The sequence below is a fragment of the Pseudomonas sp. R4-39-08 genome, assembly GCF_003852275.1.
Taxonomy (GTDB): Bacteria; Pseudomonadota; Gammaproteobacteria; order Pseudomonadales; family Pseudomonadaceae; genus Aquipseudomonas.
Window position 1 is genome coordinate 1,086,621 of sequence record NZ_CP027733.1, and the last position, 229,730, is coordinate 1,316,350.

The window sequence follows — 229,730 nt, forward strand, 5'->3', positions numbered from 1 at the left end:
TCACTTCCCGAGCTGGGCGGTCTGCTGACCACCGCTTGGGAATACGTTGCGTGTGCAAATTTTCGCTTCGACCTTTTGCGCCGCAGCACCCTTTTCCGGGCCCTGCACTTCCACGGCCAGCAAGTTCTGCGAGGCCCAGTCTTCATCGGTGCGCAATTCAAAGGCGAAACGCCCGTCTGTATCGGATGTCTCGGGTTTTTCGATCTTGATGTCCTCGTGGCGCCCGTTCATGTACCAGAGGGTGGCTTGCAAGGTTTTCACCGAAGGATCGGCGAAGCGGATATCGACCTGATGGTTGGCGTTGCGCAGGTCTTTGTTCGCGCTGTTGACCATCAGTTCGTTTTTGCCTGGTTTGAGCGTGGTGCTGGCCGACATCTGCGCGGTCTTGCCCTCACAGCCGTTGTCGAGCAGCGCCATCATCTGGCGGTAGATGGTTTCCTGATCGAGACGGTACAGCGGCGAGAATTCCCAGATCAGGATCTTTGGCGGGTTTTTCTGGAACTCTTCGCTGCCCAGGTACTGGATCATCGAGCCTTCCAGGCCACCGCCGGGGAAGGCGACGTTGAGGATGTCGGCACCGATTTCCTCCTGCAGGAAGCCGGCGAAGTTGTAGTTCTTGCCGCTGTGGCTGGTGCCCACCAGGGTGATCTGCGGGTTGCCCGAATCGCTGAACAGGTCGCCGTCACCGGCTTCGCCCTTGGGCTCGGTGGTGAATTGGTCCATGTACTGGATCGCATAGCTGGTGCCGCACAGCTGCCCGGCCATGTTGTGCAGGGTGCCGGTCTTGCCCATGCGGCCCGAGCGCTTGGTCTCGAATTCGCGCTTGGGAATTTCCGCATACTCCGGCATCTGCTTGACCTTGGCCGCCACGATTTTCGCGGTGCGCTGGGCGCCGTAAGGGGTCCAGTGCTGGTCGCCACGGAAGTAAAAGTCGTGGGCCGGCAGTTCATCCGGCAACTGCTCGTTGGTCAACGGCGAGAGGTCCGGCACCACGTAGCCCATCTTGGCGAAACGGCCGAGCATGGTCTTGTAGTTGGTCAGGGCCTTGTCGAAATCGTACTTGGCCTTTTCCTCGGGGTTGAGCTTGTTGCGGTTCACCAGGCCACGGGTCGGCTGGTAGACCACCACCAGTTCCACGCCCTTGGCTTTGAACGCATCGTGCAACTGCTGCATGCGCTTGTAGCCGGCCGGAGTGGTGTCGAATTCGGTACGCAGGTCTTCCTGGGTCCGGAACAGCCAGTCGCCCTGGGCTTGCACCAGGGTGGTGAAGTTCTGCTGGTAGCGCGTGGTGTAGTTCTTCGCGTCATGGGCCGCCGGGCACAGGCTGCAGCACGGCTCGGCGGTGAACGTCGGTGCTTTCACCTCGTCGGCGCGCACGCCCTGGCTGGCCGCGAGCAGGCCGAGGGTCAGACCCGAGAGGCTCAGCAATTTGATCATGTGTGGGTGCATAAGGGTCATCCTCAGTCCTGCATTTCGGTCTGGCGTTCGACAGGGTCGATCAGCACGGCTTTCTGCTGGCGTACCAGCAGGTCGAGAATCTCTTCCTGGCGCTCGCCAAGAACGCCGGAGAAGCTGATGCCGCTGGATTTGGTCGGCGCCAGCATCGACACGCGGTACAACTCGATACTCAGCGGCGAGTCGATGGACAGCGGCCCGCTGCCGTTGCCCGCCAGTTCACCGCCGACCACGATCAGCGAGACCTTGGCGTCGAATGGGTCAAGGGCGATGTCGCGGTCGGTGTCGGTCAGATCCTTGATGTGGCCGTACACACCGGTCAGGCCGTTGGCCATGGCGGTGTTTTCGTACAGCTTGATGTTCACGCTGTTACGTATGCGGATGCCGTGGCGCCGGTTGCTGATCACCTTGTTGCCCCACAACAGGTTGTCACCGCTCTCATAGAGGGTGATGCCGTCGGTGTGGTTGCGGTAGATCTCGTTGTCGGCGATCAGGTTGTTGACGCTGTTACGGTCGATCACCAGGCCCGAGAGCTTGTTGTCATAGCTGCGGTTGTTGAAGATGAAGCTGTCGTTCACTTCCCGGGAAATGATGATGCCGTGCTTCTTCTTGGTGCCGTACACGGTGTTGTCGGCGATGATCAGGCCGTGGGAACGGTCATGGGGGTCAATGCCGTAGACGATGTTGTCTTTGTAGGTATTGCCCTTGATCACAAAGCCCGTGGTTTCGTAGCAGTAGAAGCCGTACCACATGTCCGAGAACTCGGAGTCGATGATCCAGCCGGTCGGTTCAGGACGCTTGAGCACCTTGGCCATGTTCGGCGTGTACTGGGAAATACTCACCCCGTACGACTTACTGTTGGCGTAGCCGAAGCTGGCCATTTTGGTCTTGGAAATGTAGGTCTCGGTGCCGCCCCAGGCCAGCAGGAACGGGCGGAATTCCTTGGGTGACTTGAACAGTGCCGGGCCGTTGGTTTTTTCATCCCAGCCGGTGACCTTGGTGTCACGCACGAACAGTTGGCCGTCGTTGATCAAAAACGAACCGGCTTGCTGGGACAGGCGCAATTCCTGGGTCTGCTTGTCGATATCGAGGATGCCTTTACGGCCGACCACGATCGGCAATTTGGCCAGGAACACACCCGGCGACGTCTCGCTGAAGTACTGCTTGGGCACCTTGCCCAGCAAGTCCTTGAGGTTCATGTAGCCATCGTCGACAAAGATCGCCTGGGGAATGCCGTGCTGGCGCACCACCCATTCGGCCATCTTGTTATCGCCGCCGATAAAGTCCTTGAGAGCGTCTTCCTGCATCATGCGGCGGATGCTGATTTTGCCCGGTTTGCTTCTGACGATTTTCTTTTCCATGGCCGCGGCGGTGTAGCCCGACAGATCGGGCAGCGCCGGCTTGGCCATTTCCAGCGGCGCGGTCGGCGGGCTGGAAATGGTGTAGGTCTTGGCCTGTTGCAGTTCCTTGGCGATGGTCGGCGCCTTGGCCGCCGTATCGGCGAACGCTGGGGCACTGGCCACCAGCATTGCCGCGACGAGTAGGCTTTGAGCATTCATTGCGCAGGCTCCCATCAGAATTTCCAGATCACGTCGACAAAGGCGCGGTGCATGTACGAGTCGACCTGGCTGCCATAGGCATCGCCCGGTTTGAACACACCGGCGCGCAGGCGCACCAGCGCCGACGGCTCGTCGATCGACTGGCTGAGCGCGGCCGGCAACAGGCCTTTCTTGAAGTACTTGGTGACGACCAGGTCCATCTCCTGACCCAGGTCTTTCTTGCCGTCTTCAAGGGGCAGGGACGTGCTGGACAGGATCGCGCCGGTCACGTCATCGGTGTTGTTCTGCACCGCATCGATGCCGTTGCTGCCCACCGGCTTGTTGCCGTCGACGCGCCAGAACTTGTGGTACACCAGGCTGGCGTCATAGTCCTCGCGCAACTGCCAGGAACCGAACAGGCTCATGGACTGCATGTTGTTCATCTCGCCGCGAAACGCTTCGCCGAAGCGATGCACCCGGGACTGGGTACCGGTCCAGTTCGAACGGTTGCTTTGCAGGCCGTTCTGTTCGTACTCGGCACTGGCGCGCGAATAGGCCGCACCCACTTGCCACTGCGGGTCGAGACGCAGGCGCACGCCGATATCGGTGGCCCAGCCGCTCACGTCATCGCTGCGCTTGGCGTTGGTCGGGCGGGTGCCGTCGGCGTTCAACGCGTTGACCGTGTCGCGGTCGCCGCGCATGCCGGTGATGCTCGCCCAGTAGTTGACGGTGTTGGTGTTGCGCCAGTTATAGGCGTCGCTGTTGGCTTCGATGCCGAGCCAGGTCAGGTCGCCGTTTTCGCGCTTGTCCAACGGGTCGCTGGCCACGCCCGGTTCGGCGTAGTCGAGCTTGCCGTCGTCATGGGTGTGGTGGCCGCGCAGGCCGATCCACTGGCCCGGCGTCCACTGGTAGGCGGCGTCAGCGTAGAAGTGCTGGCGGTCCTTGTCCTTGGGCGACAGTTCCTTGAGGTCGGTGCGGTATTCGCTGAAACGCTCGGCGGCGCCGACGTTGGCCTTGAGCAGGGTGGTGTCGAAGGTCCAGTTCAGCGCTTCGATATTGGTGTCGCGCCATTGGCCGTCGTCATTGCGCAGACGCTGGCGACCGAACTTGAGGAGCTCGCCGGGGTAGGGCGTGAAGCCGCTGTAGCCGACCCAGAACTCGCGCAGGGCCAGGTAGTTCTTCTTGGCCTTGCGGTCGTCGTTGCTCGATTGTTCGGTGGTGTCATCCGCCGACTGCTGCAGGGTGTCGGTCTCGATGATGTCGCTGGACACCACCGCCTGGCCCATGGCGTAGGCGCTCCACGCGCCGCTTTCGGCGTAGATCCACGGGCGCAGGTCGAGGCCGATGCCGTTGACGTCGCCGCCTTTCTGGGTACCCAGGTCGCGATCGTCTTCGGACTGCGCGGTGGCTTTGACTTCCAGGCCGAAGTTCTTGGCTTCGGTCAGCGCGGCCAGGGTCGGGCACGACCACAGCAGGGCGAAGGACAGGCCGATGCCGGCCTTGACGAATGGGTTGAGCTTCATAGGGATTCCTCGCCGTCTTCTTCTTGCAGGGCGTGCAGTTGCAGCGTGCTTTGGGCCAGGGTGCCGCGGGCGGCCAGTTCCTGCTGCACCAGGCGTTGGCCTTCGGCGCGTTGCTCAGGCGTCAGCGGGGCTTCGAGCTGGGTCGCCAGCTCATTGGCCTCTGGCGTGTCCTGGACCTTGGCCAGCTGGCTGAAGACATAGGCGTTCAGCGGGTCGGGCTTGGTGCCCTTGCCTTGGGAAAACAGTTGGGCGATGGCGAAGTCGGCGCTGTTCTGGCCGTTGCGCGCAGCGGTCAGCAGGTGGTCCAGGGCTTTTTGCGGATAGACCTTGCCCAGGTAGCCACGGCGGTAGATCTGGCCGAGGTAGTAATCGGCGGCCACTTCACGGCCCACGGCTTTCTCGAAATGCGCCTCGGCGGCCTTGGCGTCGGCGGGCACCCACTTGCCTTCGTAGTAGAGCTTGCCCAAGAGCAATTCGGCGCGCGGCTGGTCGGCGGCGCGGCCGTTGTCGAGGTACTTCATCATCTGGTCGACGTCGCCCAGTTCGGGGAAGTCGTAGAGCAGTTGCGCCAGGCTGACCCAGGACGCCGGGTAGCCAGGGGCGATTTTTTCCAGCAGGGCCTGGGCGGTTTTCTCGTCCGGCGTGCCGAGGGTGGCATCGCCCAGCACACGGGCGACGCTGTCGACACGTTGGGCGGTGACGGTGCCACGGCTGTAGCCTGCTTCCATCTGCTTGAGCAGTTCGGCCTGTTGTTCCGGCTGGGCTTTTTTCTGGTAGACCGTGGCCAGTTCGACGTAGCAGATATCGGTGGTGTTCAGCGCGGCTTTGCAGATGCGCTCCACATCATCCAGATGCTGGTCGTAGGTGCCCTGGGTGCGGTACAGCAGCACCTGGGCCAGGCCGGCCTCTGGATAACCCGCTGCTTGCCATTTGCTGATCTGCTGCTGGGCATTCACGTTGGGGAAGCTGTGCGGGTATTGCAGGTACAGCATCGCCAGCGGGATCAAGGTGTTGCCTTCGCCATTGGCAAAGGCTTTTTTCAGCAGGCTTTCAGCTTCGTGGTGCTCGGCTTCGGTGGCGCCGGGCTTGGCCACCAGCAGGCGGCCAAGGCGTGCCTGGGCGCGGGGCGAGGTATCCGCCGCAGCACGGTAAGTGGCTTCGGCCTGTTTGATTTGCGCCGGGTCACGGGTGCCTACCTGGATGTCGGCCAGGCCCACTTGGGCCTCGCTGTAGCCCAGGTCGGCCAGTTGTTGGTAATTCTGTTGCGCGGTGACGGTGTCGCCGCGTTTCAGTGCTTCGTTCGCCAGGCGTTGGTCAGGCAGGCCGGCACAACCGGCCAGGCTCACCGCAATCGCCAGCAACGCCACCGAACCCATGTGGGACCGGCGTTTGTGGCGAGGGAGCTTGCTCCCGCTGGGGTGCGAAGCGCCCCCAAGAGCCGGCTCCAGCTGCGCTGTCGAGCGGGAGCAAGCTCCCTCGCCACAACAAGCCCGCTCCCACAGGGATTGTGTTGTTCTTGAAATAGGGTTCACAGGCATGTCCTCGCTTACAGACCGTGAGCCATGGCTTTATCGATCAGCCAGTTCAGCGAAGGGCCACGGTCGCTGGTGACTTCTACCGGGCGGCCGGCGTAGGTGCTGTCCAGCGGGGCGTCAGGCTTGATCTGCACGCGGATGTCCGAAGACAGGTCGGCGCTGTTCAGGCTGGTGCTGCTGACGATGGTGCCGGTGCGCACCTGTTCTTCGTCGGCGACCTGGAAGCTCACCGGCGTACCTGGGCGCACATCACCGAACTGGCGATAGGTGAAGCGTGCTTCCACGTTGGCCTGGCTGCCGCGTGGCACCAGTTGGAAGATCACATCACCCTTGCTGGCGTACTGGCCGTCGGCGACCAATTGCTGGGCGACCACGCAATCACACGGCGAGGTCAGGGTGCCGGTCATTTGCTTGCCGAACAGCTCTTCGACCTTGGCCGGTTGCAGTTGGTCTTCGTCCAGGTGGCCCTTGAGCACGTCCAGCATGCTGGTGCTGAAGGTGGCCAGTGGCGCGCCTTTGGCCGCTACCGCGTCACCTTTGAGCAGGCTTTGCACGGTGCCGTCGCGCGGCATGGTCACGTTCATGCCCGGTACGCTGACAAGCCCGGCCTGGGCGTGGCTGACGAAGTACATGCCGTACAGAGACTTGAAGACAAAACCGAAGGCCGCCAGGCCCACCAGGAAGATCGCCAGGCTGAACGTTACGGCGCGCAGGCGCCCGAACGCGGTCATGCCGCTGCCGCCGTCCTTGACCTTGCGCGCCTTGGTGAAGTTGTCGCGTTGCAGGGTGGCGAGCACGTCGCCCATGGTCACGATGTCGCCCGACAGGTGCGAGGTGATCAGGTGGCGCAGGGTGGAAATGTCCTGGGCATCAAGGTTCTGGAACTGGCAACCGGTGCGGCCGGTCTGGCGGTCGTAGGAGCGGATCTGCAGCTCCACGTCCATCGCCAGGCCGAGGTTATCGATGACGAATTGCAGGCGACCCTTGTGCACCTGGCCGACGGTGAGCGGCTGGGTGGCGGTGAACGCCAGGCCGCCGGCGGACAGGTCGATGACCTTGGCCTCGGTCGGCGTGCGGTCGCTGTTGAAAAAGCGCAGCTTGGCCGGGATTTTTACCCGGGCGTGCTGGCGCTGGGCTTCGGACTCGTGGACAACGTTGGCGTTTACTTGGCTGTTCATCAGGGCAATTTCCTTAAGTTAATTCAGGCTTGGCAGGGTCAGACCATCATCAGCAACACGGCAACGAAGATGCTGCCGGCGGAGAAGGTCATGGTCCGAGACGACCAGGTGTTGAACCAACGTTGAAAGCTGGCCAAATCGCGGGTCAGTTTGGTGTCCTGGCGGGTCCAGGACTGTTGATCAAGGCGGAAGAACACGTAGATCTTCACCAACGCGCCCATGATCTGGTTGTAATAGAGAATCAGCGGGTAGGCCGGGCCGATCTTGTGGCCGGAGCACGACAGCAACAGGGTGAGAATCAGGCGGGTGATGCCGATCCACAGCAGGTACGCGAGGATGAACGCGCCGCCGTACTTGAAGGTGGCGATGATCGCCACGGTCAGGCCGAGCAGGGAGGTCCACATCGACACGCGCTGGTCGAACAGCACCACGCTGGTGAACAGACCGAGGCGGCGTACACCCAGGCCCAGGGCGCGAGAGTTCTGGCGCAGGTTGTTGCCGTACCAGCGGAACATCAGTTTGCGGCTGGCCTTGATGAAGCTCTTTTCCGGCGGGTGCTCCACGGTATTGATCGCGGCATCGGGCACGTAGAAGGTGTCGTAGCCCAGGCGCATCAGGCTGAACCAGCTGGATTTATCGTCGCCGGTCAGGAACTTGAAGCGCCCCAGGCGCCAGTGTTGCAGCGAGTCGCTTTCCACGTCGGCGATAAAGCCTGGGTCGGTCACCACGCTGGCGCGGAACACCGACATCCGCCCGGTCATGGTCAGCACGCGCTTGGACAGGGCCATGGAGCACATGTTGATGTGGCGTTGGGCGAAGCGCAGTTTGTGCCATTCGCTCATGATGTAGCCGCCGCGCACTTCGCAGAACTCGTTGGTGGTCAGGCCGCCGACATTGCCGAACAACTGGAACCACGGCACGGTCTTGCGCACCACGCCCTCGGCGAGCACGGTGTCGCCATCGATCACGGCCACCACGGCGCGGTCATCCGGCAGGTGGCGCGAGATGGCGCGAAAACCGAAGGCCAGGCCGTCACGCTTGCCGGTGCCGGCGATGCGCACGAAGTCGAGCTTGACGTGATCCGGCGGGTTGAGTTTTTCCCACAGGCTCTTGACCAGCAGTTCATCGGACATTTCCACCAGCGAGCAGACCACGGTGGTAGGGAAGCCACATTCGATGGCTTCGCGAATCACCGAGCTGTAGACCTGCGCGGTGGTCAGCGCGTCGATACGGAAACTGGTGACCATCAGGAACACATGGGATGGGTCCGCGGCCTTGCCCAGCTTGCGCACTTTGCGGCGCAGGTGCGGGTAGACCACGTAGAGGAACAGCATGCCGCGAAAGAAATGCGTTGCACCCATCGAGTAGCGCCAGATACCGACGGCGCCAATCAGGAAAATAAAGTTCTTCGATTGCGAATCGAAGGTGCTCGCCGGCAACGCCAGGGCGAGTCCCATCAGCAGGCTGAGGAACAACAGCCAACCGGCGGCTTGCAGGAATACATGTTTTAACTTGGACATAAGCGTCATCCGCAAGGAGAGGAGGTTTCAGGCTGCAAGCGCTGGGGATAAAGACACGTGCAGCCTGAAACTTGCCGTTGCTGTTACCAGCAAATACCTTCGGTACGGCCGCTTACGCTGGTGGCCTTGGACATGAAGCCCACCAGGTCGACCACTTGCTTGCCATCCGGGGCGTTGTGCGCCAGGGCACGGAATTTCTCGTCGCGGTTACCCAGGATGATCACGTCGGAGTTGTTGATCACTTCGTCGAAGTCCGAGTTGAGCAGGGACGACACGTGCGGGATCTTGCCTTCGATGTAGTCCTTGTTCGCACCGTGTACGCGGGCGTATTCGACGTTGCTGTCGTAGATGCTCAGGTCGTAGCCCTTGCCGATCAGCATTTCCGCCAGTTCCACCAATGGGCTTTCGCGCAGGTCATCGGTACCGGCCTTGAAGCTCAGGCCCAGCAGGGCGACTTTGCGTTTGTCGTGGCTGGAAACGATGTCGAAGGCGTTCTGTACCTGGGACTCGTTACTGCGCATCAGCGAGTTGAGCAGCGGCGCTTCCACGTCCAGGGAACCGGCGCGGTAGGTCAGGGCGCGCACGTCTTTTGGCAGGCACGAGCCGCCGAACGCGAAGCCTGGGCGCATGTAGTACTGGGACAGGTTGAGGGTCTTGTCCTGGCAGACCACGTCCATCACTTCACGGCCATCGACGCCGACGGCCTTGGCGATGTTGCCGATTTCATTGGCGAAGGTGACTTTGGTGGCATGCCACACGTTGCAGGTGTACTTGATCATCTCGGCGACAGCGATGTCCTTGCGGATGATCGGCGCGTCGAGTTCTTCGTACAGCGACTGCAGGACATCGCCGGAGGCTGTGTCGAATTCGCCGATAACGGTCATTGGCGGCTGGTCGTAGTCGGCGATGGCGGTGGATTCGCGCAGGAACTCCGGGTTGACCGCAACACCGAAGTCGACACCGGCTTTCTTGCCGGAGCAGTCTTCGAGGATCGGGATCACCACGTTGGCCACGGTGCCGGGCAGTACGGTGCTGCGCACCACGATGGTGTGGCGGGTGGTCTTGTCACGCAGGACAAAGCCGATCTCGCGGCATACCGATTCGATGTAGTTGAGTTCCAGGTCGCCGTTTTTCTTGCTCGGCGTGCCGACGCAAATCATCGACAAGTCGGTATCGCGAATGGCTTCGGCGAAGTTGGTAGTGCCACGCAGCCGGCCCGTCTGGATACCCTGGCTCAACAGCTCGCCCAGACCCGGTTCAACGATCGGCGATTTGCCGGCGTTGATCAGGTCGATCTTTTCCTTGGAGATGTCTACGCCGACCACTTCGTGGCCACGGGCAGACAGGCAACCGGCACACACTGCGCCAACGTAACCCAAACCAAATATGCTGATGCGCATCGCAATTACCTCTGTATTTAAATCATGCCATTAGATGGCCGGAGTTCATGTTTGCAAGCGTCACTGATGCCGCGAAAGTTGGGCGAATAGACGCCGACTTACCGCGTGCAGGCATGTTGAATAACGAGTGACTAACTATTGCACTCAAGTTGTGCGCGACCAGGCCTTATTATTGGGGCTTGCCCTGAAATGCAGCCGGGCTCCCTTGGAGGAAGGCTCCGGCGCCGGTGCTGCAAGGTCTTGATGCAGGAAAAATGCCTTTTTTATCAATGCCTTGAGTGCATGCACGGCTCATTTAGGTCAGGCGCTGCCTTGGCCTGTAGGGGATAGCAATGCATACTTATCGCCACCCTTAACTCGATCAGTTGATGTTGTGACCATAGAGTCAAAGTGTTCTGTGACAACTTGACTACTTCCGTTGGTCGTTATGTAAGTCATCTCTTACAGCAGCAGAGAATTTCGTTACCGGTGGTATGAGCGGTGCTTCAGGATGAAGTTCCTGGCCGCTCATCCTGTTTCCGGAAATTTTTTGAAATATTAGAGAAGATGGCACTGGTACTATAGTGATAGCACTTGCTATTTAGGCCAGTAGTTGTGGGGAGTTGGCACGTTGAGATAGTTTTGTGCCACTACTGTTTAAAAAAAGTGGTGCCACTACGAAAAAAACCGACGAGTGTCGAGTGAAGAATTTGTTAGAGTTGTGTCTGGGTATTTTTCTGACGCCAAATAAATGACGATTCTCATTTGGAATACAGAACAAAATGTGGGAGGGGGCTTGCTCCCGATAGCGGGGTGTCAGTCTCTAAAAAGTTGACTGATCCACCGCCATCGGGAGCAAGCCCCCTCCCACATTTGGTCCTCAGTGCCTGTGGGGCCTTATTCTGGTGCGTGATCGCGCAAAAACACCAGGTTGTCCGGCTTGGACTGCTCCGCATTGAAGCGATAACCCTGCGCATCGAACTGCTTGAGCCTGGCCGGGTCGTTGATCCGCTCTTGAATCACAAACCGGCTCATCATGCCCCGGGCTTTTTTCGCGTAGAAGCTGATGATCTTGTACTGGCCGTTCTTCAGGTCCTTGAACTCGGTGTTGATGACCCGTGCGTTCAGGGCCGTGCGCTTGACCGCCGAGAAATACTCGTTGGACGCCAGGTTGAGCAGCACATCGTCACCTTGTTCGGTCAGTGCCTCATTGAGCCACTCGCTGATGCGCGTGCCCCAGAAGGCATAGAGGTCCTTGCCACGGGCGTTGGCGAGTTTGGTGCCCATCTCCAGGCGATACGGCATCATCAGGTCCAGCGGGCGCAGCAGGCCGTACAGGCCGGAAAGCATGCGCAAGTGATCCTGGGCGTAGCTGAAGTCGGCGTCGCTGAAGGTTTCGGCGTTGAGGCCGGTGTATACGTCGCCCTTGAACGCCAGCAGCGCCTGTTTGGCATTGGCCGGCGTGAAAGCGGGCGTCCAGCTGCCGAAGCGGGCGGCGTTGAGGCCACCGATCTTGTCGGAAACGTGCATCAACTCACTGATCTGCGCCGGGCTGAGTTCGCGCAGTTGCTCGATCAGTTCCTGGGAGTGATCAAGGTATTGCGGCTGGGTGAAGCGCGGGGTTACCGGCTTGGACTCGAAATCGAGGGTTTTGGCGGGGGAAATCACCATCAGCATGAAGTTGGCTCCAGAAATCGTGGCGTGTAGCGTGGGCGCGATTCTAGGGGTTGGGGCGGTTTGACTCCACCTATGATGGTGATAGGCGCGATCCGCTATGATGGCCGGCAACTCTGGAGAGGGAGACCCCAAGTGCGATTAGCGCTTTTTGTGACGGCGTGCCTGTGGTGCCTGAATGTGCAGGCCGCGCCGGTTGATGTCGCCAGCCTCGACCGCGCCACCTGGCCGGAAAAACTCGGCAGCCCGGCGCTGTTCGATGTGGCCTCGCGTGCGGAAATCCTGATGTTTGCCCATGGCTTGATCCTCAGCGAAGCCCAGGACGAAACTGCGCTCAAGCAACGCCTGGGGCTTAAGATCATCAATCTGGCGGCCATCGACGACCTGCGCCGCCAGCTTTGGCAGCGTTTGCTGGAGAACTATACGTCTGCCCAGCAGAGCTGTGAGCAAGACGCCTCGTTCTGCTACCTGGTGGAAAACATCGACGACCTGCGCGAGCAGGCCGGCAAATTCGAAGTCAGTGACAACTCTTTCTATATAGGCTGGGCCGCCCCCAGCCGGCAGTTCCATGGGCGCTATCTGGACGAACTGCTGCGCAAGGCCGCGCTGCTGCCGCAGATCAGCAGCGAAGTCGCGCGCTTCGGTGATCATGAACGCAATGGTGATGAACTCAATGACCGGATGTTCCTGCTGACCTTCGACGGCGGCCCGGCGCCGGTCAGCGGTAATACCGACTGGCTCGCCGACTACCTGCGCCAGCAAAAGATGAACGCTACGTTCTTCGCCCTCGGCAGCAGCCTGCAAACCCGTGTGGAACGCAGCTCGGCCGCCGATGTGCAGGCGCTGTACCAAGGCCAGTGCGTGGGCAGCCAGGGCTGGCAATATCGTTCCCACAGCCATTGGGTCGACTGGCAAGACTCGATCATCCGCAGCGCATCCTTGGTGCAGAACCTGCTGCCGGAAAATTATGTGCCGCTATTCCGGCCGCCTTACGGGCAGCGCCGTGCGGACAGCCAGGGGTTCTTTCAGGCGCAAGGTCTGCAGGTGGCGTTATGGGACATCGACTCCCAGGACGATCCGGGCAAGCTCAAGGCCGAGGAATCGGCGCAACGGGTGCTGACGCTGATGCTGCTGTGGCGCAAAGGGGTGATTGTGTTTCACGACACCCAGGACAAGGCGCGGGTGGCATTGCCGCTGCTGTTGCAGGCAACGGCGCAAAGTGGCTTGGGTTGGCAGGAGTGCCGCGAGGCGTTTCGCTGAAAATGCCCGGCCCTGTTGGGCGAGAGGCATTTTCGGGGTGATTTGCTGCGACATTTCGCAGCAGGCGGACTTCCGACTTTAACGGCCTGCCTGGCACTCGGCTAGTGCTATTCGTCATCCTGAAAAATAAACTTCAAAAAAGCGTCAAAGTGCTTTTTCCTGTCATGGGTTTTGCGGTATTACGAAGTCAGATCGCCGAACCCTGCAACACAGGTGGCGTCTTCCAAGACTCCTCATGTGGGCACCGCACTTGATGTCACTCAAGCTGCGGTCGGTGGTCGAATCGAGGCGCAGCACCGCCCAGGTATTGCGTCGACTGGCTCCCACAAAGGTGACCGAGTATGGATGATCATGGACGCACCCCTTCTTCCGACCAGCCAATCCTTTATGTGCTTGATACCAACGTACTGATTCACGATCCAAACGCACTGCTTAACTTTGAAGAACACCATGTCGCCATCCCGATGATCGTGCTGGAGGAACTCGACAAACTCAAAAGCGGCCATCACAGCGTTGCCGCCGAATGCCGCCAGGCCATCCGCCTGATCGACAAGACTCTGGGTGAAGCCTCGCCCGAGGACGTTGAAGTCGGCGTGCCGATCCAGCGCGGCAAAAGCGGGCCCAAGGGTTTGCTGTCGATCCTGATGAGCAAGCGCAACGAGCCCAACAGCCTGCTGCCGGAAAACCTCAACGACAATAAGATCATCAACCAATTGATCGACCTGCACGCGCGCGACAAGGACCTGCGCGTGGTGCTGGTGACCAAAGACATCAATATGCGCCTCAAGGCCCGAGCGTGTGGGATCGCGGCCGAGGACTACAGCACCGACCAACTGGTTGACGACGTGTCGATGTTGTCGCGCGGTTATCACATGATGTCCGGCTCGTTCTGGGACCGCGTCAGCAAAGTCGAGACCCGCCAGGACCATGGCCGCACCTGGCACCAGGTGCAGTTGATCGACAACCTGCCGGCCGTGCATATCAATGAATTCATCGTCGACGAGCAGGGCTTCGTGGGCTGGATCAAAGAGATCCAGGTCGACAAGCTGCTGATCCTCGACCTGCATCAGGAACCCCTGTTGCACCAGGAAGCCTGGGGCCTGAAACCGCGCGATATCTACCAGAGCCTGGCGCTGTACGCGCTGCTCGACCCGGACATCCACCTGGTCAACCTGACCGGCGCCGCCGGCTCCGGCAAAACCATCCTGGCCCTGGCCGCTGCTATCGAACAGACCATGGTGACCAAGCGCTATCGCCGCATCATCGCCACCCGTAGCGTGCAGGGTCTGGACCAGGAAATCGGTTTCCTGCCCGGCACCGAAGCGGAAAAAATGGAGCCGTGGCTGGGGGCGATCACCGACAACCTCGAAGCCTTGCACATGGATGACGAAAACACCCATGGCAGCGTCGACTACATCCTCAGCAAAGTGCCGTTGCAGTTCAAATCCCTCAACTACATCCGAGGCCGCAGCTTCCAGCAAAGCCTGATCCTGATCGATGAGTGCCAGAACCTCACCCCGCACCAGATGAAAACCATCATCACCCGTGCCGGCGCCGGTTCAAAAGTGGTGTGCCTGGGCAACCTGGCACAGATCGACACCCCTTACCTGTCCGCGACCAGCTCCGGGCTGACCTACCTGACGGAACGCTTCAAAGACTTCCCGAACGGCGTGCACATCGCGCTGCAAGGGGTGCCACGTTCGATCCTGGCCGAATACGCCGAGTCGCATCTGTAACCATTCCTGTAGGAGCGAGCTTGCTCGCGAAGAACGTTAACGATAACGCGGGGCATCTGCTGCCCCGCGTTGTTCTGTGGTTTTTCGCGAGCAAGCTCGCTCCTACAAGGTTTACAATCGGTGCTCCTGATCAGGAGTATCCCTGTGCTGACTCATCTAGATTCCCAAGGTCGCGCCCACATGGTCGACGTCACCGACAAGTCCGTGACGTTCCGTGAAGCGGTGGCCGAAGCGCGCGTGCGCATGTTGCCCGAGACCCTGAAAATGATTGTCGACGGCGCTCATCCCAAGGGCGACGTATTTGCCGTGGCCCGCATTGCCGGTATCCAGGCGGCGAAAAAAACCAGCGACCTGATCCCTCTGTGCCACCCGTTGATGTTGACGGGCGTCAAGGTCGAACTGAGCGCCGACGGCGCAGACTCGGTGCATATCCTGGCGCGCTGCAAACTCTCCGGCCAGACCGGCGTGGAGATGGAGGCCCTGACCGCCGCCAGCGTCGCAGCGCTGACGATCTACGATATGTGCAAGGCCGTGGACCGGGGAATGACCATCGAAAGCATTCGCCTGCTGGAAAAGGTTGGCGGTAAGAGCGGGCATTTCAAGGCGGACCAGGCATGAGCATCAACGTATTGTTTTTTGCGCGTTACAGCGAAGCGATCGGCCTGGATTCGCTGGAGATGGAAGGCGACTTCGCGACGGTCGACGCCGTGCGCCAAGCGTTGGCGGTTGAGCCGGACTTTAAAGTGCTCAACGAAACCAGCCTGATGTGTGCTCGCAATCAGGAGCTGTGCTCCCTCGACGAGCCGTTGCAGGCCGGTGATGAAGTCGCCTTTTTCCCACCCGTGACCGGAGGCTGAACATGGCCATTCGTGTGCAGGTCGAAGCCTTTGATCCCGGCGCCGAAGTCAACGCGATGCATGCGGCCAATGTGGGCGTGGGCGCGGTGGTGAGCTTTGTCGGCTATGTGCGCGATTTCAATGATGGCCGCGAAGTGGCTGGGATGTTCCTGGAACATTATCCCGGCATGACCGAAAAGGCCTTGGCCAAGATCGCCGTCGAGGCCGAGCAACGCTGGCCGCTGCTCAAATTGGAGGTGCTGCACCGCATCGGTGCCCTGGAGCCCGGCGAACCCATCGTGTTCGTCGCAGCCGCCAGCGCCCACCGCCAGGCGGCGTTTGATGCCTGTGCGTTTGTGATGGACTACCTGAAGACCCGCGCGCCGTTCTGGAAAAAGGAAAACACCAGTGAAGGGCCGCGCTGGGTGGAAGGGCGGGACAGTGATCATATGGCGGCGGATCGTTGGAAAGCTTGACTGTTCATCGATCGGTGGCGCTTGCATAAATAAGTAGCCATCGCTGGTGTTTACGATTATGACGCCTTATTAAACTATTTCGATTTGATCTATCTGACTGTCAATTCTGACAGTTACCTTTGTTTTTTTATTGATCTCTAATCTCCTTAAACACCCCGCATTTAAGTGTGTGATGTTTCTCAATCGAATTGATTTTGACCAGTCTCTGTGCGTCGGCTGACAATGAGTTTTGGAGAGTAAAATGATCAGACAGTCAAATAATATGAGACTTTCACATTTTAAAGTCAGATTTGCTGACGGTACCGACTATACGGATGCGCTGTATGCCAATGGGCATCATCAGGTTGAAATTATTATTGAAGTTTTAAAAGAGGTTATAGGGAGGCTGGGTTCATGGAACAATGTTGCGTTAACTGATAGCGAGCGCGCCAGTATAAAAATCGTACCTGTATTAATGTCGGTTGATCAAGGTCAAGCGGTCGGGTGGGCCTTTGATCCCGAGAAAAATGAATACGATTCACGGCTTTGGAATCGCACGGGGGAAGCACCAGGCGGGCCTGGGCCAAATAGTGTTATTGTTGATCCGCGTATAGAAATTATCCGCCGATATGTGCGCGTCGAGGAGACTTCATCACTTGAACCTATACAGTTAATGGCAACCATTATGTTGGATGGCGAAGGCGTCACCCGTAGCTATTCCGAATACCCGACTGACTTTCAGTCATCGGTGTTTATTGCTCCCGTCGCGCCGCCCGTATTGCTCTCTACAGAACTTGATTTAATTACTGACTATTTTGCTTTTGATAGTGTTGGTGTCGATGTGGATATGTATTACTGGGATGGTGTGAATGGTTTGCGTTTTGTTGATAATTATGGATTGGCCGAACCATTGTATGTGCCGAATGAAGGTACGGTTTTTCAGACATCTTATGGTTTTTCGAATGCTTATAAGGGAGGCGTTTTCAAGGGGGTAGCGAGCGTTGATTTGCGTTTGAGTATGGTTCACCAAAATCTTCCAGCATTAAGTCCGGGTGAGGATCCGACTTTTATACGGAAGTGGAATCGCATTATGTGTGCCGTGAGACTTCACACATCGATACCGGATCTTCCGCAGACTGATTCGCAGAGTAAATGGTTGCTGCGGGATAACTTCGGAACACTTCATGTATTCAAAATTGTACCGCATGAAGATGGTAATCGCATGAATGTAGCACCCGTTCAATTAAGAAGACGGCCTAAACACTTGCGAATTACCACTACCAATGGCCAAGACTCAACTGATGCGCTATATGCCAATAGCCGCCACCAATGCAAAGTTTCTATTGAACTCAGTGTGGAGCAGGAAGGAGTTGATGGACTATGGGAAGAGGTACGGCCACGGGCGGACGAGAGAGACAGTGCTACGATCACGCTTTATTCGGCTAATGCGAATCAGCCTTTACCTGCCGGGTGGGCGTGCGATACAGCTCGAAATATATATGAGATAGGACTGTGGAATCGAAGTGTAGAAGGCGGAGAAGGGGATGAGGTAGAGGAGCAAATTACGCAGCAAAAAATGGGGTTGCCGAATGCTATAGAGACAATTGATCGTTTTATGCGTTTAGAGACGGGCGCCTCAATTGAGGCCAGAAGGTTTATGGCCAGGATCGTTATAGGTGGCAAGGTTTATACTACAAATTTTTCTGATGCTGAAATCAATTTCGATAGTTGGGTGCATATTTCACCTCGGCAACCTTTTCGAGTAAGGGTTGCTGATCTTGTACGTACTGTAGATCATGCTTATTGGGAGTTTAGTACGGATACCGATATTGATGTTTGGTATTGGCTGCCGCCGCCGGGATTGAAGTTTGTCTCCCAAATGGGGCTGGACTCACCTATGTGGCTCTTTGATGAGGGAAGATACTTTCAGACAACCTTCGTTCATAGGGCTGACAAGCATTATAGAAAGGTTGGCGTCGTCATAGGGCACGATATCCCTGGAGCAAATCCTAAGATTTATGATATTCACAGAACATTGCCAGATCCCACTCACAGTGTGCCATTTAATCGAGTAAATACGATTATGCGTGCGATGTGGGTTTCCGGTAAGAAAGGCATGCCTGAGGGAGACGCCAGAACACCTTGGCGTCTGCTGGATAATTATGGTTGCATGCATGCATATACGATGCAACGGCGTGGAAATAATATTGAGTTGTTGGATTATGAGAACTGATTAAATTGCCGTGATTTTTCTTGAGCGCAGGAGCTTGACATGAATGTCTATTCCAATGCATTTAATTTTTCCTCGTATTTAAGCGGTTCAGTCGATCCGCGTACAGGTCAATATGGATGCCAGATCCGTTTGGCGCAGTTCTCCCCTCAAGGGCCTCTTGAAGCCAGTCGCAGCATTGTTTTGTCATTCTCCATGCTCAGTTCTGAAAGTGCGCCTTACGGATTGGGTTGGCGGCTGAGTAATACGCAGTTTGATCTCACCAACGCCCAGCTTACCTTGCTCAACGGCGAGCAGTTCAAGACACAAGGCATGCCTTCAGTTGGCGGGGCGATGGTGTTCAAAGATCGAAAACTTAAAGATTTGGTAGTAAGACGCACAGATGAAACCACGCTGCATGTGATTTATCGGGATGGCACTGTCGAAGTTTTGCAGCGTACCAGCAGCACGCTCCCTTATCGGATCACTTCCATACGATTTGAAAATGGTGAAGTGTTCACTTTTCGCTACGCTGCGGGCGGCGCTCTTGAGCGGGTTCTCAATCACAAGCAGGAAGAGTTGCTGGTGCTGACTTATGCGAGTGGAGCCCTGCAAACGGCTGATGCACGGGTGGAGGGCGGTCGTTATGCGCGCATGCGGTTTACTCAGACCAATGGTCGTCTCACAGGTGTTACCGCACCTTATGACCGTAGTGGCCCGCCTGGGGTCGCGGCCTATCAATTTACCTACAGGACACCGTTTCGTAACGGCCTGGTGGCAATCGAGCGGATGCAACTGCCTATGGGCGGGGATGAACGGATCAGCTACACCGAGAACGGCCATCAATATGGCAATAACCAGTTCATCCCTAGGGTGTCCAGTTGGGCGCAAACCCCAGGTGCCAATCAACCTCCCATGATCCGGACTTATAGTTATAGTTCTGGCACAAACTTTACCGGGTTCCCCTATTCCGGTGGTTTTAATGAAGGGGAGGACAATCTGTACCTGATTGGCGGCGCTTATGACTATTGGACTGAGGAGCAAGCCATCGACTCGGCAAATGACAATGCCGTGCTGACTGTTACCCGTACCACCTACAACAAGTTCCACCTGCTGACCGAAGAATCAGTACTGCGTGAAGGTACGCGGGCCAAGACTACCATCGCCTATAACGTGGTTCCCGGCCTGTTCCCCGCCCAACCCCCAACCTCCAACTGCCGAAAACCATCACCAAGCGCTATGAACTCGTGGCCGGCGGCACGGCGCGTGAAGAAATCCAGCAGATCGAGACAGACGACTACGGCAACGAACTGAGCCGCACCGAAACCTCCGGGATTCGCACCGAATACACTTACTACCCGATTGCCGGCGAGAGCGGCAAGTGCCCGGCTGACCCCCATAATTTATTCCCGCGCTACCTCAAGCAAGAGCGCCTCATACCTGTGGGAGGCACGCCTGCACCCGTGCTCACGGAGTACACCCATACCCGCGTGCCGCAGACGGGCAGCAGTTACTTTGTTCTGCAGCAGTCGAGCAGCCAGGTCGGCGGGCTCACGGTGCAGCAAAGCTACTACGAAACACCCGGCGAGTTGGCTGGCCGGCTGAAGAGCAGCACCAGTACGGTCGAGGGGCAGGTATTGGTCAGTGATTTCAGTTACACCATTACAGGTGACAACCTTGTGGAAACCCGACGCCTGACGGGGCGCGAGGGGCAGTGGCTTGAGGCGGTGCGCACGCTGTCGCTGGTCAATCGACGCCTGCTGTCGATGGTGCGAGACGGTGGCAGCACCCTGGCCCTGGCGTTTGATGTCAGCGGCCGGCTGATCGAAGAAACGGTTTCCCCCGGAAAACCACAGCAAGCGAGTCGACGTTATGCCTACCATTTTGCAACGCAGGATAAACGTGCCCATCTGATCACCACGGATGCACAAGGTAACAAGGCCATTACCTACTTCGACGGCGCTGGTCGTCAGGTATCCGAGGCTCAACTGATTGGCGCGAACCAGGACCAGGAGCGTGCCACCGCAACGTGGCGGTATGACGCGCTTGGGCAAACCGTGGAGACGGTCAACTTCGATTACCTGGCTGACCGACAGATTTCACTGAGGAGCACCCATTCCTACAACCGTTGGGGCAATGCCAGCCGCGTGGCTCGTTCCAATGGCCGCGTCGAGATCAATGAGTACGACCCGTTGCTGAATCAAACAGAGGAAGGCGTTGCAGGCGGTGAGCGGCTGGTGAGCTATTTCAACGCGCATAACCAGCCGATAAAGGTGGAACGACTGGACGCCAATAATAATAAAGTCGAAGTGGAGTCGCGCACCTACGATGGCCTGGGCCGATGCCTGTCGGTACTGGACGTCAACAAAAACAGTACTGAATTTGCCTACGATACGTTTGGCCGACTGCAGACGGTTCTTCAAAAACCGGTAGATGGTACCCCGCAGCGGCTGCGCAAAACGGACTATGCCCCAGGTACCAGCGCTGAACTGGCCACTGCGATTACGGTCGATGGTAAGCGGCTGGGGACGCGAACTTACGACAGCCTGGGCCGAATGGCCAGCCAGGCGCGAGGGACGGGGCAGGCTACGACCTGGGAGTATGAGGCGGGGTGGATCGAGCCGATCGCCATGGTGACCCCCCGTGGAGTTCGTCAGAGCCTGACCTATGACAAGGAGTTGGATGTAGCGAGTCAGATTGAGATGACAGGGCTCCCCGTGAGCACCTATCGGCATGACCCGATTAGCGGCGCGTTGACCCGTTCGCAGACCAATGGCCTGATCCATGAGGTCTTTCTGGATGCCAACGGCCATCCCGAAAGGGACGTCCAAACCGCCAGCGGCACCACCTTGACCGCGCAGTACGACTATTCCCCGGCAGGGCGCCCGCTTCATCAAACGGCGGCCGATGGCCAGAGCAGCCTACTTGAGTACGATACCCACGGACGATTCTCCCGAATGACCACCGGGTCCATGGTCATTGAACAGTCCTACGATACGTTGGGCCGGCCCGAGAGCCTGATCACCGCCTATGACAGTACGCGAGTCGTTACCAATGTGTCCTACGATTCGCTGGGGCGGGAAGCCGAGCGCCGCTTTGAGCAAAACGGCGCGCTGTTGCGGGTGATGAGCAGCACCTATCACACCAACAGTATGTTGGCGACCCGGTTCCTTCGGAATGCGAGTTCACAGGTGGTGATCGGCGAGACCTTCACCTACGATGCCTACCTGCGGCTTAAGACCTACCGCTGTGAAGGCCTTGAACATCCGAAGGATCGACTGGGGCGTGCCATCACCGGGCAAGACTTCAGCTTCGATAACCTTAATAACATCACACGGGTAGTGACCACTTTTGCCGATGGCACCCAAGATACGTGCGAGCGTTTTTTCACCGGCGCCGACCCCACCCAACTGACCCGGCTGACCCACACGCTCCCGGTACAGAATTTCACAGCAACCTATGATGCCGCCGGCAACTTGCAGGCGAGTCCCGCCGGCCAGGCCTATACCTATGATGGTTTCGAGCAACTGACCGCTGTGCAGGCCAATGCCTTCAATTACAGCTATCAGTACGACGCCGAAGCCCGGCAGGTCGTCGCGTCTCGCGGCAATGAACCGCCCGTGATGCTGGCATACGCCGGGGACCGCCTCGATACCCTGGTTGAAGGCAGCAGGAAGATCCGCTACTTCGACGGTACGGACCAGGTGATGGCGCGCACTGGCGGGGTGGAAGGCCCGCAACTGCATATGAACGATGCCGCCGGCAGCGTCCGCGGGATTTCGTCCCCGGGCCAGGCACCTGTGGGTCGCCACTACACGCCTTATGGCGATACGCAGATCCCTCTGGATGACGGTACACCCCGCACCATGGCCGATGTGCAACTGCCTGCATTCAACGGCCAGCGGCTGGATGCGGCGATCAACCTGTATTTCCTGGGCAACGGTCAGCGTGCCTACGATCCAGACTTGATGATGTTCTTGCAGCCCGATCCGTTGAGTCCGTTTGATGAGGGAGGGATCAACAGCTACGCCTATTGTGCCGGTAACCCGATTAACCTGATGGACCCCAGCGGGTTGTGGCCAACTTGGTTGAAGTGGACGTTGACCGGATTGGGGCTGGCGCTTTCAATCGTGACGGTGGGGTTTGCGACGCCTGCATTTTTCGGAGCGGTGGCGGCTTATGCGGGCTGGACAGTGGGGGTGACGGTTACGGGGATTGCAGTTGCCTCCAAGGCAGCGCTGTTCACTACTGCGACGTTGGGCGTTATCGCTGGAACGCTGAGTACTGCGGCATTGAGTATTGCCGAGGTTGACAAAAAAATGGGTTGGGATCGTTCGAACCACATCCAAAACCTGGGATGGGCATCTTTCGCGTTTTCTATCGCGTCATGGGTAGTCAGCTTCGGGGGGGCTTATACATCGGCAACTATGGCCTACAGCAACGCCTTGAAAACCGCAGCAGCCAAGGGCGTTGCCGGGAGCACCGCCTTTTTTAAAGCCCCGCTGGGGAGCGGTCTGCTAGCGGCTGGCAAGCGCATGGTAGGCCTGACCTATAGGTTTACCGATAAACAGGGTATTACCATCCGCAGCCAGTTTTTCGGTGGCTTTCGTTTCATATTGAGACTCGTCAACTTTTACCGGGCGGTAGAGGCCAGAATCAAAGCAACATCGGCAGAGTCCGCTCCTGACTCTGCCGAATCGGGCGCCTCTGAGTCGGCCCAGCCCCAGATGCAAGCAACAAGCAGTCGCTTGCTGGACATGCTGACCAGCACTGCCAGCTACTACCAGGAATTCAGAGACGAGGCATCGCGCGTTCGCCAGCCCATCATGGGGGAGTTGTATCGGCGGTAATGCCAGCCTTTGTCGGCGTGGCGCCCCTGTGGAGCGAGTTCGCTCCACAGGGGCATGTTCCTTACGGGTGCTTACGTTCCACAGCCCGCAACAGATGCGTCGGTGGCGTCTCGCAACTGATCTTGCGCCCCAGCAGCGTCTCGATCGACGGCAGCTGATACGAGTCATCTTCCCCGGCAAAGCTGATCGAAACGCCCGCCGCACCCGCACGGCCGGTGCGGCCAATGCGGTGCACATAGTCGTCCGGCATTTCCGGCAGGGTGAAGTTGATCACGTGGCTGATGCCATCGATGTGAATCCCGCGGCCCGCCACATCGGTGGCCACCAGCACGCGGATCTTGCCTTCGCGGAAACCTTCCAGGGTCTTGATGCGCTTGTGCTGCGGCACGTCGCCCGACAGTTGCGCGGCGTTGACGCCATCACGCACCAGGCGCTCTTCGATGCGGCGCACTTCGTCCTTGCGGTTGGCAAATACCATCACCCGCTCCCAACCGTTGTCGTTGATCAGGTTGTAGAGCAGCTTGTACTTGTCGGCACCAGCGACGGCGTAGATGTGTTGCTCGACGTTTTCGCTGGCGACGTTGAGTGCTTCGATCTCGACGATGGACGGGTCGGTGGTCCACTGCTTGGCGAGGTTCATCACGTCTTCGGTGAAGGTCGCGGAGAACAGCAGGGTCTGGCGCTCGGCCTTTGGCGGGGTCTGGCGAATGATCTGACGCACCTGTGGGATGAAGCCCATGTCGAGCATGCGGTCGGCTTCGTCCAGCACCATCACTTCGACCATGTCCAGGTGCACGTCGCCGCGCTGGTTGAAGTCGAGCAGGCGGCCTGGGGTCGCGACGAGGATGTCGCAATGACGGGCCTCGAGGTGCTTGAGCTGTTTGTCGAAGTCCATGCCGCCGACGAACGTCATCACGTTGAGGCCGGTGTACTTGGTCAAGTCGGCAGCGTCTTTGGCGATCTGCACCACCAGCTCCCGGGTAGGGGCGATGATCAGTGCGCGCGGCTCGCCCATGTAGCGCTCTTTCGGCGGCGGCGTCTGCAGCAGCTGGGTGATGATCGAGATCAGGAACGCGGCGGTCTTGCCGGTGCCGGTCTGGGCACGGCCGATAGCGTCTTTGCCGGCGAGGGTGAAGCCCAGCACCTGCGCCTGGATCGGCGTGCAGTACGGGAAGCCCAGGTCCTGGATGGCGTGCATCAGTTCCGGGGCCAGGTTGAAGTCATGGAAGCGGGTTTTGCCTTCCTGGGGCTCGACGACGAAGTCTTCGAGTTTCCACGGCGTCACGGGCGGCTTGGGCGCGCGTTCGCGGCGTGGTTTGGCGACAGGCGCGGCGAGGGTCTCTGCGGGCTCGGCCTGTTCGGGCGGCGTCACCGAGGCTGTTTTCGGTGCGGCGGCAGGTGCGATCCGCTCGGGCTGCCTGCCGTCATTGCGGTTGCCGGGCTTGGGAGCGGGAGCACTGGGAACAGGCGCGAGCGGCTCAGCCTCGCTTTTGCCGAACATCTTCTTGAGTGCTTTGAGCACGGTCATCTCATTAATTGGTTAAGGAATGTACGCCGGCCAGTGTAATGCAAGAATCGGGCGCGGCGTAGTGCGTCTGTCATACAACTACATCAACGCGGGTTTCAGCGCAGGCGCTCGGTCAGCCAGGTGCCGATATCGCGTATCTCTTCGGGTAACACTTCGTGGCCCATTGGGTATTCCTGCCATGTCACGGTGACACTACGGTGCTTTAAATGCTCGTAGGCGCTGCGGCCCATGGCGTTTTGCACCACCTCGTCATACTGGCCATGCAGGCACAGGACAGGGATGCGTTGCTGGCTGGCGGATAATTCCAGCTCATCGTCGAAGGTCGGTGCATAAGTGGAGAGGGCGATCACGCCACCCAGCGGGCCCTGCCATTGTTTAAACGCAGTGTGGAAAACCACTGCGCCACCCTGGGAAAAGCCCGCCAGGAAAACCCGCGAAGCGTCTATCCCGGTTCTCTTCTGCGCCTCGATCAAATCCGTGACCATTGTGGTCGACGCTTCCAGTTCTTCCAGGCTGATGGAACGGGCTGGGCTCATGGCCCTGATGTCGTACCAGCTCGGCATCTCGTAGCCACCGTTGATCGTCACCGCACGGGTGGGCGCCTGGGGCAAAACGAAGCGGGTGGTCAGTAAAGTTTGCTGCAGCATTTCGGCCACCGGCAGGAAGTCGTAGCGATCGGCGCCCAGGCCATGCAGCCAGATAACACAGGCATCTGCGGGCTTGGTGGGCTGAAGAATCAAGGGTTCGGTCATGTCTGCTCCATATATGTGCGGGCGCTCCGATTGGGTGCGTCGGAACGGTGCGCAACAGGTTGATCTGTTAAGAGAATGTCGCAAGGTTGAATCTTTTGCCATTGAACATCGTCATCAGTGGCTCAGCCAGCACTCTGGTACGGGCCTTGCTATGTGTAGGTCGATGTCAGAACTCTCCTAGGGCGGTAACACTATCAGTGACTGCCGCTTGTGGGAAAGCAACTGGAATTACCGCAAAAATCTCATGCTGCTCGACCCCAAAAAAAGCCAACACGGGTCGATATCGCCTCATAAGGGTGCGCTGAGGTTGGAGCTCCGACACAACAAGAGCAACTGGAGGTTTGAATGAAGGTATTGAAATCCACCCTGGCCATCGTGACCGCGGCCGCTGTATTGGGTGTCAGTGGTTTTGCCCAAGCTGGCGCCACCCTGGATGCCGTGCAGAAGAAAGGCTTCGTGCAGTGTGGCGTGAGTGACGGCCTGCCGGGTTTCTCGGTGCCGGATGCCAGCGGCAAGATCCTCGGGATCGACGCTGACGTGTGCCGCGCCGTGGCCGCCGCCGTTTTCGGTGACGCAACCAAGGTCAAGTTCAGCCAGTTGAACGCCAAGGAGCGTTTCACCGCGCTTCAATCGGGCGAAGTCGACATCCTGTCGCGCAACACCACCATGACCAGCTCCCGCGATGCGGGCATGGGCCTGAAATTCCCGGGCTTCATCACCTACTACGACGGCATCGGCTTCCTGGTTAACAACAAGCTGGGCGTGAAAAGCGCCAAGGAACTGGACGGTGCAACCATTTGCATCCAGGCCGGTACTACCACCGAGCTGAACGTTTCCGACTACTTCCGTGGCAACAACCTCAAATACACCCCGATCACCTTCGACACCTCCGATGAAAGCGCCAAGTCGCTGGAATCCGGGCGTTGCGACGTACTGACCTCCGACAAGTCCCAACTGTTCGCCCAGCGCAGCAAGCTGGCCGCGCCGAAGGACTACGTGGTTCTGCCGGAAACCATTTCCAAGGAACCGCTGGGCCCGGTCGTGCGTAATGGCGACGACGAGTGGCTGGCCATCGTGCGCTGGGTTGGCTACGCCATGCTCAACGCTGAAGAAGCCGGCATCACGTCGAAAAACGTCGAAGCTGAAGCCAAGTCCACCAAGAATCCGGACGTCGCGCGTCTGCTCGGTGCTGACGGCGAATACGGCAAAGACCTGAAAGTGAAGAAAGACTGGGTCGTACAGATCGTCAAGCAAGTCGGTAACTACGGCGAAGTGTTCGAGCGCAACCTGGGCAAGAGCACCCCGCTGGAAATCGACCGTGGCCTGAACGCCCTGTGGAACGCCGGCGGCATTCAATACGCACCTCCTGTGCGCTGATCGCTGATGGTTCTGTCACCCGGTGGGCCAACCGCCGGGTGATGTTCTGTTCCATTCTTTCCGGGGCACTTCATGCAAAATCAAATCGGCGCACCCAAGCAGAAGCTCAGCTTCAGCGATCCCAAAGTGCGTGCGTGGCTCTTCCAGATCATCACGATAGTGGCGGTGGTCTCGCTGGGCTGGTACCTCTTCAATAACACCCAGACCAACCTGCAGCACCGAGGCATTACCTCGGGGTTCGACTTTCTTGAGCGCAGTGCCGGCTTTGGCATCGCGCAGCATTTGATTGATTACACCGAGTCGGACAGCTATGCCCGGGTGTTTGTGATCGGTTTGCTCAACACCCTGCTGGTGACCTTTATCGGCGTGATCCTGGCGACCCTGCTCGGGTTCGTCATTGGCGTGGCGCGGCTGTCGCCGAACTGGATGATCAACAAGCTGGCGACGGTGTATGTGGAAGTGTTCCGCAACATTCCGCCGCTGCTGCAGATCCTGTTCTGGTACTTCGCGGTGTTCCTGACCATGCCGGGGCCGCGTAACAGCCATAACTTCGGCGATACTTTTTTTGTCAGCAGTCGTGGCCTGAATATGCCGGCAGCGCTTGCCGCTGACGGTTTCTGGCCGTTTGTGGTCAGCGTCGTGGTGGCGATTGCGGCAATCGTGCTGATGGCGCGCTGGGCCAACAAGCGCTTTGAAGCGACCGGCGTACCTTTCCATAAATTCTGGGTGGGCCTGGCGCTGTTCATTGTGATCCCGGCGTTGTGCGCATTGATCTTCGGCGCGCCGCTGCACTGGGAAATGCCGAAGCTTTCAGGCTTCAACTTTGTCGGCGGCTGGGTGTTGATTCCCGAACTGTTGGCACTGACCCTGGCGCTGACGGTTTATACCGCGGCGTTTATCGCGGAGATCGTGCGCTCGGGCATCAAGTCCGTCAGTCACGGCCAGACCGAAGCGGCGCGTTCCCTGGGCCTGCGCCCCGGGCCGACGTTGCGCAAGGTCATCATCCCGCAAGCGTTGCGGGTGATCATTCCGCCGTTGACCAGCCAATACCTGAACCTGGCGAAAAACTCGTCGCTGGCCGCCGGTATCGGTTACCCGGAAATGGTTTCGCTGTTTGCCGGCACGGTGCTCAACCAGACTGGCCAGGCCATCGAAGTCATTGCCATCACCATGAGCGTGTACCTGGCGATCAGCATCAGCATTTCCCTGCTGATGAACTGGTACAACAAGCGCATTGCGCTGATCGAGCGGTGAGGAAACCTGCATGAGTTCGCATACGTTCAAACCTGATATGCCGCCGCCGAGCAAAGTCTTCGGGCCGATGGCATGGATGCGCGCCAACCTGTTTTCCAGTTGGCTCAATACCCTGCTGACCTTGTTGGCGTTCTACCTGATCTACCTGGTGGTGCCGCCGATTCTGAGCTGGGCGATCATCGACGCCAACTGGGTCGGCACCACGCGCGCCGATTGCACCAAGGAGGGCGCCTGCTGGGTGTTCATCCAACAGCGCTTCGGGCAGTTCATGTACGGCTACTACCCCGGCGACCTGCGCTGGCGCGTGGACCTCACCGTATGGCTGGCCATCGTCGGCGTGGCGCCGTTGTTCATCTCGCGTTTTCAACGCAAGGCGGTCTACGGCCTGAGCTTTCTGGTGCTGTACCCGATCATCGCGTTCTTTCTGCTGCATGGCGGGATCTTCGGCCTGACCAACGTGGCGACCAGCCAATGGGGCGGCCTGATGCTGACCCTGGTGATCGCCACCGTCGGCATCGCCGGCGCCTTGCCCCTGGGCATCATGTTGGCGCTGGGACGACGTTCGAACATGCCGGCCATTCGTGTGGTCTGCGTGACCTTCATCGAATTCTGGCGCGGCGTGCCGTTGATCACCGTGCTGTTCATGTCCTCGGTGATGCTGCCGTTGTTCCTGCCCGAAGGCATGGGCATCGACAAGTTGCTGCGCGCATTGATCGGCGTGATCCTGTTCCAGTCGGCCTATGTGGCTGAAGTGGTGCGCGGTGGTTTGCAGGCGATTCCCAAGGGCCAGTACGAAGCGGCCGCAGCGATGGGCCTCGGCTACTGGCGTTCGATGGGCCTGGTGATTCTGCCGCAAGCCTTGAAGATGGTGATCCCGGGGATCGTCAACACGTTTATCGCGTTGTTCAAGGACACCAGCCTGGTGATTATTATCGGCCTGTTCGACCTGCTCAACAGCGTCAAGCAAGCCGCCGCCGACCCGAAATGGCTGGGCATGGCCACTGAAGGCTATGTGTTCGCCGCCCTGGTGTTCTGGATTTTCTGTTTTGGTATGTCGCGCTATTCCATTCATTTGGAACACAAGCTCGACACAGGCCACAAGCGTTAGGAGTTGATGTGATGAGCGAAGCGATCAAACAGCCTGTGAGCCCTGAAGGCATTATCCAGATGCAGGGCGTCAACAAATGGTACGGCCAGTTCCATGTGTTGAAAGACATCAACCTCAACGTCAAGCAGGGCGAGCGTATCGTACTGTGCGGCCCGTCGGGTTCGGGCAAGTCCACCACCATCCGCTGCCTCAACCGTCTGGAAGAACACCAGCAGGGCCGCATCGTGGTCGATGGCGTGGAATTGACCAACGACCTCAAGCAGATCGAGGCGATCCGCCGTGAAGTCGGCATGGTGTTCCAGCACTTCAACCTGTTCCCGCACCTGACCATCCTGCAGAACTGCACGCTGGCGCCGATGTGGGTGCGCAAGATGCCCAAGCGCAAGGCCGAAGAAATCGCCATGCACTACCTTGAGCGCGTGCGCATTCCGGAACAGGCGCACAAGTTTCCGGGACAACTGTCCGGCGGCCAGCAACAGCGCGTGGCGATTGCCCGCGCGCTGTGCATGAAGCCGAAAATCATGCTGTTCGATGAGCCGACCTCGGCCCTCGACCCGGAAATGGTGAAGGAAGTACTCGACACCATGATCGGCTTGGCCGAAGACGGCATGACCATGTTGTGCGTGACCCACGAAATGGGCTTTGCCCGCACCGTGGCCAATCGCGTGATCTTCATGGACAAGGGCGAGATCGTAGAACAGGCGGCGCCGAACGACTTCTTCGATAACCCGCAGAATGATCGGACCAAGTTGTTCTTGAGCCAGATTCTGCATTGATGAATGGATGATGCTTGAACACTAAACCCGGCCTTGGTGCCGGGTTTATTGTTTGGAGGATCAAGAGGCTTTGAGGGCTTCTGGCGTTTCGTTATTGAGGGTGTAGGTAAAGGCGTTGCGCAGGTCTGCGCCCTCAGCCAGTTCCTTGGCGTCGGCGAGCAAGTGCGGGTAACGATCCAGTAGACGCATCAACACCATCAGTGGTTTGGGCGGTGTTATTTCGCCGCGTTCGTAGCGTGAAAAAGCGTTGTGCCCACCGCCGGACAGCCATTGCACGGTTTCTTTTTGCGTGAGATGCAGCTTGCGGCGAATACGCTTCAGTTCGACGCCCATCAGTCGCCGGGCGGCGTGGAGCAGGTCATCACCTGCCTTGGCATGGCGTTCGCTACTGTCGGGGTCGTACATGCCGTCCTCGCAAACTTGGCATTCCCAGCCCGAAAGATCATCAATGCGCCGCTCCATACCTTTTATACGCAGAGTTTCGCTGCGGCCTTCAAAGCGTGTCATGGCGTCGGGGGCACCACAAATACAGCATTGTTGGGTTTTCATGGGTTCATCCCTTTGAAGGAGATCACCGGTGGGTTACTGCCAGAGCAGTAAGTGACCTTGATGTAAATCTCCAGACCATGTGAATGGATGTGGTAGACGTCTTGCCAGACCCGATGATCGGCATAGGTGGTCATCGACTTGTACAACATCCGGTTTTTCAGTTCGTAAACGATCGCCTGCATCTCGCTGATATCCAGGTCGAGACCCTTTCCTGTTTCCTTGGCCGCACGGGTGAATGCTCTTTCTCCCAGCCGCCTGACATCCGCCTTGATCACCGCCAGATCGTAATGAGGTGTGTACTTTTCCATAAGACACCTGAGTCCAATAATTACCCTCTGAGGGTAATTTTACCAATCGAAAATTCTGTTCTTTTTCCTGCCTGAAAATCCTAGTGCGTTGCCTTTGTAGGCAACTCCGAATAGGCTGTAGGAAAATTCATCCTATGATTGGACGAAAGCGTAAAGCTCATGACAGACATCGCCCCGTTGATCAAACGCTCCCTGGTGGACCAGGCCCTGGAGCAGTTGCGCTGGCGCATAACCGAAGGAAAATGGGCCATCGGCGAACGCCTGCCCACCGAACCGGAGCTGTCTGCCGAGCTCGGCATCAGCCGCAACACCGTACGAGAGGCCATGCGTGTATTGGCGTTTTCCGGCTTGATCGAAATCCGCCAGGGCGATGGCAGCTATTTGCGTTCGATGACCGACCCGCTGGGGGCGATGCGTGCGTTGTCCCATTGCTCGCTGGAACAGGCGCAGGAAACGCGGCAGATCCTCGAAGTGGAAGCCATCGGGCTCGCGGCGTTGCGCCGTAGCGATGACGATCTCGTCGCGCTACGCCAAGCCCTCCAGGCCAGCGCCGCGTTGTATCACGGTGAACTGGAGGCCTACATCAGCGCCGACCTGGTGTTCCACCAACGCTTGGTGGACGCGGCGCACAACCCAGCCCTAAGCGAGCTGTACCTTTATTTTTCAAGCATCGTCGGCGCCCAACTGCGCCAGACCCTGAACACCTCGCCGCGTCGCCAGGCCGTGTTCGACCTGCATATCGCCCTGCTCGACGCCGTGGAACACCAAGACCCGGAACGCGCCAAATCCCTCTGCCGGCAGTTGATCAATGAACCTTGAAGCCCCAAACAAGCAACGTGCAACCGAACTGGAAGAACTGCTGATCGATGCCGAAGCCGACGACGAGCTGGTCCAGCAGCACGAGCCGGTGGTCAGCCGGCCGTGGCTGTTGCTGCTCGGCCTGGTCCTGGTGGCGTTGAACCTGCGCCCGGCGTTGTCGAGCCTGTCGCCGCTGCTCAGCGAAGTGTCCGCCAGCCTGGGTTTGTCGGGGGCCAGGGCCGGTTTGCTGACCACCTTGCCGGTGCTGTGCCTGGGGCTGTTCGCGCCGCTGGCGCCGATCCTGGCCCGGCGTTTTGGCGCCGAGCGCGTGGTCCTGGGGATTCTGCTGACACTCGCCGGCGGCATCATCCTGCGCAGTTCTCTCGGGGAATTCGGGCTGTTCGCCGGTAGCCTGCTGGCCGGTGCGAGCATCGGCATCATCGGTGTGTTGCTGCCGGGCATCGTCAAGCGTGATTTCGCCAGGCAGGCCGGCGCCATGACCGGTGTCTACTCCATGGCCCTGTGCCTGGGCGCGGCCCTGGCTGCTGGCGCGACCGTGCCCTTGAGCCATTATTTCGCGGGCAGTTGGGCCATCGGCCTGGGCTTCTGGATGGTCCCGGCCCTGGTGGCGGCGCTGTTCTGGTTGCCTCAGGTCGGCCAGAAACACAGCGCCCATCAGGTGGCTTACCGGGTCAAGGGCTTGCTGCGCGACCCGCTGGCCTGGCAGGTCACGGTGTACATGGGCCTGCAATCCTCCCTGGCCTACATCGTGTTCGGCTGGTTGCCGTCGATCCTGATCGGTCGCGGCCTGAGCGCCACCGAGGCCGGGCTGGCGCTGTCGGGCTCGATCATCCTGCAGTTGTTCAGTTCCCTGGCCGCGCCGTGGCTGGCCACACGCGGCAAGGACCAGCGCCTGGCAATCGTGGTGGTGATGCTGCTGACGCTCGGCGGTCTGTTCGGTTGCCTGTATGCGCCACTCGATGGCCTGTGGGGCTGGGCGATTCTGCTGGGCCTGGGGCAGGGCGGCACCTTCAGCCTGGCGCTGACCTTGATCGTGCTGCGCTCCCGGGATTCCCATGTCGCCGCCAACCTGTCAGGCATGGCCCAGGGCATTGGCTACACCCTCGCGTCGATGGGCCCGTTTGCGGTCGGTCTGGTGCATGACTGGACCGGTGGCTGGACGGCGATCGGTTGGATCTTCGCCGTGATCGGACTCGGCGCGATTATCGCGGGCCTTGGCGCCGGTCGTGCACGCTACGTAAACGTCACCAGCGAGAAAGTCTGAAGGCAGACACTTTCGACAGTGCCTGCATGGCACGCCACTCCAGTGCGCTGCCAGTGGATAGTGGCTTTTTCGTAGTTGTTGTATCGGCTTTCAATCACTCAAAAGGTTATCTGTTTCTGGTCGATAACGCCCAAAAGGATTAGGCAATCATTCCTGCATAGGGCCCCCATGGCGATTGCATCAGTGTCACAGGTTGCCGCTGGATCAATAGCCATGGAGAGGGAGTGATGGTTCCGCCGCAAGGTTCAACCCCAGGAGCGAGCCGCAAACCAGATCTGCCGGTTGTCCCCCCGCTTCATTGGCAGCACATGAATATCCTGGTGGTGGAGGATCATTCAGCCTACCGGCTGCTGTTGGGCTGGATGTTGCAGAAACTGGGCCTGGGGTACGAGTTGGCCGCCGATGGGTTCATGGGGCTGAAGGCGTTTACCCGCCGGCCCTTTGATTTGGTGATCTGCGATTGCCAGATGCCGTTTATGGATGGTTACAGCATGGCCAGCGCCATTCGCCAGCATGAGCACGACCACGGATTGAGGCGAGTACCGGTCATTGCCTTGACCGCCAATCTGCAAAACGATACCCCCCGGCGCTGTCGCGAAGCGGGCATGGATGCCTGGCTGCTCAAGCCACTGACCCTGGAACAATTGCACGCCGTGCTGATGCACTGGCTGCCTGGCAGTGATGCTCCGCAAGCCGGCCAGGAGACTGCGCCAGCCCCTGGCTGGCCAACCCGCGACACGCTTGTCGCGACGTTTGGCAGCGACGCGATCGTCGATCAGCTGCTCGAAGGCCTGCTGGTGGAAGCCTGGGAAGACTATCGCGTCTTGCGCCAAGCCTGTTCAACGCGCAACGCCTCACTGGTTGCCGAACGCCTGCATCGCCTGGTGGGTAGCCTGGTATTTCTGGGCGGCAGCGACCTTGAGTCCACTGCCACGCAATTGATCGAGCAGGTCCAGTCCGGCGATGTTGCTTCCCACTCGGTGCAACTGGAGCTGTTCCAGGCACGTTTGTGCGTTTATCTCGAATACTTGTCCCGTCTCTGAATCCGCGCCTGCAAGGGCTTTTCGTTTCCGAGTGAGCTGGTTTTGACTGTAGGTGTTTTCCTGTTGTTTTGTAGGCAAAAATTTAGCTAGTACAGAACATTGGGCGTGGCTGCAAGTGACGCTTTGTTAGCTGTTGTTGATGATTGCCGGCGGAGGTATTTTGCGCTGATTCAAGTTGCAATCATTCGTGGGTACCTATGCTTCGAGTAATTATTGCTGACGATCACCCTATTGTTCGCATCGGGCAAAGGGTCGTGATCGAGGCGAATGGAAGATGCACAGTGGTCGGTGAGGCCGACGGTCCTGATCAGTTGCTTGACGTGTTGAGCACAACCCCGTGCGACGTGCTGGTCACGGATTTCGCCATGCCAGGCGGCCAGCAGGCCGATGGCTACGGTTTGTTGGGCCTGCTGCACCGCCAGTATCCGCAGGTGCCGGTGATTGTGGTGACGATGTTCGCCAGCATCGCCATCTTGCGTGCAGCTTTTTCCCATGGTGTGCGCGGCGTGGTCGCCAAGAGTGCTTCGGCCAAGGAGTTGCCCCAGGCGATCAAGGCCGTGTGTGCGGGCCAGACCTTCACCAGCGAATCCCTGCGCTTGCAGCTGGTGGAGTCGGGGGTGGGCGACCAGTCCGGGCAGCCTAAGTTGTCCGACAAGGAGCGCGAGGTGGTGCGAATGTTGGCCAGCGGCATGACAGTCAGCCAGATTGCGGCACAGGTCAACCGCAGTATTTCCACCATCAGCAAGCAGAAAAGCACGGCCATGCAACGTTTGAGTATTTCGACGGATGTCGATTTGTTTGCTTATGCGCGCGATACGGGAATGGTGCCGTAGAAAGCAATGGCATTCTCGTGTTACGCGGACTATCGTTCGGCATCCCTGTTCATCCTGCGAAAACTGCCCATGAGTGATGCCCATAACGCCCTGATCACTGAGTTCTATAGCGCCTTTCAGCGCCTGGATGCCGAAGCCATGGCCGCCTGTTATACCCAGGACGTGGTGTTCAGCGATCCGGCCTTCGGCGAACTGCGCGGGCAGGACGCCGGCGACATGTGGCGCATGCTCACCACTCGGGCCAAGGATTTTTCCCTGACCTTTGACAACGTGCGCAGCGAGGGCAACGCGGGCAGCGCGCACTGGGTGGCGACCTACCTGTTCAGCGCGACCGGCAATACGGTGGTCAACGATATTCAGGCGCGCTTCGTGTTTCGTGACGGCAGGATTTGCGAGCATCACGACCATTTCGACCTGTGGCGCTGGTCGCGCCAGGCGTTGGGCACCAAGGGCCTGTTACTGGGCTGGACGCCCTTGGTGAAAAACGCCGTACGCGCCCAGGCGCGCAAAGGTTTGAAGGCATTCCAGGCCGGTCGTTGATAAGCTGGGTGCTTCTGTACAGTGCCGAATCCCGTCGTGAACACGCCTGAATCCAAACCCTGGTTCGTCTACCTGGTGCGCGCCGCCAATGGCTCGCTGTATTGCGGCATCAGCAATGACCCGGTGCGCCGTTTCGCCACCCATCAAAGCGGCAAGGGCGCGCGGTTTTTCCTCTCCAGCCCCGCCGTTGCGCTGGTGTACACCGAGCAATGTGCGAGCAAAGGCGAAGCACTACGCCAGGAACGTTTGATCAAGAAATTGAAGAAGAGCGCCAAGGAGTGCCTGGCGACCAGTGGTTCATCAGGCTGACTGACAGGTTCCCATCAGGCGCAATAACAAAATATTTGCAAACAAGGGTGAGGTAAACCGCTCGCCCATCCGTGTAGTGCTTGAAACTGCGATCAATTCGCATTAACAGCGTTTTTACACGGGTGCTCACAGCATGAAATCGACGGCGGGCGGTAGGCTCAAACAGTGGCTGGGAGCCTCGGTATTTTCAGTCTCGGCGCTGGCGTTGCTGCCCCTGGCCGTGGCACAGGCGCAGGAACAGCAAAGCGCCCAGTTCACGTTTGCTCTGGCGGCCAAACCACTGCCCCAGGCGCTGAGCGATTTCAGCCGGGTCACCGGGATCAGCGTGATCTATACCGATGAAGCGCCTTACGGCCTCAACGCCCCGGCGCTCAACGGGCAGATGAGCGCGACCCAGGCGCTGCAACGCCTGCTGGGCAACTCCGGCTTCACCTTCCGCCAGATCGACGCCCGTACCCTGGCGCTGGAACCGCTGCCTGCCGATGGCGCGGTCAATCTCGGCGCCACCACCATCAGCGCCGCCAGCCCTGGCCAGGACAGCACCAGCTACCAGCCGCCGCCGACCAGCTCGGTGATGCGCTCCCAGGGCCTGCTGCTGGAAACCCCGCAAACCGTCAACGTGGTACCCGCCCAGGTCTTGCGCGATCAACAACCGCGCAACCTGGATGACGCGCTGGGCAATATCAGCGGCATCACCCAGTCCAACACCCTCGGCAGCACCCAGGACGCGGTAATGCTGCGCGGCTTCGGCGACAACCGTAATGGCTCGATCATGAAGGACGGCATGCCGGTGGTACAGGGCCGTGCGCTGAACGCCACCGCCGACCGCGTGGAAGTGCTCAAGGGGCCGTCGTCGTTGCTGTATGGCATCCAGGACCCGGGCGGCGTGGTCAACATCGTCAGCAAAAAGCCCGAATTGGTGCAGTCCACGTCCTTGACCGCGCGTGGCTCGACCTTCGGCAGCGGCAAGAATGGCAGTGGCGGCAGCCTGGACACCACCGGCCCGATTGGCGACAGCGGCCTGGCCTATCGCCTGATCGTCGACCATGAAGACGAAGACTACTGGCGCAACTACGGCACCCACCGTGAAACCCTGGTGGCGCCGTCGCTGGGTTGGTATGGCGACGCGACCCAAGTGGTGTTCGCCTATGAGCACCGCGAGTTTCTGTCGCCGTTCGACCGCGGCACGGCCATTGATCCAAAAACCAATCACCCGCTGAACATCCCCGCGACGCGCCGCCTGGATGAGCCGTTCAACGATATGGAAGGACGCTCCGACCTGTACCGCCTGACCGTCGACCACGACCTGAACGACGACTGGAAAGCCCACTTCGGCTACAGCTGGAACCGTGAAACCTATGACGCCAGCCAGGTGCGCGTGGTCAAGGTCAACACCAACGGCACCCTCACCCGCAGCATGGACGGCACCCAGGGCGCGCTGACCACTGACCGCTTCGCCACCGCCAGCCTTGAAGGCAAGGTCGACGTGGCCGGCATGCGCCACGACCTGGTGTTCGGGCTGGACGATGAATACCGCAAAATCCACCGCGCCGAGCTGATTCGCCAAGCGCCACGCGGCAGTTTCAACTACAACGATCCGGTCTACGGCAACGAAGTGGCGGGCTCCAACGTCAGCGCGCCGGACAGCAACCAGACCGATCTGCTGCGCAGCGATTCGCTGTTCTTCCAGGATGCCCTGCACCTGAACGACCAGTGGATCCTGGTGGGCGGCGCGCGCTACCAGATGTACGACCAATACGCCGGTAAAGGCGTGCCGTTCACTGCCAACACCGACGGCAACGGCCAGAAGTGGGTGCCGCGTGCCGGGCTGGTGTATCGCTACACCGACGAACTGTCGTTCTACGGCAGCTACACCGAGTCGTTCAAACCCAACTCCACCATCGCGCCGTTGGCCAACAAAACGGTGCTGGAGGGCAGCCTGCAGCCGGAAGAATCCAAGGCCTGGGAGCTGGGTACCAAGTTCGACCTGCCGGGGCGCATCACCGCGAGCGCCGCGCTGTTCACCATCGATAAGCGCAACGTACTGGTGCAGGTGGGCGAGGGGTTGACCTCGGTCTACAGCGTGGCGGGCAAGGTGCGTTCCCGTGGCCTGGAGCTGGATGCCAGCGGCCAACTGAGCGATAAGTGGAGCCTGATCGGCAGTTACGCCTACACCGATGCCGAGGTCACCGACGACCCGACGCTCAAAGGCAATCGCCTGCAAAACGTGGCGAAAAATACCGCGTCGCTGTCGGCCGTGTATGACTTCGGCAGCCTGCTGGGTGGCGATCAACTGCGCGTCGGTGCCGGTGCGCGCTACGTGGGCGAGAGGGCAGGGGATGCGGCCAACAGCTTCGAATTGCCGAGCTATACCGTGGCCGATGCGTTCGCCAGCTATGACACCAAAATCGACGGGCAGAAGGTCAAGTTCCAGCTCAATGTGAAAAACCTTTTCGACCGCACTTACTACACCTCTTCGGTGAACACCCAGTTCGTGTCCATCGGTGATGCGCGGCAGGTGTCGGTGTCCAGCACCCTTACCTTCTGACCGGATTTGCTTTTTTGTGGAGGAGGGGGATTGCACCCTCCCACATTGACACCTGAGCTGTTAGCGTTGCCGGCATTCGATGCCTACGGAAAACGCTACTGATGCACTTTGGAAGATGGCTACACACCTGCGCGCTGCTGGTCGGCTCGAGCTTGTTACTGGGCGGCTGCGCCAGCGTTTCACACCCCGCCACCCCAGCGGCGCTCGACCAACTGTTGGCCGACCCGGCGTTGCGTGGCGCCACGGTTTCACTGACGGTGCGCGACGTACGCAGCGGCGACACGCTGTATCAACACAATCCGAGCACGCGGTTGGTACCGGCTTCCAACCTCAAGCTGCTGACCACTGCAGCGGCTATGGACGTGCTGGGGCCGCAGTACCGCTTCGCCACGCAGCTGCTCAGTGACGGCACGCGCCAGGGCGAACGCCTGACCGGCAACCTGTACCTGCGCGGCCTTGGCGACCCGACCCTGCAGCTCGCCGACTACCAGGCCCTGGCGGCGCAACTGGCCAGTCAGGGCGTTCGCCAGGTGCAGGGCGACCTGGTGTTCGACGATACCTGGTTCGATGCCGAACGCCTGGGCGTCGATTGGTCTCACGATGATGAAACCACCTACTACGGCGCGCAGATTTCCGCGTTGACGGTGTCGCCCAATGCTGATTTTGACGCAGGCAGCGTATTGGTCACCGCCAAGGCGCCGGTGCGGGCCGGCTTGCCGGTGAGTGTCGACCTCTACCCGCCCAGCGATTACCTGCAATTAAGCAACCGCGCCGTCAGTGGGCCGGGCAACAGCTATGGGATCAACCGCCGGCATGGCACCAACCTGTTGCAGCTCAGCGGCACCGTTGCGCCGGGCAGGCAGAGCGAGCAATTGGTCAGCGTGTGGGAGCCGACGCAGTGGGTGGCCAATCTGTTTGAACAGGCGCTGGCACAACAGGGCATCAGGGTGCAGGGCCGTCGCATCATGGGCGGTGCAAGTCCGGCCACGGCGACATTGCTGGCCGAGCATCGATCGGCGCCCTTGCAGGAATTGATCACGCCGCTGCTCAAGCTCTCCAACAACACCATGTCCGAAGCCTTGCTCAAAGCCATGGGCCGCAAGACCGCCAATAGCGGCACGGCGGCGGCGGGTGCCGTGGCCGTGGCAGGGTTCCTCAAGCGTCAGGGGTTGGATACGAGCACCTTGAGCCAGGTGGACGGCTCGGGCCTGTCACGGCGTAATTTGCTGTCGTCGCAGACCCTTTCCGACCTGCTGCTGGCTGCAAGCAAACAGCCGTGGTTCGATGCCTGGTACAACGCATTGCCAATTGCCGGCAACAGCGATCGCATGACCGGCGGCAGCTTGCGCTATCGGCTGCACGCCACGGCCGCCGAGAACAACCTGCACGGCAAGACCGGTTCCATGAGCGGGGTGTCGTCCCTGAGCGGCTACCTCACAGATGCCCAAGGACGGCGACTGGTGTTTGCGATGATCAGCAATAACTACCTGAGCGACACCGCCAGCATCCATGCTCTGGAAAACCGCCTGGCCGTGGCCCTCGCGCAGTGGCACGACTGACTCAGGGCTGATAGCCCATGCGCCAACTCACGGCCCGGGTCGCCGCCAGCAAGCGCTGCGCCGCCGGGCCGTCTTCATCGGCATGGAACAGCGAGGTGGGGCCGACCACGGTCATCACCGCCGCCACTTGCCCGACCGCGTTGAACACCGGCGCCGACAACGCATCCACCCCCGGCATCAGCAAACCATGCACAAAGTGCAGGCCACGGTGGCGGATCTGCTCGCAGGTGATGGCGTAGGCCTGGTCATCCGCCAGGGCATGGGCGGTGCCGGCCTGGATTTCGCGGTCACGCAATTCCACGGTTTCCCGTGTCGGCAGATACGCACTGAACACCAGCCCGGTGGACGAACTGAGCAGCGGCAAGACCGAACCCAGTTGTGTCACCACCGTCACCGCGCGCACTGCCGGCTCGATCTGCACCACGGTCGCACCCTGGTTGCCCCAGACCGCCAGGAAGCAGGTTTCATTCAGGTCGTCGCGCAGCTCCGCCAGGGGCATCGCGCCGACTTTCAGCACATCCATACTGCCCAGCGCAGCCAAGCCTACGCGCAAGGCTTCGCGCCCCAGGCCGTAATGGTTGGTAGCGGCGTTCTGTTCGGCGAAGCCCGAGGCGATCAGCGCCTGCAGGTAACGATGGACCTTGCTCGCCGGCATCTGCACATGCTCGGCCAGGCGCGACAGCGAAGTGGCCGGCGACAGTTCGGCCAGGGCCTTGAGGATATCGGTGCCCACTTCGGCCGAGCGGACTTTCTGTTTACCGGTGTCGCGGGGCTTTTCCATGGGTGAGCGAGAATCCGAGAGATGAGTGGGCGTCTTTATAGCTTGACGGTCCATGGCGATCAAATTACGTTAAGCGTAACTGGATTACGATAAAAACAACTGACCCCCAGAGGATGCTCCATGAACCTCGAATACCTGTCGGGCTTCGGCAATGAATTCGCCAGCGAAGCCCTGCCCGGCGCGCTGCCCGTCGGCCAGAACTCGCCGCAGAAAGCGCCCTACGGGCTGTACACCGAACTGTTCTCCGGCACCGCGTTCACCATGGCGCGCAGCGAAGCCCGGCGTACCTGGCTGTACCGCATCCAGCCATCGGCCAATCACCCGGCCTTTAGCAAATTGGAGCGGCAGTTGGCCGGCGGACCTCTGGGCGCGGTGACGCCGAACCGGCTGCGTTGGAACCCGCTGGACATCCCAGGCGAGCCGACTGACTTTATCGACGGGCTCGTAGGCATGGTCGCCAACGCCGGGTCGCAAAAACCGTCAGGCATCAGCATCCACACTTACCGCGCCAACCGCTCGATGGAGCGCGTGTTCTTCAATGCCGACGGCGAACTGTTGATCGTGCCCGAACAGGGCCGTTTGCGGATCGCCACGGAACTGGGCGTGCTGGAGGTCGAGCCGCTGGAGATTGTGGTACTGCCACGCGGGCTCAAGTTCCGCGTCGAACTGCTCGATGCCCAGGCGCGCGGTTACGTCGCCGAAAACCATGGCGCACCGCTGCGCCTGCCAGACCTGGGCCCCATCGGCAGCAACGGCCTGGCCAATCCGCGCGACTTCCTCAGCCCGGTCGCGCACTACGAAGACCTCAAGCAGCCGACCACGCTGGTACAGAAATTCCTCGGCGAACTCTGGGCTTGCGAGCTCGACCATTCGCCGCTGAACGTGGTCGCCTGGCACGGCAATAACGTGCCGTACAAGTACGACCTGCGTCGCTTCAATACCCTCGGCACGGTGAGTTTCGATCACCCGGACCCGTCGATCTTCACCGTATTGACCTCGCCCACCAGCGTGCACGGCCTGGCCAACCTCGACTTCGTGATCTTCCCTCCGCGCTGGATGGTGGCCGAGAACACCTTCCGCCCGCCGTGGTTCCACCGCAACCTGATGAACGAATACATGGGCCTGATCCAGGGCGCCTACGACGCCAAGGCCGAGGGATTCCTGCCCGGCGGCGCGTCGCTGCACAGCTGCATGAGCGCCCATGGCCCGGACGGCGAGACCTGTACCAAGGCGATCAATGCCGAGCTGGCGCCGCACAAGATCGATAACACCATGGCATTCATGTTCGAAACCAGCCAGGTGCTGCGCCCCACCCAGTTCGCCCTGGAATGCCCGCAACTGCAACCCGCTTATGACGCGTGCTGGGCCGCGCTGCCCGCCACTTTCAACCCGAATCGGAGATAACCCATGACTCAACCCACACAGACCCGCAGCTGGGTCGCCTCCGCCAACGGTCACGCGGATTTCCCCCTGCAGAACCTGCCGCTGGGGGTGTTCAGCATCAACGGCTCGGCGCCGCGCAGTGGCGTGGCGATTGGCGACGCGATCTTTGACCTGCACGCCGCCCTGGATGAGTTTGACGGTGAAGCGCGGCGTGCGGTCGAGGCGACTGCGGGCGGCCAGTTGAATGCCTTTTTCGAACTCGGCCGCGGCCCACGCGTAGCCTTGCGCGAGCGTCTGCTGGAACTGCTCGCCGAAGGCAGCAAGCTGCAAACCCGCGAGGCGCAGGTGTTGCACCGTGCCGCCGATTGCCAGATGCACCTGCCGGCCAAAATCAATGATTACACCGACTTCTACGTCGGCATCGAACACGCGCAGAACGTCGGCAAACTGTTCCGTCCCGACAACCCGCTGTTGCCCAACTACAAGTACGTGCCGATTGGCTATCACGGCCGCGCCTCGACCATTCGTCCCTCGGGTACGGATGTGCGCCGCCCCAAGGGCCAGACACTGCCGGCCGGCCAGGCCGAGCCCACCTTCGGCCCCTGCGCCCGCCTGGACTATGAACTGGAACTGGGCATCTGGATCGGCCAGGGCAACACCATGGGCGACGCGATTGCCATCGGCGATGCGGCCGAACATATCGCCGGTTTCTGCCTGCTCAACGACTGGTCGGCACGCGATATCCAAGCCTGGGAATACCAGCCGCTCGGGCCGTTCCTGTCCAAGAGCTTCATCACCAGCATCTCGCCCTGGGTAGTCACGGCCGAAGCGTTGGAGCCGTTCCGCAAGGCGCAACCGCCGCGGCCCGAAGGCGATCCGCAGCCGTTGCCCTACCTGCTGGACCCTCGCGATCAAAAGGCGGGCGCCTTCGATATCGAGCTGGAAGTGCTGCTGACCACCGCATCGATGCGTGAGCAGAACCTGCCGGCCCATCGCCTGACCCTGAGCAACACCCAGCATATGTACTGGACCGTGGCGCAAATGGTTGCGCACCACAGCGTCAACGGTTGCCAGTTGCAAGCCGGTGACCTGTTTGGTTCGGGCACGTTGTCGGGGCCGCAGCCGGGGCAGTTCGGCAGCCTGCTGGAGATCACCGAAGGCGGCAAAAAGCCGATTGAACTGGCCTCCGGCGAGGTGCGCAAATTCCTCGAAGACGGCGATGAAATCATCCTGCGTGCGCGCTGCAACCGCGAAGGCTTTGCCTCCATCGGTTTCGGCGAATGCCGTGGCACTGTGGTCGGCGCGCGCTGAGGGGGCGGGGGTGATGGAACTCTATACGTACTATCGTTCGACCGCGTCCTACCGGGTGCGCATCGCCCTGGCACTCAAGGGCCTGGATTTCACGGCGGTGCCGGTCAACCTGCTGGTGCCGGCTGGCGGAGCCAATCGCCAGCCCGAGTACCTGGCGATCAATCCACAAGGGCGTGTGCCGGCGCTGCGCAGCGATGAGGGTGGCCTGTTGATTCAGTCCCAGGCAATCGTCGAATACCTGGAGGAACGTTATCCCCAGGTACCGCTGCTGTCCAAAGACCTGGCGGCGCGTGCCCACGAACGCGCCGTGGCATCGATCATCGCCTGTGATATTCACCCGTTACACAACTCCAGCACCCAGAACCTGCTGCGCCAGTGGGGCCATGATGAGGCGCAATTGCTTGAGTGGATCGCGCATTGGATCAGCCAGGGGCTCGGTGCGGTGGAGCAGCTGATTGGCGATCACGGGTTCTGCTTTGGCGAGCAGGCGGGCATGGCCGATGCATTCCTGATTCCGCAGCTTTATGCAGCCGAGCGTTTCAAGGTGCCGTTGGCGGCGTACCCGCGTATCGGGCGGGTGGCCGCACTGGCGGCGCAGCATCCGGCGTTCGTGCAGGCGCACCCGGCCAATCAACCTGACACACCATAATTCCCATAACTTGCACAGAAACAAAATGTGGGAGGGGGCTTGCCCCCGATAGCGGTATGCCAGCTATGAATATGTCGACTGGCACACCGCCATCGGGAGCAAGCCCCCTCCCACAGTTTTTGATCAGCGCCAGCCAATAAAAATAATGAAAGGTACCTTGCGATGCACAATCAGCTTGCCAGCTTTCGCGCGGCACTCGACGCCCGTCCGGTGTCTCGCTATCAGTGGTTGATTCTCCTGCTACTGGCATTGCTACTGGTGACCGATGGCTACGACGCCCAGGTGCTCGGCTATGTCGTGCCGGCATTGGCCAAGGACTGGGGCCTGGAAAAAGCCGCGTTCGGCCCGGTGTTCAGCGCCAACCTGCTCGGCCTCACAGTGGGCTCGCTGCTGGTGACGCCACTGGCGGACCGGTTCGGTGTGCGGCGCATCCTGCTGGGCTGTGTGCTGATCTACGCCAGCCTCACCGTATTGATGGTGTTCGCCAACTCCCTGACCACGCTGATGGCCGCACGCTTTATCTGCGGCATCGGCATGGGCGGCGCAATGCCCAGCGCCATGGCCTTGATGTCGGAATATTCGCCGCCACGCATGCGCACACTGATGGTGACCCTGGCAGCCTGTGGCTTCTCGTTCGGCGGCGCGGCCGGTGGGTTTGTGGCGGCGGGGTTTATCGACGGTTTCGGTTGGCAAGCGGTGTTCCTGGCGGGCGGTGTTACGCCGCTGCTGTTGTTTCCGTTCCTGGTGTGGCGGTTGCCCGAATCCCTGCCGCGCCTGCTGCGCGATGCGCCGCCCTATGCGCGCTTGCACAAGGTCACGGCGCGCATGTTGCCCGATTGGCGGGCGCCCCTGGCGAGCGAGGCGCAGAATCGCCAGGAGCAGGGCAGCCGGTTGACCGTGGTGGAGCTGTTCCGTAACGGCTACGCGCGCCCCACGGTGCTGATCTGGGCGACCTTTTTCGTCAGCCTGATCCTGCTGTATTTCATGATCAGCTGGCTGCCGTCGCTGTTGCTCGAAAGCGGGCTGGCGCTGAACCAGGCCAACCTGGTGACCTCAATGTTCCTGTTTGCCGGCACAGTGGGCGCCATCGGCATGGCCTGGTTCGCCGATCAGCTGAAAAGCAAAGTGCGCCTGTTGTCCGCTGTGCTGGCAGCGGCGGCGGTGTGCACTGTGCTGCTGGGCCTGAATCATGACAATCCGCGTTACCTGGTGGCGTGCGTGTTTGCCGCCGGGTTCTGCATCATCGGCGGCCAACTGACCCTCAATGCGTTCGCCAGTAATTTCTACCCGGCGCACGTGCGCGCCACCGGTACGGGCTGGGCATTGGGGGTGGGGCGATTCGGCTCGATCCTGGGGCCGTTGTTCGGCAGCCTGCTGCTGGCGATGCATATTCCGGTGCAGCAGATTTTCTTCTTCTGTGCGATTCCAGCGGTGATTGCTGCGCTTTTGATTATTCAGGTGCGGTCGCCAGGTACGAGCGAAGCCATGAAGCCGTCGCCGGGCGACCTGCTCAAAGCGCCCTAATGCACTACGGAATTGGGCGGCAGGTGCCCCAGCCGCTCGGTCAGGCGCAGGCGCTGGATAGGGTCTTCGCTGAGCATCAGCGCGTGTTCCAGGTCAAACCGCTCGGCGCTCGGGCAGTCCAGGCGCTGATACAGGCTGGCCCGCGCCAGGTAGTCGGCGGCGCTGGCATTGCCCAGCTCGAGCACACGCTCGGCATCCACCAGGGCGGCCAGTGGTTCGTCGTTGGCGAGGTACAGCTGGCGCAGGTTACGTGACAGCCGTTGCAGAATCGCGCGCGGATCGGCGCTGTGCAGGTGCTCTGCCTGCAGTTTGAGATTGGCTCCGTACTGGCGGTGCAGCAGTTCGCGACAGTCGTTGGGGTACAGCCGCCGACCGCCGCACGGGTCCAGCAGGTGATCGGCGCCGGGTACCCGCAGCAGGAAGTGGCCGGGGAAATTCACCCCGACCAGGGGAATCTCCAGGCGCCGCGCCAGCTCCAGCGCGATCAGGCCCAGGGCCAGGGGTTGCCCGCGTTTACGTTGCAATACCTTGTCCAGCAACGCGGCGGCGGGGCGCAGCGGGGTGAAGTCATCCTGGGCAAAGCCAAGGTCGTTCATGCAGCGCAGCAGCGGCTGGCCCAGTTCATCGGCCGGCAACGTGGGCATGCCCAGGCTGACCTGTTGTTGCAGCAGGCCGAACGCCTGCAGGATCAGTTGTGGCTGTACGCCAGCATCATGCTCGGCCGCAATCCACAGCGCGGCTTCGAACAGCGCAGGGGGTGAACGGTCCAGGCAGGCGAAAAAGGCTGTGCGGGGATTCATTGCATTCTCCGGCGGATGCCCTCGTTTTAGCCTTGCTGCGAATTTTCGTCCAGCATCTTAAGTAAATATCCCACGCTCTTATGCCGCGGGTCCCACGAAACGGGGACGCTTATTCCAGTGCGATCGAGCAGTTTGCTGTTGTCAGCCTATACTTGGGCCACTACCAGAAGTGATTCGGGAGCACGACGATGTTTGCGCTCATGCACAGCACCCGCCTGGAATCGCTGCACCTGAGCGTCGACCCGGTGAGCGGGCTGAAGGCGATCATCGCCATTCATAACAGCCGCCTGGGCCCGGCTTTGGGCGGCTGTCGCTATCTTGCCTACCCCGATGATGAAAGTGCCATGGCGGATGCCGCGCGCCTGGCTCAAGGCATGAGCTACAAGGCCGCTTTGGCGGGCTTGCCGGTGGGCGGCGGCACGGCGGTGATCCTGCGCCCCGCCCATGTGGAGAGCCGCGCAAGCCTGTTTGAAGCCTTCGGTCGCTGTGTGGAGCAACTGGGCGGGCGCTACATTACCGCCATCGACAGCGGCACCTCTGTCGCCGACATGGATTGCATCGCCCAACACACCCGGTTCGTCACCAGCACCACGGCCGCCGGTGACCCTGCACCGCATGCGGCCATGGGCGTGTTCACCGGCATCCGCGCCACCGCCATGGCTCGCCTGGGCAGCGACAACCTCGAAGGCCTGCGCGTGGCGGTGCAGGGCCTGGGCAATGTCGGTTACGCCCTGGCCGAACAACTGCACGCGGCGGGTGCCGAACTGTTGGTCAGCGACATCGACCATGGCAAGGTGCAACTGGCCATGGAGCAATTGGGTGCCCACCCCATCGCCAACGACGCTTTGCTCAGCACGCCCTGCGATATCCTCGCGCCTTGCGGCCTGGGTGCGGTGTTCAATCGCCAGAGCGTCGGCCAACTGCGCTGCGCCGCCGTGGCTGGCTCTGCCAGCGCGCAGTTGACCAACCTGCAAGTGGCCGACCAACTGGAAGGGCGCGGCATCCTCTACGCCCCGGACTACGTGATCAATTCCGGCGGCCTGATCTACGTCGCGCTCAAACACAGCGGCGCCGAGCTGCCGAGCATCACCGCGCACCTGTCCAACATCGGCAGGCGCCTGACCGAAGTCTACGCCCATGCCCAAGCCGAAAAACGCTCCCCGGCACGGGTCGCAGACGAACTCGCCGAGCGCCTGCTGTACCAATGAACAGGCATTAAAAAGGCCCTGAATCCATGATTCAGGGCCTGTTCAATTCGGGCTTTATTCCGCCGCCGCGTTCAGCAACTCGGACAACGCGTCCGGCTGGCTCTTGAACGCCTTGGCAAATACATCGCGGTTCTTCGCCATGTAGATCCCGGCTTCCTCCACCTGCTGCTCGCTCAAGGACGGCACGGCTTTTTGCAACACTTCTGCCAGCAACTCAGCGAGTTCAAGCATCTTGTCATGACGGTCAGCTTCGGCTTTATCCATGAACAAACGCTCCAGATCTCGGCTGCTGCGGTATACCACTTCGACGGCCATTCACCACCTCACATGCCTTCACGATAGTTGTCTTTTGCGACTACTGTATTTATATACAGCGAAAAGCATAAGCCAAACGCGAGGGTTTGGATAGTAGGTTTTTAATGTAGTTGGGAAATGGGGGTTTGCTACAGCGGAAATTTCGCACAGCACGTCGAGGTTGCTGAGCAATCCTACGGTGGCTTACCTTTCACGGGCTTTGCATTCGCATGGCCGAGCTTGGCGGCTCGATTTAAGGGAAGGAGAACCTACGTGTTTACTTTTGGAGTCGTACCATGGAAAGAAATACCTCAGTCAATACCGACCATCTGAATCCAGAGCCGCCTGTCACGCTTTTCAGTGTAACGCCCAACACTGACACAGAGGCCTTGCTTGCTAACGCGAGCGAAACCTTGCGCAGCGCCCGTGAAATGGCCAACGCGCTAGCCTTCGACCTTGAAGGTCCTCAGCGAAGCTTGGTATTGGGGATTCACCAACTGGTGGAGCTGGGAGGCTTGTTAGTCGACCGAGCGCTGGAACACGTCGCACCCGTCTGAGTTCCAACGACACCTTTGCCGAATGCGTTGGACGTGGCGAGTGAGCTTGCTCGCGCTGGGTTGCGTAGCAGCCAAATTCAGGCAAAGGTGTGCTTTCAGAAAAAATCCCAGTGACAGTTTGTTGGAGCGCTTCGCACTCCAGCGGGAGCAAGCTCCCTCGCCACACAAGAGGCGTTCATATGAAAAATGAGTGTTTTGAAAGCCCTCAAAGCTGGGATGACGATCCGGCCTACGACCAATGGTTTCGAGCCAAGGTGCAAAAAGCCTTGGATGACCCATGCTCAGGCATTTCTCATGAAGAAGTCATGAGCGAGATGAACGCACTCATCGAGTCGAAGCTTTCACTCCATCAAGCCGATTAAGTGCCTAATATCAGCCTGCCACCATCTCACTACCCGGCCTCTGGCCTTTTTTCTGCATGCAGAACAACCGTCACGTCCCTCCCGCATTATCCGGTCGAGCCGACCTAAGGAAACATCATCGTGAAAATCAACTGGGCCGAAAAGCTGCGCCAGCGAGTCCATGGGCTGGCCGAGTCGCTGGGCAATCTGTTTGTGGAGTCGTTCCACTACCTGGCGCTGTTCGCTATCGGGGCGGTCACTGCCTGGGCGGCGGTGATGGAGTTTCTGGGGATGCTGGAGAACGGGCATATCAAGATCGATGACATCTTGCTGCTGTTCATCTACCTGGAATTGGGCGCCATGGTCGGGATTTATTTCAAGACCAACCACATGCCGGTGCGCTTCCTGATCTACGTGGCAATCACCGCGCTGACGCGTCTGCTGATCTCCAACGTGTCCCATCACAACCCGCCGGACGTGGGCATTATCTACCTGTGCGGTGGAATTCTGCTGCTGGCCTTCGCGATTCTGGTGGTGCGCTACGCGTCGTCGGCCTTTCCGTCGGTGAAGGTCGAAGGCCCGCGTCGCAAGGGCGAGGCGAGCCTGGAAACCGAGAAGGGCGAGCTTTAAAGCCCGACGCTGAACGGCAGGCTACGGGTGGGCGGTGGCTGCAAGAGCTTGTGATTGTCGCCATCGGTCATCACCACGAGGATTTCCATAGCGCTGTGACCCTGCTCGATGGCGATGCCGAACTGGATGCTCTGCACCAGGCGCTTGAGCCGTTGCGGGTCGTTGCGTTGTTCGGCGCTGATCATGCGTTTGGCCACTACGCCGCTGTCATCGGAGAGCGTGAGCATGATGCTGCCGTCCAGCCGCTGGATGCTCAGGTTGACGCGGTATTGGGGGCTGAAGGTGTCGGTGATGATCTGAAAAGGGTTGTCCATGGTGCGTTACCGCCTGATAAGAACATGCAGTCATTGACGACCGGTGTCGGGAATAGTTCGCGTTGCCTGACCACCGGCCAAAGTCCGTTTTCCTCAGAGGCTGTACAGCAAGGGCCGTGCCGTACAGCGCACTGCCAGACGATCAGCAACTCATGTGGGAGGGGGCTTGCCCCCGATAGCGGTCTTCCAGCCGAGCATTTATTGGCTGACACACCGCTATCGGGGGCAAGCCCCCTCCCACATTTGATACAGGTTGTGCTGGGAACGGTGATCCGTTTCAGGGCAGTACGCAAAAAACGACCGCTGACGGCGCAGTCATCCCGGTCAGCACTCCACCCAGCTGACCGCCAGGCCGCCCCGTGACGTTTCTTTGTATTTGTCATGCATGTCGGCGCCGGTATCGCGCATGGTGCGAATCACCCGGTCGAGGGAAATAAAGTGCTTGCCGTCGCCGCGCAGGGCCATTTGGGTGGCATTGATCGCTTTGACCGCCGCGATGGCGTTGCGCTCGATGCACGGCACCTGCACGAGCCCGCCAACCGGGTCACAGGTCAGGCCGAGGTTGTGTTCCAGGCCGATTTCGGCGGCGTTTTCCAGTTGCTCAGGTGTAGCGCCGAGGATCTCGGCCAGCCCGGCGGCGGCCATGGCGCAGGCCGAGCCGACTTCGCCCTGGCAGCCGACTTCGGCACCGGAGATCGAGGCGTTCTTCTTGCAGAGGATGCCGACGGCGGCGGCAGCCAGAAAGAAATTGACGACGTCGTCATCGGACGCGTCGGCGTTGAACTTCATGTAGTAATGCAGCACCGCCGGGATAATCCCCGCCGCGCCATTGGTCGGTGCGGTGACCATGCGCCCGCCTGCGGCGTTTTCTTCGTTGACGGCGAGGGCGAACAGGTTGACCCACTCCATGGCTGACAAGGTCGAAGTGATCACGTTGGGCTTGCCGATTTCCAACAGGCTGCGGTGCAATTTCGCAGCGCGCCGCGGTACATCCAGGCCGCCGGGCAGAATGCCTTCATCGCGCAGGCCTTGTTCCACGCACTCGCGCATCACCGACCAGATATGCAGCAGGCCGCTGCGGATGTCTGCGTCGCTGCGCCACGCTCGTTCGTTGGCCATCATCAACTCCGAAACCCGCAGGCCGTGCTGGTTGCACAAGGCCAACAGCTCGACGGCGCTGGAAAACTCGTAGGGCAATTGCACATCGCTGGTCGGCGCAATGCCCGACGCGGCTTCGGCAGCTTCGATGATGAAACCACCGCCCACCGAATAATAGGTTTGCTCGCTTAGCAGGCCGCTGTCGCCATAGGCGTGCAGGGACATGGCGTTGGGGTGGTAGGGCAGGCTTTCGTCGAGCAGCAGCAGGTCGGTGTGCCAGTCGAAGGCAATGTTCTGCTGGCCGGCGAGGAGCAGTTGACCGGACTCGCGCAGTTGCTGGATGCGTGCGTTGATCGAGGTGGGGTCGATGCGATCCGGCCATTCTCCCATCAAGCCCATCACACAGGCGCGGTCGGTAGCGTGGCCGACGCCGGTAGCTGACAGTGAACCGTATAAACGCACTTCGACGCGGCGGGTTTCACTGAGCAACCGTTGTTCGGTCAGCGCCTGCGCGAAGGTCGCCGCAGCGCGCATCGGGCCGACGGTATGGGAGCTGGACGGGCCAATGCCCACCTTGAATAGATCGAAAACACTGATAGCCATGCTAAAGCCTTACAAGCAATGGAGTAGAAATCGCTGCCATGTTTTGTAGAGCAGGCGGAATTGACGCGATACTGAGCCTCTGGATCAGCACTGACCAACGAATTATCCTAAGACACTCTTTAGCAGGACTAAACGCTATGACCCGCCCCCTTCATGGCCAGACGTATGGCTGGCTGCATGTGTTTTCATGCGCTGCACGGCACTTGTCGTTCACCCGCTGCGCCGAAGAACTGCACATCACGCCGGGGGCGGTGAGCCAGCAGATTCGCCAGTTGGAGGAGCGCCTGGGCTTTCGACTGTTTTATCGGCGCGCCAGGGGCGTGGAGCTCAGCGCCGAAGGGCAACGCCTTGCGGCGGTGGTGGGGGAGGCCTATGGCAGCATTGACGCCGAATTACAGCGTCTGGACGCTGGGATGATCAGCGGCACCTTGCGCCTGCGTTCGATCCCGTCGTTTCTTGGCAAGTGGCTGACCCCGCGTCTGCCACGGTTGCAGCAGCGTTTTCCAGACATTCAACTGCGCCTGGTCGCCGAAGACAGCAGCATCGCCCTGCACGAGGGCGACTTCGACCTGGCCATCGACCTGAACGACGGTAGCTACCCAGGCCTGTTATCCACAGCGCTGCTGGACGAACAGATCTTTCCGGTCTGCGCCCCCAGCCTGCTACGCGGGCGCCCGCCGTTGCATGGGCCGGCGGACCTGGTGCATTTCCCGCTGTTGCACGACATCACTGCCTGGCGTGGGAGTTATGAGTATGCCGAGTGGGAGTTTTACCTGAATGCCATTGGTTACCACGACGCCGATGTGCGCCGCGGGCATACCTTCAACCGCAACCACCTGACCATCGAAGCCGCCATTGCCGGTATGGGCGTTGCGATTGCGCGGCGCACGTTGCTCAACGATGAACTGGAGCGCGGCAGCCTGATCGTGCCGTTCGGCCTGGCCGTGCCCAACCACAAACGCTACGTGCTGCTGTACGCGCCAGGCGCATTGAGCCATCCGGGCGTGCGCGCGGTGCATGATTGGCTGGTGGAGGAGGCAGGGGTTTTCCGGGCATTGCACCCAATGGGAGCGGGGCAATTGTGAGGATCTTCAGGGGTAAGAAGATGTAACTAACTCCCCACCCTAACAGCGTTTTTGCTTGTCGTCAGGGTTAATTTGTAATGTGGGATTTATCTTTGCAAAGGGGTTGAAATGTTTCAGCGAGTGCTCAATTGTGTAATCAAGAGGTCATGGTTTCACCACCCTGGTGTTGCAGTTTGTGATCTCTGGCGAGCTAGCTGAAATAAGGGAAGAACTATGCAAATCCAAGTCAATAGCGATAACCATATTGAAAGCAGCATCCGACTGGAGGAGTGGGTACGTACTACCATTGAGAGCACGCTCGAACGTTATGAAGAAGACCTGACCCGTGTCGAGGTCTACCTGCGGGATGAGAACGGCGACAAGCCCGGTCCCCACGATTTAAGTTGCCGTCTGGAGGCACGTCCAAAAGGCCATCAAGCGATTTCGGTCTGCCATAAAGCCGATACGCTGGAACAAGCGATCGATGGCGCGGCCACCAAGCTCGACCACGCGCTGGACCATCTGTTCGGCAAACTGCAAGGCAAGCCCCGCGCTGCCGGTAAAAACCAGCCGACCACCAAAGTCAATGAAGATGAGCTTGAACAGGAGTTTCTGGAAAAAGAACGGGCCGTATTCAACGGCTGATGGTTTTTTTCACTCCCCTTGAAGACGGGCCTGCGCATGCAGGCCCGTTTTTCGTTTAACGGCGCCGTTTGAAGAAATACCCGCTAAGCATCGCCAGCCCGCAAGCACCCAACCCTGCAAAGAGCATGGCCCAGCCGGCGCCGTTGCGCAGCGCCGCCTGGGCCTCGTTGAACACCAAACCCGGCACGGCCAGCTTGCCCGCCGCGATGTGCTGGCTGAGTGTCGGCCACTCCATTGCCGTGCTTGGCGGCATGACCTCGGCCAGGTAATGGCCGATCCCCAGCAACAGCACAAGGCCCATCAACGCGATGTTGAGCGCCAGGGTGATCAGCCGTGCGCTGAAGTCGATACCCGAGGCCATGCCTGCGCGATCAGCCGAGACGGCGCCTGTAGTGGTGTTGGTGGTGGGCGAGTTGGTCAGCGCCAGGCCGATGCCGGCGATCACGCAACTGAGCAGCACCAGCAGCGTGCTTGGCTGCGCGACGCCATTGGCGGCGGCCATTGCCAGAAACCCCGCGCCCATCGTCGCCAGGCCCACCGGGATGATGCGTTCGGCGCCGTAGCGCAGGGCCAGGCGCTCGGCCAGCGGCGGCACCAGCAAGGTGGGCAAGGTGTAGGCGAGCAGGGCGCCGCCGGTGGTCAGGGTGTCGTAGCCCAGGCCGGCCTGGAAATACAGCGGCAGGTAGATCATGAACGGCCAGAAGCTGAAGTTCATGCCGATCGAGCCCATCAGCGCACCGGTGAAGCGCTGGATGCGCAACACCGAGATATCGAACATCGGATGGGCGCTGCGCTTTTCAACCACGATGAACAGCAGTAACGCCACCAGCGCCAAACCCGCCCAGCCGAGCATGCCCGGTGTGGTGAAGCCATGCTCGGTGCCCTGGGTGATGAAGTACACCAGGGCGAACACCGCCAGCGTCAAGGTCAGCATGCCGGCGATATCGAGGCGATGGCTGGCCGGGTCGCGGGATTCCTGCACGCTGATGCGCAACAGCACCAAGGTGAACAGGGTGAGCGGCACATGCGCGAGAAATACCCAGCGCCAGTCCGCGACTGCCAGGATCAGCGCACCGACCATCGGCCCGAACCCCAGGCCCACGCCGGCAATCACACCCCAGATCGCGAATGCCCGGGCGCGTGCCGCCGGTTCCCGAAACAAGTGCGACAGTATCGCGAACTGGCAGATCATCATCGCGCCGGCGCCGATGCCCTGGACGAAACGCGCCACGATCAGCGTCGGTGCGTCGTTGGCCAAACCACAGGCCAGCGAGGCCAGGCCGAAGACCCACAGGCACAGCACCAGCATACGTCGCCGGCCAAAGCGATCGGCCAGGGTGCCTGCTGCCATCAGCACGCTGGTGCAGGCCAGGGTGTAGGCATTCATGATCCATTGGGCATCTTGAAACCCCGTGCCCAGTTCGCGCTCCAGGGTGGGCAGGATGACCGGCACGCTAGAGATTTCCAGGCCGAACATCAGGGCCACAAGGCACACGGCGGTGAGCGCCAGACCGTTTCTGGCGACATGCGGTGGGCTGAGGGCCGATAGCGTGGCGGCGGGTGGCATGCGACGTTCCTTTCGAGAGTGGGAGGGATTATTCTCTCGGGAATCTGGTGCTTTATTTGCGATGATTTTTCCATGGATAAGGGAATGCAGGGCGACAAACTATGATGAGCACCCCACGTTTCGATGGCGTCGAGCTGTTTGTGCAAATCGTCGAGAGCGGCAGCCTGAGCGCAGCCGCCGACCGGCTGAATCTCACCCGTTCGGCAGTGGGCAAGGGCCTGGCGCGGTTGGAAGCGCGGTTGGGCACTTGCCTATTGCAACGCTCTACGCGCCGCCAGCGTCTGACCGAGGATGGGCAGGCGTATTACGAGCACTGTCTGCGCGCGCTGGCAGAGCTGGAGGCGGCCGAGTCGGTGCTGGAAAGCGGCCGTCAGCAGCCACGCGGGCGCTTACGCGCGAGTTTGCCGCTGGCGTTTGGTCACCACTATGCCGCGCCTGCGCTGTGGGGCTTGATGGATCGCTATCCACAGTTGGAGATCGATATCAGTTTCTCCGACCGCATGACCGATCTGTCGCAGGAAGGCTTCGATCTTGCCGTGCGCATCGGCCCACTACCGGATACCGACCGCCTGAGTGCGCGGCGCCTGGGCGAGCAGGTCATGGGCCTGGCGGCGTCGCCCGCGTATTTGCAGCGCAGGGGGCCCATTGACTGTATCGAAGACTTGTCGGCTCATCGCGGCATTGCCTACCGCAGCAACAGCGCTCATCGCTCGCGGTTGGTCACGCCCTTGGTGCTGGACGACCTCCAGGCCGTGGCCGATGCGGCCATCGCGGGTGTGGGGCTGGCCTGGCTGCCGAGTTGGTTGATCGCCCACTATGCGCTGCGCGGGCAACTGGCGGCGGTGCTGGCCGATTTCCGCGAACAGCCAGCCCCCATCCACGTGATCTGGCCGACGGCGCCGCACATGCCGGCCAAGACCCGATGCGCCATTGATGCGCTGATCGCGGCCACCCCCAGTTGCCTGGCGGGGAGTTAAAAGACCTCATCGGATCTCTAAGCGGTACTCGGTCCAAATGTGGGAGGGGGCTTGCTCCCGATAGCGGTGGGTCAGTTAAAAATATACTGACTGACACTCCGCCATCGGGAGCAAGCCCCCTCCCACATTTGGATTTGTTGTGATCTACAAAGGCAGGCAGTCAGAACGCGATAGATGTTTGCACGTACACCGTGCGCGGCTCACCCACGTACTTGCCCTTGTTGTTATCGTCGAACGAGCGCGTGTAGTACTGCTTGTTGAAGATATTCTTCACGCCGACCGCCACGTTCAAGTCCGACAGCTGTGGGCCGAAGTCATACGCTGCGCGGCTGCTGAACAGCATGTAGCCGGGGATGCGTCCATTCGCGCCGTCGGCGCTTTCGGCCTGGGTGTTGGCGTTGTCGGCGAATTGGCTGCTCTGGTAGCTGCTGTCCAGGTTGAGCTTCCACGGGCCTTCGGTGTAACCCACGCCGAGGGTGCCTTTGTGCCTGGACGAGAAGGGCACGCGGTTGCCTTTGTTCGGGCCGTCTTCGCGGATGGTCGCGTCGACATACGCATAGGTGGCGTACACATCGAAGCCGGCCAGTGCCGGGTTCAAGCCGTCGAGGGCATAGTTGATGCTCGACTCGATGCCCTGGTGCCGCGTTTCACCGCGTGCGATCACGGTGTCACTGGTTTGGTTGCTGTCGTACTGGTTGTCGAAATTGATCAGGAACGCACCGATTTCCGCGCGCAGGCTGCCGTTGTCATAGCGCGTACCGAGCTCCCAGGTGCGGGCTTTTTCCGGTTTCACTTCACCGCTGCTCACGCGGTTGGGCATCTGGCTGTACTGCACGCTGCCGAACGAGCCTTCAGTGTTGGCATAGAGGTTCCAGTCGTCGGTGAGGTGGTAGAGCACGTTCAACGCCGGCAGCGCAGTGTTGTAGTCGCCTTTGTAATTGACGTTGCTCAGGTTGTTGGTCTGCTGGGACTTGATCATCTCGTAGCGGATGCCCGGCGTGAGGGTCCACTTGCCGATATCGATGCGGTCGTCAATGAAGAACGCATTGGCCTCGGTGCCGCCGCGCGTGTCGCGGTCGTTGCGGCTGTCGGTAGTCGGGATTTGCTGGTTGGCGGCAATCGGCGTGCGGTAGCGCAGCTCGTGGCCGGCTTCGTTGATGTAGCGGTAGCCGACGCCGACTTCGTGTGTGGTGGGGCCAAGGTCGAAGCCTTGGGCGAAGCGGGTTTCCAGGCCGCGTACCCAGTACTCGCGCGGTGACAGCGAGAGGAAGTTGCCCTGGTCGAGGTAACCGCTGCGCAGGGTCTTGGTGAAGAAGCTGTTGACCGTGAACTCACGGCGGTCCTGCTCGTAGCGGTAGCCTAAGTTGACCATCGTACGGCGGCCCCAGAACTTATCGTAGGGGCGGGTCGACTGGTACGGGTCAGCCTTGTAGTCCTTGACGTTCAAGCCGCCGGGCATATCGGCCTGACCTTCGTAGTACTGCGCCATGGCGTTGAAGCTGTTGGCGTCGTCCAGTTGGTATTTGCCCTTGAGGATCAGGTCGTCGATGCGCGTGTCACTGTTTTCGCGCCAGTCGCCGCCACGGGTGCCGGAGTACAGGAGCGCGCCGCCCAGGCCATTGTCGGCGGTGCCACCGGCCAGCAGGTTGCCGGTGGTCTTGAAGCCGTCGTGGCTGGAGGACGGGCTGGTTTCGGTTTGCAGGCCGCCTTTGACGGTGGGCGCATCCGGGATCGCGCGGGTTACGAAGTTGACGATGCCGCCGACGTTTTGCGGGCCGTAGCGCACCGCGCCGCCGCCGCGTACCACGTCGACCGCGTCCATGTTGCCCATGCTGATCGGTGCGAATGACAGTTGCGGCTGGCCATACGGTGCGAAGGGCACGGGAATGCCGTCCATCAATACCGTGGAGCGCGACGCCAGGCGTGGGTTGAGCCCGCGAATACCGAAGTTCAGCGCCATGTCGTGGCTGCCGGTGCCATTGTTGTCCGGGGCGTTGACGCCGGGGATGCGGTTGAGCACGTCGCGGGCCTGGGTCGCGCCCTGGCGTTCGAAGGCTTCGCGGCGGATCACATCGCGCGCGCCGGGGTGTTCGAACACGTTGGTCTGCGCCGCATCGCCGAGCCAGTCGCCGACCACGTTGGAGGTCTGCAGTTCGAGGGTAACCGGGGCGCTGGCCGGTTGCAGGCTGTAGGCGTTGTCGCCCTCGGCACGGGCTTGCAAGCCACTGCCTTCCAACAGTTTATTCAGGCCTTCGGCGGTGCTGTAGGTGCCCGACAAGCCCGGGCTTTGCAGGCCGGCGGTGACCTCGGAGCCGAAAGTCACCAGCACCCCGGCTTCGCGGCCGAACTGGTTCAGGGCCGCTTCCAGACTCGTCGGTGCGATGTGATAGGCCTTGGCTTCGGCCGCCATCACTGGGGGCAGCGCGGTCAGGCTGAGACTGGCGCCGAGGAGGAGTTGGCGCAGGGTACGGGCAAGAAGCGTCGGTTGCAGGGGCATGAAGGGCGGTCCTGAGAAGGAAGGATCAAGGTGGCTTTCCTTCTCTGTCACGCGAGGACGGGAAAACGGCTCACTGTTTTTCTGAATAATTTCAGGCGCGGGCCTGAACCGTCACCCAGTAGCGGGTAAAGCGTCGCACGGTGACCGGCAGGCTGACTTCCAGCAGGTCGAGGATGCGTTCGCTGTCATCCAGTGGATAGCTGCCCGACAGCAACAGGTTTGCCACCTGCGGGTCGCAATTGAGCTGGCCGCGACGGTAGCGCCCGAGCTCGCCGAGGAAATCCTCCAGGCGCATATGCGCAGCCACCAGCATGCCGTCTGCCCAGGCACCGCTGTTGGCGTCAGCGGGGCGAGGGCTGTCCCAGCCTTTGCGGGTGTAATTGACCTGATGCGCAGCCTCGACGGTCAGCGGCAGGCCGCTGTAGTGGTTGGGCATCACGTCGACTTGGCCGTCGAGCACCGCCAGTTGGGTATGGTCACTGAACTGCCGCACGTTCAGTCGCGCCGCCTGGCTGCTGAGCAGACCCTGGCTGGTGAGTACGCGCAGCGGCGTGGCACCGGCGCGGGCGGTCAGCAGGATTTCACCTTCGAGCAGGCGGATCAGTCGCTGCTGGCTATCGACATGCACATCCACCGCGCTGCCGGTGTTGAGCTGCAACTGGCTGCCGTCGGCCAACTGCACGGTGCGGCGCTGGCCGACGGGGCTGCGGAAGTCGGCGGTCAGCGGCGGCAGAATACGCTGCTGGCGCAGGCCCCAGGCTGCCGCCGAACCGGCGCCGAGGAGCAACAGCAGCTTCAGCGCCTGGCGCCGGCTGTTGGACGTCGGTGCATTCAACGCCGCGTGCGCCAGGGGCGAAGGCACGCCGCGCAGGCGCTGGTTGACGCGCTGGATGTGGTCCCACGCGCGCTGGTGCTCGCTGTGCGCATCCAGCCATTGCTGCCAGGCGGCCTGTTGGCGCGGGTCGAGCGTGCCTTGCTGCATTTTCAGCAACCAGTGCACGGCTTGTTCGGCGACGGGGGGCGAGATGTTCATAGAGCGAAGTAGCAGCGCAGAGCGGCTTTATGCAGATGGCGTTTGACCGTGGCAATGGAAATGCCCAACTGCGCACCGATTTGCGCATAGGTAAGGCCATCGAGCTGGGCCAGCAGGAAGGCGCGTTTGACCTGGACCGGCAAGCCGTCGAGCAATTGGTCCAGCTCCACCAGGGTTTGCAGGATGATGGCGCGGTCTTCCTCAGATGGCGTCACCTGTTCCGGCAGTTGTGCCAGGGCATCGAGGTAGGCGCGTTCCAGGTCCTGGCGACGGTAAAAGTTGAACAGCACGCGCTTGGCGACCGTGGTGAGAAAGGCGCGGGGTTCGTTCAGCGTTGGCGCTTCCCGTGCGCTGAGTACACGGATGAAGGTGTCCTGGGCCAGGTCGGCGGCGCTTTCCGGGCAGCCGAGCTTGCGTCGCAACCAGCCGGTAAGCCAGTGATGATGGTCGTTATACAGAACTTCGACGGTGTTGGACGGTGGCAACGGGATCACTCCATCAGCATCGGCATGCTTTAGAGAACAAGAATTGTTCGCATTGTAGGGGCGGGGACGAGGTTCGGCAATCCGCGAAGCCGGTGATTCATCCGTTCTCTTTTGCTTATGAGAATATTTATCATTAATATTGCGCGCTGATGAACTTGGCGCCTGTCGCATGAACAGCAAAACCCCACTGCCCGCGTCCTATCGCCTTGCCGTCACCTCCCGGGTGCTGGCGGCGGTGGTCGGCGGTTATCTGATGGCCTCCCTGGCCGCTATCTGCCTCGCACTGTGGCTGCCCACGACCCGCGCCGATGCGGTGATCACCGGCATGATGAGTTCGTTCGTGTTCTACCTGCTGGCAGTGCTCTGGTGTTTTGCCTGCCGCACGGCATGGCGTGCCTGGGCGGGGGTGATGCTGCCAAGCGCGCTGTTCGCCACCCTGGCGGGCATCGGTTTCTGGGTGGCGCGCACATGAAGGAAGGCTTTCGCCAAGCCATGGCCTGGCTGCACACCTGGGCGGGGCTGATCTTCGGCTGGTTGCTGTTTGCGATTTTCCTGACCGGCACCCTGGCTTATTTCAAGGACGAAATAACCCACTGGATGCAGCCCGAAGTGCAGGCCCACCCATTGGACGACGCGCGCAGCCTCGCCGTGGCGCAGCGCTATCTGCAGCAACAGGCGCCTACCGCCGCGCGCTGGTTCATCACCTTGCCCACCCGCCGCGACCCCGGCCTGTCGGTGATGTGGCAAGACAAGGTCGACCCCGGCAAGCGCGGCAATTTCACCCAGAAAATCCTCGACCCGGTCAGCGGCCAAGCGGTGCAAGCCCGTGAAAGCATGGGCGGCGAATTTTTCTACCGTTTCCACTTCCAGCTGCAAATGCCTTACCCGTGGGGCCGCTGGCTGTCGACCATCGCCGCCATGGTGATGTTCGTCGCGCTGATCACCGGCATCATCACCCACAAGAAAATCTTCAAGGACTTCTTCACCTTCCGTCCGCGCAAGGGCCAGCGTTCCTGGCTGGACGGGCACAACGCGGTGGGCGTTCTGGTGTTGCCGTTCCACCTGATGATCACCTACAGCAGCCTGGTGATTTTCATGAACATGGTGATGCCGGCGCCGATCATGGCTTCGTATGGCAACGACAGCAGTGGGTTCTTCAATGAGGTGTTCCCCAGTTCCGATAATGCGCCGGCGCTCGGCCAGCCGGGCACCTTGCTGGCATTGTGGCCGATGTACCAGCAGGCGCAGCAACAGTGGGCGGGTGGGCATGTCGGACGCTTGGCGGTGAATAATCCGAGTGACGTCAACGCCTCGGTGAATGTGTTCCGCGCCGGGTCCGACAGCGTGGTGCAGGATTTCGGCAGCAGCTTATCGTTCAGCGGCACCACGGGCGAGCTGTTGCGCGCCAGTGGCGAGCCCTCGTTGCCGGCGGTCATCGGCGGCGGTTTCTACGGTTTGCACATGGGCCATTTCGCCGGCCCGGTGCTGCGCTGGCTGTACTTTGTCTGTGGCCTGGCCGGCACCGCGATGATCGGTACCGGGCTGGTGATCTGGCTGGGCAAGCGCCAGCTCAAGCACGTCAAAACCGACGTGATGCCATTTGAGCTGCGCCTGGTGGAAGTGCTGAATGTCGCCAGCATGTCCGGCCTGGTGATCGCCATTGCACTGTTCTTCTGGGCGAACCGGTTGTTGCCGGTGAGCTTCGCCGAGCGTTCCGACTGGGAAGTGCGCGCTTTCTTTATCGCCTGGGCCCTGAGCCTGCTGCACGCGCTGTTGCGGCGCGGCCGCCCGGCTTGGGTCGAGCAATTGAGCGTGGGGGCGCTGCTGTTGGTGGCCATCCCGTTGGTCAATGCACTGACCACCTCCCACCATTTGGGCGTTTCCCTGGTGAGTGGCGACTGGGCCATGGCCGGCTTCGACCTGACGTGCCTGGCCTGCGGCCTGTTCCTGGGCTGGGCCGCCTGGAAGATGCAGCACCGTGCGGCGACGCAGTCCAAGGCGCCGCGCGCAGGTGCATTGACGTTCAAACAGGAGGCCAACTGAATGCTGCTCGCGCTGCTCATGTGCTACGCCGGGTTTACCGCGCTGTGCCTGTCGACCGAGCGTCATCACGGCGAGTTGCTGCGCAGCAAACCTTCGCCTTTACGGCGTCTGGGGTTGCGTGCGGCCGGTTGGTTGCTGCTGGCGCTGTCGCCCTGGCCGGCGGTGGGCGCCATGGGCTGGGGCCAGGGCTTGGTGGAGTGGTGCGCGGTGTTGATGCTCAGCGCCTTGCTGCTGGTGCTGCTGTTGCCGTATCGGCCACGGCTGGCGTTGAGCCTCGCGGGCGTCGGCCTGCTGGCCAGCCCGGTCGCGGCGTTCGGCCTGTTCTGAGTTGCCCATGATGATCAGCCCTGCGCCGAAACCTCAAGACCGTTCGCACCCGGACGCCGCCGGGGGGCGGGCGCATTTCCTGCAGGTGTTCCTGTCCCAGCGTTCGCAGATGGAGGCGCTGGTCAGCCGCCGTGTCGGTTGCCGCGCCACGGCGGCGGATCTGGTGCAAGACCTGTTCCTGCGCTTCTGGCGTCGCCCACTGGTGCAGGTCGAAGAGCTCAGCACCTACCTGCTGCGCTGCGCCAGCAATATCGCCATCGACCATTTGCGCAGCGAAGGCGCCCGCGTGCGCAGCAATGAAGGCTGGCTGCCGGAACAACAGGGCAACCAGGGCTGCGAACCCCAGGCGGCCCTTGAAGCGGGCAATGATTTGCGTCATGTCGAAGCTGCCTTGCGCAGTTTGCCCGAGCGCACTCGCCAGATTTTCCTGCTCAACCGCATCCACGGCCGCAAATACGCGCAAATCGCCAAGGCGATGGGCGTGTCCCAAAGTGCCGTGGAAAAACACATGATGCGTGCCCTCCAAGCCTGCAAGGCGAGCCTGGACGAACCGTCGCCCCCACGCACGCCAGGAAAAGCACCGTGAACGTCACGCCCACGCCCGCCCAGGAACAGGCCGCGCTCGCCTGGCTGAGCCTGCTGCACGACCAGCCCAGCAGTGGCGATCAAGCCAGCTTCAGCCAATGGCTGCGGGCCGACCCCGCCCATGTCCACGCCTATTCCCAGGCCCAGGTGCTGTGGGAGTTGAGCGAAGTACCGGCACGCGCCTTGGCGGACGAAGACGCGCAGGCGTTGCAGGGCTATCTCAATGCGATGAACCGTTCCACGCGCTCGCGCACCTTGCGTTGGTCTGGCGCCTTGGCCATGGCCGCCTGTGTGTTGTTGATGGTGGCGATGGGCGCCGGTTGGCAACCGTCGCGCTGGGTGGATGACTTCGGCGCCGATTACGTGACGGCGCCAGGGGAGGTGCGCACCGTCACCCTGGCTGACCAATCCCTCGTCACCCTTGATGCAGACAGCGCCATTGCCGTGGATTTCAGTCACGGCGAGCGGCATGTCCAGTTGCGCCGAGGGGCCGGGTTTTTCCAGGTTGTCCACACCGGCCAGCCGTTTATGGTCGAGGCGGGCAGCGGAGAAACGCGGGTGCTGGGCACGCAGTTCGAAGTGCGCCTGCAACCGGCGGGGGCACAGGTAACCGTGTTGTCCGGCCGGGTTGGGGTGACGCCCTCCAAACAGGCGCCGCAGCAAATTCTGACGGCAGGCCAGCAAGTAGCCTACGCCGAGGGTGTAGCCGAGCCGTTGCATGCGGTAGACAGCGAAGCACGCCTGGCCTGGCGCGATGGATGGCTTAATTACTACAAGGCGCCGCTGGCCGAGGTGATCGAGGATTTGGCCCGCTATTATCCCGGCCGCATCCTGTTGCTCAATGACGAGATGGGCGCCAGACGCGTCAGCGGCAGCTTTCCAAGCAAGGACCCGGCAGCGGTGCTGAATGCCCTGCAAGCGGTGCTGGGCTTTGAGCAGCGCACAGTGCTGGGCCGGATGATTGTGGTGCGTTAAGCCCTCACCACAAAACCAATGTGGGAGGGGGCTTGCCCCCGATTGCGGTGGGTCAGCTACCCATAGGCTGGCTGACAGACTGCTATCGGGGGCAAGCCCCCTCCCACATTTGATCTGCGGTGTTACTTCAACGCGGCCATGATCGCATCCGGGTCGTAATCGCGGATCAACGTGCCATTGACGTCGACAAACGGAATCCCGCCGCCGCCCAACGCTTCATACGCCTTGCGCGCCTGGGCGTCCTTCTCGATATCGAAGGCCTGGTAAGGAATGCCTTTCTGGTCCAGGAAACGCCGGATCTGCTTGCAGTAGCCGCACCACTCGGTGGCGTAGAGCACCACGCGCGCCGAGGCGCGTACCTGCTCCGAAACCACCTGCGAGGGGTTGAACAGCCGCTCGATCTTGCCCCAGTTCTGAATCACCACGACCACCAGCAGCACCAGCAGGACTTTCTTGAGCACGCCGCCAAGCATCAGTTACGGCGCTTGAGCTGATCGGTCAGTTGGGTCGGCAGGCCTTTGATGATCAAGGTGCCGGCGGCTTCGTCGTATTCGATCTTGTCGCCCAGCAGGTGCGCTTCAAAGCTGATGGACAAGCCTTCGGCGCGGCCGGTGAAGCGGCGGAACTGGTTGAGGGTGCGTTTGTCGGCAGGGATTTCCGGCGACAGGCCGTAGTCCTTGTTGCGGATGTGGTCGTAGAACGCCTTGGGCCGATCTTCATCGATCAAACCGGACAGTTCTTCCAGGCCCATGGGCTCGCCGAGCTTGGCCTGGCTGCTGGCGTAGTCCACCAGGGTCTTGGTTTTCTCGCGGGCCGACTCGTCCGGCAGGTCTTCGCTTTCAACGAAGTCGCTGAACGCCTTGAGCAGGGTGCGGGTTTCGCCCGGGCCGTCGACACCTTCCTGGCAGCCGATAAAGTCGCGGAAATACTCCGAGACCTTCTTGCCGTTCTTGCCTTTGATAAAGGAGATGTATTGCTTGGACTGCTTGTTGTTCTGCCACTCGGAGACGTTGATCCGCGCCGCCAGGTGCAGTTGGCCCAGGTCCAGGTGGCGCGAGGGGGTCACGTCCAGCTCGTCGGTCACCGCCACACCTTCGCTGTGGTGCAGCAGGGCGATAGCCAGGTAGTCGGTCATGCCTTGCTGGTAGTGGGCAAACAGCACATGGCCGCCAGTGGACAGGTTGGACTCTTCCATCAGCTTCTGCAGATGCTCCACCGCCGTACGGCTGAACGCGGTGAAATCCTGGCCACCGTCAAAGTAGTCCTTCAACCAGCCGCTGAACGGGTGCGCGCCGGACTCGGCATGGAAGAAACCCCAGGCCTTGCCTTGTTTGGCGTTGTAGCTCTCGTTGAGGTCGGCGAGCATGTTCTCGATGGCGGCGGATTCGGACAGCTCCGAGTCACGGGCATGCAGAACTGCGGGTGTGCCGTCGGGTTTTTTGTCGATCAGGTGGACGATGCAATGACGGATCGGCATAGGCTTCTCGGCTGGTTGAAGGGGAGCGGTGAGCCTCCCCAAAAAGTTGCCCAGTGTACCGCACCCATTGGTCAAGACGCGCCTGGAAGGGCGTTTTGGACGTTGTCCGACCGGGTATATGCCTTTTTTTCACGGTTTAGAGCGATAAAGCTGACCAAATGGGTATGTTGAGGCGGATATTTCCCCGTCTCTGTGCTAGTTTTGCCCGGTCTTACGCCAAGTCTCGGCGTTAAGCGTGCATTCAGCATTTGTCAGGTCGAACCAATCCCCGTTTCAAGCATCTATAACCCCGTTCTCCGAGGTTATAGCCGGGGTGCCAGGCCAAGAAGGTCGGGCTCGACGGCTGACACTGCACTCTGCAATCCATATGAATTTGATAGGGAAGGAACACCACAATGGCTATTACTAAAGACCAACTGATCGCCGACCTGGCTGAAGCAGTAGACGCACCGAAAACTACCGTGCGCGCTCTGCTGGACCAACTGAGCCAGGTTGTTGCTGATCAGCTGGAAAATGGCGGCGAAATCACTCTGCCAGGCGTTGGCAAACTGAAAGTGACCGAGCGTCCTGCCCGTACTGGCCGTAACCCTTCGACTGGCGCTGCCATCGAAATCGCTGCCAAGAAAGTTATCAAGCTGGTTGTGGCCAAAGGCCTGACCGACGCTGTTAACAAGTAAGACGCAGTAAAAAAACCGTGCACCGGAGCGATCCGGGCACGGTTTTTTGTTGCCTGCGGTTTTTCTGGGATGAGGGGCTAGTCGCGAACCCAGCGCTGGCGCCAGAGCTGCTGTTCGTTCTTGGTCTGGAAGGTCCAGGCGACGAACCGGCTTTGCTTCTGCCCCTGGGACATTTCCACCACCTGGCTTTCCAACACGCCGGCTTTTTTCAGCGCGGTCTCGATCGCCGGCAGGTTTGACGCTTTTGACACCAGGGTGCTGAACCACAACACCTTGTGGGCAAAGTGCGCACTTTCAGCAATCAATTGCGTGACAAAACGCGCTTCACCGCCCTCGCACCACAGCTCGGCCGATTGGCCGCCGAAGTTCAACACCGGCAACTTGCGCTTGGGATCGGCTTTGCCCAAGGCGCGCCATTTACGCTCGCTGCCCTTGGTCGCTTCATCCATCGAGGCATGGAACGGCGGGTTGCACATGGTCAGGTCAAAGCGCTCGGCAGGCTCCAGCAGGCCCAGCAGAATATGCTTGGGATTGGGTTGCAGGCGCAGCTGGATGACTTTGCTCAGGTCGTTGGACTGCACGATGGCCTTGGCGGCGGCCACGGCGATAGGATCGACCTCCGAGCCCAGGAAGTTCCAGCGGTACTCCATATAGCCAATCAGCGGATAGACGCAATTGGCGCCCATGCCGATGTCCAGCACCTTGACGATGGAACCGCGCGGAATCTTGCCGTCGTTGACGCTGGCCAGCAGGTCGGCCAGGCAGTGCACATAGTCGGCACGCCCCGGCACCGGCGGGCACAGGTAATCTGCCGGGATGTCCCAGTGCTGGATGCCATAGAAAGCCTTGAGCAGCGCCCGGTTGAACACCCGCACCGCGTCCGGGTTGGCGAAGTCGATGCTTTCCTTGCCGTAGGGGTTGATGATCACAAATTGCGCCAGTTCCGGCGTGGTCTTGATCAGCGCCGGGAAGTCGTAACGGCCGGTGTGGCGGTTGCGCGGGTGCAGGGTAGCCTCTTTGCGCGGCGCAACGGGTTTGGCCGTGGCTGCGGTTTTAGGCTTCTTGCGTGGAGGTTTTGGCGTAGTGGGGGCGGTCATGATGATTCTGGTGTTGGCTCAAAGTGGTGGGCATTGTCACACATCCTGAGCCCAACTCGTTCAAATGTGGGAGGGGGCTTGCTCCCGATGGCAGTATGTCAGTCATTTATCTGCCAGCTGACCCACCGCCATCGGGAGCAAGCCCCCTCCCACATTGACCGCATGCACAAAAAAAGAGACCCGAAGGTCTCTTTTTTTTCACACGGTTTGGCCCTTACAGGCTGGAAATCCGCGCATGTTGCTCCGCCAGCTTGCCCAAGGCCTGTTCAGCCTCGGCCAGTTTGGCGCGTTCTTTGTCGATCACTTCAGCGGGTGCCTTGTCGACGAACGCCGCGTTGGACAGTTTGCCGCCCACTCGTTGCACTTCGCCTTGCAGGCGGGCGATTTCCTTGTCGAGACGGGCCAGTTCCGCGCCCTTGTCGATCAGGCCGGCCATCGGCACCAGTACTTCCATGTCGCCGACCAACGCAGTGGCGGACAGCGGTGCTTCTGCGCCGTCGGCCAACACGGTGATTGACTCCAGTTTCGCCAGCTTCTTGAGCAGCGCATCGTTCTCGCTGAGGCGACGCAGGTCTTCGGCACTGGCGTTCTTGACGAACACGGCCAGCGGCTTGCCCGGACCGATATTCATCTCGGCGCGGATGTTGCGCGTGCCGAGCATCAGGGTCTTGAGCCATTCGATATCGCTTTCGGCGGCCTCATCGATACGTGCTTCGTTGGCCACAGGCCAAGGTTGCAGCATGATGGTCTTGCCTTCGATACCGGCCAGCGGCGCCAGGCGCTGCCAGATTTCTTCGGTTATGAACGGCATGAACGGATGCGCCAGGCGCAACGCCACTTCCAGTACGCGCACCAGGGTGCGACGGGTACCGCGCTGGCGCTCGACCGGCGCGTTTTCGTCCCACAGCACGGGCTTGGACAGTTCCAGGTACCAGTCGCAATACTGGTTCCAGATGAACTCGTACAGGGCCTGCGCGGCCAGGTCGAAACGGAACTGATCGAGTTGGCGGGTCACTTCGGCTTCGGTGCGCTGCAGCTGCGAGATGATCCAGCGGTCGGCCAGGCTCAGCTCAAAGGCTTCGCCGTTCTGGCCGCAGTCTTCGCCTTTATCCAGCACGTAGCGCGCGGCGTTCCAGATCTTGTTGCAGAAGTTGCGATAGCCTTCGACGCGGCCCATGTCGAACTTGATGTCGCGGCCGGTGGAGGCCAGCGAGCAGAAGGTGAAACGCAGGGCGTCGGTGCCGTAGCTGGCGATGCCGTCGGCGAACTCGTCGCGGGTCTGCTTTTCAATCTTCTTCGCCAGTTTCGGCTGCATCAGACCCGAGGTACGTTTCTGCACCAGGGTTTCCAGGTCGATACCGTCGATGATGTCCAATGGGTCCAGGACGTTACCCTTGGACTTGGACATCTTCTGGCCCTGGCCATCGCGCACCAGACCGTGCACATAGACGGTCTTGAACGGTACCTGCGGGGTGCCGTCTTCGTTCTTCACCAAATGCATGGTCAGCATGATCATCCGGGCAACCCAGAAGAAAATGATGTCGAAACCGGTGACCAGCACGTCGGTGGAGTGGAATTTCTTCAGGAATTCGGTCTGTTGCGGCCAACCCAGGGTGGAGAAGGTCCACAGGCCGGAGCTGAACCAGGTGTCCAGTACGTCGTTGTCCTGTTGCAGCGCGATGTCGGCGCCGAGGTTGTGCTTGGCACGCACTTCGGCTTCGTCGCGGCCCACGTAGACCTTGCCCGACTCGTCATACCAGGCCGGAATGCGGTGGCCCCACCACAACTGACGGCTGATGCACCAGTCCTGGATGTCGCGCATCCACGAGAAGTACATGTTCTCGTACTGTTTGGGCACGAACTGGATGCGACCGTCTTCAACGGCGGCAATCGCAGGCTCGGCCAGGGGTTTGGTCGACACGTACCACTGGTCGGTCAACCACGGCTCGATCACCGTGCCGGAACGGTCGCCCTTGGGCACTTTCAGGCCGTGGTCGTCCACGCTCACCAGCAAACCGGCGGCGTCGAAGGCGGCAACGATCTGCTTGCGCGCTTCAAAACGGTCGAGGCCGGCGTATTCGGCCGGGATCTTGCCGTCGATGCTCTCGTTCAGCGTACCGTCCAGGTTGAATACCTGGCAGGCCGGCAGTACGGCGGCGTTCTTGTCGAAGATATTGAGCAGCGGCAGGTTGTGGCGCTTGCCGACTTCGTAGTCGTTGAAATCGTGGGCCGGGGTGATTTTCACGCAGCCGGTGCCGAATTCAGGGTCGCAATAGTCGTCAGCGATGATCGGGATGCGGCGGCCAACCAATGGCAGCTCGACGAACTTGCCGATCAGGGCCTGGTAGCGCTCGTCGTTCGGGTTAACCGCGACAGCGGCGTCGCCGAGCATGGTTTCCGGACGGGTGGTGGCGACGATCAGGTAATCGTTGCCTTCAGCGGTCTTGGCGCCGTCAGCCAGCGGATACTTGAGGTTCCACAGGAAGCCTTTCTCGTCGTGGTTTTCCACTTCGAGGTCGGAAATCGCCGTGTGCAACTTGGTGTCCCAGTTGACCAGACGCTTGCCGCGGTAGATCAGGCCGTCTTCATGCAAGCGCACGAAGGCTTCCTTCACCGCTTCCGACAGGCCGTCGTCCATGGTGAAGCGCTCGCGGCTCCAGTCCACGGACGAACCCAGGCGACGGATCTGACGGCTGATATTGCCGCCAGACTGGTCTTTCCATTCCCAGATTTTCTCCAGGAATTTCTCGCGGCCCAGGTCGTGACGGCTTTGGCCGGTGGCTTCCAGTTGGCGTTCCACCAGCATCTGGGTGGCGATGCCGGCGTGGTCGGTGCCCGGCTGCCACAGCGTGTTACGGCCTTGCATGCGGCGGAAACGGATCAACGCATCCATGATCGCATTGTTGAAGCCATGGCCCATGTGCAGGCTGCCAGTGACGTTCGGCGGTGGGATCATGATGGTGTACGAGTCGCCCGCACCTTGTGGGGCGAAATAGTTCTCGGACTCCCAGGTGTTGTACCAGGAAGTTTCGATAGCGTGGGGCTGATAGGTCTTATCCATGCGCGGCGGGACCCTAGTTGGCATTAATTCAGGAAAGCCGGCAAGTATAACGGGGGATAGGGCGAAGGGCGAGGCGAAGACAGGCTTGAGGTGCACGCGATCCAATGTGGGAGGGGGCTTGCTCCCGATAGCGGTGGATCAGTCACAACATCACTGACTGACACTCAGCTATCGGGGGCAAGCCCCCTCCCACATTGGATCTTTGTGTGGCTTAAGACTGGTACTGGCTGAGCAAGCGTTCCATCCGCGCATCCATCCGCCGCTTGATCTCGGCTTCGATATGCGGGGCAAAATCGGCGATCACGTCTTGCATGATCATTTGCGCGGCGGCGCGCAGTTCGTTGTCCAGGTGCAGCAGCAATGCGTCGGGCGCTTTTTCTGCGGCGGGAGCGGGCGGCGCGGCCACGGGCTTGGGTGCAGCGGCCTGGTTGTCGAGCATGTCGGACAACAACGGAATCTGTACGCCGGCCTCGACCGATTCGGTCAACAGTGGCGGTTGCAGGTCATCATCACCGAGCAACTGACGGATGGACTCGAGGTCGTCCAGCAAGTGGTCGTCTTTTTTCATCGGGTTGGGCGTGTCCATCATGTACTCAAAGTCGTTGTAGCCGGTGATCCTGCAGAGAATAGCCCTGTTCGCGGTAGAAACGGAAACTCTCCCGCGCGGCCTGACGAATAGCCGGGTCCTCCACCACCACCTCCGCCACACGGGCGAATGCCTTGGCGAAGGCCGGCACTTTCAGGTCGAGGTTGACCAGCAGGTCATGGTGGTCGCCGCAACTGTCGCCCAAACCCAGCACGACTAACCCGTCGGGTTCGGATTCGGCGGGCCCGTGGGGCACGAAGCTTTCGCCCTTGAAGCGCCAGAGGCGGGCATCGAGGTCCTCGCGTTGGGCGGCATCGCTGCAATGCAGATAGATGCGATGGCCCATGCGCCAGGCTTTTTCGGTGAGCTTGCAGGCAAAGTCCAGCCGCGCCGAAGGATCGGCGCTGGGCAGGATGTAGAAATCGACTTGGGTCATTGCGGTTCCTGGGCTGCCGCCGTGAACTGTAGGAGCGAGCTTGCTCGCGAAGAACCTGAGAACAATGCGTTCATCCAGGATGAACGCGTTATCGTTGGCGCTCTTCGCGAGCAAGCTCGCTCCTACAGTTGACGGTGGTAGGCAGTGGGCAGGTGTTTAGGCCTTGGCGCGGTCCAGCAGGTACTGGGTCAGCAGGGGGACCGGACGGCCAGTTGCGCCCTTGTCCTTGCCGCCGCTGGTCCATGCAGTACCGGCGATGTCCAGGTGCGCCCAGTTGAAGTTCTTGGCGAACCGCGACAGGAAGCACGCTGCGGTGATAGTGCCGGCTTTCGGCCCGCCAATATTGGCGATGTCGGCGAACGGGCTGTCCAGCTGTTCTTGGTACTCATCGAACAGCGGCAGTTGCCAGGCGCGGTCGTCGGCGGCCTTGCCGGCGCTGAGCAATTGCTCGATCAGCTCGTCGTTATTGCCCAGCAGGCCCGATGTGTGGGCGCCCAGGGCAACCACGCAGGCACCGGTCAGGGTGGCGATGTCGATCACCGCTTGCGGCTTGAAGCGTTCGGCGTAGGTCAGCGCGTCGCACAGCACCAGGCGGCCTTCGGCGTCGGTGTTGAGGATTTCCACGGTCTGGCCGCTCATGGTCGTGACGATATCGCCTGGGCGCGCAGCACCGCCGCTCGGCATGTTCTCGGCGCAGGCCAGGATGCACACCAGGTTGATCGGCAGCTTGAGTTCCAGCACGGCGCGCAGGGTGCCGAACACGCTGGCGGCGCCGCCCATGTCGTATTTCATCTCATCCATGCCGGCGCCCGGCTTGAGGCTGATGCCGCCGGTGTCGAAGGTGATGCCCTTGCCGACCAGCGCGTACGGTTTCTCGGACTTCTTACCGCCGTTGTACTGCATCACGATCAGGCGTGGCGGCTGGTCGCTGCCCTGGCCCACGGCATAGAACGAACCCATGCCCAGGTCCTTGATCTTTTTCTCGTCCAGCACTTCGACCTTGAGGCCCTTGAATTCTTTGCCCAGCGCCTTGGCCTGTTCGCCGAGGAAGGTTGGGTGGCAGATGTTCGGCGGCAGGTTGCCCAGGTCGCGGGTGAACGACATGCCGTTGGCGATAGCCGTTGCATGAGTGACGGCGCGCTCGACTTCAGCCTGGGCGGCCTTGATGGTCAGCAGGGTGATTTTTTTCAGCGCGCGCGGTTCGGCTTTCTGGCTCTTGAACTGGTCGAAAACGTAGCCGCCGTCCACCAGGCTTTCGGCCAGCAGACGGGTCTTGCCGTAGCTGTCACGGCCTTTTACGACGATTTCATCGAGTGCCAGTGCCGCATCGCTGCCGCCCAGGCCTTTAAGGGTGGTAAGGATGGCGCTGATGATCTTGCGGAACGGACGGTCGCCCAGTTCGGCGTCCTTGCCCACACCCACCAGCAATACGCGCTCAGCCTTGAGGTTCGGCAGGCTCTGCAGCAGCAGGCTCTGGCCGACTTTGCCGGCCAGGTCGCCGCGCTTGAGCACGGCGCTGATGGCGCCGCCGCTCAGTTCATCGAGTTGCTTGGCGGCAACGCCGAGTTTGCGGCCTTCGCCGACAGCGACCACGAGGGTGGCGGTTTTCAACGTTTCGGGGCTAACGCTTTTTACAACCAATTCCATTTTCGGGTCCCTTATACGGTCGGTGAGCCTGGCATGTGTACCCAGGCTTTAAAGCGTGGCAGCCTTGTAAACCGCCAGCGACAAAGGCCGCAGTTTGAACCCCGCCGGCGGAGCCTGACAACCCTCGAAGCACGCTTTGTGTGCGCGCATGAGGTTGCGCAGTGACAGGCGCGGTCAATCACAGGATAATGCGCCATCTTTTTAGCCGGCCCGCGCAAACGGGTCGACTCGGTATGCTTGCTTGTTTGGCCGCCTTAGCCTGACAACCCTGGAGTGTCTGGTTTGATCGTCTTCCGTTATCTATCCCGCGAAGTCCTGTTGACCCTGAGTGCCGTGAGTGCGGTATTGCTGGTCATCATCATGAGTGGTCGTTTCGTCAAATTCCTTGCGCAGGCGGCCTCGGGCGCCCTGGATCCGGGCTCTTTGTTCCTGATCATGGGCTTTCGCCTGCCGGGCTTCTTGCAACTGATCCTGCCGCTCGGCCTGTTCCTTGGCATCCTGCTGGCATATGGCCGGCTATATCTCGAAAGCGAGATGACCGTGCTGTCGGCCACCGGCATGAGCCAGCAGCGCCTGCTGGCCATGACCATGGTGCCGGCCGCCGGCGTTGCCCTGTTGGTGGCTTGGTTGAGCCTGAGCCTGGCGCCTCAGGGGGCCATGCAGTTTCAGCTGTTGCTGAACAAGCAGGACGCGATGACCGAGTTCGACACCCTCGAACCCGGGCGCTTCCAGGCGCTCAACGACGGCACGCGCGTGACCTATACCGAAGAAATGACCGAAGACCGTTCCAACCTGAGCGGTGTGTTCATTTCCCAGAAAAACCTCGGCAAAGACCAGAAAGACCGGGGCATCTCGATCCTGGTGGCCGACGGAGGCCGCCAGGAAGTGCGCCCCGACGGCAGCCGCTACCTGATCCTGGACAACGGCTATCGCTACGATGGCAGCCCGGGGTTGGCCGATTACCGTGTGATCAAGTACGACACCTACGGCGTCATGCTGCCCAAGCCCGATATCAGCGACGAAGTCACCGACCGCGATGCGCTCCCGACCGCATCGCTGTTCGGTAGCCAGGAGCTGCGCTCGATCGCCGAGCTGCAATGGCGCCTGTCGCTGCCGCTGCTGGTATTCATCGTGACCTTGATGGCTGTGCCGCTGTCGCGCGTCAACCCGCGTCAGGGCCGATTCCTCAAGCTGCTGCCAGCAATCCTGTTGTATATGGCGTACCTGACCATCCTGATTTCCGCCCGTGGCTCCCTGGAGAAGGGCAAGATTCCGCCCGCCCTGGGCCTGTGGTGGGTACACGGGATTTTCCTGGTGATCGGCCTGGGGCTTCTCTACTGGGAGCCTATCCGTTTGAAAATGAAGAGCCGTCGTGGCCTGAAGGAGTTGGCTCGTGGCTAAGCTCGATCGCTACATTGGTAGCAGCGTACTGATCGCCATCCTGGCGGTATTGGGCATCATCCTGGGCCTGGCCTCGCTGTTTGCGTTCATCGACGAAGTGGGCAACGTCACCGACACCTACACGGTCACCGACGTGCTGAGCTTCGTGGCGCTGACCGCGCCGCGCCGGCTCTACGACATGATGCCGATGGCCGGCCTGATCGGCTGCCTGATCGGCCTGGGCACCCTGGCCAGCAACAGCGAATTGACCATCATGCGCGCGGCGGGCGTGTCCATCGGGCGTATCGTCTGGGCGGTGATGAAGCCAATGCTGCTGCTGATGGCGTGCAGCGTGCTGATCGGCGAATACGTCGCGCCACCGTCCGAAGCCACCGCTCAGGCCAATCGCGCCCTGGCCCAGGGTTCGGGTGATGCGCAGAGTTCCAAGCACGGCCTGTGGCATCGCCAGGGTGACCAGTTTATCCACATCAACGCCGTGCAGCCCGGCGGGTTGTTGGTCGGGGTGACGCGCTACACGTTCGACAAGGAGCGGCACATGCTGAGCTCCAGTTTCGCCAAGCGCGCGCAGTATGACGGTGAAAAATGGCAGCTGAGCGACGTCACCACCACGCTCTTCCATAACGTGGGCCAGGGCATCAAGTCCAGTACCGAAGTGGTCAATGAGCCCACCCAGGCATGGGACATCGCGCTCAAGCCGGAACTGCTCAATACCGTGATCATGGTCCCGGAAACCCTGCCGATCTCGGGGCTGTGGAGCTACATCCACTACCTCAAGGACCAGGGCCTGAACAATGGCCGCTACTGGCTGGCGTTCTGGGTCAAGGTGCTGCAGCCGGTGGTCACCGCCGCGCTGGTATTGATGGCGATCTCCTTCATCTTCGGCCCGTTGCGTTCCGTGACCCTCGGCCAGCGGGTATTCACCGGCGTGCTGGTGGGCTTCACCTTCCGCATCGCCCAGGACCTGCTGGGGCCGTCGAGCCTGGTATTCGGCTTCTCGCCGCTGTTTGCGGTGCTGGTGCCGACGTTTATCTGCGCCGTGGCCGGGTTCTGGTTGTTGCGCCGAGCCGGTTGATTGCGCGCACGCTGAATGCCCCCACTGTAGGAGCGAGCTTGCTCGCGAAAATCTGCGATACGCCGCGTTCGTCCAGGATGAGCGCATTATCGTTGGCGATCTTCGCGAGCAAGCTCGCTCCTACAATATTGAGCCCCGCGAAAACGGGGCTTTTTTGTGCTCGTCAGCAAAGATGACGTCTGGCCTGAGCATCAGGTACAATTCCCGGCTATTTTTCAGCGGGCAATCTGCCTGCAGCCTTTTTGAGTGTTGATCCGTGAGTGATTTGAGTCATATCCGCAATTTCTCCATCATCGCCCACATTGACCATGGCAAGTCGACGCTGGCCGATCGATTCATCCAGATGTGCGGCGGCCTTGCCGAGCGTGAGATGGAAGCCCAGGTCCTGGACTCCATGGACCTCGAGCGTGAACGCGGGATCACCATCAAGGCCCATAGCGTCACCCTGTACTACACCGCCAAAGACGGTATCAAGTACCAGCTGAACTTCATTGACACCCCCGGCCACGTTGACTTCACCTACGAGGTCAGCCGCTCGCTGGCGGCCTGTGAAGGTGCCTTGCTGGTGGTCGACGCCGGCCAGGGCGTCGAGGCCCAGTCCGTGGCCAACTGCTATACCGCCATCGAGCAGGGCCTGGAGGTCATGCCGGTGCTGAACAAGATCGACCTGCCCCAGGCCGATCCGGACCGCGTAAAGGAAGAAATCGAAAAAATCATCGGCATTGACGCCACCGACGCCGTCGAGTGCAGCGCCAAGACCGGCCTGGGCGTCGACGAAGTGCTCGAGCGCCTGGTCAAGACCATTCCCGCACCCACCGGTAACTACGAAGATCCGCTGCAGGCGTTGATCATCGATTCCTGGTTCGACAACTACCTGGGCGTCGTGTCCCTGGTGCGCGTGCGCCACGGCCGCGTGAAGAAGGGCGACAAGATCCTGGTCAAATCCACCGGCAAGATCCACCTGGTGGACAGCGTCGGTGTGTTCAACCCCAAGCACACCGCCACCACGGACCTGAAAGCCGGTGAAGTGGGCTTCATCATCGCCGGTATCAAGGACATTCACGGCGCGCCGGTCGGTGACACCCTGACCTTGAGTTCCACCCCCGATGTCGACGTGCTGCCGGGCTTCAAGCGCATCCAGCCGCAGGTCTACGCCGGCCTGTTCCCGGTCAGCTCCGACGACTTCGAGGACTTCCGTGAAGCCCTGCAGAAGCTGACCCTCAACGACTCGTCCCTGCAGTACACCCCGGAAAGCTCCGACGCCCTGGGCTTCGGCTTCCGGTGCGGGTTCCTGGGCATGCTGCACATGGAAATCATCCAGGAGCGCCTGGAGCGCGAGTACGACCTGGACCTGATCACCACCGCGCCAACGGTTATTTTTGAGCTGGCGCTGAAAACCGGTGAAACGATTTACGTCGACAACCCGTCCAAGCTTCCGGATCTGTCGTCCATCGAAGACATGCGCGAGCCGATCGTGCGGGCCAATATCCTGGTTCCGCAGGAGCACCTGGGCAACGTCATTACCCTGTGTATCGAAAAACGTGGCGTGCAGCACGACATGTTGTTCCTCGGTACCCAGGTGCAAGTGACCTACGATTTGCCGATGAACGAAGTGGTCCTGGACTTCTTCGACCGTCTCAAGTCCACCAGCCGCGGCTATGCTTCGCTGGATTACCATTTCGATCGTTACCAATCGGCTAATCTGGTGAAACTGGATGTGCTGATCAACGGCGACAAGGTCGATGCCCTGGCACTGATCGTGCACAAGGACAATGCGCACTACAAAGGTCGCCAGTTGACCGAGAAGATGAAAGAACTGATTCCGCGCCAGATGTTCGACGTCGCGATCCAGGCCGCCATCGGCGGGCAGATCATTGCGCGGACCTCCGTCAAGGCACTCAGAAAGAACGTACTGGCCAAATGCTACGGCGGTGACGTAAGCCGTAAGCGCAAGCTGCTTGAGAAGCAAAAGGCCGGTAAAAAACGCATGAAGCAAGTGGGCAACGTGGAAATTCCACAAGAAGCCTTCCTTGCGGTGCTCAGGTTGGATAGTTAGGTCCTATGTCACTAAATTTCCCGCTGTTGCTGGTCATCGCCGTCGCCGTTTGCGGCCTCCTGGCGTTGCTCGATCTGGTGTTCTTCGCCCCGCGTCGGCGGGCGGCTATCGCCTCCTATCAGGGCAGCGTCAGCCAGCCTGATGCGGTGGTGGTCGAGAAGCTGAACAAGGAGCCCTTGCTGGTTGAATACGGCAAGTCGTTCTTCCCGGTGTTGTTCATCGTGCTGGTGCTGCGTTCGTTTCTGGTGGAGCCGTTCCAGATCCCGTCGGGGTCGATGAAACCTACGCTGGACGTGGGCGACTTCATCCTGGTGAACAAGTTTTCCTATGGGATCCGCTTGCCGGTGATCGACAAGAAGGTCATCGAAGTCGGTGACCCGCAGCGCGGTGATGTGATGGTGTTCCGCTACCCAAGCGACCCGAACGTCAACTACATCAAGCGGGTGGTCGGCCTGCCGGGCGACGTGATCCGCTACACCAGCGACAAGCGCCTCTTCATCAACGGTGAGTCGGTGGCCGAGAAACTGCTGGGCGCCGAGCCGAACACCTTGGGCAGCGCCGAGTTGTACCAGGAAAAACTCGGTACGGTAGAGCACCAGATCCGCAAGGAAATGAGCCGCTACCGCGCAATGCCCGATGGTCAGTGGAAAGTGCCTGCCGGGCACTATTTCATGATGGGCGACAACCGCGACAACTCCAATGACAGCCGCTACTGGGACGACCCCACTATTCCCAAGGACCTGCTGGGCATGGTGCCCGACGAGAATATTGTCGGCAAAGCCTTCGCGGTCTGGATGAGTTGGCCGGAACCCAAGCTCAGCCACCTGCCGAACTTCTCGCGGGTAGGGCTGATCAAGTAATACAAGCGGCGCTGTGAACACAGCGCCGAATGCTTTTCTGGGGCTTGGACATTTTCCGCTGCCCCGCAGCACCCATCAGGATTTGAATTTGAACACTGCGTCAATCGTCGATGGCCGCCGGTGCCACCAACTAGATATGGATAAACCGTGACCGTTTCTCTCAGTCGTCTCGAGCGTCAGCTCGGCTACACCTTCAAGGACCAGGAATTGATGGTTCTTGCCCTCACACACCGCAGCTTTGCAGGGCGCAATAACGAGCGCCTGGAATTCCTCGGTGACGCCATCCTCAACTTCGCCGCCGGTGAGGCGCTCTTCGAGCGTTTTCCCCAGGCCCGTGAAGGCCAGCTTTCGCGCCTGCGTGCACGCCTTGTGAAGGGCGAGACCCTGGCCGTGCTGGCCCGAGGTTTCGGCCTGGGCGAGTACCTGCGGCTGGGCTCCGGTGAATTGAAAAGCGGCGGTTTCCGGCGCGAGTCGATCCTGGCTGATGCCCTGGAAGCATTGATCGGTGCGATCTACCTCGATGCCGGGATGGAAACGGCCAAGGAGCGCGTGGTCGCCTGGCTGGCGTCGGAAATCGAGAGCCTGACGCTGGTCGACACCAACAAAGATCCCAAGACCCGCCTGCAGGAATACCTGCAATCGCGCGGTTGCGAACTGCCACGTTACGAAGTGGTGGATATCCAGGGTGAGCCGCATTGCCGCGTGTTCTTCGTGGAATGTGAAATCACCTTACTGAACGAAAAAAGCCGAGGTCAGGGTGTGAGCCGTCGTATTGCCGAACAGGTAGCGGCCGCTGCAGCACTGATTGCCCTGGGCGTGGAGAATGGCCATGACTGATTCAACCGCAACACGCTGTGGCTATGTTGCCATCGTCGGCCGCCCGAACGTGGGCAAGTCCACGCTGCTGAACCACATCCTCGGCCAGAAGCTCGCGATCACCTCGCGCAAGCCGCAGACCACCCGCCACAACATGCTGGGCATCAAGACCGAAGGCAACGTGCAAGCGGTCTATGTGGATACCCCTGGCATGCACAAAGGCGGCGAAAAAGCGCTTAACCGCTACATGAACAAGACCGCTTCGGCGGCGTTGAAAGACGTCGACGTGGTGATCTTCGTGGTTGACCGCACCAAGTGGACCGACGAAGACCAGATGGTCCTCGAGCGTGTGCAGTACGTCACCGGCCCCTTGATCGTCGCGCTGAACAAGACCGACCGCATCGAAGACAAAGCCGAGCTGATGCCACACCTGAGCTGGCTGCAGGAACAACTGCCGAATGCCCAGATCATGCCGATCTCGGCGCAGCACGGCCACAACCTCGAAGCCCTGGAGCGCGTGATCGCCGGCTACCTGCCGGAGAACGAGCATTTCTTCCCGGAAGATCAGATCACCGACCGCAGCAGCCGCTTCCTTGCCGCCGAACTGGTGCGCGAGAAAATCATGCGCCAGATGGGCGCCGAGCTGCCGTACCAGATCACCGTTGAAATCGAAGAGTTCAAGCAGCAGGGCAAAACCCTGCACATTCATGCCTTGATCCTCGTTGAGCGTGACGGCCAGAAGAAAATCATCATTGGCGACAAGGGCGAGCGCATCAAGCGCATCGGCACCGAGGCGCGCAAGGACATGGAATTGCTGTTCGATTCCAAAATCATGCTTAACCTGTGGGTGAAGGTTAAGGGTGGCTGGTCTGATGACGAGCGTGCATTGCGCTCCCTCGGCTACGGCGACCTGTAAGCACACCGCAGGATAAAAAATGTGGGAGGGGGCTTGCTCCCGATGGCAGTCTGTCAGTCACTTATGTGTTAACTGACCCACCGCTATCGGGAGCAAGCCCCCTCCCACATTAGGTTTATGTTGTTTTCAAGATCGAGAACCCATGTCCCCAACCCCACCCCCCAGCCAGCTCGCCTACGTCCTGCACAGCCGCGCCTACCGTGAGACCAGCGCGCTGGTGGACTTCCTCACGCCTCAAGGCCGTCTGCGCGCAGTTTTGCGCAGCGCGCGGGGCAAGGCCGGTACGTTGGCGCGGCCCTTCGTGGCGCTGGACGTGGAGTTTCGTGGCAAGGGCGAGTTGAAGAACGTGGGCCGCCTGGAAAGCGTTGGCACCTCTGCCTGGCTCAATGGCGATGCGCTGTTCAGCGGGCTCTATCTCAATGAGCTGCTGATCCGCCTGTTGCCCGCCGAGGACCCGCACCCTGCGGTCTTCGATCACTACGCCGCCACCTTGCTCGCCCTCGCCGAAGGACGCCCCTTGGAGCCGCTGCTGCGCGCCTTCGAATGGCGCCTGCTGGATGACCTGGGCTACGGTTTTGAACTGCACAACGACCTGCACGGTGATCCCGTCGCCGCCGATGGCATGTATCGCCTGCAAGTGGATGCAGGCCTCGAGCGTGTGTACTTGTTGCAACCCGGTCTGTTCCAGGGCACCGAACTGCTGGCCATGAGCGAGGCGGACTGGACCGCCCCCGGCGCCTTGTCCGCCGCCAAGCGCCTGATGCGCCAGGCCCTGGCTGTGCACCTGGGCGGACGGCCGCTGGTCAGTCGCGAGTTGTTTCGAAAGCCCTGACATCCCCGTGTATGCTGTGCACCGATTCTTTCCCTTTTCAGGAGCGCTTCCGTGAGCACCAGCAATCGCATTCTTCTTGGCGTCAACATCGACCACGTCGCCACCCTGCGCCAGGCCCGGGGCACCCGTTACCCTGACCCGGTCAAGGCTGCGCTGGACGCCGAAGAAGCGGGTGCCGACGGCATCACCGTGCACCTGCGCGAAGACCGCCGCCACATCCAGGAGCGCGACGTGTTGCTGCTCAAGGACGTGCTGCAGACCCGCATGAACTTCGAAATGGGCGTCACCGAGGAAATGATGGCGTTCGCCGAGCGCATCCGCCCGGCGCACATTTGCCTGGTGCCGGAAACCCGCCAGGAACTGACCACCGAAGGCGGCCTCGACGTGGCCGGCCAGGAAGCGCGGATCAAGGCTGCCGTGGAGCGCCTGTCGAATATCGGCAGCGAAGTGTCGTTGTTCATCGACGCCGACGAGCGCCAGATCGAAGCCTCGCGCCGTGTCGGCGCGCCGGCGATCGAACTGCACACCGGCCGCTACGCCGATGCCACCACGCCGGCCGAAGTGGCCGAGGAGCTGCAACGCATCATCGACGGTGTGAACTGCGGCCTCACTGAAGGCCTGATCGTCAACGCCGGCCATGGCCTGCACTACCACAACGTCGAAGCCGTGGCCGCGATCAAGGGCATCAACGAACTGAACATCGGGCACGCGCTGGTGGCTCATGCGCTGTTCGTCGGGTTCAAAGGCGCCGTGGCCGAGATGAAGGCGCTGATCCTGGCGGCTGCCAAGCACTAAAGAACAATGCAAATCCAATGTGGGAGGGGGCTTGCTCCCGATAGCGGTGGATCAGTCAATATATGTACTGACTGACACCCTGCTATCGGGAGCAAGCCCCCTCCCACATTGGGGCCCCAGTGAATTGTAGAATTGCACCATGCGGCAATGCGAACCCTTACTGTTTAGCCCGCGCAGGTGTATCGTATCTGCCCTTTGCGGGCCCTGGCCTGCGACCGATACGTGAGGTTGTTGTGTCCCAATCGTTTTCCCGTCGACAGATCCTCGGTGGCCTTGCTGGCCTGGCCGTCGTAGGTGTGGGCGCCGGTGGCGCCTATCGCTACTGGCTGGGCAAGGTTGCCGATGCCAACGCAGGAAGCGACTATCAACTGATCGCCGCGCCGCTCGATGTGGAACTGGTGCCGGGCCACACCACCCAAGCCTGGGCGTTCGGCCCTTCTGCGCCGGGCACCGAGCTGCGCGTACGCCAGGGCGAATGGCTGCGGGTGCGCTTTATCAACCACCTGCCGGTCGCCACCACCATCCACTGGCATGGCATCCGCCTGCCGCTGGAAATGGACGGCGTGCCCTACGTCTCGCAATTGCCGGTATTGCCAGGGGAATACTTCGATTACAAGTTCCGCGTGCCCGACGCTGGCAGCTACTGGTACCACCCCCATGTGAACAGCAGCGAAGAACTCGGCCGTGGCCTGGTCGGGCCGTTGATCATCGAAGAGCGCGAGCCCACCGGTTTCAAGCACGAGCGCACCCTCAGCCTGAAAAGCTGGCACGTGGACGAAGAGGGCGCCTTCGTGGCGTTCAGTATTCCCCGCGAGGCGGCGCGTGGCGGTACGGCAGGGCGTTTGTCCACCATCAACGGCGTGGCCCAGGCGGTGATCGACCTGCCGGCCGGGCAGATCACCCGAGTGCGCCTGCTCAACCTCGACAACACCCTGACTTATCGCCTCAACATCCCGGATGTCGAAGCGCAGATCTATGCGCTGGACGGCAACCCCATCGAGCCGCGCCCGCTGGGCAAGGAATACTGGCTGGGCCCTGGCATGCGTATTTGCCTGGCCATTAAGGCGCCGCCGGCAGGCGAAGAGCTGTCGATCCGCAATGGCCCGGTGCGTCTGGGTACGTTCCGCTCGGTGGCCAATACCGACGCGCCGAGCGAATGGCCGCCCGCATTGCCGCCCAACCCGGTTGCCGAACCGGACCTGGCCAATGCGGAAAAACTCAACTTCAATTTCGAGTGGGTCGGCTCGGTGTCGGTCAACCTCGACAACGGCAAGCCACCGAGCTTGTGGCAGATCAACGGCCAGGCCTGGGACATCACCGACAAAACCTGCGCCGACCGCCCGATCGCCAAGTTGGAGAAGGGCAAAAGCTATATTTTCGAATTGAAGAACATGACCCAGTACCAGCACCCGATCCACCTGCACGGCATGAGTTTCAAGGTGATTGCCTCGAACCGCCACAAGGTCATCCCGTATTTCACCGACACCTATCTGCTGGGCAAGAACGAACGCGCCCGCGTGGCGTTGGTGGCGGATAACCCGGGCGTGTGGATGTTCCACTGCCATGTGATCGACCATATGGAAACCGGCCTGATGGCCGCCATCGAGGTGGCGTGATGCGCCAGATCCGCCCGGCGATCATCGACCGTAGCCGCGACCAAACCTTCATGCGCGAAGCCCTGGCACTCGCCGCCCAGGGCGCGGCGCTGGGTGAAGTGCCGGTGGGCGCGGTCCTGGTGCAAAACGGTGAGATCATCGGCCGCGGTTTCAACTGCCCGATCAGCGGCAATGACCCCAGCGCGCATGCCGAGATGGTCGCAATCCGCGCCGCTGCGCAAGCGATCAGCAACTATCGCCTGGTGGGCAGCACGCTGTATGTAACGTTGGAGCCGTGCAGCATGTGCGCCGGCCTGATCGTGCATTCGCGGGTGGCGCGGGTGGTGTATGGCGCGCTGGAGCCCAAGGCCGGGATTGTGCAGAGCCAGGGGCAGTTTTTTACCCAGGGCTTTTTGAATCATCGGGTGTTGTTTGAGGGGGGGGTGCTGGCTGAAGAGTGTGGAACGGTATTGAGCGAGTTCTTCAAGGCCCGCCGGGCCAAGCCACCGCTCTAAAGAACACTGATAAGCAAATGTGGGAGGGGGCTTGCTCCCGATGGCGGTGGGTCAGCTACAACCATGCTGACTGACACACTGCTATCGGGAGCAAGCCCCCTCCCACATTTTGTCCTCTGTTTAGTCAGCAAGGGCGGGGTTACTTTTTGGCGATGATCACCGCCCGCATCGGCGCCGGCAGCCCCTCGATCGTCTTGCTGTGATCTTCCGGATCGAGAAAGTCACTCAGCGACTGGTATTTCATCCACTCGGTCCCACGCTGTTCCTCCACCGTGGTCACGCTCACATCCACGCAACGCACATCACTGAAACCGGCACGGCGCAGCCATAGCATCAACGCCGGGACCGAGGGCAGGAACCACACGTTGCGCATCTGCGCGTAGCGGTCTTCCGGTACCAGCACTTGTTGCTGGTCGCCTTCCACCACCAGGGTTTCCAGCACCAGTTCACCGCCCTTGACCAGGGTGTCCTTCAGCGCCAGCAGATGTTCGATCGGCGAACGACGGTGATAGAACACGCCCATGGAAAACACCGTGTCGAAGCCTTCAAGGTTCGCCGGCAAGTCTTCGAACGGGAACGGCAGGTGCCAGGCCCTGGGTGCTGACAGGTACCGCTGCACCGCCTGGAACTGGCAGAAGAACAGCCAGTTCGGGTCGACGCCAATCACGCTGTCGGCGCCGGCGCCGAGCATGCGCCACATGTAGTAGCCGTTGCCGCAGCCCACATCGAGGATGCGCTTGCCGTTCAAATCCAGATGCGGCGCCACCCGCGACCACTTCCAGTCCGAGCGCCATTCGGTGTCCACATGCACGCCGAACAGGTGGAACGGCCCCTTGCGCCACGGGCTCAGGCCCATCAGCGCGGTGTGCATTTGCGCACGGGTGGCGTCATCGCATTCAGTGTCCAACACCAGGCCTGTGAGCAGGTCGACGTGGCTGGGCTGGATCTTCGGCAATGCGTCCAATGCACTTTGCCAGCGCTCCAGGTCGCCATGGCCTTTTTCCATTTTGCTATCGAGCTGCGCTTGCAGGCCCTGGGCCCACACGGCCAAGGGAGTGCCGACCAGATGGCGGGCGAGGGGAGACAAATCAATCATGGCAAGGCAATCAACGAGGCAAAGTTAAGACACTGGAACCACGGCACGACTTTCGAGAACCCGGCCGCCAGCAGGCGTTCGCGGTGTTCTTCGAGGCTGTCGGGCTTCATGACGTTTTCGATGGCGCTGCGCTTCTGGGCGATTTCCAGTTCGCTGTAGCCGTTGGCGCGTTTGAACGCGATATGCAGGTCGGTGAGCAACGCCTGTTCCTGGGCATCGTTGAAGCGCAGCTTTTCCGAGAGGATCAGTGCACCGCCCGGCAGCAGCGACTGACGGATGCGCCCGAGCAACGCCAGGCGTTCATCGGGAGCGATGAATTGCAGGGTGAAGTTCAGCGCGACCACTGAGGCCGGCTGGAAGTGCAGGGCGAGGATATCGCCCTCGATCACCTCCACCGGCAGCAATTCCTGGAACATCGAGTCCTGGCCATTGAGGTATTCACGGCAGCGTTCGACCATCGCCGTCGAGTTATCCACCGCGATCACCCGGCAACCGTCGGTACGCACATGGCGGCGCAGGGCCTGGGTCACGGCGCCCAGGGACGAGCCCAGGTCATACAGCACACTGCCCGGCTGGGCGAACTGGGCGGCGAGCACGCCGAGGTTTTCAACGATGGTCGGGTAACCGGGCACCGAGCGCTTGATCATGTCCGGGAACACCCGCACCACGTCTTCGTTAAAGGCGAAGTCCGGCACCTGGGGCAGGGGCTGGGCGAATAGGCGATCGGGTTCTTTGCTCACGGTTGTTCCGGCGACGAGGAAGGAGGGGCCGGCATTTTAGCCAAGTTGGCGGGGGGATGCGCGGGTTGTCTGATGGAAAGCCGAGTGCCGGCAGCGGCTGAGGTCAGCCCGTCAGTTCACCGTAATGGCGCAGTCGAACGTCTGGGCGGGTTCGGCCTCCGGCTCCCACGGTTGCTGGGAGGTCAGGCGCAAACGGCCTTGCCCGGCGGTAAAGGCCTGGAAGCGCCAGGTGGACTGGCCGCCGCCACCGATCACGCCGGATTCGCTGCTGCTGTACACCTCCGGGCTCAGCGCCCGCAACACGCCGCCGGCGGAGTCCTGGATGGCCCAGCGGTAGCCGGTGGTGGGGTTGCTGGGCAGGGTGAGGATCAGGTTCTGACCGGATTTGAGCTGCAGCGGACAGGCGCTCTGGTCATCCACGCTGATGTTTTGCTTCGGCGCGCTGGCGCACGCGGACAACAAGGCAAGGCTCAAGGGGAGAAACAGGCGGGCAACGGTCATGGGGGCTCCGGTTGTACACGACGAAGGGCGAGCATAACCGAAGATGAGACAAGGTGTGACAGGAGGGGGTTGTGTTGGCAGGTCTGGCCTCATCGGGAGCAAGCCCCCTCCCACACTTGAAGGCATTCACAAATCAAAGTGTGGGAGGGGGCTTGCCCCCGATAGCGCCAGCTCAGGCACTACATAACTGTCAGAACAACACTTTGGCCACATCCGCAAAGCGCTTGGCAAAGTGCACCGTCATGCCTTCCTTCAGGTACTCCGGCAGCTCTTCAAAGCTGCCACGGTTGGGCTCCGGCAGGATCAACTCGTGAATCTTCTGGCGCCGCGCCGCAATCACCTTCTCACGCACGCCGCCAATCGGCAGCACATGCCCGGTCAACGTCAGTTCACCGGTCATGGCCACGCCTTTTTTCGGCGGCTGGTTGCGTGCCAGGGACAGCAGCGCGCTGGCCATGGTCACGCCGGCGCTCGGTCCGTCTTTTGGCGTGGCGCCTTCCGGTACGTGCAAATGGACGAAGGCTTCATCGAAGAACTTCGGATCACCGCCAAACGACTTCAGGTTGGAGCTGATGAAGCTGTAGGCGATTTCTGCAGATTCCTTCATCACGTCACCCAGTTGCCCAGTGAGCTTGAAGCCGCGATTGAGCGTGTGGATGCGCGTCGCTTCGATCGGCAAGGTCGCGCCACCCATGCTGGTCCAGGCCAGGCCGGTAATCACACCGGTGCCCGACAGCACTTGTTCATTGCGAAACACCGGCATGCCCAGGGAGGCTTCCAAGTCCTTGTTCCCGATCTTGATCACCGAATTCGGCTCATCCAGCAGCTTGACCACCGCCTTGCGCACCAGTTTGCCCAGTTGTTTCTCCAGCTGACGCACACCGGCTTCCCGCGCATAGCCATCAATCAACGCACGCAGGGCGCCATCGCTGATGCTCAGGCTGGTTTTTGCCACACCGGCTTTTTCCAGCTGCTTGGGCCACAGGTGGCGCTTGGCGATGGCGACTTTTTCTTCGGTGATGTAGCCCGACAGGCGAATCACTTCCATGCGGTCGAGCAACGGGCCGGGGATCGAGTCCAGGGTGTTGGCGGTGCACACGAACAGCACCTTGGACAGGTCCAGGCGCAGGTCCAGGTAGTGGTCGAGGAATTCGACGTTCTGCTCGGGATCGAGGGTTTCAAGCAGCGCCGAGGCCGGGTCGCCCTGGAAGCTCTGGCCCATCTTGTCGATCTCGTCGAGCATGATCACCGGGTTCATCACCTCCACATCCTTGAGCGCCTGCACCAGCTTGCCCGGCAGCGCGCCGATGTAGGTGCGGCGGTGGCCCTTGATCTCGGCCTCGTCGCGCATGCCGCCGACACTGAAGCGGTAGAACGGCCGCCCCAGGGACTCGGCGATGGATTTACCGACGCTGGTCTTGCCCACGCCCGGCGGGCCCACCAGCAGCACGATGGAACCGGCGACCTCACCTTTATAGGCGCCTACCGCGAGGAACTCGAGGATGCGGCTCTTGATGTCATCCAGGCCCGCATGATGCTTATCCAACACCTTGCGCGCGTGTTTCAGGTCGAGTTTGTCTTCGCCATACACGCCCCACGGTACCGAAGTGGCCCAGTCCAGGTAGTTACGGGTGACGGCGTATTCCGGCGAGCCGGTTTCGAGGATCGACAGCTTGTTGAGTTCTTCATCGATACGTTTCTGCGCCTGGGCCGGCAGCGTCTTGCCCACCAGTCGCTGCTCGAATTGTTCGACATCGGCGCTGCGGTCGTCCTTGGTCAGGCCCAGCTCTTGCTGGATGACCTTGAGCTGTTCCTTGAGGAAGAACTCGCGTTGATGCTCGCCGATCTTGCGGTTCACTTCGGCCGAGAGTTCTTTTTGCAGGCGCGCGACTTCTACCTCTTTGCGCAGCATCGGCAAAACTTTTTCCATGCGTTTGAGCATGGGCACGCAATCGAGCACTTCCTGCAACTCGTTACCGGTGGCCGAGGTCAGCGCAGCGGCGAAGTCGGTGAGCGGCGACGGGTCGTTGGGGCTGAAGCGGTTGAGGTAGTTCTTCAACTCTTCGCTGTACAGCGGGTTGAGCGGCAGCAGTTCCTTGATCGCATTGATCAGCGCCATGCCGTAGGCCTTGACCTCGTCGGTCGGCTCGCTCGGCTGGTGCGGGTATTCGACCTCCACCAGGTACGGTGGGCGGTGGTGCTTGAGCCAGGTCTTGATGCGCACGCGCGTCAGGCCCTGGGCCACGAATTGCAGCTTGCCGTTTTCGCGGCTGGCGTGGTGCACCTTGACCAGGGTGCCGTACAGCGGCAGGGCAGAGGTGTCGAAATGGCGCGGGTCTTCGGGCGGTGTATCCATGAAAAACAGGGCGAGGGAATGGTGGTCGGATTTGCTCACCAGTTCCAGGGTTTCGGCCCAGGGTTCTTCATTGACGATGACCGGCAACACCTGCGCCGGAAAAAACGGCCGGTTGTGGATCGGGATGATGTAGACCTTGTCCGGCAGGTTTTGCCCAGGCAGGGCCAGGCCGGTGTTGGACGAAGTTTCAGCGTTTTCGGGGTCGGCGTAGTCGTTCAGGTCGTAATCAGGGACGTCTTGCTGGTCGCTCATGGGGCACCTGCATAAGGAAGTATGCAGCTTAGATGGGGCAGGGCAGCGGTGGTTTCAATGGTAGGGGTGAGATAGGAACATATTACATAAAGTTACTGCAGCGACGCGGTCAGCTGATTTTGTGGAGGTAGGCCGGCAGTGGCTGCTCGGGCAGTACCGAGAGCACCTTCAAGCGCTGCAACATTCGCTGCCGCGCGCGCTGCAGGTGCTCGCGCAGGTTCAGCGCGGCCGCATCGAAAGCGCCATGCAGCAAAAGCTCCAGGATCAGGCGATGTTCGGCAAGCATGGCCGGATCGGCGCCGATCCCCAGCAATCGATGGAAAATCCGGCTGATGATCATCGGGCTCTGGCCCTGGCGGATCAGCGCGGCGATCTTGCGGTTCTGCAGGCCGGCCAGGCAGCGCTGGTGCAAGTCCTCCTCGATCTGCTCGATGGCTTCGAGGCTGCATTGCGGGTTTTGCTGGGCGGCCGTGACCCGCTGCAACATGGCTTCGAGGACTTCCCGCTCGAGGCCCGGCGCGCTCTGGCGCAAGGCCTCGGGTTCGAGGCAGGCGCGCAGTTCGTAGTCTTCGGTGACTTCCCGCGCGGTCAACGGCCCGGCCAACCATTGGGAGTAGGGCTCTTTCTCCACCAGGCCACGGTCGCGCAGGCGCATCAGCGCTTCGCGGACCACGGCGCGGCTGACGCCGTAGTGGTCGGCGGCGGCTTGTTCGTCCAGGCGGTAATGGCCAAAGGCGATGCAGGTGGACAGTGCTGCGCCGATTTCTTCGACGATCCGCTCGCCCAGGGGCCGGGTGTCCACCAGCTCGTCGTCGCCGTTGAGGCCCAGGTGTGCGTGGCTCAGGGGCAGGCGCAGCGGCTCCACGGCCAGGCCTTCGGGATTGATCAGGTAGCCACGGCCGTTGAAGCGGCAGATCAGGCCCTCATCGTGCAGCAGGTCCAGCGCCTTGCGCACCGGCACGCGGCTGGTGCCGAACAGCTCGGCCAGCGGCGCTTCCAGCAGCACAAGCCCGTGGCGCGCGGTGCCGTTGACGATTGCGTCACGCATCACCTTGTGAATCATCGCGTAACGGGATGCCGGGGCGGACACTGGTTTCATCTGCTTCTCTGAGTCATGAATGCTAGGGCGTGACGATGGCCGGGGATTCTCTCATAGATGGGCCTGTCACTCCGCGCCACGTCGGTGGCACTTTTTTGGGGCCTTTGGCGCAGGACTGTTACTTTTTTGCACCAAAATGTATTTATTCATCAAAGATACGTTATTTCATTGAGGAGCAGGCCCAGCGCTGACCTCGAAATATTTTGCTTCTTACAAAAGCCTCTATCCCGTGGATATTGGCGAAAAGCCGAAATAATACGCGCGGACACATAAAGAGACTGGCACGAAAGCTGCCTCTACAAAACGTACATTTTATAAATATATACGTTTATGAGGTGATCTTCATGTCAGACGCCACGTCAATGGCCGAAGCGTACGCCACCGGTCGCAGCGACCCGGTGCAAGTGCTCGAACAAGCGCTTGCCCACGCACGCACGGCGCCCAGCGTGTTCATCTCGCTGTGCACCGAGCGTGCCTTGCGTGAGGCGCAAGCGTCCGCTGCGCGCTGGCGTGCCGGCCAGCCGCTGAGTGTGTTCGACGGCGTGCCCCTGGCGTGGAAGGACTTGTTTGACGTGGCCGGCAGCATCACCACCGCAGGCGCCGCTTATCGCCGCGAGGCGCCGGCCGCTTTGCTCGATGCGCCAAGCGTGGGGCTGTTGTGCCGCGCCGGGATGGTCAGCGTGGGCAAGACCAACCTCAGTGAGCTGGCGTATTCGGGCCTGGGCCTGAACCCGCATTTTGGCACGCCCCACAACCCCAACAGCAGCGACCAGCCGCGGATTCCCGGCGGTTCTTCATCGGGTTCGGCCGTGGCCGTGGCGGCCGGGATCGTGCCGATTGCCATGGGCACCGACACCGCTGGCTCGATCCGCATTCCGGCCGCCCTGAATGGCGTAGTGGGCTACCGCAGCAGCTGCCGCCGCTACAGCCGCGACGGTGTGTTTCCATTGGCGCGCAGCCTCGACAGCCTTGGCCCGCTGGCCCGCAGCGTGCGTGATGCCCTGGTCATCGACGACCTGCTCCATGGCCGTGCGCAAACCCACGTTGCCCGCAGCCTGAAGGGCCAGCGTTTCGTGCTCGAGCAAGGCGCGCTGGAAGGCATTGAACCGGCGGTGCGCGATAACCTGCTGCGCGCGGTGGACCAGCTCAAGGCTGCCGGCGCGTTGATCGACCTGCGCCCCTGCGCCGCCTTCCAGGCCGCCCTCGACCTGATCCGGCAGCACGGCTGGCTTGGCGCTTTCGAAGCCTTCGCCCTGCACCAGGCCCTGCTCGACAGCCCTGACGCCGAGCAGCTCGACCCCCGCGTGCGTCGCCGCCTCGAAGCCGCGCGCGGCTTGCCAGCCAGCCAACTGATCCACCTGACCGACGCCCGCAGACGTCTGCAGAACCAACTGAGCGACGACCTCGACGGCGCTCTGCTGATCACCCCGACCGTCGCCCACGTCGCCCCGGCGCTGGCACCGCTGGAGGCCGACGACGAATTGTTCGTCAGCACCAACCTGGCGACCCTGCGCCTGACCATGCCCGGCAGCCTGCTCGACATGCCGGGCGTCAGCCTGCCCAGCGGCCGCGACGCCCTGGGCCTGCCCACCGCGCTGCTGCTCAGCGCCCCTTGTGGCGAAGACGCGCGCCTGCTCAGGGCCGCGCTGTCGGTCGAAACCGCCCTCAACCCTAAGGAGACACACCATGGCTAAAGACATCCTCTGTGCATTTGGCGTCGACGTTGACGCCGTCGCCGGCTGGCTCGGTTCCTACGGCGGTGAAGACTCGCCGGACGACATCTCTCGCGGCCTGTTCGCCGGTGAGGTCGGCGCGCCGCGCCTGCTCAAATTGTTCGAGCGCTACGGCCTGCGCACCACCTGGTTTATCCCCGGCCACTCGATGGAAACCTTCCCCGAACAGATGAAGGCCGTGGCCGACGCCGGCCACGAAATCGGCGTGCACGGCTACAGCCACGAAAACCCCATCGCGATGACCGCCGAGCAGGAAGAAATCGTCCTCGATAAATCCATCGAACTGATCACCCAGGTCACCGGCAAGCGCCCCACCGGCTACGTCGCGCCGTGGTGGGAATTCAGTAAAGTCACCAACGAGCTGCTGCTGAAGAAAGGCATCAAGTACGACCACAGCCTGATGCACAACGACTTCCATCCCTACTACGTGCGCAAGGGCGATAGCTGGACCAAGATCGACTACAGCCAGCACCCCGACACCTGGATGAAACCCCTGGTGCGCGGCGAGGAAACCGACCTGGTGGAAATCCCGGCCAACTGGTACCTCGACGACCTGCCGCCAATGATGTTCATCAAGAAAGCCCCCAACAGCCACGGCTTCGTCAACCCGCGTCACCTGGAAGAAATGTGGCGCGACCAGTTCGACTGGGTCTACCGCGAGCATGAACACGCGGTGTTCACCATGACCATCCACCCCGACGTGTCCGGCCGGCCGCAAGTGCTGCTGATGCTTGAGCGTCTGATCGAACACATCCAGAGCCATGCCGGTGTGCGCTTCGTCACCTTCGATGAAATCGCCGACGACTTTATCCGCCGTCAACCCCGCACCTGACCCGAACCCTGTAGGAGCGAGCTTGAACTGGCCTAATGATCCCGGACACCTCTTAAGGGCGATATGATTCGCCCAATCAGGAGGTTCCATGCAACAGCGAAAGACCTACACCCACGAGTTCAAGCAACGTGCTGCAAGCATGGTTCTTGATGATAACTGCTCAGTTCCCGACGTCTGTGCATCGATGGACGTTGGCCCTACGGCTCTGCGCCGCTGGGTTGATCAGGTTCGTAAAGAGCGTCACAAAGGGCAGCCAGTGGCAGGTACCAAGGCTATCAGCGACGAACAGCGAGAGCTTCAACAGCTACGAGCCAAGGTCAAGCGCCTGGAGAGTGAGGCTGAAATCTTAAAAAAGGCTACGGCTCTCTTGATGTCGGATCCCGATCGTTTTTCCTGATCGAGGAACTGAGGGAGTCGAGTTCATATCCGACCAGCCTGCTTTGCAGTGCGCTAGGCGTTTCTCGCAGCGCGTTTTATGACTGGATTAAGCGTCGCTCAGCGCCAAATACCAAGCGTGACGCGCTTAGAGCAAAAGTCGTGCAACTGCATGTCGAAAGCCGAGAAAGCGCAGGCGCGCGGATGATCTCTCAGCGCCTGAAGGCCCAGCAGATCAAGGTGGGTCGGCATCTGGCCGGAAAACTTATGGCGGAGGCAAATCTGGCCAGCAGACAGCGCCGCCGCCATCAATATCGCTCTAGAGGCGTTGAAGCATTTGTGGCCAAGAACCTGCTTGAGCGTAACTTCGAGCCAACCGCAATTAATCAAGTCTGGTGCGGCGACGTTACCAGTCTAATGGTTGGGAAACGCTGGTATCACTTGGCAGTGGTCATTGATCTGTTCGCCCGCCGAATCGTTGGCTGGGCGTTTTCTCTGATCAATGACGCCAACCTGGTTAGCAAGGCGCTGAGAATGGCGGTGGAGGTTCGAGGCAAACATGCAGGCTTGATGTTTCATTCAGATCAAGGCTGCCAATACACCAGCCAGCACTTTCAGTCCGAGCTGCTGGGGCATGGGATAACGCAAAGCATGAGCCGTAGGGGGCAGTGCTGGGACAACGCGCCAACAGAGCGTTTCTTCGGGACGCTCAAATCAGAGTGGGTGCCCACCAAGGGCTATATGACAGTTGAAGAAGCCAAGCAGGATATGACCAGCTTCTTCATGCGATACAACCGAATCAGGCTCCACAGCTACAACAACTACCTGTCGCCAATAGCCATGGAGCAGAAGGCGGCTTGATCACCGTAATCGGTGTCCGGAAAAACTTGACCAGAACAGCTTGCTCGCGAAACGCCTGAGAGCACCGCGTGCATTCAGGATGCCTGCGTCATCGTTGACGATTTTCGCGAGCAAGCTCGCTCCTACAGAAAGCCCACTCCACCTCCCGAGGCGCGCTCCATGTCTATCTACAACAAGCTTGACCTGACCGGCTGGAAACCCCGGCAACTGACGTCCCAGGAAGTGCGCTTCGCCACCTGGATCGCGTTCTTTGCCTGGGTGTTCGCGGTGTATGACTTCATCCTGTTCGGCACTTTGCTGCCGGAGATCGGCCGGCACTTTGGCTGGGGTGAAGTGGAGCAGGCGCAAATCGCGACCTGGGTGGCGGTGGGCACCGCGGTGGTCGCGTTCGCCATCGGTCCCGTCGTCGATAAACTGGGGCGCCGCCAGGGGATTATTCTGACCGTGGCCGGCTCCGCGCTGTGCTCGGCGCTCACCGCGATCGGCGGGGCGTGGGGCAAGTCGCCGCTGATCCTGATTCGCTCGCTGGGTGGCTTGGGGTATGCCGAGGAAACCGTCAATGCGACGTATCTGAGTGAGCTGTACGGCGCCTCGCAAGACCCGAAACTGACCAAGCGTCGCGGCTTCATCTACAGCCTGGTACAAGGCGGCTGGCCGGTCGGGGCCTTGATCGCCGCGGGGTTGACCGCGCTGCTGCTGCCGATTATCGGCTGGCAGGGCTGTTTCGTCTTCGCCGCGATCCCGGCCATTGTGATCGCGATCATGGCGCGCAAGCTCAAGGAGAGCCCGCAGTTCCAGATTCACCAGCGCATCAGCCAACTGCGTAAACGCGGTGCGGTGAGCGAGGCGCAGAACGTCGCCGTGACCTACGGCGTGGATTATGACGAACACAGCAAGGCCGGCCTCAAGGCCGCATTCCGGGGCCCGGCGCGGCGCGCCACCCTGGTGATCGGCGCCGCGCTGTTGCTCAACTGGGCGGCGATCCAGGTGTTCAGCGTGCTGGGCACCTCGGTGATCGTCAGCGTGCACCACATCTCGTTCGAGAACTCGCTGATCATCCTCGTGCTGTCGAACCTGGTGGGTTATTGCGGGTACCTCAGCCACGGCTGGATGGGCGACAAGATCGGGCGGCGCAACGTGATCGGCCTGGGCTGGATGCTCGGCGGCCTGGCATTCGCCGGGATGCTGTTCGGCCCGAGCAACATGCCGATGGTGGTTGGGCTGTACAGCCTGGGCCTGTTCTTCCTGATCGGGCCGTACTCGGCGGCGCTGTTCTTCATCAGCGAAAGCTTCCCCACCAGCATCCGCGCCACCGGTGGCGCGATCATTCATGCCATGGGCCCGATCGGCGCCGTGTTGGCCGGGTTTGGCGCCACCCAGGTGTTATCCGCCGGCAGCGACTGGCAGACCGCCGCGCTGTGGTTCGGCGCGCTGCCGTGCTTCTTGTCCGGCGCGTTGATGTTTGCCGCGCGCCATGTGCGTCCGGAAACCGTTCAGTAAGGAGTTCTCGATGAACCGTAAAGTTGCCTTGATTACCGGTGCTGCCAGCGGCATCGGCCAAGCCCTTGCCGTGGCCTACGGGCGCAGCGGCGTGGCGGTGGTGGGCGGGTATTACCCGGCCGATCCCCATGACCCGCAAAGCACGGTTGCCCTGGTGGAAGAAGCCGGCGGCGAATGCCTGATGCTGGCGCTGGACGTGGGCGACAGCGCCTCGGTGGATGCCATGGCCGAGCAAGCGGTGCAGCATTTTGGACGCCTCGATTATGCGGTGGCCAATGCCGGCTTGTTGCGTCGCGCGCCGTTGCTGGAAATGAGCGATGCGTTGTGGGATGAGATGCTCAATATCGACCTCACGGGGGTGATGCGCACCTTTCGCGCGGCGACCCGGCATATGACCGAAGGCGGCGCGCTGGTGGCGATTTCTTCGATTGCCGGCGGCGTGTATGGCTGGCAGGAACACAGCCACTACGCGGCGGCCAAGGCTGGGGTGCCGGGGTTGTGTCGTTCGCTGGCGGTGGAATTGGCGGCCAAGGGCATTCGGTGCAATGCGGTGATCCCGGGGTTGATCGAGACGCCGCAGTCATTGGATGCGAAGAATTCGCTGGGGCCTGAAGGGTTGGCCAAGGCTGCAAAGGCAATCCCGCTGGGCCGGGTAGGGCGGGCGGATGAAGTGGCGTCGCTGGTGCAGTTCTTGACCAGTGATGCATCGAGCTACGTGACCGGGCAAAGCATCATCATCGACGGCGGCCTGACTGTGCGCTGGCCTGATTGACCGCGCTCGTTCCCACGCTCCGCGTGGGAATGCATCAGCGTGACGCTTCGCGTCACAATAGCGGACGCAGAGCGTCCAAGGCGGCATTCCCACGCAGAGCGTGGGAACGATCAATGAGGAAATAAAAATGAGCCTGTTGAATAACCGCCGCGCCGTCATCACCGGGGCCGGCAGCGGCATCGGTGCCGCCATTGCCCAGGCTTACGCGGTCGAGGGCGCACGCCTGGTGTTGGCCGACCGCAACGCCGCGAGCCTTGCCGAGGTCGCGATCACCTGTCGCAACCTGGGTGCCGAGGTGTTCGAATGCCTGGCCGATGTCGGTACCGTCGAAGGCGCCCAGGCCAGTGTCGACCGGTGCGTCGAGCACTTCGGCGGGATCGACATTCTGGTCAACAATGCCGGCATGCTGACCCAGGCGCGTTGCGTCGATCTCTCCCTCGAGATGTGGAACGACATGCTACGGGTCGACCTCACCAGCGTGTTCATCGCCAGCCAACGCGCCTTGCCGCATATGCTCGCGCAGCGCTGGGGGCGGATCATCAACGTTGCCTCGCAACTGGGCATCAAGGGCGGTGCCGAGCTTTGCCACTACGCAGCGGCCAAGGCCGGGGTGATCGGCTTCACCAAGTCCCTGGCCCTGGAAGTGGCCAAGGACAATGTGCTGGTCAACGCTATCGCCCCAGGCCCGATCGAAACCCCGCTGGTGGGCGGCATCAGCGACAGCTGGAAACGCGCCAAGGCCGCCGAACTGCCCCTGGGCCGATTCGGCCTGGCGGACGAAGTCGCGCCCACCGCCGTGCTGCTGGCCAGTACCCCGGGCGGTAATCTGTTCGTCGGCCAGACCCTCGGTCCGAACGCCGGCGATGTCATGCCATGAGCGGGGCTTAGCCATGTGCGGACTCTGTGGCTTGCTCGGCGAAGACCTGCATTGGAGCGACCCCTTGGGCGATGCACTGCCCAGGCGTCGCGAGCGCCTGCGCCGGATTGCGGCGATCAACCAGGTGCTGGCGGTGTTTCGGCTCAAGGTCGAGGATTTCCAGGGCGCGTCGTACCTGTTGCTCGGCGCGACCGGCAAGCAGGCCCTGGCCAGCGGCCTGGATCAACTCTGGCAGGCGGCCGAAACCATGCTCGGCCGCCCGCTGGATCCCCTTGACCCGCGTCTACTTGACCACCTGGAAAACACCCCACTGTAGGAGCGAGCTTGCTCGCGAAAAACATCAACGCTAACGCGTGTCATCTGGATGTACCTGGCGCTCTCGGGTTTTTCGCGAGCAAGCTCGCTCCTACAGTGGGCGGAGGTAAATATGAGCATTGCTCTAAATGTGATCACCGGTTTCCTCGGCAGCGGCAAAACCACCTTGCTCAAGCGTCTGTTGCAGGGCGAAAGCCTGGGCGACACCGCGTTGCTGATCAATGAGTTCGGCGATGTCGGCATTGATCATCTGCTGGTGGAGGAAGTCGCGCCAGACACCGTCCTGCTGCCCAGCGGCTGTGTGTGCTGCTCGATTCGCGGCGAGTTGAAAGACGCACTGCTCGGCCTATTGCAACGCCGTGAACGCGGGGAAATCCCGGCCTTCAAACGGGTGATCCTGGAAACCACCGGCCTGGCCGACCCGGCGCCGATCCTCGCCACGCTGAACAACGACGTTCAACTGCGCGGGCGTTTTCATATCGGCCTGGTGATCACCCTGGTCGACGCCAGCCATGCCGCCTTGCAGGAACGCCTGCACCCGGAGTGGCTGGCCCAGGTGGCGGCGGCCGACCGGCTGTTGCTGAGCAAGACCGACCTGGTCGACGATTGCGCCGCGCTGCGCGAGCATCTGCACGCGCTCAACGGCGGTACGTTGATCCTCGATACCCAGGCGATTCACAGCGGCGATCAACTGCTGCTCGGCGAGGGCGTGCGCGGCGCCGAGCCCGCCGTCGAGGTCAGTCGCTGGCAACTGCATCAACCCGCCACGGCCAACCACGGCGCGGCGCAGGTGTGCTGCCTGAGCTTCGAGCAACCGCTGGACTGGGTCGGGTTCGGGGTGTGGTTGTCGATGCTGCTAAGATGCCACGGCGAACGAATCCTTCGCGTCAAAGGACTGCTCAACGTGAACGCAAGCTCGGCCCCCATCGTCATCCATGGTGTACAGCACTGCCTGCATGCCCCGGTGCATTTGCCTGCCTGGCCTGGCACTGAGCGCCAGTCGCGCCTGGTGTTCATCCTGCGCGGCCTCGACCCCGCGCTGTTGCGCCGCTCCTTCGACGTGTTCGCGCGGCGGTTCGCGGCATGATCACACTGCGCGTGCTCGGCACCTCCGTGACCTTGCTCGAATGCCTGCGCGTGCGGGCCGAGCAGGAGCTGGGCATTCGCCTGGTGTACCAGGTGCATGATGTGGAGCAAGCCCAGCGTATCGCGGTGATGCAGCCGGACAGCTACGACCTCTACGACCAGTGGTTCCACAACGTCGACTTCGTGTGGCCGGCGCGGGCGATCCAGCCGATCGACACGCGGCGCATCGCGCTGTGGCATGAGATCAACGACTTGCCCAAGCGCGGTCGACTCTCGCCCAACGACCGCCTGGGCAGTGGCAGCGTGCCGAGTGAGCGGCTGTTCGTGCAGCACGACGGCAGCCTCGGCAGCAGCGTAACCGAGCGCATCAGCATGCTGCCGCTGACCCACAACGCCGACAGTTTTGCCTATCGCCCCGAGCGTTTGCCCGAAGGTTTCTGCCACGGCAACGAAAGCTGGGGCTGGCTGCTCGACCCGGCGTGGCGCGCGCGCACCGCCCTGCAAAGCGATGCCGCCATCGGCGCCCTGGATGCCGCGCTCGCCGTGCAGGGTGCGGGGCTGGCGCAGTTCCGGGACATCGGCAACATGAGCATCGAGGAGATCGATGTGCTGGCCGAAATCCTGGTGCGCAAGCAGAAGGAGGGGCACTTTGCGGCGTTCTGGTCGGACGACGAAGAAGCCGCGCAATTGATGCTCAGCCCGAGCATCGACATCCAGAGCCTGTGGTCGCCGACCTTGATGCGCCTGCACCGTGCCGGGGTGAAATACCGGCTCGCCGTGCCGCGCGAAGGCTATCGCGCCTGGTTCGGCGGCTTGTCGTTGTCGCGCCATGCCCAGGGGCCGGTGCTGGATGCGGCCTATGCCTACCTGAACTGGTGGTTGTCCGGCTGGCCTGGGGCGGTGATGGCGCGCCAGGGTTACTACATCGGTAACCCGGCGCGTACCCGCGATCATCTGAGCAGCGCCGAGTGGGATTACTGGTACGCCGGCAAGCCTGCGCGTGAAGAGCTGTCGGGCAGCGATGGCTTGCCATTGATCGACATCGGCGAGGTGCGCGACGGCGGCTCCTATGAGCAGCGCATGGGGCACATTGCGGTGTGGAACTCGGTGATGGACGAGCACAACTACCTGGTGCGCCGTTGGGGCGATTTCATGCGCGCACGTTGCCTGTAAAACCCACGACGGCTTATCAGGCGTGCACAAAAAAGGCGGCTACCCATCAGGTAGCCGCCTTTGTTTTACCGCCGAGTTTACTTAATCCGGCAGTTTGAACGCCATCACGTAGTCACCCTGCTTGGTGCCCAGGGAACCGTGACCGCCGGCCATGACCAGCACGTATTGCTTGCCGTCCTTGCCGGTGTAGGTCATCGGGGTGGTTTGCGCGCCTGCAGGCAGGCGGCCTTCCCACAGTTGCTTGCCGTTTTTCACGTCGTAGGCACGCAGGTACTGGTCGAGGGTGCCGCTCAGGAACGCTACGCCACCGGCAGTGGTGAAGGTACCGCCCAGGCTTGGCACGCCCATGGTCAGCGGGATCGGAACCGGCGAGCTGTCACGCACGGTGCCGTTCTTGTGCATCCAGATGGTTTGGTGGGTGGTCAGGTCGACCGCCGCCACGTAACCCCAGGCTGGCGCCTGGCACGGCAGGCCCAGCGGCGAGAGCAGCGCTTCGAGGATCACGCCATACGGCGCGCCTTTGTTCGGCTGTACGCCTTGGGTTTCGCTGACACGTGGGCCTTGCTTGGCGATGTCGGCGGCCGGAATCAGCTTCGATTTGAACGCCATGTAGCTCGGGTTCACGAAAGCGATCTGGCGGACCGGGTCAACCGAGATGCCGCCCCAGTCGAACACGCCGAAGTTACCTGGGTAGACGATCGAGCCTTGCAGCGACGGCGGCGTGAACGGGCCATCGTAGCGCATCGACTTGAAGTCGATCCGGCACAGCATCTGGTCGAACGGTGTCACGCCCCACATATCGCGTTCTTTCAACGGCGGTGGCATGAAGTTCAGGTCGGACTTGGGCTGGGTAGGGGAGGTGCGATCGCCGGCAACGGCGCCCTGGGGCACCGGGATTTCATTGACGGGCACCACCGGTTGGCCGGTGGCGCGGTCCAGCACGTAGATGCTGCCTTGCTTGGTCGATGCCATTACCGCTTGCTTGACGCCGTCAGCGGTCTTGATGTCGATCAGCGAAGGCTGGCCGCCCACGTCCATGTCCCACAGGTCGTGGTGGGTGAACTGGAAGGTCCACTTCACGTGGCCGCTGTCGATGTCCAGGGCGGTCAGGCCGGCAGCGTATTTTTCGGAGTCATCGGTACGGTCGCCGCCGTACTGGTCGGGCATCTGGTTGCCCATCGGCAGGTAGAGCATGCCGAGTTTTTCATCCACGGCGAACATGGACCACATGTTCGGCGAGTTGCGGGTGTAGGTCTTGCCCTCGGCCAACGGGGTGGTGTCGTCCGGGTTGCCGCTGTCCCAGTTCCACACCAGCTTGCCGGTGTGCACGTCGAACGCACGGATTACGCCGCTTGGCTCGTCGGTGGAGACGTTGTCGGTCACGTGACCGCCGATCACCACCAGGTTTTTGGTCACGGCCGGTGGCGAAGTGGAGTAGTAACCGCCTGGGGCGAAGGTGCCGATATTGGCACGCAGGTCGACCTGGCCTTTGTCACCGAAGTCTTCGCACATCTTGCCGGTGTCGGCGTTCAGGGCGATCAGACGGGTGTCGGCAGTCGGCACGAAGATGCGTTTCGGGCAGGCGGTCGGCGCGGCGGCCGGGCTGGCGCTGCCAGTCGGGCTCTGCTCGGAGGCGTAGGCGGCGTCATCGTGATACGACACGCCACGGCAGGTCATGTGCGCCCAACCCTTGAAGTTCTCGGCACCCTGGGTGGTGATCTTCGGATCGAAACGCCAGATTTCCTTGCCGGTGTCCGGGTCCAGGGCAATCACTTGGCTGTGTGGGGTACACACGTACAGCATGCCGTTGACTTTCAGCGGGGTGTTTTCCGCAGTGGTTTCACCGGGATCGCCTGCGCCCGGAATGTCACCGGTACGGAAGGTCCAGGCCGGCACCAGCTTGTGCGCGTTTTCCGGCGTGATCTGGGCCAGTGGTGAGTAACGGTCACCAAAGGCCGAACGGCCGTAGGAGTTCCAGTCGCCATCGGCTTGGGCAGGTGCAGCGCTGGCCATGCCAGGCACAGCATCGCGGTCCAGTTGGCCGGTCTTGACCATTTCACCGGGGTTGGTGAATTGGCTGGCCAGGGCGGCAGCGCCCGCCAGCACCACGGCCACGCTCAGGGCGCCGGTGCCCAACGGCGCGGCTTGACCACGCAGCAACGGACGGCGAAACCATGGCAACAACATGACGATGCCCAAGGCGAACAGCAGGGCCAGGCGCGGCACCAACTGCCACCAGTCCAAGCCGACTTCCCATAGCGCCCACACCGTGCTGGCGAAAAGCACCAGTGCGTACAGGCCCAGCGCAGCGCGGCGGGTGACCAGCAGCAAAACGCCGGTCAAGGCGATGCCGATACCGGCCAGCAGGTAATACAGCGAGCCGCCGAGCATGCTCAGCTTGACCCCACCGGCCAGCAAGGCCAGCCCCATGATCAGCAGCAAGACGCCTAGCAACCTGGGCAGCAGGCGGCTTGGGCTTGAGGCACCATCAGTGCTCATAGTGTGTTTCTCCGTTACGTTGGAATTATGTAAGCCCGTGCTTCACTCACTGTAGATGACGATTCGGCGCGGGCTTGGTTCAGCGTTATTTTTGGTTTTTTCTGTGGATAACTCAGTTATCCACAGGCGGGCAATAAACCCCCAGGCGCAGGTCGATTTAAGACAGCGCTGTCTTTGCGTGAAGGGAAGATTCGGCAAATGGGGTCAGACCGGGGGTGAAGCGTTTCAGGTTGTTGCAAAGGATAATGCGGCGGGGCGTTTAGAGAAAGGGTGAATCGCAAGATGCATCATTTCAGATTTGGTAACAGTGACAGATCGTCGCTGCAAAAAAAGAGGGTGGGAGGGGACTGATCGTTCCTACGCTCTGCGTGGGAATGCCTTCTGCGACGCTCCGCGTCGCGCCAACTACCGGGCACACGTGACGCAGAGCGTCACGGGCTGCGTTCCCACGCGGAGCGTGGGAACGATCGTTCGGGCGTGGGTTAGAAGGTGGTGCGGATGCCGACTTGCACGCTGCGCCCCGGCGCCGGCGCAATATCGCGCAGGATCGAGCTGGCGTAGCGCACGGTCTGGTTGGTCAGGTTTTCGCCATTGACGAACGCCAGCCACTGGCTGCTGCCGACATTGAAGTGATAACCCGCGCTCGCGCCGAGGGTGGTATAGCCATCGGTGCCGCTTTCGTTACTCGGCACGCGCCCTTGGCCGGCGGCATGTTCTACGTCGATACGCGCCTGCCAGCGATCCAGCTCCCACAGCAAACCGCTGTTCAAGCGCAACGGCGCAATGCGCGGCAGGGCTTCGCCGGTGTCCAGGTTGGTTGCACGCGTGTAGTCGCCCGACAGCTCCAGGGCGAACTTGCCGTAGGCGCTTTCGCCGAGTTTCCAGTGATCCTGGGCTTCGAAGCCGGCGAAACGTGCGCGTACCCCGGAGTAGGTGTACTCGGGAATACCGCCTGCGTCCTCTTCACCTTCGTCGTTCAATGTACGGCCAGTGCCGAGCAAGCCGATGTAGTTGGAGAAGCGGCTGTAGAACACGCCAAAGCTGCCCTTGTGGGTGCCATTGTCAAAGCGCAGGGCCAGGTCGCTGGACACGGCTTTTTCCTTCGACAGGTTGGCGTCGCCCAATTCATAAGTGCCGGTGGCGACATGCGCACCATTGGCGTACAGCTCGTAGAACGTCGGGGCGCGCTCGGTGTAGCCCAGGGTGGCGGCCAGCGACCAGATCGGTGTCAGGCTGTAGACCGCGCCGGAGGACAGGCTGCCTGCGGTGAAGGCATTGGCCTTGTCGGCATTGGTGAAGCGCGCGTTGCCCTTGGCATCCGGGTCGACGCTGGTATGTTCCAGGCGCCCGCCGAGGCTGAGGGTGAGGCGCTCGGTGGCGTGCATCTGCTCAAGAATGAACAGCGCGCCGGCGTTGGTATCGGTCTGGGGCACGAAGGCTTCTTCGCCCAGGGCCGAAAACTCGTTGCGGGTCACTTGCGCGCCGACCACGCCGTCGAGCGGCCCGATGGGCTGGTGGCGGGCTTCCACGCGGGCTTCATAGCCTTTGTTCTTGAAGGTGGTGCCGGTCTCGCCCCCTTCGATTTCGCGGTGCTGGTAGTCGGTGTAGCCTGCGTCGGTTTTCACCGAGGTAAACGGGCCTTGCAGGTTGCGGATTTCGGAGGCGAACGCGTAGTGCACCTGTTGCATGCGGATGCGCACGTCCTGCTCGGCGGGCGAGCCGTAGTTGCTGTCGTAGTTGCTGTAGGACATGCCCGCGTAGCCATCATCCCAGGTGTAGGACCCGCCCACCGCGCCGCCATCCTGGCGCCCGTCGCTGTTGCCCAGGCGACCGTTTTTGCCGGGGCCTGCGTCGGTTTCGGGTGCGTGGCGGCTGCGCGCATAACCCGGAATTTTCAGGTCGTTGAACTCCCGCGCGTTGGCATCCAGGTGCAAGGCGAAGGTGCCGTCGCCGGCTTCCAGCTTGCCCGCGCTGCTGCGCGTGGTGTCGGCACCGCCGTAGCGCAGTTCACCGGCACCGTGGAGGCCCTCGATGGCTGTGGTGGGGATGCGGTTGTCGAAGGTGTTGACCACCCCGCCGATGGCGCTGCCGCCGTACAACAAAGCCGCCGGGCCACGCACGATTTCAATGCGCTCGACGTTGATCGGGTCCAGCGGCACGGCGTGGTCATAGGACAGTGACGACGCATCCAGCGCGCCCACGCCGTTGCGCAGCAGGCGAATACGGTCGCCGTCCTGGCCACGAATGATCGGCCGGCTGGCACCGGGGCCAAAGTACGAAGACGACACGCCCGGCTGCTTGTTCAGGGTTTCGCCCAGGCTGCCTTTTTGTTGCAGGGTCAGCTCGTCGCCCTCCAGCACGGTGGTGGGCGAGGCGAGTTGCGCGCTGCCCAGGGGATTGCCAGTGATGATCTGCGATGGCAGTTCCAGGGCGTGGGCTTCGGAGCAGATCAGCAGCGCGGCGGCGAGGGGCGACAGGCGCCAGAGACAGGAGAGCGACATCGGACATTCCTTGGCAGGATCTTTGATAAGTATCGTTACAATATAACATCTCTTTTTTCGCTGAGAAGGGGAACTTTTAACGGCGGGCTATATTCAATGCAGTGCTTCCACCGGTACGCCCCGTCCGCTAAGGTGCGCGGCTGTGTTTCCTCTCTCGCAAAAGGCCCGGCATGACCGCGACAAGCAACGACCCACTCCACGGCGTGACCCTGCAACACGTCCTCACCACCCTGGTGGAACACTACGAATGGGCAGGCCTGGCCGAACGCATTGATATCCGCTGCTTCAAGAGCGATCCCAGCATCAAGTCGAGCCTGACCTTCCTGCGCAAGACCCCATGGGCGCGGGAAAAAGTCGAAGGCTTGTACGTCAAGCTGATGCGCACCAAACGCCCGCTGGACTGAGCCCGTGAAGCGTTTTGTGATGGCGGCCGCGTTGGCCGGTTGGGTGGGGCTGGCGATTCAGCAATACCTGATTCTGTATTCGCGCTGGTCCAGCGGCGCCAGCTTGCTGGGCGGATTGATCAGTTTCTTCAGTTTTTTCACGGTACTGACCAATACCCTGGTCGTGGTGGTGCTGAGCTATTGGCTGGTCAAACGCGAATCTGCCGGCAAGCGGTTTTTCCTCGCGCCGGGTATCAGCAGTGGTATTGCCGCGAGCATTGTCGTGGTAAGCCTGGCCTACAACCTGTTGCTGCGGCACTTATGGAGCCCCGAGGGCTTTCAATTCATTGCCGATGAATTGCTGCACGACGTGATGCCGGGGCTGTTTCTGATTTTTTGGTGGCGATGCGTGCCCAAGGGCACCTTGCGGTTCAAGCACATTGCCGGGTGGGTGGTTTACCCCCTGGTGTACTTCGCCTATGTGCTGCTGCGCGGGCATTTGCTGGGGCAGTATCAATACCCGTTCATGGATGTGGGCAGCCTGGGTTACCCGCAAGTGTTCGTGAATGCTGGGGGGATTTTGCTGGGGTTCTTACTGATTGCGCTGGCAGTGGTGGTCTTGGATAACCGCCTCAAATCACCCTGAATATGTAGGAGCGAGCTTGCTCGCGAAAAACTCAAGGGCCCCGCGTTTATCCAGAATGAACGCGTTGCCTGGACGTTTTTCGCGAGCAAGCTCGCTCCTACAAAAAGCCTTAACTGACTGGCATTGGAGCAAGCCCCCTCCCACAGTTTTGACCGAGTTCAGGTTTAATCTTCTTCACTGCCTTCTGCCCGCCAGTAACCCGCGGCCTTGAGGTACTCCTCATTGACCTTGTGAGTATCCAGCAACACCCGCCGCACCTGGCGCGACAGCTTGGTTTCGGTCGCGACAAAGCTGTACAACTTTCCGCCGGGCAACGTCAGGTTGCGCACGACCTCAAGCAGGTCTGCCTCGCCGCGCACCACCCAGATAATCTCGACATCCGCCGCGCTCTCCAGCACTTGCTGCTCTGCGGCATCGGCAATCTCGATCACCGCCAGCACCTTGCGCCCGGCGGGCAGTTCTTCCAGGCGCCGGCCGATGGCGGGCAGGGCGGTTTCATCGCCGATCAGCAGGTAGCTGTCGAAGATATCCGGCACGATCATCGAACTCCGTGGCCCGCCGATATACAGGTGCTGGCCGACTTGCGCCTGCTCGGCCCAGGTAGACGCAGGGCCATCGCCGTGCAGCACGAAGTCGATAACCAGTTCGCCAATGCTCAGGTCGTAACGCCGTGGCGTGTAATCGCGCATCGCAGGTTGTGGGCCGTCGCCCTTGATGGTGAACGTCGGGCTTTCCAGGGCCACTTGTTCGGCGGCGTTCTGTGGGAACAGCAGCTTGATGTGATCATCGCTGCCCAGGCTGACAAAGCCCGCCAGTTCCGGGCCGCCCAAGGTAATGCGGCGCATGCGCGGGGTGATGTCCACCACCCGCAGCACCTGCAGGCGGCGGCGTTTGACGTCGTGGGTCACGCGGTGAATGGCTTGTGTGTTCATTGGTCTATCCCGTCGGCAATGGCTTGTGCGGTGCGGTTGAGCAGCGCCGCGACCCGCGCGATTTCTTCCGGGCTCCAGCGCCCGTGATGCGAATGCAAGGCATGGCGCAGGTTGTGCACCGCCTCGTGGATTTCCGGTGGCCGGTCGTGGCCGCGCAGCGAGCGTTTGCTTACGTCCATGCGCATGCGAATGCCTTCGAGGGCAACCGCCTGTTCGCTCAATAACAGACGACCTGCATCGGTGATGGTGTAGCGTTTTTTTCCGCCCTCGGCGTCGCCCGTGATCAATTCGCTTTCTTCGAGAAAGGTCAGCGTGGGGTAGATCACCCCGGGGCTTGGGCTGTAGGCGCCGTCGAACAAGGTTTCGATCCGGCGGATCAGGTCGTAGCCGTGGCAGGGCATTTCGGCGATCAGCGCCGGTAGCAGCAATTTCAGATCACCCGGCGCAAAGACGCGCGGGCCACGCTCGGCCCGTTCGCGGCTGGAGCGTTTGTCAAAGATGTCGCGGCCGCTAGCGGTTGCGCGGTGGGAATGAGGGTCTTTCATTGTCGTGTTCTCTGAAAAATCAAGATACAACGTAAGATATATCTTATCCTGCGTAAAGGCCTTCTCCGATGAGCGGTTCGGCGGCCGCCAAAGGCGATGACGGACTGGTAATGACGAACATACCGAGTTATTAAAAAACTAAGCCAGGATTAAAAGATTGAGTTAATACTCTAATTGGATGTTTAATTAAGCCTCGTTATATCGCCATGTAATACGTTTCTGACAGTCCGGGTTTTTAGCGCGCGTAAGTCATGAGTTTATAGTGTCTTTGTAGGACATGTATTACAGGTGCTGATGGCATTATTTAGCTTTTTTGTTTTTGTCTCACTGGTCATATGGCCTATGGCTACATGCTTTAGAGAAGGCTCTGGCTTACTTTGTTTTTAATTCGGTGGAAGATATGCCTGCGTCTTAAGACACAGTCGGATCTGCAAAGCTGTGCTCTTTAAATACGTGAGAAAGTTGCAAGCTGATCGAGCTTTCAACTCAATTTATGCGATATACAGGTACCTGATAATGCTCAAGAAAACTGCTTTCGTACTGCCACTGGTTATGTTGGCCTTCGGTTCTTCCAGCGTCTTTGCCGCCGGTGAAGCCACCAGCGTCATCAACATCAAGGCAACCATTCCTACCAAACAGTTCCATGCACAACCGCTCAACCCGGACTTCGGTCGCGATGAGACCATGACCTACAACACCGTGACCGGTAACCTGAGCAGCCTGCGCGAAACCTACGCGGTGAAAAATACCGACGGTTCGATCAAGGCTTACATCGAAGGCGGTCCAGCTTCCCTGAGCAACGGCACTGCGTCCATTGCCCTGGCCACTTCCTTCAACGGCGTCACCCTGACCGGCTCGCCGCTGGAAGTTGTCGATGATGCCAGTTCCACTCCAGGTACCCAGGCTGACCTGGTTATTGTTCCAGCCAAACCTGCCGACACGGATGCGGGTCTCTTCACCACCAACTTCACCGTGGTCTTCGACCACGAGCCTCGCGTCACCCTGTGAGCGCAATAAGTTGACCCGTAAGCGTCGTTTTATTGGGTAGCGATTACCGATCAACAGGCAGTGTCCCTGTCGGTTGATCGGCCTTTATTGTGTTGAAAATCCGTATTCAGAGTATTCCGTTCATGTTCCCGATGACTCCCATCGCGGCAGCGCTTGCCCTGTTGTTTTGTGCGGGTGCGTTAGCTGCTCCAGTGGCCGATGGCACAACACCGCGCAGTTTGCTGGCTCAGGCCAAGGGTTTGCCGGCGGACTTTGAAGAGCACTTTTTCGATGTGCCCTGGCCGTTCGAGTTGAGCGTGACCAAGAGTTCGTAGGGGAGGCAATGATTGTCTTGTCTCGTGAAGACACCCTGACCCTGCTTTCGTTTAACGACCATGAAGGAAGCCCGGTCAAGGACGATGAACGTGAGCGCTGGGCCGAATACCTCAAGCAGCAAGTGCCACTGGGCGCCTGCGAGAGTAATTGCCCCGACCAGTTGCTGGCCGTGCACTACAACCTGGAAAAATCCCTGGTCTCACTGCTGACCGAGAACGCCGAGCGCGACACCGAAAGCCGGCGTTACCACGAGCTTCCCCACGAGGGCAGCGCAGGCCTGATTGTGCGTAACCAACTGAACCTTAACGGCGGCCAGGGCCAGGACACGGGCGGGCGTTTTGGGATTGACGCCAGCAGCAGCCTGGGCAATTGGAGCCAGGTGTTGAACGCGCAGTTTTCGCGCCTCGGCGGCCCCGATAACGACGCCCTCAACCATGCGGTGTACTCGCTCTACACCCAGCGCGAACTGGAAGGCCAGTTCCTGCGCCTGGGCTATTTCACGCCCAATGCCGAGGGTCTCACCCGGCAACTGCGCACCTTCGGCGCCAGCCCCGACACCGCCATCGGCGTGATGTACGGCAGCTCCGACACCTTGATGATCAACAACCCCAAGGCCAGCATCTATCCGATTGCCATTACCGCCAACCGCCAGGGTTCGGTGGAGATTTATCGCAATGGCCTGTTGATCAACACCCAGCCCGTCACCAGTGGCCTGCAGAACCTGGATACACGTCCGTTGCCCGGCGGGATCTATGAGGTCGAAGTGCGCCTGATAGAAGACGGCCAGGTCACTAACACCACCCAGGAGTTGGTCTACAAGCCCAACAACTGGCGCAACAACGATGACCGCTGGCGCTATAACGTATTTGCCGGCCAGGAAAGCAAGTTGCTCAGCAACTGGGATGAACAGTCCAGTGGCGACACGACCGCTGGCGTTTCCCTCAACTACCTGGCCCACCCGCGCGTGGTGTTGGGCGTTTCGGGGCGCCAGGTTAAAGACCGCATGCAATACGGCACCTCCATTGACTGGACGCTGGCCAGCTCCGCCAGCGTGTACGCCAACGTCTACCAGACCGACAACTACGGCACCGGTGTCGACCTCAACGGGCTCTATAACTATGGCGCCGGTACGGTGGTGTTTAACCATACCCGCAGTTGGCTGGACACCCGCAACACCTACGAATACCTGCCCGATGGCACGCGCATTCGCCAGGTGAATGTGTTTGTCGGCCAGACCAGTAACTCCTCGATTTCCCTGAATCACCGGCTCAGTAACTTGCGTTCGGTGAGTGCCAGACTGTCCCACACCGAAGGTAACGTAGAAGGTATTGGCCTGGACCTGGGCTGGAGCGAGCGCACCCATCTGTTTGGCAGCGACGCCAACTGGCGCTTGTCCTTGTATGACCGGCCGGGCAGTGCCAGCACTGGCGACAAGCGTAATCGCGGCGTCGATCTGAGTGTCAGCCTGGCGCTCGGCGGCCCGGGTGAACAGTGGTCCGCCAGCCTCGGGACGCGCACCGCCCGGGACGGCTCGCGTGATAACAACGCTTCTGTGACCTATCGCAAAGACCTGCAAGACCACCTGCTGCAAAGCGTCTCGGCCACGGCAATTACCGACACCTACGGCATCGGCATGTCGGGCATGGCCAGCTTTGAAACCGAAGCCCTGCAGGGCGATGCGTTTGTGCAGCAATCGTCGTTCAATAATGAGCTGAGCGGTGGCTTGAACCTGGAGAGCACCCTCGCCCTCGGCGGCCAGAAAATGGTCCTCACCAGCCAGTATTCCGGTACCGGCGCAGGAATGATTGTCGACGTCGAGACCGATATCGACGACATCGCCCTGCGCGCCGATGACTTCAGTGGCGGCAGCACCGCGTTGCGGATTGGGCGCAATTTTATCCCGATCACGGCCTACAAGGGTGGCGCGGTGACGTTTGACTTCGAGGGCAACCACGCGCCTTCGGCCTCGATCCAGCCGCACCGTGTCAGTTACCACCTGAACAAGGGCGGGGTGGAATACCTCAAGGTCAACGTGATGCAAACCGTGACCGTCCTCGGGCGCCTGGTCGACCCGCAGGGCAAACCGCTCAAGGGCCATCACGTCATCAACCACGCCACCCGTGGGGTGAGTGAAGTGGATGGTTTCTTCTCCCTGGAGATGAACGCCAGCTCGCCGACCCTGGAAGTGCGCCACAACAATCAGTTGCTGTGCCAGTTCCGTCTTGATCCGTCCAAAGCGCCCAGCGAAAACAATGTGCTGATGATTGGTGATCTGCGCTGCACGCCGGACACCTTGGCCGATTCCACCCTTAACGCTCAGACCGCCGGTTGAATGTCATGACGAGACCATTCATCCGCATGAAAACCATGAGCGCACTGTTTAGTCAGGTTGTGGCCGTGGCAGCGGCCCTGTTGTTCAGCTCGTCGGCGCCAGGCGTTACTGAAGAGATCACGGCAGTGTTCCGTCCGGATCCCGGCAACCCGATGGTGAACCAGTTTGAGAACACCACGCCGCCTGGAGGGTATTGCCGTGATCACCCGACGTATTGTCAAAATGGGGTGTTCAGCATCAATTTTCCGATCAACTTCAACGCCGTCGTTCCGATTCAGCCTTTGGACCAGATACGTAACGGGCCGATGTTCCAGGTCCCTTCTTCGTTAACGGCTGTGACTGTCCGACACCGGGAAAAGGGGCATACAGAGCAGGTTCTGTTGCGGGTCAGCGGTATAGGCGGAGCCCATGAACAGACGCAGCCACTGCATGAGGGTACATGGGAGGGGGGCAACTGGGTCAATGCTCCATCCCCGTGTCAATATGGCGGCGTAGGGTATGGCAACGCTTACTATTACGGGTTTTTCTGGCGGGTACCTCCAGGCGCCGGTGTTTGCTTCAAGCGCCCTACGCACATCCTCCCTGACTTCAAATACTCGAACTTGAGTATTTCCTATGAACTGATCACACCGAACCCTCTGGGTATGTTATCGGGCACTTATGAGGGGACTCATAATTTTCTGATCGGCCCTGGCCAGGACTTCGACATGGGTGACGTCATGTTGCCCGACGACAACCTATTAACGCTCAACTTCGTTCTGGACGTGGAGCACGCCCTTAAGGTCGAGCTTCCTGCGGGCGGTAATCGTATTGAGCTAGTCCCTCAGGGCGGCTGGCAAACCTGGTTGAACCAGGGCCGCAAACCCGCGCGGTTGTTCCGCGATCAGACTTTCCACATCTACGTGTCGTCGCGTTTCAAGATGCAGTTGGAGTGCGAGCGTGTAATCGGCGACACCTGCGCCTTGAAAAACGGTGACGGCCACAAGGTCCCCCTGGATATCAGCGTAAGCCTTCCCCACGGCCTGACTCGTCCCGATGGCTCCAGCGTTGATCGTCAACCTTTGCTCTTGAGCGGTGCTGGTACCGAGGAGTTCCAGCCAGGGTTCTACGTCAATCACCGCCCGGGAACGCTGCATTTTGAGGTCAAGAAAGAACATGCCGACACGATGGTGGCGCAGGGAGGCACCACCTATTCGGGGCAGGTGACGGTCGTTTGGGATTCAGAACTCTAGATATGCCATTACCGGAACCAGGAGGTGTTTATCCAATGAAATCCGTATGTCTGAAAAGTCTGCTTGAAAAAAATGTATTGAGGGTGTTGTTGGCAGGGTTGTGGAGCAGTGTATTCAGTGCGTCGGCGCTCGGTATTACTCAAAATATCACGGCAGTGTTCCGTCCGGACCCTGGCAATCCGATGGTCAACAAGTTCGAGAACACCACGCCCCAAAGTTCTATCTGTGCAGCCCACATTCCTGCCCAATGCAAGCAGTTGAATATTTTCAGTCTCAGGGCCCAAGCCTTTGCGGCGTTCTCCAATGCCCCCATCGTGGCCAATCACGACGATGAGCGGCAGGGGTTTATGGTCAAGGTGCCGTCCGATTGGCGTGACTTGTCAGTCACGCACGGCGCGACCGGAGAAACCGAGACGGTGCAGATCCGTATCGCCGGTATCGGGATGACGTGGGTAGTTCCTCGGCCGCCGGGTGTGTCGGCCTGGGCGCAACCGGGAGCCAGCTGGCAGAGCCAATGGATAAATGCCCCCAGCCCTTGCCGACGCACTGGACATCTTGTAGCAAGCACTATCGCGGCTTCGTATTTTTGGCTGACCCCCGAAGGTGCAGGTACCTGCAGTCGCCAACCCTCGGTGGACCTGCCCTCACTGCGCTTCTCCACGATGGAGTACGCATACGAAATCAGAACCCCCAACCCATTGGGAATGTCCAGCGGTGAGTACATTGGGGGGATAACCTACAGCATGGGCCCTGGTGGCGATTACGACTTTGGCGACGTAATGGCCCCCTCCCATGACACCATCACCTTCAACTTCACGCTGAATGTGCAACACGACCTTAAGGTTGAAGTACCCCCAGGCGGCAACCGCATCGAACTGGTCCCGCAAGGCGGCTGGCAAGCCTGGCTGAACCAGGGCCGAAAACCTTCACGATTGTTCCGCGACCAGGCCTTCAACATCTCCGCGTCTTCGCGTTTCAAGATGCAGCTGGCCTGTGAACGCGTGATCGGCGACACCTGCGCGCTGAAAAATGGCGATGACCACGAGGTGCCCGTTGATATCAGCGTGAGCCTGCCCCACGGCCTGAGCCGTGGCGATGGCGCCGGCGTCATTCGCCAGCCGTTGCTGTTGAGCGGTGCCGGCACCGAGCTGTTCCAGCCAGGCTTTTACGTCAACCGTCGACCCGGAACGCTGCACTTTGAGGTCAAGAAAGAACATGCCGACACGATGGTGGCGCGGGGAGGCACCACCTATTCGGGGCAGGTGACGGTCGTTTGGGATTCGGAGCTTTGAGGTATATGTCCATGAAACATCTATTCGCGCTGTGCGCGCTCTGCTGGCTGCCGCTGTCACAGGCCGCGCCGAATATCAATGTCGGGGTGTTCTACGACTACCTCGACGGCGATAAAACCACCTACCTCAAGCGTGTCTTCAATGGCGGCGACAGCACGGCATTTATCAAGGTCGCGGTGATGGAAATTGTCTACAACGCTGACGGCACGTCTGAGGAAGTGGAGCTTAAGAGCAACGCCGACAACACCGCCCGGGACGGTCTGATGGCCACCCCGGCGCGCATGATCGTACCGGCCAATGGCATGCAGAGCACACGCTTGCTGTACCTGGGCGAGCGCGAAAGCGAGCGTTATTTTCGCCTGCGCTTCGTGCCGGTAATGCCCGAAAAAGACGATGAGTTTGGCGTCTCCAGCGACGATCGCGAGGCCTACAAAAACAGCCTGTCGGCAGGCGTCACGGTGTTGGCGGGATTCGGCACGGTGTTTTTCGTGCGCCCCAAAACCACCCGGTTTGACACGCGCACCGAAGAGCGTGAGGGCGAGTACGGGTTGCGCAACGCGGGCAACAGCGTGGTGGTGGTCGATGAGTTCAAGGACTGCTCCACCGCTGAACCCCAGGACTGCCAACCCACTACCAAGAGCCACATCCTGCCCGGTCGCGATTTCAGCTTTACCAAGCAGGCCGGTCGTACCTACCGCTTTACCTTGATCGAGGGCGGCGAGAAAAACACACATGAGGTCAAAGGCTGATGGTCAATGAGAGAGCCCATGCGGGCAAATTCCGCAAGGTCGTCCTGGGGATGTTGTTGGTGATCGGGGTGTTGCTCAGTGCCCAGGCCTTGGCCATTCGCGAAGTGCAGGTCTTCGACGTGTCCGTGACCATTCCCACCCGCGACTTTTATGTACTGCCGATCAACCCCGGATTCCTGGAGCGTGAGCAGGAAATGGCCTGGCAACTGGTGCCGGGCACCCTTAAACCGCTACGTGAACACTTCGATGTGAAGAACAGCGGCGGCGGCATTGCGGCGCGCCTGAACCAGGCGCCCGTCCTGTCCAACGGTCCTCGTTCGATTGCGTTGAACGTCACCTTCAACGGCCAGGTGTTGAGCCTGGACGAAACCCTGGTGGTGCCGGAAGCCGAAGCCCGTGCCGGTAAACGGGTGTTGTTGGAGATTGCCGCGGTAGAGCCTGAGGGCGGTTATACGCCGGGTGAATACTTTGGCAGCGTACATCTGCTGTTTGATGCGGTGAGGCCGTGATGTCGAGCGATTTAGCGAGGTGCTTATGAAATATCTATCTGCTGTATTGGTGTGCTGCCTGTGGTCCGTCAATGTCCAGGCCGGGCCGGCCATTCATGTCGGGGATTTTTACGACTACTTGAGTGGCGATAAAAACAACTACCTCAAGCGCATATTCAATGGCGGCACCAGTACCGCCTTCGTCAAGATCAGCGTGACCGAGATGCTCTACAAGCCTGACGGCACGTATGACGAAGTCCCGATCAAGAACCAGTCGGACGCTCTGATCGCCAGCCCGGCGCGCCTGATCGTGCCGGCCACCGGCATGCAGAACACGCGTTTTGTGTTTATGGGCGAACGTGATCGCGAGCGTTACTTCCGGGTGCGCTACCTGCCCGTGGCGCCTGAGAAAGACGACGAGTTCCTGGCCACGGAAGAGGAGCGCAAGGCTTATGAGGACAAGATCGCGGGCGGCGTGCGGGTGATGGCCGGCTACGGCACGGTATTTTTCGTGCGGCCCAAGGACAGCCGTTATGACACTCGGATCGAAAACGGTGGCCGCAACTACACCTTGCGCAACGCCGGCAACACGGTGGTGGTGGTGGATGAGTTCAAGGACTGTTCGGCCAGCAATCGAACCGATTGTGCACCCACTACCAAAAACCACATCTTCCCGGGGCGGGTGTTCAGTTTCGAGAAACAGGCCGGGCGCGTGTATCGCTTTCATGTGGTGGAAGGCGGGACTGACAGGATTGTGGAAGTAAAGGGCTGAATCGTCGCGGCCCAGTACCTGTACGTGTAGGCCTCGGTCAGGTGAATAACAAAGTAGGTAACGTCATGCCCATACGCAAAAAACTATCCGTCGCGCTGATGCTGGCAGCCAGCGTATTTTCGTGGCCTGCACAGGCTGCGGATCAGGAGATCCGGGCGACGTTCGTTCCCGATCCATCCAACCCGATGGTCAACCAGTTTGAGAATAAAACGCCCCAGGCGGGCGTCTGCGCTCTGTGGATGGCCGCCCGTTGCAAGCAACTGGGTATTTTCAGCCTCAGGCTTCCACAGCTTGCGTTCGTTACGGGAAGGGGGATTGAAGCGAACCATGAAGACCCGAGACAAGGCTTCATGCTCACAGTGCCTTCCAGTTGGCGGGATGTGGAGGTGGTCCACGGGTCCGGCGACACAGAAATCGTGCAGATGCGCATTGCCGGTGTCGGTGGCAGCTGGAATATGTCTCATCCGCCGGGGGTGAGTGCCTGGGCGCGCCCAGGGGTGCCCTGGCAGTCGGCGTGGCATTCCGCCCCGGCTCCCTGCGCGAGTACCAACTTTCTCGCGGCGGGTGCCGCCTATGCCCAGTTTTTCTGGCTGACGCCCGAGGGCGCCGGGGCATGTGCAAGGACGCCGTCGGTGACGATTCCTTACTTTCGCTGGAGCGGGCTCGACTATGCGTATGAACTGCGTACCCCCAACCCGTTGACCATGCAGACCGGTGAGTACCGTGGCACGTTGTCTTACACCATTGGCAGGGGCATGGACTTTGATATGGGGGATGAACTGAGCCCCAATATCGACACGGTGACGCTCAATTTTGTCCTGAGTGTGGTACATGCCCTCAAGGTCGATATCCCTGCGGGGGGTAACCGCATCGAGTTGGTCCCTCAGGGGGGGTGGCAAAACTGGCTCAATCATGGACGTACGCCGTCGCGGTTGTTTCGCGATCAAACCTTTGTGATCGCCGCCAGTTCGCGTTTCAAGATGCAACTTGAATGCTCCGTTATTGCAGGCAATACCTGTGGTTTGCGCAATAACAATGGCGATGAGGTACCCGTGCAGGTTGCCGTCAGCCTGCCCTATGGCTTGGCCGGTCAGGACGATCAGGCGGTCAGCCGTCGCCCCTTGCGCCTCGACGGCATCGGTACCGAGCTGTTCCATCCGCGCTATTACGTCAATGATCGGCCAGGCACCCTGCACTTTGAGGTGACCAGGGATGACGTGGCCGACATGCTCAAGCAGCCGGGCAGTACCTATTCGGGCATGGTCACGGTGATCTGGGATTCCGAGGTGTGATGCTCTGCGGGTGAAACAGTGACCGGCAGTGGCTTGTGACGCGTTCGGTTATTCGTACGCGTCCAGCAGTGCCTGTCGCGTCAAACGGCGCGCCAATTCGTTGTAGTCATCCTGGATGTCACTGTAAAGCCGTTGCACGGTGGCATCGGAGAAGGGTTCTTCGGCCAGCACCACGGTATGGGGGATCGTCAGTTCATTGGCCAGCGTGATGAGCTGTTCGCGCAAACGTGCCTTGCGCTCAGGCGTCACCTCGGCGCCGATCCATTGCGTGTGGGCATCCCGTAGATCCTCCAGTTGGCTGCCGGCGTGTGTGCGTTTCTCGGCTTGAGCCTTGAACGCTTCCAGATGGGCGTCATGCAGGTAGTCGGCCCAGAACGGTTGCTCAAGAATGCCATTGACCAGGCCGTCGCCCTGGGACAGCTCGATAACCTGGCGCACCGCAGTATCCAGGTGCTCTTGAGTCAGCCCGGCCGTGTTGCGGTAGACCATGTGTTCGGACAGCCACGGCAGGTCGAGACGGCGTTTGAGCCCGGTTTGGTAGGCGAGGTACACCTGCACGTCATCGACCTGGTTTTCACCGCTGCCAAACGCCTGGCCCAATCCGCCCTCGCTTTCTGGCGCGATGCGATGCTGGATTTCCTTGTGGGCGATTTGGTTGATCTGCTCCAGGCGCCAGGTCTGTTTGGCCAGTGTCACCAGGTGACGTTCGAGGTGAGGGCTGTTGTCATTGCGGATGATTTCCAGCAGGGTTTCCACGCCGATGCGGTTGAACGTATGGGCCCCGGCATCTGCGCACAGGGACGGTGCGCCGGCCAAACTGAATACCCGCTCGCGAAACCCGGTGTTCTCATAGGCACGAAACACCACCTGCCAGATTCGCTGGGAGAGGTCCTCGCGACCTTGTTCAAACAACTGCGCATCGATTTCGGTTTGAAAACCTGCAGGCGGCTGCAACAGTCTGAACACCTCGAACAAACCCTGGGAGCCGTGTTCCGCTTCCACCTCGTCCCACACCTTCTGTGCCGTGTTGCGCTGTTCAGGTGTCAGGCCAACCATCCAGAATTGGCTGTCGGTTTTACCGCCGCGAGGCGTGGTGCGGTAAGGGTCGATCCCCTGGGCCCGGCGATAACTGACGAAGCGTTGTTCATCCTCGAATTCAAGCCTGGTCATATCCAGCCAACTGTTGGCCACAATCCTGGCGGCGGGAGTTTCTGGCGCAAACACGGGGACGGTGTTGATCGCCGTGTTTCTCAGGTCCAGTTCCAGCAGAGCGGGCCTCGGGCTTTCCAGCCCTTGCGGCCACTGAGTGATACCGGTTCTATTGAGTACCAGCAGGCGCAGCTCCGGCATTTGGCTGACATCCGGTGGGGTTTCCAGGCGGGTATTACCTTCCAGATTCAACGCGCGCAACTGTGGGCATTGTTTAAGCGTGGCGTGGTCGGAGGGCGACCATGCAATAGGGTTGTCACCCAGGTTCAGGGCGGTCAGGCCGTTCATGGGCAGTATCTGCGACGGCACTTTGTCGAGACGATTGGCCGACAGGTCCAGGTTGCGCAGGTTGTGGAAATTATCGAGAAAGGGTAATTCGCGATCGCCCAGCGCTGAGCCGCTGAGCTTCAAGCGGGTGACATGACTGAAGTCTGCTCGCAGTGGTCCCAGGCGTTCCAGGTGAAGACCCAGGGCCAGCCCGTTCAAGTCCAGCAGGGTACCGCGGGTTTTCGCTTCCATCGGTTGCATGCGCAGGTAGGCACCGTCTTCCCAGCAGGCAGTCAACCCATGGATGACCTGGTTTCGAGTGTGTATTTCAAGCAGGGCTTGATCGGTGCTTGCCATGGGGTCTACGAGTGGTTTTTTGCGGAACCTGTTCATGTCTTCGTGCAGCGTCGCATGGTCAGCTTCAAGTGTGCCGAGCAGTTGCTCGCCTTGCATAGTGCTCAGGCGGGGCAGCACTTTCTGGATCTGTTCCTCAGTCAAACGCGGGCACAGCTTCATCAGCGTTTCCCGAGGGGTCGGCGGCTGTGGGGGTTGCCTCAGGACCCATCGGCGGAAAGCCCCCCACATGGGTTTTTGCAGTAAGTGTTGTGTGGTGCGCTGCTCAGCCGGGGATAGCGGGCTGTCCGCTATCACGCTGCGGCGTTCGGCCGGTGGCGCCAGTTGCGCTTTGAGCCATTCCTTGAAGTTCGCGCCTTGACCTGGCCGGTAGTCAAGCGTGTCCGTGGGGACCACGCGCAACAACGCTTCATAAAAGCTGTACTGCGGCGGCGGGGTGGAAGGCGACGCATCGTGCAGTTGGTAACGCCCCTGGCCCTTGTACAGGAGTATTTTTTTCGTGCCCGCGTCGACCGGCCCCACCTGGCAACGCAGGCTGCCGCTGGGCGTCTGATCGTGAATGGCAATGTTCAAGTCGCCCAGGGCATCGGTGTGCAGGCGCACGATATTGAGGGCCATGCGCTCGGTGTCCGGGGTCAGCAAGGCGTCGTGGTAGAGGCCTTCACTGGCATGGCTGGCGCGGACTTCATTGGCCAGTTCCCGGGCCAGGTTTTTCAGGCGCAAGGGGATGCGCCGTTCACGGCTCATCACGCTCGACTCTTGTGGCGAGGTGCGCAGCAGCAATGTGGTCACCAGGTCTTTGGGCAATAGCGCAAACTGCTGTTGAATCAGTCGGCCCTGGGGGGTATTGAGCGCTTCATGGGTGCTGTAAAGGTGGTTGAACACGCTGGTGTTCTGCTGCACCAACTCATTGGCCAGGCGCTCACGCAGCGCCATGACGGGTTCGGGCAGGGTTTGCGCGCCGGGTGCTGCAAGCAAGGCCATCCGCTCGGTGTCGCTCAGGAACGCGATGACCCGTTCGAACCACTGGCCGGCTTCCACAGCCTGATAGCTGAGGCGCAAAGTGTTGGCAGCGCTGGCGTCAGTGGCGCCGTAGACGATGGAGTGGCCGGTCAAGTCGCTGTTGATGAACACCTGGATGGCTTTGTTTGCCGGCCAACCCTGGAGTTCGGTGGTGGTTTGCACCGTCCAGTTGGTCGGCAGGTCCGCACTGGCCCCGGTGCGAACCTGCTGCGGCGCACTTTCGAGTTGCTGGCGCAGCTTTATCCGCTTGAGGCTGTCGGCCAATAGCGGCGGTGGGGTGTCGCGTTGGGCGTACATCATGCGCAAGGCGTCATCGTGGGTGCCGCTGGTCTGGCAGGCCTGTTCAAGTTGGGCGGGGCTGAGGTCCTCCACCGCAGGCCCGAGGCGCCGACGCAGCGTCTCGCTGTCCCAGGTGTTGGGGGCCTCGCCTTCATGGACCCACGCGCCACTGGGGTGATGCTCGATGCTGGGTGAATAGGCGTCGGGACGGGTGGGATGCTTGATGCGATGGGTGTGGTGGGTGGTGTCGTGTTCGATGACGTAGTGCCGGTTATCCAGCGGCAGGACTTTCTGGTCCTGGTGCGTATGCAGGCCCAGTTCATCGGGCTGAGAATCGCTCGCCAGCTGCAGGTTGTCGTGGGCGTAAGGCGCCAGGTCCGGGTTCCACAGGCGCTGTTGCCCGTCGACTTCAACCGCGCGCAAATTGTCGACGAAGAGCGAGCGTTTGAACGCGCTCGCGACTTCTCCACCGACGGCGAAGAGTCCCAGTTGGATCGTATCGGTTGCGACCGTGACGAGGTGTTCGGCGGCTTCTATAAACTGCCCTTCGGCCAGGTCTACCACGCCTTCGATCACATCGCTGGTCAGTTGGTAGGCGGTGTATGCCAGCATCAGCTCGCCGAGGAACGGCACGAACGGAGTGATGACCAGCAGCGCGACATTGAAAATATCCGAGAGGATTTTTGTGAAGTTGTCCCACCAGGCCCAGCGCTCTGCTCTGTCGGCGTCGGCCGTAGGCACCGCGATGCTGCGTGCGTCGTTGAATATCTTGTTGAAGGATTGCTGGTAGCGGTATTCCCATAGATCGCCCTCGATGGCGGGCGAGGAGAAGTGCAGTTTGGGATTGTCCAGCGGCGCTTCCCGCCATTGAGGGCGCGGGTCCAGTGGCTGCGCCGGGTGCCACCGAACGTTGGAGAGCCGCTGATTGAGTCCGGCAAAGAAATGCCCGCGTTGATTATGGTCGACAAACTGGCTGAAGAACTGTTGGTAGGTTTGCCCCTGGCGAGATGGTATCGACGCATTGGTTTGCAGCTTGCGGGTCAGGTCGAGCATGAACGCAAGGCTGGAGGTGTACTCCTTGACGGGACTCTCGGGGTCATGGGGGATGTAGGCGATCAGTTTCGAGGCGCTGGAAACCCGATCCAGGTCAGCGGCGATCAGCAGGATACCGCTCAGTGAAGCATCGAGGATGTGCAGTTGATAGAACCGCATCACGCCCCGTTCACCGCGCAACGCGCGCATCAACACGTGGTAGGCCGCGGCACTCAGGTCCGCGACCTGTTGGCCGTCGGTGGGCAGGCAAGCCAGGTGTGCCGCCGCCTTGAGCGCGGCTTTCTGGCTGGCGATGACCTGGTTTTTCAAGGTGGTGCGAGCGCTGAGGTCCGTTGGCAGCAAGTAGTTGTTCAGGTGTTGTTGATAACGTGCGCCGAGGTCCAGTTCACGGCACAAGGCCTTGAACTGTGGGATGGACATCGTGTCGCTCAACGCCAGGGGCTGGAAGTGGCCACGGTAGTCGGGACGGGTGATATAGCTGGAGTCGCTTTCGAAGGATTCCCCGACGGCAAAGTTCTGCAAGGCCGCGTCGAGCAATGACACCTTGCGGCCGGTCACGCCCTTGAAAAAACTGTGGGCGTACCAAGGCAGTTTCTTGGCGATATACAGGTGCAGAAACGTAGCTTTGACGTCCAGGTCAAGGTGGTACTTTTCCAGAATGGCTTGTTTCAGCAGGGGTTCGGCAAAGGCATACACGTCCTGTATGTCGCGCAGTTGTCGGTCCACGGCGTTTTGCGTCCGCCAGCCTTCAGCATTGGCCGCCTGCAGGGCTTGATGCTCTGCGGGGAGGGCGCGGGTGTAAGCGGGCAGTCGAGAAAGGTCGGCGGCGCTCATCTGATGGGCCCGGGCCAGGGAGGTCGTGGCAACCCAGTTGGGAATTGTTTGTTTGATCAAGTCATAGTGAGGGCCTTTATAGGCGCGCGCAGGCGTGCTGGAAGGCAGTGAACGTATAGGCATCAAGTTGAACTCGTTAAGTGGCTCGAGTGCTTAGCCTATCCGTCGAAATCAAGAACAAACGTTCAATATATTGCAGCTAAGTTGGGACTGAAATGTGCGGGTTGTTCGGTGTGCGAATGCAGAATTTGTGCACTGAATGTGCCGGGCTCCCCCGGCTGGCACTGCGTCCGGCTGCCGGGTTGCAGATAAGGGCCGAGCAGCGGCGCCATGCCCTTGAGCACTTGCACCGGCAATGCCGAGGTGAAGGTGAAGCCTTGGGCCGAGGCGCCGGGGACGAATGCGGTCAGCGTGCCGAAATGGCGGTCGCCGATATAGAACACAAAGGTGGCGGTGCGGTTGATCGCCTTGGAGCTGAGTAGGCGCCCGCCGGCACCGATTGCTTCGATGCGGTTGTCGCCGGTGCCGGTCTTGCCGCCCATGGCCAGGGGTGTGCCGTCAGCCAGTTTGAAGCTGCCGGCCACACGTTTTGCGGTACCGGCATCCACCACCTGGGACAACGCCTCGCGCAAGGCGTTGGCGACTTCACTGGGCATGACCCGCTTGCCTCGGTCCGGGTTGTTGACCAGGCGGGTTTCATACGGGGTGCCGGCGGCAAAGTGCAGGCTGTCGATACGCACGGTCGGCTCGCGCACGCCGTCATTGAGAATGATCCCGACCAGCTCCGCCAGGGCCGCCGGGCGGTCTCCCGAGCTGCCAATGGCGGTGGCCAGGGACGGCACCAGGTGATCGAACGGGTAGCCCACAGCCTGCCAGCGTTGATGAATATCCAGGAACGCTTCGATCTCCAGCATGGTGCGGATGCGACTGTCGCGGGCGCTCTTGTGGCGGCTCTTGAAGAGCCAGCCGTAGACTTCCTGGCGTTCGTGCTCACTGGCGGCGACGGCCTGGGTGAAGGTGGCGTCGGGGTGGTTCAGCAGGTAACCGAGCAGCCACAAATCCAGTGGATGGACCTTGGCGATATAGCCTTGGTCCGGCAGGTCGTAGGCGCCGGGACCGTAATCCTTGTAGAGCTTGGCCAGGCGCTCATCAGTGAGTTTTTCCGGGGCCTTGGTGGGCAGGTGCGCGCGCACGAAACGGTTGAAGCTGTCCTGGTTGGCCTGGGGCAGCAGATAACGGTGCACCGCGGCCAGGCGCATGGCGGTGGGGTGCATGCTGTCGAGAAAGGTGTCGAGCCGGGCCTGGGTGTCTTTGTTGCGGTAGCGCTTCCAGAAGCGCAGCAGGAAGGTGGTGCCCTCGCGGTCGGCGAATTGCGCCAGGTACTCCTGGCGGCGTGGGTCGCTGTCGTCCTTGAGCAACTCGGCGCTGCTGTTGGGACCCTGATAGGTGCTGTAGCGCACCAGGTCGCGCATCAGGCGAATGAACGGCAGGTTGATCGACTCACGCAGGGCCTCGCGCAGCGTGGGGTTACGCCCGTTGTCTTCGTTGCGAAAGTTATTGAAGTGATGCAGGCCGCCACCGGTGAAAAAGCGTTCGCCGGGGCTGGCCGAATATTGCCGCTCGAGCGCCGCGTCGAGCATCTTCGGCAGGCTCCGGTCGCGGTTTTGCGCCAGGTAATCCACCGCCCAGCGCGACAGGCGATCCTGCTCGTCGACGCTGATCTTTTTCAGCTCGGCGGGGGGCTGGTCGGCATAACGCTCGTGCAGTTCGCTGATGATTTGCAGGTAGGTGGTCAGCACCCGCAGCTTGGCGGTGGAGCCCAGTTCCAGCTTGCTGCTCTCGTTGATATCGAAGGGTTGGTCGGTGTTGTCGGTCTGTACCCGCACCCGTGCGCCATCGGCGGTCATCTCATAGAGCGTGAAGCTGTAGCGCACTTGCGCGGTGCTGGCGGGCGTCAACAGGCGTGGGCCGAGCAAGCCGATTTGCCCGGCGAAGGCGGGGTCGGCCAGGTGCTTGAGGTAGGTGGTGGCTTGGGTTTGCAAGTCATCCTGCAAGGTGCTGGTGGCGGACAGGTCCAGGCGGTCGAGGTCGTACAGCGGGCGATTGAGCAGGGCGGCCAGGCGACTGCGGGCAACACTGATGCCTTTGTTGGTTTCAATCGGTTGAATCGTCGGCTGTTGCAGCCAATCGCGATAGCTCACCTGGCTGGCCAGGGCGGCCTGTGCCAGGGCCGGGTCGATGACCGCGTTCTGCGCGAGCAGGCGAATGTGGCTGTCGGTCAGGGTCGCCAGTTCGGCGTGGCCCTTGGACAGGTAGTGCGAGGGCCGGCGCTGGGCGATCATCAATGACAACACTTCACGCAGGGCCAGGCCTTTTTGCCCGAGGTTTTGCGTGCTGCTGTCGGCGAGCAGGGCGTTGGTGCGGTTGAAGTCGGCGCCGTACCACACCCGCAACCCTTCGGCCAGGCCATGCACTTCACCGTGACCGGGCACGGCAGACAACGGCACGCTGTTAAGGTAGTCGCGCACGATATTGCGGCGTGCCTGCAAGGTCTGCGGACCCTCCTGGTAGGCGCGTACGCTGGCGGAAAACATCTGCCGCAGTTTCTCGCCGCCCGACAGGGTCAGGCCGTCGGGGGAGTGACGGTACTTTTCCAGCTGGGTCGCGAGGGTGCTGCCACCGGCGGTCTGCCCGGGCAAATGCAGGAGCCTGGCCACTTGTGACCAGGCCGCTTTGGCGAAGCGCGGCCAGTCCACCGCCGGGTTGGCTTCGGGCTGAGCCGGGTCGAGCAGGTCGCGGTTCTCGATGAACAGCAGGCTGTTGACCACCACCGGCGGGATCGCGGCGAAGTTTTCGTACAGTTGTTGCGGATAGTTGTATTGGTAGAGCGGCACGGCGCGGCAGTCGGTGATGGACAGCCCGGCCTGGATTTTTTCCGCGTAGGGCACGAACAGGCCCTTGGCGCTGTAGTCCATCAATTCGGGCGAAAAGCGCGCCTGGGTTTCAATCACATAACCGCGTTTGAGCAAGCGTGGCAGGAACGTGCCGAGGTCGCTGTAACCGAGACGCCGGTCGAAGGGGCCGGCGCCGGGATAGGCGATTGCCGGGCTGGGGCCGGGCTCCAACCGATAGGTCAGGTCACGGGCCAGGCGGCTGAGTTCCTGGGCCTGCAGGCGTGAGGTGCGCAGCTCCTTGGCGACGGCAAACCCCAGGGCCGCCAGCGCCATCAACACAATCAACCAGAACAGGCGCCGTGCGTAACGAGGCCGGGGTTTATTTTTGGATAAAGGCGCTGGGTCCGAACTGCCATGTACTTTCGCAGCCTTGCTCGATTCGGTTTGCCACAGTGCGCCCATAGTCGATTGATCCCTTCACGCAGATAGATCGGACTTGCCCGAAGTTTAGTCGCTGATGGCTGGGTGTGAGGGAATTGTGTTTTGAGTGTAGGAATTTTCCGGCGGATCTGCAGTGGCGCCTCCGCGACGTTTTGTCGCCCGATGCAGGTCAGATGCTCCTGTAAAATTGCATTTTGACCCATGCTTCCCCTAAATTGCCTCGTTTTTATAGTGAAAGGCCCTACTCCGGGCTTTTTATACTGCACGCCCCGTTGATCTTGCCTGGCAAGACGGGCCCGTCCATGAGGCGGCCCCGGTTTCAACAAGGGCGCAGGCTTACCGGCTCGCACCGTGGAAACTCGACGGACAATCCAATAACAAGATGAGGTTGTATCCCTATGCCAGTCGGCAACCAACTGCCCCATGGCGAGACCGCTTCAGGCGGCCCGCTCAAACGCGAATTGGGTGAACGGCATATTCGCCTGATGGCCCTCGGTGCCTGTATCGGTGTCGGCCTGTTCCTCGGCTCGGCCAAGGCCATCGAAATGGCCGGCCCGGCCATCATGCTGTCCTACATCATCGGTGGCCTGGCCATCCTGGTGATCATGCGTGCCCTCGGCGAGATGGCCGTACACAACCCGGTCGCCGGTTCCTTCAGCCGTTATGCACAGGACTACCTCGGCCCGTTGGCCGGTTTCCTGACCGGCTGGAACTACTGGTTCCTGTGGTTGGTGACCTGCATCGCGGAAATCACCGCCGTGGCGGTGTACATGGGCGTCTGGTTCCCCGACACCCCGCGCTGGATCTGGGCCCTGGCGGCGCTGATCAGCATGGGCACCATCAACCTGATCGCGGTCAAGGCCTTCGGTGAGTTCGAATTCTGGTTCGCGCTGATCAAGATCGTCACCATCATTGCCATGGTGATCGGCGGCGTCGGCATCATCGCTTTCGGTTTCGGCAATGACGGCGTGGCGCTGGGCATTTCCAACCTGTGGACCCATGGCGGCTTCATGCCCAACGGCGTGCAAGGCGTATTGATGTCGTTGCAGATGGTGATGTTCGCTTACCTTGGCGTAGAGATGATCGGCCTCACCGCCGGTGAAGCGCGCAACCCGCAGAAGACCATCCCCAGCGCCATCGGCTCGGTGTTCTGGCGCATTCTGCTGTTCTATGTGGGCGCGTTGTTCGTCATCCTGTCGATCTACCCATGGAATGAAATCGGCACCCAGGGCAGCCCGTTCGTGATGACGTTCGAGCGCCTGGGTATCAAGACCGCAGCGGGCATCATCAACTTCGTGGTGATCACCGCCGCGCTGTCGTCGTGCAACGGCGGCATCTTCAGCACCGGGCGCATGCTCTACAGCCTGGCGCAGAACGGCCAGGCGCCCGCGACGTTTGGCACCACCTCGAGCAATGGCGTGCCACGCAAAGCGCTGCTGCTGTCGATCTTTGCCTTGCTGCTGGGCGTGTTGCTCAACTACCTGGTGCCGGACCAGGTATTCGTGTGGGTCACCTCCATTGCAACCTTCGGCGCGATCTGGACCTGGCTGATGATCCTGCTGGCCCAGCTCAAATTCCGCAAAGGCCTGAGCCCGGCCGAGCAGGCGGGCCTCAAGTACCGCATGTGGCTGTACCCGGTCAGCTCCTACCTGGCGCTGGCGTTCCTGGTGCTGGTGGTGGGCCTGATGGCTTACTTCCCGGACACCCGCGTAGCGCTGTATGTAGGGCCTGCGTTTCTGGTGTTGTTGACGGTGTTGTTCTACGTGTTCAAGTTGCAGCCGACCAATGGGGCGGTGCGTTCTGCAGCCTGAGGGCTTGCCCGATGGCGCCGCAAAACCAATGTGGGAGGGGGCTTGCTCCCGATAGCAGTGTGTCAGCCAGCTAATGTGTAGCTGACCCACCGCCATCGGGAGCAAGCCCCCTCCCACATGTCAATCAGCCCGGCACTAACCAGGCGCGGCGACAGCGGCTCTGCGCTGGTCCAATTGCTTGTTGAATTCCAGCCACGCGGCAAACAGCATCATCACTGCGGCCCCCACCAGCGCGGTGAATATCTGCATGGAGAAGGTGTCACCGGTCAGGGCGTTGGCCATGTCCGCCAACGGCGCCAACACCACACCCAGGCAAAAGACTTCCAGCGAGTAGCGCCCCATCCGCCCCAGTTGCCGGGCCAGTGCATGTTGCGTCCAGCCGACACCGGGGAGCAATTTGGCGGTGACATAGGCCAGGGCCAAAAAGTGCAGCAAGCGCACCGGTGACAGGTCGGTCTTGCTGATGGGGTACAGCCATTCGCCGATCAGGCGTGGCATCCAGGCATCGTGCACCTCGGGCCAGCGCCACGACAGGGTGATCACGCAGCTCGTCAGTACATACGCCGCAGCCGCCAGGAACAACGGTTGACGCAACACAGGCCGCTGCTCAGCCGGGCGTGCTGATCGCAAGGCCGCTGCGCCGCCGAGGATAAACAAGCACTGCCAGGTCACCGGATTGAAGTACCAGACCCCGCCGTTGCTGGCCGGCAGGTTCCAGCCCTGCCAGGGCGCCAGCAGGTACACCGCCACAGAAACGCCCACCGCGACCCTCGGCACCCGCAACAGCAATGGCAGCGTAAGGGGCAGGCTCAGAATCAGCACGATATACAACGGCAAAGGGTCGGTCAGGTTGGGCTTGAACCGCAGCAGCAATTCATCGACCAGGGCCTGCTGGGTATTGTTGAGGAAATACTCCAGGCCCATCTCCTGCACCAGGTCGCGGGTTTCGATATGGCTGTTGGCCAATATCACGATGCCCATCAACAGCGCCAGCAGGAAAATATGCACCACGTAGAGCGTCCACACCCGGCGCAGGATTCTTAAACAGGCGATGAAATAACCCTCACGCTGCAGGATCTTGCCGTACGCCAGCACCGCCGCGTAGCCGGCCAGGAATACGAAGATTTCGGCGGCGTCACTGAACCCGATGTTCTGCACGGTGACATGGGCCAGGGGATTGTGGGGCACGTGATCCCAGAATATGAAGATCAACGCCAGGCCCCGAAAAAAATCGATGCGTGGATCGCGTCCGTTCAGCATGGCAGCGGGCTCTTGAACAAGTTGTTGAGTGAGGGGTGGCGAGCGCGCGCGTTGTCGTACGCCGCACGTCGGGCGGGCGCAGGTTGGCGGTATTTGTAAGCGATTGCAAAAGGCTGGGTATTACCGAATGTCTCAGTGGCCTGCCCGAAGGCCGGGCAGGCTTCAACCGTGTGAATCAGGCGGCGGCTACTTCATGCGGTTCAAAACTGTCCGCCCGCGCCATCTGCCACATGCGCGAATAGAATTCGCCGTTCACCTCGCCGGTGAGCAGCTCACCCGGTTTGAGGAACACATGCAGTTGCGAGAACAGCTTGATCTCGGTCGCCGACATGCGTCGCACCAAGTGCTTGGCCGACAACTGCGAAGGATGCTCCAGCCCGGCGGCGGCGAGCATTTCCGCCAGGGCGTGGAGGGTATTGCGGTGGAAGTTGAACACGCGCTGGGCCTTGTCCGGCACCACCAGCGCACGTTGGCGCAGCGGGTCCTGAGTGGCGACGCCGGTCGGGCATTTGTTGGTGTGACAGCTCTGCGACTGAATGCAGCCGATGGCGAACATAAAGCCGCGCGCCGAGTTGGCCCAGTCGGCGCCGATGGCCAGCACACTGGCGATGTCGAAAGCACTGACGATCTTGCCGCTGGCGCCGAGCTTGATCTTGTCGCGCAGGTTCAGGCCCACCAGAGTGTTGTGCACGAACAGCAGGCCCTCGCGCAGCGGCACGCCGATGTGGTCGGTGAATTCCACCGGTGCCGCGCCGGTGCCGCCTTCCTTGCCGTCGACCACGATAAAGTCCGGCAGGATGCCGGTTTCGAGCATGGCTTTGGCGATGCCCATGAACTCCCAGGGGTGGCCCAGGCAGAACTTGAACCCCACCGGTTTACCGCCGGACAACTCGCGAAGCCGGGCGATGAATTGCATCAGTTCGATCGGCGTGGAAAACGCGCTGTGGCGTGACGGCGAGATGCAGTCCTCACCCATCATGATGCCGCGGGTGTCGGCGATTTCCCGGGTGACTTTATGCTTGGGCAGGATCCCGCCATGGCCGGGTTTGGCGCCCTGGCTCATCTTGATTTCGATCATGCGCACTTGCGGGTCTTGCGCTTGGGTGGCAAAGCGTTCCGGGTCAAAGCGGCCGTCACTGGTGCGGCAGCCGAAGTACCCGCTACCCAGTTCCCAAGTGAGGTCGCCGCCGTTTTCGCGGTGGTAGGGGCTGATGCTGCCTTCGCCGGTGTCATGGGCGAAGTTGCCGAGTTTGGCGCCCTGGTTCAGCGCGCGAATGGCGTTGGCGCTCAGTGAGCCGAAACTCATCGCCGAAATATTGAACACCGACGCCGAGTACGGCTGTGTGCACTGCGGGCCGCCGACGATTACGCGAAACGCGCTGGGGTCGCTCAACGGCGCGGGCCGCATGGAGTGGCCGATGAATTCAAAGCCCGACTGATAGACGTCGATCAAGGTACCGAAGGGCTTGTCTGCGGTTTCGTTCTTGGCGCGTGAATACACCAGCGAACGTTGGGCCCGGGAGAAGGGCAGGGCATCGCTGTCGGATTCGAGCAGGTACTGGCGGATTTCCGGGCGGATGGCTTCCACCAGATAACGGATATTGCCCAGGATCGGGTAGTTGCGGCGCACGGCGTGGGGGCTTTGCAGCAGGTCGAATATGCCGATCAAACTGAGCAGGCCGGTGACTATCGTGATGGGCCACAGCCATTCATGTTCGATAAAGGGCAGGCTGGCAAGGGTGAACAGGATGCATACGGCAAAGAACGCGTAACGGCTTAGTAACGACAGGCTCATACGGTTTTCCTTGGTTCGGACTCTTGAGGTCGATCCGCCATTCTGCGCCTGTACTGAAACAGGGGACAAGGATCGGAGGCTCTGGGGCGGCATTTGCCAGGCGCGGGCCATGGAACCGTTCGGCGAAAGGCGGCCACTATCGTGCAGGACGCCCTTTCTCTCATGCTCTTGGAGTCATCGCTCATGTCGAACATATCTGCCGCTTTCGGCCCTTCCATCATTCATCAAGGCGCGTCCGCCGCGATCGACCCTGAGCAGCGAATGCAATCCGCTCAGCACCACCACACTTCCCACGCGTACCGCGACGGCACCCCACCGGGAAAATTCCAGCGGTTTGCCGCTGACGCGGCCAAGAGCCTGTGGTTTATCCCAGGCATGAGCAACGTGTTGCAGGGAATTGCAAAGGCTAAGCCAGGCCTTGATGGCACCATCAGCGGGGCGCTGGACGGGTTTCGTAAAACCCGCGAAGACGGTTTTGACAAGGCGCTTCTCGGTGCGGTTACCGGCGATTACCATGCGATAGCCAACGGTTACCTCAATGCGGTGGTAAGGAACGACGCCACGCCTGAGTCCGTCAAAAAAGGGCTGCGCGAAGGTTCAGGCTTGTTAGACCTGGCCGCGACGCTGCGCCAGCAAAAAATAGCGCTGCAGGCTTGATGGGTAACTGGCCGTACCCGGCGGCGTGCCCTACGCCGCCGTCTGCCGAATCGGCAGCACCACCCGAAACGTCGTGCCCTTGCCCAGCTCGCTGCTGACCGAGATATGCCCACGGTGTTTCTTGACGATGCCGTAGGACAATGACAGCCCCAACCCGGTGCCTTCGCCCACCGGCTTGGTGGTGAAGAACGGGTCGAAGATCTTCTGCACGGTGTCGGGAGCAATGCCGCAGCCGTTGTCCGCCACTTCCAACCAGATGGTGTCGCCGTCCACGCCGTTGCTGATGGTGATGGTGCCGCGCTCCGGCCCCATGGCCTGGGCGGCGTTGATCACCAGGTTCATCACCACCTGGTTGAGCTGCGAGGCCAGGCATTCGATGTCCGGCAGGGGCGTGTAGTGCTTGACCACATCGGCCTTGTACTTGAGTTCGCTGGCGACGATGTTCAGCGTCGAATCGATGCCCTGTTGCAGGTTGGCGAACTGCCAGGTCTGGTCGTTATCCACCCGCGAGAAGTTCTTCAGGTCCTTGACGATCTGTACCACGCGGCCAATGCCGTCCTTGGACTCGCGGATCAGCACCGGAATGTCCTCCTTGAGAAACTCCAGTTCCAGTTCTGTGCGCAACGCCTTGAGCCGCTCGCGCTGGTCCTGCGCCGGGATCAGCGCTTCGCTGTGTTGATAAGCCTCCAGCATCTGTTGCAACTGGTTGAAGTAGCTGTCGAGGGTGCTGAGGTTGGATGAGATGAATCCCACCGGGTTGTTGATCTCATGGGCGACGCCGGCCGCGAGTTGCCCCAGTGAGGCCAGCTTCTCCGACTGCACCAACTGGCTTTCCAGGTGCTTGCGCTCGTTGATTTCCAACTGCAACGCCTGGGTGCGTTGTTCCACCAGCTGTTCCAGATGCTGGGTTTGCAGGGATGCGCGCCGGGCCATGTCCCATTTATTGGCCAGGGTGTTGGCCATTTGCTGGACTTCGATGTTGTCGAACGGCTTTTTCAGGATCAGCAAGCGGTCATAGGCGTTCAGGCGCGACAGCAGGTCATCCCAGGAATAATCCGAGTACGCGGTGCATACCACCACTTGCAGGTCGGGTGCGACCTTCCACAGTTGCTCGATGGTCTTCGCGCCGTCCCAGCCTTGGGGCATGCGCATATCCACGAATGCCAGCGCGTAAGGGCGTTGCTCGTCCATGGCGGTGCTCAGCAAGGCCAGGCCTTCTTCGCCGCCATAGGCGCAGTGCAGCTCGAACGCCTGGGCTTGCGGCGTGGCGGTGTCACCAAACAGCGCCGACTCCATCTCGTCCAGCGCCTCGTTGGATGGCGCGCTCGGCATCAGGATCTTGCGAAAATCCTCATGAATGGACGGGGTGTCATCGATCAGCAGGATGCGCCGGTTGGGAGGCTGGTTCATGCGGTACTTCCGACAAGGGTCAGGGGAATCGTCAAGGTAAACACCGCGCCAAGGCCCGGTCCGTCGCTGTGAGCCGTGAGTTGGCCGTGCATTTCCACGGCGGCCAGGGCGCAACTGTGCAGGCCGAAACCGTGGCCTTCCTTGCGGGTGGTAAAGCCGTGGGTGAAGATCCGCGTCATGTTCTCGACCGGTATGCCTTCGCCGTCGTCTTTCACACTGATTTTAAGGGTCTGGTCATCTACCTGTTCGACCCTCAGGGTGATTTGCCGTGGCCGCTCGGAAAGACCGGTCATGGCGTACTTGGCGTTGCTGATCAGGTTGACCATGATCAGCAGCAACCGGTGTTTGTCCCCCAGAATCTGCGGCACCGGCGCGTATTCCTTGACCACCGTGACGTGGTGACGACTCAGGGCGCCGGCGTTCATGCGCAAGGCATCGTCCATCAGGGCACCGATATCCACAGGCTCCAGCAGCTTGGAAGCGCCGGCATAGGATTGCTGGGTCGAGACGATGTCCTTGATGTGGTCGACGCTTTTGCTCAACTGCGCCAGCTCATCGCTCATGCCTTGCTGCTCGCTGGCAATCGCGTCCACCAGTTGGTTCAGGTAGGCCGGCAGCAATTTGCCTTTTTCATCCTCGGTGAGGAAGCTGCCCAGGTCGCCCTGATGCGCGTTGATCAGTTGCATGGCCTTGCCCAGGCCCTGGGCCTTGCTGCTGCGCAGTTTGCGGCTGACCAGGTCGGCGGAAATATTCACGCTGTTGAGCACGTTGCCGACGTTGTGCAACACGTTGGTGGCGATCTCGGCCATGCCTGCCTGGCGGGCGCTGTCGAGCAGTTCGCTCTGGGCGTCCTTGAGTTGTTGCGTGCGCCGTTCCACCCGTTGTTCCAGGGTTTCGTTGGCCGATTGCAAGGCGCGGTTGACGCGGTTGATCTCGGCGAAACTGCGCAGCAGGCGCACGGCCAGGTAGAGCAGCAGCACTACCAGCAACGTCGAGAACACCAGCAGGTAGCGGTGGTATTGATGATCGATGAGGTCGGCGGCCTGCTGGTCTTGATTGAGGTGAGTGGTCAGCGCGTCGAGGTGCTCGGCCACGGGTACGGCGGCAATCCGTTCGAGCAGGCTGTTGACCACCGGCTGTTCGCGCAGGATCAGCGAAATATGATTGCTGAGGATGTCCACCGGCGCCTGGAACTCAACCGGCAGGCTCTGTTTGTTGATCGCCAGTTTGCCCAGGCCCACCAGGATATCGGCCGCGCGCTCGTCGCTGGTGACCTGGGCGAACTCCAGGCTGCTGAGCAGCAGGTCGTAGGTGTCGGTGGCCACGCTTTGCATTTGCAGGCGGCCTTCGTCGTCAATGCTGTTGAATTGGGCCTGGATGTCATCTTCGGCGGTCGGCAGAAACGCCAGTGAATTACGCAATACCGCGTTGTGGGATTTGAACTGGTCCACCAACCGGGCTTTGTCCTGGATGGCCGCCTGATAGGCCGCCTGGCTGGCTTGCCAACCCGGCAGGTCGGCAGCGCTGTGGTAGGAGTCGCGGCTCGCAAGTTCAGCGCCGATCCGGGTCATTTCCGTCAGGGGCATGACCAGCGGGTCGTAGTTGTGGGTAATCGCGATCCGTGCCTTGAGCACTTCGCTGTCCCACTGGGCATTGAGCTGCTGGAGCTGGCGGATCAAGTCTCGCGACTGGGTATAAGTGGCCGTCTGGTCGCGGGAAGACTTGAGGTACAAAAACACCAGCGTGGAAGCCAGGAACAGGGTCATCAGGCCAAGCAGCACCTGGCTGGCGCGGCGGCGATACAGGCGTGACAAGCGTCTCATAGTGGCTTGCCCGCCCAGTTACCGGTCAGGGTCTTGAGAAATTGAATAATGAGGTCCTTGTCTTCCTGGGTCGGGTTACGCCCCAGTTGGTACTTGAACATCACATCGACCGCTTCTTCCAGGGTCTTGGCCGAAGCGTCGTGAAAATACGGTGCGGTGACGGCGACATTGCGCAGGCTGGGCACCTTGAACACATAGCGGTCCTCTTCGTCCTTTGTCAGCAGGTAGCGTCCCAGGTCTGACTCCTGCGGGTTGCCGCGCGCCTGGAAGTAGTCGCCCATCACTCCGAATTTCTGGAACATATTGCCGCCGATATTCACGCCCTGGTGGCAGGCAATGCAGCCGTACTCCTTGAAGCGCTGGTAGCCGTACTTTTCCTGGGTGGTCAGTACCTCGGTGCTGCCCTGCAGATACTGATCGAAGCGCGAGTCGGGCGTGAGCAGCGTACGCTCGTAGGTAGCCAGTGCGTTTTGCACGTTGGCGGCGTTGAGGCCATCGGGATAAGACTGGGCGAAGGCGCGTTGGTAGACGGGCAGGGCCGCCAGGTTCTGCACCACGGTGTTCCAGTCGCTGCCCATTTCCACGGGGCTGGTGACCACCTGATCAACCTGTGCTTCCAGCGTGTCTACCCGACCATTCCAGAACTGCTTGAAGTTCAGGCTGGCGTTGAACACCGAAGGCGTGTTGAGCACCACAGGTTTACCGTCAAAGCCGATCGAAAACGGCTTGTTGTCGGCACCGCCGGATTCCAGGCGGTGGCAACTGGCGCAGGACAGCGTGTTATTCGCCGACAAGCGCGGCTCGTTGAACAACTGGCGGCCCAGCTCGACCTTGGCCGGATCCAGCGCCGGTATTGCCGGCATGGGCTTGAGCGCCTCGTTCAGCGGTGCGGCGGCCAGCGGTGCGCCGCTGCCCAGGCACAACGCGAGAATGAAGCCGGTACGGACAGTTGAAACATGGCTCAAGCGAGCACTCCTTGCGGCCTGGGGCTATTGATCGGGCATCAGTGTCGCGCTACCCGCCTGCAGCAACTGGACGAAATCCTTCGGCGCCAACGCTTTGCTGAAGAGAAAACCCTGGCCCTCCTCACAGCGCTGGGCTTTGAGGAAATTCAGTTGGTCGATGGTTTCCACGCCTTCGGCAATGATGTCCAGTTTCAGGCTTTTACCCATGCCGATGATAGCCCTGATCAGTTGTTCGTCCTGACTATTAATGCTCAGGCCGCGCACGAAGGATTGGTCGATCTTCAGCACATCGATGGGAAAGCGCCGCAGGTAGCTGAGGCTGGAGTAACCGGTGCCGAAATCATCCAGGGCCAGGCGCACCCCCAGCGCCTTGATCCTTTGCAGGATCGCCACGGTTTCATCGACGTTCTGCATCAGCACGCTTTCGGTAATTTCCAGCTCCAGCAGGGCGGGCGGCAGGCCGGCCTGTTCGAGGATGGCGGCCAGGTTGTCGACGAAGTTGCGTTGGCGAAAGTCGATCGCCGAAATATTCACCGACATGCGCAGCGGCGCCAGGCCCATCTGCCGCCAGGCTTGGGCTTGTGCGCAGGCCTGGCGCAGTACCCACTGGGTCAGGCGCACGATCAGGCCGCTGTCTTCGGCGACCGGAATGAACTCGGCCGGGCTGATCCAGCCGGACCTTGGATGAAACCAGCGTGTCAGCGCCTCCGCGCCGACGATCCGCCCGGATTCCAGCGCAAGCTTGGGCTGGTAGTGCAGCACCAACTCATCGCGCTCCAGCGCCTGGCGTAGCGCGCTCTCCAGGTTTTGCTGGTGTCGGGCGCGCAGGTTCATGTCTTCGGTATAAAAACTGAAGTCGTTCGGGCCGTGCTCCTTGCTGGTGTGCATGGCGGTTTCAGCCTGCTTGATCAACCCCACCGCGTTGGCGCTGTCGTTGGGGTAAACGCTGATCCCAAGGCTCGCGGTCACGCTCAGGTCCTGCCCGGCGACGTGCCGCGTCGCGCTGATGGCATTCAGCACTTTTTGCGCAATGTGCTGGGTTTGCTGGGGGTGCTGGATATCGTTGAGCAGGATCACGAACTCATCGGCGCCGTAGCGAAACACCGAATCCGACGCCCGTACCGTTGCCACCAGGTTCTGGCTGACCTGCTCGAGCACTTCATCGCCCACCGGGTAGCCCAGGGCATTGTTGATGCGCTTGAAGCGGTCGAGCCCGATAAACATCACCGCCAGTTGCGTGTCATGTCGCCGGCCCAGGGCGATGGCCTGGGTCAGCCGGTCGCCCAGCAGCGTACTGTTGGGCAGCCCGGTGAGGGCGTCGTATTGCAACAGGTGCGAGACCTTGAGCAGTTCCTGCACGCGTTCTTCGATGGTGCGCTCCAGGCTGATCACCTTGAGCGCCGCGTCCTGGGCCAGTTGCCATTTCCACGTCAGGGCGCTGGCCATCTGGCGGATTTCCAGGTGATCGAATGGCTTTTTCAGGATCAGCAACTGGTCGTTGTACTTCAAGCGCGCTTCGATCGCCTCGAAGGAATAGTCGGAATAGGCCGTGCACAGGGCAATTTGCAGGTTGGGGTCGACGTCCCACAGTTGTTCGATGGTTTGCAGCCCGTCCCAACCGGGGGGCATGCGCATGTCGATAAACACCAGCGCATAGGGCGCCTGGGCCTGCAGGGCTTTGTTCACCAGCGCCAGCGCTTCCTGGCCCTGGTAGGCAGAATCCAGCTCAAATGCCTGGCGTACCGGCGCGGCGGTGCCGAAAAGGGCCGACTCCAAGGTGTCCAGGGAGGGCTCGCCGTGCTCATCGGCGCAGAGGATCTTGCGAAAATCCTGGTGGATCGAGGCCGTGTCATCGACGATCAGGATGCGACGGTTGGCCCGCCCTGATTCCGGGGTCATGGTGCCCTGCGCCTGTGCAGAAGACTCGACGGCATAACGATTCCTTCCCTGGTTTTACAATCAAAGGGGTGTGAACATGCAGTGACAGCATAGCTGAGCTCCCTTGATATCGACGGCCAGTTGGCGTCAAATCAACAGCATTTTCGCGCTGCTGGCCTGGATCGGCACGGCGCACCGGTTCAATCGAGCTTCACATCGTTTAATTTGAAGGCAGAGTCGCCATGGATGAACAACTCGCTACGAAGTCCGCTGTGCTGCTGGTCGACGATGAAGAGTCGATCCTCAACAGCCTGCGCCGCCTGTTGCGCAGCCAGCCTTACGAGGTGGTGTTGGCCACCAGCGGCGCCCAGGCGCTGGAAATCATGGCAACCCGGCCCATCGACCTGGTGATGAGCGATGCGCGCATGCCCGGTATGGACGGGGCCACGCTGTTGGCGGAAGTCCACCGCCTGTACCCGGCCACCGGCCGCATCCTGCTCACCGGTTACGCCGATTTGACCACCATCGTCAAGGCGATCAACGATGGGCAGATTCACCGCTACATCAGCAAACCCTGGAATGACGAAGAGTTGCAGCTGGTCTTGCAGCAGACCCTCGAACATCAGCGGCTTGAACGCCTCACACGGGAGCAGAACGATCAGCTCAAAACGCTGAACGCCACGCTGGAAAAGCGTGTGACGGCGCGTACCGCCGAACTGCAACAGACCGCCGACATGCTCGACCTGGCCTACGACGAGCTTAAGCGCAGCTACGTGACCGGTACCGAAGTGTTTTCGTTGCTGGCCAACCTGCGGCTGCCCAAGGACAAGCAGACCAACCGCGCGTTGATCGAATTGATCCGCGTGTACTGCGCCGCCCAGGTCATGGATGAAGCCAGCACCCGCGACCTGACCATGGCTGCGGCGCTGTACAACATCGGCAAACTGAGCTGGACCGACAGCATGATGGTTGCGCCGTCCGACAAGCTGTACAGCACCGACCGCGCGCTGTATCGCGAATACCCGACCCAGAGCGAGTCGCTGTTGATGACCCTGGAGCCGATGAAGGATGCGGCGCGGATCATTCGTCATCACCAGGAGCGTTGGGATGGCTCGGGGTTTCCCGACCACCTCAAGGGCGAGGCGATCCCGGCGGGTTCACGGCTGCTGAAACTGGCCGTGGACTTCATCGAGCTGCAAAAAGGCCTGATCCTGGAGCGGCACCTGAACAGCGACGAAGCGTTGCTGTATATCCGCAAGTACGCCGGGCGCCTTTATGACCTGGAGTTGGTCGAGGATTTTGTGCAGGCCTGCGCCACCTTCCTCAGCGACGTGACCCTGGGCGACCCCACGGTCAAAGTCCTCACCACCCGCGAACTTGAAGACGGCATGGTCCTGGCGCGCAACCTCAACGCCGACAACGGCATGCTCCTGCTCAACGCCGGCAAGGTGCTGAACCTGCCGCTGGTGGACAAGCTGATCGCGTTCGAATCGATGGAGGGCGCAAAATACAGCGTATTTATCAAACAACCCGACGAGATAACGATTCCCACATGAGCCCTTCAATTATCCGCATCGCTGCCGCGGTCCTGATCGACAAACACGGCCAGACCTTGCTGGTGCGCAAACGCGGGACCCTGGCCTTCATGCAGCCCGGCGGCAAGATCGACGCGGGCGAACAACCGGTCGAGGCGCTGGCCCGCGAGCTGCGGGAAGAACTGAACCTGCATATCGACCCGGCACAAGCTGTGTACCTCGGCCAGTTCTCGGGGCCTGCGGCCAACGAGCCGGGCTTCACCGTGCAGGCCGACATGTTCCAACTGCACATCGACGTGGCGGTCACCCCGGCCGCTGAAATTGAAGAAATACGCTGGATCGACCCCATGGGCGACGGCGGCCTGCCATTGGCGCCGCTGAGCCGTGACCAGATCCTGCCGCTCTACCGCGCGTCGCTGATCGGCGCATGACGATTCGCCCACTCAATGCCTGCGATGCCGAAGCCTATCGGGCATTGATGCTCGAGGCCTATGATGTTTATCCCCAGGCGTTCACCTCCAGCGTCGCCGAGCGCGCAGCGATGCCGTTGAGTTGGTGGCAAAAGCGCCTGGACGGTGCGTTGGACCGTTTGCTCGGCGCATATGCAGGCGACGCACTGGTCGGCATCGTCGGCCTGGCGTTCGAGCCTCGGGAGAAAGCGCGGCACAAGGTGACGTTGTTCGGCATGTACGTGACTCCAGCCCATCAACGCAACGGCCTGGGCCGCCGGTTGGTGCAGGCGGCACTCGACCAGGCACGCGAGCACCCGCACCTCAAGGTGGTCCAACTGACCGTCACCGCCGGCAATGACGCCGCCTTTGCGTTGTACCGGCGCTGCGGCTTTATCCAGTACGGCCTGGAACCGTTGGCGGTGCGGGTGGGCCTGGACTACTTCGACAAGATCCACATGTGGCGTGAGCTGCGCGGCGAGGGTTAAGGGGGCATTACATTCCCCAGGCGACCGACCGGGTATCGTGATAATCAAAGATACCTCGGAGTACGAAGACATCTTTGCCATCCTCTTTTGCGGTGCGCTCAATGGCCACCCGCCATCGACCACGGCCCGCGCCTGCCTCTATCTGGGGTAAATCAGTATAGGTGTAGTTGCCGATTTTTTTGCGGCTGACACGACCTGCCTGAATGTCCTGAGTGATCTGCTCGAGTTTGTTTCTCGCACTCTCTGATAGCAGCGGGCTTTGCGCTTCTAACAACTCGTCCTGCTTCACGATGTTGACCGCGGGGTCTCGGGCCGTTGGGGGAGCCGGGGAAGGTGTCGGTGCAGGGGATGGTTTTTCAATTTTTTTGATGGGTACACGGGGGGCGTCAAACTCTAAAGACGCTGAAAACCGAGGGAGGTTATTTTCAAAATCCGTGACGGCGACACTGTCGATCATTCTTACGCCAGACTCACCACTCTTGTATGTACCGCGTGACATGGCGACATAGGGAATGCCGGATTTTTTAAAGTCCTCGGCGTAGGACACCACGCCAAGTTCCTTGAGCTTTTCCTTGAATTTTATTGTTCTGAACAGGGTTAAGGATTTTTGTACTTCAGGGTTCGACAAAAGCGATTCCAGCGCCTCTTCGCGCGTAATTTTATTATCGGTAGCTATTCGGGTAAGCGTTTGTTGGCGTCCTTTTTCGTTTAGAAACGCCTTGAGCGAATCCGATGACCAAGTTGAAAGTTTATAATTTTCATCAAATTTATCCAGGCTCTTCATCTGCTTGGGTGTGATCGCATAACCTACAAACTGTGCGTTTGTGTCGGGGTCCTGAATTCTAATGGAGGCTCGGATTTCTTTTGAAAAGTTATCGTTTTTGCCAATTAGTCTTTTTATTTTTTTAAACAATTTATCTTTGTCCAACGGGAGCAGGGGAGTGATCAGGTTCGAGGTTGATCTGTTTATGTGGACGTAAATGTCCGCCTCCGAATGCAGCCTCAACAATGCGTCACGTAATTCATTTTTGGCGCGTGGGCTTAAATTCCGCTGCCCCGAGACCCTGCGACGAAAGGTGGCTTCGTCGATATTACCCATCTGCTCTCGTGCGTTCGCCAGCAGTGTTCGCTTCTGTGGCTCTGTCATTTCTTTAATGAGGGGTTCGAAATACCTTAACTGCTCATCTGTTGAGTAAATACCAAGCGCCGCGATCAGGTCGGCATCGACTTGCTGTTCAGGCGTGAGCCCACGCAGCATGCCCATCACCGTGCCGCCGCCCGCTGTCGTGCGTTCGAAACGTGGCTTCCAGCTTTTTGCGTCGCCCGGCACCACCATAAAGTTCGCGCTGTTTCCTGCCGGGTCTTTTACATAGCGCGCACCGTCTTCGACAAAGGACTGAAACAGGTGATAACGCCCGCCTTCATCCCTCATCGCGATCAGTTGATTATTGTGTTTGTCAAAAAAACACGGGGCGTTGCCCGATGTGCGCCACAGCGTGTAGTGGTTCGCCTGGGCAAATTCTTCCACATCAAAGAATGCGTCGATCGGTTGGGGCAACCGATACGCGGCAACATCGACCCAGGCCGGCTCCAACGGCCGGATCGAAGCCTTTGTGACCGCGATGCGTGCCCTGTGGTGGGTGCCGATTTTTCGAACCAGCCCCGGCATACGGCGGCCCAGTTGTCTGGTCAGGCTTAGCCCTTTCTCTATGCCCCTGCGCACAAACGTCTGTGCGGCCTTGCCGGGCACCAGGCCGATAAAAAGATCGGCCACTTCAATGCCGAACATAAAGGCGTTTACGGTGGACTCGCGGGAAATCTGCGCATTGCTGCGTGAACGGAAAGCGGCATGGGCGAGTTGAAACCCAAGCTGCACCAGATACAAATACGCGTGAAAATTGCCGGTTATCGTTGTTAACGCATAGCGGTGCACGCCGCGTGTGTCGCTGAAGATCCGTGAGCGCTCGTGCGCATCGTTAGTGGCCATGCGCGCGCTGAAGTAGGCTCGCCATTGCGGTTTTGCCTTCAGCGCGTCCAGCTCGCTCAGGCCGTTGGTCAGTTCCCTGAACGGCGCTTCATCCGGGGCATCCGGTGTATACAGCACGCAGACGCCGCCAGGCGTGGTGCCTTTTCGCTGAATGATCAACACGCCGTTGATCACTTGCCCCCCTCGGCCTTCATCCAGTGCGCCGCCCATCACCAACAGGTTCACGTCGATCTCGAACGCGCTGACCCGGGGGCGTTCTGTGGAATCGGGGTACTCGACCACCGTCTTTATCCAGTCAAGCCCGCTCCCGGGCGTCTTGAATATAAACAGCTTGTGAACATCGGGATTCAACCGGCTCTCCAGGGCGTCCTTGTGCATTTTCGCCGCGTTGGCGCGCTGCCAGGCGGTGGCGAAGCTGTTGCCTTCGCTGCCCTGCGCAAAGGTTGACCTGAGGTACTCGGCGTATTTTTCTCCAATGTCGGCTTCTTGGGCGAGCGCGCGTAAATCCGAATCGCCCAGCGTGCCCTTGGTGTTGCCGTCGGTATCGACAAGGGTGGCGGTGGCGCTGATGGTTCTGTGGAAGTCATGGGCGGACCATGGGTCGACATTGCGCTGGGCGTAACTGCCCAGTGTGCGTAGGTCTATGACGACCCGGCTCTTCCAGGTGCCACTGGTCAGTGTCTGGCCTTGCAGAAACCGTGGGATGTTTATTTTTTCATCGGCGGTGATGTAAACGACCGAGGTGTTCTCGTCGCGATACCCCATCAGCTCGACCGGCAGGGAGGCGGATATACGCAGACGAACCAGGCTTTTATACGGGGCAATATCCACGTCGGCATAGGCCGGTTTCTGTTTTTTCAGGACCTTGTCTGTGTGTTCGAGTGAAAACGCTTCCAGTGTCTGAACCTTTTCAAGAAAAGGCATGAGCGCCGCATTGCTGTCACTCATCGCCTGTTCCAGTTGCCTGTAGCGGGCCTGGTCGTGCACGTCGGCAGTTTTCAGCCACTCGGGTTCGCGCACCTCTATCAGGTGCAGATTACGTGTGGCAAAGGCATCGGTGATGTCCAGATACTGGGTGGTGTCCGCCGCCAGATCGAGTTCGCCGGCCACCGGCAATGTTTCCTTGCGCAGGGCTTCGCGCACAGCAAAATATTGTCGAATTCGTACTGAGCGAACACAGTGCGCCACGATATCGGCCTCTATCGTTGGCGGGCTTGCGGCCAGCACGGGCAAACCGGGCAGCCCTGCGCGGGCCGTTTTCGACAGGCTTGCGAGCAGGCGCTTGCCGGCCGGGCCGCCTTCGCGTATGCGCGCCGCCACGGCCTGATTCAAACGGTCCAGGTTTTCATATTCCTCAAACGCCTCGCCCGGGCTGTACAGCATCACGCTGCCCGTAGGCGGAGTCCTGCCTGTGGCGTTGAGGATGAATGCGGCGGCGAACTCACTGCCGTCCTCCAGCATCAGCCGGTATACCGCGGGCCTGTTGTCGATGGCGAAGGCCTTTTCCCGCGCCGCCGCAGTGGGGTACTTGAGCACATTGTCGGCCAGTGTCCGCCCGGCCGACGACAACGCGCCATCCACCGTGCGCAGCGCCAGTTGATGGGCCAGCACCTGGCGACGCAAGGCAATCAGTTGTTCCTCCGGGTCGGGTTGGTCGTCCTCGGCGGTGTCCCAGAACGCGTTCAGACTTTGGATGATGGCGATTTCCGTCGAGCCTGCCAGCTGCGCCGTTGTGCCGTTTGAAGACAGGCGCTTGTCCGCGTCCAGTGTGTTGGGTTCCCGGTAGAAGGCACCGCTCTGTTGGGTCAAATAGGTGCCGCCGTCTGGCGTGCGCAACCGGGTGAGCAACGACCCCAGCGGCTCGCTGGACAAGAGTTGCCGTTGCCCCTCCTGGTCCTCTCGGTAACGGCTGTAAAAGATCTGCTTGGGATTGATGGGCCGGGGCGAATGGGGAAAGGCTTCAGTCAATTTATGCTGATACACCCTGCCCAGGCTTGGCTGTGCCTGTATCAGGTCGTTGGTTTGGACGTTGAGTTTGGCAAGCTCGCCGATGAGGTGCTCCTGCTGGTCCTCGGTCGAAGACGCCGGGGGTACCACAGGCAACGTCACAGGCTGAAAAGTGACGAGAGGCTTGTCTTTGGCCTGGATCGGTTGTGGATCGTCACCCTGTCGGGCTGGGGAAGAAGGCAATGAAGTGTGCATGCGCGAACCCTTACTCAAGGGCGCAGGTTGAGCGAGGGTGCCGTGCGCCCGGATGAATGTGAGGGTCGAGTGTAGGCGCGGCGCCAAGGGGCCCAGCGGTGCATGTGTCTCGGACAGCCGAGCAGTATGCCGGGTTGGTCTCAGGTAACGCATAGCATCAGTTAGAGAGGCTTCGGCTCCTGAGCCGCCACAGGTTCAGGGCCGTGCCAATGCAGGTAACGGGAAGCCTGTCGCGGGCCTCAGCGCACCGCACTCACGCCATCGAGCGTCGAAAATGACGTGTCCTTGGCCGTCAGCAAGAAGTCACGCATGTACGGCGCATCCAGCATGTCCGCGCGAATCCCCGCATACAGTGTGGCGAACAAACCTTTCTCGCCCAGCCGCTTGGCCTTCACATAACCGCGTGAACTGTACTCGTGCAACGCCCAATGGGGCATGCCGCACACGCCACGGCCGCTGGCCACCAGTTGCATCATCATCACCGTGAGCTCCGAAGTGCGCACCTGGGCGGGTTCCACGTCGGCCGGCTCCAGGAAGCGGGTGAAGATGTCCAGGCGATCACGCTCCACCGGGTAGGTGATCAGGGTTTGCGTCAGCAGGTCTTGCGGCACGATGTAGGATTTATTCGCCAGCGGGTGCTGGTTGGCCACGGCGAGCATGGCTTCGTAGGTGAACAGCGGCACATAAGTGATGCCCGGCAGCTCCAGCGGGTCGGAGGTCACCACCAGGTCGAGGTCGCCACGGGCCAGGGCCGGCAGTGGCGCGAAGGCAAAGCCCGAGGCCAGGTCGAGCTCCACTTCGGGCCAGGCATCGCGGAACTGGTCGATGGTCGGCATCAGCCACTGGAAGCAGCTGTGGCATTCGATGGCCATGTGCAGGCGCCCGGCGGTGCCGCCGGCCAGGCGTGCGATGTCGCGCTCGGCGCCGCGCAGCAGGGGCAGGGTGGCGTCCGCCAGTTGCAGCAGGCGCAGGCCGGCGCTGGTGAAACGCACCGGTTTGGTCTTGCGCACGAACAGCGGCATGCCCAGGCGCTCTTCGAGTTCCTTGAATTGGTGAGACAGCGCGGACTGGGTCAGGTGCAGGCGCTCGGCCGCCTCCACCAGGCTGTCGGCTTCGCGCAGGGCGTGCAGGGTCTTGAGGTGACGGATCTCGAGCACGGGCTCTCCATGAAGACAATTTGTGACGAAGCGGAATAGCGTGAGTTTGTCTCATGTTGCCGTGCATGTCGACCAGGACCGCCTGGCACTCTTCATCAAACTGTCATCGAACTGTGGCAGCGCGCTTGAACAAACTTCATCAGACTCGCGCTCTACTGGGGTTCTGCGTTTCGGTGTTTTTCATGCGTGTGTTGCTTTTACTGGCCGCTCTGTTGTTCGGCCTGCCGTCTTTTGCGGCTTCTCGATGTGACGTCAATGTCCCGACCCAAACGGTCGACCTGGCTCAGGTAAGCATCGCCTACCAGAGTATCGGGCGTGCGTCCGACCCTGCCTTGCTGTTGGTGATGGGCCTGGGCGGGCAGTTGATCCACTGGCCTGACGAAGTGGTTGTCGCCCTGTGCCAGCAAGGTTTTCGGGTAATCCGCTACGACAACCGCGATGTTGGCCTGTCCACCTGGCGCCAGGCACCGGCCAGCGCCAACCTGACTTTCGAGGTGCTGCGCTACAAGCTCGGCCTGCCGGTGGCGGCGCCCTACACGCTGACCGACATGGCCGACGATGCCTTGGGTTTGATGGATGCGTTGCAGGTCCGGCAATTTCATGTGCTGGGGGCGAGCATGGGCGGCATGATCGCCCAGCACCTGGCGGCGATGGCGCCGCAGCGGGTGGAAAGCCTGACCCTGATCATGACCAGCTCCGGCGCCGAAGGCCTGCCGGCCCCGAACGCGGCGTTGGTGCAGTTGCTGTCGCGGCGCAGCGCGCCTAATCGTGAGGTGGCGTTGGAACAGCAGGCGGATTTGCTTGCGGCACTGGGCAGCCCGAATGTGCAGGATGATCGCCAGGCATTGCTGCATCAGGCGGCGCTGTCCTATGACCGTGCGTTCAACCCCGAAGGCGTGAAGCGCCAGATCATGGCGATCCTCGCCGAGCCGAGCCGCGTGCCGTTGCTCAACCAGTTGCGGGTGCCGACCCTGGTGGTTCATGGCACCGCCGACCCGTTGCTGCCGGTGATGCACGGCGTTCATCTGGCCGCGCATATCCAAGGCAGCCAGTTGAAATTGATTCCAGGCCTGGCCCACCGTTTCCAGGAAGCGTTCAAGGCGCCGTTGCTGGCGGCGGTGCTGCCTTACCTGCAAGCCCATCGCGAAGATACCGCGCACTGGGCGCAGATCGACCTGGGCGAGCCTTCGAAGCTGCTGTGAAGGTGGTGTATCGTGTCGCTTTTGCGGCGCATTAATGCCAGCGAGGTGGCCTGCCCATGAGTACTCCCCTGAAAATCGATTTCATCAGCGACGTGTCCTGCCCCTGGTGCATCATCGGCCTGCGCGGCTTGACCGAAGCCCTTGATGAGCTTGGCGCCGAGGTGCAGGCCGAGATTCATTTCCAGCCGTTCGAATTGAACCCGAAGATGCCCGCCGACGGGCAAAACATCGTGGAACATATCACTGAGAAATACGGCTCCAGCGCCGAAGAGTCCCAGGCCAACCGCGAGCGCATTCGCGACATGGGCGCCGCGTTGGGCTTTGCCTTTCGCACCGATGGCCAGAGCCGCATCTACAACACCTTCGATGCGCACCGCCTGTTGCATTGGGCCGGGTTGGAAGGCTTGCAATACAACCTCAAGGAGGCGCTGTTCAAGGCCTATTTCACCGACGGCCAGGACCCTTCCGACCATGCGACCCTGGCGATCATCGCTGAAAGCGTCGGCCTGGACCTCAAGCGCGCCGCCGAGATTCTCGCCAGCGACGAATACGCAGCAGAGGTGCGTGAGCAGGAGAAGCTGTGGATCACCCGTGGCGTGACCTCGGTGCCGACCATCGTGTTCAACGACCAGTACGCCGTCAGCGGCGGGCAGCCGGCTGAGGCGTTTGTTGGGGCGATTCGTCAGATCATCAAGGAGGCCAAACAGTAAACACAATGTGGGAGGGGGCTTGCTCCCGATGGCGGTGGATCAGTCAATGTATGCAGAGACTGACCCACCGTCATCGGGAGCAAGCCCCCTCCCACATGTGTCCTGTGTTCATTGCCCTCTGGCCCATCCCTTGCATTGACCCCCTAAAGCCCACCCGGTCTGCGGTTGGGCGCCGCCATTAGGGATGAAGCACTGCCTTGAATATTCTTGACCTCGACCACAGCCTCACCGCTCAGGCGCCGATTGCCCAGCGGTTGGCCAGCGGCCGGGCCACGCGCCTGGATCTGCTGGACCTGGGCCCTAAACTGCGCCTCTGGTCCACCGAAAAAACCTGGAAACGTTTCGTCGAGCGCCTGGCCCAGCGGCCACGGCCCAGGGATGCGCGCCCGGAAATCCTGTTCGTCGGCTCCGGCGACTATCACCACCTCACGCCGGCGTTTCTCGCCGACCTGAAAGAACCCATCAGCCTGATCCACTTCGACAACCACCCCGACTGGGTGCGCTTTGCGCCCAAGCGCCACTGTGGTTCGTGGGTCAACCGCGCGCTCAAGATGCCGGCGATCAAACGCATCGTCACCCTGGGCCCCTGCAGTGACGACCTGCATAACCCGCAGCTGCGCGGCGGTAACCTCGGGGCCCTCAAGCGCGGGCAGTTGCAGCTGTTCCCCTGGCAGCACCCGCCCTCGAAAGTCTGGGGCCGGGTCGGCGATGGCGCCGGGCACCGACAGCAGGAAAATCACCTGCACTGGCGCAACCTGGCGGAGCTGGACTGGACCACGTTCCTGGACCAGATGATCGCCAGCCTGCCCACCGACGCGGTCTGGATCACCCTCGACAAAGACGTGCTCGCCAGTGAAGACGCCGCCACCAACTGGGACCAGGGCGGCATGCGCCTGAGCCACTTGCTCCAGGCCCTGCGGGCGTTGGCCGCGCATAAACGCATCATTGGTATCGACGTGTGCGGCGAGTTCGCCGCGCCTGCCTTCAGCAATGCGTTCAAGCGCTGGGAAGCCAAGTCCGACCAGCCTCCGCCCGAGCGTTGGAGCGCGCAGGATTTGCAGCGCAATGCCGCGACCAATGCGGCGCTGATCGATCTGTTCGAGGAGTTGTTCCCGTGAGCCTGACCGTGGTGATGTTGCTGGCGCTTTCCATCGTGCTCGATGTGATCGGCCAGTTGTGTTTCAAGCTGGGCGTGGACCGTTTGCCGCAACTCGATGGCGGTTTCCGTCTGCGCGCGTTCTGGGGCCAGGTGTTCAATGCGCCATTGCTCTGGGCCGGCATCGGGGCCTATGTCATCGAGTTTTTCGTCTGGCTCGAAGCCTTGTCCCGTGCGCCGTTGAGCCTGCTGTTTCCGCTGGCGGCGTTGGCGTATTGCCTGGTGGTGCTGGCGGGCCGTTGGGTGCTCAAGGAGACCGTCAGCCGACGGCGTTGGCTGGGCACGCTGGTGATTACGGTTGGGGTGATGTTGGTGGCGATTGCGGGGGGCCAGGCATGAGTACGCAAACCGTCGACACGGGCTGGTTGCATGGGCGGCTTGGCACGCTGGTGCTGTGGGCGCTGTTGATCGCCACTGAAAGTGCCGGGCAGTTGTTTACCAAGGTGGCCGGTGATCAATTGGGGCAGATGGATTTCACCTGGCAGTGGCTGGCGGATGTTGCGCGCAACCCGGGAATTCTGGCGGCGATTGCCAGTTATATCAGCGCGTTTTTCGTGTGGATGCTGATCCTGCGGCGCAGCAGTCTGTCGTTGGCCTTTCCGTTGAGTTCGCTAGTGTTTGTGGCGGTACTGCTGGGGTCTTGGCTGGGGTTGGGGGAGCACATCAGCCCGCTGCATTGGGTGGGGGTTGCGGTGATTATTGCCGGTATCGCCCTGTTGGCCGAGGGCGAAGAAAACTGAAACACGGCCCCCTGTGGGAGGGGGCTTGCCCTAATGCCTGTCAGTTAGGGCTTTTTGTAGGAGCGAGCTTGCTCGCGAAGAACGTCAACGATAACGCAGCGAATCTGGTTTAACGCGGCGTTCTCAGGTTTTTCGCGAGCAAGCTCGCTCCTACAGTAAACCCCTCCCACATTTAATCGAAGGTGTAGCTGATCGCCGTCTGCACCTGGCCCTGATTCACCGCGCCTGCTTGCCTGACAATGCTGCTGTTGGCCGCCGAGCCGACCAGGTGCACCCAACTCGCACTGGTCAGCAATGACCAGTTGGGCGCCAGGGGGAACTGGAAGCTCTGGCTCAAGGTGACGTTCTGGAAACCGCCACTGGCGTTATAGGCCTTGAACCCCGTGGCGGCCGCCTCGTTATCGTCCACCCCGAAAAACGTCTGGTTCTGGCGCGCGTCGGCAAAGTGCGCCACCAGGCCGCTGCTGCCGATAATCCCACCGCCCAGCGGGTAACCGAGTTCACCGCCGACCTTGCCCAGCACCCCGCTCTGGGAATGACCACCGCCCACGGCCTGGCCCAGCTGCGCGTAGACCCGCCAGAAATCGGCCGGCGCGTACTGGACGAAACCGCCGACCTCGGCCATGTCCGACACATTGCGCAGGCCTTGCAGCGCACCATTGGAGGTACGGCCCGACAAATAATTGATGTACGGGCCGGCGGTGAGGCCGTGGGCGTTCAATGCGCTCCAGGTCAAGCCGTCATCGATGCTCAGGCTGACGTCGCCCCAGTCCAGGTCCAGGTAGGGCACGGGGCGGGTTTCATAGCGGCTGCCGGTCGGGTCGTGGGGTTGGTAGCTGACGCCTGCGCCGACGTCTCCGGTAATGCCTTCGGCCTGGGCGCTCAGGCTCAGCAGCCCGACGAGTGCAGCGCATGTGATCCTTAACATGGTCACAGTTCCTGATGAGTGAACAGGCGCGCATGAACGCGCAAACCCTGGCGCCTGCGCAAGCACTCATCTTGTTTGTAGCAAGCTACAAAAATTGTAGCTTGCAGCGCACCTGTCGCTCGGAATATCCAGAAAACCCCCAGCCCCGCTGGGCTTTGGCCAATTGGCACACTCCCTGCTCTACCGGTAAGGCAAGCGCATACAGCGCGCCTCTTTCCAAAGGTAGACGCAATGATCCAATGGCATATCGTGTGTGACTTCGACGGGACCATCACCCCCACCGATGTCATCGACAACGTCCTCCAACGCTTCGCCGGTCCCGAATGGGAAACCATCGAACAGGAATGGCTGGACGGGCATATCGGCTCACGCGAATGCCTGAGCCGCCAACTGGCGCTGATCAAGGCGACCCCGAGCGAGTTGCTGGCCTATTTCGACAGTGTCGAGATCGACCCGGACTTTCCGGATTTCGTCGATCACGTCATGGGCCTGGGCGCGACCATCGAAGTGGTCAGCGACGGCATCGAGCAGGGTATCGCGCGCATTCTGTCGCGCAACTACGTGACCTTGCTGCCGATCCTCGCCAACCGCCTGCGCCAGGTCGACCAGAACAGCTGGCGCATCGACTTCCCGTATGCCAGCGATGCCTGCCGCGCCGCTTCCGGCAACTGCAAATGCAAATCCACGCCGCGCAACAAGCGCGTGCTGGTGATCGGCGACGGCAAGTCCGATATGTGCGTGGCCTCCACCGCCGACTTCGTGTTCGCCAAGGGCAGCCTCGCCGAGTATTGCGTCGCCCACCAGATTCCCCACGCGCGCTTCGACACCTTTGCCGAAGTGCCCGCATTGCTGGCGCAACTGCCACAAGGCATCGCCGCCAACGCCACCTCCTTTACTGCCGACACTCAGGAAATTTTCCATCATGTCTGATATCCGTATCGCTACCACTGAAGACCAGATCCTTCTGGATAAGGAAGCCAAGTACTGCTCCTACGGCGACACCGTGCATTACATCGAGCCACCGCGTATTTTCAGCCGTTGCGAAGGTTCCTACGTGTGGGACACCGAAGACCAGGCCTACCTCGACCTGCAAATGTGGTACTCGGCCGTCAACTTCGGCTACGCCAACCCGCGCCTGAACAATGCATTGAAGCAACAGATCGACACCCTGCCGCAGATTGCCAGCCAGTACCTGCACAAGGGCAAGATCGAGCTGTCGGAAATGATCGCGGTGGACGCCAAGAACAAATTCGGCCTCGACGGTCGCGTGCACTTCAACGTCGGCGGTTCGCAGTCGATTGAAGACTCGTTGAAAGTGGTGCGTAACGCGTCCAACGGCAAGAGCCTGATGTTCGCCTTCGAAGGCGGCTACCACGGACGCACCCTCGGCGCCTCGTCGATCACCTCCAGCTTCCGCTACCGTCGCCGCTATGGCCACTTTGGCGAGCGCGCCAACTTCATCCCGTTCCCCTATCACTTCCGTGGCCCGAAGGGCATGACCAAGGAAGAGTACGGCAGCCACTGTGTGCAGCAGTTTGCGCGGTTGTTCGAGACTGAATACAACGGCGTCTGGGACCCGAAAACCAACCAGTGCGAATACGCGGCATTCTACGTCGAGCCGATCCAGGGCACCGGCGGTTACGTGATCCCGCCGATGAACTTCTATCGCGAACTCAAGCATGTGCTGGACCAGCACGGCATTTTGATGGTGTCCGATGAAATCCAGATGGGTTTCTACCGCACCGGCAAACTGTGGTCGATCGAACACTTCGACGTGCAGCCTGACGTGATCGTGTTCGGCAAAGCGCTGACCAACGGCCTCAACCCGCTGGGGGGCATCTGGGCCCGTGAAGAGTTGATCAACCCGAAAATCTTCCCGCCAGGTTCGACCCACTCCACCTTCGCTTCCAACCCATTGGGTACGGCGGTCGGCCTGGAAATGTTCAAGATGACCAGCGAAGTCGACTACGGCGCGATGGTCATGGCCAAGGGCAAATACTTCCTCGAAGGCCTGCAGGACTTGCAGAAACGTTTTCCGATCATCGGCGATGTCGACGGCCTGGGCCTGGCGCTGCGCTGCGAAATCTGCGGCCCGGACGGCTTCACCCCAGACAAGGCGACCCTGGACTACATGGTCGAGGAGGGCATGAAAGGCGACATGCTGGTGGATGGCCAGAAGCTCGGTCTGATCCTCGACGTGGGCGGCTACTACAAGAACGTGATCACCCTGGCGCCGTCCCTGGAAATCAGCTACCCGGAAATCGAGCTGGGCCTGAAGCTGCTCGAGCAACTGCTGGTGCGAGCGACCACACGGTGAGTGCCGTCGAGATCGACCTCGGTGAAGGTGATGCCGGCTTCGTTCTCGGTGCTGGTCCGGTCGGGATCCTGTTGATTCACGGCCTGACCGGCACCCCGACGGAATTGCGCCAGGTCGCCAGGGGGCTGGTCAAGGCGGGCAACTGCACGGTGTACGTGCCCACCCTGGCCGGGCACTGCGGTGATAACAGCGACTTGCAGGCCACCGGCTGGCGGGACTGGTACGAAGGGGTGCGCAAGACCTTCGCACAGATCGAGCGGCGTCACGCGCAAGTGTTCGTTGGCGGCTTGTCCATGGGCGCGGTGATGTCGATGTATGTGGCTGCCGAACACCCTGGGCGGGTTGCCGGGCTGCTGATGTATTCCACCACCTTGAAGTACGACGGCTGGAGCATCAACAAACTGGCGTTTCTTACGCCGTTGCTGATGAAGATTCCGTTCGGCGTGCACCTGTGCAGCTTCGAAGAAAAGCCGCCCTACGGCATCAAGAACGAACGCCTGCGGGCCGTCGTCGAGCGGCAGATGAAGCAAGGCGAAAGCAGCGAGGCGGGGTTGTTGACCATGGAAGGTATCACCGTGCGCGAGTTGCACCGCCTGAACGCCGTGGTCAGGAAACGCATGCCCGAGGTCAAGGTACCGACGCTGGTGCTGCACTCCATCGAGGACGACATCACCAGCCGCTGGAACGCCGATTACGTGGAGCGCCACCTCGGTGGCCCGGTGACCAAGATCCTGCTGGATAACTGCTACCACATGATCACGGTCGACCTGCAATACCGCCGGGTGATCGAGTTGAGCGCCGCGTTTGTCGAGCAGCATTCGGTGCAACTCAATCGTGTGGCCTGATCCCTTTACTTGTAGGAGCGAGCTTGCTCGCGAAGGTCGTTAACGATAACGCGTACTGCCAGGCTGAGTACGTTGTCTGGGCGATTTTCGCGAGCAAGCTCGCTCCTACAGGAAGCGGTGTCGATAAGGAAAAACTGTGATAACCACCCAAGCCTTCCCGACCCTCCGGGCTATCCAGCGCGATGCCTGGAATGACTGTTTTCCCGGTGCCCTGGAGGACTGGGACTATTACCTCGCCGTGGAAAACGCCGCGATCGATGACTTTCAGTGGCGTTACCTGGCGGTTTACGAAGAGGGAACGCTGGCGGCAGTGGCTGTCGCGTTCATCACCCATTATCGTCTCGACACGACACTGTCGGGCGCCGGCAAGCGCTTGACCGAACGTGTGGCGCGACTGTGGCCGGGTCTGTTGCAACTGGGGTTGTATGCCCTCGGTTCGCCGGTGGCCGAGCGCTGCGACGTCGGTTTTGCCAGTGGCGTGGCGGATGCGCGGCGCCCGCAGTTGCTCAAGCACTTGCTGGAGGTGGCGCGCCGGGATGCGGATGACTTTGGCATCGGCCTGCTGGCGGTCAAGGACGCACCGAGCAACGACCCGCATTGGGCCGAAAGTTGCCGTGCGGCTGGCTTTCAAAGCATGCCGAGCCTGCCCACGGGCGTGTTGCCGCTGCCTTACGGCTCAGTGGACGCTTACCTTGGCTCGCTGGGTAAATCCACCCGCAAAGACCTGCGCCGCAAACTGCGCGCACCGGGGCCGCGGGTGGAGTGGCGGCACAACATCGATGATGTGCTGCCCGAGGTCATGCGCCTCTATGAAGCCACGCTGATGCGCGCGGACTTGCAGTTCGAACGCCTGCCCGCCGGTTACTTCACGCGGGTTCTCGAACAGCTGCAAGCGCGTGCGGTGTGTGTTCTTTACTGGGTGGACGAGCACCTGGTGGCGTTCAACCTGATCCTGCTCGACGAGCATCGGCTGATCGATAAGTTTTTCGGGCATGACATCGCGTTCAGCCGTGAGTACAACCTGTACTTCCGTAGCTGGCTGACCAATGTCGACTACTGTATTCAACACAATATTGCGGTGTACGAGTGCGGCCAGGCCGGGTATGCCAGTAAACTGCGCCTGGGCTGCCAGTTCCAGGGCAACAGCCTGTTCTTCCGCCACCGCAATCGGCTGGTCAACGGCGTGCTCAAGTTAGTCAAAATGTTGTTCCGACCGGATCGTTCCGACCCTGCCATGGCTGCTGCGATAAGCGAAACCTGATGATCACCAAGACCCGCCAGAAAGCCCGCCCCTTTGCCATTTCGCGCTGGAGCGTCCAGCGCAAGCTGGTGCTGGCCTTCTGGCTGGTCAGCGTCATTCCGACCATGATCGCGGCGGAATTGGCCGCCACCACGTTGTCGCAGATTTTCGACAGCAACGTGCGTATCTGGCTGCAGGAGTCGACCAAGATCGTCAAGGACGAGATCGGCGACATCCTTCACGACAACGCGCGCATGGCCAAGCTGTTCCTGCGCTACACCAGCCCACCCTCATCGCGGCAGGCCGAACGGCATGACCGGCTCACCGCCGACATCGCCGATGCCACCGACATCGATGTGGTGGCGCTGATTCGTAGCAGTGATCACAAGGTGGTGTTCAGCACCGCCGCCGACGACATCGTCAAGCAGATCAACCTGACCAGCAACACGGTATTGCAGACCGTACAGGTGGCCGGTGTCAGCACGGGCCTGGTGGTATCGACCTTCGAAACCAACCGCGATGGGGTCGATTATCTGTTGCTGGTGGCCACCTACCTGGACAGCAGCTTCCTTACCAGCGTGGCCGATGTACATTCCCTCGACCTGCGCCTGTACCTGGCCAATGCCACGGGGTTTTCCGAGATATTTTCCACCCAGCGCTTCGAAAACCACCCGGCGCGCATCCCGAAGAACGTCGAAGCCGAGCTGCGCAGCACCCGGCAGCCGAGCGAGCAGTTCACCAACCAGTACAGCGGCTTGTACTGGCCGATATTCAACGATGCCGGCGAGCTGCAAGGCGTGATCTTCAGCGGCCTGCTGCGCCACACGAGCCTGGTGGGGCTGGTGAATCAGAGCAACTTGTTCGTGCTGATTTTCCTGGTCAGCTCGGCGCTTTCACTGGCGGCAGGGGTGTGGGTGTCGCGGCGCCTGACCCAGCCGCTGCGGGACCTGTCCCAAGGCGTGAATGCGGTGATCTCCGGCAACTACGCGCACCGGGTAGAGGTCAGCGGCGGCGACGAGCTGGCGCAACTGAGCAGCACCTTCAACCACATGACTGAACGCCTGGGCGAATTGCATCACCTGGAAGCCCAACTGCGCCGGCGTGATCGTCTGCATGCCCTGGGTGAAGTCGCCATGGGCCTGGCCCATGAAATCCGCAACCCGCTGGGCATCATCAAGACGGCCACTCAACTGTTGCACCGGCGCGCCGACCTTCCGGACGCCGACAAGCGCCACTTGGAGTACGTGATCAGCGAGGTCAGCCGGATCAACGACCTGATCACCGAATTCCTCGACTTCGCCAAGCCCAATCCGCCGATCCGCGTACAGCAACCGGCCCGCCCGTTGGTGGAAGACATCCTCGGCTTCTGTGGCCCGGAGTTGAGTACTCACAATATCGATGCACAGATTGACGACCAGGCGCCCGACGCCACGCTCTACGCGGATGCCAAGCAGCTCAAGCAGGCCTGTCTGAACCTGATTCTCAACGCCATCGACGCGATGCCTGAAGGCGGGCGCCTCACCCTGGGTATCCGCAGCGTGGTTGACACTACCGTGATCAGCATTGCCGATACCGGCCAGGGCATCCCGGCAGATATGGTCGAGCGCATTTTCACGCCGTTCGTCACCACCAAGGCCTCGGGCACGGGGCTGGGCCTGGCCAAAGTCTATTCGATCATGGAGAGTCACGACGCCAGCATCGAGTGCATCAGTGAGAAAGATGCCGGCGCCACCTTCAACCTGTACATTCCGGCTAACGGTGAAGACGACGGCGAGGATGAGAACGGGCATGACGCATAACGTATTGGTGGTCGACGACGAGCCCAAGCTCTGTGATCTGTTGTCATCCGCCCTGAGCCAGAACGGCATCCAGGTGTTTACCGCCGGCAATGGCCTGCACGCGCTCAAGGTGCTGGAGCAGGAGGACATCGACCTGGTCATCAGCGACTGGCGCATGCCGGGCATGGACGGGCCGGCGTTGCTGGCCGAGATCAAGCAGCGCTATCCGCAGTTGCCGGTGATCGTGATGACGGCCTACAGCACGGTGAAAAATGCCGTGCAGTCGATGCGCAACGGCGCCTACGACTACATTGCCAAGCCGTTCGATATCGACGAGTTGGACATCACCGTGGCCAAGGCCCTGCAGTTTCGCGACATCATGCGCGATAACGCGCGCCTGCGTGCCGAGCTGGATGAACATGCACAGTTCGACAGCTTGGTGGGTGACAGTCCGGCGTTTCGTAAAGTGCTGCAGGCGGTGGACTCGGTGCGCGACAGCAGCGCAACCATCCTGCTGACCGGCGAAAGCGGCACCGGCAAGGAAATGGTCGCCCGCGCGATCCACAAGCATGGCAGCCGTGCCGACCAACCGTTCGTGGCGGTCAATTGCGCGGCGATTCCTGAGGGGCTGCTGGAAAGCGAAATGTTCGGTCATCGCAAAGGCGCTTTCACCGGCGCCGTGGCCGACCGGGTAGGGCGCTTCATGCAGGCCGACAAGGGCACGCTGTTCCTCGATGAAGTCGGTGATATGCCGTTGGCCTTGCAGGCCAAGATTTTGCGTGCCTTGCAGGAACGGGTCATCGAACCGGTGGGTGATCCCCGCGAGCGCAAGGTGGACGTGCGGGTGATTGCCGCGACCAACAAGAACCTGCTGGACGCGGTGGCCAACAAGGAATTTCGCGAAGACCTGTATTACCGGCTGAATGTCTTCCCGATTCCTTTGCCGGCCCTGCGCGAGCGCGTGGAAGACATCGCACCCCTGGCCCGGCACTTCGCCCGCACCCTCAGCGCGACCGCCGGCAAACGCATCACCGGGTTCAGCCCGGAAGCCTTGCAGGCCATGGCGGCGTACCACTGGCCGGGCAATATCCGTGAGCTGCAAAACTGCGTGGAACGAGCGACCATCGTAGCGGCTTCGCCGGTGATCGAGGATATCGATTTGCCGGGGTATCTGTTTGCTTCGAAACCGAGCGAGGACGGGGTGACGGCGATCCTCAGCGACGGGCCGGGTGTGCCACAGGACCTGGATGCGGCGCTGGCGGAAGTGGAGAAAGCCTACATTCTGGCGGCGTTGCAGGAGAGCAATGGCGTGCAGGCCGCGGCAGCAGCGAAGATCGGGATTTCGGAGCGCAGCTTTTGGTACCGCCTGAAGAAGCTGGGCATCCAAGTCGACAAAATAGTCCGCTGACACACTGTGGTTAAAACTGTGGGAGGGGGCTTGCTCCCGATAGCGGTATGTCAGCCATGAATTTATTGACTGACCCAACGCCATCGGGAGCAAGCCCCCTCCCACATTTGGACTGTGGTGTGTCAGGTGTGCAGGCGTACCCAGACGCTTACCAGGACGGTTGCCGCCATCAACCAGGCCACCGCCGCGACCGCCAGCGACGCCTCCAACCGCATCCGATCCACCATCACATACAACGTCGCCAAGTACACGAAGTACGGAATGATCGACCACATCCCAAACACAATGGTGGTCTTCAAATCCTCGACCGAGCGGCCTTTGCCGATGATGTAATGGGCGATCAGCGCAAAGGTCGGAAACAGCGGCACCAAGCCTGCGATGTAATAGTTTTTGGTCTTGGCCAGTGCGGCCAATATAAGCACCACCGCCGCGCCGAGGGCGGCTTTCAAGAATAGATCCATCAGTGACTCAACCCGTATTTTTTGACCTTGTCGAACAGCGTGGTCTTGGCCATCCCCAGTTCCTGGCTGGCCTGGGTCAGGTTGCCGCCGCTGCGTTGCAGGGCGTCAACGAGCAGGTTGCGTTCAAAGGCTTCCACCGCCTCGGTAAAGGCCAGGCCGTGGGCGCTGCCGCCCGTGCCGCTTTTCTTGAACGCGGGCAGGCCCAGGGCGAAGCGTTCGGCGACGTTGCGCAGTTCGCGTACGTTGCCCGGCCAGTCGTGGCTCATCAGGCTCGACAGGGTCTGGTTGTCCAGCTCCGGGGCGATGCGATCGAAGCGCAGTGAGGACTGCTGCAGGAAGTGTTCGAACAACTGCAGGATATCTTCACGGCGCTCGCGCAGTGGCGGCAGTTCCAGGGTGACCACATTGAGACGGTAGTACAGGTCGCTGCGGAACTGGCTGGCGCGGCTCAGTTCATCGAGGTCGGACTTGGTGGCGGCGATCACCCGGCAATCCACGGCCACGCTCTGGTTCGAACCCAGGCGTTCGAGGGTGCGCTCCTGCAGGACCCGCAGCAGTTTGATCTGCAGGTTGATCGGCATGCTTTCCACTTCATCGAGAAACAGCGTGCCTTCATGGGCGTGCTCGATCTTGCCGATGCGGCGCTTGCCGGCGCCGGTAAACGCGTTGGCTTCGTGGCCGAAGATCTCGCTTTCGAACAGGTTCTCCGGCAGCCCACCGCAGTTCAGTGCGACGAACTGGTGGGCGTGGCGCCGGCTGAAGTCATGCAGGCAGCGCGCGACCAGCTCCTTGCCGGTGCCGGTTTCGCCTTCGATCAGCACGTTGGCCGACGTGTCAGCGACGTTGGCAATCAGTTCGCGCAGGTTTTGCATCGCCGGCGAGCGCCCGATGATGCGACCCTCCAACGAATCGCGCTCGGCCAGTTGGCGCCGCAGCGACCAGACTTCCCGCGCCAGCCCACGCTGTTCAAGGGCACGACGGGCGACGTCTACCAGGCGTTCGGGGGAGAAGGGTTTTTCCATGAAATCGTAGGCGCCATTGCGCATGGCACCGACCGCCATGGAGATGTCGCCATGCCCGGTGATCAGCACCACCGGCAGGCTTTTATCCAGCGCCTTGAGGCGAGTGAGCAAGGCCAGGCCATCAATGCCCGGCAGGCGAATATCGCTGATGACAATGCCGGCAAAATTCTCGCCGATATGGGTCAACGCTTCTTCGGCACTGCCCACGCCAACGCTGGGAATGTCTTCCAGCGCCAATGCCTGCTGGCAACCCAGCAGCACGTGGGGGTCATCTTCGACGATCAGGACGGTGAGGTCTTGGGGTTCAATATTCATGTCGACTCAACTTTTTCAGCGCCCGCCAGCGGCAGGTTCAGGACAAACGCGGTACCACCAGCGGCCGGATGTTCAACGGCCAGGCTGCCTCCGGTGGCCGCCGCGAGGCTCGCGGACAGGGTCAGGCCCAGGCCCAGCCCTTGCTCGCCGGGCTTGGTGGTGAAGAAGGGCTCGAACAGGTGTTTGCGTGCCTCGGGGTCGATGCCGTGGCCATTGTCGCGCACCCGCAGGCGATATTTACCTTCGGCGCTCTGGCCTTCCAGCCACAACTGCGGCGCCGGTTGCGCCTGCATCGCATCGAGGGCGTTGCCGATCAGGTTGACCAGGATCTGCTCCAGGCGCGTCTGATCGATCTGCAACTGGGCATGGGTGAAGTCACGGTGCACGGCCAGGGGCAGGTTGTCCAGGCGCGCGCCGAGCACCTGGAACGCGGCGTCCACCGCCTTGGCCAGGTTCGCTTCGCCCTGGTCGTCACCGCGCCGGGCGAACGAGCGCAGGCTGGCGGTGATGCGACCCATGCGATCGATCAGTTCGTTGATGGTCTTGAGGTTGGCGCTGGCGGTGTCCAGGGCCCCACGTTCGAGGAAGCGCACGGTGTTGCCGGACAGGGTGCGCAGCGCGGCCAGGGGTTGGTTCAATTCGTGGGCGATGCTGGTGGACATCTGGCCGATCGCTGCGAGTTTGCCGGCCTGCACCAGTTCGTCCTGGGCACGGCGCAAAGTCTCTTCGGCCTGGCGCCGTTCGCGGATCTGGCCTTTGAGGCGTTCATTGCTGGCGCGCAGGTCGGCGGTGCGTTCGGCAATCCGTCGTTCCAGCTGGCTGTTGGCTTCCTGCAAGGCCTCCCGTGCGGCGAGGCGGGTGGCGATGACCTTGCGCCGCTCGTTCCAGGCAATCAGCAAAAACGCGACCAAGCCAAACGCGACGGCGACCAGGATGCCCTGGTTGATCGCGGCGCGGCGTAGTTCATTCAGCGGGGTGAGCAGGGTGAAGTTCCACGGTGTGTCATTCAGTGGCCGGGTTTGCGCCAGGTAACTGACTTCTTGCTTGTCGTTGACCACTTCGCTGTTGGCCGGGAAGGTCAGCTTTTCGCTGCCTTCGTTCAGCCGCTCGCGGGCCAGGGGTTCCAGGGCGTCCAGTGTCGCCCAGTAATATTGCAGGCTGTTAGCCAGCCGGTCCCTGGTGTCTTCGCTCAGGGGACGCACGGCCTTGAGGCGGCGGGCCGGGTCACTGGACAAGATGATGATGCCGTTTTCGTCGCTGACAAAAGCTTCGAGGCGCGCGCGTTGCCAGCGCTCTTCAAGCGCTTCCAGGCGGACCTTGACCACGGCGACGCCGATGATCTTGCCATGCTCTTCCAGGCCGTGGGCCAGGTAGTAGCCGGGTTCGCCGTTGGTACTGCCGATGCCGTAGAAACGACCGGGCTGGCCGCGCACGGCGTTCTGGAAATAGGCGCGAAATGACAGGTCTTCACCCTGATAACTGTCGGCGTCGCGCCAGTTACTGGTGGCCAGCACCCGGCCGGTGGTATCCATCACGTAGATGGCGCGGCTGCGGCTGCGGCGGTTCAAGCCTTCGAGGTAATCGTTGACGGTCTTGCGGGTTTCCTGGTTGGGGTCAGCCAGGAGCAGGGAAACGCTGGATTCCAGCTCAAGGAGGCTGGGCAGGTAGGTGTATTTGCTCAGTTCGCTTTCGACGGTGCGAGCGTGCAACTCCAACTGGCGTTCGCCGTTGTCGCTGAGGGTGCGGATGCCATAGTACTCACTGACGCAGAAGCCGATATAACCCAAGCCGATCATCAGGGCGATGATCAACGGCGGCAGGAACAGTTGACGTATCAGGCGAGGCTTCACGGCAAGTGATGGCGGCGCAGCGCGATAGGGGGTGGGGTCGCATTTCATCACAGATGCCTTGGGTCAGCTACCGCCCTCCGGCCAACTGTAGGAGCGAGCTTGCTCGCGAAAAACGTCAACGATGACGCGTGCATCCTGGATGTCCGCGGTGCTCTTGGGTTCTTCGCGAGCAAGCTCGCTCCTACAGGGTGGGAGTGAGGCTGTTTTTAGTGCTGCAGGATTTTCTCAAGGAAGTGCTGCGCACGTTCGGAGCGGGCGCTGATGTCGCCGAAGAACTCTTCTTTCGGGCAGTCTTCGATGATCTTGCCGGCGTCCATGAAGATCACGCGGTCGGCCACTTTGCGGGCGAAGCCCATTTCGTGGGTCACGCACATCATGGTCATGCCTTCGTGGGCCAACTGCACCATCACGTCGAGCACTTCGTTGACCATTTCCGGGTCCAGCGCCGAGGTCGGTTCGTCGAACAGCATGACGATCGGGTCCATGGCCAGGGCGCGGGCAATCGCCACACGTTGTTGCTGGCCACCGGACAGTTGGCCCGGGTGCTTGTGTGCATGGGCCGACAGGCCGACGCGCTCCAGCAGTTGCAGGCCCTTCTTGGTGGCTTCTTCCTTGCTGCGGCCGAGCACCTTGATCTGCGCGATGGTCAGGTTCTCGGTGATGGTCAGGTGCGGGAACAGTTCGAAGTGCTGGAACACCATGCCCACGCGCGAGCGCAGTTTCGGCAGGTTGGTCTTCGGGTCGGCGATGGAAGTGCCATCGACGATCACGTCGCCTTTCTGGAACGGCTCCAGCGCATTCACGCACTTGATCAGGGTGGACTTGCCCGAGCCGGACGGCCCGCACACCACGATCACTTCGCCTTTTTTAACCTCGGTGCTGCAGTCGGTCAGCACCTGGAAGTCGCCATACCACTTGTTGATGTTCTTGATAGAGATCATACGGCAAACCTTTTTTGCAGACGCTTGACCAGCAGCGAGGCGGAAAAGCTGATGATGAAGTAGACGACACCGGCGAAGATCAGGAACTCATTGGAGCGGCCGATGATGTCGCCGTTGGAACGGGCAGAGTTGAGGAAGTCCACCAGGCCCACGGTGTAGACCAGCGACGTGTCCTGGAACAGGATGATGCTCTGCTGCAGCAGCAGCGGGGTCATCTTGCGAAACGCCTGGGGCAGGATGATCAGGCGCATGGTCTGGCCGTAGGTCATGCCCATCGCCTGCGCGGCGGCCATCTGGCCCTTGGGAATCGACTGCACGCCGGCCCGCACGATTTCGCAGAAGTACGCGGCTTCGAACATCATGAAGGCCACGACGCAGGAGGTGAAGGCGCCGATCGGCGTGTCTTCACCGGTGATCCAGCGCAGCACGAACGGCACCGCCAGGTAGAACCAGGTGATCACCAACAGCAGCGGGATCGAACGGAAGTAGTTCACATATGCGCCGGCCACACGGGACAGCAGCTTGCTGGACGACAGGCGCATCAGCGCGAGGATCGTACCCAGGATGATGCCGCCGACCACGCCCATGACCATCAACTGGAGGGTCATGACCATGCCGTTCCACAGGCCCGGGATCGCGGGGATGATACCGCTGAAATCGAAGTCCATTATTTACCCCCCACGGAGATCAGGCCGGGCACCGCGACTTTCTTCTCGACCACGCGCATCAGCAGCATCAGGCTCATGTTCAGGGTGAAGTAGATCAGCGTGGCCAGGGTGAAGGCCTCGAACAGGTTGGCCGAAAACTCGGCGGTCTGCTTGGTTTGCGCCAGCAGTTCCATCAGGCCGATCAAGGACGCCACGGAGGAGTTCTTGAACACGTTGAGGAATTCGGAGGTAAGCGGCGGAATGATGATGCGATAGGCCTGGGGCAGCAGCACGTTCCAGTAGATCTGCGGCAGCTTGAAGCCCATGGCGCGCGCGGCGGCTTCCTGGCCACGGGGCAGCGCCTGGATGCCGGTGCGCACTTGTTCACACACACGGGCGGCCGTGAACAGGCCCAGGCACACGACGACGCTCAGGTAGGCCGAGGTGGTCGGGTTCAGGTCTTGTTTGTACCAGTCCTGCAGGTTCTGCGGCAGCAGATCGGGTATCAGGAAATACCAGATGAACAGCTGAACCAGCAGCGGCACGTTACGAAACAGTTCCACGTAGCAGGTCGCGATGCCCGATACGAGGCGGTTTGGCACGGTGCGCATGACCCCCAGAATGGAGCCCAGCAGCAAGGCGATGATCCATGCCACGACAGCGATGGCGATGGTCCAGCCCAGGCCGGCGATGTACCAGTCGAGATAAGTCTCGCTGCCAACGCCGGTGGACTTGAAGAACACGCCCCAGTCCCAGTTGTAATTCATTAGGGTCTCCCCTCGAGATCGATCGATGTACAAGCACCCGCTTGGGACAGTCCGTTCCCTCCTGACGTTGAACGTCAGGCACACGCAATCGGCTCGAAAACCGCCAGGTCGAGTGTTCCAAGTTAAAGCCAGCAGGTAATTACAAACGCCTGAGGGAGTTTGGCTCCCTCAGGCGATAAGGTTAGCCAGGTTTTAGATCTTTACTTCCGGAGCCGGTTTATCGCTCGGGTTCTTGATCAGTTCCTTGACCTTGTCGCTCATCGGGAAGTTGAGGTTCAGGCCTTTTGGTGGAATCGGGCTTTCAAACCACTTGGCGTAGATCTTGTTGATTTCGCCGGACTTGTACAGGCTGGCGATGGCGTCATCCACGGCTTTCTTGAAGTCCGGGTCGCCTTTGCGAACCATGCACGCGTAGGCTTCGAAGGACTGCGGAGTACCGGTGATCACCCAGTCATCCGGCTTCTTGGCCTTGGCTTCTTCGCCGGCCAGCAGGGCGTCGTCCATCATGAAGGCAACCGCGCGGCCGCTTTCGAGCATCTGGAAGGATTCGCCGTGGTCTTTGGCGGAGATGACGTTCATGCCCATCTGCTTGTCGGCGTTCATCGCCTTGATGATGCGCTCGGACGTGGTGCCGGCGGTGGTCACGACGTTCTTGCCTTTCAGGTCGGCAAAGTCAACGTAGGTCGGCTTGCCCTCCTTGTCTTTCTTGACCAGCAGACGGGTGCCGATTTCGAAGATGTTGGTGGTGAAGTCAACTTGCTGGGCGCGTTCGGCGTTGTTGGTGGTGGAGCCGCATTCCAGGTCCGCGGTGCCGTTCTGGATCAGCGGAATACGGGTCTGCGACGTCACCAGGTTGTATTTGACCTTCAGATCGGGCTTGTTCAGGTCTTTTTTCAGGGCTTCAACGACGGCCAGTTGAATGTCATGGGAATAGCCCACGGGTTTGCCCGAGCCATCCGCAATGTAGGAAAACGGGATAGAGCTGTCGCGGTGAGCGAGAGTGATAGTGCCGGAGTCGTTGATTTTCTTCAGCGTGCCGGTGAGTTCGGCGGCGAAAACTGGAGTGCTGATCAGAGCAGCAGCGATAGCTGCGCCCAGGATATGGGGAACGATGCGCATCAATACTTCCTCGACATTTGTTTTTCTTATAAAGCCAGCTAAACGGCTCTCTTGTACAGCGAATGCCTTGACGGCTGCTGAGGCGTCTCAGGCAATCGTCAGGAAGTGTAGAGCATGAGTCGTGCCATACCGAAAACAAAAGCCTAACCAGTTGATTTATATGGTTATTAACTTTGTACGACAGTGTCAGCTTACTACCGGGGTACGGCAAACCGAATAGGAGCAGATTCTGCGTTCGGAAAACCGAATGGCAGGCACTCCTAAGGTAGGAGCGAGCTTGCTCGCGAAAAACGCAAAAGCGCCGCGTTTATTCCGGATAAACGCGGCGCTCTCAGGTTTTTCGCGAGCAAGCTCGCTCCTACAGTATGGGGCGGTCAGGCCGCTTCGGTCTTGCTGCGGTTCTGTTCAACCTTGGACAGGTAGCGTTGCAGGTTGTCCTGCTCTGCTGCAGTGGTGAACAGGCCCAGCTTGGTGCGGCGCCACAGCACGTCCTGAGGCTGGGTTACCCATTCTTCGGCGCACAGGTAATCGACTTCGCGGGTGTAAAGGCCACCGCCCAGGTGCTCGCCCAGATCAGCCAGGGTTTGCACACCTTCCAGCAGGCGCCAGGTGCGGCTGCCGTAGGTGGTCGACCAGCGACGGGCGATCTCGCTCGGCACCCAGTCGAACTTGCTGCGAATGGCCTCGGCCAAGGCTTCTGGCGTGGTCATGTCTTCGCCGCCCGGCAGACTGGCCTTGGCGGTCCAGCTTGGGCGCATCTGGGTGAAGTACGGCGCCAGTTGCGCCATGGCCGATTCGGCCAGCTTGCGGTAAGTCGTCAGCTTGCCGCCGAACACCGACAGGATCGGCGCCTCGCCGCTGCCGCCGGACAGCGACAGGGTGTAGTCGCGGGTAATGGCCGACGGGTTGTCTGATTCGTCGTTGCACAGCGGGCGCACGCCTGAATAGGTGTGGACGATATCGTCACGGCTCAGCTGTTTCTTGAAGTGTGCGTTGACCACCTTGAGCATGTAGTCAGTTTCACCTTCGGTGATCGTAACTTTCGCCGGATCACCGGTGTATTCGCGGTCGGTGGTGCCGATGATGGTCAGGTGATTGAGGTACGGAATCGTGAAGACGATGCGCTGGTCTTCGTTCTGCAGAATGTGCGCATGCGCACCTTCGTAGAGTTTCGGCACGATCAGGTGGCTGCCCTGGATCAGGCGAATGCCGTAAGGCGAATCCAGCTTCAGGTCGTCCTTGATGAACTTGGCGACCCAGGGGCCGGCGGCGTTCACCAGCGCCCGGGCGCGGATCGAGAACAGGCTGCCATCGGCGCGTTCCATGTTCATTTCCCACAAGCCGTTGCTGCGGTGGGCACTGACGCAACGGGTCTGGGTGTGGATATGCGCGCCTTTCTCGCGCGCGGCCATGGCGTTGAGCACCACGAGGCGGGCGTCGTCGACCCAGCAGTCGGAGTATTCGAAGCCTTTGGTGATTTCGCTTTTCAGCGGGCTGTCGGCACCGAACTTGAGGCTTTTGGAACCGGCCAGCTTCTCGCGCTTGCCCAGGTGGTCATACAGGAACAGGCCGGCACGAATCATCCAGGCCGGACGCAGGTGCGGACGGTGCGGCAACACGAAGCGCATCTGCTTGACGATGTGCGGGGCCTTGGCCAGCAGCACTTCACGCTCGGCCAGGGCTTCGCGTACCAGGCGGAACTCGTAATGTTCCAGGTAGCGCAAGCCACCGTGAATCAGCTTGCTGCTGGCAGAAGACGTGTGGCTGGCCAGGTCGTCCTTTTCGCAAAGGAATACCGACAAACCGCGCCCGGCTGCGTCTGCTGCAATGCCGACGCCATTGATCCCGCCGCCGATTACGGCAACGTCATAGACTTCGGCAAGCGGTGGTGCAGGCAAGGTAGAAGGGTTCATCGGCTGGCCTCGCGATCTTTTCGTATTGGAATTCGAACATTAATGTTCATTTGCGAAAATGGTAGCTGATAAATGCGCGCGCAGCCAGCCAACTTCGATTGAAAAAACTCATCGAAGGGTAGGGAAAGGAAAATTTGTGAACTGATAGTTCCCACGCTCCGCGTGGGAATTGAGCCCATGACGCTCTGCGTCACAGCGGACGCGGAGCGTCCTGCGGTGCATTCCCACGCGGAGCGTGGGAACGAGAAGTCAGACGACTTCCAAACGAACCTTGTGCTGATTCAACAACTGCACCAACGCCGGCACCGGCTGCTGATCAGTCACCAGGCAGTCCACCAGACTGATCGGCCCCAGGCGGATCATGGCGTTGCGCCCGAACTTGCTGGAGTCCGCGGCCAGAATCACTTGTCGCGCGTTGGCGATGATCGCCTGGGAAACCCGTACTTCCTGATAGTCAAAATCCAGCAGGCTGCCATCCTCATCGATGCCACTGATACCCACCAACGCAAAGTCGACCTTGAACTGATTGATGAAATCAACACTGGCCTGGCCTACCACGCCGCCGTCACGGCGCACATTGCCGCCGGTCAGCAACACATCGAAGTCGTCCTTGGCACTGAGCATGGTGGCGACGTTGAGGTTGTTGGTGATGATTTTCAGGTGATGGTGATTGAGCAGCGCACGGGCGATGGATTCGGTGGTGGTGCCGATATTGATGAACAATGAGGCATGATCGGGGATCTGCGCCGCGATGGCTTCGCCGATACGCTGTTTTTCATCGCGCATCTGGTCGGCACGCATGGCGTACGCGGTGTTCTCGACACTGGAGTCATAGGCCGCGCCGCCGTGGTAGCGGCGCAGCAGATTGGCGTCCGCCAGCTGGTTGATATCGCGGCGGATGGTTTGCGGGGTGACAACGAACAACTGCGCCATTTCCTCGATACTGACGTAGCCGCGTTCGCGGACCAGTTCGAGGATTTGTTGTTGGCGGGGAGGCAGATTCATGGGGCGTCCTTTGGGCTGCCATACAAAAGTGGCCCATGATGACGCAGGAATCCGCTCCCTGCCAGTTACAACCGGTGTAGATCCGGCGCTTGGCTTATTCGGCGCCTTCGTGCGGCTCCCAGTCGCGGGTGCGGCTGACTGCTTTTTGCCAGCCTGCGTAGAGTTTCTCTTTAGCCGCTTCATCGAGCTGTGGTTCGAATTCGCGCTCGATCACCGCTTTGCCGCGCAGCTCGTCCAGGCTGCCCCAGAAGCCACAGGCCAGGCCTGCCAGGTAAGCAGCGCCGAGGGCGGTGGTTTCGCGCATTTGCGGACGCTCGACCTGGGTACCGAGGATATCGGCCTGGAATTGCATCAGGAAGTTGTTGGCGACTGCGCCGCCGTCCACACGCAGGGCTTTGAGGCGTTCGCCCGAGTCCTGTTGCATGGCGTCGAGCACGTCACGGGTTTGGTAGGCAATCGACTCCAGGGCTGCACGAATAATGTGATCCACGCGTACGCCACGGGTCAGGCCGAACAATGCGCCACGGGCATACGGGTCCCAGTACGGCGCGCCCAGGCCGGTGAAGGCCGGGACCAGATAAACGCCGTTGCTGTCCTTGACCTTGCCGGCAAAGTATTCGGTGTCGTGGGCGTCGTTGATGATTTTCAACTCGTCACGCAACCACTGCACGGTGGAGCCGCCGTTGAAGACTGCGCCTTCCAGTGCGTAGGCCACTTCGCCACGCGGGCCGCAAGCGATGGTGGTGAGCATGCCATGCTTGGATTTCACCGCTTTGTCGCCGGTGTTCATCAGCAGGAAGCAGCCGGTGCCATAGGTGTTTTTGGCCTGGCCGGGCTCGACGCACATCTGGCCGAACAGCGCGGCTTGCTGGTCGCCTGCAATGCCGCCGATAGCGATGCCGCTTTTGGTGCGGCCGTAGATCTCGGACGAAGATTTAACTTCCGGCAGCATTTCCCGTGGAACGTCCAGAATCTCCAGCATCTTCGCATCCCATTCCAGGGTGTGGATGTTGAAGAGCATGGTGCGCGAAGCATTGGTGTAGTCGGTGACGTGGGTCTTGCCGCCGGTAAATTTCCAGATCAGCCAGCTGTCGATGGTGCCGAACAGCAACTCGCCGTTGCGCGCACGCTCGCGGCTGCCTTCGACGTTGTCGAGGATCCACTTGAGTTTGGTGCCGGAGAAGTAGGGGTCGGTGACCAGGCCTGTGGTGTCGCTGATGTATTGCTCGTGGCCGTCGCGCTTGAGCTGCTGGCAGATCTCGGTACTGCGGCGGCACTGCCAGACGATGGCGTTGTAGATCGGGCGGCCGGTGACCTTGTCCCATACCACGGTGGTTTCGCGCTGGTTGGTGATGCCGATGGCGGCGACCTGGTCGTGGTGCAGGCCAGCCTGGGCCAGCGCCTCAACCATCACCGCGCTCTGGGTGGCGAAGATTTCCATCGGGTCATGCTCGACCCAACCTGCCTGCGGGTAATGCTGGACGAACTCGCGCTGGGCGGTGCACACCACGTTGGCGTCACGATCGAAGATGATCGCGCGGGAACTGGTGGTGCCCTGATCGAGGGCAATGATGTAGTTCTTATTCTGAAGGTCGGTCATGTCAATTGCCTTGGACGAAATAAGGAAGTCAGAAATCAGCCGGGGTCACGAAGGGCAGGGACCCTGGCTGGCGCTTTCAGGAAATGCGGGTGTTGCCGTTGACAGCCGTGTCAGTTGTTTCAGCTATAGCAGGTGCGGCGCTCGGCAGGTGACGGGCAATCAGCCCGCGATACGCTGCGGCGCCGAGGCATGCGCCCACAATCGGCGCGAAAATCGGTACCAGGAAGTAAGGAATATCGCGACCGCCAGTAAAGGCCATTTCACCCCAGCCGGCGAAAAAGGTCATCAGCTTGGGCCCGAAATCCCGCGCCGGGTTCATCGCAAAGCCGGTCAGCGGGCCCATCGCGCTACCAATCACAGCGATCAACAGGCCGATCAGCAGCGGCGCCAGCGGGCCACGGGGCAGGCCATTGTTGTCGTCGGTCAGGGCCATGATCACACCCATCAGGATCGCGGTGATGACCATTTCCACCAGGAATGCCTGGGCCGTGCTGAGTAATGCATGAGGATAGGTGGAGAACACCGAGGCCAACTCCAGGCTAGCCTGGGAGCCACGTACCATGTGGTGGGTTTGTTCGTAATCGAAAAACAGATTGCTGTAGAGCGTGTACACCAGCGCGGCGGAGCAGAAGGCGCCGGCGATTTGGGCGAGGATGTAGAACGGCAGTTTGCGTTTTTCGAAATCGGCGAAAATACACAGAGCGATACTCACCGCCGGATTGAGGTGAGCCCCGGAAATACCGGCACTCAGGTAGATCGCCATGCTCACGCCGACCCCCCAGATAATGCTGATTTCCCACAAGCCAAAGCTCGCACCCGCGACCTTGAGCGCAGCGACGCACCCGGTACCGAAGAAGATCAGCAGCGCAGTGCCGAGGAATTCGGCCATGCATTGGCTCGAAAGTGAAGGCTGTTGAAGAGCAGTTGTCATGGAAAACCTCAGTTGTTGTTCTTGTCTGGCGCAGGCCTCAACGGGCCGTTGCGCGATTTTCACCGTGACGAGGATCCCCATCCTGTGTCACGGCTTACTGCTCGAGTACCGAGGGCTATTCCTACAGTATTCGGAAACGAAAAAATATAGACAAGAATGACCGCTGTCAAAGGTCGAAAGTGAACTGCCAGTCACTTTCGAACTATAGGTTTGATGAATGATCACGCTCATCACATTAAATAGGGTTGGCGAATAGGGCGGACTAGAGCGTTTTGTGCGGGGTTGGCCTAGAATCGAGTCTCAGTTTGCTACGTCCGGAGAGGTCATGACCCCCGCATTGGATTTGTTGAAAAAAGTTCGCGCCGAACATCGCATCCATAGTTATGAGCACGATCCCAAGGCGGCTTCGTATGGCCTGGAGGCCGCGGAGAAATTGGCTCTCGACCCGGCGCAGGTGTTCAAGACCTTGCTTGCCAGCAGTGAGAAGGGCGAATTGTTGGTGGCGGTGGTGCCGGTCGTCGGAAGTCTGGATCTGAAAGCCCTGGCTCACGCGGCGGGCGTCAAGAAAGTCGAAATGGCCGACCCGGCGGCGGCGCAGCGCTCCACCGGGTATCTATTGGGCGGCATCAGCCCTTTGGGGCAAAAGAAGCGCTTGCGCACGTTCATCGATGTGACGGCGCAGCCGTTTGCGACGATTTTTGTCAGCGCCGGCCGGAGAGGGTTGGAAGTAGAGTTACCAGCCAGGGTTTTGGCTGAACATACCCAGGCCATCTTCGCGCCGATTGGTCGGGCCTGATTTTCAGCCCTGCGCAGGTCCAAATGTGGGTGGGGCTTGCCCCCGATGGCGGTGGGCCAGCTAGAGATAAGCTGACTGACCCACCGCTATCGGGAGCAAGCCCCCTCCCACATTTGATCCGGTTTCGACAGCTGGATACTTATGCTTGGAACAGGACCAAGTGCTCGGCAGCCACTCGAATGCCCACATCCGTGCCCATCTGCTGATCGACGTGGCTGGGGAAGATCGACTCCAGCTGCGCACCGGTCGGCAACTGTAGGCGGTACAGGGTCGACGCACCGAGGAAGGTCTTGCCAACAATCCGCGCTTTGAGTGCACTGTCCGGCGCATAGACGATGTCATCCGGGCGCAGCAGCACCTTCACCGCGCCACCGGTGGGCCAGGTATAGGCACGGTTGCCACGCAGTTCACCCAGCTCAGTGCTGACGGACTCGGGCGAGCTCAATTGACCCTGGATGAAATAGCCCTGGCCGATAAAGCTGGCCACATACGGCGTCTGCGGTTCGTGGTAGAGGTTGTAGGGCGTGTCCCACTGCTCAAGACGACCCTCCTTGAACACGCCCACGTGATCGCTGACGGCGAAGGCTTCTTCCTGGTCATGGGTGACCAGGATCGCGCTGGTGCCGCGCGCCTTGAGAATGTCGCGCACTTCATGGCTGAGCTTGCGCCGTAGTTCGCCATCAAGGTTGGAAAAGGGTTCGTCCAGCAGCAGCAGCTGCGGCTCCGGCGCCAGGGCGCGGGCGAGGGCGACACGTTGCTGCTGGCCTCCGGAAAGCTCGTGGGGGAAGCGTTTGCCCAGGTCTTTGAGGTTGACCAGCTCCAGCAATTCGGCCACCACGCGATCTTTATGTGGGTGCTTGCGGATGCCGAAGGCGATGTTGTCGGCCACGCTCAGATGAGGAAACAGCGCGTAGTCCTGAAACACCATGCCGATACGACGTTTCTCGGGTGCCAGCGTGAAACCGGCACTGGAGATCACTTCGCCCGCCAGGCTGATTTCGCCTTCGTGCACCGGCTCGAACCCCGCAATTGCACGCAGGGTGGTGGTCTTGCCGCAGCCCGAGGAGCCCAGCAGGCAGCCGATGTCGCCAGCGTTGAGGTGCAGATTGAGGTTCTGCACCACCCGTTGATCTTGATAGCCGCATGCCAGATTGCGCAGGTTCAGCAGTAATGGCTGGCTCATGCGTGGTGGTACGACGGCGGAACGAGAAATTCGAGCAGGGCCTTTTGCGCATGCAGGCGGTTTTCGGCCTGGTCCCAGGCGACCGAGCGTGGGTCGTCGAGCAGGTCGAGGCTGATTTCTTCGCCACGGTGGGCGGGCAGGCAGTGCATGAACAGCGCGTCCGGCGCGGCCAGGTCGAGCAGGGCACCGGTCACCTGGAACGGCGCGAACAGGGCCAGGCGCTTGGCGGTTTCGTCTTCCTGGCCCATGGAGGTCCAGACGTCGGTGCTGACCAGATGGGCGCCGACCACCGCGTCTTTCGGATCGCGCAGAAGTTGCACGCGGCCATCGGCCTTGGCCATGAACTCGGCGCTGGGTTCGTAACCCTCGGGGCAGGCGATACGCAGGTGGAAGTCGAACTGGATCGCGGCTTCTATATAGCTGTTGCACATATTATTGCCGTCGCCGATCCAGGCCACGGTCTTGCCCTGGATCGAGCCGCGGTGCTCGAGGAAGGTTTGCATGTCGGCCAGCAACTGGCACGGATGCAGGTCATCGGACAGACCGTTGATCACCGGCACGCGCGAGTTGGCGGCAAATTCGGTCAAGGTGCTGTGGGCGAAGGTGCGGATCATCACGGCGTCGAGCATGCGCGACATCACGATGGCGCAATCGCTGATCGGCTCGCCACGGCCCAATTGGGTATCGCGTGGCGACAGGAAGATCGCCTGGCCACCCAGTTGGATCATGCCGGCTTCGAAGGACAAGCGGGTGCGGGTCGAGGACTTCTCGAAAATCATCCCGAGCACGCGGTTTTTCAGAGGCTCGAACAGTACACCGCGGTTACGCAGGTCTTTAAGCTCAATGCCTCGACGGATCACGCTGACCAGCTCTTCGGGCGTGCAATCCATCAGGGAGAGAAAGTGCCTTGCGCTCATCATTAACTACCTTTTGCAACAGACCGCAGATACTCAAAGCCTTGTTTATTGTGACAACGGGCGAGACCTGCGGCGAAAGCCGCACGGGGCGACGAAATAGGGGAAGGCGCGATATTGACATTAAATGTCGCGTCTTACCAATAGGGCTACGGTTTTTAAGGGTGTTCAAGCAGGGCGCCAAAGCGCTTTTGAAGACGATTTCCTGACAGCAGCGGCCCATTTGTACACTGGCGCCGAGACCTTTTGCAATGCGCAGGGGCGGCTCCGGGCCTGGTTTTAGCGGTTTCAGGCGCATGCGGGGAGGTTTCCGAAACATTTGCTCACTCTTGGCCGTGCTTTGGCCTATGGCTGCCGATTCACCGCGCGAACGTTGCTGGCGCACCGAGCGGTCGCGGCCCATAGTTGAACAAAGCCCTTATAAAAGAGACTGGCCATGACCAAGACTCTCCATCACCGTGCCTGCCACCTGTGCGAAGCGATCTGCGGCCTCACCCTGGAAACCAGCCAAGGCGACGACGGCAACTTGGCGATCACCTCAATCAAGGGCGACCCGTTGGACACCTTCAGTCGGGGGCACATCTGCCCGAAAGCGGTGGCGTTGCAGGATATCCAGAATGACCCGGACCGCCTGCACCAGCCTATGTTGCGGGTGGGTAATGAATGGCAACCAATCCCGTGGGAAGACGCCTTCGCGCTGGTAGCCGAACGCCTTGCGGGCATCCAGGCCCGGCACGGGCAGAATGCGGTGGCGGTGTATCAGGGCAACCCCAGCGTGCACAACTACGGGCTGATGACCCACAGCAACTACTTTCTCGGCCTGTTGAAAACGCGTAACCGGTACTCCGCGACGTCGGTAGACCAACTGCCCCATCACCTCTCCAGCCACCTGATGTACGGCCATGGCCTGTTGCTGCCGATTCCGGACATCGATCACACCGACTTCATGTTGATTCTGGGCGCCAATCCTCTTGCCTCCAACGGCAGCATCATGACCGTGCCCGACGTGGAGAAGCGCCTCAAGGCCATTCAGGCCCGAGGCGGCAGAGTGGTGGTGGTTGACCCTCGCCGCAGCGAGACGGCGGCGATTGCCGATCAGCACCTGTTTGTGCGTCCTGGCGGTGACGCGGCCTTGTTGTTCGGGCTGCTCAACACTCTGTTCGCCGAGGGCTTGACCCGCGACAGCCATTTACCGGTTGAAGGTTTGGAGACCGTGCGCCAGGCGATCGCCGGGTTTACCGCCGAGGCCATGAGCCGTCAGTGTGCGGTGCCTGCCGAGCAGATCCGCCAACTGGCGCGGGACTTCGCGGCGGCGGATAAAGCGGTGTGCTACGGGCGCATGGGCGTCTCCACCCAGGCGTTCGGCACGCTGTGTCATTGGCTGGTGCAACTGATCAACCTGGTGACCGGCAATCTGGATCGGGTAGGCGGCGCCTTGTGCACCACGCCGGCGGTGGATTTGGTGGCCTCGACCGGCGGCGGGCATTTCAATCGCTGGCAGAGCCGCGTGTCCGGGCGGCCCGAGTACGGGGGAGAGCTGCCGGTGTCTGCCTTGGCCGAGGAAATGCTCACCGAAGGCGAAGGGCAAGTCCGCGCCCTGGTGACGGTGGCCGGCAACCCGGTATTGTCGACGCCCAACGGCCGTCAGCTGGAGCAGGCGCTGGATGGGTTGGAGTTCATGGTCAGTATCGACCTCTACATCAACGAGACCACGCGCTATGCCGATCTGATCCTGCCGTCCACGTCGGCACTGGAGAATGATCACTACGACACCACCTTCAATATGTTCGCGATACGCAACGTCACGCGCTTCAATCGCGCGATCCTGCCCAAGCCTGAAGGTGCGCTGCACGACTGGGAAATCTTCGTCGGCCTGGCCAAGGCATTCTCGGACCACACCGGCGTGGTGCTCAAGCCGACGATGCCACCCGCGCAGATGATCGACTTCGGGTTGCGCGCCGGGACTTACGGGGATGCATCTGCGCGCAAGCTGTCGGTGGCGATGCTGGCCGATCATCCCCATGGCGTGGACCTGGGCCCGCTCCAGCCAAACCTGGCCGAGCGGCTGAAAACCGCCGATGGCAAGGTGCAGGCGGCGCCGCTAGTGATCCTGGCGGATCTGGCGCGTTTTGCGGCGCAACCGCTGCCCGTGGCTGACGAACTGCTGTTGATCGGTCGTCGCCATGTGCGCAGTAATAATTCCTGGATGCATAACTATCATCGGCTGGTGAAGGGCAAGCCGCGCCATCAACTGCTGATGCATCCTGATGACCTGGCCAGTCGTCAACTGAGCGACGGTCAGCGGGTGCGGGTCAGCTCACGCATCGGCATGGTCGAAATCGAGGTGGTCGCCAGCACGGACATGATGCCTGGCGTGGTCAGCCTGCCGCATGGCTGGGGGCACGGGCGCCCAGGTGTGCAGATGAGCATCGCCAGCGGTCAGCCGGGGGCAAGTGCGAATGATTTAACCGATGAGCGGCAGTTGGACGAGCTCTCCGGCAATGCGGCGCTCAATGGCGTGCCCGTGAAAGTTGCAGCGGCGTGAGGCTGGCTGTCGGCGCGCCCGAGCATCCTGCAGGTTTTTTGCGTTACAATGCGCCACCGTGCCGACCCGTGAGTCGCAAAGTTCCTGCAGAGGTGTTCCATGGATATCATCGAAACGATCAAAGAGCAGATTGCCAACAACACCATTCTGCTTTACATGAAAGGCGCGCCAAACGCTCCCCAGTGCGGTTTCTCCGCGAAAGCGTCCCAGGCCATCATGGCGTGTGGCGAGAAGTTCGCTTACGTGGATATCCTGCAGAACCCGGAAATCCGCGCCAACCTGCCTAAATACGCCAACTGGCCGACTTTCCCGCAGTTGTGGGTGGCCGGTGAACTGGTTGGCGGTAGCGACATCATCACTGAGATGGCAGCTGATGGCTCGTTGCAAGCGCTGATCAAAGATGCAGCGGAAAAAGCGGCAGCCAAAACCGAAGCGTGATGCTCCTGTAAAAGGCGCCACAATAAAAAGCCCCGCCTCTCACAAGAGGGCGGGGCTTTTTTTGGCTTCTCTGTAGGAGCGAGCTTGCTCGCGAAAAACGTCAACGATAACGCAGTGCACCTGATTTATCGCGCTGGCTGGGAGTTCTTCGCGAGCAAGCTCGCTCCTACATTAAAATTAAACGAGAGCCGCAGGGGTTATTCGCCCATCTGCGATTGCAGGTAGTTCTCCAGGCTGACTTTGTCGATCAGGCCCAGTTGGGTTTCCAGCCAGTCGATGTGTTCTTCCTGGTCTTCAAGGATATCCTCGAGCAATTCGCGGCTGCCGTAGTCGCCAGTGGCTTCGCAGTGAGCGATGGCGGCCTTGAGGTCGCTGTGGCTCTTGCGTTCAAAGCCCAGGTCGCTGCTGATCATTTCCTGGGTGTGCTCGCCGATATTCAGCTTGCCCAGGTCCTGTACATTCGGCAGGCCTTCGAGGAACAGGATGCGTTTGATCAGCGCATCGGCGTCCTTCATGGCCTTGATCGATTCCTTGTATTCGCGTTTGCCCAGCTTTTCCAGGCCCCAATCGTCATACATGCGGGCATGCAGAAAGTACTGATTGATCGCGACCAGTTCATTGGCAAGGATTTTGTTGAGTTGCTGGATGACTGTGATGTCGCCTTTCATGACTGGGGTCCTGCCCTGTAATCGCTGTGTAGGGGCAGAGTTTGAGCGGCGAAAAACCTGGTGTCAAACCTAAGTTATTGAATAATAAATGAAAATTAATCGGAATAAGAATGTTTGTGTTCCGCGTCTTGACGCTAACTAATTGAATTGCAGGCATAAAAAAACCGGACACGGAGTCCGGTTCTTTAAAACACGCCTATTTAAGCGTGTGTAAATTCTGCTGAGTAGGGCACGCCAGCCTGGGCTGTCTGCAACTGCGTGAGGGTTTCCCGTACCACTTGCTTGGCGAGGCATGCGCATTTACCGCACTGGCTGGCAACGCCGGTGGTTTCGCGCACTTCCTTGTAGCTGCAGCAACCTTCATAGATTGCTTCGCGGATTTGTCCGTCGGTGACGCCAGTACAGAGGCACACATACATAAGGGAGAACCGTCGCGGGTTTAGGGCTTGAGTGCGATGGATCTTAATGTTAACGAGAATGATTGTCAAAGTAGTTTCATCAACGATCGCACGCACATTGCCTGCGCGCTGACGAACGGTTTTTTCGGTGTATGATGGTCAGTCTTTACGAAGCGTGACCGCGTCACAGGTTTGTCGCTGAGACAAGGCAGACTCGACGCTGGTCCTGTTACTTCAATCGTCACCCCTTCATCAGGAGATATCCAATGAGCGTACTCGTCGGCAAACAAGCCCCGGATTTCGACGTACCCGCTGTTCTCGGCAATGGCGAAATCGTAGACAGCTTCAAACTGTCTGAAGCCATCAAAGGCAAATACGGCCTGGTGTTCTTCTACCCGCTGGACTTCACCTTCGTCTGCCCATCCGAGCTGATCGCTCTGGATCACCGCATGGACGATTTCAAGGCGCGCAATGTTGAAGTGGTCGCCGTTTCCATCGACTCCCACTTCACCCACAACGCCTGGCGCAACACCGCCATCAATGATGGCGGCATCGGCAAAGTCCAATACACCATGGCAGCCGATATGAAGCACGATATCGCCAAGGCCTACGACGTTGAATCCGAAGGCGGCGTGGCATTCCGTGGCGCGTTCCTGATCGACGACAAGGGCGTCGTGCGCTCGCAGATCATCAACGACCTGCCGTTGGGCCGTAACATGGAAGAGCTGATCCGTCTGGTCGACGCTCTGCAATTCCACGAAGAGCACGGTGAAGTTTGCCCTGCCAACTGGAAAAAAGGCGACAAAGGCATGACCGCTTCTACCGAAGGTGTTGCGGCTTACCTGACCGAGAACGCTGGCAAGCTGTAAGCCAGATTCAAGGTAAAAAAAACCGGCCTGGAAAGGCCGGTTTTTTTATGCGCGGGATTCAACCTCAGTCGTTGAAGTCTTCCCAACCGCCCATCTGTTTCCAGCGATTGACGATACCACAGAACAGCTCGGCGGTCTTCTCGGTGTCGTAGCGGGCCGAATGGGCTTCGCGACCGTCGAAGTCGATACCGGCTGCCTGACAGGCTTTTGCCAGTACGGTCTGACCATAGGCCAGGCCGGCGAGCGTAGCGGTGTCGAAGCTGGAGAATGGATGGAACGGGTTACGTTTCATGTCCAGGCGCGCCACGGCGGCGTTCAGGAAGCCCAGGTCGAAACTGCTGTTGTGCCCGACCAGGATCGCGCGTTTGCAGCCATTGGCCTTCAGTGCCTTGCGTACGCCACGGAAGATGTCGGTCAGCGCCGCTTCTTCACTCACTGCCATGCGCAAAGGGTGATCGAGCTTGATCCCGGTGAACTCCAGGGCTGCCGCTTCGATGTTGGCCCCTACAAACGGCTCGACGCGGAAGAAGTGGGTGTGTTCCGGGTACACGAAGCCTTGCTCGTCCATGCCGATGGTGGTCGCGGCAATTTCCAGCAAGGCATCGGTGGCGCAATTGAAGCCGCCGGTTTCTACGTCGATAACGACAGGCAGGTAGCCACGGAAACGTTCGGCCATCGGGTGGCGCGAACCGCCCCCACCGGCGTGTTCCTGGTCGTCATCGTAATGGTCTTCACTCACTTGCTTTCCTCCAGCAGGCGCCAGCGCAGTGTTTCACCGGCGCGCAGCGGGATAACGGTCAACTCGCCAAAGGGCAGGCTGGCAGGGGCGGTCCAGTCTTCACGAACCAGGGTAATGCGGTCGGTATTCGCCGGCAGGCCATAGAAGCGCGGGCCATTGAGGCTGGCGAAGCCTTCGAGCTTGTCCAGGGCGTTGCGTTGTTCGAACGCTTCCGCGTACAGCTCGATGGCAGCGAACGCGGTGTAGCACCCCGCGCAACCGCAGGCGGCTTCCTTGGCGTGCTGCGCGTGGGGCGCGGAGTCGGTGCCGAGGAAGAACTTCGGGCTGCCGCTGGTGGCGGCATCCAGCAAAGCCACCTGATGGGTGTTGCGCTTGAGGATCGGCAAGCAGTAGAAATGCGGCCGAATCCCGCCCACCAGCATGTGGTTGCGGTTGTACAACAGGTGATGTGCGGTGATGGTCGCGCCGACGTTGGCCGAAGCCTCGGTGACGAACTGCACGGCCTCTGCGGTGGTGATGTGTTCGAACACCACCTTGAGCGTCGGGAACAGCTCGACCACGCGGCGCATGTGCTCGTCGATGAAGATCTTCTCGCGATCGAACACGTCGACATCGCCACGGGTGACTTCACCGTGGATCAACAGCGGCATGCCAACCTCAGCCATGGCTTCGATGGCCGGCAGGATCTTGTCGATGCTGGTGACGCCGGAATCGGAGTTGGTGGTCGCGCCCGCCGGGTACAACTTGGCGGCGTAAACGTAACCGCTGGCCTTGGCCTCACGAATTTCTTCAGGCTGGGTGCGGTCGGTAAGGTAAAGCACCATCAGCGGTTCGAAGCGGCTGCCGGCCGGGCGCACAGCGAGGATTCGCTGGCGATAGGCATCGGCTTCGGCCGCGTTACGCACCGGGGGTACCAGGTTAGGCATGATGATGGCACGGCCAAACGTGCGCGCTACATCGGCCACGGTTTGGGGCAACGCAGCACCATCGCGAAGATGAATATGCCAGTCGTCGGGACGCAGCAGGGTCAGGCGGTCGGACATTGGGGATTCCAGGCGGGTCAATCTGGAGGGAATGCTACCGGAAAAGACTCGTGCAGGCACTCGCTATCAAGTTTTGCAGGATGCGACCGATAGCTCTGGGTATGCCTTAACGATGTATGACGCTTTGAAGTGTTGTAGAAACCAGTGGAGCCTCCCGTGCGCCAGCATTATCTAGCCCTGCTCAGTGTGTTCGCCAGCCTGCCCGCGATGGCCCTCACGTTCCAGACACGTCTGGAGAATATTGAGTGGAAGGTGGAGGGCGATCAGTTCGAGTGCCGACTGACCCAGCCGATCACCGATTTCGGCTCGGGTGAGTTCGTGCGCCGGGCGGGTGAGCAGGCGACATTTCGTCTGAAAGCCTATAACGGTTCGCTTGGTGCCGGCTCTGCCACGTTACTGGCCGCCGCCGCGCCCTGGCAACCGGGCCGCGGCGATATCAACCTCGGTGCGGTACGCGTCGGCAGTGGTGATGTGCTGTTTAACAGCTCCCAGGCCCAGGCCGGGCGGCTGTTTACCGGCTTGCTCGAAGGACGCAGCCCGACCGTGCGACATTACGGTCGCGAGGGTGGTTACTCGGAGATTCGCCTGCTGCCGGTGAAATTCAACAAGGCCTACACCGACTATCAGCTGTGTACTACCAAGCTGTTGCCGATGAATTACGATCAGGTCAAGCAGACGGAAGTCGGCTTCCCCGGTGGTGGCATCGAGCTGGATGCCGCGGCCAAGAAGAAGCTGTCGGTGATTGTCGCGTTCATGAAGGCCGACCCCACCGTCAACCATATCGAGTTGAACGGCCATTCGGATAACAGCGGCAACCGCTTGACCAACCGCGATGTCTCGCGACGCCGCGCCTTGGCGGTGATGGACTACTTCAAGGCCAATGGCATCCAGGAGTCGCAGATCACCCTGCGCTTCCACGGCGAAAGCTACCCCTTGGCGCCCAACACCAATGCCGCCAACCGCGCCCGCAACCGTCGGGTCAACGTGCAGCTCGAGCGCGTAGCGGCGCCCGAGAAACCGGCACCCCAGGCCGCCGCACCCAGCAACCCCGCCGCCACCTCATAACGTGCGACCATCGGTCGCGCGTTCGACATAATCTGTCGCTTTATCTTCATTTGCTGTCGCGCCCCTGTAATTTCACGGTTTTGATCGGTAGAATCGTCGCCTTTCCGTACAACCCCGTGGAGTGATGGCATGGCCGACGTAAACAAGGTCGTTCTCGCGTATTCCGGCGGCCTGGACACTTCGGTGATCCTCAAGTGGCTGCAGGATACTTATAACTGTGAAGTGGTGACCTTCACCGCTGACCTGGGTCAGGGCGAAGAGGTCGAACCTGCACGTGCCAAGGCGCAAGCCATGGGCGTGAAAGAGATCTACATTGACGACCTGCGCGAAGAGTTCGTCCGCGATTTCGTCTACCCGATGTTTCGCGCCAATACTGTCTACGAAGGCGAGTACCTGCTCGGTACCTCCATCGCCCGTCCGCTGATCGCCAAGCGCCTGATCGAAATCGCCAACGAAACCGGCGCAGATGCCATTTCCCATGGCGCCACCGGCAAGGGCAACGACCAGGTGCGTTTCGAATTGGGTGCCTACGCCCTCAAGCCTGGCGTGAAAGTGATCGCACCTTGGCGTGAATGGGACCTGCTGTCCCGTGAAAAGCTGATGGATTACGCTGAAAAGCACGCGATCCCGATCGAGCGTCACGGCAAGAAGAAGTCCCCGTACTCGATGGATGCCAACCTGCTGCACATCTCCTATGAAGGCGGCGTGCTGGAAGACACCTGGACCGAGCACGAAGAAGACATGTGGAAATGGACCGTCTCCCCGGAGAACGCTCCAGACAAGCCGCAGTATCTGGAACTGACCTACCGCAACGGCGATATCGTCGCGCTGGATGGTGTCGAGATGACCCCAGCCACCGTACTGGCAACCTTGAACCGTATCGGTGGTGAACACGGTATTGGCCGTCTCGACATCGTCGAGAACCGTTACGTGGGTATGAAGTCCCGCGGCTGCTATGAAACACCGGGTGGCACTATCATGCTGCGCGCTCACCGCGCCATCGAGTCCATTACCCTGGACCGTGAAGTGGCCCACCTCAAAGATGAGCTGATGCCCAAGTACGCCAGCCTGATCTACACCGGTTACTGGTGGAGCCCTGAGCGTCTGATGCTGCAGCAGATGATCGACGCCTCCCAGGCTCATGTGAACGGTGTCGTGCGCCTGAAGCTGTACAAGGGCAATGTGATCGTGACCGGTCGCAAGTCTGATGAATCACTGTTCGACGCCAACATCGCTACCTTCGAGGAAGATGGCGGTGCCTACAATCAGGCGGATGCAGCCGGCTTCATCAAGTTGAACGCCTTGCGCATGCGCATCGCGGCCAACAAAGGCCGCAAGTTGTTCTGACTGTTTCGCTTGTCCTGAAAAAGCCCCTTATGCAAGGGGCTTTTTTTTGTCCTGAATATACCCATATGGGCATTAATTGAGGTGCGACGTTTACAAACGTTTAGTGTTTGTTTAAGGATTCTGCGTCAAATCCATGCAGCTGTTTTTTTTAATTTCAGCATTTTACTTCTCCAAGGAAAGGTTTTTTACATCTGCATAGGAACTATGTCTTACAGAATTTTCACTCATGTAGGAGCAATTGATATGTAATTTATGGAATTTTCTGTAGGAAAATGGAGTGTGTATAAATATGTTAAATGGAACTGAAACTGATGCGGTTTTTTTAGCCCTTCGTTTACGTTGCGGCGTCATACAAGGGGCATTTCCTGAAAGACGTGTGCGCCACGTTTACCGCGTACGCACGGGGATGAGGATATTTCACTCAAAATATGTACGAGCAGGGAAAGGTCTGAAAGGCTCCATAAAGCCGAATACCTCAAAGTTGGCGAATTTTTGTAGGTTAATTCCTATCTTGCTGTGGGTTGGGTCTCTGCCTACTGTTGCTCGGGGGGGGCGCTATGCCAACTAGCAGATGACTAGGCTATTGTGCTTTCTCTAAATAATTCGAACAGCGAAATTGGACTTTCTCATGAATAAAGTGCTGATCGTGGATGATCATCCCGTCATTCGGCTTGCTGTGCGCATGCTAATGGAGCGTCATGGTTATGAGGTCGTTGCCGAGACTGATAACGGTGTCGATGCGTTACAACTTGCGCGGGAACATATGCCGGACATTGTCATACTGGATATTGGAATACCCAAGCTCGATGGCCTTGAAGTTATTTGTCGGTTAGCTTCAACCAAGCAAGCCGTATCGTTCAAGGTACTGGTGCTGACGTCCCAGGCACCTGGTCATTTTTCCATGCGCTGCATGCAGGCCGGGGCTGCCGGCTACGTGTGCAAGCAGCAGGACTTGACCGAGTTGCTGAGCGCCATCAAGGCAGTGCTTTCCGGCTACAGCTATTTCCCGAACCAGGCGCTCAATTCGGTACGCTCCACGATGGGCAACGCCAGTGAAGCCGACATGGTTGAACGTTTGTCGGGGCGGGAAATGATGGTGCTCCAGCAACTGGCCCGTGGCAAAACCAATAAGGAAATCGCCGATGGCATGTTCCTCAGCAACAAGACCGTCAGCACCTACAAGACGCGCCTGCTATTGAAGCTCAATGCCCGCTCCCTGGTCGACTTGATAGAACTGGCCCAACGCAATGGCTTGGTGTGAGCAGGGCGCCCCGCCGCTCTGACGTTCCTGTAACAACCGGCACAAAAAAGCCTCCGTCAGGGAGGCTTCCGACCGTCTGCCAGAGGGTCAAAGATCGAAGTCGTAATCGGCCAATTGTTTCTGCAAGCGTCGCTCTTCCAGAAGATTGTCGATAGTTCGGCGTTTGCTCAAATTGGTCTTGGCTACCTCTGCGACGGGCGCTGGCGCCTCATCGTCTTCCAGCTCCACCAGGTCGTCATCAACTTCGATTTGTTCTTTGCCAGTGCTCATAGGTTCACTCCAGGCTAAGACTGCCGTTGGCGCCCCTTATAGCGATAATCCACGAACGGGTAAAAAAGATTTTTTCAATCGATGGATAGAGAAAACCCCGGAACCCTCAATCGTCGGATGTCTTGTGCTTGTATTCGCATAAATCTTCGATCCTGCAGCTGCCACATCGAGGCTTGCGCGCCTGGCAAACATAGCGCCCGTGAAGAATCAGCCAATGGTGTGAATCGAGCAGATAGGGCTTGGGCACGAATTTCATCAGTTGTTTTTCGACCTCGACCACATTCTTGCCGCGAGCGATGCCGGTTCGGTTGCTGACGCGAAAAATATGGGTGTCCACCGCCATGGTGAGTTGACGGAATGCGGTGTTGAGCACCACGTTAGCGGTCTTGCGCCCGACTCCGGGCAGCGCTTCCAGGGCTTCCCGGGTTTGCGGCACTTCGCTGGCGTGTAGCTCTATGAGCAGGCGGCACGTCTCGATCACGTTCTTGGCCTTGCTGTTGTACAGGCCGATGGTCTTGATGTACTCCGATAATCCCTCCACACCCAAGGCATGAATAGCCTCTGGCGTATTGGCCACCGGGAATAGCTTGGCCGTGGCCTTGTTGACGCCAACGTCGGTGGATTGGGCCGACAGGATCACCGCGATCAACAGCTCGAACGGCGAGGAGTACGCCAGTTCAGTCTTGGGTTCCGGATTGTCTTCGTGAAACCTGCGGAAAATTTCCAGGCGTTTTGCAGCGTTCATAAGGGCGGACGTTTCCTTGCAGGCGGTCGACGGGATTGAAGCGATACACAGTGCAGCATCAGCTGTGGGTCAGGTGTTGCCGGTGGCGTCGGCCTCGGCATCATGCAGCGTCTGCTCGGCGGCGTTCAGCGCGGCGCTCAGGCTGGCCAGTTGTTGTTCATCAGCCTGTTGATCCTGGGCTTTTTTCAACTCGGCCCGGCGCATCGCCAGTTGAATCTTGGCGCGTTTGAGTTCAGGGCCCTGGGTGGTCGGCAGCGTTGGCGGGCTGTTGCCTTCCAGCGCGGCAAGCGCCTGCTCGGAGGCTTCGAACTGCCTTTGCAGGACAATCAATTGCGACTGCTGCTCATAAGTCGGCGGATGCCCAAACGCCTTCAGGGACTTGTGCAGTTGAGCACGGCTCATGGCGAGATTGATTTTGGCTTGCTTGATCGCGGCATCCTGAACGGCCTGGTGGGGATCAGCTTGCGCCGCTGCCACGGGGGCCGTGCGTTTGGCCCGCGCCAGGCGCTCGGCGAGCTTGCAGGCTTCCTCACGTTGCAGGCGCGCGTTGCGCTGTTCGAAACGCCGCCGAGCGCGGTCGCGTTTGAGGCCACGTTCGTGCCGTTCGTGATCGCTGCCCGCCAGGCCGCCCACGATAGGCAAGACGTCAGCGAGTGGGCGCAGCTCGATGCAGTCGACAGGGCAGGGCGCTACACACAGGTCGCAACCGGTGCACTCGTCGATAATTACCGTATGCATCAACTTGGCGGCGCCCACGATGGCGTCCACCGGGCAAGCCTGGATGCATTTGGTGCAACCGATGCATTCGGCCTCACGGATATAGGCGATCTGCGCCGGCGCGTCTCCACGGCTGGTATCCAGGGCCAGCACTGGCACACGCAGCAATTGCGCGAGCCCGGCGATGGTTTCCTGGCCTCCGGGTGGGCACTTGTTGATTGCCTCGCCGTTGGCGATGCCTTCGGCGTAAGGCTTGCAGCCCGGGTGCCCGCACTTGCCGCATTGAGTCTGCGGTAGCAGCGCGTCGATACGTTGAATGAGGTTCATGCTTTGATCATAGCGTTGACGCCAGGCCCACCGGTGCAGGCAGGCTGAAAAGCCCCGGCGCCGAAGCGCCAGGGCATCTTGCAGGGTTTACTTGATGCGTTGACCCGGCTTGGCGCCGCTGTCCGGGCTCAGCAGGTAGATTTCTTCGCCGCCAGGGCCAGCCGCCATCACCATGCCTTCAGACATGCCAAACTTCATTTTTCGTGGCTTGAGGTTGGCGACCATCATGGTCAGGCGACCATCGAGCTTGGACGGGTCAGGGTAAGCGCTCTTGATACCGGAGAACACATTGCGTCGCTCGCCGCCCAAATCCAGGGTCAGGCGCAGCAGCTTGTCGGCACCTTCCACGGCTTCGGCCTTGACGATCAGTGCAACGCGCAGGTCCACGGCGGCAAAGGTGTCGAACTCGATTTCATCGGAAATAGGGTCCTTGGCCAGCTCGCCGTTACCTGCGGGCGCAGTCGAGCCGGTATCTGTCTGGCTGGCGACCAGGTCTTCTTTCGAAGCGTCGGTCATGGCCTGGACTTTCACCGGGTCTATGCGGGTCATCAGGGGCTTGAACGCGTTCAACTGGTGGTTGCTGAGCAGCGTGGCGTGGTCATTCCAGGTCAGTGGCGCGACGTTGAGGAACGCTTCTGCGTCGGCGGCCAGCAGCGGCAGCACCGGCTTGAGGAAGATCACCAACTGACGGAACAGGTTGATGCCGGTGGCGCAGATCGCCTGAACTTCGGCCTCTTTGCCTTCCTGCTTGTTCAGCGACCAGGGTGCCTTGTCTGCAATCCAGGCATTGGCACGGTCAGCCAGGCCCATGATTTCGCGCATTGCACGAGCGAAGTCACGGGCTTCATAGGCGTCGGCGATGCTCGGCGCGGCGGCCAGGAACGCATCGGTCAGTTCCGGAGCGGCATTTTCAGCGACCAGTACCCCCGCATTTCCCTTGTGGATGAACCCGGCACAACGGCTGGCGATATTGACGACCTTGCCGACCAGATCCGAGTTGACCTTCTGGACGAAGTCTTCCAGGTTCAGGTCGAGGTCGTCGACGCCACGGCCCAGCTTGGATGCATAGTAGTAACGCAGATACTCCGGCGACAGGTGGTCCAGGTAGGTGCGCGCCTTGATAAAGGTGCCACGGGACTTGGACATCTTCTGCCCGTTCACCGTCAGGTAGCCGTGCACGGCAATGCCGGTCGGCTTGCGGAAGCCCGAACCTTCGAGCATCGCCGGCCAGAACAACGCGTGGAAGTTGACGATGTCCTTGCCGATGAAGTGGTACAGCTCAGCGGTGGAGTCTTTGCCCCAGAACGCATCGAAGTCCAGCTCTGGCGTGCGGTCGCAGAGGTTCTTGAAGCTGGCCATGTAGCCGATCGGCGCATCCAGCCACACGTAGAAGTACTTGCCCGGCTCGCCCGGGATTTCAAAGCCGAAGTACGGCGCATCGCGGGAGATGTCCCACTGCTGCAAGCCGCTGTCGAGCCATTCGGCGAGCTTGTTGGCCACGGCGTCCTGCAGGGTGCCGCTGCGCGTCCAGGTTTGCAGCATCTGCTGGAAATCCGGAAGTTTGAAGAAGAAGTGCTGGGAATCCTTGAGCACCGGGGTGGCGCCGGAGATGGCCGACTTCGGATCCTTCAAATCAGTCGGGGCATAAGTCGCGCCGCATTTTTCGCAGTTGTCGCCGTACTGGTCTGCGGTGCCGCATTTCGGGCAGGTGCCCTTGATGAAGCGGTCGGCCAGGAACATTTTCTTTTCCGGATCGAAGTACTGGGTGACCGACCGCTGGTCGATGTGCCCGGCTTCCTTCAATCGCAGGTAGATCTGGCTCGAAAGCTCACGATTTTCGTCGGAGTGGGTCGAATGGAAGTTGTCGAAATCCACCAGGAACTCGGCAAAGTCGGCGCTGTGTTCAGCCTGCACATTGGCGATCAGTTGTTCCGGGGTGATGCCTTCCTTTTCGGCGCGCAACATGATGGCCGAACCGTGGGCGTCGTCCGCGCAGACATAAATGCATTGATTGCCGCGATGCTTCTGGAAGCGCACCCACATATCGGTCTGGATGTACTCAAGCATATGGCCAAGATGGATGGAACCATTGGCATAGGGCAGGGCGCTGGTGACGAGGATCTTGCGTGGCTCGGACATGGGGCTCGGCTACTTGATGAAACGGAGGTCGGCCACTATAAAGCGCCGGGAAATTTATTTCACCCCGTGGTGCTGTTTCAGAATTTTCCATCCCTGCGAAAGCATGCCGCTGGCGGTCTGGAACGGTTAGGATAGCCGCCTGTTTCAGTCAGTCTTTTTTCGGGAGTTGCCCATGAGCGCCGTCAATCGCGCAGCGGTGGAAGCCGTTCTTCGCCAGTACACCGACCCCTATTTGAACCAGGACCCGGTCAGTGCCGGCTGTGTACGGGCTATCGAGGTCCAGGGTGACCAGGTATCGGTCCGGTTGGAACTGGGCTATGCCGCTGGCCTGTTCAAAAGCGGATGGGCGCAGATGTTGCAAATAGCCATCGAAGGCCTCGATGGCGTGCGCTCGGCCAAGGTCGATATCCAGTGCGTGATCGCGCCGCACAAGGCCCAGGCGCAGATCCCTGGCCTGGCCAACGTCAAGAATGTGATCGCCGTGGCGTCGGGCAAGGGCGGTGTGGGCAAATCCACCACCGCCGCCAACCTGGCCTTGGCCCTGGCCCGTGAAGGCGCGCGCGTGGGCATCCTCGACGCCGATATCTATGGTCCGAGCCAGGGTGTGATGTTCGGCATCGCCGAAGGTACACGGCCGAAGGTCAAGGACCAGAAGTGGTTTGTGCCGATCGAGTCCCTGGGCGTGGAGGTCATGTCCATGGCTTTTCTGACCGATGACAACACGCCGATGGTCTGGCGCGGGCCGATGGTCTCCGGTGCGTTGCTGCAATTGGTCACCCAGACCGCCTGGGGCGATTTGGACTACCTGGTGATCGACATGCCGCCCGGTACTGGCGATATCCAGCTGACCCTGGCGCAGAAAGTCCCGGTGGCCGGCTCGGTGATCGTCACCACGCCTCAGGACCTGGCATTGTTGGACGCGAAGAAAGGCGTGGAAATGTTCCGCAAGGTCAACATCCCGGTGCTGGGTGTGGTGGAAAACATGGCCGTTCACATCTGCTCCAACTGCGGCCATGCCGAGCACCTGTTCGGTGAGGGTGGTGGCGAGAAGCTGGCGACTCAATATGGCGTCGAACTGCTGGCCTCGTTGCCGCTGTCGATGGCCATTCGTGAACAGGCCGACGGCGGCAAGCCCACTGTGGCTGCCGAGCCCGATGGTCAGATTGCTATGGTCTACCAGGAGTTGGCCCGCCATGTGGGCGCGAGAATAGTGCTGCAGGAAGCGATTGCCCCTGCGATGCCGACGATCACGGTCAGCGACGACTGAACCTTGCGTAGGAACGTGACCTGTCAGGCTCGTTACGCTTTTTCCGCAGTAACCTGTGTAAGCATTCGCTTACTTTTTTGTAGGTATTCGGTTTTTTTACAGGGTGTGAGCGTCTCGAATCCGTGAGCGATGTTTCTAACTGATTGAAATAAAAGAGTTATTCATCTCTGTGTAAACGCCCGCGCCCTGCAGTCGCCCAGTTGGATCCCGTTGAACTTATTTTGGGATTCTCTAACATCAGCCCTGTGTCCACGGATTGGCACGGCCATCAAGGAATGATGGTTTGAAGGAATGTCGCAGGATGCGATTCATCAGGACGATGAAAAGGAATACAGGGACTAAGGAAAAAATGTGGGCGGGTCATACCGCCCCTTTTTTCGCCTGTAGAAAAGTGAAACCGGCTACGTAGAAACGCAAAAAGGCCCGCAAGGGGCCTTTTGGGACGGTGACGCTATCAGCGTTCGAGCTGTGCAATCTTACCTTTTTTGCCGTCCCACTCCGCTGCATCGGGCATCGGATCTTTGCGTTCAGTGATGTTCGGCCAAATCTCTGCCAGCTCGACGTTCAACTGAATGAATTCCTGCATCTCTGCCGGGACTTCGTCCTCGGAGAAAATCGCAACGGCCGGGCATTCTGGTTCACACAGGGCGCAGTCAATGCACTCGTCCGGGTGGATGACCAGGAAATTCGGGCCTTCGTAGAAGCAGTCCACCGGACACACTTCTACGCAGTCGGTGTACTTGCACTTGATGCAGTTGTCGGTGACGACGAAGGTCATTTCTAATTTTCTCCTCAGGCGGCGGCAGCGAAACCCTGTGTGGCAGGGCTCGCGAGGTTCGGGAGCGATAGTCTGCAGGCCAGGCTCATAGCCCGCAGCATCCCAAACCGCGCGAGAGTCTACCAGCTTGCAAGCGTCAGCGTTATATCCGAGTCTTCAGTGCATATAACATTTCGAGCGCTTTGCGTGGGGTCAAGTCATCCACGTCGAGCTTAGCCAACTCATCGAGTACCGGATGGGGCAGGCTGGCGAACATATCGCTCTGATGCGGCACGGCGGATTTCTTGCTGGCCTTGGCTGGGCTGGCGACGACCGTTTCATGGGGCAGGGCCATGGTTTCGAGGCGGCTGAGGTGCTCGCGGGCGCGGGTGATCACATCATTTGGCACACCGGCCAATTGTGCGACCGCCAAGCCATAACTCTGGCTCGCCGGGCCCGGCAGCACATGGTGCAGGAACACGATGCGCTCGTTGTGCTCGGTGGCATTGAGGTGCACGTTGGCTACCAGCGGCTCGCTTTCCGGTAACACGGTCAGTTCGAAGTAGTGGGTAGCAAACAACGTATATGCGCGCAAATGAGCCAGGCGTTCGGCCGCCGCCCATGCCAGCGACAGGCCGTCGAACGTGCTGGTGCCGCGCCCGACTTCGTCCATCAGCACTAGGCTACGCTCGGTGGCGTTATGCAGAATATTGGCGGTTTCGCTCATTTCCACCATGAACGTCGAGCGCCCGCCGGCCAGGTCATCACTGGAACCGATCCGGGTAAAAATCCGGTCCACCAGGGACAGCTCGCAACTGGCCGCCGGCACGAAGCTACCGATGTGGGCCAGCAGCACGATCAATGCGGTCTGGCGCATGTAGGTGGATTTACCGCCCATGTTCGGACCGGTAATCACCAGCATGCGGGTGTCGTCGTCCAGCGACAGGTCGTTGGCGACGAACGGCGTGGTCAGCACCTGCTCTACCACCGGATGGCGCCCTTGTACGATACGCATGCACGGTTCGCTGACAAACCGTGGGCAGTTCAAATCCAGGTTCAGCGCACGCTCCGCGAGGTTGCTCAGCACATCCAGCTCCGCCAGGGCGGCTGCGGTGTCTTGTAGCGGTGCCAGGCGGCTGATCAAGTCTTCAAGCAAGGCTTCATAGAGCATTTTTTCCCGCGCCAGGGCGCGGCTTTTGGCCGACAGCGCCTTGTCTTCGAAGGCTTTAAGCTCTGGAGTGATAAACCGCTCGGCGCCTTTGAGGGTCTGGCGACGTTGATAATCGATAGGCGCCGACTCGGCCTGCTTGCTCGGCAACTCGATAAAATAGCCGTGCACCCGGTTGTAACCGACCTTCAGATTGGCCAGCCCGGTGCGGGCTTTTTCGCGCGCCTCCAGGTCGATCAGGAACTGCCCGGCGTTTTCGCTCAGCGACTGCAGCTCATCCAGTTCACTGTCGTAACCCGTCTTCAGAACGCCGCCATCACGGATGATCGCCGGCGGGTTATCGATAATGGCCTTTTCCAGCAGGGCCGCGAGATCCGGATAAGTGCCGGCGGTGACGGCCAACTGCTGCAGGTGCGCAGTGTCCAACTCGGTCATCGCCGCCTGCAATTGCGGCAGGGCACCGAGGGCATCACGCAGGCGCGCCAGGTCACGTGGACGCGCGTTGCGTAGGCCGATTCGCGCCAGGATGCGCTCTATATCGCCAATCTCTTTGAGTTGCGGCTGCAGCTTTTCAAAACGATAGCCGTCCAGCAGGCAGGTAATGGAAGACTGACGCGCTTGCAGCACGCTTAAATCTCGCAACGGACGGTTCAGCCAGCGGGTCAGCAAGCGGCTGCCCATGGCGGTCTGGCAGCGGTCGACTACCGATTGCAGCGTATTGTCACGCCCACCCGACAAGTTGGTATCCAGTTCCAGGTTGCGACGGCTGGCGCCATCGAGTACCACGGTATCGTCCAGACGCTCATGGCGCAGGCTGCGCAAGTGCGGCAGGGCCGTGCGCTGGGTTTCCTTGGCGTAGCTGAGCAGGCAGCCGGCGGCGCCGATGGCCATGGTCAAGGTTTCGCAACCGAAGCCTTTGAGGTCCTGCACGGAGAATTGCTGACACAGGCTTTTAAGCGCCGAATCTCGCTCGAAATCCCACGGTGCGCGCCGCTTGGTCCCACGGCGCTTCTCCGCCGGCAGGTCCTTGGGCCAATCGTCCGGAATCAACAACTCCACCGGGTTGATACGCTCCAGTTCCGCCAGCAGGTTCTCCCAGCCCTTGATCTCCAGCACGCTGAAATTGCCGCTGGTGATATCCAGTACCGACAGGCCGAACAAACGCTCATCACCCAGGACAGCCGCGATCAAGTTATCGCGCCGCTCATCCAGCAGCGCCTCATCACTCACCGTCCCCGGCGTAATAATGCGCACCACCTGGCGTTCCACCGGCCCCTTGCTGGTCGCCGGATCGCCGATCTGCTCACAGATCACCACCGACTCGCCCAGCTTCACCAGCTTGACCAAGTAACCTTCCAACGAATGGTAAGGAATCCCACACATCGGAATCGACTGTCCCGCCGATTGCCCACGAGCGGTCAGGGTGATGTCCAGCAACTTGGCGGCCTTCTTCGCATCCTCATAGAAGATCTCGTAGAAGTCGCCCATGCGATAGAACATCAACTGATCAGGGTGCTGGTTCTTCAGGCGCCAGTACTGCTGCATCATTGGGGTGTGGGAGGATAGATCGGAGGCGTTTTTACTCATTGGGTAATAGGCAAATTCGTTGAAAGTGATGGGGCAAAGGGCGCGCTTGGCCCAGCATTTTTTGCGATGGCGGCAAGGTTAACACGCGAGGTCGGGGGTTCGCAGTTTGCAAAAGGCCCGGTAATACGCGGGAAGAAAAGCGGCTATGCATTAAAGGTGCACGAAGTGCCGTCTGTAGAGGCTTTACTTTGCCCTGCGACCGCTGGCAGGAAACAAACCTCTGATAACACCCAGGAAAGCCGCAAACAGATTGATCGAAGTTGCGGTGGTGATGGCCATTAACACGTTATCCGAGAACGGCGCTTTACCGGAGTAATACGTCGACCAGCCATTCCACACGAGGAGGACCGCCCAGAAGATCACGCCGCAGGCAGCAAACCAAAAGGCGCGCCCCGCATATTTCTTGCGCAGCTGCCTTTCGGCCTTCTGGTCTTTCAGATTCTGGTTTCTTTCATCGTCGGTGCCTATGGCTTGCTCGCCACCGGCTTGGGAGTCCTGGTCAGGCCCTGCCATGGGGGGCAGGGTGAGTTCCAGGTTGTCGAGTTCTTCACTCACGGATGCGGCTCTTTGGGTGAATGAGTGCTGCCATGTCTTCCCAGTCAATGGCGGAACCGTCGGCGCCCTTGAGGGCCCAGGCTGTGCCGTCCTCGTGGGAAAGGTTGGACAGTTGAGTGCCGGACCATTTGCCGTATTTGTTAATGATCCGGTCAATCAAACGATGGGTGTAGGTATCGCTCTCAGGAACCCTCGGTGTAACAAAGACAATGTCTTCGTCGTCGGGCTTCAAATTGCTGAGCAGCGAAGTCACGGGACGGCTGCCGTAGGATTTCAACTCATGGTAAAGCGAGGGAATGACCGGGCCATATTGCCAGCGGGCAAAGTGGTCATCCATAAGCGGTTGATCCCGCTCGCGCAGATGCCAGGACTGGGTATAGAACAGGAGCTTTTGCAGCTTCATCGGCGTCAGGCCTGAAAGCTTGCCTTCCTTCGCGCGTTCAATGAAGGCGTTAGCGACAGCTAGAGCTGAATAAGCCATGAGCACCTCCGTCGTTGCTGGCTAGGTTGTTACAGAGTTTATACATAGGCCCTGAATTGTCGATAAGCAAGGGCGGCTGTCAATCTGCGCCCTTTTACATCCGGTCGCGTGCGAGTATATGAAGTCGCACGGAATGATAGAGGCTGTTTGACTGTTCGTATATACAGTATTTTGTTTCAGATTCGCCTAGTCAGCTTGTTTAATGCATAAATATGCAAATTAGCATTTGCCATTCGCAAAAACTCTCGTCACTATTCCGGTTATGCAAAAACGCAACGTTTCTATCGTCTTGAAAGAGCTGCTGGATCGCGACCGAATCTCCCCCACGGAGCTTCATCGGCGCACTGGCGTGCCTCAATCCACCCTGTCCCGGATCCTCAGCGGCAAGATCGTTGATCCGTCGGACAAACACATCTCACGCATCGCCGAATACTTCCGCGTCAGCACCGACCACCTGCGCGGACGCGCAGCGGTAGGTACCTTGCGTGATGACGGGCGCGACCCGATGCATTCGGAACTCAAGGACATAAGCCTGTGGGACGACGACACCCCCGTTAATGATGACGAGGTGTCGATCCCCTTTCTGCGTGAGGTTGAATTGGCTGCTGGATCAGGAAGATTCGTCATCGAGGAAAGCGAGAAGGCCAGCCTGCGCTTTGGAAAGCGCAGCCTGCGGCATAACGGCGTGCAGTTCGACCAGGCCAAATGCGTGACGGTACGTGGCAACAGCATGTTGCCGGTGCTTCGCGATGGCGCGACGGTGGGGGTGAATGCCGGCAAGAGCGGGATTGGCGATATTGTCGATGGTGACCTGTACGCCATCAATCATAATGGCCAGCTGCGGGTGAAACAGCTCTACCGCCTGCCGTCCGGGATTCGTCTGCGCAGTTTCAATCGTGACGAGCATCCGGACGAGGACTACAGCTTCCAAGATATCCAGGATGAGCAGATCAGCATCCTCGGCCATGTGTTCTGGTGGGGCATGTATGCCCGCTGACCTACTTACGTAAGACAAAGCCCGCCAACGAGCGGGTTTTTTTTCGCCTGGGGAAAACCGGCAAACCCTTTGCCCACGGGCTCTTGATGCACGAGCGCATGAACCAAGCAAAAATAAATGCATTTGTGCATTGACTGTATATGCATACATGCATATTCTTCATCTCAAGCCAGCCAACAAGGCCTGGTGGAGGCGGCAAGGATGCTGCCAAGGAAGACAAGGAAGGCACGCAACACCGGCAAGGACGCCATCGAAGCGATGGCAAGGATGCCAGGCGACACCGGCAAGGATGCCGACGCTCTTTAGTGGTAGCGCTTCAAAAACAGGCAGCGATGAACCGGCCTTAACGGTTCAGAGGGTTGGCAACTGACCCGGGTGTGCAGCGTAAAGCACCAGAAGCAGTTATCCGGCAGACAGGGATCGTGGTCGGAAAAACATTGAGGAAAGGACCGTACCGCGCCAGTAGCGCCGAAAGTCCGCAGACAGCATTACTGAAAAGCCTGGGCAACCGGGCTTTTTGGAATGCCTACCTATCGAAGTATGTGTAATTGAAAAACGGACTATTCAGTGCTCAGCCAGGAGGCGTGACATGACAAACGAACAACAAGCGTTAGCGGAAATGCCTATCTGGCTGGTGATTATATTGGCGTTGATCGGCGGGGTGTCCGGCGAAATGTGGCGCGCCGACAAGGAGGGCGCCCGCGGCTGGTCGCTGATTCGGCGCCTGGCGCTCCGGTCCGGGGCGTGCATGGTCTGCGGGGTTTCGGCCCTGATGCTGTGCTACGCCGCCGGGATGTCGATCTGGACCGCCGGCGCCATTGGTTGCCTGACCGCCATGGCCGGTGCCGACGTGGCCATCGGCCTTTATGAACGCTGGGCGGCCAAGCGCATCGGGATCAATGAAGGTTCCCGTCAGGACCCGCAGTAACCGCAAGGACGCTACTCAAATGACCCTTATCGAAAAGCCATCCCAACTCCCCCAGGCTATCGGCGTGGCGCTGCATGCAGCCTTCCCCGACCTCAGGGTCGGCAGCCACCAGGACTTCCAGAGCGACGCAGAAAAAATCGGTGTGATGGTCACCGTTGAAGGCAATGGTCCTGGCATCCGCTCTCGCGAAGGCCGCAAGGCCCATGCCCTGGCCATTTCGCTCACCGTCATGGTTGCCCCCGGCGCATTGCCGTTCGATGCCTGCGACCTGGCCAGCCAGTTGATGGACTTGGTGCTGGACAACCGTTGGAGCCTGCCCCAGTCCCAGTGCGATTTGCCAATGAATATCGTCGCCGCTCCCTCTGGGCGTACGACCGCAGCAACGGACTACGACACCTGGACAGTGTCCTTCACTCAAACCCTCTACCTCGGACCCGTGTTGCTCGATGATCCTACAGGCCAACCGCTGTTTGCCTCTACCTGGGACGTCCTGGATATCGATGACCCCGATCAATACAAACCCTTGGCGGAGTAGCCCATGTTCGACACGCTGTTACGCATGCAACTGGGGCCGATTGTCGAGCGCCTGGCGGAGATGGAGGCGCAACTCGAAGACCTCTACCGACGCGCTGAAAGCTTCTGCCGCATTGGCGTTTGCCAACAGGTCGATGCCGCCAGCAATACCTGCAGGGTCAGCCACGGCGAGTTGCTTACGCCGGCCATCCGCTTTTTCAACCCCAGCGCCGGTGCGCAAACCGAAACCCGTATTCCATCCGTGGGCGAGCAATGCCTGCTGCTCAACTACGGCGGTGGGGAAGGGGGCTCACAGTCTGTGGCGCTGTTCGGCCTCAACAGTAGTCGCTTTCCGCCTGTTTCCACTGTGCCGTCCTTGACCCGGCGGCGCCATCAGGACGGCACACAGAGCGACTACGACGACGCCAGTCATACGTTCAACTGGGTCAACGGGCCGACGACGTTCAGCGCTTCCCGCGAACAGGTCGACGTCAAGGTCGGCGCCGCCAGCCTGACCCTCAGCCCGCAGGGCATCACCCTGCAAATCGGCGGCACCGCACTGCTGCTGGATGCCGGCGGCGCTCACTTCAGCGGCCCGGTGATAGACCACCAAGGTCGAGTCATCAGCCCCTGATAAGGACATTCCATGATCGGCATCGATCGCAACACCGGGGCAGCCGTCGATGACTGGCTGCAATTTGTGCAGCGCGCCACCCGAGCGCTGACCACACCCGTCGGCACGCGGCAGAAGCGTCCGCTGTATGGCTCGCTGATCCCGCAACTGCTCGGGCAGAACCTTGGCGATGACCTGCTGCTGCTCGCTCAAAGCCACGCCGCCCAAGCGTTTTACAACGCGCAGAACGGCATCGGCGATTTCCAGCCCGAGGTCATCGTCGCCACTCGCCAGGGCGCCGGGCTGCTGCTGCGCTTTGCCGGCACCTGGAAAAACCGCCAACAATCCTTCGAGGTCGTGACATGAGCATGCTGATCCCTGGCCAGAACCAACTGGCCGAGCCGGCGATTATTGCAGTCGATGAGTTCGAGCCGCTGCTCGCCGAATTCAAGGCGTTCGTGGTCGATTACGTTGCCACCCGTGCACCGCAAAGCGCGGCCAAACTCAAGGTCAGCCTCGACAACGAAAGTGAACTGCTGACGTTGGCGCTCGAGGCCTTTTGCGTGCGCCTGCAAACCCATGAGCGCAAATACAATGCACGCATCAAGCAGATGCTGGCGTGGTGGGCCACCGGCAGTAATCTGGATGCGCGCTTGGCGGACATGGGCCTTGAACGCCAGGTACTCGATCCCGGTGATCCGGCGGCCTTCCCGCCCGTGCCGCCGACCCTGGAAAGCGACGACGATGCGCGCTTGCGCTACTACCTTGCGCCCCACGCTCCGGCTGCCGGCTCGCGGATGCAGTATCGCCGCGAAGTGTTCACCCTTGGCGAGCGACCCACGGTCAAGGTACAGAGCGCCTCGCCGGGCGTGGTGACCGTCAACTACACCTTCGACCCGGACGGCTATGCGGCACAGGTCAAGGACGGCAATGGCCGCCGCACCGCGCCCGGCGAGGTGATGGTCACCGTGTTGTCTCGTGAGGGCGACGGTACCCCATCTGCCGATTTGCTTGACGGTGTACGCCGACATTTCGCACGGCCGGATGTACGGCCGGAAACCGATCTCGTCACCGTCCAGGGCGCACAAATTCAACCCTACAAAATTCGCGTCATCGCCAAGATCAACGCCGGCCCGGACTCGGGCCTGACCCAAGTGGCGGCGCAGCAACTGCTGCAGACTTACGCGGACTCCTGTCATCGCCTGGAAGGGCGCGTCGACCCCAGCTGGATCGACTACGCCATTCACAGTGCAGGGGCGGCGCAACTGCAAATCCTTGAACCGCTGGCGCCGATTGTCAGCAGCGCGTTCCAGGCCCCGTATTGCACGGGTGTCGAGGTGGAGGTGCGTACGCTATGAGTGAACCTGACGCGAGTTTGTTGCCGGCCAACAGTTCACCGCTGGAAAAGGCCCTGGACTTGGGCTTCGGCCAGTTGCTCGAGCGAGTCGCGCCGCCGTTTCCTGCGTTGATGAACCCACTGCAAACCCCCAGCGAATTTCTGCCTTACCTGGCCGCCGACCGCGGCGTCAGCGAATGGGATGCCGACGCCAGCGAATCGGAAAAGCGCCTGACCGTGGCCTTGTCCTGGCAGATCCAGCGCCAGGCCGGCACACCCAAGGCGCTGAGCTATGCCGTGGAATCATTGGGATTCACCCCCAACATCAGCGCCTGGTATCAGCAGCGGCCAATCGGTACGCCCTATACCTTCGACGTGCAGGCGATCATTGGGCGCAGTTGGTCCAGTGGCGACCACAACCGGCTCATCCGCCGCATCAACGCAGCCAAAAGCGAGCGGGATCAGGCGACGATTACGGTTGTTCACGAAACCGAAGGTCGGCTTGCGTTGACGCAGGTCCTTCATGCCCCGCTAAGCGACGGCGAGCTGTGTTTAAACGGCGCGCTGCCGGAGTTGGCGTTGGTTGCTCGACTTAACAGTGTCGGCGTTGCCCGGCACTACACCATTAACGACTACGACCTCAGGGCGCAGCCATGACAGATGAAATCACGCGCCTGGTGCGCTTCACCTCCAAGGGTTTGGATGAAGTGCTGCAGGCAAAGAACCAGGGCCTCAAAGCCGAGATCACCCACATCGGCGCCGGTACCGGCCGGTACACCCCAGACGGCACAGAAGTGGCCTTGCGTGATGAGCGCCAACGGGTCGCCATCGTGGATTACGAAGACCTGGGCGAGCGCCAACTCAGGATGGCCGCGCTGTTTGACGGCGACGGTGAGTATGAGATTGGCGAGTTCGGTTTTTACCTCGCCAGTGGAACCTTGCTGGCGGTGTATTCCGTGGCAGGGAAGTTGCTGACGTATAAAGCGGCGGCGGCGCGGGTACTGCAGAAGTTCACGCTGGATATTTCGCCGTTGCCGGCGGACAGCGTGACGATTGTGGTGGGGGGAGATAATCTCAATATTTTGTTGGCGGAGGATATTGCGGTACTTGCTACTGCGAATATTGACAATATGGCGCGTCAAACCGAGTTGTTGTTTCGTGTGATAACGCTGGAAGCGAGCCGTTAGGGCATTAACAAATTAAGGAGTTACACGTGAGTTTAGAATCGACTATTACATCGCTGGTGACAGCTGCGAATAATTTGACCGCTGCGGTTAATGGGAAAATTGGAAGTATCAATGCGACGATGGCAGGTGCGCTGGCGCAGTTCAATGAGTGGCGCAGTCTAAAAGATGTCGAAGGCGATCCAAATTATCCGGGCACCATCCGCAGCACTATTTTCCAAGGACACGTCTATGGTACCGGTGGCGTATACGAGGCTTTGGCTATAGGTGATTTTAAGCCAGCCGACTTGGGAGCCAGTGCCAACGTTTATATGCATTTTCAGATCCCTCTGAATATCAATGTCAATTCTGAGATGTTTTGGTTCAACATCAAGGGGTATAGCTACGGTACGGCAAAGATTATCGACGAAACACTCGTTGGTTATTGCTATCAGCCGAATCGGACGCTGCACAATGTGTCCACGTTCGGAAATATGACTCCAGCTGTTTACGTAGACGCAAATGGCAATATTGTTATGCGGATTTTGATTCCAAATATTTATTACACCACTATCCGTGTAGACACCATGCGTGTCGGCAATGGTCGTCTATTTAATCTCGGTGACCTTAAAACCAAAGTTTCGTTGGCCGACACTGTGATTTTTAGTTAAGGAGAAATGGAAATGTCTGAACTATCTAACGTCGAAAATCCAACATTTAAGATTGCTACGCCGACACCTGAAATTGAATGGGCTGCCATTCGTGCGCGTCGGGATCAGTTGCTAAGGGCTACCGATTTCACTCAACTGCCCGATTATCCCGCTTCCGATGTGCAACGAACTGAAGTGGCGGCCTATCGCACAGCATTACGTGATATTCCTGAACAGGCAGCTGAACCATCGGCGCTGGAGTGGCCCGTGCTGCCCACGTTCCTGAAATAACCCCCCACCGCGAAAGCGGTTTTTTTTCGTCCTCACAAAGCCCCTCCCCGCAGGGGCTTTGGCGTTTCTCACCCGGAGAATCCTACCCATGCCCACCCGCCAAACCTACACCGTCCTCATCCCTTTCCCCATCGGTAACGGCCACTGGTCCACCGCTGGCGAGGAGCTTGAATTGCTGGACGTCGAAGCATCCGCCCTGCGCACCGCCGGCCGCCTGGAACTGACCAGCGTCCTCAATTCCACCCCCAAGAAGGCTGACTAATCATGGCTGAGGTTTTGAACTTCGAGCACAACGGCATCACCGTGAATGCCACCGAATCCCCGAGGCCATGGGTGGCCTGGGTGATAACGTCATCGGCTTGGTGGGCACCGCCCCCAACGCCCATGCATCGATCCCGAAAAACGCTCCGTTCCGCATCAACAGCTTTACCACCCAGGCGCTGCTGGACCCTACCGGTACTGAGTCGGGCACGCTGTTCCAAGCGGTGTACCAGATCCTCAAAGTGGTGAAGGTGCCGGTCTATGTGGTCATCGTCGAAGAAGGCGCCACGCCGGCCGACACGGTCAACAATGTGATCGGCGGCAACGACCCTGTCACCGGCCGTAAACTCGGCCTGGCTGCCCTGGGCAGCGTGCCTGAAGACCTGACCATCATCGGCGCCCCGGGCTTTACCGGCACCAAGGCTGTGGCCGGTGAGTTCGCCTCCTTCGGCAAGCGCATCAAGGCCCGTGTGGTGCTGGATGGCAAGGACGCTTCGGTCGCCGATCAAGTGACTTACAGCGGCGAACTGGGCGGCGCCGACCTCGGCTTCGACCGTTGCCTGTTGGTGCACAACATGCCGTCGGTGTATTCCAAGGCCGCAAAAAAGAACGTGTTCCTGTCGCCGTCCTCGTTGGCCATCGCCGCGCTTGCCAAGGTCAAGCAATGGGAAAGCCCTGGTAATCAGGTGACCTTCGCCGAAGACGTTTCCCGCGTCGTCGAGTACAACATCCTCGACACCTCCACCGAAGGCGACCTGCTCAACCGTTACGGCGTGAGCTACTACGCCCGCACGGTGCTCGGCGGTTTCTCTCTGCTGGGTAACCGTTCCATCACCGGCAAGTTCATCAGCTACGTCGGCCTCGAAGACGCCATCAGCCGCAAACTGGTCAAGGCCGGCCAGAAAGCCATGGCCAAGAATCTCACCAAGTCCTTCATGGACCAGGAGGTCAAGCGCATCAACGACTGGCTGCAAACCCTGGTTGCCGACGAAACCATCCCTGGCGGCAGCGTCTACCTGCACCCGGAGTTGAACAGCGTCGAGAAGTACAAGAACGGCACATGGTTCATCGTCATCGACTACGGCCGTTACGCGCCCAACGAACACATGGTTTATCAACTCAACGCCCGCGATGAAATCATCGAGCAGTTCCTGGAGGACGTTCTCTAATGTTTACCAACCGAGTCAGACAGGCCATTGCGGCCACCCTTCAAGGCCTGCCGTTGTCGGCCACGGTCGATTCCTTTACGCCGCCGAAGATCGAGTTCGAAATGGACCCGATGACCGGCGGGCGCTTCATCGCCGAAGAGGTGGCCAAAAGCGCCAAGGTGCTGGGCGCAACCCTGGTGTTGCAAGGGGTTGGTGCAGAAATTCTGCTGGCGCTTGGCGTCACGCAGGGTGATGACATCCTGTTGAACGTGCGCGAAGCCGGCCAGGACCAGGATGGCAAGACCTACTTCACCTACCACACCGTCGGCGGCAAGTTGAAGTCTCTGGCCGAAACCGCACTGACGATGAACGCCAAGCCGGTCACCACCCTGGAACTGTCCTGCCGCACCTACAGCCGTCTGGAAAACGGTATTCCGGTGATCGACATCGATGTGCGCACCCAGAAGTTCGTGCTCAACGGCGTCGACATCCTCGGTGACGCGCGCCGCGCCGTGCTGATGCCTTAATCCCCCTGGGGGCGGGTCAGCTCGCCTCCATACCCCATCAAGGAATTGCCCCATGGCCTGGATGCCTCCGTTACACATCCTGCTGTCCCCGATCACCGCCGACACCGGCGTCGTGATCGAGCAGATTCAACTGAAACCATTGTTCTACGCGCCACAGAAAGAAGCCCTGGCACGCGCCGGCGACGATGAGGATGACCAGTTTTTCGAACTGGCGAAGCTCGCCACCGGCCTGTCGGAAAAAGAGCTCGACCAACTCAAGCGCCCGGACTACGTCAGCATCGCGCAATACGTACACGAGATGTCGACTCAGCCTGCATCGTTCTTCCTCGATCAAGCCGATGCGCCACGCGAATCGTTGACCTGCGAGCAGGTCGCGCTGCTGCTGCCCCTTGAGGCCAGCGGCCGCACGCTCACCCACGTCACCCTGGAAATGCCCGCCCTGCGCGCCACCAAAGTGATGAAAAAGCTGCCCACCAATAAAGAACGTGCCGAGTTCATCACCGCGCATTGCGCCGGCCTGATGATTCCCGATCTCGCCGGACTCACCGTGCCCGACTGGACAGAGTTGCAGGGGCGCATTGACGATTTTTTAAACAAACCGGCGGACTTCTTTCGGAACGCGACATCGAAGTGATCCTCGATGTAGTACCGCTGGTTTACTCGGTAAGCGAAGCGGAAATCCTCGATTGGAATGCCGGGAAAGCAATGCGCCGCTATGACATCGCGATCAGTCGCCTTGGGCTCAAACAGGAGTAGAGCGGGATGGCAGACAGTAACTATGCGGGCGGGTCGGCCATCGTCAAGGACGGCTGGCTGACTCAAGGCTCACTGGCACAGGGTGGGGGGCAGGCCAGCCTCAACCCGTTCGCGCAAACGCTGACGGGTCCGGCTGAGGCTGGGCCGGGGAGTGCTGCGAACCTGGCATTGGCATTGGCCGATGCCAGCCTGCAGATCAATCATCTGGCCGAAGGCCAGAGCCGCCTTGTGGAGACGCTCGAGCTGTTCAACGTCTCGTTGCTCAAGGTGATGGACGCTCGGCAAGCCGACGCCGAGCCGGCGGGAGCGAGCGATACAACTACCAGCACGACGGCCAATACAGGCACACCGTCGCAGGCACTGGATGCCGCGATGAGCGACCTGGGCCAACTGTTGCAGTTCGTCGGACGCGAGCGCAAGTCAATGCGTGAAGCCAACCTCGCCATGGCGTCGGAGCCTGTGGTGGCGGCCAGTGGCGCAAGCGCCGTTGACCTTGCGAAGGTCGAGTACGTTGCCGCCAAGTCGGGTATCGGAAGCGACCGAGTTGACGCTTCAGGCAATATCGACCAGGCCGGGCGCCAGGCTGACCTGCAGCAGTTTGCCCGCGACGCCGCGATCATGGCGACGGCATTCAAAATCGATGTCAAGCACGCCGGTGAACTCATGGGCGGCTGGCGCGAGTCAATGCATCTGGACCGCGCACAAACCCTGGACTTGGCCGACGCGACAACGGTGCTGGGCAATGTTGTCTCGCTCAAGGCCGAATCGGCGGATATCGCGGCCATCGTGCGACATCAGGGTGCTGCCGCGACGGATGCGGGCATGAGCCCCGCGCAGGCGGCGGCACTGTCGGCGGCGTTGCTGAGTGCCGGTAATAGCAAAGGCGCTGCTGGCCTCGGGCTGGAAAAAATCAGTGCTGCCCTGGCTAAAGGCGACAGCGCTTCCCCTGGGCAGCGCGACGCCTGGGCAGCGCTAAAGCTTGACCCCGACGTGTTGTCCGGCGGAATGAAACAGGATGCTGCGCAGACCCTGGTCACCGTGCTGGAGGCACTCAAAGCGCAACCGGCCGAAAGGCAGGCGGCGCTGGCGACGCAACTGTTCGACGGTAACCAGGCGATTCTGAGCCTGGTGCCGATGATCGACACTGTGAAGCTGGCCTTTTCGCAAGTGGCCGACACATCCAGCTACGCCACATCGGCGCTGGGGGATCATGGCGCTCTCCTGCGCTCGGCAGCGGTTCGCGCCGATTCCGCCCAGGCCCGTCGACAGGCCTACGAGGCCAGTACTACACGTTTGCAAACCGCTTCCGACACCGCCCTGGCGCCCGTTGTGGATACCTCGCTGACGGCGATGACCAGTTTGGTCAATGGTGTGAGTTGGTTGGCCGAAGCCCTGCCTCAGGCCACCGCCGCCGTCACGCTGGCGGGTGCTGCGCTGGGGCCGTTGATTTCCGGCGTTTTCGATGCCGTGAAAGACAAGGTCTTTGAAAAGGTCGCCGGGAAAATTCTTGGCGAAGGCGGCGCCATCGACTCATCCGCTCGTTCGCAGCAATCTCAGAGTAACGAAACACCCGCAGGCAATCGTACGCCGGGTTCGGCGCCGGGCGCTGGTCGGTCGCGCAGAACGACGAAGGCCAGCAAAGTCGCCAAGGGGGCTGCGTTGGGGCTGGTGCTGGCGAACGCCGGAGTCGATGTCGCCAAGGGCGCGCTGTCGGGGAATCTGGGTGAAGCGGTTGGCACCAGCGTGGGCTCGGTAGGCGGCGGGGTCGCCGGGGGTTTTGCCGGTGAGTTCGCCGGCATGGCGATTGGCCGAGCTGTCGGTACGCTGGCGGGGGCGGTGATCGGTTCGGTTGTGCCGGGTGCCGGCACGCTGCTGGGTGGCGTCATGGGCGGCGTTGCCGGCGGTGCCATCGGCAAGGTGGTCGGCGGTGCCGTCGGGACGTTCGTCGGCAGCGACGTTGGCGCCTGGCTGGCTGAAAAAGTGATGGGCTCTGAGGATCGCTTGCCGTCTCCCACGGAGGTCAGCACTCACCTCAATACCCCTCAAGCCGATAACCGCCAAATCAACTTTGCCCCGCAAATCACTATCAACGCGCCGGAACAAGCTAGCTATCAGCAATTGGCGACACTCGTGGTGCAACAGATCGAAGCGCAATTTACCCCGCTGTCGATGGACAACCTGCTGGCGACGCGACGTGGCGCAGCACTCACCGATGGAGCTGTGTGATGCGACAACAGATGGTGTTGGGCACGTTTATTTTCGGGCTGTCGCGCGGGTTCGCCTACGACACCCTGGATCGTGGAAGCAGTGGTGGCTGGGTCAGCCTGAGCATCATTGCTGGCAAACCCAAGTCCAGCCAAGTGGGGCAGGATCTGGAAACACTGGCCTTTGGTGGCAAGGCAGCGCGTGCCAAGGGCATGCAGCGTCTGGATGAGTTGCGCGCCCTGCAAGACCTGCGGGCACCGTTGCCGTTGGTGGACGGCCTAGGGCGTAACTGGGGGTTGTGGACCATCAAGTCGATCAGCGAAAAACAAACCAGCGTGATCGACGACGGTACGGCGATGGCGATCGGTTGGTCGCTGGTATTGGAGGAGTTCGTCAATGCGTAGGGTTCGAAGTATCGCTGGCGACTCGGTGAACCTGCTGCTCTACCGAGAGCTGGGGCGTTGTGATGATGCCGCAGAAGAAGCGCTGTGGCGCTTGAATCCGGAGCTGGCGGAAAAGGGCGCGGTATTGCCGGCAGGCCTCAGCGTGCTGGTGCCCGAATTGGATGCGCAACCTGCTGCGAGCCGGCCGGTTTCAGCCTGGGATTAAGGAGCGATCATGGCACTTGGATTCACACCTGTAGTGGAGCTGTATGGCGCCAATGCTGCGCTGTTCAACGAGCGGCTATTGGAATGGGAGCATGTCGACGCAGCGGGCTTTGTATCCGACCAGCTCACGCTGACCCTCGATATCGAGGGCCTTGAAGGGTTGCCCGAGCTGGGCGGCAAAATCGGCTTGCGCGTGGGGTACCTTGAGTCCGGCTTGGTGGATAAGGGCGTATTCAAGATCACTCAGCGAACACCGTCGCTGTTCCCGATGCGCTTGGCGTTGGTGGCCACGGCAGCGCCGTTTGATGAGCACGAATTCAAGCAGCGCCGTACCGCCAGCCATGGGCCGATAACCTTGGGCGCACTGTTTCGCCAATTGACCAGCCGCTACGGATTTTCGCCGCGTGTGGCGCCTGAACTTGAGCGCGAGCAGATCGCGCACATCGATCAGACCAATGAAAGCGACATGGCCTTTCTGACCAGGCTGGCCAAACGCTTCGATGCGGTGGCCAAGCCTGTCGACGAGCTGTATGTACTGGGGCGTAAAGGCCAGATCAAGTCACTATCGGGCAAGGCGTTGCCGGATGTGCGGTTGTCGGTTACCCGTGACAATCGCCCGGGTGACCGGGCCTTCATCAGCGCCAGCTTCACCGAAGCCAGCCGTGCCAAATACAACGGCGCGCAAACGTCCTGGTGGGATGCGGCGGCCGGCAAAAAGCATGTCGTAGAGGTGGGCATCGCGCCGTTCAAGGTGGTGACGCAACGCTACCAGAGCGAGGACGAAGCGCGCTCAGCGGCGCAGGGAGAAATGCGGCGTGTGGGACGGGAAGGGTTGCAGATCAATGTGGTTTGCCCCGGTAATCCGTCGTTGGCCGCTGAAGGCTTGCTGCTGCTGGACGAGTCGTGGCCAAGCTTCATGCAGGGGCGCTGGTCAATCAAGAAGGTGACGGCCAGCGGTAAACGAGCAGACGGCTATCGGTGCACGATCCAGGCCAGCGGTTTGTCGGTGTAGACACTTATTCAGAGTAAAACCAATGCTGATGACACTTGCCCAGCTTCTGGGTGTGATGCCTGGAGCCCGCCTTCGAGCGGGCATTTTTTTGTCCCTTTTAAATGCAGCCTTCGTTCGGTATGAGATTAGCAGTGCCAAACGCATCGCCGCCTTCCTCGCCCAGATCGGCCACGAATCCGCCGAATTGCGCTACGTGCGCGAGCTGGGCAGCGATCACTACCTCAGCAAGTACGACACCGGCACCCTGTCCGCCCGCTTGGGCAATACCCCGGAGGCGGATGGTGATGGGCAGAAGTACCGGGGCAGGGGGCTGATTCAGGTCACGGGACGGCGCAACTACCTGGCGTGCAGCCAGGCACTGTTTGGCGATGATCGCCTGCTGCAGCAACCGCAGTTGCTTGAACAACCCCAATGGGCCTGCGAATCCGCCGCCTGGTTCTGGCAAACCAACGGCCTCAACGAATTGGCCGACAAGGACCAGTTCACCACGATTACCCGGCGTATCAACGGCGGCCTGAACGGCCTGCAGGATCGCGTGCAATTGTGGGAACGGGCAAAGGCAGTGCTATGCGTTTCCTAGGCTGGTTGCGCTGGGTCGGCATTTGCCTGCTGCTTGCGCTGGTGTGGCAAGTGCAGGCCTGGCGCTATGGTGCGCAGCTTGAGCGGCAGGCGGCGGGCCATGCGCTGGCGCTCAGCCAGCAACGCCAGGCCGCGTTCGAACAGCAACAGGCAGAACAACAAAAACGCCTGGCCCTGGAGCAACAGCTCAACGCCAGTGACCAACAACACACCCAGGAGTTGAGCGATGCCCAACGTAACCAAGCTGCTCTGCGCGACCGCCTGGCCACTGCTGATGTGCGGTTGTCAGTCCTTCTCGACGCCACCGATCCCGCCGGCGGCGCGCTTGTGCCCGCCTGCGCCACCCCCGGCGGCGTGGTTCATGCAGCCCCACGAGCCCGACTTGACCCGGCGCATGCTCAGCGAATTATCCGCATCACCGACGACGGCGACAACGCCCTGATCGCCTTGCGTGCCTGCCAGGCCTATGTGCGGGCCGTCGCGCGTTAGTCTTTTGATGCACTCTGCAACTTGCATGACCGATGGGCTGCTGTAGGGTAGGCGAACCACCGCCCATTCCTGGAGATGACCGTGAAGGAAATCACTCAACTGGCTGCTGAACTGGGGCGCCGTTTGCAGGTGCTCAATGCCCATGTCACCACCGCCGAGTCCTGCACCGGCGGCGGTATTGCCGAAGCCATCACGCGCATACCGGGCAGTTCGGCGTGGTTCGAGGCGGGCTATGTTACCTATTCCAACCGACAGAAGACCCGGCAATTGAACGTACCGGAAAAGCTGTTTTCCAAAGTTGGCGCCGTCAGCCAGGAAGTGGTCGAAGCGATGGTGCGAGGGGCACAGGAAAAAAGTCTGGCGCGGTTTGCCGTGGCAGTCAGCGGCGTGGCGGGCCCGGACGGTGGTACGCGGGACAAGCCGGTGGGCACGGTATGGCTGGCGTTCGGCGTGGGCGATGAGGTCACGGCCGAGCTTGCGCACTTCCCCGGTAACCGCGATGAAGTCCGGCTACAAACGGTAAAAGCCGCGCTGGAGGGCTTGTTGCGACGAGCTGCAGCAGAAATAGACAATCAGGGGTAGGCGATCTTCGATCTTTGTGGAACAATACTGTCTACTTATACAGGTGTTGGCCGTCAGGCCTTATTGATTACGTGAGGACTTTAATGGACGACAACAAGAAGAAAGCCTTGGCTGCGGCCCTGGGTCAGATCGAACGTCAATTCGGCAAGGGTGCCGTAATGCGTATGGGCGATCACGACCGTCAGGCGATCCCGGCTATCTCCACTGGCTCTCTGGGTCTGGATATCGCGCTCGGCATTGGCGGCCTGCCAAAAGGCCGTATCGTTGAGATCTACGGTCCTGAATCTTCCGGTAAAACCACCCTGACCCTGTCGGTGATCGCCCAGGCTCAGAAAATGGGCGCCACCTGCGCATTCGTCGATGCCGAGCACGCCCTGGATCCTGAATACGCCGGCAAGCTGGGCGTCAACGTCGACGACCTGCTGGTTTCCCAGCCAGACACCGGTGAGCAAGCCCTGGAAATCACCGACATGCTGGTGCGCTCCAACGCCATCGACGTGATCGTGGTCGACTCCGTGGCTGCCCTGGTACCCAAGGCAGAAATCGAAGGCGAAATGGGCGACATGCACGTGGGCCTGCAAGCCCGTCTGATGTCCCAGGCGCTGCGTAAAATCACCGGCAACATCAAGAACGCCAACTGCCTGGTGATTTTCATCAACCAGATCCGTATGAAAATCGGTGTGATGTTCGGCAGCCCGGAAACCACCACCGGTGGTAACGCGCTGAAGTTCTACGCTTCGGTTCGTCTGGATATCCGTCGTACCGGTGCGGTGAAAGAAGGTGACGAGGTTGTCGGTAGCGAAACCCGCGTCAAAGTCGTGAAGAACAAGGTAGCCCCGCCTTTCCGCCAAGCAGAGTTCCAGATTCTTTATGGCAAAGGCATCTACCTGAACGGCGAGATGATCGACCTGGGCGTGCTGCACGGTTTTGTCGAGAAGTCCGGTGCCTGGTATGCCTACAACGGCAGCAAGATCGGTCAGGGCAAGGCCAACTCGGCCAAGTTCCTGGCAGACAACCCGGATATCGCCGCCACGCTTGAGAAGCAGATTCGCGACAAGCTGCTGACCCCTGCGCCAGACGTCAAAGCCGCCGCCAACCGTGAGCCGGTTGACGAGATGGAAGAAGCCGACACTGACATCTGAAGCAAACGATGACTGTTGTACTGGATACACTCGTTGCCGTTCGGCGCACTGCAATGGACCTGCTCGCACGTCGCGAGCATGGTCGAGTCGAGCTGACGCGCAAATTGCGTCAGCGCGGCGCAGAGCCCGAAATGATCGAAACGGCCCTCGACCGCTTGACGGAAGAAGGGCTGCTATCGGAAGCCCGATACCTCGAAAGCTTTGTGTCCTACCGCGCGCGCTCCGGTTATGGCCCTGCGCGGATTCGCGAAGAGTTGAGCCAGCGCGGCCTGCAACGTGCCGATATCGATCTCGCCCTGCGTGAGTGCGGTATCAGTTGGCAGTCGCAGCTGGAAGAGACTTGGCGCCGCAAGTTTTCAGGGCATCTGCCAATTGATGCCAGGGAGCGTGCGAAGCAAGGCCGCTTCCTGAGCTATCGCGGGTTTTCGATGGACATGATCAGCCGCTTGTTAAGCGGTCGGGACATAGACGACTGAACGCCACAAAACGAAAGGCCCACTATGAAAATAGTGGGCCTTTTTTTTCGCCTGCAAAAAATCACGCAGGCTGTGGCGTCACCCGCTGCTGCGTCTCACCCTGAGCCTGGACCCAGTTTTCCGGCAAGTTGATGTAATCCACCAATTCGCGCAATCGCCCTTGGTCGCGGCCATTGAAGTTGAAGACCAGTCGCGTCAAATGACTGAACCTTGGCTCGTCATGGTCTTCGCCTGTGTAGGCAAGCTGCTGGAACGCTCCGCTCAGCCGCAGGCTGGCAAACTCATCCTGCAAATGCGCCAGGGCTCGATCACTGAGTGGATGATTCATGCGCACTACGAACTCACGCTTCAGCCAGCGCGTTGAATGGAAGTTGGCATAAAACCGATTGATCTCGTCCACGGCTTCTTCTGCGCTGTAGACCAGGCGTATGAGCTTGAGGTCGGTCGGCAGGATATAGCGATTAGCCTCCAGCTGGCTGCGGATAAAATCCAGAGCGCCTTGCCAGAAGCCGCCGCCGGGTGCGTCCAGCAGTACCACCGGCACCAGTGGGCTTTTGCCGGTCTGGATCAGGGTCAGCACTTCCAGGGCTTCGTCCAGGGTGCCGAAACCACCCGGGCACAGGATCAGTGCGTCGGCTTCCTTGACGAAAAACAGTTTGCGGGTAAAGAAGAAGTGGAAGGACAGCAGGTTGTCGGTGCCGTCGATGGTCGGATTGGCATGCTGTTCAAACGGCAGGGTGATGTTGAACCCCAGGCTGTGCTCCAGGCCCGCGCCCTCATGCGCCGCAGCCATGATGCCGCCGCCGCCGCCGGTGATGACCATCAGGTCGGAACGCGCCAACGTTGCGCCTACTTCTCGAGCCAATGCATACAGGGGGCTTTCCACTGGCGTACGTGCCGAGCCGAACACCGTCACCTTGCGCCGCCCCTTGAACTGTTCGAGTACACGGAAGGCATGGTCCAACTCACGAATGGCGCGCAAGGTGATCTTGGCGTTCCAACGGTCGCGGTCATCCTGGGCCATGCGCAGAACGGTGAGGATCATGTCGCGATACAAGGGGATATTTGCACTGTTGGGGGCGATCAGCTGGAGTTGCGCGTCCACTTGTTGCGTGAGGTCGGTGCCATTTTGTTCAAAAAGCTGGAGCAGGGAGTCATTCGATTCATAAGGCATTCAACTTCTCCTTCTTCACAGGGCCTGGGTAGCCGACGAGCGTCGGCAGGGGCCGCGACACTGCATGTGTCGTTGCTTGCCGCAGGAGGGCAGGCCTCTTTTGCCCTGAAAAAACGTTGCAGAACAGCAGTGAATGCTGCTGCGGGCGGGCGGATGGAATGATGCGATCATGGGCCGAAAAACCCTTGGCTGGCAACCGCTTATTGGTCACTCGCCATGGCGTCAGTCGTTGAAGCGGGGGAGTGCGCGTCGCCAGGCAGCCACGCGCGAATGGCAAGCCAGGGTTACTTTTTCTTCTTGGTTGGAGCCGGGCAGTCGGCTTCGGCGAATTTTACCGAGGCTACAGGACGGTTGGTCTTGTTCTCGGTAATTTCGTAGCGCATCACCGCGCCCTTCGCCATCAGTTCTCGGTAGCCTGGGTTGGTGCATACGCTGCGGCCCAGTTGGAAATATACCGCCTTGGGATTGGCACGCATCTGTTCGGCGCGGTCAGGCAGCACGCTCAGATGATCAATCAGTTGCGTGCCTTCAACGGTGTAGGCCACTTCCAGAGTTTTTTCATCGATTTCCCGGGGCAGGTCCTTGTTGCTTTCGGTCGCGACGCTTTGCAGCTTCCGGTTCATTTGAGCCTCCAGCAGCGAGGCTGCGTGGGCGCCCACAGGCAAGGCCAGCGCGATAGCGACGGATGGGGCAACGAGGCGCAGCATGGAACGCAGCATCAAACTCTCCTGATTCGGTTACTGGTGCATAGACCAGCCACTGCGCTGTGCGTTCAGTGGCGCGCAATTATAGGTGAGCGCTTGCCACTACAGCCAGGCGTATCGCTGGTAAACTGCGCGCACTTCAATTGCTCTTGAGTGACCCTGTGTCGATTTACCCGTCCGTATGGCGCATCCGATGAGCCACGCCGTCTCCCGCTTGCGTACCGAGCGCCTGGCCCGAGCCGTCAGGCCTTTCCTTAATCGGGGATCGCGTGCCGAGCGATGCTCCGGTTGCCGAGTGATTCCCGAGTATTGCCTGTGCGCATGGCGACCAACGGTTCAGGCTAACGCTGCCATGTGCCTGTTGATGCACGACGTCGAACCGATGAAGCCCAGTAATACCGGCTGGCTGATCGCCGACGTTATCGACGACACCACGGCGTTCGCCTGGTCGCGCACCGAAGTCGATCCGGACCTGCTCACCTTGCTGGCCGATCCGCAGTGGCAGCCGTACATCGTGTTCCCCGGCGAATTCGTGGCGCCCGAGCGGGTGGTCAGCGCGGTGAATACCCAGGCGGGCAAGCGCCCACTGTTCATCCTGCTGGACGGCACTTGGAGCGAAGCGCGCAAGATGTTTCGCAAGAGCCCCTACCTGGAGCATTTGCCTGTGCTGAGCCTGGCGCCGGAGCAGCTGTCACGCTACAAGTTGCGCCGCTCCAAGCGTGATGATCATTTCTGCACCGCCGAGGTTGCCGCGCTGTGTCTGGAGTTGGCCGATGATCAGCTCGCCAGCGAAGTCCTGGACGCCTACCTCGATGTATTCAGCACGCATTATCTGGCCGCCAAGTTTCAGTTGCCTCTGGACGCGACGGACAGTGTCCACACGCGTTTGGCGCCTTATATCCCCGCGGCCTGACCCCTCGACGTTCGCATGATGGCACCTTAATCGCGTAACCCGCTAAAATCCCCATGGGCGTAGCGCTTGACCCCCCAGGCTGCGCTGGGCATGCTGGGCGCCGATTGGGGCGCTAGCTTGGTTTTTCGACGTTGTTTCGCATGTTTTTGACGTTGAGCGTGCCCCGTGGCGATGGCTGCCTGGCTGTTGCCTTGTGTACTGGCGGACCCTGAACCCATCAGGGCTCCCCTAAAAACAGGATCATTTAATCAATGGCCACATACGAAATCCTGATAGCCGATGACCACCCGCTGTTTCGCAGTGCGCTGCATCAGGCCGTAACCCTGGGCCTTGGCCCGGACGTGCGCCTGGTCGAAGTCGCCAGCATTGCCGAGCTGGAAGCCCGCCTGACTGAAAAATCCGACTGGGACCTGGTGCTGCTCGACCTGAACATGCCCGGCGCCTATGGTTTTTCGGGGTTGGTGCTGCTGCGCGGGCAATATCCGCAGATTCCCGTGGTGATGGTCTCGGCCCAGGAAGACGCCGATGTGGTGGTGCGCTCCAAGGAGTTCGGCGCCAGCGGCTTCATTCCCAAGTCCAGCGCGATGGAAGATATCCAAAAGGCTGTGCGTGCCGTACTGGACGGCGATGTGTCCTGGCCACCGCAAGCGTTTGAAGAAATCAACGTGTCCGACGAAGCCAAGGCGGCTCGTGATGGCTTGGCCAGTTTGACGCCCCAGCAGTTCCGCGTATTGACCATGGTCTGCGAGGGCTTGTTGAACAAGCAGATTGCCTACGAGCTGAGCGTGTCGGAAGCGACCATCAAGGCCCACGTCACGGCGATTTTCCGCAAGTTGGGGGTGCGAACGCGCACCCAGGCGGCGTTGCTCTTGCAACAACTTGAGTCAATTTCGCAGCATTAAGTTACAACCGGTTCACGCTTTTTTGACTTTGCGTGATCTAGCTTCCCCACTTCTTTGGTTCAGTTGCCTACATCTATGTCGCCTTTCAAGGGTCAAACCGGTATCAAACGTATCTTCAACGCAGGGGGCTATTCCCTGGATGGCCTGCGCGCGGCTTTCACCGGCGAGGCGGCGTTCCGCCAGTTGGTACTGCTGAACGTCATCCTGATTCCGTTGAGTTTTTTCCTGCAGGTCAGCCGCGTCGAACGGGCGTTGCTGATTGCCGTGTGCCTGCTGGCGCTGATCGTCGAATTGCTCAATTCTGCGGTGGAAGCGGCGATCGACCGCATTTCCCTGGACCGCCACCCGCTGTCGAAAAACGCCAAGGACATGGGCAGCGCCGCGCAATTCGTGGCCTTGACCATGATCACGCTGGTGTGGGCGGTCATTCTGATCTAACGATCAGGCGATGCTCGGCAATACGATTTCGTCGCTGCGCTGAACCCCGGCGGTAAAAGCGCGGCACAGTTCCAGGAACTCGCGCATCGCCGAGGTCTGGTACTTCTGCTTATGCCAGATAAAGTAGAACTGCCGGGCCAGGTCCAGGTCCGGGGTTTCTACCGGCACCAGGCTGCCACGCCGGAATGCATCGCGCAGTGCCAGTCGCGAAATGCAACCAATCCCCAAACCCGACTCCACTGCTCGTTTGATCGCCTCGGTGTGTTCCAGCTCCAGGCGGATATTCAGTGCGCTGCGATGATGGCGCATAGCCTGATCAAATGTCAGGCGCGTGCCTGAGCCTTGTTCCCGCAGGATCCACGCCTCATGGGTCAGCTCATCCATGCTGGCCACGCCACGCTTGGCCAAGTGATGCTGGGGCGCGCAGAACACCACCAGCTCATCCTCCACCCAGGTCTGCACCTCGATGTCCGGATGGCTGCAATCGCCTTCAATCAGACCCAGGTCAATTTCGTAATGCGCCACCTGATGCACGATATGCGCAGTGTTTTGCACATGCAGTTTCACCTGGCTCTCGGGGTGCTGCTGCATGAAGCTGCCGATCAGCAGGGTGGCCAGGTAATTGCCGATGGTCAGGGTGGCGCCCACGGCCAGTGAGCCAAAGCCGGACTTGCCGTTGAGCAGGTCCTCGATCTCCTTGGCCTGGTCCAGCAGGGCCACCGCTTGAGGCAGCAATTGATGCCCGAGCGCGTTGAGGCTCAGGCGTTTGCCGGCGCGGTCGAATAATTGGCAGCTGGATTGGCGCTCCAGCTCGGTAATCGACGTGCTGGCGGCGGATTGGGATAAGGCCAGAAGGCCAGCAGCGCGGGAGACGCTTTCCTGCTGGGCGACGGCAACGAAGACTTGCAGTTGACGGAGAGTGAATCGCATATCGATATAACCGATAACCCTTATCTTAATAATCCAGTTAACAGATATTGTCGCCGCCATTAGAATGCTGTGCAATTGCGCACTTCACCTTTGGCGCAGGCCCATTTCCAGGAGTCCCCCGTACATGAGCAACATGAACCACGAGCGTGTCCTCAGTGTTCATCACTGGAACGACACTCTGTTCAGCTTCAAGTGCACCCGCGATCCGGGTTTGCGCTTCGAGAACGGTCAGTTCGTGATGATCGGCCTGCAACAGCCCAACGGCCGCCCGCTCATGCGCGCCTACTCCATTGCCAGCCCGAACTGGGAAGAGCATCTGGAATTCTTCAGCATCAAGGTGCCGGATGGCCCGCTGACTTCCCAGTTGCAGCACTTGAAGGAAGGCGACGAGATCATCATCAGCAAAAAACCGACAGGCACCCTGGTGCTTGACGATTTGAAGCCGGGCAAACACCTGTACCTGCTCAGCACCGGCACGGGCCTCGCGCCATTCATGAGCGTGATCCAGGACCCGGAGACCTACGAGCGCTTCGAAAAAGTGATCCTGTGCCACGGCGTGCGTTACGTCAACGAAGTCGCCTACCGCGAATTCATCACCGAGCACCTGCCGCAGAACGAATTCTTCGGCGAGGCCTTGCGTGACAAGTTGATCTACTACCCGACCGTGACCCGCGAGCCGTTCGAAAACGAGGGCCGCCTGACCGACCTGATGCGCAGCGGCAAGCTGTTCAGCGACATCGGCCTGCCACCGATCAACCCCGAAGACGACCGTGCCATGCTGTGCGGTAGCCCAAGCATGTTGGACGAGACCAGCGAAGTGCTGAACAGCTTCGGTCTGAAAGTTTCGCCGCGCATGCGTGAGCCGGGTGATTATCTGATCGAGCGTGCGTTCGTCGAAAAATAAACGCGATAAAAAATGTGGGAGGGGGCTTGCTCCCGATAGCAGTGTGTCAGTCAACTCATCTGTGACTGAACCACCGCCATCGGGAGCAAGCCCCCTCCCACATTTTGTTTCCGGTCCATTCAGTTGGCTGGAAGTACTTCCAGCACACAAATAAGCCCCGCCTCGGGATAGTGCCAACGCACATCCACATCCCAGAACTGCACACCGTACTCGCGTTCAGGCCCGGGCGTCTGGTAGGCAGGGCGCGGGTCCTGCGCCAGGCACTGATCGATCAACTCCACCAACGGCTCGCCAAGACGCTGCGCATGGCCCTGGGCCTGTTGCAGTGCAGTCTTGAGCCACTGCACGCCAATCAGCTGCGGCGCACCGCTGGCGATGCGGTTGGTGGCGGTATCAACGCTGTCGGCATAGGGCACATACGGCTTGATATCCAGCACCGGCGTGCCGTCGAGCAAATCAATCCCGGAAATCCACAGGCGCCCCGGTTCTACCTTGTCCAGCTTTACCACCGACTGGCCGATGCCATTGGGGCGATGGGTCGCGCGGGTGGCGAAGACGCCCATGGCGGTGTTGCCGCCCAGGCGCGGCGGGCGCACTTTAAGGCGTGGCTTGTCTTCCAGCGCCTGGTGGAACAGAAACAGCAGCCACACATGGCTGACCTGCTCCAGGCCTTGCACCGCTTCGCCGCCATCGAACGGCGCCACCAGCTCCAGCACACCGCGGGCGGCCGGCGCCAGTTGCGGCTGGCGCGGGATAGCGAACTTCTCCTTGAAGCAGGAGCGTACGAAGCCGACGGGCGCGACCTGATAACTCATGGCTTACGCGCGAACCCGCAGCGTCAACCCCTTGAGGAAGTTGCGCAGCAACTGGTCACCACAGGTGCGGTAGTTGGTGTGACCGAACTTGCGGAACAGCGCGCTCAGCTCCGGCTTGGACACTGGGAACTCGGCAGCCTTGAGGATGGCGTGCATGTCGTCTTCCTTCAATTCGAAGGCCACGCGCAGTTTCTTCAGGATGATATTGTTGGTCACCGGGGTTTCGATCGGCTGCGGCGGACGGCTTTCGTCCTTGCCGCGCTTGAACATGACCAAGCCATCGAGGAAATGCGCCATCACCTCATCCGGGCAAAACACGAAGCCTTCTTCCTCATCTTTCTTGAGGTAAGTCAGCACGTCTTCCTTGGTTACGTCCATGCCGCCGAGCTTGATGATCTCGACCATCTTGTTGTCGCTGATGTCGAGCATGTAGCGCACGCTGCGCAGTACGTCGTTGTGAATCATGGTGGGCAATCCTGGTTTTCAACGGGGTAGACACTGCCCAGTCAGGCAGTGTCGGGAAAAGGGCACCGGCTTAGAACTTCTCTTTGCCGGACAGGTAACGCCATTGGCCCACGGGCACCTTGCCAATGGAGACGCCACCGATGCGAATGCGCCGGATGGCGACGACTTTCAAGCCAACGGCTTCGCAGAACAGCGCTATCACCCCCGGCTGCGGGTTTTTCAGCGCAAACCGCAGGCGGTTTTCGTTCTGCCAGCTGGCTTTCACAGCCGGCAGCTCCTTGCCTTTGTAGGTCAGGCCGTGGTTCAGGCGGTTGAGGCCGTGGGCCACGATGTCGCCCTCGACTTCCACCACGTATTCCTGCTCGATCTTGGCGGCATCGGCGGTCAATTTGCGCAGAATCTTCCAGTCCTGGGTGAATACCAGCAGGCCGCTGGCCTTGGCTTGCAGGTCGGCACTGGCGGTCAGGCGCAGGAAGTGACCCTTGAGCGGGCGCTTGCTGAAGCGGTGTTCTTCCGACAGGGTCTCGGCGCTGATCGACGCCATGGCCGTCTCGGCATCCATGCCCGCCGGAGCGTGCAGCAGGATGGTCACCGGCTCCGGCACCGTGGCTTTAGCTTCGGGGTCCAGCTCGACCTTCTGGGTGGTGACCTTGAACTGCGGTTCGTCGATCACTTCACCGTCCACCGAGACCCAGCCGCCTTCGATAAACAGCTCAGCCTCCCGACGGGAGCAACCGACCAGTTCGATAAGGCGTTTGGAGAGGCGTATGGGGTCAGTCATGACAAGGGCCGTAACAAAAGGGGGCGGCTATTGTACCTGTGTGGGGCCGGTTAATCCCGGCCCCATTTCAGCGCGGTGCTTTATTGATAAAGCGCGATTCAAAAGGTGGTCAGCCACTGCCTATGTGCTGCTGCTGGCGCAGGCGCATATGCAGCAACGGATAGGGCTGGCCCAGGCCGTCGTGTTCCGTGCGTCCGACCACTTCAAAGCCTTGCTTGAAGTAGAACCCCAGCGCCTGGGGGTTCTGCTCGTTCACGTCCAGCTCATCGGCATTCATGCACTCGATCGCATAGCGCAGCAATTGCCGGCCCAGGCCCTGGCCTCGAAAGGGTGGGTCGATAAACAGCATTTCGACCTTGCCCGCAGCCACCCCGGCGAACCCGGTGATGCGTTGGCGCGCGTCCTTGGTGCAGATCAGCATCACGGCGTCCAGATAGCGAGTCAGCACATGGTTTTTCAGGAGCAGGATGTAGCTGTCCGGCAAGAAGTCGTGGGTAGCCCGCACCGAGGCCTCCCAAATGCGTGTCAACTCTGGGTAGTCGCAGGTTTTAGGTGTGTGGATGACCGAATGCTGACGCATGCCCGCGACCCTTTGCCTTATTGGGAGTGATGGGCAAAACGATAGACGTAAAAAAGCCCCGCATCCTGTTCAGGAGCGGGGCTTTTTATTTTTTTACAATCAATCGCGCTTTTCAGCCCACAAGTCGTACTCGTCGGCGTCAGTCACCGTGCACCACACCTTATCGCCGGGTTTCAAGCCGCTGGCATCGTCGATAAACACGTTACCGTCGATTTCCGGCGCATCGAAGAAGCAACGGCCAACCGCGCCTTGCTCGTCGACTTCGTCGATCAGCACTTCGATCTCCTTGCCGATGCGCAGTTGCAGGCGCGCCGAGCTGATCGCCTGCTGGTGCGCCATGAAGCGCTCCCAACGGTCCTGCTTGACGTCGTCCGGCACCACGGCCAGGTCCAGCAGGTTGGCCGGGGCGCCTTCAACCGGCGAGTACTGGAAGCAGCCGACGCGGTCCAGCTGGGCTTCGGTCAGCCAGTCCAGCAGGTACTGGAAGTCTTCCTCGGTTTCGCCAGGAAAACCGACGATAAAGGTCGAGCGAATGATCAGGTCCGGGCAGATTTCGCGCCAGTTCTTGATGCGTGCCAGGGTCTTGTCTTCGAAGGCCGGGCGTTTCATGGCCTTGAGCACCTTGGGGCTCGCGTGCTGGAACGGGATGTCCAGGTACGGCAGGATCTTGCCGGCGGCCATCAATGGGATCAGCTCGTCAACGTGCGGGTACGGGTAAACGTAATGCAGGCGCACCCACACGCCCAGGCTGCTCAAGGCTTCGCAGAGTTCGGTCATGCGGGTTTTCACCGGCGCGCCATTCCAGAAACCGGTGCGGTATTTGACGTCGACGCCATAGGCGCTGGTGTCCTGGGAAATCACCAGCAGCTCTTTCACGCCGGATTTGACCAGGCGCTGGGCTTCGTCCAGCACGTCGCCGACCGGACGACTGACCAGCTTGCCGCGCATCGACGGAATGATGCAGAAGCTGCAGCTGTGGTTGCAGCCTTCGGAAATCTTCAGGTAAGCGTAGTGACGGGGGGTCAGCTTGATGCCTTGCGGCGGCACCAGGTCGATCAGCGGGTTGTGGTCCTGGCGCGGCGGCACCACGGCGTGTACGGCGTTGACCACCTGCTCATACTGCTGCGGGCCGGTCACGGCGAGCACGCTTGGGTGGACGTTGCGGATATTGCCTTCTTCCACGCCCATGCAGCCGGTCACGATGACCTTGCCGTTTTCCTTGATGGCTTCGCCGATCACTTCCAGGGATTCAGCCTTGGCCGAGTCGATGAAACCGCAGGTGTTGACCACCACCACGTCGGCGTCCTGGTAAGTGGACACGACGTCATAGCCTTCCATACGCAGTTGCGTGAGGATGCGCTCGGAGTCAACCAGAGCCTTCGGGCAACCCAGGGATACAAAGCCGACCTTGGGGTTGGCTTTTGCGATGGTGGTGGACATGTCTAACCTCGGTATTGAATGACGCCGCCAGTCGGGCACGACACGGCGGTACACGGGCGTTTGTGACGCCTCTGATCAAAAAGTGCGCAATTCTAGCGGCGGGCCACGCACTTGACCAGCTTTATGCAGGGAAATGCGACGAGTGCTGCGCTTGACCTGCGCGCCGTTCTGGTCGAGATCAGCCAGCACACCGGATTGCGCTTTCGCGTTCCGGATCGGCCCTGCGCCGGCGTAAAGGCGCCTATCTTCTACAGTTTCGCCGCTGGCTACCAAGCCATGGACGGCGTCGTCCGGGTTTTCAATATCCCCGACTTCATCTGGCAGCAGCAGGGGAACGGGGAGGTATTCGTGGGCAGTTGGGCCGACAGCTTCTTCGACGTTCGTTCGCCGCTGCAACTGCCTGTGGAACTGTTCGACGACTACCAGGGCAATCAAAGCGCGATGATTGCAGCACTTTCCGGGTTGCGACCAGGTGCAACAAATCAACCATGGCGAGCGTATCACCAGTGTGGCGCTCATCGACAACCAGATGGTCATCCGATGGACGACGCAATCCGCCGCAGCGTAGAACGACAATTCCCTGAACTTACCGGCGGTTACCACCTGCCACGCTTTGCACGGGTTGTCACCGTGGCCGATGCCCCGGCCGGCGCCGGCATCTGTAATGACTTCCGGCCGCGCTATGCGGTCGACATCGAGGTCATGGGGCCTGACGGCGAGCCAGACACCAAGCTGCCGATCCTGGCCGGCGTGCCTCTGCCCACTGGTGGCGAGGAAATGGGGATCTATGCGTTCCCCGAGGAAGGCACCCAAGTCGTGGTGTGCTTTGCCTACGGCCTGCCGCACAAGCCCTATATCCAAACGATCCTGCCCCACGGCCTGAGCCCCAGCGTGCCGAAAAGTGATCAGGTGTGGCAGCACAGCGAAGCCTGTCAGCAACGTGTTGACGCTGACGGCAACTGGCTGCGTCAGACTGACGGCAAGATTCTGGACAAGGCGATCGAGCGGGAAGTCGAGGCGATGGGGAATAAGGAGACGTTCCAGAATCACACCAGGACGGTGGACGACCATTCAACCGAGTCAGTGGGCGGAATCAAGACGATCGAGGCGTTGGGCGCGCTCAAGCTGCTTTCGGGCGGGTCCGCGAGCCTGGCGGCGGTGGATGATCTGCACCAAGCGACCGGGCGGGACTTGAACCTGGTTGTGGGGCAGAAGCACAACGCCACGGTGGGCGGCGATATGGAGGAAAGGATTCAGGGGCTGCGTAAGAGTGTGGCAGAGGTCAGCCAATGGCTGGTCGCACCCAAGACCTGGTTGGGATCTGAAGGAGTGAATGTGCTGCAGGTGCTGTGCGATTTGCTCGATCTGGTGCAGCAGATGAACGCCCAAATAGCGAGCCATACCCATGGGCCACGCCGCCACCAAGTAATGCTTCGGCATTCACCAGTTATGCGGCGCAGGCTACGGCGCTATCAGCGTCGATGGATCCGATTTCGATATAGCCCTCCTACCACATAACTCACCGCAAAGACTACCGGGGGAAAGATACGCCAGAAAACTCGTCGTTTTATACGTGATAAAACATGAATATTACGTTTTAAACTTCGTAGAGTCTCAATGGACGTTTATGGATCTGATAAAGGTCTTTGTATTGGTGTACGCAACTTTCCCTGGTTGTTTTATTTGCATTTTCATAGGCGCTAGCCATACATGGATAAGTTTTATTACCGCCCGTCGGGTAATTTCATTGATGTGGTTTCGACATCATTGTGTGCTTGATTAAACGGTGCGAGGAATAAGGATAGGGAAACCCCGGTAGTTACCGGGTTAAGTGCCTTTGGCCGAGAGAGGGGAGGTGCATAGAAATTGAAAAGACCCGCGTATGCGGGCCTTAAGGTGCAGATTTACAGGTTGCTTCCGTTGGGAAGACTTGTGCTATCGTCGCCCTAACTGCTCGACGCCGTATTGCTTTGTTACCGACATTTCAGAGCGTATGGCCCAGCGGCGCACCAGTCAAGCTCAGGCATGCGATCAAACGACGTAAGATACGAAGTAAGTTACGAAATAGTTTGAGGCTTAGTTTGAGGCTAAACCTTTACAGTTGTCGGTAAAGAATTGATTGCGCTTCGTTGCTCGTTGAGTAGGACATTCTGCGATTGCTTGCAAAGAACTGTAGGTCTTACCAAACTGTAAAGGATTGCTCTATGAAAACGGTCATAAAAAAACTGTTTCCCGAAGAACTGATTCGGTTGCTGCAGACGGCCTATTGGGTTGTTCGTTTGCTTCGAATCATTCAGCAACTCTAACCAGCAAATAGCGAGGGTCTTAGGCCCTCGCTTTTTTAACTATCCAAGTCTGCACCACCAGGACTGTGCATAGGCGCATCCATCAATGTATTCGATCCCGTTCAGCACAAAGCCCGAGGGAGCCATCCCCGAGAGTGTAGCGTCCAGCAAATGAGGAAGGGGGCTAGGCTCAAGCGGCATTCCTTTGTGCAGTACGGCTATGTTAGAGCTGCGCCCTAACTCGTCGGAAATCCCCGCGTTTACTCGCACGTCTCCCGCTATGGCCGGATACCGACGCCTTTCTTCAGGGGGCAGCGGCACGCCCTTGCACCGCATCGGTGTGACCAGCATATGCATAGACACCTCTCGCTCAAATGTTGCCTGATTCTTCAAGGCGTGCTTCTACAGCATAAGCCAGAGCACTGTCGGCTAGCTCAAGTAGGTCGCACAGCTCGTCTCGCTCGATCAATTGTGCTCTGTACAGCTCGTGCGCCTGCAGCAAGAGGGTCCTATGGTGGGCACCAGGATGTTGGAGCAGTGCAGACTGATCCCACAGAAATAACATCCATGTCTCACCGGTCCATGCCTTGGATAGGTTGGCAGCATTCATAGATACACCAAAAAATATACTGTATATGCAGACAGTATGTGGTGTGGCTCGATTGCGAGGCTGGAGATCCGACGAAGTGCAGGGAGAGGGTCGGATCTTAGGGCGTGAAGAAAAAAATGGACGAAAAAGCAGTTATCCCCCTCCCGCCGACAGGCTTTGTGCCCCTTTTAAATGCAAAGGTGGAGATAGTGGTATTGGAACTCCAGCCTAGGCCGGCCGGTGGCTTCCGCGGGCGAAAGACATTTACACAGAATGCAACGTTTTCTAAGAAAGTGTCATATGGATGCAATGCGCACCTAACCCATTCGAATGGAGAAGACTGCTGAAAGCCCCGGCGTGCTTGGCTAAGAGTTTTAAAATACCGATTTCAAGGTGTTTTCGAAATCGGTAACGGTCTGGAGATCGTACTCGGACAGTGTCGTTTCATGACGCGACCATTCAATGGAGCTAAGGTGGGCTTGGGCTGGAGGCTAGTTTTTCGTCAGATGAAAATTGCATTAACTCGCACAACAAAACCTCTTAAGAAATGCCGCAAACGTCGTTGAAAAAAAACGGTAAGGGTGTGCGAACCAGGAAAATTAGCTTTTTGGTATGCTTGATTATCGTAAACTGGGGTCAGCGATGGCGTGCAGGCCCGTTTAGGACCTGTGCCAAAAAACCGTATGTATTTCTCCTACAGCTCACTTCTTTTCTGTGAGATAAAAGTTGTGCCCTAAATCGATGAAAACTAAATAAAAAGTATTAAGGTCGTATGGGGCTTCACCCTTTTCTTCTTTGTTTTTCGCATCTCCAGGAATTGTGAAGCCGACAAGTCTACCAAGGTTGTCAATTCTGAAGCGGCCCCAGTGCGCATCATTTGGAACAAATTTAGGAAATGTAAAGTTGGTCTTTTTAGGAAAGCCGGGGTAGTCCTCGTATATTTTCAGGCCCTGCGAGCCGCACCGCTTATTGCGCCAGTAGTTCAGTGGCTGAGTCGTATAATTAACAATCTTCGCTTGGATCGAACTCAGAGTTTCAATGGTGAGAGCGGAAAAGTCGGAACCGTGCTCTTGAGTGTTGTCGAAAAAAGATAAATTAAATTTGCACCTGTTATTGATGTCACTTGTACTTATTAGAGTGTCTGGATACTGGCCTATAAATTTTTTCTTCAGCGGGTTGGAAAATTTTTTCATATTTTTGGAACCCCGCCAAGCTTACCGTCCCTGTAAAGCCCGGAAATTGGACGGTCATTTCTAATTATTTCTCCTGGGATTTCGTCTAGACGATAGCAATAACTTTCGCTGAACTCTTTCGCTACTAAATAAGTTCGGTATTTGCCGAGATAGTCCATGATCTCCAAGTTATGAGAAGTAAATATAAACTGAGCGTCTTTAGGGTTGGTGTGTTTATCTAAGAATAGATTCAAAATCTGGGGTAGAAGAGCAGGGTGATAGTTGGTATCAAATTCATCCATGATCAAGACACCTCCATCTTCAAGGACTCGAAAATATTGGGATAATCTACGGAAAAGGGCGGTTGTCCCATCCGACTCTTCCCAGTACGTTAGCCATCTTTCTTCATCGATTCCGTCATTTCGTTCGTGATGGAATATCGGAAAATATCGGGGGTCGCCATTTTCCTTAACTCCCTCATGGATCACAATGTCAGTTATTCCAAGGTCGGAGTTCTTAATTATGCGTTTCGCGAACTCTAATGCTTCTGGGTTTCTATGGTAGAACTCACAAATTTTGTCGTGGTCATAAATTTCAGTGTCATGCATAGGGCCTAGACCCGTTACATTACCTCTAAAATTTCTGAAGAAGTTGTACACATTTGTAATGTCTTCTCCAATGTTGTCTAGCTTGTAATGCATAATGGTGTCGATCATAGATGCATTCGATCTTAGCGAAATAATCTTGGCCGAGTTTAACTCTGAAACGTTGCTAACGATCTCGTTTTCTTTTCTTTCTATCAGCGGAATAGTCCGTGCGATTTTTTTGGAGATAGCCTCGCGAAGAATTTTTGTAGGTGTTAGCGTCAATTCGTAAGTGTACTTAATATTTTTTTCGACAAAATTTATATAAAAATCAATGGGCTTTAAATTGTCAAAAAAACTTGCCACAGGCAAAGGGTCTTCGGGATTTGCTCTGAACGAACGTGAAGTAACGAATGCTAGAAATTGCAAGCATTTTAAAATATTGGTTTTCCCTGAAGCATTCCCTCCTTTTATGCCAAGTATGGTTGAAGTTTTTTTTGATTTTGAAATTGCTTTAGGGACCTTAGAGTTGAGTTCGAGCGAGACCTCAAATCCGTCCTTAAAAGAGAAATAATTTTTAGCCCCAAATGAAAGTATCATACCTGCCCTTAATCGAGTAACCCGTCAAAAATGACGCGAGTCGAGGATAAGGTAAATAGGTTGCGAGCGCCAGAGATATGTGCATTTGCGAGGCTTATTTGATGGGCGTGCCCATATGGGAGGGTGACCGTTCAGAAAGTCTGTCCGACAAGCGGCGAGGCAGGAAGTTGTCATATGGACCGCAGATGCAATGCTCAGGCGGATTGAGAGGGTCCAAAGTAAGCGATAAAGCACCCTCAAAACGAAGATCACATTTGTATAGATTGGCAATCGTAAGGCCAACCCAGGGATACAAAACCGACCTTGGGGTTGGCTTTTGCGATGGTGGTGGACATGTCTAACCTCGGTATTGAATGACGCCGCCAGTCGGGCACGACACGGCGGTACACGGGCGTTTGTGACGCCTCTGATCAAAAAGTGCGCAATTCTAGTGGCGGGCCACGCACTTGACCAGCTTTATGCAGGGAAATGCGACGAGTGCTGCGCTATGCTTCGCGCCGTTGCGCGTAGGTAAAATCCTAAGGTCAACAAAACGTCTGTTACGTGAAGTAAAACAGCGCATGCTAGGGGCCGTTTGGGCACGTTGTTTATAAAAGACCTCAGGTCAAAGGGCAGGAGTGGTTGATGGGTCAGGCAAGTAGTCAGGCAGCGGGTGCCGAGCATTCAAACGCCAAGCCGATTGGCATGCTGGTGGCAGCGGTAGGGGTGGTGTACGGCGATATCGGCACCAGCCCGCTCTACACCCTTAAAGAGGTGTTCAACGGCGGTTATGGAGTGCAGGTCAACCATGACGGCGTATTGGGGATCCTGGCGCTGATCTTCTGGTCGCTGATCTGGGTCGTGTCGATCAAGTACATGCTGTTTGTGCTGCGCGCCGATAACCAGGGCGAAGGCGGCATCATGGCACTGACCGCCCTGGCACGCCGGGCGGCAGGGGAGCGCAGGAAGTTGCGCAGCTTCCTGGTGGTGTGCGGCTTGTGCGGCGCAGCGCTTTTCTACGGCGACAGCATGATCACCCCGGCGATTTCGGTGTTGTCGGCCGTCGAGGGCCTGGAACTGGCTTTCGATGGCCTGGAACGGTGGGTAGTCCCTATCGCGCTGGTGGTACTGGTGGCGCTGTTCCTGATCCAGAAACACGGCACAGACCGCATCGGCAAGCTGTTCGGCCCGGTGATGGTGACCTGGTTCCTGGTGCTTGGCGGCCTCGGCGTGTATGGCATCACCCTGCACCCTGAGGTGCTCAGCGCCATGAACCCGATGTGGGCCGTGCGCTTCTTCGAGGCGCACCCCGGAATTGGCGTGGCCATCCTCGGCGCGGTGGTGCTGGCCCTGACCGGGGCGGAAGCGCTGTATGCCGACATGGGCCACTTCGGCCGCAAACCCATCGCCCGCGCCTGGTTCATCCTGGTGTTGCCGGCGCTGGTGCTCAACTATTTCGGCCAGGGCGCCATGCTGCTGGGCGATCCGGAAGCGGCCCGCAACCCGTTCTACCTGCTGGCGCCGAGCTGGGCGCTGGTCCCGCTGGTGGTGCTGTCGACCCTGGCCACGGTGATTGCCTCCCAGGCGGTGATTTCCGGTGCGTTCTCGTTGACGCGCCAGGCGATCCAGTTGGGCTATATCCCGCGCATGCACATTCAACATACCTCCAGCGCCGAACAGGGCCAGATCTATATCGGCGCGGTGAACTGGTCGCTGATGGTCGGCGTGATCCTGTTGGTGCTGGGCTTCGAGTCTTCCGGTGCGTTGGCGTCGGCCTATGGCGTAGCGGTGACCGGCACCATGCTGATGACCACGATCCTGGTGTCTGCGGTGATGCTGCTGCTGTGGAAATGGCCGCCGGTGCTGGCGGTGCCGGTGTTGCTCTGCTGCCTGTTGGTGGACGGGCTGTACTTTGCCGCCAACGTGCCGAAGATCATCCAGGGCGGTGCCTTCCCGGTATTGGCCGGGATCGTGCTGTTCGTGCTGATGACCACCTGGAAGCGCGGCAAGCAATTGCTCGTCGAGCGCCTCGACGAAGGCGGCCTGCCGCTGCCGATATTCATCAGCAGTATCCGCGTGCAGCCGCCCCATCGCGTGCAGGGCACGGCAGTGTTCCTCACGGCGCGGCCTGACGCCGTGCCCCACGCGCTGTTGCACAACCTGCTGCATAACCAGGTGCTGCACGAGCAGGTGGTGCTGCTGACCGTGGTCTACGAAGACATCCCGCGTGTGCCTGCGACGCGGCGTTTCGAAGTAGACGCCTATGGCGAAGGGTTCTTCCGGGTGATCCTGCACTTCGGCTTTACCGATGAGCCGGACGTGCCCGAGGCGCTGAAGCTGTGCCATCTGGATGAACTGGATTTCAGCCCGATGCGCACCACCTACTTCCTCAGCCGTGAAACCGTGATCGCCTCGCGCATCAAGGGCATGGCGCGTTGGCGCGAAGCGTTATTCGCGTTCATGCTGAAGAATGCCAACGGCAACCTGCGCTTCTTCAAACTCCCGGTCAACCGGGTGATCGAACTGGGCACCCAGGTCGAAATGTAAGGCGCTGCCCTGCGGGAGCCGGCAATGGCTCCCGGTTTACTTCTGAACCGTTTACCTCTGAACCCTGTGCGATCCGTCGTTGTCGACTAGGCTCTAAGCACCATGAAAGAGAGCCTTGGAGCTTGCCCACAGAACCCGAAGAGGTGCGCCATGAGTCAGCTGCTCGAACCCTACACCCTGCGTCAACTCACCCTGTTGAACCGCATCGCGGTCTCACCGATGTGCCAGTACTCAAGTGAGGATGGCCTGGCCAACGACTGGCATCTGGTGCACCTGGGCAGCCGCGCCGTCGGTGGCGCCGGGCTGATTTTTACCGAAGCCACCGCCGTGACCGCCGATGGCCGCATCACCGCCCAGGACCTGGGCCTCTGGAAAGACGAACAGATCGAACCCTTGCAACGCATTACGCGCTTCATTGCGGCCCAAGGCGCGGTGGCCGGTATTCAGCTGGCGCACGCCGGGCGCAAGGCCAGCACGTATCGGCCCTGGATCGGCAAGCATGGCAGCGTCAAGCCAGCAGACGGTGGCTGGGTGCCGGTCGGCCCATCGCCCATCGCATTCGACCCCCAGCACACCCAACCCACGCCGCTGGACGAAGGGCAGATCCAGCAGGTGATCGCCGATTTTGTCGCCGCCGCCAAGCGTGCCTTGACTGCCGGTTTCGAAGTGGTAGAGATCCATGCCGCCCACGGTTACCTGCTGCATCAGTTCCTGTCGCCCATCAGCAACCAGCGTCAGGACCAGTACGGCGGCTCGTTCGAAAACCGCATCCGCCTGGTCCTGGAGGTCACCCGCGCGGTGCGCGACGTGTGGCCCCAGGACTTGCCGCTGTTCGTGCGCGTGTCGGCCACCGACTGGGTGGAGGACGGCTGGAACCCCGATGAAACCGTCGAACTGGCGCGCCGGCTGAAAGACCTGGGCGTGGACTTGATCGACGTGTCCTCCGGCGGCACCGCCGCCAACGCCGAAATCCCCACCGGTCCCGGCTACCAGACGCGCTTTGCCGAGCGCGTGCGCAAAGAGTCGGGCATCGCTACCGGCACGGTCGGCATGATCACCGAACCGGCCCAGGCCGAACACATCCTGCGCACCTGCCAGGCCGACCTCATCTTCCTCGCCCGTGAATTGTTGCGCGATCCGTACTGGCCGCTGCATGCCGACGATGACCTGGGCGGGCGCAAGGCGATCTGGCCGGCGCAATATCAGCGGGCGACGCACCGCGACCAGCCGATTCATGAGTCCGATCTCAGGGATTGATCCTTAGCGTATGCCTACAGAGCCCACCCTGATCCGGTGGGTTTTTTTTGCCCGCCTATATGAAGAAGGCGGATTTAAGCGACGAATGCATGGGAATCGACTGTAGATATTTATTACCGGTCTAATTATTTAAGTTAATACTCTAAAAAAATCCCACACGTAACTGGATTCTTTCTAAGCTTAAGGCAGGAGTATTGGATCGATATCAGGAGAAGTAGTCCATGGCCAAGTCCTATGGTGTAGCGGGTGGGGTGTTATCTTTTCTGACCCGCAGGATGTCCTTGCGTGGCCGCAGTTTGAGTTCGGATGAAGTTGAATTGCTGGCGCATTATCGCGCCCTGACCGAGAGCGACCAGGTAGCGATGCGCTATCTGATCGGGGCGATGAAAACCGTGTCGCGGTTCTGAATGACGAAACGGGCTCGCCACGACGCCCTTCAGGCAAGGCGAACACGGTACCTGTGGCGAGGGAGCTTGCTCCCGCTGGACTGCGCAGCAGTCCCATCGTTTGGGGCCGCTTCGCGGCCCAGCGGGAGCAAGCTCCCTCGCCACAGATGGTTCAGGTGTATTTGCGCTTGTCCGGCGCGGGCGGGAAGTACTGATACAGCCAGGTTTCGCTCAAGGTGCGGTCCTGGGTGCGGATAAACAAGCGCAGCTCTACCGGCTCCACGCTGTCACTGGTGGGGTACCAGTCGAACAGAATGCGATAGCCCTTGATGTTATCGAGCACCAGCACGCTGAAGTCTTTCACCTCGCCGTGGGAGCAGGTGACCACCGGCTCGATGCCCGTGCCGGGTGGCAAACGGTCCAGGCCGCCGCCCTTGAAGTCCACGGCAAAGCGGCGTGCCCACACCTCAGGGTAATGCTCGCCCGGGGCCCAACCTTCGGTGAACCCACCCATACCTGAACGGGTCGCGTCGACCTGGGCCAGCGGTGTGCTCACCGGCGGCAGGGCGCTCCAGTAGAGCTTGTAGCCGTAGTTGAGCGAATCACCGGCCGCCACCGGCTTTTTCGGGGTCCAGAAGGCCACGATGTTATCGAGGGTTTCGCCGGTGGTCGGGATTTCCAACAGGTCGATCGAGCCCTCACCCCAAGCGGTGGTGGGTTCCACCCACAGGCTGGGGCGCTTGCTGTACCAGTCCACCGTGTCCTGGTAACTGGCGAATTCGTGGTCGGTTTGGACCAGGCCAAAACCTTTGGGATTAGTGTCGGCGAATGCGTTGAATTGCAGCTTGGCCGGGTTGTTCAGCGGGCGGCAGATCCACTCGCCGTTGCCGCGCCACATGGCCAGTCGGTCCGAGTCGTGAATTTGTGGGTGGATGGTGTCGCACATCCGCCGCTCATGCGTGCCGCAACTGAACATGCTGGTCATTGGCGCAATCCCCAGCTGTTCGATGGCGGTGCGCGCGTTGATATGCGCGTCGATGGCCATCACTACTTGATTGGCCTGGCAGTCGATATCGAAGCGGTAGGCGCCGGTAGCGCTGGGCGAATCGAGCAGGGCGTAGACCACGAAGCGGGTGGCGTTCTTGTCCGGGGTTTCGAACCAGAACTGCGTGAAGTCAGGGAATTCCTCACGTTTTTTCGCGTAGGTGTCAATGGCCAGGCCGCGCGCCGACAGGCCGTACTGGCCGGTGGAGTCCACTGCACGGAAGTAGCTGGCACCGAGGAACGACAGCACATCATGCCGGTCCAGTTCCGGCGCCTTGAACAGTTTGAAGCCGGAGAAGCCCAGATCCCCGGTCAGTTGTTTAGTGTCGACCGTGGTTTTTTCATAGTTGAACAGCGAAGGGCGGAAATGCACTTCGCGGGCCTCGCGGGTGTTGGGGTCGACGCTGTGCATGCGCACCGGCGTCTTGAAACCCATGCCGACGTGGAAAAACTGCACGTCCAGCTGCCCCTTCAGTTCCTTCCACAACGAATGGTTGGCGTCATAGCCGATGGCGTTGAAATTCTGTGGCGTCATGGTCGCCAAGGTGGGCGGCAGCACCTGCCGAGTATCTTTATACGCGCTGCCAGCGAGCTGCTTGGCCTGGGCTTTGAGCGTTTCAAAATCGAATGCAACGGCCTTGCCATCGGCGGCACGGTTGCCGGCCCAGGCCTGCGCGGCCAACAGGCCACTGGCCGACAAACCGGTGTAGGCCGCAATGGCCATGGACGCTTTGAGCAAATTCCTGCGGTGCATAGAGACAACCTGTCGTGAGCGAATCCCGCGCCGTTCCTGGCACGTAACGGATCAGAAATAACGGTTCGGACATGCCTTCGGCCAAACGCAACGGACAATAAACAGACGCCGGATAGCTTAAGCGGTTCGATGGTGAAGGAAAAATCATTGATGGCGGGATGATGGCGCCGCTGTGCAACAAGACATTTCTGATATCAGGGTGAGCGTTACATCTGGAAGCACTCTAGATCGGGGCTTTTTGGCACTTAGTTTTACGCTGGGGGCCTATTGGTCCTACGAACCCAAGTGTCTGGAGGCTACGCATGAATACCCGTGGATTGCTCGATCAGTTGCTCAAGTCTGGTCAGGACATGTTGCAGAACAAGGCTGGCGGCCAGCGCCCATCAGCCGACAAAGGCGCCCTCGGTGGGCTGCTTGGCGGCGGCGGGCTCGGCAGTTTGCTCGGTGGCGCCGGCGGTGGCGCACTG

At 60.2% G+C, this 229,730-nt stretch carries 204 protein-coding genes and 4 pseudogenes (1 of these 208 only partly in view); 124 read left to right on the top strand and 84 right to left on the bottom strand.

Going from position 1 to position 229,730, the window contains the following annotated elements; translation table 11 throughout:
* The 8 genes from C4J88_RS04785 to yaaA all read right to left on the bottom strand — a co-directional run bounded on the left by C4J88_RS04785 (position 1) and on the right by yaaA (position 11,805).
* Complete coding sequence (locus C4J88_RS04785) at positions 1-1,449, bottom strand: alginate O-acetyltransferase (protein WP_124406324.1); 1,449 nt, start codon at positions 1,447-1,449, stop codon at positions 1-3.
* 11 nt (positions 1,450-1,460) lie between these two features.
* On the bottom strand, positions 1,461-3,029 hold the full coding sequence (gene algG / locus C4J88_RS04790; protein ID WP_124406325.1) for a mannuronan 5-epimerase AlgG: 1,569 nt from the start codon (positions 3,027-3,029) through the stop codon (positions 1,461-1,463).
* Positions 3,029-4,516 carry an alginate export family protein gene (locus C4J88_RS04795; RefSeq protein ID WP_124361390.1) on the bottom strand — a complete coding sequence of 496 codons (1,488 nt, stop codon included), beginning with the start codon at positions 4,514-4,516 and terminating at the stop codon, positions 3,029-3,031. Before C4J88_RS04795 ends, algG begins: the two co-directional genes overlap by 1 nt.
* The gene (gene algK, locus C4J88_RS04800; protein WP_124406326.1) at positions 4,513-5,892 is read right to left on the bottom strand and encodes an alginate biosynthesis TPR repeat lipoprotein AlgK; all 1,380 of its coding nucleotides are present in this window, start codon (positions 5,890-5,892) and stop codon (positions 4,513-4,515) included. Before algK ends, C4J88_RS04795 begins: the two co-directional genes overlap by 4 nt.
* A gap of 170 nt (positions 5,893-6,062) precedes the next feature.
* Positions 6,063-7,229: an alginate biosynthesis protein Alg44 gene (locus C4J88_RS04805; protein ID WP_124406327.1), complete on the bottom strand. Its 1,167-nt coding sequence runs from the start codon at positions 7,227-7,229 to the stop codon at positions 6,063-6,065.
* 38 nt (positions 7,230-7,267) lie between these two features.
* Entirely contained in the window at positions 7,268-8,749 is a 1,482-nt protein-coding gene (gene alg8, locus C4J88_RS04815) for a mannuronan synthase (protein ID WP_164484512.1), read from the bottom strand.
* A gap of 83 nt (positions 8,750-8,832) precedes the next feature.
* Complete coding sequence (locus C4J88_RS04820; RefSeq protein WP_124361395.1) at positions 8,833-10,149, bottom strand: nucleotide sugar dehydrogenase; 1,317 nt, start codon at positions 10,147-10,149, stop codon at positions 8,833-8,835.
* An 876-nt stretch (positions 10,150-11,025) separates the two neighbouring features.
* On the bottom strand, positions 11,026-11,805 hold the full coding sequence (yaaA, locus tag C4J88_RS04825; protein ID WP_124406329.1) for a peroxide stress protein YaaA: 780 nt from the start codon (positions 11,803-11,805) through the stop codon (positions 11,026-11,028).
* A gap of 132 nt (positions 11,806-11,937) precedes the next feature.
* On the opposite strand from yaaA, the gene C4J88_RS04830 reads away from it, so the two are divergent.
* From C4J88_RS04830 to C4J88_RS04865, 8 genes are all read left to right on the top strand, one after another.
* On the top strand, positions 11,938-13,062 hold the full coding sequence (locus C4J88_RS04830; RefSeq protein ID WP_124406330.1) for a polysaccharide deacetylase family protein: 1,125 nt from the start codon (positions 11,938-11,940) through the stop codon (positions 13,060-13,062).
* A gap of 341 nt (positions 13,063-13,403) precedes the next feature.
* Positions 13,404-14,798 carry a PhoH family protein gene (locus tag C4J88_RS04835; protein WP_124406331.1) on the top strand — a complete coding sequence of 465 codons (1,395 nt, stop codon included), beginning with the start codon at positions 13,404-13,406 and terminating at the stop codon, positions 14,796-14,798.
* Between the two features lie 144 nt (positions 14,799-14,942).
* Positions 14,943-15,416: a cyclic pyranopterin monophosphate synthase MoaC gene (moaC, locus tag C4J88_RS04845; protein ID WP_124406332.1), complete on the top strand. Its 474-nt coding sequence runs from the start codon at positions 14,943-14,945 to the stop codon at positions 15,414-15,416.
* Positions 15,413-15,655, top strand: coding sequence for a molybdopterin converting factor subunit 1 (moaD, locus tag C4J88_RS04850; RefSeq protein WP_124403149.1), 243 nt, complete (start codon positions 15,413-15,415; stop codon positions 15,653-15,655). The genes moaC and moaD overlap by 4 nt, the downstream gene beginning before the upstream one ends.
* 2 nt (positions 15,656-15,657) lie before the next feature.
* Positions 15,658-16,110: a molybdopterin synthase catalytic subunit MoaE gene (gene moaE / locus C4J88_RS04855; protein ID WP_124406333.1), complete on the top strand. Its 453-nt coding sequence runs from the start codon at positions 15,658-15,660 to the stop codon at positions 16,108-16,110.
* 241 nt (positions 16,111-16,351) lie between these two features.
* Positions 16,352-18,322: a hypothetical protein gene (locus C4J88_RS04860; RefSeq protein WP_124406334.1), complete on the top strand. Its 1,971-nt coding sequence runs from the start codon at positions 16,352-16,354 to the stop codon at positions 18,320-18,322.
* A 39-nt stretch (positions 18,323-18,361) separates the two neighbouring features.
* The gene (locus tag C4J88_RS27605) at positions 18,362-19,612 is read left to right on the top strand and encodes a hypothetical protein (protein ID WP_256659083.1); all 1,251 of its coding nucleotides are present in this window, start codon (positions 18,362-18,364) and stop codon (positions 19,610-19,612) included.
* Positions 19,546-23,148 carry an RHS repeat-associated core domain-containing protein gene (locus tag C4J88_RS04865; protein ID WP_256659084.1) on the top strand — a complete coding sequence of 1,201 codons (3,603 nt, stop codon included), beginning with the start codon at positions 19,546-19,548 and terminating at the stop codon, positions 23,146-23,148. Before C4J88_RS27605 ends, C4J88_RS04865 begins: the two co-directional genes overlap by 67 nt.
* Before the next feature lie 61 nt (positions 23,149-23,209).
* On the opposite strand, the gene rhlB is transcribed toward C4J88_RS04865, so the two are convergent.
* Positions 23,210-24,676 (bottom strand): ATP-dependent RNA helicase RhlB, encoded by a 1,467-nt coding sequence (rhlB, locus tag C4J88_RS04870; protein ID WP_124406335.1) that lies wholly within the window; start codon positions 24,674-24,676, stop codon positions 23,210-23,212.
* A 95-nt stretch (positions 24,677-24,771) separates the two neighbouring features.
* Positions 24,772-25,428, bottom strand: coding sequence for an alpha/beta hydrolase (locus C4J88_RS04875; protein WP_124406336.1), 657 nt, complete (start codon positions 25,426-25,428; stop codon positions 24,772-24,774).
* A gap of 345 nt (positions 25,429-25,773) precedes the next feature.
* Between C4J88_RS04875 and C4J88_RS04880 the strand changes: the two genes are divergently transcribed.
* From C4J88_RS04880 to C4J88_RS04895, 4 genes are all read left to right on the top strand, one after another.
* Positions 25,774-26,805 carry an amino acid ABC transporter substrate-binding protein gene (locus C4J88_RS04880; RefSeq protein WP_048723770.1) on the top strand — a complete coding sequence of 344 codons (1,032 nt, stop codon included), beginning with the start codon at positions 25,774-25,776 and terminating at the stop codon, positions 26,803-26,805.
* 72 nt (positions 26,806-26,877) lie between these two features.
* A complete protein-coding gene (locus C4J88_RS04885) occupies positions 26,878-28,059 on the top strand; it encodes an amino acid ABC transporter permease (protein ID WP_124365915.1) in 1,182 nt (393 codons plus the stop codon).
* Positions 28,060-28,069: 10 nt separating this feature from the next.
* Positions 28,070-29,167: an amino acid ABC transporter permease gene (locus C4J88_RS04890; RefSeq protein ID WP_124361406.1), complete on the top strand. Its 1,098-nt coding sequence runs from the start codon at positions 28,070-28,072 to the stop codon at positions 29,165-29,167.
* Positions 29,168-29,178: 11 nt separating this feature from the next.
* Entirely contained in the window at positions 29,179-29,943 is a 765-nt protein-coding gene (locus tag C4J88_RS04895; protein WP_003171943.1) for an amino acid ABC transporter ATP-binding protein, read from the top strand.
* Between the two features lie 60 nt (positions 29,944-30,003).
* On the opposite strand, the gene C4J88_RS04900 is transcribed toward C4J88_RS04895, so the two are convergent.
* Together C4J88_RS04900 and C4J88_RS04905 are read right to left on the bottom strand one after the other, a co-directional pair.
* Positions 30,004-30,492 carry a type II toxin-antitoxin system MqsA family antitoxin gene (locus tag C4J88_RS04900; RefSeq protein ID WP_124406337.1) on the bottom strand — a complete coding sequence of 163 codons (489 nt, stop codon included), beginning with the start codon at positions 30,490-30,492 and terminating at the stop codon, positions 30,004-30,006.
* Positions 30,489-30,800: a type II toxin-antitoxin system MqsR family toxin gene (locus C4J88_RS04905; protein WP_124406338.1), complete on the bottom strand. Its 312-nt coding sequence runs from the start codon at positions 30,798-30,800 to the stop codon at positions 30,489-30,491. Before C4J88_RS04905 ends, C4J88_RS04900 begins: the two co-directional genes overlap by 4 nt.
* Positions 30,801-30,959: 159 nt before the next feature.
* Between C4J88_RS04905 and C4J88_RS04910 the strand changes: the two genes are divergently transcribed.
* The 8 genes from C4J88_RS04910 (at position 30,960) to dacB (ending at position 39,715) form a co-directional block, all read left to right on the top strand.
* Positions 30,960-31,619 (top strand): FadR/GntR family transcriptional regulator, encoded by a 660-nt coding sequence (locus tag C4J88_RS04910; protein ID WP_124406339.1) that lies wholly within the window; start codon positions 30,960-30,962, stop codon positions 31,617-31,619.
* Positions 31,609-32,883: a CynX/NimT family MFS transporter gene (locus C4J88_RS04915; protein WP_124365920.1), complete on the top strand. Its 1,275-nt coding sequence runs from the start codon at positions 31,609-31,611 to the stop codon at positions 32,881-32,883. The genes C4J88_RS04910 and C4J88_RS04915 overlap by 11 nt, the downstream gene beginning before the upstream one ends.
* A gap of 308 nt (positions 32,884-33,191) precedes the next feature.
* A complete protein-coding gene (locus tag C4J88_RS04920; RefSeq protein ID WP_256659085.1) occupies positions 33,192-33,926 on the top strand; it encodes a response regulator in 735 nt (244 codons plus the stop codon).
* Positions 33,927-34,123: 197 nt separating this feature from the next.
* Entirely contained in the window at positions 34,124-34,759 is a 636-nt protein-coding gene (locus C4J88_RS04925; protein WP_124365922.1) for a response regulator transcription factor, read from the top strand.
* Between the two features lie 69 nt (positions 34,760-34,828).
* Complete coding sequence (locus C4J88_RS04930; protein ID WP_124361412.1) at positions 34,829-35,299, top strand: nuclear transport factor 2 family protein; 471 nt, start codon at positions 34,829-34,831, stop codon at positions 35,297-35,299.
* Between the two features lie 36 nt (positions 35,300-35,335).
* The gene (locus C4J88_RS04935; protein ID WP_124403161.1) at positions 35,336-35,608 is read left to right on the top strand and encodes a GIY-YIG nuclease family protein; all 273 of its coding nucleotides are present in this window, start codon (positions 35,336-35,338) and stop codon (positions 35,606-35,608) included.
* A 133-nt stretch (positions 35,609-35,741) separates the two neighbouring features.
* Complete coding sequence (locus C4J88_RS04940; protein ID WP_124406341.1) at positions 35,742-38,156, top strand: TonB-dependent receptor; 2,415 nt, start codon at positions 35,742-35,744, stop codon at positions 38,154-38,156.
* 101 nt (positions 38,157-38,257) lie between these two features.
* Complete coding sequence (gene dacB, locus C4J88_RS04945; RefSeq protein ID WP_124406342.1) at positions 38,258-39,715, top strand: D-alanyl-D-alanine carboxypeptidase/D-alanyl-D-alanine-endopeptidase; 1,458 nt, start codon at positions 38,258-38,260, stop codon at positions 39,713-39,715.
* A 1-nt stretch (position 39,716) separates the two neighbouring features.
* Here dacB and C4J88_RS04950 read toward each other — a convergent pair whose 3' ends face one another.
* On the bottom strand, positions 39,717-40,496 hold the full coding sequence (locus C4J88_RS04950) for an IclR family transcriptional regulator (protein WP_124406343.1): 780 nt from the start codon (positions 40,494-40,496) through the stop codon (positions 39,717-39,719).
* A gap of 120 nt (positions 40,497-40,616) precedes the next feature.
* On the opposite strand from C4J88_RS04950, the gene hmgA reads away from it, so the two are divergent.
* From hmgA to C4J88_RS04970, 4 genes are all read left to right on the top strand, one after another.
* Positions 40,617-41,900, top strand: a complete 1,284-nt coding sequence (hmgA, locus tag C4J88_RS04955; RefSeq protein ID WP_124406344.1) for a homogentisate 1,2-dioxygenase — start codon at positions 40,617-40,619, stop codon at positions 41,898-41,900.
* A 3-nt stretch (positions 41,901-41,903) separates the two neighbouring features.
* A complete protein-coding gene (fahA, locus tag C4J88_RS04960) occupies positions 41,904-43,190 on the top strand; it encodes a fumarylacetoacetase (protein ID WP_124406345.1) in 1,287 nt (428 codons plus the stop codon).
* A 13-nt stretch (positions 43,191-43,203) separates the two neighbouring features.
* Positions 43,204-43,839: a maleylacetoacetate isomerase gene (gene maiA, locus C4J88_RS04965; RefSeq protein WP_124406346.1), complete on the top strand. Its 636-nt coding sequence runs from the start codon at positions 43,204-43,206 to the stop codon at positions 43,837-43,839.
* Between the two features lie 162 nt (positions 43,840-44,001).
* Positions 44,002-45,363 (top strand): aromatic acid/H+ symport family MFS transporter, encoded by a 1,362-nt coding sequence (locus C4J88_RS04970; RefSeq protein ID WP_124406347.1) that lies wholly within the window; start codon positions 44,002-44,004, stop codon positions 45,361-45,363.
* On the opposite strand, the gene C4J88_RS04975 is transcribed toward C4J88_RS04970, so the two are convergent.
* On the bottom strand, positions 45,360-46,163 hold the full coding sequence (locus tag C4J88_RS04975; RefSeq protein ID WP_124403168.1) for a SirB1 family protein: 804 nt from the start codon (positions 46,161-46,163) through the stop codon (positions 45,360-45,362). The two genes, C4J88_RS04970 and C4J88_RS04975, sit on opposite strands and share 4 nt — an antisense overlap.
* Before the next feature lie 188 nt (positions 46,164-46,351).
* On the opposite strand from C4J88_RS04975, the gene C4J88_RS04980 reads away from it, so the two are divergent.
* Positions 46,352-47,371 carry a Glu/Leu/Phe/Val dehydrogenase dimerization domain-containing protein gene (locus C4J88_RS04980; RefSeq protein ID WP_124406348.1) on the top strand — a complete coding sequence of 340 codons (1,020 nt, stop codon included), beginning with the start codon at positions 46,352-46,354 and terminating at the stop codon, positions 47,369-47,371.
* Positions 47,372-47,425: 54 nt separating this feature from the next.
* Here C4J88_RS04980 and C4J88_RS04985 read toward each other — a convergent pair whose 3' ends face one another.
* Complete coding sequence (locus tag C4J88_RS04985) at positions 47,426-47,686, bottom strand: YebG family protein (protein ID WP_003171979.1); 261 nt, start codon at positions 47,684-47,686, stop codon at positions 47,426-47,428.
* Between the two features lie 275 nt (positions 47,687-47,961).
* Here C4J88_RS04985 and C4J88_RS04990 point away from each other — a divergent pair, with 275 nt between their 5' ends.
* From C4J88_RS04990 to C4J88_RS05000, 3 genes are all read left to right on the top strand, one after another.
* Positions 47,962-48,222, top strand: a complete 261-nt coding sequence (locus C4J88_RS04990; protein ID WP_124406349.1) for a DUF6124 family protein — start codon at positions 47,962-47,964, stop codon at positions 48,220-48,222.
* Between the two features lie 179 nt (positions 48,223-48,401).
* On the top strand, positions 48,402-48,584 hold the full coding sequence (locus C4J88_RS04995) for an antitoxin (RefSeq protein ID WP_124406350.1): 183 nt from the start codon (positions 48,402-48,404) through the stop codon (positions 48,582-48,584).
* A gap of 120 nt (positions 48,585-48,704) precedes the next feature.
* On the top strand, positions 48,705-49,193 hold the full coding sequence (locus tag C4J88_RS05000; protein WP_124406351.1) for a phosphate-starvation-inducible protein PsiE: 489 nt from the start codon (positions 48,705-48,707) through the stop codon (positions 49,191-49,193).
* Here the strand turns inward: C4J88_RS05000 and C4J88_RS05005 are convergent.
* Positions 49,190-49,507, bottom strand: coding sequence for a DUF3509 domain-containing protein (locus C4J88_RS05005; RefSeq protein ID WP_124406352.1), 318 nt, complete (start codon positions 49,505-49,507; stop codon positions 49,190-49,192). The two genes, C4J88_RS05000 and C4J88_RS05005, sit on opposite strands and share 4 nt — an antisense overlap.
* Positions 49,508-49,831: 324 nt before the next feature.
* Positions 49,832-51,208 (bottom strand): L-serine ammonia-lyase, encoded by a 1,377-nt coding sequence (locus tag C4J88_RS05010; protein ID WP_124406353.1) that lies wholly within the window; start codon positions 51,206-51,208, stop codon positions 49,832-49,834.
* Between the two features lie 137 nt (positions 51,209-51,345).
* On the opposite strand from C4J88_RS05010, the gene C4J88_RS05015 reads away from it, so the two are divergent.
* Both C4J88_RS05015 and C4J88_RS05020 read left to right on the top strand, forming a co-directional pair.
* Entirely contained in the window at positions 51,346-52,293 is a 948-nt protein-coding gene (locus C4J88_RS05015; RefSeq protein WP_124406354.1) for a LysR substrate-binding domain-containing protein, read from the top strand.
* A 213-nt stretch (positions 52,294-52,506) separates the two neighbouring features.
* The gene (locus C4J88_RS05020; protein ID WP_124365933.1) at positions 52,507-52,917 is read left to right on the top strand and encodes an HPF/RaiA family ribosome-associated protein; all 411 of its coding nucleotides are present in this window, start codon (positions 52,507-52,509) and stop codon (positions 52,915-52,917) included.
* Between the two features lie 55 nt (positions 52,918-52,972).
* Here the strand turns inward: C4J88_RS05020 and C4J88_RS05025 are convergent, their stop codons facing one another.
* Positions 52,973-54,484 (bottom strand): MFS transporter, encoded by a 1,512-nt coding sequence (locus C4J88_RS05025; protein WP_124406355.1) that lies wholly within the window; start codon positions 54,482-54,484, stop codon positions 52,973-52,975.
* Positions 54,485-54,588: 104 nt separating this feature from the next.
* Between C4J88_RS05025 and C4J88_RS05030 the strand changes: the two genes are divergently transcribed.
* A complete protein-coding gene (locus tag C4J88_RS05030; RefSeq protein ID WP_124408591.1) occupies positions 54,589-55,461 on the top strand; it encodes a LysR family transcriptional regulator in 873 nt (290 codons plus the stop codon).
* A 160-nt stretch (positions 55,462-55,621) separates the two neighbouring features.
* On the opposite strand, the gene fecA is transcribed toward C4J88_RS05030, so the two are convergent.
* The 3 genes from fecA to C4J88_RS05045 form a co-directional block, all read right to left on the bottom strand.
* On the bottom strand, positions 55,622-57,958 hold the full coding sequence (gene fecA / locus C4J88_RS05035) for a TonB-dependent Fe(3+) dicitrate receptor FecA (RefSeq protein WP_124406356.1): 2,337 nt from the start codon (positions 57,956-57,958) through the stop codon (positions 55,622-55,624).
* A gap of 91 nt (positions 57,959-58,049) precedes the next feature.
* Positions 58,050-58,991 (bottom strand): FecR domain-containing protein, encoded by a 942-nt coding sequence (locus C4J88_RS05040; RefSeq protein ID WP_124406357.1) that lies wholly within the window; start codon positions 58,989-58,991, stop codon positions 58,050-58,052.
* A complete protein-coding gene (locus C4J88_RS05045; RefSeq protein ID WP_124369744.1) occupies positions 58,988-59,476 on the bottom strand; it encodes a sigma-70 family RNA polymerase sigma factor in 489 nt (162 codons plus the stop codon). The genes C4J88_RS05040 and C4J88_RS05045 overlap by 4 nt, the downstream gene beginning before the upstream one ends.
* Positions 59,477-59,645: 169 nt before the next feature.
* Here C4J88_RS05045 and C4J88_RS05050 point away from each other — a divergent pair, with 169 nt between their 5' ends.
* From C4J88_RS05050 to C4J88_RS05070, 5 genes are read left to right on the top strand one after another with little or no spacing between them, the layout of a single operon-like run.
* The gene (locus C4J88_RS05050) at positions 59,646-59,948 is read left to right on the top strand and encodes a DUF3649 domain-containing protein (protein WP_124406358.1); all 303 of its coding nucleotides are present in this window, start codon (positions 59,646-59,648) and stop codon (positions 59,946-59,948) included.
* Positions 59,945-61,519: a PepSY domain-containing protein gene (locus C4J88_RS05055; RefSeq protein ID WP_124406359.1), complete on the top strand. Its 1,575-nt coding sequence runs from the start codon at positions 59,945-59,947 to the stop codon at positions 61,517-61,519. Before C4J88_RS05050 ends, C4J88_RS05055 begins: the two co-directional genes overlap by 4 nt.
* A complete protein-coding gene (locus C4J88_RS05060) occupies positions 61,520-61,846 on the top strand; it encodes a DUF3325 domain-containing protein (RefSeq protein WP_124365941.1) in 327 nt (108 codons plus the stop codon).
* 7 nt (positions 61,847-61,853) lie between these two features.
* Positions 61,854-62,432, top strand: a complete 579-nt coding sequence (locus C4J88_RS05065; RefSeq protein WP_124406360.1) for an RNA polymerase sigma factor — start codon at positions 61,854-61,856, stop codon at positions 62,430-62,432.
* Positions 62,429-63,406 carry a FecR family protein gene (locus C4J88_RS05070; protein WP_124406361.1) on the top strand — a complete coding sequence of 326 codons (978 nt, stop codon included), beginning with the start codon at positions 62,429-62,431 and terminating at the stop codon, positions 63,404-63,406. The genes C4J88_RS05065 and C4J88_RS05070 overlap by 4 nt, the downstream gene beginning before the upstream one ends.
* A 122-nt stretch (positions 63,407-63,528) precedes the next feature.
* Here C4J88_RS05070 and C4J88_RS05075 read toward each other — a convergent pair whose 3' ends face one another.
* Both C4J88_RS05075 and yejK read right to left on the bottom strand, forming a co-directional pair.
* Positions 63,529-63,879 carry a glutaredoxin family protein gene (locus C4J88_RS05075; RefSeq protein WP_124406362.1) on the bottom strand — a complete coding sequence of 117 codons (351 nt, stop codon included), beginning with the start codon at positions 63,877-63,879 and terminating at the stop codon, positions 63,529-63,531.
* Positions 63,879-64,883, bottom strand: a complete 1,005-nt coding sequence (gene yejK, locus C4J88_RS05080) for a nucleoid-associated protein YejK (RefSeq protein ID WP_124361438.1) — start codon at positions 64,881-64,883, stop codon at positions 63,879-63,881. The genes C4J88_RS05075 and yejK overlap by 1 nt, the downstream gene beginning before the upstream one ends.
* A 395-nt stretch (positions 64,884-65,278) precedes the next feature.
* On the opposite strand from yejK, the gene C4J88_RS05085 reads away from it, so the two are divergent.
* Positions 65,279-65,560, top strand: coding sequence for an HU family DNA-binding protein (locus tag C4J88_RS05085; RefSeq protein WP_003188840.1), 282 nt, complete (start codon positions 65,279-65,281; stop codon positions 65,558-65,560).
* Positions 65,561-65,637: 77 nt separating this feature from the next.
* Here C4J88_RS05085 and rlmF read toward each other — a convergent pair whose 3' ends face one another.
* The 5 genes from rlmF to C4J88_RS05110 form a co-directional block, all read right to left on the bottom strand.
* The gene (gene rlmF, locus C4J88_RS05090; protein WP_124406363.1) at positions 65,638-66,657 is read right to left on the bottom strand and encodes a 23S rRNA (adenine(1618)-N(6))-methyltransferase RlmF; all 1,020 of its coding nucleotides are present in this window, start codon (positions 66,655-66,657) and stop codon (positions 65,638-65,640) included.
* A gap of 214 nt (positions 66,658-66,871) precedes the next feature.
* Positions 66,872-69,718, bottom strand: a complete 2,847-nt coding sequence (locus C4J88_RS05095; protein WP_124406364.1) for a valine--tRNA ligase — start codon at positions 69,716-69,718, stop codon at positions 66,872-66,874.
* A 211-nt stretch (positions 69,719-69,929) separates the two neighbouring features.
* Positions 69,930-70,304: a DNA polymerase III subunit chi gene (locus C4J88_RS05100; RefSeq protein WP_124408592.1), complete on the bottom strand. Its 375-nt coding sequence runs from the start codon at positions 70,302-70,304 to the stop codon at positions 69,930-69,932.
* Positions 70,305-70,311: 7 nt separating this feature from the next.
* A complete protein-coding gene (locus C4J88_RS05105) occupies positions 70,312-70,740 on the bottom strand; it encodes a DNA polymerase III subunit chi (protein ID WP_124406365.1) in 429 nt (142 codons plus the stop codon).
* Positions 70,741-70,896: 156 nt separating this feature from the next.
* A complete protein-coding gene (locus C4J88_RS05110; protein WP_124406366.1) occupies positions 70,897-72,387 on the bottom strand; it encodes a leucyl aminopeptidase in 1,491 nt (496 codons plus the stop codon).
* Between the two features lie 282 nt (positions 72,388-72,669).
* Here C4J88_RS05110 and lptF point away from each other — a divergent pair, with 282 nt between their 5' ends.
* From lptF to tadA, 10 genes are all read left to right on the top strand, one after another.
* Entirely contained in the window at positions 72,670-73,788 is a 1,119-nt protein-coding gene (lptF, locus tag C4J88_RS05115) for an LPS export ABC transporter permease LptF (RefSeq protein WP_124365948.1), read from the top strand.
* The gene (gene lptG, locus C4J88_RS05120; protein ID WP_124365949.1) at positions 73,781-74,860 is read left to right on the top strand and encodes an LPS export ABC transporter permease LptG; all 1,080 of its coding nucleotides are present in this window, start codon (positions 73,781-73,783) and stop codon (positions 74,858-74,860) included. The genes lptF and lptG overlap by 8 nt, the downstream gene beginning before the upstream one ends.
* 256 nt (positions 74,861-75,116) lie before the next feature.
* Positions 75,117-76,916 carry a translation elongation factor 4 gene (gene lepA, locus C4J88_RS05125; RefSeq protein ID WP_003210439.1) on the top strand — a complete coding sequence of 600 codons (1,800 nt, stop codon included), beginning with the start codon at positions 75,117-75,119 and terminating at the stop codon, positions 76,914-76,916.
* A gap of 5 nt (positions 76,917-76,921) precedes the next feature.
* Positions 76,922-77,776 (top strand): signal peptidase I, encoded by an 855-nt coding sequence (gene lepB / locus C4J88_RS05130; RefSeq protein WP_124406367.1) that lies wholly within the window; start codon positions 76,922-76,924, stop codon positions 77,774-77,776.
* Between the two features lie 147 nt (positions 77,777-77,923).
* Complete coding sequence (rnc, locus tag C4J88_RS05135) at positions 77,924-78,613, top strand: ribonuclease III (protein ID WP_003188856.1); 690 nt, start codon at positions 77,924-77,926, stop codon at positions 78,611-78,613.
* Complete coding sequence (era, locus tag C4J88_RS05140; protein ID WP_029297473.1) at positions 78,606-79,508, top strand: GTPase Era; 903 nt, start codon at positions 78,606-78,608, stop codon at positions 79,506-79,508. Before rnc ends, era begins: the two co-directional genes overlap by 8 nt.
* Positions 79,509-79,650: 142 nt before the next feature.
* Complete coding sequence (recO, locus tag C4J88_RS05145) at positions 79,651-80,340, top strand: DNA repair protein RecO (protein ID WP_124361446.1); 690 nt, start codon at positions 79,651-79,653, stop codon at positions 80,338-80,340.
* A 51-nt stretch (positions 80,341-80,391) separates the two neighbouring features.
* A complete protein-coding gene (gene pdxJ, locus C4J88_RS05150; protein WP_124406368.1) occupies positions 80,392-81,135 on the top strand; it encodes a pyridoxine 5'-phosphate synthase in 744 nt (247 codons plus the stop codon).
* 233 nt (positions 81,136-81,368) lie between these two features.
* Positions 81,369-82,751, top strand: coding sequence for a multicopper oxidase family protein (locus C4J88_RS05155; RefSeq protein ID WP_124365953.1), 1,383 nt, complete (start codon positions 81,369-81,371; stop codon positions 82,749-82,751).
* Positions 82,751-83,245, top strand: a complete 495-nt coding sequence (tadA, locus tag C4J88_RS05160; RefSeq protein WP_124403190.1) for a tRNA adenosine(34) deaminase TadA — start codon at positions 82,751-82,753, stop codon at positions 83,243-83,245. The genes C4J88_RS05155 and tadA overlap by 1 nt, the downstream gene beginning before the upstream one ends.
* Before the next feature lie 139 nt (positions 83,246-83,384).
* On the opposite strand, the gene cmoB is transcribed toward tadA, so the two are convergent.
* The 5 genes from cmoB to C4J88_RS05185 form a co-directional block, all read right to left on the bottom strand.
* Positions 83,385-84,341, bottom strand: a complete 957-nt coding sequence (cmoB, locus tag C4J88_RS05165; protein ID WP_124365954.1) for a tRNA 5-methoxyuridine(34)/uridine 5-oxyacetic acid(34) synthase CmoB — start codon at positions 84,339-84,341, stop codon at positions 83,385-83,387.
* Entirely contained in the window at positions 84,338-85,081 is a 744-nt protein-coding gene (gene cmoA / locus C4J88_RS05170; RefSeq protein WP_124365955.1) for a carboxy-S-adenosyl-L-methionine synthase CmoA, read from the bottom strand. The genes cmoB and cmoA overlap by 4 nt, the downstream gene beginning before the upstream one ends.
* A gap of 111 nt (positions 85,082-85,192) precedes the next feature.
* The gene (locus C4J88_RS05175; RefSeq protein ID WP_124406369.1) at positions 85,193-85,582 is read right to left on the bottom strand and encodes a protease inhibitor I42 family protein; all 390 of its coding nucleotides are present in this window, start codon (positions 85,580-85,582) and stop codon (positions 85,193-85,195) included.
* A gap of 190 nt (positions 85,583-85,772) precedes the next feature.
* The gene (gene lon / locus C4J88_RS05180; RefSeq protein ID WP_124365957.1) at positions 85,773-88,190 is read right to left on the bottom strand and encodes an endopeptidase La; all 2,418 of its coding nucleotides are present in this window, start codon (positions 88,188-88,190) and stop codon (positions 85,773-85,775) included.
* 109 nt (positions 88,191-88,299) lie between these two features.
* Entirely contained in the window at positions 88,300-89,289 is a 990-nt protein-coding gene (locus tag C4J88_RS05185) for a GntR family transcriptional regulator (protein ID WP_124406370.1), read from the bottom strand.
* Positions 89,290-89,633: 344 nt separating this feature from the next.
* Between C4J88_RS05185 and C4J88_RS05190 the strand changes: the two genes are divergently transcribed.
* From C4J88_RS05190 to C4J88_RS05230, 10 genes are all read left to right on the top strand, one after another.
* The gene (locus tag C4J88_RS05190; RefSeq protein ID WP_124406371.1) at positions 89,634-90,983 is read left to right on the top strand and encodes an amidase; all 1,350 of its coding nucleotides are present in this window, start codon (positions 89,634-89,636) and stop codon (positions 90,981-90,983) included.
* Positions 90,976-91,854, top strand: a complete 879-nt coding sequence (locus C4J88_RS05195; RefSeq protein WP_010212857.1) for a polysaccharide deacetylase — start codon at positions 90,976-90,978, stop codon at positions 91,852-91,854. Before C4J88_RS05190 ends, C4J88_RS05195 begins: the two co-directional genes overlap by 8 nt.
* A gap of 88 nt (positions 91,855-91,942) precedes the next feature.
* Complete coding sequence (locus C4J88_RS27610) at positions 91,943-92,251, top strand: transposase (protein ID WP_256658866.1); 309 nt, start codon at positions 91,943-91,945, stop codon at positions 92,249-92,251.
* An 8-nt stretch (positions 92,252-92,259) separates the two neighbouring features.
* Positions 92,260-93,090 (top strand): IS3 family transposase, encoded by an 831-nt coding sequence (locus C4J88_RS05200; protein WP_256659123.1) that lies wholly within the window; start codon positions 92,260-92,262, stop codon positions 93,088-93,090.
* 159 nt (positions 93,091-93,249) lie between these two features.
* Positions 93,250-94,590: an MFS transporter gene (locus C4J88_RS05205; protein ID WP_124361457.1), complete on the top strand. Its 1,341-nt coding sequence runs from the start codon at positions 93,250-93,252 to the stop codon at positions 94,588-94,590.
* Between the two features lie 10 nt (positions 94,591-94,600).
* Complete coding sequence (locus tag C4J88_RS05210; RefSeq protein WP_124406372.1) at positions 94,601-95,362, top strand: SDR family NAD(P)-dependent oxidoreductase; 762 nt, start codon at positions 94,601-94,603, stop codon at positions 95,360-95,362.
* A gap of 127 nt (positions 95,363-95,489) precedes the next feature.
* The gene (locus C4J88_RS05215) at positions 95,490-96,239 is read left to right on the top strand and encodes an SDR family NAD(P)-dependent oxidoreductase (RefSeq protein ID WP_124406373.1); all 750 of its coding nucleotides are present in this window, start codon (positions 95,490-95,492) and stop codon (positions 96,237-96,239) included.
* Positions 96,240-96,252: 13 nt separating this feature from the next.
* On the top strand, positions 96,253-96,555 hold the full coding sequence (locus C4J88_RS05220; protein ID WP_124361460.1) for a hypothetical protein: 303 nt from the start codon (positions 96,253-96,255) through the stop codon (positions 96,553-96,555).
* Between the two features lie 111 nt (positions 96,556-96,666).
* The gene (locus C4J88_RS05225) at positions 96,667-97,641 is read left to right on the top strand and encodes a GTP-binding protein (RefSeq protein ID WP_124406374.1); all 975 of its coding nucleotides are present in this window, start codon (positions 96,667-96,669) and stop codon (positions 97,639-97,641) included.
* Positions 97,638-98,813, top strand: coding sequence for a PotD/PotF family extracellular solute-binding protein (locus C4J88_RS05230; protein WP_124369769.1), 1,176 nt, complete (start codon positions 97,638-97,640; stop codon positions 98,811-98,813). The genes C4J88_RS05225 and C4J88_RS05230 overlap by 4 nt, the downstream gene beginning before the upstream one ends.
* An 81-nt stretch (positions 98,814-98,894) precedes the next feature.
* Here C4J88_RS05230 and C4J88_RS05235 read toward each other — a convergent pair whose 3' ends face one another.
* Together C4J88_RS05235 and C4J88_RS05240 are read right to left on the bottom strand one after the other, a co-directional pair.
* Positions 98,895-101,312, bottom strand: a complete 2,418-nt coding sequence (locus C4J88_RS05235) for a glucose/quinate/shikimate family membrane-bound PQQ-dependent dehydrogenase (protein ID WP_124406375.1) — start codon at positions 101,310-101,312, stop codon at positions 98,895-98,897.
* A 482-nt stretch (positions 101,313-101,794) separates the two neighbouring features.
* Entirely contained in the window at positions 101,795-103,813 is a 2,019-nt protein-coding gene (locus tag C4J88_RS05240; RefSeq protein ID WP_124406376.1) for a TonB-dependent receptor, read from the bottom strand.
* 170 nt (positions 103,814-103,983) lie between these two features.
* Here C4J88_RS05240 and C4J88_RS05245 point away from each other — a divergent pair, with 170 nt between their 5' ends.
* Together C4J88_RS05245 and C4J88_RS05250 are read left to right on the top strand one after the other, a co-directional pair.
* The gene (locus C4J88_RS05245) at positions 103,984-104,217 is read left to right on the top strand and encodes a VF530 family DNA-binding protein (protein WP_024073644.1); all 234 of its coding nucleotides are present in this window, start codon (positions 103,984-103,986) and stop codon (positions 104,215-104,217) included.
* 4 nt (positions 104,218-104,221) lie between these two features.
* Complete coding sequence (locus C4J88_RS05250; RefSeq protein WP_124406377.1) at positions 104,222-104,842, top strand: Pr6Pr family membrane protein; 621 nt, start codon at positions 104,222-104,224, stop codon at positions 104,840-104,842.
* 164 nt (positions 104,843-105,006) lie between these two features.
* On the opposite strand, the gene C4J88_RS05255 is transcribed toward C4J88_RS05250, so the two are convergent.
* Both C4J88_RS05255 and C4J88_RS05260 read right to left on the bottom strand, forming a co-directional pair.
* Positions 105,007-105,774: a siderophore-interacting protein gene (locus C4J88_RS05255; protein WP_124406378.1), complete on the bottom strand. Its 768-nt coding sequence runs from the start codon at positions 105,772-105,774 to the stop codon at positions 105,007-105,009.
* A complete protein-coding gene (locus C4J88_RS05260) occupies positions 105,771-106,319 on the bottom strand; it encodes a PadR family transcriptional regulator (protein ID WP_124406379.1) in 549 nt (182 codons plus the stop codon). Before C4J88_RS05260 ends, C4J88_RS05255 begins: the two co-directional genes overlap by 4 nt.
* Positions 106,320-106,835: 516 nt before the next feature.
* Between C4J88_RS05260 and C4J88_RS05265 the strand changes: the two genes are divergently transcribed.
* The 8 genes and pseudogenes from C4J88_RS05265 to C4J88_RS05300 all read left to right on the top strand — a co-directional run bounded on the left by C4J88_RS05265 (position 106,836) and on the right by C4J88_RS05300 (position 115,799).
* On the top strand, positions 106,836-107,327 hold the full coding sequence (locus tag C4J88_RS05265) for a CS1 type fimbrial major subunit (protein WP_124365970.1): 492 nt from the start codon (positions 106,836-106,838) through the stop codon (positions 107,325-107,327).
* A gap of 122 nt (positions 107,328-107,449) precedes the next feature.
* Positions 107,450-109,974: pseudogene (locus C4J88_RS05270) on the top strand (CS1-pili formation C-terminal domain-containing protein).
* Positions 109,975-109,979: 5 nt separating this feature from the next.
* Positions 109,980-111,206 carry a hypothetical protein gene (locus C4J88_RS05275; RefSeq protein WP_256659088.1) on the top strand — a complete coding sequence of 409 codons (1,227 nt, stop codon included), beginning with the start codon at positions 109,980-109,982 and terminating at the stop codon, positions 111,204-111,206.
* Positions 111,207-111,208: 2 nt separating this feature from the next.
* Positions 111,209-112,498: a hypothetical protein gene (locus C4J88_RS05280; RefSeq protein WP_256659089.1), complete on the top strand. Its 1,290-nt coding sequence runs from the start codon at positions 111,209-111,211 to the stop codon at positions 112,496-112,498.
* 11 nt (positions 112,499-112,509) lie between these two features.
* Positions 112,510-113,247 carry a molecular chaperone gene (locus C4J88_RS05285; protein WP_124406380.1) on the top strand — a complete coding sequence of 246 codons (738 nt, stop codon included), beginning with the start codon at positions 112,510-112,512 and terminating at the stop codon, positions 113,245-113,247.
* Positions 113,247-113,756 carry a CS1 type fimbrial major subunit gene (locus C4J88_RS05290; RefSeq protein ID WP_124406381.1) on the top strand — a complete coding sequence of 170 codons (510 nt, stop codon included), beginning with the start codon at positions 113,247-113,249 and terminating at the stop codon, positions 113,754-113,756. The genes C4J88_RS05285 and C4J88_RS05290 overlap by 1 nt, the downstream gene beginning before the upstream one ends.
* 25 nt (positions 113,757-113,781) lie before the next feature.
* Positions 113,782-114,507, top strand: a complete 726-nt coding sequence (locus tag C4J88_RS05295) for a molecular chaperone (RefSeq protein ID WP_124406382.1) — start codon at positions 113,782-113,784, stop codon at positions 114,505-114,507.
* Positions 114,508-114,572: 65 nt separating this feature from the next.
* The gene (locus C4J88_RS05300; RefSeq protein WP_256659090.1) at positions 114,573-115,799 is read left to right on the top strand and encodes a hypothetical protein; all 1,227 of its coding nucleotides are present in this window, start codon (positions 114,573-114,575) and stop codon (positions 115,797-115,799) included.
* 48 nt (positions 115,800-115,847) lie between these two features.
* On the opposite strand, the gene C4J88_RS05305 is transcribed toward C4J88_RS05300, so the two are convergent.
* Both C4J88_RS05305 and C4J88_RS05310 read right to left on the bottom strand, forming a co-directional pair.
* On the bottom strand, positions 115,848-120,941 hold the full coding sequence (locus tag C4J88_RS05305; protein ID WP_124406383.1) for an NEL-type E3 ubiquitin ligase domain-containing protein: 5,094 nt from the start codon (positions 120,939-120,941) through the stop codon (positions 115,848-115,850).
* A gap of 62 nt (positions 120,942-121,003) precedes the next feature.
* Positions 121,004-124,174, bottom strand: coding sequence for a transglycosylase domain-containing protein (locus C4J88_RS05310; protein ID WP_124406384.1), 3,171 nt, complete (start codon positions 124,172-124,174; stop codon positions 121,004-121,006).
* Between the two features lie 377 nt (positions 124,175-124,551).
* Here C4J88_RS05310 and C4J88_RS05315 point away from each other — a divergent pair, with 377 nt between their 5' ends.
* Positions 124,552-125,964 carry an amino acid permease gene (locus C4J88_RS05315; protein ID WP_124369782.1) on the top strand — a complete coding sequence of 471 codons (1,413 nt, stop codon included), beginning with the start codon at positions 124,552-124,554 and terminating at the stop codon, positions 125,962-125,964.
* A 135-nt stretch (positions 125,965-126,099) separates the two neighbouring features.
* Here C4J88_RS05315 and C4J88_RS05320 read toward each other — a convergent pair whose 3' ends face one another.
* Both C4J88_RS05320 and C4J88_RS05325 read right to left on the bottom strand, forming a co-directional pair.
* The gene (locus tag C4J88_RS05320; RefSeq protein WP_124406385.1) at positions 126,100-127,224 is read right to left on the bottom strand and encodes an OpgC family protein; all 1,125 of its coding nucleotides are present in this window, start codon (positions 127,222-127,224) and stop codon (positions 126,100-126,102) included.
* A gap of 175 nt (positions 127,225-127,399) precedes the next feature.
* Positions 127,400-129,019 carry an FMN-binding glutamate synthase family protein gene (locus tag C4J88_RS05325; RefSeq protein WP_124406386.1) on the bottom strand — a complete coding sequence of 540 codons (1,620 nt, stop codon included), beginning with the start codon at positions 129,017-129,019 and terminating at the stop codon, positions 127,400-127,402.
* Between the two features lie 141 nt (positions 129,020-129,160).
* Here C4J88_RS05325 and C4J88_RS05330 point away from each other — a divergent pair, with 141 nt between their 5' ends.
* The gene (locus C4J88_RS05330) at positions 129,161-129,676 is read left to right on the top strand and encodes a hypothetical protein (RefSeq protein WP_124406387.1); all 516 of its coding nucleotides are present in this window, start codon (positions 129,161-129,163) and stop codon (positions 129,674-129,676) included.
* A gap of 30 nt (positions 129,677-129,706) precedes the next feature.
* Here C4J88_RS05330 and C4J88_RS05335 read toward each other — a convergent pair whose 3' ends face one another.
* Genes C4J88_RS05335 through C4J88_RS05350 form a run of 4 tightly spaced genes read right to left on the bottom strand, consistent with a single transcriptional unit; the run spans position 129,707 to position 135,773 of the window.
* The gene (locus C4J88_RS05335; protein ID WP_124406388.1) at positions 129,707-131,086 is read right to left on the bottom strand and encodes an ATP-binding protein; all 1,380 of its coding nucleotides are present in this window, start codon (positions 131,084-131,086) and stop codon (positions 129,707-129,709) included.
* Positions 131,083-132,909 (bottom strand): DAHL domain-containing protein, encoded by a 1,827-nt coding sequence (locus C4J88_RS05340; protein ID WP_124406389.1) that lies wholly within the window; start codon positions 132,907-132,909, stop codon positions 131,083-131,085. The genes C4J88_RS05335 and C4J88_RS05340 overlap by 4 nt, the downstream gene beginning before the upstream one ends.
* Positions 132,906-133,874 (bottom strand): cytochrome-c peroxidase, encoded by a 969-nt coding sequence (locus C4J88_RS05345; protein ID WP_124406390.1) that lies wholly within the window; start codon positions 133,872-133,874, stop codon positions 132,906-132,908. The genes C4J88_RS05340 and C4J88_RS05345 overlap by 4 nt, the downstream gene beginning before the upstream one ends.
* A 24-nt stretch (positions 133,875-133,898) precedes the next feature.
* The gene (locus tag C4J88_RS05350; protein ID WP_124406391.1) at positions 133,899-135,773 is read right to left on the bottom strand and encodes a bifunctional diguanylate cyclase/phosphodiesterase; all 1,875 of its coding nucleotides are present in this window, start codon (positions 135,771-135,773) and stop codon (positions 133,899-133,901) included.
* A 221-nt stretch (positions 135,774-135,994) separates the two neighbouring features.
* Here C4J88_RS05350 and C4J88_RS05355 point away from each other — a divergent pair, with 221 nt between their 5' ends.
* From C4J88_RS05355 to C4J88_RS05365, 3 genes are read left to right on the top strand one after another with little or no spacing between them, the layout of a single operon-like run.
* The gene (locus C4J88_RS05355; RefSeq protein WP_124406392.1) at positions 135,995-137,308 is read left to right on the top strand and encodes an HD domain-containing phosphohydrolase; all 1,314 of its coding nucleotides are present in this window, start codon (positions 135,995-135,997) and stop codon (positions 137,306-137,308) included.
* On the top strand, positions 137,305-137,718 hold the full coding sequence (locus C4J88_RS05360; RefSeq protein ID WP_124406393.1) for an NUDIX domain-containing protein: 414 nt from the start codon (positions 137,305-137,307) through the stop codon (positions 137,716-137,718). The genes C4J88_RS05355 and C4J88_RS05360 overlap by 4 nt, the downstream gene beginning before the upstream one ends.
* Positions 137,715-138,224 (top strand): GNAT family N-acetyltransferase, encoded by a 510-nt coding sequence (locus C4J88_RS05365; RefSeq protein WP_124406394.1) that lies wholly within the window; start codon positions 137,715-137,717, stop codon positions 138,222-138,224. Before C4J88_RS05360 ends, C4J88_RS05365 begins: the two co-directional genes overlap by 4 nt.
* 7 nt (positions 138,225-138,231) lie before the next feature.
* Here C4J88_RS05365 and C4J88_RS05370 read toward each other — a convergent pair whose 3' ends face one another.
* Positions 138,232-142,413, bottom strand: a complete 4,182-nt coding sequence (locus C4J88_RS05370) for a dermonecrotic toxin domain-containing protein (protein ID WP_124406395.1) — start codon at positions 142,411-142,413, stop codon at positions 138,232-138,234.
* A 239-nt stretch (positions 142,414-142,652) separates the two neighbouring features.
* Positions 142,653-143,570, bottom strand: a complete 918-nt coding sequence (gene metR, locus C4J88_RS05375) for a transcriptional regulator MetR (RefSeq protein ID WP_124365990.1) — start codon at positions 143,568-143,570, stop codon at positions 142,653-142,655.
* Positions 143,571-143,752: 182 nt separating this feature from the next.
* Here metR and C4J88_RS05380 point away from each other — a divergent pair, with 182 nt between their 5' ends.
* From C4J88_RS05380 to C4J88_RS05400, 5 genes are all read left to right on the top strand, one after another.
* Positions 143,753-144,772: an alpha/beta fold hydrolase gene (locus C4J88_RS05380; protein ID WP_124361488.1), complete on the top strand. Its 1,020-nt coding sequence runs from the start codon at positions 143,753-143,755 to the stop codon at positions 144,770-144,772.
* 56 nt (positions 144,773-144,828) lie between these two features.
* Positions 144,829-145,482 (top strand): DsbA family oxidoreductase, encoded by a 654-nt coding sequence (locus C4J88_RS05385; RefSeq protein ID WP_124406396.1) that lies wholly within the window; start codon positions 144,829-144,831, stop codon positions 145,480-145,482.
* Between the two features lie 197 nt (positions 145,483-145,679).
* The gene (locus C4J88_RS05390; RefSeq protein ID WP_124365992.1) at positions 145,680-146,600 is read left to right on the top strand and encodes an arginase; all 921 of its coding nucleotides are present in this window, start codon (positions 145,680-145,682) and stop codon (positions 146,598-146,600) included.
* Positions 146,597-146,977, top strand: coding sequence for an EamA family transporter (locus tag C4J88_RS05395; RefSeq protein WP_124406397.1), 381 nt, complete (start codon positions 146,597-146,599; stop codon positions 146,975-146,977). The genes C4J88_RS05390 and C4J88_RS05395 overlap by 4 nt, the downstream gene beginning before the upstream one ends.
* Positions 146,974-147,378, top strand: a complete 405-nt coding sequence (locus C4J88_RS05400) for an EamA family transporter (RefSeq protein ID WP_124403228.1) — start codon at positions 146,974-146,976, stop codon at positions 147,376-147,378. The genes C4J88_RS05395 and C4J88_RS05400 overlap by 4 nt, the downstream gene beginning before the upstream one ends.
* 172 nt (positions 147,379-147,550) lie before the next feature.
* On the opposite strand, the gene C4J88_RS05405 is transcribed toward C4J88_RS05400, so the two are convergent.
* Positions 147,551-148,306, bottom strand: coding sequence for a MipA/OmpV family protein (locus C4J88_RS05405; RefSeq protein WP_124406398.1), 756 nt, complete (start codon positions 148,304-148,306; stop codon positions 147,551-147,553).
* 231 nt (positions 148,307-148,537) lie between these two features.
* Here C4J88_RS05405 and C4J88_RS05410 point away from each other — a divergent pair, with 231 nt between their 5' ends.
* From C4J88_RS05410 to C4J88_RS05435, 6 genes are all read left to right on the top strand, one after another.
* Positions 148,538-149,236 (top strand): MtnX-like HAD-IB family phosphatase, encoded by a 699-nt coding sequence (locus tag C4J88_RS05410; RefSeq protein WP_124365996.1) that lies wholly within the window; start codon positions 148,538-148,540, stop codon positions 149,234-149,236.
* Entirely contained in the window at positions 149,229-150,623 is a 1,395-nt protein-coding gene (locus tag C4J88_RS05415; protein ID WP_124365997.1) for an aspartate aminotransferase family protein, read from the top strand. Before C4J88_RS05410 ends, C4J88_RS05415 begins: the two co-directional genes overlap by 8 nt.
* A complete protein-coding gene (locus C4J88_RS05420; protein ID WP_124406399.1) occupies positions 150,620-151,468 on the top strand; it encodes a carboxylesterase in 849 nt (282 codons plus the stop codon). Before C4J88_RS05415 ends, C4J88_RS05420 begins: the two co-directional genes overlap by 4 nt.
* A 136-nt stretch (positions 151,469-151,604) precedes the next feature.
* Positions 151,605-152,729, top strand: a complete 1,125-nt coding sequence (locus tag C4J88_RS05425) for a GNAT family N-acetyltransferase (RefSeq protein ID WP_124406400.1) — start codon at positions 151,605-151,607, stop codon at positions 152,727-152,729.
* Positions 152,729-154,507, top strand: a complete 1,779-nt coding sequence (locus C4J88_RS05430) for a HAMP domain-containing sensor histidine kinase (RefSeq protein WP_124406401.1) — start codon at positions 152,729-152,731, stop codon at positions 154,505-154,507. Before C4J88_RS05425 ends, C4J88_RS05430 begins: the two co-directional genes overlap by 1 nt.
* A complete protein-coding gene (locus C4J88_RS05435) occupies positions 154,497-155,894 on the top strand; it encodes a sigma-54 dependent transcriptional regulator (RefSeq protein ID WP_124406402.1) in 1,398 nt (465 codons plus the stop codon). The genes C4J88_RS05430 and C4J88_RS05435 overlap by 11 nt, the downstream gene beginning before the upstream one ends.
* Positions 155,895-156,016: 122 nt before the next feature.
* Here the strand turns inward: C4J88_RS05435 and C4J88_RS05440 are convergent, their stop codons facing one another.
* From C4J88_RS05440 to C4J88_RS05490, 11 genes are all read right to left on the bottom strand, one after another.
* A complete protein-coding gene (locus tag C4J88_RS05440; protein ID WP_124406403.1) occupies positions 156,017-156,355 on the bottom strand; it encodes a GlpM family protein in 339 nt (112 codons plus the stop codon).
* On the bottom strand, positions 156,355-157,692 hold the full coding sequence (locus C4J88_RS05445; RefSeq protein WP_124406404.1) for a sigma-54 dependent transcriptional regulator: 1,338 nt from the start codon (positions 157,690-157,692) through the stop codon (positions 156,355-156,357). Before C4J88_RS05445 ends, C4J88_RS05440 begins: the two co-directional genes overlap by 1 nt.
* Positions 157,689-159,590, bottom strand: a complete 1,902-nt coding sequence (locus tag C4J88_RS05450; protein ID WP_124406405.1) for a sensor histidine kinase — start codon at positions 159,588-159,590, stop codon at positions 157,689-157,691. Before C4J88_RS05450 ends, C4J88_RS05445 begins: the two co-directional genes overlap by 4 nt.
* Positions 159,591-159,748: 158 nt before the next feature.
* Positions 159,749-160,483 carry an amino acid ABC transporter ATP-binding protein gene (locus tag C4J88_RS05455; RefSeq protein WP_124361503.1) on the bottom strand — a complete coding sequence of 245 codons (735 nt, stop codon included), beginning with the start codon at positions 160,481-160,483 and terminating at the stop codon, positions 159,749-159,751.
* The gene (locus C4J88_RS05460; RefSeq protein WP_046071144.1) at positions 160,480-161,151 is read right to left on the bottom strand and encodes an amino acid ABC transporter permease; all 672 of its coding nucleotides are present in this window, start codon (positions 161,149-161,151) and stop codon (positions 160,480-160,482) included. The genes C4J88_RS05455 and C4J88_RS05460 overlap by 4 nt, the downstream gene beginning before the upstream one ends.
* A complete protein-coding gene (locus C4J88_RS05465) occupies positions 161,151-161,897 on the bottom strand; it encodes an amino acid ABC transporter permease (RefSeq protein ID WP_024073702.1) in 747 nt (248 codons plus the stop codon). Before C4J88_RS05465 ends, C4J88_RS05460 begins: the two co-directional genes overlap by 1 nt.
* 192 nt (positions 161,898-162,089) lie before the next feature.
* The gene (locus C4J88_RS05470; RefSeq protein ID WP_124366004.1) at positions 162,090-163,016 is read right to left on the bottom strand and encodes a glutamate/aspartate ABC transporter substrate-binding protein; all 927 of its coding nucleotides are present in this window, start codon (positions 163,014-163,016) and stop codon (positions 162,090-162,092) included.
* 374 nt (positions 163,017-163,390) lie between these two features.
* On the bottom strand, positions 163,391-164,929 hold the full coding sequence (gene glpD, locus C4J88_RS05475) for a glycerol-3-phosphate dehydrogenase (protein ID WP_124406406.1): 1,539 nt from the start codon (positions 164,927-164,929) through the stop codon (positions 163,391-163,393).
* 249 nt (positions 164,930-165,178) lie between these two features.
* Positions 165,179-165,934, bottom strand: a complete 756-nt coding sequence (locus C4J88_RS05480; RefSeq protein ID WP_124361506.1) for a DeoR/GlpR family transcriptional regulator — start codon at positions 165,932-165,934, stop codon at positions 165,179-165,181.
* Between the two features lie 94 nt (positions 165,935-166,028).
* Entirely contained in the window at positions 166,029-167,534 is a 1,506-nt protein-coding gene (gene glpK, locus C4J88_RS05485; RefSeq protein ID WP_124361507.1) for a glycerol kinase GlpK, read from the bottom strand.
* Between the two features lie 76 nt (positions 167,535-167,610).
* On the bottom strand, positions 167,611-168,465 hold the full coding sequence (locus C4J88_RS05490) for an MIP/aquaporin family protein (protein WP_124361508.1): 855 nt from the start codon (positions 168,463-168,465) through the stop codon (positions 167,611-167,613).
* Between the two features lie 325 nt (positions 168,466-168,790).
* Here C4J88_RS05490 and ybaK point away from each other — a divergent pair, with 325 nt between their 5' ends.
* Positions 168,791-169,261, top strand: coding sequence for a Cys-tRNA(Pro) deacylase (ybaK, locus tag C4J88_RS05495; RefSeq protein WP_124406407.1), 471 nt, complete (start codon positions 168,791-168,793; stop codon positions 169,259-169,261).
* 139 nt (positions 169,262-169,400) lie between these two features.
* Here ybaK and C4J88_RS05500 read toward each other — a convergent pair whose 3' ends face one another.
* Together C4J88_RS05500 and argF are read right to left on the bottom strand one after the other, a co-directional pair.
* A complete protein-coding gene (locus tag C4J88_RS05500) occupies positions 169,401-170,444 on the bottom strand; it encodes an ABC transporter ATP-binding protein (protein WP_124406408.1) in 1,044 nt (347 codons plus the stop codon).
* Positions 170,441-171,361, bottom strand: a complete 921-nt coding sequence (gene argF, locus C4J88_RS05505) for an ornithine carbamoyltransferase (protein WP_124406409.1) — start codon at positions 171,359-171,361, stop codon at positions 170,441-170,443. Before argF ends, C4J88_RS05500 begins: the two co-directional genes overlap by 4 nt.
* 433 nt (positions 171,362-171,794) lie before the next feature.
* Between argF and C4J88_RS05515 the strand changes: the two genes are divergently transcribed.
* Both C4J88_RS05515 and grxD read left to right on the top strand, forming a co-directional pair.
* Positions 171,795-173,903, top strand: coding sequence for a molybdopterin oxidoreductase family protein (locus C4J88_RS05515; protein WP_124406410.1), 2,109 nt, complete (start codon positions 171,795-171,797; stop codon positions 173,901-173,903).
* Between the two features lie 99 nt (positions 173,904-174,002).
* Entirely contained in the window at positions 174,003-174,341 is a 339-nt protein-coding gene (gene grxD, locus C4J88_RS05520; protein ID WP_110624405.1) for a Grx4 family monothiol glutaredoxin, read from the top strand.
* A gap of 197 nt (positions 174,342-174,538) precedes the next feature.
* On the opposite strand, the gene bfr is transcribed toward grxD, so the two are convergent.
* Together bfr and C4J88_RS05530 are read right to left on the bottom strand one after the other, a co-directional pair.
* The gene (gene bfr, locus C4J88_RS05525; RefSeq protein WP_124361513.1) at positions 174,539-175,009 is read right to left on the bottom strand and encodes a bacterioferritin; all 471 of its coding nucleotides are present in this window, start codon (positions 175,007-175,009) and stop codon (positions 174,539-174,541) included.
* A gap of 200 nt (positions 175,010-175,209) precedes the next feature.
* Complete coding sequence (locus C4J88_RS05530) at positions 175,210-175,428, bottom strand: bacterioferritin-associated ferredoxin (RefSeq protein WP_124365113.1); 219 nt, start codon at positions 175,426-175,428, stop codon at positions 175,210-175,212.
* 245 nt (positions 175,429-175,673) lie between these two features.
* On the opposite strand from C4J88_RS05530, the gene C4J88_RS05535 reads away from it, so the two are divergent.
* Positions 175,674-176,276, top strand: a complete 603-nt coding sequence (locus tag C4J88_RS05535) for a peroxiredoxin (RefSeq protein WP_124361514.1) — start codon at positions 175,674-175,676, stop codon at positions 176,274-176,276.
* Positions 176,277-176,340: 64 nt separating this feature from the next.
* Here C4J88_RS05535 and rnt read toward each other — a convergent pair whose 3' ends face one another.
* Positions 176,341-177,015 carry a ribonuclease T gene (rnt, locus tag C4J88_RS05540; RefSeq protein WP_124361515.1) on the bottom strand — a complete coding sequence of 225 codons (675 nt, stop codon included), beginning with the start codon at positions 177,013-177,015 and terminating at the stop codon, positions 176,341-176,343.
* Positions 177,012-178,058 (bottom strand): dihydroorotase, encoded by a 1,047-nt coding sequence (gene pyrC / locus C4J88_RS05545; RefSeq protein WP_124361516.1) that lies wholly within the window; start codon positions 178,056-178,058, stop codon positions 177,012-177,014. Before pyrC ends, rnt begins: the two co-directional genes overlap by 4 nt.
* Positions 178,059-178,214: 156 nt before the next feature.
* Between pyrC and C4J88_RS05550 the strand changes: the two genes are divergently transcribed.
* From C4J88_RS05550 to C4J88_RS05560, 3 genes are all read left to right on the top strand, one after another.
* A complete protein-coding gene (locus C4J88_RS05550) occupies positions 178,215-179,123 on the top strand; it encodes an OmpA family protein (RefSeq protein WP_124366011.1) in 909 nt (302 codons plus the stop codon).
* 129 nt (positions 179,124-179,252) lie between these two features.
* The gene (locus C4J88_RS05555) at positions 179,253-180,470 is read left to right on the top strand and encodes an argininosuccinate synthase (RefSeq protein WP_065886002.1); all 1,218 of its coding nucleotides are present in this window, start codon (positions 179,253-179,255) and stop codon (positions 180,468-180,470) included.
* A 628-nt stretch (positions 180,471-181,098) separates the two neighbouring features.
* The gene (locus tag C4J88_RS05560; protein WP_003188986.1) at positions 181,099-181,731 is read left to right on the top strand and encodes a response regulator transcription factor; all 633 of its coding nucleotides are present in this window, start codon (positions 181,099-181,101) and stop codon (positions 181,729-181,731) included.
* A gap of 87 nt (positions 181,732-181,818) precedes the next feature.
* Here the strand turns inward: C4J88_RS05560 and C4J88_RS05565 are convergent, their stop codons facing one another.
* The 4 genes from C4J88_RS05565 to metG all read right to left on the bottom strand — a co-directional run bounded on the left by C4J88_RS05565 (position 181,819) and on the right by metG (position 185,929).
* Positions 181,819-182,001 (bottom strand): PA3496 family putative envelope integrity protein, encoded by a 183-nt coding sequence (locus C4J88_RS05565; protein WP_124361519.1) that lies wholly within the window; start codon positions 181,999-182,001, stop codon positions 181,819-181,821.
* A gap of 106 nt (positions 182,002-182,107) precedes the next feature.
* Positions 182,108-182,746 carry an endonuclease III gene (gene nth, locus C4J88_RS05570; protein WP_124366012.1) on the bottom strand — a complete coding sequence of 213 codons (639 nt, stop codon included), beginning with the start codon at positions 182,744-182,746 and terminating at the stop codon, positions 182,108-182,110.
* Between the two features lie 69 nt (positions 182,747-182,815).
* Complete coding sequence (rsxB, locus tag C4J88_RS05575) at positions 182,816-183,790, bottom strand: electron transport complex subunit RsxB (RefSeq protein WP_124366013.1); 975 nt, start codon at positions 183,788-183,790, stop codon at positions 182,816-182,818.
* 87 nt (positions 183,791-183,877) lie between these two features.
* Positions 183,878-185,929, bottom strand: coding sequence for a methionine--tRNA ligase (gene metG / locus C4J88_RS05580; RefSeq protein ID WP_124406411.1), 2,052 nt, complete (start codon positions 185,927-185,929; stop codon positions 183,878-183,880).
* A gap of 172 nt (positions 185,930-186,101) precedes the next feature.
* Here metG and apbC point away from each other — a divergent pair, with 172 nt between their 5' ends.
* Positions 186,102-187,196, top strand: a complete 1,095-nt coding sequence (gene apbC, locus C4J88_RS05585; RefSeq protein ID WP_124366015.1) for an iron-sulfur cluster carrier protein ApbC — start codon at positions 186,102-186,104, stop codon at positions 187,194-187,196.
* Positions 187,197-187,650: 454 nt separating this feature from the next.
* Here apbC and fdxA read toward each other — a convergent pair whose 3' ends face one another.
* The 4 genes from fdxA to C4J88_RS05605 form a co-directional block, all read right to left on the bottom strand.
* On the bottom strand, positions 187,651-187,974 hold the full coding sequence (fdxA, locus tag C4J88_RS05590) for a ferredoxin FdxA (protein ID WP_124361524.1): 324 nt from the start codon (positions 187,972-187,974) through the stop codon (positions 187,651-187,653).
* Positions 187,975-188,116: 142 nt separating this feature from the next.
* Entirely contained in the window at positions 188,117-190,708 is a 2,592-nt protein-coding gene (gene mutS, locus C4J88_RS05595; RefSeq protein WP_124366016.1) for a DNA mismatch repair protein MutS, read from the bottom strand.
* Between the two features lie 183 nt (positions 190,709-190,891).
* Entirely contained in the window at positions 190,892-191,263 is a 372-nt protein-coding gene (locus C4J88_RS05600; protein ID WP_124366017.1) for a hypothetical protein, read from the bottom strand.
* Positions 191,256-191,744, bottom strand: coding sequence for a Panacea domain-containing protein (locus C4J88_RS05605; protein WP_124366018.1), 489 nt, complete (start codon positions 191,742-191,744; stop codon positions 191,256-191,258). The genes C4J88_RS05600 and C4J88_RS05605 overlap by 8 nt, the downstream gene beginning before the upstream one ends.
* Before the next feature lie 262 nt (positions 191,745-192,006).
* Here C4J88_RS05605 and C4J88_RS05610 point away from each other — a divergent pair, with 262 nt between their 5' ends.
* From C4J88_RS05610 to recX, 23 genes and pseudogenes are all read left to right on the top strand, one after another.
* On the top strand, positions 192,007-192,741 hold the full coding sequence (locus C4J88_RS05610; protein WP_124361528.1) for an XRE family transcriptional regulator: 735 nt from the start codon (positions 192,007-192,009) through the stop codon (positions 192,739-192,741).
* 589 nt (positions 192,742-193,330) lie between these two features.
* Entirely contained in the window at positions 193,331-193,669 is a 339-nt protein-coding gene (locus tag C4J88_RS05615; RefSeq protein ID WP_124357270.1) for a phage holin family protein, read from the top strand.
* A gap of 19 nt (positions 193,670-193,688) precedes the next feature.
* Positions 193,689-194,204 carry a hypothetical protein gene (locus C4J88_RS05620; protein ID WP_124406412.1) on the top strand — a complete coding sequence of 172 codons (516 nt, stop codon included), beginning with the start codon at positions 193,689-193,691 and terminating at the stop codon, positions 194,202-194,204.
* A gap of 3 nt (positions 194,205-194,207) precedes the next feature.
* Positions 194,208-194,816, top strand: a complete 609-nt coding sequence (locus tag C4J88_RS05625) for a phage baseplate assembly protein V (protein WP_124366021.1) — start codon at positions 194,208-194,210, stop codon at positions 194,814-194,816.
* A gap of 12 nt (positions 194,817-194,828) precedes the next feature.
* On the top strand, positions 194,829-195,161 hold the full coding sequence (locus C4J88_RS05630) for a phage baseplate protein (RefSeq protein WP_124361531.1): 333 nt from the start codon (positions 194,829-194,831) through the stop codon (positions 195,159-195,161).
* The gene (locus C4J88_RS05635; RefSeq protein WP_124406413.1) at positions 195,158-196,153 is read left to right on the top strand and encodes a baseplate J/gp47 family protein; all 996 of its coding nucleotides are present in this window, start codon (positions 195,158-195,160) and stop codon (positions 196,151-196,153) included. Before C4J88_RS05630 ends, C4J88_RS05635 begins: the two co-directional genes overlap by 4 nt.
* Positions 196,150-196,788, top strand: a complete 639-nt coding sequence (locus C4J88_RS05640; protein WP_124406414.1) for a phage tail protein I — start codon at positions 196,150-196,152, stop codon at positions 196,786-196,788. Before C4J88_RS05635 ends, C4J88_RS05640 begins: the two co-directional genes overlap by 4 nt.
* A complete protein-coding gene (locus C4J88_RS05645; RefSeq protein ID WP_124406415.1) occupies positions 196,785-197,318 on the top strand; it encodes a phage tail protein in 534 nt (177 codons plus the stop codon). The genes C4J88_RS05640 and C4J88_RS05645 overlap by 4 nt, the downstream gene beginning before the upstream one ends.
* Before the next feature lie 26 nt (positions 197,319-197,344).
* Entirely contained in the window at positions 197,345-197,965 is a 621-nt protein-coding gene (locus tag C4J88_RS05650) for a hypothetical protein (protein ID WP_124406416.1), read from the top strand.
* 12 nt (positions 197,966-197,977) lie between these two features.
* Positions 197,978-198,235, top strand: a complete 258-nt coding sequence (locus C4J88_RS05655; protein WP_124406417.1) for a tail fiber assembly protein — start codon at positions 197,978-197,980, stop codon at positions 198,233-198,235.
* Between the two features lie 88 nt (positions 198,236-198,323).
* Positions 198,324-198,497, top strand: coding sequence for a hypothetical protein (locus C4J88_RS27360; RefSeq protein ID WP_164484513.1), 174 nt, complete (start codon positions 198,324-198,326; stop codon positions 198,495-198,497).
* A gap of 2 nt (positions 198,498-198,499) precedes the next feature.
* A pseudogene (locus tag C4J88_RS05660) lies at positions 198,500-199,665 on the top strand (phage tail protein).
* Positions 199,665-200,171 carry a phage major tail tube protein gene (locus C4J88_RS05665; protein ID WP_124366028.1) on the top strand — a complete coding sequence of 169 codons (507 nt, stop codon included), beginning with the start codon at positions 199,665-199,667 and terminating at the stop codon, positions 200,169-200,171. Before C4J88_RS05660 ends, C4J88_RS05665 begins: the two are co-directional and overlap by 1 nt.
* A gap of 52 nt (positions 200,172-200,223) precedes the next feature.
* Positions 200,224-200,805, top strand: a complete 582-nt coding sequence (locus C4J88_RS05670; RefSeq protein WP_124361539.1) for a phage tail assembly protein — start codon at positions 200,224-200,226, stop codon at positions 200,803-200,805.
* Between the two features lie 128 nt (positions 200,806-200,933).
* Entirely contained in the window at positions 200,934-203,153 is a 2,220-nt protein-coding gene (locus tag C4J88_RS05675) for a phage tail tape measure protein (RefSeq protein ID WP_124406418.1), read from the top strand.
* Positions 203,153-203,536, top strand: coding sequence for a phage tail protein (locus tag C4J88_RS05680; protein WP_124406419.1), 384 nt, complete (start codon positions 203,153-203,155; stop codon positions 203,534-203,536). Before C4J88_RS05675 ends, C4J88_RS05680 begins: the two co-directional genes overlap by 1 nt.
* Positions 203,529-203,741, top strand: a complete 213-nt coding sequence (locus C4J88_RS05685; protein ID WP_124406420.1) for a tail protein X — start codon at positions 203,529-203,531, stop codon at positions 203,739-203,741. The genes C4J88_RS05680 and C4J88_RS05685 overlap by 8 nt, the downstream gene beginning before the upstream one ends.
* A gap of 9 nt (positions 203,742-203,750) precedes the next feature.
* Positions 203,751-204,752 carry a contractile injection system protein, VgrG/Pvc8 family gene (locus C4J88_RS05690; RefSeq protein ID WP_124406421.1) on the top strand — a complete coding sequence of 334 codons (1,002 nt, stop codon included), beginning with the start codon at positions 203,751-203,753 and terminating at the stop codon, positions 204,750-204,752.
* A gap of 22 nt (positions 204,753-204,774) precedes the next feature.
* Positions 204,775-205,332, top strand: coding sequence for a glycoside hydrolase family 19 protein (locus C4J88_RS05695; RefSeq protein WP_124406422.1), 558 nt, complete (start codon positions 204,775-204,777; stop codon positions 205,330-205,332).
* Positions 205,320-205,820: a lysis system i-spanin subunit Rz gene (locus C4J88_RS05700; RefSeq protein WP_124406423.1), complete on the top strand. Its 501-nt coding sequence runs from the start codon at positions 205,320-205,322 to the stop codon at positions 205,818-205,820. Before C4J88_RS05695 ends, C4J88_RS05700 begins: the two co-directional genes overlap by 13 nt.
* A gap of 81 nt (positions 205,821-205,901) precedes the next feature.
* A complete protein-coding gene (locus C4J88_RS05705; protein ID WP_124406424.1) occupies positions 205,902-206,402 on the top strand; it encodes a CinA family protein in 501 nt (166 codons plus the stop codon).
* 83 nt (positions 206,403-206,485) lie between these two features.
* Positions 206,486-207,544, top strand: coding sequence for a recombinase RecA (recA, locus tag C4J88_RS05710; protein WP_005785454.1), 1,059 nt, complete (start codon positions 206,486-206,488; stop codon positions 207,542-207,544).
* Positions 207,545-207,552: 8 nt separating this feature from the next.
* On the top strand, positions 207,553-208,020 hold the full coding sequence (gene recX / locus C4J88_RS05715) for a recombination regulator RecX (protein WP_124406425.1): 468 nt from the start codon (positions 207,553-207,555) through the stop codon (positions 208,018-208,020).
* A 61-nt stretch (positions 208,021-208,081) separates the two neighbouring features.
* Here the strand turns inward: recX and C4J88_RS05720 are convergent, their stop codons facing one another.
* Together C4J88_RS05720 and C4J88_RS05725 are read right to left on the bottom strand one after the other, a co-directional pair.
* Entirely contained in the window at positions 208,082-209,194 is a 1,113-nt protein-coding gene (locus C4J88_RS05720; protein WP_124366037.1) for a TIGR00730 family Rossman fold protein, read from the bottom strand.
* Positions 209,195-209,478: 284 nt separating this feature from the next.
* Positions 209,479-209,913: a PA3611 family quorum-sensing-regulated virulence factor gene (locus C4J88_RS05725; RefSeq protein WP_124366038.1), complete on the bottom strand. Its 435-nt coding sequence runs from the start codon at positions 209,911-209,913 to the stop codon at positions 209,479-209,481.
* Positions 209,914-210,091: 178 nt separating this feature from the next.
* On the opposite strand from C4J88_RS05725, the gene C4J88_RS05730 reads away from it, so the two are divergent.
* The 3 genes from C4J88_RS05730 to C4J88_RS05740 all read left to right on the top strand — a co-directional run bounded on the left by C4J88_RS05730 (position 210,092) and on the right by C4J88_RS05740 (position 212,151).
* On the top strand, positions 210,092-210,811 hold the full coding sequence (locus tag C4J88_RS05730) for a tRNA-uridine aminocarboxypropyltransferase (protein WP_124406426.1): 720 nt from the start codon (positions 210,092-210,094) through the stop codon (positions 210,809-210,811).
* Between the two features lie 251 nt (positions 210,812-211,062).
* Positions 211,063-211,713 carry a response regulator transcription factor ErdR gene (erdR, locus tag C4J88_RS05735; RefSeq protein WP_124366040.1) on the top strand — a complete coding sequence of 217 codons (651 nt, stop codon included), beginning with the start codon at positions 211,063-211,065 and terminating at the stop codon, positions 211,711-211,713.
* A 75-nt stretch (positions 211,714-211,788) separates the two neighbouring features.
* Entirely contained in the window at positions 211,789-212,151 is a 363-nt protein-coding gene (locus C4J88_RS05740; protein ID WP_003189051.1) for a diacylglycerol kinase, read from the top strand.
* 3 nt (positions 212,152-212,154) lie between these two features.
* Here the strand turns inward: C4J88_RS05740 and C4J88_RS05745 are convergent, their stop codons facing one another.
* A complete protein-coding gene (locus C4J88_RS05745) occupies positions 212,155-213,081 on the bottom strand; it encodes a LysR family transcriptional regulator (RefSeq protein WP_010212678.1) in 927 nt (308 codons plus the stop codon).
* Between the two features lie 124 nt (positions 213,082-213,205).
* Between C4J88_RS05745 and fpr the strand changes: the two genes are divergently transcribed.
* Complete coding sequence (fpr, locus tag C4J88_RS05750; protein WP_003189055.1) at positions 213,206-213,985, top strand: ferredoxin-NADP reductase; 780 nt, start codon at positions 213,206-213,208, stop codon at positions 213,983-213,985.
* A gap of 119 nt (positions 213,986-214,104) precedes the next feature.
* Here the strand turns inward: fpr and tsaA are convergent, their stop codons facing one another.
* The 5 genes from tsaA to rimO all read right to left on the bottom strand — a co-directional run bounded on the left by tsaA (position 214,105) and on the right by rimO (position 218,066).
* Positions 214,105-214,800, bottom strand: coding sequence for a tRNA (N6-threonylcarbamoyladenosine(37)-N6)-methyltransferase TrmO (gene tsaA / locus C4J88_RS05755; protein WP_124366041.1), 696 nt, complete (start codon positions 214,798-214,800; stop codon positions 214,105-214,107).
* 3 nt (positions 214,801-214,803) lie between these two features.
* The gene (locus C4J88_RS05760; protein WP_124361554.1) at positions 214,804-215,265 is read right to left on the bottom strand and encodes a DUF1456 family protein; all 462 of its coding nucleotides are present in this window, start codon (positions 215,263-215,265) and stop codon (positions 214,804-214,806) included.
* A gap of 70 nt (positions 215,266-215,335) precedes the next feature.
* Entirely contained in the window at positions 215,336-216,046 is a 711-nt protein-coding gene (locus C4J88_RS05765; protein ID WP_124366042.1) for an rRNA pseudouridine synthase, read from the bottom strand.
* A 109-nt stretch (positions 216,047-216,155) separates the two neighbouring features.
* Positions 216,156-216,626 carry a GNAT family N-acetyltransferase gene (locus C4J88_RS05770; RefSeq protein WP_124406427.1) on the bottom strand — a complete coding sequence of 157 codons (471 nt, stop codon included), beginning with the start codon at positions 216,624-216,626 and terminating at the stop codon, positions 216,156-216,158.
* A gap of 99 nt (positions 216,627-216,725) precedes the next feature.
* Positions 216,726-218,066, bottom strand: coding sequence for a 30S ribosomal protein S12 methylthiotransferase RimO (gene rimO, locus C4J88_RS05775; protein WP_124406428.1), 1,341 nt, complete (start codon positions 218,064-218,066; stop codon positions 216,726-216,728).
* A gap of 150 nt (positions 218,067-218,216) precedes the next feature.
* On the opposite strand from rimO, the pseudogene C4J88_RS05780 reads away from it, so the two are divergent.
* Both C4J88_RS05780 and C4J88_RS05785 read left to right on the top strand, forming a co-directional pair.
* Positions 218,217-218,634: pseudogene (locus C4J88_RS05780) on the top strand (hypothetical protein); the annotation flags it as partial.
* Positions 218,607-219,568, top strand: a pseudogene (locus tag C4J88_RS05785) (hypothetical protein). The pseudogenes C4J88_RS05780 and C4J88_RS05785, both read left to right, overlap by 28 nt.
* A 2,073-nt stretch (positions 219,569-221,641) precedes the next feature.
* Here C4J88_RS05785 and C4J88_RS05800 read toward each other — a convergent pair.
* A complete protein-coding gene (locus C4J88_RS05800) occupies positions 221,642-222,133 on the bottom strand; it encodes a hypothetical protein (RefSeq protein WP_124406430.1) in 492 nt (163 codons plus the stop codon).
* Positions 222,130-223,296, bottom strand: coding sequence for an ATP/GTP-binding protein (locus tag C4J88_RS05805; protein ID WP_124406431.1), 1,167 nt, complete (start codon positions 223,294-223,296; stop codon positions 222,130-222,132). The genes C4J88_RS05800 and C4J88_RS05805 overlap by 4 nt, the downstream gene beginning before the upstream one ends.
* A 624-nt stretch (positions 223,297-223,920) precedes the next feature.
* Here C4J88_RS05805 and C4J88_RS05810 point away from each other — a divergent pair.
* From C4J88_RS05810 to C4J88_RS05820, 3 genes are all read left to right on the top strand, one after another.
* The gene (locus C4J88_RS05810) at positions 223,921-225,822 is read left to right on the top strand and encodes a potassium transporter Kup (protein WP_124361561.1); all 1,902 of its coding nucleotides are present in this window, start codon (positions 223,921-223,923) and stop codon (positions 225,820-225,822) included.
* A 150-nt stretch (positions 225,823-225,972) separates the two neighbouring features.
* Positions 225,973-227,079: an NADH:flavin oxidoreductase/NADH oxidase gene (locus tag C4J88_RS05815; protein WP_124366074.1), complete on the top strand. Its 1,107-nt coding sequence runs from the start codon at positions 225,973-225,975 to the stop codon at positions 227,077-227,079.
* Positions 227,080-227,300: 221 nt separating this feature from the next.
* Positions 227,301-227,486 (top strand): hypothetical protein, encoded by a 186-nt coding sequence (locus C4J88_RS05820; RefSeq protein WP_124366075.1) that lies wholly within the window; start codon positions 227,301-227,303, stop codon positions 227,484-227,486.
* 151 nt (positions 227,487-227,637) lie between these two features.
* Here the strand turns inward: C4J88_RS05820 and C4J88_RS05825 are convergent, their stop codons facing one another.
* Positions 227,638-229,263, bottom strand: a complete 1,626-nt coding sequence (locus C4J88_RS05825; protein WP_124366076.1) for a glucan biosynthesis protein D — start codon at positions 229,261-229,263, stop codon at positions 227,638-227,640.
* 302 nt (positions 229,264-229,565) lie between these two features.
* Between C4J88_RS05825 and C4J88_RS05830 the strand changes: the two genes are divergently transcribed.
* Positions 229,566-229,730, top strand: the 5' end (the start) of a protein-coding gene (locus tag C4J88_RS05830; protein ID WP_124406432.1) for a tellurite resistance TerB family protein. The gene runs 543 nt beyond the window's last position; 165 of the gene's 708 nt are visible here — the first part of the coding sequence; the start codon lies at positions 229,566-229,568; the stop codon falls past the right edge of the window.

Bases quoted from the DNA above. Each gene is read 5' to 3' on its own strand.
- C4J88_RS04785 (WP_124406324.1), bottom strand. From the start codon at position 1,449: ATGCACCCACACATGATCAAATTGCTGAGCCTCTCGGGTCTGACCCTC.
- algG (WP_124406325.1), bottom strand. From the start codon at position 3,029: ATGGGAGCCTGCGCAATGAATGCTCAAAGCCTACTCGTCGCGGCAATG.
- C4J88_RS04795 (WP_124361390.1), bottom strand. From the start codon at position 4,516: ATGAAGCTCAACCCATTCGTCAAGGCCGGCATCGGCCTGTCCTTCGCC.
- algK (WP_124406326.1), bottom strand. From the start codon at position 5,892: ATGGGTTCGGTGGCGTTGCTGGCGATTGCGGTGAGCCTGGCCGGTTGT.
- C4J88_RS04805 (WP_124406327.1), bottom strand. From the start codon at position 7,229: ATGAACAGCCAAGTAAACGCCAACGTTGTCCACGAGTCCGAAGCCCAG.
- alg8 (WP_164484512.1), bottom strand. From the start codon at position 8,749: ATGTCCAAGTTAAAACATGTATTCCTGCAAGCCGCCGGTTGGCTGTTG.
- C4J88_RS04820 (WP_124361395.1), bottom strand. From the start codon at position 10,149: ATGCGCATCAGCATATTTGGTTTGGGTTACGTTGGCGCAGTGTGTGCC.
- yaaA (WP_124406329.1), bottom strand. From the start codon at position 11,805: ATGCTGATGGTGATTTCCCCCGCCAAAACCCTCGATTTCGAGTCCAAG.
- C4J88_RS04835 (WP_124406331.1), top strand. From the start codon at position 13,404: ATGGATGATCATGGACGCACCCCTTCTTCCGACCAGCCAATCCTTTAT.
- moaD (WP_124403149.1), top strand. From the start codon at position 15,413: ATGAGCATCAACGTATTGTTTTTTGCGCGTTACAGCGAAGCGATCGGC.
- moaE (WP_124406333.1), top strand. From the start codon at position 15,658: ATGGCCATTCGTGTGCAGGTCGAAGCCTTTGATCCCGGCGCCGAAGTC.
- C4J88_RS04860 (WP_124406334.1), top strand. From the start codon at position 16,352: ATGATCAGACAGTCAAATAATATGAGACTTTCACATTTTAAAGTCAGA.
- C4J88_RS27605 (WP_256659083.1), top strand. From the start codon at position 18,362: ATGAATGTCTATTCCAATGCATTTAATTTTTCCTCGTATTTAAGCGGT.
- rhlB (WP_124406335.1), bottom strand. From the start codon at position 24,676: ATGACCGTGCTCAAAGCACTCAAGAAGATGTTCGGCAAAAGCGAGGCT.
- C4J88_RS04875 (WP_124406336.1), bottom strand. From the start codon at position 25,428: ATGACCGAACCCTTGATTCTTCAGCCCACCAAGCCCGCAGATGCCTGT.
- C4J88_RS04880 (WP_048723770.1), top strand. From the start codon at position 25,774: ATGAAGGTATTGAAATCCACCCTGGCCATCGTGACCGCGGCCGCTGTA.
- C4J88_RS04885 (WP_124365915.1), top strand. From the start codon at position 26,878: ATGCAAAATCAAATCGGCGCACCCAAGCAGAAGCTCAGCTTCAGCGAT.
- C4J88_RS04890 (WP_124361406.1), top strand. From the start codon at position 28,070: ATGAGTTCGCATACGTTCAAACCTGATATGCCGCCGCCGAGCAAAGTC.
- C4J88_RS04895 (WP_003171943.1), top strand. From the start codon at position 29,179: ATGAGCGAAGCGATCAAACAGCCTGTGAGCCCTGAAGGCATTATCCAG.
- C4J88_RS04900 (WP_124406337.1), bottom strand. From the start codon at position 30,492: ATGAAAACCCAACAATGCTGTATTTGTGGTGCCCCCGACGCCATGACA.
- C4J88_RS04905 (WP_124406338.1), bottom strand. From the start codon at position 30,800: ATGGAAAAGTACACACCTCATTACGATCTGGCGGTGATCAAGGCGGAT.
- C4J88_RS04910 (WP_124406339.1), top strand. From the start codon at position 30,960: ATGACAGACATCGCCCCGTTGATCAAACGCTCCCTGGTGGACCAGGCC.
- C4J88_RS04915 (WP_124365920.1), top strand. From the start codon at position 31,609: ATGAACCTTGAAGCCCCAAACAAGCAACGTGCAACCGAACTGGAAGAA.
- C4J88_RS04920 (WP_256659085.1), top strand. From the start codon at position 33,192: ATGAATATCCTGGTGGTGGAGGATCATTCAGCCTACCGGCTGCTGTTG.
- C4J88_RS04925 (WP_124365922.1), top strand. From the start codon at position 34,124: ATGCTTCGAGTAATTATTGCTGACGATCACCCTATTGTTCGCATCGGG.
- C4J88_RS04930 (WP_124361412.1), top strand. From the start codon at position 34,829: ATGAGTGATGCCCATAACGCCCTGATCACTGAGTTCTATAGCGCCTTT.
- C4J88_RS04940 (WP_124406341.1), top strand. From the start codon at position 35,742: ATGAAATCGACGGCGGGCGGTAGGCTCAAACAGTGGCTGGGAGCCTCG.
- dacB (WP_124406342.1), top strand. From the start codon at position 38,258: ATGCACTTTGGAAGATGGCTACACACCTGCGCGCTGCTGGTCGGCTCG.
- C4J88_RS04950 (WP_124406343.1), bottom strand. From the start codon at position 40,496: ATGGAAAAGCCCCGCGACACCGGTAAACAGAAAGTCCGCTCGGCCGAA.
- hmgA (WP_124406344.1), top strand. From the start codon at position 40,617: ATGAACCTCGAATACCTGTCGGGCTTCGGCAATGAATTCGCCAGCGAA.
- fahA (WP_124406345.1), top strand. From the start codon at position 41,904: ATGACTCAACCCACACAGACCCGCAGCTGGGTCGCCTCCGCCAACGGT.
- maiA (WP_124406346.1), top strand. From the start codon at position 43,204: ATGGAACTCTATACGTACTATCGTTCGACCGCGTCCTACCGGGTGCGC.
- C4J88_RS04970 (WP_124406347.1), top strand. From the start codon at position 44,002: ATGCACAATCAGCTTGCCAGCTTTCGCGCGGCACTCGACGCCCGTCCG.
- C4J88_RS04975 (WP_124403168.1), bottom strand. From the start codon at position 46,163: ATGAATCCCCGCACAGCCTTTTTCGCCTGCCTGGACCGTTCACCCCCT.
- C4J88_RS04980 (WP_124406348.1), top strand. From the start codon at position 46,352: ATGTTTGCGCTCATGCACAGCACCCGCCTGGAATCGCTGCACCTGAGC.
- C4J88_RS04985 (WP_003171979.1), bottom strand. From the start codon at position 47,686: ATGGCCGTCGAAGTGGTATACCGCAGCAGCCGAGATCTGGAGCGTTTG.
- C4J88_RS04990 (WP_124406349.1), top strand. From the start codon at position 47,962: ATGGAAAGAAATACCTCAGTCAATACCGACCATCTGAATCCAGAGCCG.
- C4J88_RS04995 (WP_124406350.1), top strand. From the start codon at position 48,402: ATGAAAAATGAGTGTTTTGAAAGCCCTCAAAGCTGGGATGACGATCCG.
- C4J88_RS05005 (WP_124406352.1), bottom strand. From the start codon at position 49,507: ATGGACAACCCTTTTCAGATCATCACCGACACCTTCAGCCCCCAATAC.
- C4J88_RS05010 (WP_124406353.1), bottom strand. From the start codon at position 51,208: ATGGCTATCAGTGTTTTCGATCTATTCAAGGTGGGCATTGGCCCGTCC.
- C4J88_RS05015 (WP_124406354.1), top strand. From the start codon at position 51,346: ATGACCCGCCCCCTTCATGGCCAGACGTATGGCTGGCTGCATGTGTTT.
- C4J88_RS05020 (WP_124365933.1), top strand. From the start codon at position 52,507: ATGCAAATCCAAGTCAATAGCGATAACCATATTGAAAGCAGCATCCGA.
- C4J88_RS05025 (WP_124406355.1), bottom strand. From the start codon at position 54,484: ATGCCACCCGCCGCCACGCTATCGGCCCTCAGCCCACCGCATGTCGCC.
- C4J88_RS05030 (WP_124408591.1), top strand. From the start codon at position 54,589: ATGAGCACCCCACGTTTCGATGGCGTCGAGCTGTTTGTGCAAATCGTC.
- fecA (WP_124406356.1), bottom strand. From the start codon at position 57,958: ATGCCCCTGCAACCGACGCTTCTTGCCCGTACCCTGCGCCAACTCCTC.
- C4J88_RS05040 (WP_124406357.1), bottom strand. From the start codon at position 58,991: ATGAACATCTCGCCCCCCGTCGCCGAACAAGCCGTGCACTGGTTGCTG.
- C4J88_RS05050 (WP_124406358.1), top strand. From the start codon at position 59,646: ATGAACAGCAAAACCCCACTGCCCGCGTCCTATCGCCTTGCCGTCACC.
- C4J88_RS05055 (WP_124406359.1), top strand. From the start codon at position 59,945: ATGAAGGAAGGCTTTCGCCAAGCCATGGCCTGGCTGCACACCTGGGCG.
- C4J88_RS05060 (WP_124365941.1), top strand. From the start codon at position 61,520: ATGCTGCTCGCGCTGCTCATGTGCTACGCCGGGTTTACCGCGCTGTGC.
- C4J88_RS05065 (WP_124406360.1), top strand. From the start codon at position 61,854: ATGATGATCAGCCCTGCGCCGAAACCTCAAGACCGTTCGCACCCGGAC.
- C4J88_RS05075 (WP_124406362.1), bottom strand. From the start codon at position 63,879: ATGCTTGGCGGCGTGCTCAAGAAAGTCCTGCTGGTGCTGCTGGTGGTC.
- yejK (WP_124361438.1), bottom strand. From the start codon at position 64,883: ATGCCGATCCGTCATTGCATCGTCCACCTGATCGACAAAAAACCCGAC.
- C4J88_RS05085 (WP_003188840.1), top strand. From the start codon at position 65,279: ATGGCTATTACTAAAGACCAACTGATCGCCGACCTGGCTGAAGCAGTA.
- rlmF (WP_124406363.1), bottom strand. From the start codon at position 66,657: ATGACCGCCCCCACTACGCCAAAACCTCCACGCAAGAAGCCTAAAACC.
- C4J88_RS05095 (WP_124406364.1), bottom strand. From the start codon at position 69,718: ATGGATAAGACCTATCAGCCCCACGCTATCGAAACTTCCTGGTACAAC.
- C4J88_RS05100 (WP_124408592.1), bottom strand. From the start codon at position 70,304: ATGGACACGCCCAACCCGATGAAAAAAGACGACCACTTGCTGGACGAC.
- C4J88_RS05105 (WP_124406365.1), bottom strand. From the start codon at position 70,740: ATGACCCAAGTCGATTTCTACATCCTGCCCAGCGCCGATCCTTCGGCG.
- C4J88_RS05110 (WP_124406366.1), bottom strand. From the start codon at position 72,387: ATGGAATTGGTTGTAAAAAGCGTTAGCCCCGAAACGTTGAAAACCGCC.
- lepB (WP_124406367.1), top strand. From the start codon at position 76,922: ATGTCACTAAATTTCCCGCTGTTGCTGGTCATCGCCGTCGCCGTTTGC.
- era (WP_029297473.1), top strand. From the start codon at position 78,606: ATGACTGATTCAACCGCAACACGCTGTGGCTATGTTGCCATCGTCGGC.
- recO (WP_124361446.1), top strand. From the start codon at position 79,651: ATGTCCCCAACCCCACCCCCCAGCCAGCTCGCCTACGTCCTGCACAGC.
- tadA (WP_124403190.1), top strand. From the start codon at position 82,751: ATGCGCCAGATCCGCCCGGCGATCATCGACCGTAGCCGCGACCAAACC.
- cmoB (WP_124365954.1), bottom strand. From the start codon at position 84,341: ATGATTGATTTGTCTCCCCTCGCCCGCCATCTGGTCGGCACTCCCTTG.
- C4J88_RS05175 (WP_124406369.1), bottom strand. From the start codon at position 85,582: ATGACCGTTGCCCGCCTGTTTCTCCCCTTGAGCCTTGCCTTGTTGTCC.
- lon (WP_124365957.1), bottom strand. From the start codon at position 88,190: ATGAGCGACCAGCAAGACGTCCCTGATTACGACCTGAACGACTACGCC.
- C4J88_RS05185 (WP_124406370.1), bottom strand. From the start codon at position 89,289: ATGAAACCAGTGTCCGCCCCGGCATCCCGTTACGCGATGATTCACAAG.
- C4J88_RS05190 (WP_124406371.1), top strand. From the start codon at position 89,634: ATGTCAGACGCCACGTCAATGGCCGAAGCGTACGCCACCGGTCGCAGC.
- C4J88_RS05195 (WP_010212857.1), top strand. From the start codon at position 90,976: ATGGCTAAAGACATCCTCTGTGCATTTGGCGTCGACGTTGACGCCGTC.
- C4J88_RS27610 (WP_256658866.1), top strand. From the start codon at position 91,943: ATGCAACAGCGAAAGACCTACACCCACGAGTTCAAGCAACGTGCTGCA.
- C4J88_RS05205 (WP_124361457.1), top strand. From the start codon at position 93,250: ATGTCTATCTACAACAAGCTTGACCTGACCGGCTGGAAACCCCGGCAA.
- C4J88_RS05210 (WP_124406372.1), top strand. From the start codon at position 94,601: ATGAACCGTAAAGTTGCCTTGATTACCGGTGCTGCCAGCGGCATCGGC.
- C4J88_RS05215 (WP_124406373.1), top strand. From the start codon at position 95,490: ATGAGCCTGTTGAATAACCGCCGCGCCGTCATCACCGGGGCCGGCAGC.
- C4J88_RS05220 (WP_124361460.1), top strand. From the start codon at position 96,253: ATGTGCGGACTCTGTGGCTTGCTCGGCGAAGACCTGCATTGGAGCGAC.
- C4J88_RS05225 (WP_124406374.1), top strand. From the start codon at position 96,667: ATGAGCATTGCTCTAAATGTGATCACCGGTTTCCTCGGCAGCGGCAAA.
- C4J88_RS05230 (WP_124369769.1), top strand. From the start codon at position 97,638: ATGATCACACTGCGCGTGCTCGGCACCTCCGTGACCTTGCTCGAATGC.
- C4J88_RS05235 (WP_124406375.1), bottom strand. From the start codon at position 101,312: ATGAGCACTGATGGTGCCTCAAGCCCAAGCCGCCTGCTGCCCAGGTTG.
- C4J88_RS05240 (WP_124406376.1), bottom strand. From the start codon at position 103,813: ATGTCGCTCTCCTGTCTCTGGCGCCTGTCGCCCCTCGCCGCCGCGCTG.
- C4J88_RS05245 (WP_024073644.1), top strand. From the start codon at position 103,984: ATGACCGCGACAAGCAACGACCCACTCCACGGCGTGACCCTGCAACAC.
- C4J88_RS05255 (WP_124406378.1), bottom strand. From the start codon at position 105,774: ATGAACACACAAGCCATTCACCGCGTGACCCACGACGTCAAACGCCGC.
- C4J88_RS05260 (WP_124406379.1), bottom strand. From the start codon at position 106,319: ATGAAAGACCCTCATTCCCACCGCGCAACCGCTAGCGGCCGCGACATC.
- C4J88_RS05265 (WP_124365970.1), top strand. From the start codon at position 106,836: ATGCTCAAGAAAACTGCTTTCGTACTGCCACTGGTTATGTTGGCCTTC.
- C4J88_RS05275 (WP_256659088.1), top strand. From the start codon at position 109,980: ATGACGAGACCATTCATCCGCATGAAAACCATGAGCGCACTGTTTAGT.
- C4J88_RS05280 (WP_256659089.1), top strand. From the start codon at position 111,209: ATGCCATTACCGGAACCAGGAGGTGTTTATCCAATGAAATCCGTATGT.
- C4J88_RS05285 (WP_124406380.1), top strand. From the start codon at position 112,510: ATGAAACATCTATTCGCGCTGTGCGCGCTCTGCTGGCTGCCGCTGTCA.
- C4J88_RS05290 (WP_124406381.1), top strand. From the start codon at position 113,247: ATGGTCAATGAGAGAGCCCATGCGGGCAAATTCCGCAAGGTCGTCCTG.
- C4J88_RS05295 (WP_124406382.1), top strand. From the start codon at position 113,782: ATGAAATATCTATCTGCTGTATTGGTGTGCTGCCTGTGGTCCGTCAAT.
- C4J88_RS05300 (WP_256659090.1), top strand. From the start codon at position 114,573: ATGCCCATACGCAAAAAACTATCCGTCGCGCTGATGCTGGCAGCCAGC.
- C4J88_RS05305 (WP_124406383.1), bottom strand. From the start codon at position 120,941: ATGCCTATACGTTCACTGCCTTCCAGCACGCCTGCGCGCGCCTATAAA.
- C4J88_RS05310 (WP_124406384.1), bottom strand. From the start codon at position 124,174: ATGGGCGCACTGTGGCAAACCGAATCGAGCAAGGCTGCGAAAGTACAT.
- C4J88_RS05315 (WP_124369782.1), top strand. From the start codon at position 124,552: ATGCCAGTCGGCAACCAACTGCCCCATGGCGAGACCGCTTCAGGCGGC.
- C4J88_RS05320 (WP_124406385.1), bottom strand. From the start codon at position 127,224: ATGCTGAACGGACGCGATCCACGCATCGATTTTTTTCGGGGCCTGGCG.
- C4J88_RS05325 (WP_124406386.1), bottom strand. From the start codon at position 129,019: ATGAGCCTGTCGTTACTAAGCCGTTACGCGTTCTTTGCCGTATGCATC.
- C4J88_RS05335 (WP_124406388.1), bottom strand. From the start codon at position 131,086: ATGAACCAGCCTCCCAACCGGCGCATCCTGCTGATCGATGACACCCCG.
- C4J88_RS05340 (WP_124406389.1), bottom strand. From the start codon at position 132,909: ATGAGACGCTTGTCACGCCTGTATCGCCGCCGCGCCAGCCAGGTGCTG.
- C4J88_RS05350 (WP_124406391.1), bottom strand. From the start codon at position 135,773: ATGACCCCGGAATCAGGGCGGGCCAACCGTCGCATCCTGATCGTCGAT.
- C4J88_RS05355 (WP_124406392.1), top strand. From the start codon at position 135,995: ATGGATGAACAACTCGCTACGAAGTCCGCTGTGCTGCTGGTCGACGAT.
- C4J88_RS05360 (WP_124406393.1), top strand. From the start codon at position 137,305: ATGAGCCCTTCAATTATCCGCATCGCTGCCGCGGTCCTGATCGACAAA.
- C4J88_RS05365 (WP_124406394.1), top strand. From the start codon at position 137,715: ATGACGATTCGCCCACTCAATGCCTGCGATGCCGAAGCCTATCGGGCA.
- C4J88_RS05370 (WP_124406395.1), bottom strand. From the start codon at position 142,413: ATGCACACTTCATTGCCTTCTTCCCCAGCCCGACAGGGTGACGATCCA.
- C4J88_RS05380 (WP_124361488.1), top strand. From the start codon at position 143,753: ATGCGTGTGTTGCTTTTACTGGCCGCTCTGTTGTTCGGCCTGCCGTCT.
- C4J88_RS05385 (WP_124406396.1), top strand. From the start codon at position 144,829: ATGAGTACTCCCCTGAAAATCGATTTCATCAGCGACGTGTCCTGCCCC.
- C4J88_RS05400 (WP_124403228.1), top strand. From the start codon at position 146,974: ATGAGTACGCAAACCGTCGACACGGGCTGGTTGCATGGGCGGCTTGGC.
- C4J88_RS05405 (WP_124406398.1), bottom strand. From the start codon at position 148,306: ATGTTAAGGATCACATGCGCTGCACTCGTCGGGCTGCTGAGCCTGAGC.
- C4J88_RS05410 (WP_124365996.1), top strand. From the start codon at position 148,538: ATGATCCAATGGCATATCGTGTGTGACTTCGACGGGACCATCACCCCC.
- C4J88_RS05415 (WP_124365997.1), top strand. From the start codon at position 149,229: ATGTCTGATATCCGTATCGCTACCACTGAAGACCAGATCCTTCTGGAT.
- C4J88_RS05430 (WP_124406401.1), top strand. From the start codon at position 152,729: ATGATCACCAAGACCCGCCAGAAAGCCCGCCCCTTTGCCATTTCGCGC.
- C4J88_RS05435 (WP_124406402.1), top strand. From the start codon at position 154,497: ATGACGCATAACGTATTGGTGGTCGACGACGAGCCCAAGCTCTGTGAT.
- C4J88_RS05440 (WP_124406403.1), bottom strand. From the start codon at position 156,355: ATGGATCTATTCTTGAAAGCCGCCCTCGGCGCGGCGGTGGTGCTTATA.
- C4J88_RS05445 (WP_124406404.1), bottom strand. From the start codon at position 157,692: ATGAATATTGAACCCCAAGACCTCACCGTCCTGATCGTCGAAGATGAC.
- C4J88_RS05450 (WP_124406405.1), bottom strand. From the start codon at position 159,590: ATGAAATGCGACCCCACCCCCTATCGCGCTGCGCCGCCATCACTTGCC.
- C4J88_RS05455 (WP_124361503.1), bottom strand. From the start codon at position 160,483: ATGATCTCTATCAAGAACATCAACAAGTGGTATGGCGACTTCCAGGTG.
- C4J88_RS05460 (WP_046071144.1), bottom strand. From the start codon at position 161,151: ATGGACTTCGATTTCAGCGGTATCATCCCCGCGATCCCGGGCCTGTGG.
- C4J88_RS05465 (WP_024073702.1), bottom strand. From the start codon at position 161,897: ATGAATTACAACTGGGACTGGGGCGTGTTCTTCAAGTCCACCGGCGTT.
- C4J88_RS05470 (WP_124366004.1), bottom strand. From the start codon at position 163,016: ATGCGCATCGTTCCCCATATCCTGGGCGCAGCTATCGCTGCTGCTCTG.
- glpD (WP_124406406.1), bottom strand. From the start codon at position 164,929: ATGAACCCTTCTACCTTGCCTGCACCACCGCTTGCCGAAGTCTATGAC.
- C4J88_RS05480 (WP_124361506.1), bottom strand. From the start codon at position 165,934: ATGAATCTGCCTCCCCGCCAACAACAAATCCTCGAACTGGTCCGCGAA.
- glpK (WP_124361507.1), bottom strand. From the start codon at position 167,534: ATGACCGACCTTCAGAATAAGAACTACATCATTGCCCTCGATCAGGGC.
- C4J88_RS05490 (WP_124361508.1), bottom strand. From the start codon at position 168,465: ATGACAACTGCTCTTCAACAGCCTTCACTTTCGAGCCAATGCATGGCC.
- ybaK (WP_124406407.1), top strand. From the start codon at position 168,791: ATGACCCCCGCATTGGATTTGTTGAAAAAAGTTCGCGCCGAACATCGC.
- C4J88_RS05500 (WP_124406408.1), bottom strand. From the start codon at position 170,444: ATGAGCCAGCCATTACTGCTGAACCTGCGCAATCTGGCATGCGGCTAT.
- argF (WP_124406409.1), bottom strand. From the start codon at position 171,361: ATGAGCGCAAGGCACTTTCTCTCCCTGATGGATTGCACGCCCGAAGAG.
- C4J88_RS05515 (WP_124406410.1), top strand. From the start codon at position 171,795: ATGACCAAGACTCTCCATCACCGTGCCTGCCACCTGTGCGAAGCGATC.
- grxD (WP_110624405.1), top strand. From the start codon at position 174,003: ATGGATATCATCGAAACGATCAAAGAGCAGATTGCCAACAACACCATT.
- bfr (WP_124361513.1), bottom strand. From the start codon at position 175,009: ATGAAAGGCGACATCACAGTCATCCAGCAACTCAACAAAATCCTTGCC.
- C4J88_RS05530 (WP_124365113.1), bottom strand. From the start codon at position 175,428: ATGTATGTGTGCCTCTGTACTGGCGTCACCGACGGACAAATCCGCGAA.
- C4J88_RS05535 (WP_124361514.1), top strand. From the start codon at position 175,674: ATGAGCGTACTCGTCGGCAAACAAGCCCCGGATTTCGACGTACCCGCT.
- pyrC (WP_124361516.1), bottom strand. From the start codon at position 178,058: ATGTCCGACCGCCTGACCCTGCTGCGTCCCGACGACTGGCATATTCAT.
- C4J88_RS05555 (WP_065886002.1), top strand. From the start codon at position 179,253: ATGGCCGACGTAAACAAGGTCGTTCTCGCGTATTCCGGCGGCCTGGAC.
- C4J88_RS05560 (WP_003188986.1), top strand. From the start codon at position 181,099: ATGAATAAAGTGCTGATCGTGGATGATCATCCCGTCATTCGGCTTGCT.
- C4J88_RS05565 (WP_124361519.1), bottom strand. From the start codon at position 182,001: ATGAGCACTGGCAAAGAACAAATCGAAGTTGATGACGACCTGGTGGAG.
- nth (WP_124366012.1), bottom strand. From the start codon at position 182,746: ATGAACGCTGCAAAACGCCTGGAAATTTTCCGCAGGTTTCACGAAGAC.
- rsxB (WP_124366013.1), bottom strand. From the start codon at position 183,790: ATGAACCTCATTCAACGTATCGACGCGCTGCTACCGCAGACTCAATGC.
- metG (WP_124406411.1), bottom strand. From the start codon at position 185,929: ATGTCCGAGCCACGCAAGATCCTCGTCACCAGCGCCCTGCCCTATGCC.
- apbC (WP_124366015.1), top strand. From the start codon at position 186,102: ATGAGCGCCGTCAATCGCGCAGCGGTGGAAGCCGTTCTTCGCCAGTAC.
- fdxA (WP_124361524.1), bottom strand. From the start codon at position 187,974: ATGACCTTCGTCGTCACCGACAACTGCATCAAGTGCAAGTACACCGAC.
- mutS (WP_124366016.1), bottom strand. From the start codon at position 190,708: ATGAGTAAAAACGCCTCCGATCTATCCTCCCACACCCCAATGATGCAG.
- C4J88_RS05605 (WP_124366018.1), bottom strand. From the start codon at position 191,744: ATGGCTTATTCAGCTCTAGCTGTCGCTAACGCCTTCATTGAACGCGCG.
- C4J88_RS05610 (WP_124361528.1), top strand. From the start codon at position 192,007: ATGCAAAAACGCAACGTTTCTATCGTCTTGAAAGAGCTGCTGGATCGC.
- C4J88_RS05615 (WP_124357270.1), top strand. From the start codon at position 193,331: ATGACAAACGAACAACAAGCGTTAGCGGAAATGCCTATCTGGCTGGTG.
- C4J88_RS05620 (WP_124406412.1), top strand. From the start codon at position 193,689: ATGACCCTTATCGAAAAGCCATCCCAACTCCCCCAGGCTATCGGCGTG.
- C4J88_RS05625 (WP_124366021.1), top strand. From the start codon at position 194,208: ATGTTCGACACGCTGTTACGCATGCAACTGGGGCCGATTGTCGAGCGC.
- C4J88_RS05630 (WP_124361531.1), top strand. From the start codon at position 194,829: ATGATCGGCATCGATCGCAACACCGGGGCAGCCGTCGATGACTGGCTG.
- C4J88_RS05635 (WP_124406413.1), top strand. From the start codon at position 195,158: ATGAGCATGCTGATCCCTGGCCAGAACCAACTGGCCGAGCCGGCGATT.
- C4J88_RS05640 (WP_124406414.1), top strand. From the start codon at position 196,150: ATGAGTGAACCTGACGCGAGTTTGTTGCCGGCCAACAGTTCACCGCTG.
- C4J88_RS05645 (WP_124406415.1), top strand. From the start codon at position 196,785: ATGACAGATGAAATCACGCGCCTGGTGCGCTTCACCTCCAAGGGTTTG.
- C4J88_RS05655 (WP_124406417.1), top strand. From the start codon at position 197,978: ATGTCTGAACTATCTAACGTCGAAAATCCAACATTTAAGATTGCTACG.
- C4J88_RS27360 (WP_164484513.1), top strand. From the start codon at position 198,324: ATGCCCACCCGCCAAACCTACACCGTCCTCATCCCTTTCCCCATCGGT.
- C4J88_RS05665 (WP_124366028.1), top strand. From the start codon at position 199,665: ATGTTTACCAACCGAGTCAGACAGGCCATTGCGGCCACCCTTCAAGGC.
- C4J88_RS05670 (WP_124361539.1), top strand. From the start codon at position 200,224: ATGGCCTGGATGCCTCCGTTACACATCCTGCTGTCCCCGATCACCGCC.
- C4J88_RS05675 (WP_124406418.1), top strand. From the start codon at position 200,934: ATGGCAGACAGTAACTATGCGGGCGGGTCGGCCATCGTCAAGGACGGC.
- C4J88_RS05680 (WP_124406419.1), top strand. From the start codon at position 203,153: ATGCGACAACAGATGGTGTTGGGCACGTTTATTTTCGGGCTGTCGCGC.
- C4J88_RS05685 (WP_124406420.1), top strand. From the start codon at position 203,529: ATGCGTAGGGTTCGAAGTATCGCTGGCGACTCGGTGAACCTGCTGCTC.
- C4J88_RS05690 (WP_124406421.1), top strand. From the start codon at position 203,751: ATGGCACTTGGATTCACACCTGTAGTGGAGCTGTATGGCGCCAATGCT.
- C4J88_RS05695 (WP_124406422.1), top strand. From the start codon at position 204,775: ATGCTGATGACACTTGCCCAGCTTCTGGGTGTGATGCCTGGAGCCCGC.
- C4J88_RS05700 (WP_124406423.1), top strand. From the start codon at position 205,320: ATGCGTTTCCTAGGCTGGTTGCGCTGGGTCGGCATTTGCCTGCTGCTT.
- recA (WP_005785454.1), top strand. From the start codon at position 206,486: ATGGACGACAACAAGAAGAAAGCCTTGGCTGCGGCCCTGGGTCAGATC.
- recX (WP_124406425.1), top strand. From the start codon at position 207,553: ATGACTGTTGTACTGGATACACTCGTTGCCGTTCGGCGCACTGCAATG.
- C4J88_RS05720 (WP_124366037.1), bottom strand. From the start codon at position 209,194: ATGCCTTATGAATCGAATGACTCCCTGCTCCAGCTTTTTGAACAAAAT.
- C4J88_RS05725 (WP_124366038.1), bottom strand. From the start codon at position 209,913: ATGCTGCGTTCCATGCTGCGCCTCGTTGCCCCATCCGTCGCTATCGCG.
- C4J88_RS05730 (WP_124406426.1), top strand. From the start codon at position 210,092: ATGAGCCACGCCGTCTCCCGCTTGCGTACCGAGCGCCTGGCCCGAGCC.
- erdR (WP_124366040.1), top strand. From the start codon at position 211,063: ATGGCCACATACGAAATCCTGATAGCCGATGACCACCCGCTGTTTCGC.
- C4J88_RS05740 (WP_003189051.1), top strand. From the start codon at position 211,789: ATGTCGCCTTTCAAGGGTCAAACCGGTATCAAACGTATCTTCAACGCA.
- C4J88_RS05745 (WP_010212678.1), bottom strand. From the start codon at position 213,081: ATGCGATTCACTCTCCGTCAACTGCAAGTCTTCGTTGCCGTCGCCCAG.
- fpr (WP_003189055.1), top strand. From the start codon at position 213,206: ATGAGCAACATGAACCACGAGCGTGTCCTCAGTGTTCATCACTGGAAC.
- tsaA (WP_124366041.1), bottom strand. From the start codon at position 214,800: ATGAGTTATCAGGTCGCGCCCGTCGGCTTCGTACGCTCCTGCTTCAAG.
- C4J88_RS05760 (WP_124361554.1), bottom strand. From the start codon at position 215,265: ATGATTCACAACGACGTACTGCGCAGCGTGCGCTACATGCTCGACATC.
- C4J88_RS05765 (WP_124366042.1), bottom strand. From the start codon at position 216,046: ATGACTGACCCCATACGCCTCTCCAAACGCCTTATCGAACTGGTCGGT.
- C4J88_RS05770 (WP_124406427.1), bottom strand. From the start codon at position 216,626: ATGCGTCAGCATTCGGTCATCCACACACCTAAAACCTGCGACTACCCA.
- rimO (WP_124406428.1), bottom strand. From the start codon at position 218,066: ATGTCCACCACCATCGCAAAAGCCAACCCCAAGGTCGGCTTTGTATCC.
- C4J88_RS05800 (WP_124406430.1), bottom strand. From the start codon at position 222,133: ATGAAAAAATTTTCCAACCCGCTGAAGAAAAAATTTATAGGCCAGTAT.
- C4J88_RS05805 (WP_124406431.1), bottom strand. From the start codon at position 223,296: ATGATACTTTCATTTGGGGCTAAAAATTATTTCTCTTTTAAGGACGGA.
- C4J88_RS05810 (WP_124361561.1), top strand. From the start codon at position 223,921: ATGGGTCAGGCAAGTAGTCAGGCAGCGGGTGCCGAGCATTCAAACGCC.
- C4J88_RS05815 (WP_124366074.1), top strand. From the start codon at position 225,973: ATGAGTCAGCTGCTCGAACCCTACACCCTGCGTCAACTCACCCTGTTG.
- C4J88_RS05820 (WP_124366075.1), top strand. From the start codon at position 227,301: ATGGCCAAGTCCTATGGTGTAGCGGGTGGGGTGTTATCTTTTCTGACC.
- C4J88_RS05825 (WP_124366076.1), bottom strand. From the start codon at position 229,263: ATGCACCGCAGGAATTTGCTCAAAGCGTCCATGGCCATTGCGGCCTAC.